We start from the raw sequence: 229,839 nt of genomic DNA on the forward strand, positions 1-229,839 counted from the left end.
CATCTGCGGCGCCTGCGGCATGGTCATCAACGGCCGGGCGCACGGCCCCGAGCGGACCACCACCTGCCAGCTGCACATGCGGCACTTCACCGACGGCGACACCATCGACGTCGAGCCGTGGCGCGCCGCCGCCTTCCCGGTGGTCAAGGACCTCGTCGTCGACCGGTCCGCGTTCGACCGCATCATCGGCTCCGGCGGCTACATCACCGCGCCCACCGGTGCCGCCCCGGAGGCGCACGCCACCGCGGTGCCCAAGCCGGTCGCCGACACCGCCTTCGAGCACGCCGAGTGCATCGGCTGCGGCGCCTGCGTGGCGGCCTGCCCGAACGGCTCGGCGATGCTCTTCACCTCGGCGAAGGTCGTCCACCTCAACGTGCTGCCGCAGGGGGCGCCCGAGCGCGAGTCCCGCGTGCTGGACATGGTCGGGGCCATGGACGCCGAGGGCTTCGGCGGCTGCACCAACACCGGTGAATGCGCCACGGCCTGCCCGAAGGGCATCCCGCTGCCGTCCATCGCGGCGATGAACCGCGAGTACCTGCGGGCGCTGAGCAAGGGCAGGTGAACGGACGGACTCCTCAGCGGACGGGGTGACCGGCCTCGCGCAGCGCGTTCTTGACGTCCCCGATGCGCAGGTCCCCGAAGTGGAAGACCGATGCCGCCAGCACCGCGTCGGCGCCGACCGCCACCGCGGGGGCGAAGTCGGCGAGCTTGCCGGCGCCGCCGGAGGCGATGACGGGGACGGTGACGTGCTTGCGGACGGCCTCGATCATGGCGAGGTCGTAGCCGTCCTTGGTGCCGTCGGCGTCCATCGAGTTCAGCAGGATCTCCCCGGCGCCCAGTTCCGCGGCCCGGTGCGCCCATTCGACGGCGTCGATACCGGTGCCCTGCCGGCCGCCGTGCGTGGTGACCTCGAACCCGCCGGACGCGTTCCGCCGGGCGTCGACGGAGAGCACGAGCACCTGTCGGCCGAAGCGCTCGGCGATCTCCCGGATCAGGTCCGGGCGGGCGATGGCGGCGGTGTTGACGCCGACCTTGTCCGCTCCGGCGCGCAGCAGCTTGTCGACGTCGTCCGTGGTGCGGACGCCACCGCCGACGGTGAGCGGGATGAAGACCTGTTCCGCGGTACGGCGCACCACGTCGTAGGTGGTCTCGCGGTCGCCCGAGGAGGCGGTGATGTCGAGGAACGTCAGCTCGTCCGCGCCTTCGGCGTCATAGAGCTTCGCCATCTCGACGGGGTCGCCCGCGTCCCGCAGGTTCTGGAAGTTGACACCCTTGACGACCCGGCCGTTGTCCACGTCCAGGCAGGGGATGACTCGGACCGCGAGGGTCATTCAGGGGCTCCTCGATACGCTTCGACCTCGACCTCGACCAGCACCCGCGAGTCGACGAAGCCGTTGACGACGACCATCGTCGCGGCCGGCCGTACATCGCCGAACAGTTCCTTGTGGGCGCGGCCGACATCCTCCGCGTCCCGGGCGTGGCTGAGGTACATCCGGGTGCGGATGACGCTGTCGGCCCCGAGGCCGAACGGCTCCAGCGCGGCGATCGCGTTGCCGAAGGCGAGCAGCGTCTGCTCGTACGGGCTTCCCTCGCCCCGCACCACACCGCCGACCAGTGGCATGGTGCCCGCGACGATGACCCGGTCCCCGGCCGCGACGGCACGGGCGAAGCCCATGGTCTCCTCCCAGGGGCTGTGGTCGGACTGCACGCGGCGAACTGCGGGGGATTCGGTCATCGTGAAACGGCCTCCAACGCCTCTTCCAAGGTGAACGCCTTGGCGTAAAGGGCCTTGCCCACGATGGCGCCTTCGACACCTTCGGGTACCAACGTGGCGATCGCGCGCAGATCGTCGAGCGACGAGACGCCACCGGACGCGACGACGGGCTTGTCGGTGGCGGCGCACACGTTCTTCAGCAGTTCCAGGTTGGGTCCCTGGAGGGTGCCGTCCTTGGCGATGTCGGTGACGACGTACCGGGCGCACCCTTCGGAGTCCAGCCGGGCGAGCGTCTCGAACAGGTCGCCGCCGTCGCGGGTCCAGCCGCGGCCGCGCAGGGTGGTGCCGCGGACGTCCAGGCCGACCGCGATCCGGTCGCCGTACTCGGCGATGACCTTGGCGACCCACTCGGGCGTCTCCAGGGCGGCGGTGCCGAGGTTGACGCGGGTGCAGCCGGTGGCCAGTGCCGCCGCGAGCGACGCGTCGTCGCGGATGCCGCCGGACAGCTCGACCTTGATGTCCATCGATCCCGCGACCTCGGCGATCCGCGCCCGGTTGTCACCGGTGCCGAAGGCCGCGTCCAGGTCCACCAGGTGCAGCCACTCGGCGCCCGCCTGCTGCCAGGCGAGGGCGGCGGCCAGCGGGTCGCCGTAGGACGTCTCGGAGCCGGACTCGCCATGGACGAGGCGGACGGCCTGGCCGTCGCGGACGTCGACGGCGGGAAGGAGTTCGAGGCGGTTCGTAGCCATAGGAAGTGACGTCCTAGAGGTTCTAGAGGTGGTCGAGCCAGTTGGTCAGCAGCTGGGCACCGGCGTCGCCGGACTTCTCGGGGTGGAACTGGGTGGCCCACAGCGGGCCGTTCTCCACGGCGGCGACGAACGGTTCGCCGTGCGTGGCCCAGGTGACCTTCGGGGAGCGGATATGGGGGTTGGTGACCTCCAGCTCCCACTCCCGCACCGCGTACGAGTGCACGAAGTAGAAGCGGGCGTCGGCGTCGAGACCGGCGAACTGCCGGGTGTCCTCGGGCGCCTTGACCGTGTTCCAGCCCATGTGCGGGACGATCGGGGCCTGCAACGGCTCGACCGTGCCGGGCCACTCGTCGCAGCCCTCGGTCTCGGTGCCGTGCTCCACCCCGCGCGCGAACAGGATCTGCATCCCGACGCAGATCCCCATCACGGGCCGGCCGCCGGACAGCCGCCGGCCGATGATCCACTCACCGCGGACCGACTTCAGCCCGGCCATGCAGGCGGCGAACGCCCCGACGCCGGGCACCAGCAGCCCGTCGGCGTTCATGGCCCGGTCGAAGTCACTGGTGATCTCGACGTCGGCGCCGACGTGCGCCAGCGCGCGCTCGGCCGAGCGGACGTTGCCGAATCCGTAGTCGAGGACAACCACGCTCTTGCTCATGGCGGCCCCCTACAGCGACATCAGGCCGGCACCGAACGCCATGAGCGCACCGATGCCGAGCAGGACGATGACGCCCGTCGGAAGCTTCTGCTTCCAGAAGGAGTAGACGCCGCCGGCGAGGAAGAGCCCGAGGACGATGTAGACGGTCGATGCGGTGTTCACAGTGCGCCCTTGGTCGAGGGGAGGATGCCGGCCGCGCGCGGGTCACGCTCGGAGGCGTACCGCAGGGCGCGGGCCAGGGCCTTGAACTGGCACTCCACGATGTGGTGCGCGTTGCGGCCGTACGGGACGTGGACGTGCAGCGCGATCTGCGCCTGCGCGACGAAGGACTCCAGGATGTGCCGGGTCATCGTCGTGTCGTACGAGCCGATCATGGGAGCCATGTTCTCGGGCTCGGTGTGCACCAGGTAGGGACGGCCCGACAGGTCCACGGTGACCTGGGCGAGCGACTCGTCCAGCGGCACCGTGCAGTTGCCGAAGCGGTAGATCCCGACCTTGTCGCCGAGCGCCTGCCGGAAGGCGGCGCCGAGCGCGAGGGCGGTGTCCTCGATGGTGTGGTGGGTGTCGATGTGCAGGTCGCCCTCGGTCTTGACCGACAGGTCGAAGAGTCCGTGGCGGCCGAGCTGGTCGAGCATGTGGTCGTAGAAGCCGACACCGGTGGATACGGAGACGTCGCCCCTGCCGTCCAGGTCGATCTCGACGACGACGGACGTTTCCTTGGTGGTGCGTTCCACACGGCCCACGCGGGTCATACGGTCTCCTTCTGCATTGCGCGAACCGCGTCCAGGAACGCGTCGTTCTCCTCCGGGGTGCCCGCGGTGACCCGCAGCCATCCCGGTACACCGTTGTCGCGGACGAGCACGCCGCGGTCGAGGATCGCCTGCCAGGCGGCGTGGCTGTCCGCGAAGCGGCCGAACTGCACGAAGTTCGCGTCCGAGTCCGTGACCTCGCAGCCCAGGGCGCGCAATTCGGTGACCAGTCGGTCCCGCTCGGCCTTGAGCTGCTCGACGTACCCCAGCAGCGTATCGGTGTGCTCCAGCGCCGCGAGCGCGGTGGCCTGCGTGACGGCCGACAGGTGGTACGGCAGGCGCACCAGCTGGACGGCGTCGACGACGGCCGGGTCCGCGGCGAGGTAGCCGAGCCGCAGCCCTGCCGCGCCGAACGCCTTCGACATGGTGCGGCTGACGACCAGGTTCGGCCGGCCCTCGATGAGCGACAGCAGCGACGGCCGGTGCGAGAACTCGACGTACGCCTCGTCGACGACGACCAGCGACGGCCGGGCGGCCTGCGCCGCCTCGTACAGCGCCAGTACGGTGTCGGCTTCGACGGCCGTGCCGGTGGGGTTGTTCGGCGAGCAGATGAAGACGACGTCCGGCCGGCGCGCGGCGATCTCCGCCACGGCGGCGTCCACGTCGATGGTGAAGTCCGCGCGGCGCGGCCCGGAGATCCACCCGGTGCCGGTGCCGCGCGAGATCAGCGCGTGCATCGAGTACGAGGGCTCGAAGCCGATCGCGCTGCGCCCGGGTCCGCCGAAGGTCTGCAGCAACTGCTGGATGACCTCGTTCGAACCGTTGGCCGCCCACACCTGCTCTTTGGTGACCCCGTGGCCGGCGGTGCGGCTGAGGTACGCGGCCAGCTCGGTGCGCAGCTCCACCGCGTCCCGGTCCGGGTAGCGGTTCAGCGCCCTGGCGGCCTCGGTGACCCGCTCGCCGATCCGCCGCACGAGGGCCTCGGGCAGCGGGTACGGGTTCTCGTTGGTGTTCAGCCGCACCGGGACGTCGAGCTGCGGCGCGCCGTAGGGGGTCAGGCCGCGCAGCTCGTCACGGATGGGCAGATCGTCGATGCCGATGCCGGAGCCCGTGCGGGTCACTGGGGCACCTGCCAGTCGAAGCGGGCCCGGAGCGCGGCGCCGTGCGCGGGCAGGTCCTCGGCGTCGGCGAGCGTCACCACGTGGTGGGTGACCTCGGCGAGCGCGTCGCGGCTGTAGTCCACGACGTGGATGCCGCGCAGGAACGATTGCACGGACAGGCCCGAGGAGTGGCAGGCGCAGCCGCCGGTGGGCAGTACGTGGTTCGAGCCGGCGCAGTAGTCGCCGAGCGAGACCGGGGCGTACGCGCCGACGAAGATCGCGCCGGCGTTGCGGACCCGGGCGGCGACGGCGGCGGCGTCCGCGGTCTGGATCTCCAGGTGCTCCGCGCCGTAGGCGTCGACGACGGCGAGGCCCTGGTCGATCGTGTCGACCAGCACCACGGCCGACTGCCGGCCGGCCAGCGCGGCCAGGATGCGCTCGCTGTGCTTGGTGACACCGACCTGCGCCGCCAGCTCCATCTCGACCCGCTCGGCCAGCTCCACCGAGGTGGTGACCAGCACGGCCGCCGCCAGGGTGTCGTGCTCGGCCTGGCTGATCAGGTCGGCGGCGACGTGCACCGGGTCAGCGGTGGCGTCGGCGAGGACGGCGATCTCGGTCGGACCGGCCTCGGCGTCGATCCCGATCCGGCCCTTGAGCAGCCGCTTGGCCGACGCGACGTAGATGTTGCCGGGACCGGTGACCAGGTTGACCGGACGGCACTCCTCGGTGCCGTACGCGAACATCGCGATGGCCTGGGCGCCGCCGGCGGCGTAGACCTCGTCCACGCCGAGCAGCGCGCAGGCGGCGAGGATCGTCGGGTTGGGCAGGCCGCCGAAGTCCTTCTGCGGGGGCGACGAGACGGCGATGCCCTCGACGCCGGCCTCCTGGGCCGGGACCACGTTCATGACGACGGACGACGCGTAGGCGGCCAGTCCGCCCGGCACGTACAGCCCGACGCGCTCGACCGGCACCCAGCGCTCGGTGACCGTGCCACCGGGCACCACCTGCACCGTCGTGTCGGTGCGGCGCTGCTCGTGGTGCACGATCCTGGCCCGCCGGATCGACTCCTCCAGGGCGGCGCGGATCTTCGGGTCCAGCTCCTCCAGGGCGGTCGCCAGTGCCACCGCGGGCACCCGGACGCGCTCCAGGGTGACGCCGTCGAACTTCCGCGCGTAGTCGATCAGCGCCGCGGTCCCACGATGGCGTACGTCCTCGCAGATGGGCCGCACCTGGTCCAGGGCGGCTTCCACGTCGAACTCGGCTCGGGGCAGCAGGTCGCGGTCGATGCCGTCCTCCGGGAAGGCGGCACCACGCAGATCGATTCGGGAGATCACCCTGTCAAGTGTAGAGAACGCTGTTCTCAGCCGTTCTCCGGTTCCACTCCCTGATACGTCCCCGGCCGGTGATCACGCCGGGCTACGGTTCCGTGTGTCGCACGGTGCGACACGGAACCGGGAGGGGACGCGGTGACCGAGCCGTCGGGGATCAGGGCGCCGGGTGACTGGACCGAGCCGGAGAAGGATCTGTGGACCGCCTTCCGCCGGGGTGTGGTGCACGATCTGCGCACCGGCATCCCCGAGCGGGACGACCCGGCCACCGACCGGGCCTGGGGCCCGGAGCGGACGGTACGCGCCGAGGTGATCGCCACGCTCCTGCTGGACGGACCGCCCGCCGAGCCCGGCCGGGTCGCGTGCGTCAAGCTCTCCGGGGCCCGCATCAGCGGCCAGCTGAATCTGTCGGGCGGCCAGGTCACCCCGTACGTGGAGATGCACGACTGCCACTTCGACCAGCAGATCCTGCTGCCCGAGTGCCAGTTCACGACGCTGCGCATGGTGCACTGCTCGATCCCCCGCCTGGAGGCGGCCCGCCTCACCACCACCGGTGATCTGCATCTGCCGCAGTGCTCCATCGAGGGCGGCATACGGCTCACCGACGCGCACATCGGCACCGATCTGCTGCTCAACCAGCTCACGGTGGGCCGCGACCGGCACGGCCGGGCGATCGCCGCCGACGGGCTCAGCGTCGCCCAGGACGTCGAGGCCGAGCTGATGGACGTGACCGGCGAGATCAGCCTGCGCAGCGCCCGCATCGGCGGGCGGCTGAGCCTGCGCGGCAGCCTGCTGCACAACCCCTACGGCCGTTACGCGCTGAACGCCGCGCGGGTCACCGTCGAGCACACCCTCTATCTGAGCGCCGGCTGGATGGCCACCGGCGGGGACAGCGGCGGCACCCCGCCGGCCGGGGTGCGGACCCGCAACTTCAGCTGCGAGGGCGCGGTCCGGCTGGACGACGGCCGGTTCGGCAACGCGGTGATCATCACCCGGGCGCGGTTCCGGCTCACCGGCTCCCAGCAGCTGTCGCTGCGGCGGATCCAGACACCGGAACTGCGCTTCACGCTCAGCCAGCCGCCGACCGGCACCGTCTCACTGGCCGGCGCCCGGGTGGGCAACCTCACCGACACCCGGCAGAGCTGGCCGGAGTCCGGCGGCCTGGACCTGGCGGGCTTCAGCTACACCACGCTCAGCCCGGCGGGGGCGTTCCCGCTGCGCGACCGCATCGCCTGGCTGGCCGCCGCCACCCCCGAGTACAGCCCGGAGCCGTACGAGCACCTCGCCGCGGCGCTGCGGGCCGGCGGTGAGGACTCCGACGCGCGCGAGGTGCTGCTCGCCAAGCAGCGGCGCCGCCGTGAGGCGCTGCCGCTGGCCGGCACGCTGTGGGGGTATCTCCAGGACATCACCGTCGGCTACGGGTACCGGCCGGGCCGGGCCGCCGTGTGGATGGCGGTGCTGTGGGCGATCGGCGCCACCTTCTTCAGCCTTCACGCGCCGCCGGCGCTGAAACCGGACGAGGCCCCGCACTGGAGCGCCCCGCTGTACGCCCTGGACCTGCTGCTGCCGGTCATCGACCTGGGCCAGGACAGCGCGTGGAAACCGTCCGGCGGCGCGCAGTGGGCGGCCACCGTCCTCGTCCTGCTGGGCTGGATCCTGGCCACCACCGTCGCGGCGGGCGCCTCCCGGCTGCTGCGCAGGGGCTGACCGGGGCCCGGGCGTGTCGTTACGGGGACGATACGGAGCGACCCGGTGAAGCTTGCGCGGCGAAAGCACCCCGTCCGGCGACCGGAGCAGCACGTACGCTGTCCGATTGTGACCGCTCGCCTTCCGCTCTTCCCGCTGAACTCGGCTCTTTTCCCGGGTCTCGTTCTGCCCCTGCACATCTTCGAGGAGCGGTACCGCGCGCTCGTGGGCGATCTGCTCGCGCTGCCCGAGGACGCCCCGCGCCGCTTCGCCGTGGTCGCCATCAAGGACGGGAACGAGGTGGCACCGACCGGCCCGGACGGGGTGGACACCACCGCCGGGGCCGGGCTCGGCCCCGATCCGGCCAAGTCGCTGTTCCAGGTCGGGTGCATCGCGGAGGCCGCCACCATCGGGGAGCGCGAGGACGGCGGCTTCGAAGTGGTCGCCACCGGCACCACCCGCTTCCGGCTGCTGTCGGTCGACGCGTCAGGTCCGTATCTGACCGCCGAGGTGGAGGAGCTGCCGGAGGAGCCGGGCGAGGGCGCGGGCACGCTGGCCGCCGGTGTCGCCAGGGCCTTCCGCACCTATCAGAAGCGGCTCGCCGGAGCGCAGGACCGCACCCTGGTCGCGGTGCAGGAACTGCCCGACGACCCGTCCGTGCTGTCCTATCTGGTGGCCGCCGCGACGATCTTCGAGACCTCGGCCAAGCAGCTGCTGCTGGAGGCGCCGGACACCGCGGCCCGGCTGGCGGCCGAACTGCCGCTGCTGCGCCGCGAGGCCGCCGTCATCGGCAAGCTCCCCTCGCTGCCCGCCGTCGACCTGACCCGTCAGCCGGCCAGCCTCAACTGACCGCGGGGCCGTCCGGAGCAACCGGCAGGGACCGGCAGGGACCACCGACAGGACCATGGATCGGAGACGGCACGTCATGGCCAGGAAGTCCAAGGCGACCACCGGCGGCACCCCCGCCACCGTCGCGCTGGAGCAGGACGGCGCCGCCTTCACCGTCCACGCCTATGCCCACGACCCGGCGGCCGCCTCGTACGGCGGCGAGGCCGCCGAGGCGCTGGGCACGGCTCCCGAGCGGGTGTTCAAGACACTGGTCGCCGATGTCGACGGGGCGCTGACCGTCGCCGTGGTCCCGGTCGCCGGCTCGCTCGACCTCAAGGCGCTCGCGTCCGCGGTCGGCGGCAAGCGCGCCGCGATGGCCGACCCCGCGGCGGCCGAACGCACCACGGGTTACGTGCTGGGCGGCATCTCCCCGCTGGGCCAGCGCAAGCGGCTGCGCACGGTCGTGGACGTCTCCGCCCTGACCCACACCACGGTGTTCGTCTCGGCCGGCAAGCGCGGCCTGGAGGTCGAACTCGCCCCGCAGGACCTGGTCCGGCTCACCACCGCGATCACCGCGCCGGTCGCCCGGATCCAGCCGATTTAGCGGAACCCCGTAGTCCTTCTGGACGATTGCGCCCGATGCGCGCACGGTGTCCCGGACGGAGCACCCGCGACGAGGGGAGCCGACACCATGTCCCGACGCACCCGCATGCGGAAATGGCGGATCAGGAAGCGCCGCGCCAACCACGGCCGGCGCCCGGCCTAGGGCCAGACGACAGGCCCTAGAACGCAGGGCCCCCGCGTTCAGGGCTCCCGTGCTCAGGACCCCGTTGCCAGGGATCCTGCTCGCCGGATCCCTGGACGGGCGGGTTCCGGTCGGCCGGGTTCCGGTCGGCCGGCGGCGCGAACGGTCCCTGGCCCGGAGCGGGGTGGGGCGCCGGGTGCGGTGCCGGGTAGGACGTGTCCCACGACTGCGGCTGCTGCGGTTCCCGCGGCCCGAAGGCGGACGTCAGACAGAGGTGTACGAGCATGGCCGCGGCCGGCCAGGCGACGAGGGCGCCCTTGGCGCGCAGCCGCAGCGGGCCGTCGAAGACGACCTTCGGGCCGACCTCCTTGGCATGGGCGATCAGATCGCTCGTCGGGCCCAGCCAGACCCCGAGGCGCCAGGCGAGCACCGAGCCGAGCAGCCCGCCGACCGCCAGGCCGAGAACGACCCCGATACCGCCGCGCCGCCGGCGCCAGAAGACCAGGGCCGCCGTCACCGCGCCCATGGCGAGTCCCAGCAGCACGAAGGTGCCGTCCGCTCCGACCGCTTCCTCGCCCTCGCTGTCCCTGAGGTAGATGGCCTTGCCGTCGGAGACCATCGGGATGAGGGGCGCGAGCCACAGCCACAGCAGCCCGAGCACGACCCCGGTCACCGCCACCGCGACGGCGACCAGCGCGCCTTCCCGCAGTTCGGCGGTGAAGGCCGCACGTCCATCCTTCGATACGTCGCCGGAGAACGCCGCGCCCGGGTACTGCGGCAGGGGCGGCGGCTGGTCGTGCGGCGTCAGGGGTGCGGTCACCCGCCCATCGTGCCAGGTCATGTGTTCGCCCGCTTCACCGCGGGCTCGCCGACGGGTCCACCGGCGGGTTCACCGGCAGGCGGCCCGGCGGTACGCCCAGGTCGCGGCGGCCAGCGACACCACGCCGACGGCCGCGCACACCGACAGATCCGCGCCCACCATGACCCAGTCCGGATGCGGGTCGAAGGTCCGGGCGAAGGCCTCCACGCCGTACGTGGACGGCAGCAGGTCCCGGACGAGACCGATCGGCGCGGGCATGTTCCCGGCCGGCAGCACGCCCAGCAGCAGCGCCGCCGACATACCCAGCTGACCGAAGAGCGTGGCCAGTTCCTGCTTGGGCGCCAGCAGCCCCAGCGCCGCGCCGAGTCCGGCGAGCGCGGCCCCGGCGAGCGGGATGACCGCCGCCAGCACCCACAGGTTCACCAGCGGCAGCTGGAAGAGCACGCATCCGGTGACCGCCGTGGCGATCGTGCCGGGCACCGTGAACGAGGCGTACGCACCCGCCGCGCCCAGCACCACCGCCGCGGGCGGCACCGGCAGCGTCGCGTAGTGGTCGAGGCCGCCGGAGGCGCGCAGCTGGCCGAAGTACTGGGCGAGCAGGTTGAGCGCGACGAAGGCCACCACCAGCACGCTGGACCCGGCGACCACCGCGCGCGCCGCCTCGGCGTCGCCGCCGTCGACGACCCCGCGCAGCATCACCATGATGCCGACCGATTGGAACGTCGCCACGAACAGCAGCGGGATCCGCGCCACCCGGGCGCGCGACAGCTGCGCCCGGTACACGGCGCCCAGCGCGGGCAGCAGCCGGGCGCGCGGCGCGAGCGGCGCGGCGGCCGGGTCCGCGCGGACGGCCGGGACGGTGCCGGGCGTGGCGCCGGTCGTGCCCGGGACCACGGGCGCGGCCGCGCTCACCGGGCGCCCCGGGGCGTACGGCGGTGCGGAAGCCCGTCGCAGGCAGACGTCATGCCTTGACCAGTCCCTTCTGACGGCCGCCGAGGGCCAGGTACACGTCTTCGAGGCTCGGGGTGGCGAGCGTGAAGTCGTCGAGTGCGGCGAAGGCCTGGCCGCCGGTGATCTCGGCGATCACGGCCCGGGCCCGCGCCTGCGGAAGCCGGAGCGTCCAGCGGCGGCCGGAGATCTGGGCGGCGGGGCGCAGCGCGGCCACCTCGGGCAGGTGCAGTGGCGGCTCGTCGCGCCACACGAGGTCGAGCCTGACCTCGTCCGCGACGAGCACCTTGAGCCCGGCCGGGGTGTCACACGCGATGACCCGCCCGTTGTCCATCACCGCGACCCGGTCGAGCACGGTCTCGGCCTCGATGACGTTGTGGGTGACCAGCACGACCGTGGCCCCGTGCTCGGCGCGGCGGCGGTCGACCGCGGCCCACACCGCCCGCCGGGCGACCGGGTCCATGCCGGTGGTCGGCTCGTCCAGGACCAGCACCTGCCGCTCCCCCACCAGCGTCGCGGCGAAGCACGCCAGCCGCCGCTGGCCGCCGGAGAGCCGCTTGATGGCCCGTCCCGCCAGCTCGGTGAGGCCCAGTTCCGCCAGCACGGCGTCGCGCTCGGCCCGCGCGGTGCGCGCGTCCAGGCCGCGCAGCCGGCCGGTGGTCTCGGCGGCCAGTGAGACGGTCAGCTCGTCCAGGGCGGTGGATTCCTGCCCGAGGTAGCCGATCAGCCGGGAGGCGCGTTCCGGGTGGCGTACGAGGTCGTGCCCGAGCATGCCGATGGCGCCGGAGTCCGGCCGCAGCAGCCCGGTGAGCTGGCGGACGAGGGTGGACTTCCCGGCGCCGTTGGGTCCGAGCAGACCGAAGATCTCGCCGCGCCGGATGTCGAGGTCGATGCCGTCGCTCGCGCGGACAGCAGGGGTCGCGGCGCCTCGCCGGCCACGTCCGGCCGGGTAGGTCTTGACCAGCCCGCGTACGGCGATCACCGCATCGCGGGCGGTGGCGGCTGTGCTGGGCGCCGCCTGCTCCGTGCCCGTACTCACGAGGATCGAGAGTACGCGTCGCGGCGCCCGGTCCGCGCCTCGGGTCCGGTTCTGCCCTCAAATGCCGGACCGGCACGCACCGGTCCCGACCCCGTGTTTACGCCCTAATCACCCGCGGGGGCGTGTTCGGCGACCGTGCGGGCGTCGACCTCGCGCCAGAAGCCCGCCCGGATGGCGTACCGGTCGTGCTCGTCGATCTGGTCGTCCTTGTGCGCGAGCAGTCCGAAGCGCGCGGCGTAGCGCAGCAGCTCGCCGTCGATGCGGTGCGGCACCCGCGGGTAGTGCGTGGACAGGGCCTGCAGGTGGGCGGCGTCGGTGAGGCGGGCGATCCAGCGGCGGGCGAAGACCTGGCCGACCTCGAAGGGGTCGCCGCTGACGGCGGTGATGTCGGCCTCGCGGTCCGCCCAGCGCTGTTCCGCGCTGGTGAGCTGGGCGAGCGTCGGCAGGCCGCTGGTGTCGGGTACGTCAGGGCCGTTGCCGGGGCCGCGTTCCGACCAGGTCTTGTCGGATGACCACCGGAGCGTGGCGTTGGGGACGGGGTGCGGGACCGGTGCCTGCTGGACGCGGCCGAGCCCCGCGAGGTCCTTGGGGGTGGGCACCCCCTTGGCGGCGCCGTCACCGGTCACCAGCACCACGTCGGAGCAGGCCCGGTTGCGGGCGAGCTCGGAGAGCTCCGCGTGCATGGCGGCGTCGACGCCCTTCTGCGCCCAGCGGCCGTCGGTCCGGGTCAGCGCGCCCAGCCGGACGGTGACGCGCGGCATGACGCGCAGCCGCCGGTGCTCCGGCTGCGGGACCCGGTCGGGGGCACCGTCGAACCAGTAGATCCGCAGCAGCGGCTGCCCGGTCTCCAGCTCCGCGCGTTCGCGGAGGCCGGCGACCACGGCGGCGTGGTCGACGGTGATTCGCGACCGGGAAGGTTCACCGGCCAGAAGGCTCGCCGCGGCGCCCAGGAGATATCCGGCGTCCACCAGGACAACGCAGCGGTCCATGTTGCACCTCTTCCGGTCGTCCCCCGGCACGGATTTTCCCCGAGTCTGCCCCAATATCGGGACGTTATAAGCCGGAACTCGATCATCGGCGTGGCGGTTTCCGAAATTAAGGGGGTCCTCCCCCACCACCTGCCCGAAATGCGCGCTTCGTACTCGCGTGCAAGCCTGATAGCGGTTCAACGTCCGAGATCCCCTATAGGAGGGACGATCGTGGGTAAGAACAAGAATCGCGAGCGCAAGGCCCAGGAGCAGGAACGCAGCCAGGCTGCGGAGGCCCAGGAGCAGGCGAAGAGCACCGCCGCCCAGGAGCAGGTACTTCCGACCTCGGGGCAGGTCTCCCGCCGCCAGCAGAAGAGGTTCGGTCACAACTGATCACAGGCCGGTCGCACGCGACCGGCCCGGAGCGGTGGCACCCCCGGGCCCTGGGGTACCACCGCTCCTCCTGGTTCTCCGGCCGGCTCCGCGATCGGCACCGCGGCCCGCCCTTCAGGGAACGCACGATCGAATTCCCTTCCCCCGGCATATTCGATGCCGGTATGCGCCACGTATCGCGATATCCGGTCCCGGGTATTTGCGGACGGGTAATTCCCCTCCACCGCCGCCTCTCCCGGTGTGCCGTCCCGCCCCCGCCGGCCGTCGGCCCGCCGCGTAGGCTCGCCCGTTGAAAGATCTCCGGCACGAGCCCTGGAGGGGCGGCAGCGATGCCCATCGCACACACCACCGACGAGCAGCGCGGTGCGAAGATCCTCGACGTCTTCGGCACCACTTTCGGCGAGCTGCTGGCCGCCGATCCGGCCGCGTTCCGCGTCAAGTTCCGCAAGATGGCCGCGTCCGCGTTCGCGTTCTACCGGGGCACGGCGTGCCTGTTCTACTCCGATCTGGAGGACGGCAAGGACAGCGGGCCGTATGTGAACCAGCGCACCGGCCGGGTGTGGATCCACGGCGACCTGCACGCCGAGAACTTCGGCACCTACATGGACGCCAACGGCCGGCTGGTCTTCAACGTCAACGACTTCGACGAGGCCTACGTCGGCCCGTTCACCTGGGACCTGAAGCGCTTCGCCGCCTCCGTCGCCCTCATCGGCTACACCAAGGCGCTCGGCGACGACACGATCAGCGCCCTGGTACGCACCTACGCCGCCGCCTACCGCGCCCGCATCCGCGAGCTGTCCAAGGACGAGAGCCTGCCGCCGCTGACCCTGGACAGCGCGCAGGGCCCGCTGCTCGGCGCCCTGCGGCACGCCCGCTCAGAGACCCGCTTCGGACTGCTCGACTCCATGACCGAGGTCCGCGACTGGGACCGCCGCTTCCGGCCCGGCGGCGGCGCCATCGAGCTGGACGAGGCGACGCGCGAGAAGGTGCTCGCCGCCTTCGGCGGGTATCTGGAGACCCTCCCCGAGGCCAGCCTGGTCCGCCCGGACAGCCACCGCGTCAAGGACGTCGTCGGCCGCCGCGGCATCGGCATCGGAAGCGCCGGGCTACCCTCGTACAACCTGCTGCTGGAGGGCACCACCGACGCGCTGGAGAACGACGTCGTGATCTACATGAAGCAGGGGCAGACCCCGGCGGTCTCCCGGCACATCACCGATCCGGCGGTGCGCGGCTACTTCCGGCACGAGGGCCACCGCACGGTGATCTCCCAGCGCGCCCTGCAGGCGCACGCCGACCCGTGGCTGGGCTGGACCGAGCTGGACGGCGTCGGGCAGCTGGTCGCCGAGGTCTCCCCGTACGCGGTGGACCTCGACTGGTCGGACCTCGACGACCCGGCGCAGATCGAGGCCGTCGTCGCCGACCTCGGCCGGGCGACCGCCGCGATGCACGCCGCCGCGGACGACGAGAGCGGCCACTCGCTGGTGCCGTTCTCCACCGAGGACGCCATCAACGAGGCCATCGAAGGGGACGAGGAGGGCTTCACCGCGATGCTGGTGGACTTCGCCCACTCCTACGGCGCCCGGGCCCGCGCCGACCACCAGATCTTCGTCGACCTGTTCCGCAACGGCCGGATCCCGGGCCTTTAGTCACACAGGTTGGGGTCCCTTAGGTCCCACCTACTTATCGGCATGGCACACTCTCCGCCATGAAGGACATACGACCACCGCTGAGGGCGCTGCGTGCTGCGCTCTTCGCGGCGTTGTGCGTCACTCTCTCCTCCACCTCGCACGTACTGATGTCGCACACGCCCCTGCCGCTGGTCACGGTGGCGGGGGCCTACGGCGCCGTCTTCGCGCTGGCCTACGCGCTCGGCGGCCGGGAGCGCGGCTTCTGGCCCATCGCCGGGCTGCTGGTGCCGCTGGAACTGGCGGTGGACACGCTGTTCACCGCAGGTCAGCACACCTGCTACGGCCCCGGCGGCGGACCGGTCACCGGCTCCTGGCGCTCCCTGAACGAGGCGCTGCTGTGTCACGGCGGCCAGGTCGGCAGCCCGCTGGCGGCCGTCCCCGGGGCGCCCGCCGCCACCGATCCGACGACCGGCCCGTGGCTGCTGCTCGCGACACACATCACCGTGGGCCTGCTCGCCTCCTGGTGGCTGCGGCGCGGCGAGGCCGGTCTGCAGCGCGTCGTGCGCGCGATGGCCGCCGCCGCGTTCCGGCCGCTGCTCGCCGCGGTCGCCGCGCTGCGCACCCCGGCCGCCCGGCTGCGGCTGCCCCGCGCCCGGTCCGGCCAGGCCGGCCCCTCGCGGTTCCGGCCGCTGCTGCACTCCCTCGTACGGCGTGGTCCGCCGTCGCTGGTCGCTCTCTGACCACCGGCTCGCCCACCACACACGTATGGACACGGAGACCCCATCACCATGAGCAGCAGAAACAGCCAGGCCAACAAGCAGGCAGCCCGTGAGCGGCTGCGCGCCGAGCGCGAGAAGCACGCGAAGAAGGCCAAGCTCAAGCGCCAGCTGCTGGTCGGCGGCGCCGTCATCGCGGCGATCGCGATAGCCGGCGGCGTGGCCGTGGCCGTCAACGAGATGAACAAGCCCGGCGAGTGGGAGGCCGCGGCGAAGAAGACCCTGGTCAAGCCCGCCAACACCTCGGGCACCGACGGCACGACGGTCGTCATCGGCGACCCCGCCAGCAAGTACAACCTGGACGCCTACGAGGACATGCGCTGCCCGGTCTGCGCCTCCTTCGAGCAGGAGTCCGGCGCGGCCGTCCTGAAGGGCGCCACGGACAAGAAGTACAAGATCACGTACACCATGGGCACCTTCCTCGACGGGAACGGCGGCACGGGTTCCAAGAACGCGCTCAGCGCGCTGGGCGCGGCGCTGAACGTCTCCACCGACGCGTTCACCCAGTACCACACGCTGCTGTACTCCAAGGATGTCCACCCCGAGGAGACCAAGGACGAGTTCGGCAGCGACGACAAGCTGATCGAGCTGGCCCAGAAGGTCCCCGCCCTCAAGGGCAACAAGACCTTCGAGACCGCCGTGAAGAACGGCACCTACGACAAGTGGGCGCTCACCATGAGCGACAAGTTCAACAAGGCCAAGGACGTCACCGGCACCCCGACGGTCAAGCTCAACGGCAAGGCCATCGAGGTCATCGGGCAGCCCTCCGCCACCGTCATGGCCGCCATCGAAAAGGCGATCAGCGGGAAGTGACCCACCCACAGGGACCGGCCGGCAGGACGCGGCCGGTCCCTTGTCATGTCCGGCGAGCGGACAGCCCGGCCCGCTGAGCAGTGACGGTTTTCGGCCAACCGCTCGACGCCCGGGCCGATTCCCGCCCTGATGCGTACATGGAGATCCTCTATAGCCTCCGCTGCAGCGGTTACCAGCCGCACCAGCCGTCGTGAAGTTGAGGAGAACTATGCGCCCCTCCGTCCGACTCGCCGCCCGACTCACCGGTCGTGTCCCACGCCGCCTGATCGGCGCCGCAGCCATCGCGGGAGCCCTCGCGTTCACCCCGGTGGCCGCCTCGGCGGGTACCGTCAGCGCCCACAAAGCCACCGCGAGGACGCCGTCCGCCCAGCAGTGTGCGGAGGGCACTGCTGGGAACGCCGCAGCCCGCGAGATGCCTGGCGCGACCGCCCACGAGCCCAACGCCCTCACCCCGGCGCAGGCCAAGGCGATGGACCGCGACCTGAAGAACCGCACCGCCTCGCTGCGCCGGTCCGGCGTCAACTCCGTCAAGGCGAAGGCGATCTCGATCCCGGTCTACTTCCACGTCATCCACGACGGCGCCACCGGCAAGCTCACGGCAAGCCAGATAGCCGGGCAGATCGATGTCCTGAACAAGGCGTACGCCGGCCAGGGCGACGGCAACACCACCACCCCGTTCACGTTCAAGCTGCTCAAGACCGACTACACGGACAACGCGGCCTGGTACAATGTCGCCCCCGACACGGCCGAGGAAAAGGCCATGAAGTCCAAGCTCCGCAAGGGCGGGGTGAGCAGCCTCAACCTCTACAGCGCCAACCTCGGCGGCGGGCTGCTCGGTTGGGCGACCTTCCCCGAGTGGTACCCGGGCGACCCGAAGGGTGACGGCGTCGTCATCCTCGACCAGTCCATCCCCGGCGGCACCGTCACCAACTACAACGAGGGCGACACCGCCACCCACGAGGTCGGCCACTGGCTCGGCCTCTACCACACCTTCCAGGACGGCTGCACGGAGCCGGGCGACTACGTCGCCGACACCCCGCAGGAAGGCGAGCCGGCCTTCGAGTGCCCGGTCGGCAGCGACACCTGCACCGCCGAGGGCCTGGACCCGATCAAGAACTTCATGGACTACACCTACGACTCCTGCATGACCCAGTTCACGCCGGGTCAGGTACAGCGCATGAAGGACTCCTGGCTGGCCTACCGCGCCAGCTGACGCCTCAGGCTTCGGCGTCGAGGTCCGCGAGGAAGCTCAGGGCGACAGCCCATGTCTGCTCCGCGGCCTCGGCGTCGTAGTCGTGCAGCTCCGGGTCCGTGTAGAGATGGCCCGCACCCCGGTACCGGTGCACCTCAACATCCGCGCCCGCCTTGCCCATCCGCAGGTACCACGCGTTGAGCCAGTCCTCCGACTCGAACGGATCCGGCTCCGCGACATGCAGCTGCACCGGCAGCTGATCCGTCACCGCGTCGTCCGCGATGTCCGACGTGCCGTGCAGGAGCAGCAGCCCGCGGGCCTTCTCGTCGCCCAGCGCGAGGGTCTGGGCGATGGAGCCGCCGAGCGAGAAGCCGGCGTAGACCAGCCCCTGGTCGGAGTGCGGAGCCGCGGCGGCGACCGCCCGCTGGAGGAGTTCCTCGCGGCCGATCGCGTCCTTGATCTTCATGCCCTCCTCGACGGTGTCGGTCGTCCGGCCGTCGTAGAGGTCGGGGACGTACACCTCGTGCCCGGCGGCACGCAGTCGCTCGGCGGCCGCTCGTACGGCGGGCCGGAGCCCATAGGCCGAGTGGAACATCACGATTTTCACGGGGCTGCCTTCACTCGCTGTCGGGTACGCGTCCATGGTGCCAGTTACCGTCGGGGGACAAAGCAACCGGAGGGAGCGCCTGTGGACATGGAGAACGTGCTGCGGCCGGTGATCGTCATCGGGGCGTCGGTGGTGGTGACCCTGGTCGTCGGCTGGGTCGTGGACAAGACGCTCGTCAAGGTCGACGCCCGGCACCCCGAGACCCCGCTGTGGGGCCTGCTGCGCCGCTGCCGGATCCCGTTCCAGCTGGTGCTGTGCACGGCGCTGCTGCGCGCCTCGTACCCGGCGGCGCATCTCGCCAAGGGCCACCGGGCGGCGGTCGGCCAGTGCCTGAGCCTGGTGCTGATCGGCGCGTGCGCCTGGCTGACGGTACGGGTGGCGTCGGCGGTGGTGGACGCGTCCTACGAGCGGTATGCCTCGACGGCCCGCAACACGGCCAGGGTCCGGCGGGTCCGCACCCAGGTGACGCTGATCCAGCGGGTGGTGACCGCCGTCGTGATCGTGGTGGCGATCGCCGCGATGCTGTTCACGTTCCCCGAGATGCGCACCATCGGCGCCTCGATGCTCGCCTCGGCCGGGATCATCGGCATCGTGGCCGGTGTCGCGGCCCAGTCCACGCTCGGCAACATCTTCGCGGGGCTGCAGATCGCCTTCGGCGACATGGTGCGGATCGGCGACACCGTGGTGGTCGACGGGGAGTGGGGCACGGTCGAGGAGATCACCCTCACCTATCTGACGGTGCGGACCTGGGACGAGCGCCGCATCACGATGCCTGTGTCGTATTTCACCAGCAAACCGTTCGAGAACTGGTCGCGCGGCGACCCGATGATGACCGGAACGGTCTTCTTCCATCTGGATCACTCGACGCCCGTCGACCTGATGCGCGAGCAGCTGCACCTGGTGCTCAAGGAGTGCGAGCAGTGGGACCGGCGGGCCTGGGGCCTGGTCGTCATCGACACCACGCCGACCACGATCCTGGTGCGGGCCCTGGTCACCGCCAAGGACGCGGACGACATCTTCACCGTCCGCTGCGTCGTCCGCGAGCAGTTGCTGGAGTGGGTGCGCCGCGAGCACCCGTACGCGCTGCCGCGGCTGAACACCGCGCCCGCGCCGGGGCTGGACGCGGAGCCGCCGCGCCCGCCGGCCGCCCCGCCCACCTCCGACGACATCGGCCCCGGGCCGGGCGCACGATAACGGCGGAGCACGGAGCTCAGCGCACCGAACGCAGGTCCAGCAGGCGCAGCACCCGGTCCACGATCTCCGGGTCGGAGCCCGGCTCGCTGCGGGCGGCCAGCACCTCGTGCCGGGCGGCGGACATCATCTCGGCCTGCACCCGCTGTATGACCCGCAGCCGCTCGGTGCGCTTGGCGTGCGACTCGCGGCGGTCGTCGTCGACGATGTCGGGCGAGATCCGGGCGCCGAGGTCGAAGGCCCGCCGCTGGAGCATCTCCGACACCTCCTCCTGCAGCGGCTCGACCAGCTCGATCTCCCGCAGCCGCTGCTTGGCGGCCTTGGTGGCGCGCAGCGCGAGCCTCCGCTCCAGATCGTGCTCGGCGTCGATGTTGCCGCGCACCCCGAGCCTCCTGACCAGCCAGGGCAGCGTCAGGCCCTGCAGGACCAGGGTGGCCAGGACGACCGCGAAGGCGATGAACAGCAGCTCGTCACGGGCCGGGAAGGGGCCGTCGTCCGAGGTCAGCGGAATGGCGAGGGCCAGGGCGACGGACGCCACGCCGCGCATCCCCGCCCACCACACGACGACGGTCTCCCGCCAGGTCATCGGGATGTCCTCGTCGTGGCGCTTGTCCCGCCACCTGCGGGCCAGCCAGGCGGCCGGCAGCAGCCACACCAGCCGGACGCCGACGACCACGGCGATCACCAGTCCGGCGTGCGAGAGCATCGAGCCCCAACGGCCGGCGCCGACGGCGAACACGTTGTGCAGTTCCAGCCCGATGAGGCCGAAGGCGACGCCGGTGACGAGGGTGTCGACGATCTCCCAGAAGGTGGTGCCGGCCAGCCGGGCCGTCACATCGTCCGCCCCGACGGCGTGCTCGGCCAGGAAGAGCGCGGTGGTGAGCACCGCGAGGACACCGGAGCCGCCCAGTTCCTCGGCGAGGCCGTACGAGGCGAACGGGACCAGCAGCGTCAGCCCGATCTGCAGGGTCGGGTCCCCGACGATGCCCATCAGCTTGTTGGCGGCCCACCCGAGCGCCATGCCGATCGCGATCGCGACCACGGCGGACAGCACCAGCTCGCCGGCCGCGTGCTCGGCGGAGAACTTCCCGGTCACGGCCGCGGCGATCGCCACGTGGTAGAGCACGATCGCGGTGACGTCGTTGAACAGCCCCTCGCCCTCCAGGATGGAGACCATCCGCCGCGGCAGCCCCAGGCTCCCGGCCACCGCCGTCGCGGCCACCGGGTCGGGCGGCGCCACCAGCGCGCCGAGCGCGACCGCGGCGGCGACCGTCACGCCGGGGACGATCGCGTTGGCGACGACCGCGACGGCCGCCGTCGTGACGAAGACCAGGGCGACCGCCAGCAGGAAGATCGCCCGCTTGTTGGCCGCGAACTGCCGCCACGAGGTGCGCTGCACGGACGCGTAGAGGAGCGGCGGCAGGACGATCGGCAGAATCAGATCGGGGTCGATCTGCACGTTCGGGATCTGCGGCACCAGGGCCAGCACGATGCCGAACAGGGTCATCAGGACCGGCGACGGGAGCCCCATCCGGTCGCCCAGCGGCACCATGACGATGGCCGCGAGCATGAGCGAGAAGAACAGGACGAGCTGGTCCACGGCGGGCGGCTCCTGGGACTCCTGGGACTCCTGGGACGGGACGCCTCAGGGTGCCACAGGCAGTGGGGCGTCAGCCCAGGGAGCGCCGCATGGCGCGGTGCGCGATGCCCGCGTCGGGGAATTCCGGCCCGAACGGGGTGTAGCCCAGCCGCTCGTAGAAGGCGATCGCGTGCACCTGGGACTCCAGGTGGACACCCGCGAGTCCGAGCCTGCGGGCCTCGTCCTCGAGTGCGGCGACCAGCCGGGCGCCGACGCCGGTGCCGCGCGCGGGCTTGAGCACGGCGAGCCGGCCGAGTACCGCGGTGTCCGGGTCGCCGCCGTTCTTGGCGGCGGCGTCGGCGCCCAGCAGCAGCCGTCCGGTGCCTGCGTCCGGGGCCAGCACGTGCACGGCACGGTCGTCCTTGCCGTCCCACTCCAGCTCGGCCGGGACGTTCTGCTCGACGACGAAGACCTCGTGACGGATGGCGTGCACGGCCGCCATGCCCTCGGCGTCCTGCGCCGCGACGACCCGGACGTCCATCAGACGCTGTCCTCCCGGACGACGTCCAGGGCGTGCTGGAGATCGTCGGCGTACGCGCTCTCGAACTCCACCCAGCGGCCGTCCGACGGGTGCTCGAAGCCGAGCTTCACCGCGTGCAGCCACTGGCGGCTCAGGCCGAGCCGCTTGGAGAGGGTCGGGTCGGCGCCGTACGTGAGGTCGCCGACGCAGGGGTGGCGGTGGGCGGACATGTGCACCCGGATCTGGTGGGTGCGGCCGGTCTCCAGCTTGATGTCGAGCAGGCTGGCGTGCCGGAACGCCTCGATGAGGTCGTAGTGCGTGACGCTGGGCTTGCCCTCGGCGATCACGGCCCACTTGTAGTCGTGGTTCGGGTGCCGGCCGATCGGGGCGTCGATGGTGCCGCTCATCGGGTCCGGGTGGCCCTGCACCAGCGCGTGGTAGCGCTTGTCGACGACGCGCTCGCGGAACTGCTGCTTGAGCAGCGTGTACGCGCGCTCCGACTTGGCGACCACCATCAGCCCCGAGGTGCCCACGTCGAGACGGTGCACGATGCCCTGGCGCTCGGCGGCACCGGAGGTGGAGATGCGGTAGCCGGCGGCGGCGAGGCCGCCGATGACGGTCGTGCCGGTCCAGCCGGGGCTGGGGTGCGCGGCCACGCCGACCGGCTTGGAGATCACCACGAGATCGTCGTCGTCATGGACGATCACCATGCCCTCGACGGCCTCGGCCACGATCTGCACGGGCTTCGGCGGCGCCGGCATCTCGACCTCCAGCCAGGCTCCGCCGTGCACCCGGTCGGACTTCATCGCGGGGCTGCCGTCGATGGAGACCTTCCCGGAAGCAGCCAGCTCCGCCGCCTTGGTGCGCGAAAAGCCGAACATACGCGCGATGGCGGCGTCGACGCGCTCGCCTTCTAGGCCGTCGGGTACGGGCAGGGTCCGGGTCTCGGGAAGGGTACTCACCTGGTCGAGTATGACGGACGGCGGTGGCAGCTCCGTCCCGGCGGCCCGGACCCGGTGGCCGACCGGCGGCCCGGCCTCGGCTCAGCCGTGGCTCAGTCGCGGTGCAGGGTGCCGTCCGGGTCGAGTCCGCGGAAGGACAGCAGCACGATCAGGATGCCGCCGCAGACGATCGCGGAGTCGGCGAGGTTGAAGACCGCGAAGTGGGCGGGCGCGATGAAGTCCACCACATGCCCCTCCAGGAACCCCGGCGACCGGAAGACCCGGTCGGTGAGGTTGCCGAAGGCCCCGCCGAGCAGCAGCCCGAGCGCGATCGCCCAGGGCAGGCTGTAGAGCTTGCGGGCCAGCCGGGCGATCACCACGATCACCCCGGCCGCGATGATCGTGAAGACGATCGTCATGCCCTGGCCGAAGCCGAAGGCCGCTCCCCCGTTGCGGATCGCCTCGAGCCGCAGCCAGCTGCCGAGCACGTCGATCGGGGTGTCCCGGTGTTCGAGGCTGGTCACCACCCAGAGCTTGGACAGCAGGTCCAGGGCGTACGCCAGCGCCGCCACCGCGAGCAGGAGGGCGATGCGCCGCTTGCCCCTGGGTGCGGTGGGCGGCGCCTCCTCAGGGGCCCCGGCCGCTGCCGTGGCCTCTTCGTCCCGTTCCTCGATGCCGTGCTCCGCTTCCGTCACGTGCGTCCCTCAGCCCTTGTGCAGCTTGTGCCGGCCAGGCCGGATCCTGGCTGTTGACGAGGGTACGTCACACCCGTGCGCGGGGGTCCCCCCGGCCGAGGGCAGGGGGTTCAGCGACGCTCCTGCTTCTGCTTGCAGTCGATGCACAGGGTGGCCCGCGGGAACGCCTGCATCCGCGCCTTGCCGATCGGGTTGCCGCAGGACTCGCAGCGGCCGTAGGTGCCCTCGTCGAGCCGCTCCAGGGCGTGCTCGGACTGGGCGAGCATCTCGCGGGCGGTCGCCGCCAGCGACATCTCGTGCTCCCTGGTGATGTTCTTGGTGCCGGTGTCGGCGTCGTCGTCACCCGCGCCGCCCCCGGAATCGCGCAGCAGCCCCGCCACCGACGCCTCCGAGGACGCGATCTCGGCCCGCAGCCGCTCGGCCTCCGCGAGCAGCTCGGCACGGGCCTCCAGGACCTCGGAGGCGGACCAGCGGTCCTCCCCCGGCCGTACCGGGAGCACGCCGGGCTCCCCGGCCGCCCGGGAGGCGGGAACCGCGGACGTGACCGTACCGGCCACCGTCTTCTTCGCAACCACCTTTTTGGCTCCCGTCTTCTTCGCTGCCGCGGTCTTCTTCGCCACGACCTTTTTCACGGCCTTCTTGGCGGCGGTGGCCGCCTTCTTCGCCGGTGTCGTCTTCTTGGCGGCGGTCTTCTTCACGACCATGGCCGCGACCCCTTCACATTTTGTGATCTTGCTCGCGAATCGTGCCGGAACGGTAAAACGGCTCCGGACCCGCGGCAACGGGGCACGCCGCTTGATCCCCCCGTCGCGCCCGGTGGGCCGACAGGTCTGCATCCTGTGTGCCCAGGTGTTCCACCAGGTATTCCGGTATTCACCGGTAGTGACGCCGGACGGCCGGACTTCGGTTGTCTTCATCCGGCCATTCGGGTCAGCGGGACCCGGCCCGCCGACCCGCGGAACCGGGCCGACACGGCGGCCCCGGCCCCGTACACTGGCCGCAGCGAAAGGCGTGGAAAGGGACGAGTAGCGCCGCACGCAGCCAAGAGCGACCCGGGGACGGTGGAAGCCCGGGGGTGTGCGCGACGCGAAGATCACCCCGGAGCCGCCGGAGGAAAGCCGCAGGGCGAGTAGAACCGGCATCGCGGCCCCAATCAAGGGGGTCCAGGGGGCGCCGCCTCCCGGGCCAAGAAGGGTGGTACCGCGGGAGCCCAGGCTCTCGTCCCTTCGTCGGAACACGGAAACACGTGACAGTCCGCCGGAGGCACCACCGATGACGCCGCAGTACCGCCAGGTACCCGCCCAGGTCGACCTGCCCGCTCTCGAGCACGAGGTGCTCGGCTTCTGGAGCGAGAACAAGATCTTCGCCCGCTCCCTCGACCAGTCCGAGGGGCTGCCCGAGTGGGTGTTCTACGAGGGCCCGCCGACCGCCAACGGCATGCCGGGCGCGCACCACATCGAGGCCCGCGTCTTCAAGGACGTCTTCCCCCGCTTCAAGACCATGCGGGGCCACCATGTGACCCGCAAGGCCGGCTGGGACTGCCACGGCCTGCCCGTCGAGCTGGCCGTCGAGAAGGAACTCGGCTTCACCAGCAAGCAGGACATCGAGGACTACGGCATCGCCGAGTTCAACGCGAAGTGCCGTGAGTCGGTGACCCGCCACACCGACGCCTTCACCGAGCTGACGAACCGCATGGGCTACTGGGTCGACCTGGAGGACGCCTACCGCACCATGGACCCGGAGTACGTGGAGTCCGTGTGGTGGTCGCTGCAGCAGATCTTCGACAAGGGCCTGCTGGTCCAGGACTACCGCGTCGCCCCCTGGTGCCCGAAGGACCAGACGGGCCTGTCCGACCACGAACTGGCGCAGGGCTACGAGACGATCGTCGACCCCTCCGTCTTCGTCCGCTTCCCGCTCACCTCGGGCCCCCTCGCGGGCGAGGCCGCCCTCCTGGTCTGGACGACCACCCCCTGGACCCTGGTCTCCAACACGGCCGTCGCGACCCACCCCACGGTCACCTACGTGGTGGCGACCGACGGCGACGAGAAGCTGGTCGTCGCCGAACCGCTGCTGGAGAAGGCCCTCGGCGAGGGCTGGACCGCCACCGGCGTCAGCTTCACCGGCGCCGAGATGGAGCGCTGGACGTACGAGCGGCCCTTCGACTTCGTCGAGATCCCGGACGCGCACTACATCGTCAACGCCGAGTACGTCACCACCGAGGACGGCACCGGTCTGGTCCACCAGTCCCCCGCCTTCGGCGAGGACGACCTCAAGGTCTGCCGCGCCTACGGCCTCCCCGTGGTGAACCCGGTCCGCCCCGACGGCACCTTCGAGCCGGAGGTCCCGCTCGTCGGCGGCGAGTTCTTCAAGAAGGCGGACGAAAAACTGGTCGCGGAGCTCCAGCGCACCGGCCGCCTCTTCCGTCACGTCCCGTACGAGCACAGCTACCCGCACTGCTGGCGCTGCCACACCGCGCTGCTCTACTACGCGCAGCCGTCCTGGTACATCCGCACCACCGCCGTCAAGGACGCGATGCTGCGCGAGAACGAGAAGACCAACTGGTACCCGGACTCGGTCAAGCAGGGCCGCTTCGGCGACTGGCTGAACAACAACGTCGACTGGGCCCTCTCGCGCAACCGCTACTGGGGCACCCCGCTCCCGATCTGGCGCTGCGAGGAGAACCACCTCACGTGCGTCGGCAGCCTCTCGGACCTCTCCACCCTCACGGGCACCGACCAGAGCGGTCTGGACCCGCACCGCCCGTACATCGACGAGATCACGTTCCCCTGCACCTCCGAAGGCTGCTCGCTGGAATCGGTCCGCGTCCCCGAGGTCATCGACGCCTGGTACGACTCGGGATCGATGCCGTTCGCGCAGTGGGGCTACCCGCACCGCAACAAGGAGATCTTCGAGAAGAGCTACCCGGCGCAGTTCATCTCCGAGGCGATCGACCAGACCCGCGGCTGGTTCTACACGCTGATGGCCGTCGGCACCCTGGTCTTCGACCGGTCCGCCTACGAGAACGTGGTCTGCCTGGGCCACATCCTCGCCGAGGACGGCCGCAAGATGTCCAAGCACCTGGGCAACACCCTGGAGCCCATCGCGCTCATGGACCAGCACGGCGCCGACGCCGTCCGCTGGTTCATGGCGGCCGGCGGCTCGCCCTGGTCCGCCCGCCGGGTCGGCCACGGCACGATCCAGGAAGTGGTCCGCAAGACCCTCCTCACCTACTGGAACACCGTCGCCTTCCAGGCCCTGTACGCCCGTACCGCCGGCTGGACCCCCAGCGCGAGCGACCCGGCCCCGGCCGACCGCCCGCTGCTGGACCGCTGGCTGCTCGGCGAGCTGCACGCTCTCACACGTGACGTCACCGAATCCCTGGAGTCGTACGACACCCAGCGCGCGGGCAAGCTGCTCTCCTCCTTCGTCGACGACCTGTCCAACTGGTACGTCCGCCGCTCGCGCCGCCGCTTCTGGCAGGGCGACGCCGCCGCGCTGCGCACCCTGCACGACGTGGTCGAGACGGTCACCCGCCTGATGGCCCCGCTCACGCCGTTCATCACCGAGCGGGTCTGGCAGGACCTCGTCGTCCCGGTCACCCCGGACGCCCCGGACTCCGTCCACCTCACCTCGTGGCCGGTCGCCGACGAGTCCGCGATCAACCCGACCCTCTCCGAGCAGATGCTGCTCGTCCGCCGGCTGGTGGAGCTGGGCCGCGCGACCCGCGCGGAGTCGGGCGTCAAGACCCGCCAGCCGCTCTCCCGCGCCCTGGTGGCCGTCGCCGGCTTCGACTCCCTCGACCCGGCCCTGCACACGCAGATCACCGAGGAACTCAACGTGCTCTCCCTCGCCTCGCTCTCGGAGGTCGGCGGATCCCTGGTCGACACGACGGCCAAGGCGAACTTCCGGGCGCTCGGCAAGCGCTTCGGCAAGGGCGTCCAGGACGTCGCGAAGGCCGTCGCGGCCGCCGACGCGGCAGCGCTCTCCGCAGCGCTGCGCGACGGCACCGCCACCGTCGAGTTCAACGGCGAGCAGATCCCGCTCTCCCCGGACGAAGTGATCATCACCGAGACCCCGCGCGAGGGCTGGTCGGTGGCGTCCGACTCCGGCGCCACCGTCGCCCTGGACCTGGAGATCACCCCGGAACTCCGCCTGGCGGGCCTGGCCCGCGACGCGATCCGGCTGATCCAGGAGGCCCGCAAGAACTCGGGCCTGGACGTGGCGGACCGCATCGCCGTCCGCTGGCACTCCGCCGACAACGACCTGACCACCGCCCTGACCGAACACGCCACCCTGATCGCGGACGAGGTCCTGGCCACGGACTTCGCCCCCGGCGACCCGGACCGGACCTACGGCCAGCCCTTCACGGACGACCAGCTGGGCCTGACCTTCCACCTGCGCAAGCAGTAGAAACCACGGAGGCCGCCGCCCACCACACCAAGTGGGACGGCGGCCTCCGCCATATCCGGGCTCGAACGCGAGGGGCCGGGACCGCAGGCGTGGAGGGTCCGAAATGCTGCCGAGCTACTTGTGGGCCGCCAGGCCCTCACTAGTCGATTTCGGACCCCCACGCCGGAGGGCCCGGCCCCGCAGCCACCGACGCACCGGACGACGAAAACGGGCCGGGCCCCAAGGGAGAAATCCCCAGGGGCCCGGCCCGATGCCCGCCGCAGGCGCTGACGCGCCGAGCGGCAGGCGACTAGTTGTCGTCCTCGTCGATCAGGAAGCCACGCATCGGCGTAGGCGCCTGCTGCAGCGGCTGCGGGCTCTGCGGCCGCACCGGAGCCATCGGCTGCGTCATGGCCGGAGACATCTGCTGCTGGCCGCCGTACGTCGGGTTCGGGCCGCTGTGGCCCATGCCCTGGTTCCCGTACGACGGGTTCTGGCCGGTGTTGTGACCCATCGCACCGGCACCGGCCGGAGCCATGCCACCGCCCATCGTCCCGCCGCCCATGGAGGACGGAGCGGGCAGCGACGCGGCGGCCGGGGCACGCGGCGGAGCCAGCGAGTCGTCCGCCTGGGTCTCCAGCTGGCGCAGCTGGCTCTCCAGGTAGGACTTCAGACGGGTCCGGTACTCACGCTCGAAGCCGCGCAGGTCTTCGACCTTGCGCTCCAGCGTGGCGCGGGCGGACTCCAGCGAGCCCATCGCTACGCGGTGCTTCTCCTGCGCGTCCCGCTCCAGGGCGTCAGCCTTGGCACGGGCGTCCCGCTCCAGGCCCTCGGCGCGGCTGCGTGCCTCGCCGACGATCTTGTTGGCCTCGGAACGGGCCTCCGCGATCGCCTGGTCGGCGGTCTGCTGCGCCAGCGAAAGAACCCGCGCCGCGCTGTCGCCGCCGGGCGACTGCTGCTGCATGGGGTGGCCCTGCTGCTGCATCGGATGCTGCTGCTGCATGGGGTGCTGCTGCTGCATCGGGTGCTGCTGGCCCATGGAGTTCTGGCCCATCGGACCCTGACCCATTTGGTTCTGGCCCATCGGACCCTGACCCATGGGGCCCTGGCCCATCGGACCGGGACCGTGCTGCTGGGCGCTCGGCCCGGCAGGCAGCTGCAGTGCGCCGGACTGCTGCTGGGGCTGCCCCATCTGCTGGGGCGGACCCATCTGCTGCGGCGGCACGGGCTGCGGTCCGGATATGGCCGCGGGGACCGGACGGTCCTGAGACTCCGGCTTGCGCATGCCCTGCTGCTGGTTCTGGGCGGCGGCTCGGGTGGCCGCGGCCAGTTTGGCCCGCAGGTCCTCGTTTTCTCGTAGGAGCCTGGTCAGCTCTCCCTCGACCTCATCGAGGAAGGCGTCGACCTCGTCCTCGTCATAACCTTCTCGGAGGCGGACGGTCGTGAACTGCTTGTTCCGCACGTCCTCGGGGGTCAGCGGCATCTCTTCACCTCAACGTGATCGTCGACATATCGGGAGTCCGCATCGTTCATCACAGACTCCCGACAACGCGGAGCAGGATGAGCACGATGATCATCAATACGAAGAAGGACAGGTCGAGCGCCACGCCCCCGAGACGCAGCGGCGGAATGAACCGCCGCAGAAGCTTGAGTGGCGGATCGGTGACAGTGTAGGTGGCCTCAAGGACCACCACCATCGGCTTCCCAGGTTGCCACGAGCGCGCGAACTGGAAGACGTAATCCATCACCAACCGGAAGATCAGCACGATCAGGAAGCACATCAGCACGATGTAGAGCACCTGTAGTGCGTAGCTCATCGCGCGTCCCTCTCCCCTGCTCGCCTTCGGCCTGGTGGCCGGATTTCCTCGGTGTGTGGTGCTCAGCTCTGGTTGAAGAACCCGCCCTCGGCGATGCGGGCCTTGTCCTCCGCCGTGACATCGACGTTAGCAGGCGACAGCAGGAACACCTTCTGCGTCACCCGCTCGATGCTGCCGTGCAGGCCGAAGACCAGGCCGGCGGCGAAGTCGACAAGACGCTTTGCGTCCGTGTCGTCCATCTCCGTCAGATTCATGATCACCGGTGTGCCCTCGCGGAAGTGTTCCCCGATGGTACGGGCTTCGTTGTACGTGCGGGGGTGAAGTGTGGTGATCCGGTAGGGCTCACGCTCGGACACGACCTTGGGCATGATCACCGGTGCGTTCTTCTCCATGCTGTGACGTTCGGGTGTGATGGACGCCACTGGGGCGATCCGCGGTTCGCGGGGCGCCGGCGCATGGACGAGTCGTGCCGGTTCGTCCCGTTGTGGCTGGTGCTGGGCGAGCTCATTGTGCTGATTGTGCTGGCTGCGTGGCCTGTGGTTGCGCTCAGGCTCCGGCTCGGGTTCGAACTCGTCGTCGGGATCGAATCCCGGGCCGTCGTACCCGTCGTCCTCCACGAGGCCGAGGTAGACCGCCATCTTGCGCATCGCGCCGGCCATGCTCTGCGTCCTCTCAGCGGGGAAAGACCATATTTATTGCTGTGGTCCGACTTGTTTGGTGACGTTACCGGAGCCCGGGACGGACTCCGAGTACCGCAGTACCGACGCGTACATGTGTCGCTCCCGCCGCCACCGCCTGCTCCAGGTCGGCGCTCATCCCTGCCGAGACCATGGTGGCAGCCGGATGGGCCGCGCGCAGGCCGGATGAGATTTCCGCCAGCCGATCGAAGGCGGCGCGGGGTTGGCCCCGGTACGGGCCGTCGAGCGGAGCGACCGTCATCAGCCCGTCGAGCCGGAGGCCCGGCGCCGCGGCGATCGCGTCGGCGAGGCCGCCGACGACGTCGGGCGCGACTCCGCCCCTGCTGCCCTGGGTTCCTGACTCGGTGTCAAGGGCGACCTGGACCAGACAGCCCACCTCGCGGCCGCGGGCGACCGCCGCGGTGGACAGCGCGCCGACCAGCCGGAGCCGGTCGACGGAGTGCACGACATCGGCGTAACCGACCACGGAACGGACTTTATTGGTCTGCAACTGACCCACGAAATGCCAGGTCAGCGGCAGATCCGCACACGCGGCAGCCTTCGGGGCGGCGTCCTGGTCGCGGTTCTCCGCGACCTGCTGAACACCGAGTTCCGAGAGAAAACGCACATCGCTCGCGGGGTAGGTCTTGGTGACCACCACCAGCGTCACGTCCTTGCGGTCGCGGCCCGCCGCGTCGCACGCGGCGGTGATGCGCTCCTCGACCCGGGCCAGATTCGCGGCCAGTTGGGCCTTGCGATCCGTCACTGCCTCGCTCACGTTCCTTCAGTCGATCCGATGATACGAACATGGGATATCTCACCCATAGCCGTCTCGAATCGGGCGAGTTGGGCGGATACACAGCGAACGGCGCTCATCGCGCCCCTCCGTAAAGAGGGACGAAATGCGCGCCGTTCACCGAGGGGCCGAACCCGGCCACTTCACGAACAAGGGGACAAGAAGGTCACATCACCCAGGGAACTGAGGGAAGCTCACTTCAGGAAATCGGGTACGTCCAGCTCCTCGGCCGCGGAGTCCTGGTACGGACGGGCCGGCGGCACGTGCGGCGGGGTGACCGGGGACGGCGGGACCTCAGCGACCGGCTCCGGCTCCTCGGCACGGACCGGCACACTGCCGAGACCGCTGTAGGAGGTCGGGCGCGGGGCCTCGGCCTGGCTGCCGACCCGGGCAGGTCCGGTGGCGGGAGTCTCCTCGCGACCGCTGTACGCGCCGAGCACCTTGTCGCGGTTGCCCTTGGGCGGCGGCTGGCCGCCGTCGAAGCCGGCCGCGATCACGGTGACCCGGACCTCGTCGCCGAGCGCGTCATCGATGACCGCACCGAAGATGATGTTGGCCTCGGGGTGCGCGGCCTCGCTCACCAGCTGGGCGGACTCGTTGATCTCGAACAGGCCGAGGTCGGAGCCGCCGGAGATGGAGAGCAGCACGCCGCGGGCGCCGTCGATGGACGCTTCGAGCAGCGGCGAGGAGATGGCCATCTCCGCGGCCGCTACCGCGCGGTCGTCGCCACGGGCCGAACCGATGCCCATCAGGGCGGAACCTGCTTCGGACATCACGGACTTCACATCGGCGAAGTCCAGGTTGATCAGACCCGGGGTGGTGATGAGATCGGTGATCCCCTGCACGCCGGACAGCAGCACCTGGTCCGCGGACCGGAACGCGTCGAGCACGCTGACCTGGCGGTCCGAGATGGACAGCAGCCGGTCGTTCGGGATCACGATGAGAGTGTCGACATTTTCGCGGAGACCGGCGATGCCGTCCTCGGCCTGGTTGGCGCGGCGACGTCCCTCGAAGGTGAAGGGCCGGGTGACCACACCGATCGTCAGGGCGCCCAGCGAGCGGGCGATATGCGCGACCACGGGTGCGCCGCCGGTACCGGTGCCGCCGCCCTCGCCCGCGGTGACGAAGACCATGTCTGCGCCCTTGAGCACTTCTTCGATCTCTTCGCGGTGGTCCTCGGCGGCCTTGCGGCCGACATCGGGGTTCGCGCCGGCGCCGAGGCCGCGGGTGAGTTCGCGGCCGACGTCGAGCTTGACGTCGGCGTCGCTCATCAGGAGGGCCTGCGCATCGGTGTTGATCGCGATGAACTCGACGCCCTTGAGACCGACCTCGATCATCCGGTTGATGGCATTGACGCCACCGCCGCCGATTCCGACGACCTTGATGACTGCGAGGTAGTTCTGCGGTGCTGCCACGTCGAAGGCCTCTCGCCTCGAGTTACGTATGCCTGTGGGACGGTCGGTACGTTCGCCGGTGCTGCCCCGAACCCTAACGCTGAGGTTTAGGGTTACCAGTATGCCTGTCCCATGCGTTCCTTGGGACAGGACACTAAGTCGACAAGCGGTGTGCGTTCAACGAACACGCCGAACCTCCCGTTTTTCTTTTGACCCTATGTGATCACGGCCCGGTCGGGCGAACCAGGGGGCGAACCGGGATACTCGGCGTCAACTTCCCGATGCCGCAGGGGCGCTGGGAGCACTTACATCGAATCTGTTCGCGTTTTTCGCCGCCTTCATCAGAGCGATCAGCACCGACGCCTTCTGCTCACCCTCTTCGGAGCTCCCCCACACCACCGTCCGGCCGCCGGAGAGTTCGACGGTGACGCTGTCATAGGACCGCATCCTGATGACACGGGCATCCTTGCGGACGGAATCGGGGAGACTCGCGGAGACTTCGACGGCCGCCCGCAGCAGGCTCTTTGTTCCGAAGTGGAGAAGGCTCGGAGACTGATCCGGAGTCAATTCCACGAGGGGCGCACCGGCCGGCGCGGTGACGACGGTGGCGAAACGTACGCCTTCCGCGTCCACTTCGATGAACTTTTCGCCGCTCTTGAGTACCGCGGACGGCGTTCTCTCGGTCACTTTCAGGCCGATGCCGTGCGGCCAGTCCCGTTCGACGGTCACCTCGGCGATCCGCGGCAGGGCGGCGAGCAGCCGGTGTTCGACGGCGCCGGTGTCGACCGAGGCGAGCGGTCCCCCGAGCGGTACGGCCGCGGCGGCGCGCACCTCGTCGGCGGTGAGCACCTTGGTGCCGCTGACCGTGACGTGCTGCGCCCGCAGCCAGGACGAGCCGTAGACCAGCCATGTCCCGGCGGCGGCCAGCACGGTGACGAGGACGAGCAGGATCAGCACGGCGCGGCGCGCGCGCTTGCGGCGGGCGGGCGTGCGACGCGGGGGGGCGGTCGGCTCCGCCTTCCCGCCGCGTTCCGCGGTGGTCGGTCCGGCCATGCATTCGCCCCTTCCTGCGCCCTGGCCGCCCCCGGAACGTGACCGGGGGCCGCCCCTGGGCGGGCTTGCTGTCCAAGCCCGCCGGGGGGCTCCTATCCTGCCCGGCGGGCGGCGATCGCCTCGTACACCATGCCGACCAGCAGGTCGTCGGCGTCGGGGCGGCCGAACTCGGCGGCGTGCCGGGACATCTCGTACAACCGGTGCGGATCGGTCAGCACCGGGAGGACGTTGCCGACGACCCAGTCCGGGGTCACCTCGGCGTCGTCCACCAGCAGCCCGCCGCCCGCCTTGACCAGCGGCTGGGCGTTGAGGCGCTGTTCGCCGTTGCCGATCGGCAGCGGGACGTAGGCGGCCGGCAGGCCGACCGCGGACAGCTCGGCGACGGTCATCGCGCCGGCCCGGCAGAGCATCATGTCGGCGGCCGCGTAGGCGAGATCCATCCGGTCGATGTACGGAACCGGGCGGTAGGGCGGCATTCCGGGCATGTTGTCGGGGACCGGGAGTTCGTTCTTCGGACCGACCGCGTGCAGGATCTGGACGCCGGACTGCTGCAGTCGCGGGGCGACCGTGGCGATCACCTCGTTCAGCCGGCGGGCGCCCTGGGAGCCGCCGGAGACCAGCAGCGTCGGCAGGTTCTGGTCGAGTCCGAAATAGGCCCGTGCCTCGGCGCGCACGGCGGCCCGGTCGAGGGTGGCGATCGTCCGGCGCAGCGGGATGCCGATGTAACGGGCGTTGCGCAGCTTGCTGTCCGGGCTGCTGACGGCGACGCCGTGGGCGTAGCGCGAGCCGATCTTGTTGGCGAGGCCCGGGCGGGCGTTGGCCTCGTGGACGACGATCGGCACACCGAGCCGCTTGGCGGCGAGATAGCCGGGCAGCGCGACGTAGCCGCCGAACCCGACGACCACATCGGCCTTGGTGCGTTCCAGGATCTGCTCCGCGGCCTTGATGGTGCCGCGCAGCCGTCCGGGGACGGTGATCAGTTCGGGCGTGGGGCGGCGTGGCAGCGGAACGGCCGGGATCAGCGCCAGTTCATAACCGCGCTCCGGGACGAGCCTGGTCTCCAGGCCCTTCTCCGTGCCGAGCGCTGTGATTCCTACGGTCGGGTCCTGCCTGCGCAGGGCATCGGCGAGCGCGAGCGCAGGCTCGATGTGGCCGGCGGTCCCCCCACCGGCGAGTACGACATGCACCGAAATTCACCGCTTCCCGGACGGCCGTCCTTTGACGAACCGTCTCATCGTCCGTGACATCACCCCGGGTCCGCGCACGGCCAGTGCCGCTCGCGCCCCGGGCTCACTCCTAGCGAAGGAGATGAGCAACCCGATCGCGAACATCGTCGGCAGGAGGGCCGAACCTCCGTAGGAGAACAGCGGAAGCGGGACTCCGGCGATCGGCAGCAGGCCGAGCACCGCACCAATGTTGATCACGGCCTGAGCCGTGATCCAGGTTGTCACGCCACCCGCTGCGAACCTGACGAAGGGGTCCTCCGTACGACCGGCCACGCGGATACCCGCATAGCCTAGGGCCGCGAAGAGGGCGAGAACCGACAGCGTCCCCGCGAGACCCAGTTCCTCCCCGGTGACGGCGAAGATGAAGTCGGTGTGCGGCTCGGGCAGTTCGCCCCATTTTTCCATACTCGCGCCCAGTCCGGAACCGAACCAGCCACCGGATGCGAGGGCGTAGATCCCGTGCACGGCCTGCCAGCACTGGTCGTTGGTGCCCGGATCGCTGGCGGCGATGCAGCCGAGCCGTGACATCCGGTTGGGGCTGGTCTTGATGGCCAGGAACGCGAGGAAGGCGGCGCCGGAAAGTACTCCCACGAACAACCGGGTGGGGGCGCCGGCCAGCCAGAGCAGGCCGAAGAGAATCGCGGTGAGGATGACCGTGGTGCCCATGTCGCCGCCGAGCATGATCAGGCCGAGCACCATGAATGTCACGGGCACCAGGGGCACCAGCAGGTGCTTCCACTGGATCAGCAGGTTCTTGTCGCTCTTGCGGGCCAGCAGGTCGGCGCCCCACAGGACGAGTGCGAGCTTGCCGAATTCGCTGGGCTGCAGCTGGAAAGGCCCGCCGAGAGAGATCCAGTTGGTATTGCCGTGGACCGTTTCCCCTATTCCCGGCACCTGGACCAGGCACATCAGGAAAACGGCGCCGAGCAGCAGCGGATACGCCAGCGCGCGGTGCAGCTTGACGGGCATACGCGCGGCGGAGATCAGCAGCACGGTGCCGATGGCGGCGGCCAGCAACTGCTTGCGGAAGTAGTACGTGGACGGGTAGCCGTAGCGCAGCGCCTGGATCATCGACGCGGAGTAGACCATCACCAGCCCGAGAACGGTGATGAGCAGGCTTCCGCCGAGGATCAGGTAATACGCGGTGAGCGGCCGGTCCCAGGCCGCCTGGAGGCGGTCGTGGAGCCTGCGTGCGCCCCCCAGGGGGCCGGACCGCCGGGTCCTGGCCTCCTTGCGTGCCGGGGCGGGTACGGCGGGCCTGGCGGGGCCCGCAGCGACGCGCTTGGCGGGCAGCACGCGGGCCGCCCCTTCGCGGGAACGGCGTTCCACGCCGCGGGCGGCGGAACGGTCTGCCGTCATGCGTCCCCTCCAGTGGTACAGCGCCGGGGGTCTACGACTTGGGGAGCGGGGACGCCCGGCTACTTGTCGTGCCCCGCGCTCTCGGGTACCAGGGCCCGCACGGCCTCGGCGAATGCCTCGCCACGCTTGCCGTAGTTGGTGAACATGTCCATGGAGGCGCAGGCCGGTGCCAGCAGAACCGTGTCACCGGGCCGGGAGAGCTCCCTCGCCGCCTCCACCGCCGCGGCCATCGCCCCAGTGTCGGTCCGTTCCAGGTCGGTGACCGGGACCTCAGGGGCGTGTCGCGCGAGCGCTTCGCGGATCAGCGCGCGGTCGGCGCCCATCAGCACCGCGCCGCGCAGCCGCGGGGCGGACCTGATGACCAACTCGTCGAACGTGGCGCCCTTGGCGAGGCCGCCGGCGATCCACACGATGGACTCGTAGGCGGCCAGCGAGGCCTCGGCGGCGTGCGTGTTGGTGGCTTTGGAGTCGTCCACGTAGGCGACCTCGTCGACGGTCTCCACGAGGGCGATGCGGTGGGCGTCGGGCCGGAAGGCGCGCAGCCCGTCGCGTACGGCGGCCGGTTCGACGCCGAAGGCGCGGGCCAGCGCCGCGGCGGCCAGCGCGTTGGCGATGTTGTGCGGGGCGGGCGGCTGGACGTCGGAGACTTCCGCGAGCTCCTGGGCGTTCTTGTGCCGTCCCTCGACGAAGGCGCGGTCGAGCAGGATGCCGTCCACCACGCCGAACTGGGAGGGACCGGGGCTGCCGAGGGTGAAGCCGATCGCGCGGGCACCCTCCTCGACGTCGGCCTCGCGGACCAGTGCCTCGGTCGCCGGGTCCGCGGTGTTGTAGACGCAGGCGACCTGGTTGCCCTCGTAGATCCGGCCCTTGTCGGCGGCGTACGCCTCCATGGAGCCGTGCCAGTCCAGGTGGTCCGGCGCGAGGTTGAGGACGGCCGCGGAGTGCGGCCGGACACTGGGCGCCCAGTGCAGCTGGTAGCTCGAGAGCTCGACGGCCAGGACGTCGTACTTCTCCTCGCCGAGCACGGCGTCCAGGACCGAGACGCCGATGTTGCCGACGGCGGCGGTCCGCAGGCCGGCGGCCTTGAGGATGGAGGCGAGCATCTGGACGGTGGTGGTCTTGCCGTTGGTGCCGGTGACCGCCAGCCACGGCGCGGCACTCTCGTCCCGCAGTCGCCAGGCCAGCTCCACGTCGCCCCACACCTCGACACCGGCCGCCTCGGCGGCCGCGAAGAGCGGGCTCGTGGGCTTCCAGCCCGGTGCGGTGACGACGAGCCCGGTGCCTTCGGGGAGGGTGTCGCCGTCGCCCAGGCGCACGGTGACGCCCAGCTCCCGCAGCCCCTCGGCCTCGGTCCGCTCCCGCTCGCCGTCGCCGCTGTTCACGACGGTGACGACGGCGCCCAGGGCGTGCAGTGCCCGTGCGGCCGGGACGCCGGAGACGCCCAGGCCCGCGACGGTGACGCGGACGCCCGCCAGTTCGGTCGCCACCGGGTGCGGCGCTGTCACGAGGCGGCCACCCAGCCGGCGTAGAACAGTCCGAGGCCGATGGCCATGCACATGCCCTGGATGATCCAGAAGCGGACCACGACCAGGACTTCGCTCCAGCCCTTGAGTTCGAAGTGGTGCTGGAGTGGCGCCATCCGGAAGACCCGCTTGCCGGTGAGCCGGAAGGAGCCGACCTGGATGACGACGGAGAGCGTGATGAGGACGAACAGGCCGCCGAGGATCGCGAGCAGCATCTCGGTGCGCGAGCAGATCGCCAGACCGGCGAGCGCGCCGCCGAGGGCCAGCGAGCCGGTGTCGCCCATGAAGATCTTGGCCGGTGAGGTGTTCCACCACAGGAAGCCGAAGCACGCGCCCATCAGGGCCGCGGCGACGACCGCCAGGTCGAGTGGGTCCCTGACCTCGTAACAGGCGCCGTTGGCACTGAGCGGGGCGCCGCACCACTGGCCGTACTGCCAGACGCCGATGACGGTGTAGGCGGCGAAGACCATCACGGACGCACCGGTGGCCAGACCGTCGAGGCCGTCGGTGAGGTTCACGCCGTTGGACATCGCCAGGATCATGAACAGCGCCCAGATGACGAAGATCACCGGGCCGATGGTCCAGCCGAAGTCCTGGGTGAAGGACAGCTTGGTGGAGGCCGGGGTCTGGCCGCGCGAGTCCGAGAAGTTCAGCGCCAGGACCGCGAACGCGATGCCGACGATGAGCTGGCCGCCCAGCTTCGCCTTGGCCCGCAGGCCCAGGCTCCGCTGCTTGACGATCTTGATGTAGTCGTCCAGGAACCCGACCAGGCCGAGGCCCGCGGTCAGGAACAGCACCAGCAGACCGGACATGGTCGGCCGCTCGCTGGTGATGACCTTGGTCGCGGCATAGGCGACCAGGGTCGCCAGGATGAACGAGATGCCGCCCATCGTCGGAGTGCCGCGCTTGCTGTGGTGCGCCTTCGGACCGTCGTCACGGATCATCTGCCCGTAACCCTTGCGGGCCAGCAGCCGGATCAGCAGCGGGGTGCCGATCAGCGACAGGAAGAGACCGAGCACACCGGATACGAGAATCTGCTTCATCGCGCGGCGACCTCACCTTCGGTGCCGTCGAGCAGCGCCAGCGCCACGCGCTCCAGTCCGACCGACCTAGATGCCTTCACCAGCACGACGTCCCCCGGGCGCAATTCGCTGCGCAGCAGGTCGATCGCCGTCTCCGCGTCGGACACGTGCACCGACTCCTCACCCCACGAACCCTCGTTCTTGGCGCCCATATCCAACCAGGCGGCTTCCAAGCCGCCCACGGCCACGAGCTTGCTGACGTTGAGCCGGACGACCAGTCGCCCGACCGCGTCGTGCTCGGTGAGGGACTCCTCACCGAGTTCGGCCATCTCGCCGAGCACCGCCCACGTACGGCGCCCGCGCCCCATGGCGGCGAGCGCGCGCAGAGCGGCTCTCATGGAGTCGGGGTTCGCGTTGTAGGCGTCGTTGACGACCGTCACGCCGTCGGGCCGCTCGGTGACCTCCATACGCCAGTGCGAAAGGGTTCCCGCGGCGGAGAGCGCGGTGGCGATCTCCTCGACGGGCATGCCCAGTTCACCGGCGACGGCGGCCGCGGCGAGCGCGTTCGACACGTGGTGCTCACCGTACAGGCGCAAGGTCACTTCGGCGCACCCGGTGGGTGTGCGGAGTGTGAAGAGCGCCTGACCTCGGTCGTTGAGCCGGACATTCTCCCCGCGGACCTCGGCGTCGGGCCCTTCGCCGAAGAGCACGACGCGGGCCGAGGTGCGCGAGGACATCGCACGCACCAGCGGGTCGTCGGCGTTGAGGACCGCCACTCCGCCCTGTTCCGCGGCGGGCAGCGACTCGACGAGTTCGCCCTTCGCGATGGCCGTCCGGTCCCGGCCGCCGAACTCGCCGATGTGCGCGGCGCCGACGTTCAGGACCACGCCGATCCGCGGCGGGGTCAGCTCCGTCAGATACCGGATGTGGCCGATGCCGCGGGCGCCCATCTCGAGCACCAGGTGCTGGGTGGACTCCTCGGCGCGCAGCGCGGTGAGCGGCAGCCCGATCTCGTTGTTCAACGAGCCGGGTGTCCACACCGTGGGAGCGTGCCGTTCCAGCAACTGGGCCATCAGGTCCTTGGTGCTGGTCTTGCCGGCCGAACCGGTGAGGGCGACGGTGGTCGCGCCGAGCCGGGCGATGACGGTCCGGGCGAGGGCGCCGAGCGCGGCCACGACGTCGTCGACGACGATCGCGGGCACGCCGACGGGGCGGGAGGCGAGTACCGCCACCGCTCCGTCCTTCACGGCGCCCACCGCGTAGTCGTGGCCGTCCACGCGCTCGCCGGCGAAGGCGGCGAACAGCGCGCCGGGCACCACCTCACGGGAGTCGATGACCACGGGGCCCGTCACGCGCGTCCCTGGTTCCGGTATGTCGTGCATGCTCCCGCCGACCGCGTCAGCGACCTCGGCGAGGGTGAGTGGGATCACAGCTGTTCCTGGTCCTTCTCGATGGCGGCGCGCAGTACTTCCCGGTCGTCGAAGGGGCGTACCACTCCGGCGATGTCCTGGCCCTGTTCATGGCCCTTGCCCGCGACCAGCACGATGTCGCCGGGCTCGGCCCGGGCTACCGCGATGGCGATGGCGGCGGCCCGGTCGGGCTCGACGATGACGTGCCCGCGTTCGTGGGCGGGTACTTCGGCTGCTCCGTTCAGCATCGCGGCGAGGATCGCGAGCGGGTCCTCGGAGCGCGGGTTGTCGGACGTCAGTACGGCGGTGTCCGCGAGCCGCGCGCAGGCGGCGCCCATCGGGCCGCGCTTGTGCTGGTCGCGGTCGCCGCCGCAGCCGAGCACGGCGTGGATCCGGCCCTCGGTGGTCTTGCGCAGGGCGCGCAGCACGGACTCGACGGCGTCGGTCTTGTGGGCGTAGTCCACGACCGCGAGATACGGCTGGCCCGCGTCGACACCTTCCAGCCGGCCGGGCACCCCGGGGACGGCTGCGACGCCGTCCGCGGCGGTCTGCGGGTCCATGCCGGCGATGACCAGCGCGGTGATCGCGGCGAGGGTGTTGGCGACGTTGAACGGGCCGGGCAGCGGGGCGGCGGCCCGTGCCGTCTCGCCCTTGGGCCCGGTCACGGTGAAGGTGCTGCCCAGCGGGCCGGTCTCGACGTCCGTGGCACGCCAGTCGGCGTCCAGGTCCCCCTCGGCGGAGAACGTGGTGATGGGGACCCCGGCCTCGGCGACGAGCCGGCGGCCGTACGCGTCGTCCAGGTTGACGACGCCGACCCGGCTGCGCTGCGGCGTGAACAGCCGCGCCTTCGCCTGGAAGTAGTCCTCCATGTCCGTGTGGAATTCCATGTGCTCGGGACTGAGGTTGTTGAAGACCGCCACGTCGAAGACGGCGCCGTCCACCCGGCCGAGCACCAGCGCGTGGCTGGAGACCTCCATGACGACCGACCGGACGCCCCGCTCGTGCATGACGGCGAAGAGCGCCTGGAGGTCGGTGGCCTCGGGGGTGGTGCGCTCGCTCTTGATCCGCTCGTCGCCGATCCGCGACTCGACGGTGCCGATGAGACCGGTGGCCTTGCCGTGCACGGCCCGCAGACCGCCCTCGACGAGATAGGCGGTGGTGGTCTTGCCCGACGTTCCGGTGATGCCGATCTGCAGCAGGTCCTCGCCCGGTTCGTCGTAGATCCAGGCGGCCAGCGCGCCCATCCGGGCACGCGGGTCGTCCACGGTCAGGACCGGCAGACCGGTGGCCGCGGCACGCTCGGTGCCCGCTGGATCGGTGAGGATCGCGACGGCGCCCAGGTCCGCCGCCTGGACGGCGAAGTCGGCGCCGTGGAAGCGGGCGCCCGGCAGTGCCGCGTAGACGTCGCCGGGGCGGACCGCCCGGGAGTCGTGGGTGATGCCAGTGGCGGGGGCGCCGTCCGCGGGCGGCTCCGCACCGAGCCGCGCGGCCAGCTCCGCCAGCGCTTTGGGACGGACTGCGGACGGGCGGGGCGCGCCCGGCTGCTTGAGGGGGGACTGATCAGCTTTTGGCACGGCGGTGAGGTTACCGGGCTGGCCCCGGTCGGGGCCAAAAGACCCCCGGTCCCGGCCGGGGCGGTCGCCGTCGGATGTGATCGTTGTCACCTCTTCGATGGGTCGAACTCGACGGGCAGGTGCGGCGCCTCCGCGCCCGAGGGCGCGGCCTGCAGGGATTTGAGGGCGAATTCCATGACCTGCTTGAAGACCGGGCCGCAGATCTGCCCGCCGAAGTAGCTGCCGCTGGTCGGGTTCTGGATCACGCAGGAGACGGTGACACGCGGGTTGTCGGCGGGCGCGAAGCCCAGGAACGAGGCCGTGTACCCCTTGTACCGGCCGGTGACCGGGTCCACCCGGTTGGCCGTGCCGGTCTTGCCCGCGACCCGGTATCCGGCGATCTGCGCCTTGTTTCCGGTGCCCTGTTCGTCGCCGACCACGGACTCCAGCATGGTCGCCAGCGTCTTGGCGGTCTTCTCGCTGACCACCCGGGACGTCTTGGGCGCCTCGGACGGTACGAAGCGGCCGTCGGGACCGGTGATGCCGCGGATCAGGCTGGGCTCCACGCGGACGCCGCCGTTGGCGACCGTCGAGTAGACCGACGTGGCCTGCAGCGCGTTGAGCGACAGGCCCTGGCCGAACGGGATCGTGTACTGCTGGGAGGCGTTCCAGTTCTGCGGCTTGGCCAGGATCCCGCGGGTCTCGCCGGGGAAGCCGAGCCCGGTGGGATCGCCGATCCCGAACTTCTTCAGATACGAGTACAGCACCGCGTTCGCCTGCGCCTGGGTCCTGCCGAGCTGGCCGGTCGCCAGGATCGTGCCGATGTTGCTGGACTTGGCGAGCACCCCGTTGAGGGTCAGCGACCAGGTGCCGTGGTCGATGTCGTCGTGGAAGATCCGGTCGGCGCGCGGCAGGGTGCCGGGGACCGTGACGTGGGTCTCCGGGGTCGCGACGCCCTGGTCCAGGACCGCGGCCATCGACATCAGCTTGCTGACGCTGCCGGGCTCGTAGGAGTCCTGGACGGCCGCGTTGCCCAGCGCGTTGGCGCTGGCGTGGGTGAGGTCGTTCGGGTCGTAGCCGGGGGCGTTGGCCATCGCGAGGATCTCGCCGGTGCGGGTGTCCTGGACGATGACGTAGCCGCGGTCCGCCCGGGATTTCTGCACCTGCGCGGTGATGGCGCTCTGCGCCGCCCACTGGATGTCGCGGTCGATGGTCAGCTGCACGTCCGAGCCGGGCACGGCGGGGTGCTCCTGGACTCCGGCGGTCGGCACCTGGCGGCCGCTGGACTGGGCGTAGCGGATCTTCCCGGCCTCGCCCGCGAGCTCCTGGTCGAGCATCGCCTCGAGACCGCCGCCGCCGGCGCCCTCGCCGTTGACGAAGCCGATCACTCCGGCCGCGAGGTCGCCGCCGGGGTAGATCCGCTTGGTGTGCGGATCACTGAAGATGCCGGCCAGTACACTGCCGCCGCCGCCCTTGGTCTTCGCGGCCTTGTCGTTCAGCGCCCGCTTGAGGTCCTTGATCTGGTTCCAGACCTGCGGGGACTGCTGCCTGGCGATGACCTGGTAGCGGGAGTTCGGGGTGGCGAGCTTCTTCGCGATGGTCCTGGCGTCGCCGCCGACGATCGGCGCGAGGAGCTCGGCCGCCTGCGCGGGCGCGTCCGCGGTCTTCGTCTGGGCGGAGGTGAACAGGAACGGGTCCGCGGTGATGTCGTACGCGTCGACGGTCGTCGCCAGGTCGGTGCCCGACCGGTCGGTGATGGTCCCCCGGTCGGCGGCGACGGTGTGCGAGACCCAGCGGTTGACGGCGGCCTTGGCCGCGTACGCGGGCGCGTCGACGGCCTGCACCTGCAGCAGCCGGACGACGAACGCGAGCATCACCAGCGTCAGCGCGACGCTGACGAGCCGCAGCCGGGGCCTGGGGCGGCCCAGCCGCAGCGGGGCGGGGGGCGTGGCGGGCGCGGGCGGCGGGCGGCGGCGGGCGGACGTCGCCGGGGCGGGACGGCCCGGTCTCCTGGCGTCCTGCGACCGCTGCGAGCCCTGTCCGGCCGCTCCCGGCGCCCCCGGCCTTCCGCGGCCCGCCGGGGCCGGCAGCCGCCCGCGCTGCGGGCGCCTCGGCTCACTCATGCGCACCGTCCCCGGAGCGGTGCGCAGGATGCGGGGACTGGTCACGAGGTCACCTGCCGGTGGTCTGGGACGTCTGGGAGCCGTGGGGGGGTCGGCGAGGGGCGCGCCGCCGGACGGCTTCGTGGCGGGGGGTGCCGTTCGTGGCGGGGGCGTTCGTGGTGGGGGCCGTGCTGGACGGCGCCTGGGTGCGGGGACGGGTGCCGCGGTCGGCGCGGCCTCGGCCTCGGTGGGGTCGCCGCGCACGGTGCCGTCCGGGTTCAGGAAGGCGGGGTTGCCGCCGGGCACCATGCCCAGCTCGCGGGCGCGGCGGTCGAGCGCGTCGGGCGCCTTGTACCGGTCCACGTCCTGCTGGAGCGCCTGCTCCTCGTCGGTGTACGTGGTGGTGTCCTTCTGCAGCCGGTTGAGCTCGAAGGAGTCCTGGTTGACGGCCCCGTTCAGCAGGAGCAGCGAGATGAGGCCGCCGGCCAGCAGCGCCACCACCAGCAGGACGAAGGGCGCGCGGGCCGCCGTGGCCGACCGGGCCGCCCTCACAGCGCCTCCTCGCGGATCCGTTCCGCGCCCCGCAGCCGGGCCGGGGTGGCGCGCTTGTTCTCCGCGATCTCCTCCTCGGTCGGCAGTTCCGCGCCGCGGGTGAGCAGCTTCAGCCGGGGCTGGTACTGCTCGGGCACCACGGGCAGGCCGGGCGGGGCGGTGTTGGCCGCGCCCGCCGCGAACGCCTGCTTGACGATGCGGTCCTCCAGCGACTGGTACGACAGCACGGCGATCCGGCCGCCGACCGCGAGGGCGCCGATCGCCGCGGGGATCGCGCCCTCGACCGCGGCGAGCTCGGCGTTGACCTCGATGCGCAGCGCCTGGAAGGTGCGCTTGGCGGGGTTGCCGCCGGTGCGCTTGGCCGCCTGCGGGAGCACCTCGCGGATGAGGTCGACCAGCCGCGCGCTGTTGGTGAACGGTTCCTTCACACGCTGTTTGACGACCGCGTCGACGATCTTGCGGGCGTACTTCTCCTCGCCGTAGGTGCGCAGGATCCGCACCAGGTCGCCCGGCGGGTAGGTGTTGAGCACCTCGGCGGCGCTGATGCCGGTCGTCTGGTCCATCCGCATGTCGAGCGGGGCGTCCTGCGCGTAGGCGAAGCCGCGGTCCGCCTCGTCCAGCTGCATGGAGGAGACGCCGAGATCGAACAGCACGCCCTGGACCTTGGGGATGCCGAGCCGGGCGAGGACGTCCGCCAGCTCGTCGTAGACCGCGTGCACCAGCGTGGCCCGGTCGCCGAACGGCGCCAGCCGCTCGGCGGAGAGCTTGAGCGCGGCGGGGTCGCGGTCGATGGCGACCAGCCGGGCCGACGGGAACGTGGTCAGCAGCGCCTCGCTGTGGCCGCCGAGCCCCAGCGTCGCGTCCACGACCACGGCGCCCGGTGCGGCCAGCGCGGGAGCCAGCAGGTCCAGGCAGCGGCGCAGCATCACGGGCACATGCTTCGCGGGGGTGGCCTCGGCGGACTCGCTGGACCCGGTGGGCTCGGTGGTGGCGGGGTCCTCGGGGGCGCCATGCGGCTCGGACTGCGGGGCGGGGACGGCGCTCATGGGGCCCTTCTCGGTTCTTCGACTTCTTCGACTGCTTCGACATATGGCCTGGTCCCCGCCCGCTCGGGAGGGAAGTGGCCCTCTGGCGCCGGGGAAGTAGTGCCAGTGGAGCCGGAGAGCGGGAGGAGGCCGAGCCATACGTACACCGTGGTGACGCTGCGAGTAGGGGCCGGGGTCACAGTAATCCGGTCGGAACCTCCTCGGACAGGGCCGAAAAGGTGTCTTCCTGCGCCGCCAGGTAGCGGTCCCAGGCCTGGGCGGACCACACCTCGACCCGGGTGTTGGCGCCGATGACCGCACAGTCGCGGTCCAGCCCGGCGTACTCCCGCAGCGGCTGCGGGACGGTGATCCGTCCCTGCTTGTCGGGCACCTCGTCGGTGGCTCCGGCGAACAGCACCCGCATGTAGTCCCTTGCGGGCTTGGACGTCAGGGGCGCCCGGCGCAGTTCCTCGGTGACGGCCTGGAATCCGCGCAGCGGCCATACGTACAGGCAGCGCTCCTGACCCTTGGTGATCACCAGGCCCTGGGCGAGCTGCTCCCGGAACTTCGCGGGCAGGACGAGGCGGCTCTTGTCGTCGAGTCGCGGCGCGTACGTTCCGAGGAACACCCACACCTCCCGCAGCCGGGCCCGCCGGGGCCCTGTCGGTAACCGGACGGGATCCCCGTCGGGAAACCGGGACCCCTGTCGAGAACGGGAGCTGCCCCTACCTGCGGCGGGGAGACCCCATTTCGCGCCACTTTACTCCACTAAGCCCCACGGTCAACGCAATCAACGGCCCGCGCGCCTCACCCCCAGGGGCGAGGGGCACGACGCCTGTGGGTTACCTCACACAGCGGCCAATTGACCGACTTTTTCCCGCCCCTGCAGCAGGTGGGACGGGTCCGCGCCCTCTAACGTCAGTCACATGTCGATATCCGCAGCGCAGCCATCCGGACCCGGCTCCGAGCCCGCCTCCGAATCCGCCTCCGTCATCGACCGGCTCGTGGGCGCCAACGAGCGCTACGCCGTCGCCTTCCACGACCCCGGCATGGATGCCCGGCCGGTCCTGGGCGTCGCCGTCGTCGCGTGCATGGACGCCCGCCTCGACCTGCACGCCGCACTGGGCCTCGACCTGGGCGACTGCCACACCATCCGCAACGCGGGCGGTGTCGTCACCGATGACACCATCCGCTCGCTGACCATCAGCCAGCGGGCTCTCGGCACCCGTTCGGTGGTCCTCATCCACCACACGGGCTGCGGCCTGCAGAGCATCACCGAGGACTTCAGGACCGAGCTGGAGCACGAGGTCGGCCAGCGTCCGACCTGGTCGGTCGAGGCGTTCACCGACATCGACCAGGACGTACGCCAGTCGATGGCGCGGGTGCGTACGTCCCCGTTCCTGGCGCACACGGACGATGTACGCGGTTTTGTGTTCGACGTCCACACCGGTCTGATGCGGGAAATCACGGCCAAGTAACGGCAGGCGAGTGACGCGGGGCGCTGTTCAAGGGAACAATGCAACGTGCGGCACCCCCTCGCCCGTCAGGGCGCGTGGTGCACCGCATTCGGGGAGGGGCCGGTCCGTGGTTGGCCGCGCCCCAATGAACAGGCCGAGGAGAACCGGGTGACGACCTATGACGCGCGAGCCAGCCTCAGCGATCTGACCACGACGGCGGAGCGGGTGCGCCGGTCCGTGGAGAACGTGATCGAGGGCAAGCCCGAGGTCGTACGGCTTTCGCTGACCGTGATGCTGGCAGAGGGGCACCTCCTGATCGAGGATGTGCCGGGGGTCGGGAAGACGATGCTGGCCAAGGCGCTCGCGCGGTCCATCGACTGCTCGGTGCGGCGTATCCAGTTCACGCCCGACCTGCTGCCCTCCGACATCACCGGAGTGAGCGTCTTCGACCAGCAGCGGCGGGACTTCGAGTTCAAGCCGGGGGCGATCTTCGCGCAGATCGTGGTCGGGGACGAGATCAACCGGGCCTCGCCGAAGACCCAGTCGGCGCTGCTGGAGTCGATGGAGGAGCGGCAGGTCACCGTCGACGGCACCACGTACGAGCTGCCCAACCCGTTCATGGTCATCGCCACCCAGAACCCGGTGGAGATGGAGGGCACCTATCCGCTGCCCGAGGCGCAGCGCGACCGCTTCATGGCCCGGGTGTCGATCGGCTACCCGAGCCCGGAGGCCGAACTGCAGATGCTCGACGTGCACGGCGGTACGCCGCCGCTGGACGATCTGCAGCCGGTGGCGCACGCCCACGAGATCGTGAAGCTGATCGAAGCGGTGCGGACGGTGCATGTGTCGGACCCCGTGCGGCGCTACGCCGTCGCCCTGGTCGGTGCCACCCGGCACCACCCGGACCTGCGGCTCGGCGCCTCGCCGCGCGCGACCCTGCACCTGGTGCGGGCGGCCCGCGCCTCGGCGGCGCTGGACGGCCGGGACTTCGTCCTGCCGGACGACGTGCAGACGCTCGCCCCCGCGGTACTGGCGCACCGGCTGCTGCCGACCGCGCAGGCACAGCTGAACCGGCGGACGCCCGAGCAGGTCGTCGCGGAGATCCTGCAGCGCACACCGGTCCCCGACCCGTCCGCCTCCCCGGCCACGGCGGCGTCCGCAGCGCAATGGCGGCAGGCGCAGAGCGCCCAGCCGCCCGGCGTCCGGGGCTTGTGATGTCCACCGACCCGCAGGCCGCGGGAGGTTTCCGTACGGCGTTGTCGGGGCTGACCACGCGCGGACGGTCCTTCTTCGCGGCCGGGGTCGCGGCGGCCATCTGCGCGTATGTGCTGGGGCAGCCGGACCTGCTGCGGGTCGGGCTGCTGCTGGCGGTGCTGCCGCTGGTCTGCGTCGCGGTCCTGTACCGCACGCGCTACCGGGTGGCGGGCAGCCGGCGGCTCGCGCCGTCGCGGGTGCCCGCGATGTCCGAGGCGCGGGTGCACCTGCGGGTCGACAACGTCTCGCGCATCCCCACCGGACTGCTGATGCTGCAGGACCGGGTGCCGTACGTGCTCGGGCCGCGGCCGCGCTTCGTGCTGGACCGGGTGGAGCCGGGCGGCCACCGCGAGGTGTCCTACCGGGTCCGCTCCGATCTGCGCGGGCGCTATCCGCTGGGGCCGCTGCAGTTGCGGCTGACGGACCCCTTCGGCATGTGCGAGCTGACCCGGTCGTTCAGCGCGTTCGACACCCTGACCGTGGTGCCCCGGGTGGAGCCGCTGCCCGCGGTCCGGCTCGCGGGCGAGGCGTCCGGCTACGGCGACAGCCGCACCCGCTCGCTGTCGCTGGCCGGCGAGGACGACGCTATCCCGCGCGGCTACCGGCACGGCGACGATCTGCGGCGGGTGCACTGGCGCTCCACCGCGAAGTACGGCGAGCTGATGGTGCGCCGCGAGGAGCAGCCGCACAAGGCCCGCTGCACCGTGCTGGTGGACACCCGGCGGCTCGCCTTCTACGGCGCCGGACCCGACTCCGCCTTCGAATGGGCGGTGTCCGGAGCGGCCTCGGTCTCGACGCACATGCTGGAGCGCGGCTACTCGGTGCGGCTGCTGACCGACACCGGCAGCAGCGTCCCGGGCCCCGAGGGCGGTTTCGGCGGCGACTCCTCCGACACCGCAGGAGTGCTGCTCGACACCCTCGCGGTGGTCGAGCACTCGGACGGCGGCGGGTTCTCCCGGGCGCACGACGTGCTGCGGGTCGGCAGCGAGGGGCTGCTGGTGGCCTTCCTGGGGGACCTGGACGAGGAGCAGGCGACGATCGTCGGACGGATGCGCCAGCGGGCCGGCGGCGCGGTGGCGTTCGTCCTGGACAGTTCCGCATGGGCGTCACGCGACGCCGTGGACCCGTACCCCGAAGTACCGGCGGCCGGCGGCGGCCCCGCGGCCTCCGGCTCCCCCGGTGGCTCCGGCGTGAACGGCGGCGACGGTCCGGGCACGGCCGCGGACACCGGTGCCCGGCGGGCCGTGCGGATGCTGCGCGAGGCCGGCTGGACGGTACTGCCGGTGCCGCCGGGCGAGGGACTGCCCTCGCTGTGGCAGCTGGCGGACCGGTACCGCTCGCGTGAAGAGGCGGGAGCGAGCTCATGAGCGGACGCGCACGGCTGACGGTCTGCGCCGCGGTGGCGTCGATCATGGCGGCCTGCTCCCTGCTGCCGCTGGCCACCCCGACCGGCTGGATCCTGCAGGCGGCCTTCCTCGTCACGCTCCAGTCCTGCGTCGGCGCGCTGGCCCGGCGGGTACCGCTGGCCAGGCCGCTGACCGTGCTGGCGCAGGCCCTGGTCAGCCTGCTGATACTGACCATGATGTTCGTCTCGAAGCAGGCGGTCGGCGGCATCCTGCCCGGGCCCAAGGCGTTCGTGGGGCTCGGCGACCGGCTCGGTGACGGACTGCGGGACGTCAGCCAGTTCGCCATCCCCGCCCCGGTGACCCCGGGCATCCGGCTGCTGCTGGTCGCCGGTGTACTGGTGATCGCGCTGGCCGTGGACGCGATGGCGGTGACGTACGGCAGCGCCGCCCCGGCCGGGCTGCCGCTGCTCGCGCTGTACTCCGTCGCCTCCGGTCTGGCCGGCAGCGGCAGCCGCTGGCTGTGGTTCCTGATCGCGGCGGCCGGCTATCTGCTGCTGCTCCTCGCCGAGGGCCGGGACCGGCTGTCGCGCTGGGGCCGGGTCTTCGGCGGCGGTCCGCCGTCCACCGGCTGGGCGGGCGCTTCGGGGACCCGGTCCGAGGGCTCGGTCGTGGCACCGGTCCGCACCGGCCGCCGGATCGGGGCGATGGCCCTGGGCATCGCGCTGATCGCCCCCGCCGTGCTGCCCTCGCTGGGCAGCGGGCTGCTCGACCCGTCGGGCACCGGCACGGGCCCCGGCTTCGGCGGTGCCAACTCCTCGTCGGTCAACCCGGTGGTGGCGCTGCAGGACAGCCTCAACCAGCCGACCAACCGCGAGGTCCTGTCGTATCGCACGAACGCGCCCAGCACGACGGACATGTATCTGCGCATCGTCGCGCTCGACAAGTTCGACGGCACGCAGTGGCGTTCCTCCGAGCGCCCGGTGACCGAGATCCCCGAGGTGTTCCCGGTCCCGGCCGGGCTGGGCCCCGAGGTGAAGTCGACCGAGGTCGTCACCTCGCTCGCCGCCGACGGGAACTACGCGCAGAGCTGGCTGCCGCTCCCCTACCCCGTCGAAAAGCTGAAGGTCGACGGCCACTGGCGGTTCGACAAGGAGGGGCGCACGGTCGTCGGTGACCGCAAGCAGACGACCAAGGGCGTGAAGTACAAGGTCACCAGCCTGCTGGTGCAGCCGACGGCGGCGCAGCTCGCCACGGCACCCGATCCGGCGGCCACCTTCAAGCAGGAGTACACCCAGGTCCCGGACACCCTGCCGGAGGTGGTCAGCAGGACCGCGCTGGAGGTGACGCGCGGTGCGGCGAACCCTTACGAGCAGGCCGTGGCCCTGCAGAAGTACTTCCACTCCGGGGACTTCCGGTACAGCACGCAGGTCCGCTCGGGCACCGGGGTCGACGCGATCGCCAACTTCCTCCGGGACAAGCAGGGGTTCTGCGTCCACTTCGCCTTCACCATGGCGGCGATGGCCCGCACCCTGCACATCCCGGCCCGCGTCGCGGTCGGCTTCGCGCCGGGCAACGGGCCCCGGTCCGACGGCAGCGTCTCGGTGGGACTCCAGGACGCGCACGCCTGGCCCGAGCTGTACTTCGAGGGCGTCGGCTGGACCCGCTTCGAGCCCACCCCGTCCCGCGGCACCGCCCCCAGCTACACGGTGGACCAGCCGTCGAACCCCGGCGGCGGCCCGGTCGTCCCGGAGCCCGGCAAATCGGCGGCACCGAGCGTAGGCGCCTCGGCCTCGGCGAGCTGCTCGGTCAAGGACAAGGCGCTGGGCGACTGCACCCCGGTCGGCCAGGACACGGGCAGCGGACCGACCGACACCGGGATCAGCGCCGGCCGGCTGGCGGGCATCGCCCTGCTGGCGCTGGTGGTGGTCGGTGCGCCCCTGCTGCCGCTGCTGTGGCGCCGCCGTGAGCGGTCCCGGCGGCTCGGCGTCGGCCACGGCCAGGCGGACGGTGCCAGGACGCTCGCGGCCTGGCGGGAGCTCGTCGACACCGCGTGGGACTACGGGATCCTGCCCGACGACTCCGAGACACCGCGCCGGGCCACCGCCCGGCTGGTGCGGGAGGGCGAGCTCGACGAGGCGGCGGCGCTGGCCGCCGGACAGGTCGCGGCCGCCGTGGAGCAGGTGCTGTACTCGCCCAGGCCGCGGCCGGTGGCCGGGCTGGCGGCGGATGTGCACCAGGTACGGGCCGGGCTGCACCGGACGGCCGGGCGGCGCGGACGGCTGCGCGCGGTTCTCCTGCCACGTTCGGCCGCACGGGTGATCTGGCGGCTGTCGGAGCAGTGGTCGGTGGCGACGCGGCGCTGGTCGGCGGCCGTCCGGCGGGCCGCGGACGCGGTCCGGCGGCCGTCACGGCAGGCGTCCTAGGCCCGGCAGCGCGGGTACCGGGCGTCCGGGCCTACCGGGGCCGGACATGACGAGGGGCGCGGAACCGGTTTCCGGTTCCGCGCCCCTCGTCGTCATTCTGAGAACTGTTGAGAACCCTCTGCCTGGGCGGCGGCCGGGTGGGCCTAGCTTTCCTGCCCGTCCCTGCGGCGCTGCCAGCGTTCCTCGATCCGGTCCATGACCTTCCCCCTGCGACGGGGGTGGCCTCGGCCGGTGGTTGCGGCGGGCTGCTGCTCACCGGGTTTGCCGGCCTTCCGCCAGCCCGTGACCGCGAGCACGGCACAAGCCAGCATGACGAGGAAACCGACCACACTGATCCAGGGCTGCTGCTTGATCATTCCAGCCATCAGCAGCGCGATACCCACCAGGAAGCCCGCTACGGCTTGGTAGACGCGCCGCCGAGTATAGGTGCGCAGCCCGCTTCCCTCAAGCGCCGACGCGAACTTGGGATCTTCGGCGTACAGCGCTCGCTCCATCTGCTCGAGCATGCGCTGCTCGTGCTCCGAGAGCGGCACGGAGTCCTCCTACTCGTCGGTCGCGGGGGCGACCGGTCCGACCCTTATTCAAGGATAGGCAGGGATTCGCCCCCGTGAAACCCGCCCCACTACGCCAATCCGACGGGGGCTTCATTCCCCGTCCGCCGTTACGTCATGCCAGCATACGGTCCTGAACGGCTGACCGGGCGGCCTGTGACCGACTACTCCTGGCGCTGTGTCCGGTGGCCGGGTCAGCCGCGGTCCGCGAGGACGTGCAGTTGAGTGGCGATCGAGTGGAACGCGGGCTGCTCCGCGGCGGCCAGTTCCAGCTTGAGCAGCGCTTCCAGGGCGCCCGGCTCGGTGTCCACCAGCACGCCCGGGACCAGGTCGGCGAAGACCCGGACGCCGTGCACCGCGCCGACCCGCAGGCCGGCGTCGGAGACCAGGCGGGTCAGCTGCTCGGCGGTGAAGCGGCGCGGGAGCGAGTCCCCGTCGCCCCATCGGCCGTCCGGGTCCCCTATGGCGTGCTGGGCCTCGGTGAAGTGGCCGGCGATGGCCCGGGCCAGCACGGCGCCGCCGCGGCCGGCGGCCAGCAGGCTGAGCGCCCCGGCCGGGCGGAGCGCGCCGACGGCGTTGCGGATGCCCTCGCCCGGGTCGTCGACGTACTCCAGGACACCGTGGCACAGCACGACGTCGTAGCTGCCGGGCTCGACGACGTCGAGCAGGCCGTGGGTGTCGCCCTGGACGCCGCGGACCCGGTCGGTCACCCCGGCTTCGGCGGCCCGGCGTTCCAGCGCGAAGAGCGCGTCCGGGCTCGGGTCGACGACGGTGACCCGGTGGCCGAGGCGCGCCACGGGCACCGCGAAGTTTCCGGTGCCGCCCCCGGTGTCGAGCACGTCCAGCGGCTCTTCGGCGTCGCGGCCGCCGGCCTTGGCCTGCCGCTCCAGTGCGTCGCGCAGGACCTCCCAGACCACGGCGGTACGGAGGGACGCTCGGGGGCGGATCGGATCCACCACTCCTTCACGGGACATGGCGGGCGGCTCCTCGCGGACGACTGGCTGGAACGAGCGACTTCACTCTATCCGTGCGGTACCCCATGGCCGATCAATTGGCCTTCTGCTGCGGCAGGGCGGGCGGCAGGCCGTCGCGCAGTTCAGCGGGCAGGGTGGGCTGGAGCACCAGCATCCGTTCCACCAGGCGCAGGAACATGCCGGCGGCGCGCAGCAGATCGTCCGCGTCCCGCCAGGTGGCGGCGCCCTCGATGCCGGCTTCGGCGCGCGCCCGGCGGCGGGCGCCGTACTCGAACATGGCGCTCCATTCGCTGAGCTCCGGCGCGACTTCGGGCAGCACCTCCCAGGCGCTGCGTATCCGCTGTCGCCGCCTGGGGCCCGGCTCGGGCCGGCCCCGCACGGCCAGCACCGCGGCGGCGGTCCGCAGTGCGGCGAGGTGGGCGGTGGCGTAGCGCTCGTTGGGGGTTTCCAGGACGGCCGCCTCGTCGAGTCCGAGGTGGGCCTGGGTGAGCAGGTCGAGCGCGGCGGGCGGAGCCGCCGCACGGCGCAGCACGGGATGGATGTCGCTTACGTGAGCAGCCATGACGAGCCTCCTGTCTTCGTACGACACATAGTGGGGCACACCACTGACAATCGGCCCTGACCTGCGGAAATGCCCTTAGCACAGGTGTTCGCCCACCCCTGCGGCGGGCCCCTCCCCGCGATGCTGCATACTTGTCTTTTGTACTGACCAGTCAGTTCAAAAGAGGAGAGTGACTCGTGATCACCGCGGAGGGGTACGGGCTGCGCGGCCCGCGTGGGCGGGTGTTCGGGGAGGTGTCGTTCAGCGCGCCCGCCGGCACGCTGATCGCCGTCGAGGGCCCGTCGGGCACCGGCCGCACCTGCCTGATGCTGGCGCTCACCGGCCGCATGAAGGCCACCGAGGGACAGGCGGAGGTCCACGGACACCCCCTCCCCCGGCGCATGCCCGCTGTACGCCGGATCAGTGCTCTCGGTCCCGTCGACGGCATCTCCGCCCTCGAACCGGCCCTCACCGTCGCCGAGCATCTGCGCGAGAGGGTGCTGCTGCAGCGCAGGTTCGCCTCCCGCGCCGCGCGCGACCGCGCCGATGTGGCGGCGGCCCTCAAGGCCTCGGGGCTCGACCTGGACTCGCTGGTGAAGGGCGAGCGGACGGCCGTACGCGATCTGGAACGGCTGGAGGCACTGCGGCTGGGCGTCGCCCTCGCACTGCTGCCACGCCCGCAGGTGCTCGGGATCGACGACGTCGACCACAAGCTCGGCGACACCGACCGCGAGCTGGCCTGGTCGATGCTGCGCTCGGTCGCCGACGCGGGCACCACCGTCCTCGGCGTCTGCACCAGGGCGCCCGGGGACGCGCTCGTGGTCCCCACCCGGGCCACCGGGACCGCACAGGACACCACCGCCGACCTGACCACCGACCGGACCGCCGACGCGACCGAAGAGACCGAAGAGGTGGCTGTCGATGCGCGCACCGAAGCTCGCCGCGCTTGAGCTGAAGAAGTTCGGCCGGGGCCGGCTGCCGCGGGCGGCCATGGCCGCCCTCCTGCTGCTGCCGCTGCTCTACGGCGCCCTGTACCTGTGGTCCTTCTGGGATCCGTACGGGCGGCTCGACAAGATCCCCGTCGCCCTGGTGAACGCCGACCGCGGCGCGACCGCCGGCGGCAAGAAGATCGCGGCGGGCGACGAACTCGCCGCCAAGCTGCACGACACGGCCACCTTCGACTGGCAGGAGACGGACCCCGCCGACGCCACGAAGGGCCTGGAGAACGGCTCGTACTACCTGACGCTCACCATCCCCGCCGACTTCAGCGAGCGGATCGCGTCCAGCTCGGGCAGCCACCCGGAGACCGGCGCCCTGCAGGTGCGCACCAACGACTCCAACAACTACATCGTCGGGCAGATCTCCCGCAGTGTGTTCTCGCAGGTCAGGGCGGCCACCTCGGCCGGCGCCTCGCGCGGCTTCTACGACCGGATCTTCGTGTCGTTCGCCGATCTGCACGACAAGACGCAGCAGGCCGCGAAGGGCGCGTCCGACGTGGCCGGCGGCGCGGGCAGCGCCGAGCAGGGCTCGAAGGAGCTCGGCTCCGGCATCCGCAAGGCCGAGCAGGGCGCGGGCCGGCTCGCCGCGGGCCTCAAGGACGCCAGGAAGGGCAGCGGCGACCTGGCCACCGGTCTCACCACGCTCGACTCCGGCGCGGGCCAGGTCGCGTCCGGCACCCAGCGGCTCGTGGACGCGGTGAACGGCGCCTCCGACAAGATCGCGTTCGTGAAGGCCCACACCCGGGAGATCGGCGAGGTCTCCCGGGTCGTCGCCGACGGATCGCAGGCGATCAAGGACCATCTGGACACGATCGCCGCGCTGGCACCGGACGCCGCCAAGGCGTCCAGGACCGCCGCCGACCTCGTACGGCAGCAGTACACGAAGCAGTGCGCCGCAACCCCCGCCACCGGAGACTGCGTCGCGCTGAAGCGCGCCGCGGACAAGGCGGCCGAGGCCGCGACACTGGCCGAGCGGCTCAAAGCGCAGGTCAGCGGCCCGGCGTCGTTCGACCAGCTCGCCACCGACCTGGGCAAGCTGCACGACTACGCCCAGGAACTGGCCGCCGCCGCGCCGCACCTGTCCTCGGACATCAACGGCGCAGTGAAGGACATCAACCGGCTCAACACCGGGGCCCACCAGGTCGCCTCGGGCGCCCACACGGCGGCCGGCGGCGCCCGCACCCTCGACAAGGGCATCGGCACCCTCTCCCAGGGCGCCGACACCCTCAGCGGCGGCATGTACCAGCTCGCCACCGGCAGCAACCGCCTCACCACCGGTCTGACGCAGCTCTCCACCGGCAGCGGGCAGCTCGCCACCGGTCTGCACGAGGGCGTCGACAAGATCCCGGACTACGACGCCCAGGAGCGCGACGCGCGCACCGCGGTGATGGCCGACCCCGTACAGCTCGCCTCGCAGTCCCTGCACCAGGCGTCCAACTACGGCGAGGGGCTCGCCCCGTACTTCATCCCGCTCTCTCTGTGGGTCGGCGCGATGGTCGGCTACATGCTCTTCCAGCCGATGAACCGCCGGGCGCTCGCCGCCGGGGCCGCGTCCTGGCGGATAGCGCTGGCTGGCTGGCTGCCGGTGGCCGCGGTCGGGGTGGCGCAGGTGCTGGCGCTGATGTCGGTGCTGCACTGGGTGGTCGGGCTGCAGATGGCCCGCGCCGCCGGCACGATCGGCTTCCTGCTGCTGGCCGCGGGCTGCTTCGCCGCCATCATCCAGTTCCTGGGCGCCCGGTTCGGCCCGGCCGGACGGGTGCTCACCCTGGCGATGCTGATGCTGCAGCTGACCTCGGCGGGCGGCACCTATCCGGTGCAGACCAGCCCCGGCTTCTTCGGTGCCATCCACCCGTTCCTGCCCATGAGCTACGTCGTCGAGGGGCTCCGCCACCTGATCACCGGCGGCGACCTCTGGCCGGTCTGGCGGGCCTGCCTGGTGCTCCTCGCCTTCACCGGCGCCGCACTGGCGCTCACCACCCTGACCGCCCGCGCCAAGCAGGTGTGGACCGTGGACCGGCTGCACCCGGAGCTGACCCTGTGAGCCGGGGCCGTCCCGGGCAGGGACAATCGACGCCATGACCACCGCACGTCGTCAGGCCACGCGGCAGAAGCTCTACGAGGCCGCCGTCACACTCATCGCCGAGCAGGGCTTCTCCGCCACCACGGTGGAGGAGATCGCCGAGCGGGCCGGCGTCGCCAAGGGCACCGTCTACTACAACTTCGCCAGCAAGAACGAATTGTTCGAGCAGCTGCTCCAGCACGGCGTCGGGCTGCTCACCGTCTCGCTGCGGGACGCCGCCGACGAGGTGGCGGCGCGCGGCGGCACCCGGGTCGACGCGCTGGACGCGCAGATCCGGGCCGGGCTGGCGTTCATCGCCCGCTACCCGTCCTTCACCCAGCTGTACGTCGCCGAGCTGTGGCGGACCAACCGCGCCTGGCAGGACACGCTGATGCTGGTCCGCCAGGAGGCGGTCGCGGTGGTGGAGAAGGTGCTGCGCGAGGCGGTGGACAACGGGGAGCTCAGCGACGAGATCGACGTACCGCTCACCGCGTCAGCGCTCTTCGGGATGGTGCTGGTCGCCGCCCTGGACTGGCAGGCGTTCCAGTCGCACCGCAGTATCGACGACGTGCACTCCGCCCTGTCCCGGCTGCTGCAGGGCCGGGTCAGCGGCGACTCACGGCGGACCTGACGGTACGAGATGGTTGAGCGGACATGAGTGAGCGCTGTTCTGGCACGTCCCGATCCCCCTTCGGACCGTGCCAGAACAGCGCTACCCGTGCACCCCCGTTGCGTCCGGGCCGCCCCTGCTCCGCCGCCCCGTGTCGGCGGTACCGGCACCGCGCCCGTCCGTGCCCCTACCTTCCCCCGAACGGGGGCCGCGGCCCATCCGCGCTCCTACTCAAGTCTTCGTCTAGGTACCAGTACTCATAACTGCGTGGTTTCGCCTCCGCGCCCTGTGGACGGTTCGCTACGATCCGGACCATGTCGGTACTTCCGCTCGTGTTCACCAGCGGCTGGGCGAGCGGGATCAACGCCTACGCCGTGGTGTTCCTGCTCGGCCTGATGGGCGCGACCGGGGTCACCGACGAGGTACCCGCGTCCCTGGAGCGGCCCGATGTGCTGATCGTGGCCGGGGTGCTGTTCCTGTGCGAGGCCGTCGCCGACAAGATCCCGTTCGTGGACTCGGCGTGGGACGTGGTGCACACCGTCATCCGCCCGGTCGCCGGAGCGGTGGTCGCGGCGCTGCTCGCCGGGCAGAACGGTTCGCTGCCGGAGCTGGCCGCCGCCGCGATCGGCGGCTCGACGGCGCTCGCCAGCCACCTCGTCAAGGCCGGTACGCGGATAGCGGTCAACACCTCGCCCGAACCGGCCAGCAACATCGTCCTCAGCCTCGCCGAGGACCTCGGTGTCTCCGCGATCATCGTCTTCGCGCTCTTCCATCCGCTCGCCGCCGCGATCATCGCGGGCACGATACTGGTGCTCGGCATCATCACGGTCGTCTTCCTGTTCTCCCGGATCCGCCGCTTCCTGCGCCGCTGGAAGGCCCGGCGCGCGGAGAAGCGGCTGGTCGCACCGACCTGAGACGACCTGCCGGACGGCGCTGTCGGTGCCGCCCGATACAGTCCCTGACATGGCACGGATCGCGGTAATCGGCGCGGGTATGGGCGCAATGGCGACGGCGGCCCGGCTGGCCGTCGGCGGCCACCGGGTGGCGGTCTACGAGCGCTCGGCGACGTACGGCGGAGCCGTCGGAAGGATCGCCCGGGACGGCTTCACCTTCGACACCGGCCCTGGTCTGCTCCAACTGCCCGCCGTCTACCGCGATCTGTTCGTCAAGACCGGCAAGGAACCGCTGGAGAGCCGCGTCGGCCTGGCGCAGGTCGATCCGGCGAGCCGGCATCTCTTCCCGGACGGCACGGCCGTGTCGCTGCCGAACGCCACCCGCGCGGGCGTCATCAGCGCGCTGGACGGCGCGTTCGGCGCGGGCGCCGGTGAGCGCTGGAGCGAGGTGACCGGCCGGGCCCGCGAGGTCTGGGAGGCCACCCGCCGCCCGCTCCTGGAGGACGCCTTGGCGACCGACACCACCCCGCTGGGCCGCGACCCCTACCCCGCCGTGCGGCGCGGGCTGTTCCGCCGCGGCGCCCCGTCCCTCGCCTCCGTCGCCGAACGCGAGCTGGCCGACCCCAGGGCGGCCGCCCTGCTGACGAGTTACGCCCTCGCGTACGGCTTCGACCCGCGCACCGTCCCGGCGAGCGCCACCGTGCTGCCGTACATGGAGCAGACCTTCGGCGCCTGGTACGTGAGCGGCGGTATGCGGGCCCTCGCCGACGCGGTGTACGAGCGGTGCCTGGCGCGCAAGGTCGAGTTCCACTTCGGCGCCGAGGTCCTCGGGGTCAGGACCGCGGAGGACGGCCGGGCCTGCGGTCTCGACCTCGCCGACGGGCGGCGGATCGACGCGGACACGGTGGTCGCGGGAGCCCCGCTGCCCGCTCCCGGGGAGCCCCACGCCGCAGGAGGCATGCCCGGCAGGTTCGTGGTGTGCCTGGCGCTGCGGGGTCCCCGGCCGGCGGGCACCGCACACCGCACCGTGGTGCACGCGGCGGACGGCCGCGCGGAGTGGGAGTCCGTCTTCTCCGGCGCCGGGCCCTGCGACTCCCCGACCGTGACGGTGCTGCGTCCCGACGACCCGTCGACGGTCCCCGACGCGTCGCACGAGGCGGTGACCCTCCAGGTCACCGTGGCGACGACGGCCGGCGGGGCGGACTGGGCGGCGCCCGGCGCCGCCGCGGGCTTCGCCGAGCGGGTCGTGAAGGCCGCAGAGGCGGCCGTTCCGGGTCTGCGCGAGCGGGAGTTGTGGCGTGAGGTGCGCACCCCCGCCGACACCGAACGGGAGACCGGCGCCCCGGGCGGCGCGGTGCCCGGCCCCGCCCTGGCGGGCGCGGGCGGTCTGCATCTCCACCCGGCCAACCGCTCCGCCGTCCCCGGGCTGTACTCCGTGGGCGGCTGGTCGCACCCCGGCGGCGGCCTGGCGCACGCCGGCATGTCGGGCGCGATCGTCGCGGACCTGATCGCGGGCGGCCCGGGCGGCAGCCGCTAGGGCCATCCGCCCAGGACCGGTCAGGACCGAGCAGCGGTCCCAGGGCGTGTTGCGAAAGTCCCGCCTGGCCCACGACGCCTGGCACGCGCCCTAGTAGCGGTAGGGGTCGTACGGATCCGCGTACTGCGACTGCTCGTACTGCGGTTGCTGGGGCTGCTGCGGGATGTACGCCTGCTGCTGCGGCTCGTTGAACTGCGGCTCGGTGGACTGCTGCTGCGGGACCCAGACACCGCCGGGCGGCGTGTCGTAGCCGAACTCGTGGTCGTACTGCGGGGTGTACTGCTGCTGGCCCGGGTCCTGGTACGGAGCCGCGTAGGCGGGGTCGTAGTCCTGCTGACCGCCCCAGGCGTACGCGTCCGCCGCCGCGGGCTGCGGCTGCTGCTCGCCGCCACCGCCCCAGCCCTCGTAGCCCTGGGCGCCGTAGCCCTCGTAGCCACCGCTGGTGTACGGGTCGGGGGTGTAGGACGACTGGCCGTCGTAGATCCCGTACTCGCCGGTGTCGTCGAGCACCGGCATCGCCTGGTAGACCGTCGCCAGTTCGGGTCCCTCGGACACCTCCTCGATGGGGCTGACCTCGAGGACGGGCTCGCCCGCCCCGGCGCCCGCACCGCGGGTGCCCTTGCGGCGGCGGCTGGAGCCGGGGCTGCCGCCGAGCGCCCAGCCGGTGGAGAAGCCCTGCCGGTAGGACATCGTCACGAACGTCTGGCCGGTGCCGAACGCGATGGCGCCGACCGCGATGACGATGGCGTTGCGGAGCGAGACACCCCCGACGACTCCCAGGAATCCCGCGAAGGCGAGCAGCCGCCAGCGCAGCCGCGCCTTGTACTGCAGCAGCACCTCACCGAGCAGCCACAGCGCGACCACGCCGAACGCGATGTAGAGCAGCGTGTAGCCCATGTCCGCACTTCCTCACCTTACGAGCGGTCACGACCTCTGGTGCAGACCGAGATTCTCGTAGATTTCCAGCGACGCCGTGGAGTGGTTAAGAGTAATGAAGTGGAGTCCGGGGATGTCCTCGGCCATCAGGCGCCGGCACATCTCGGTCGTGAACTCGATGCCGATCGCCCGCACCGCCGCCGGATCGTCCTTCACCGCGAGGATACGGTCCGCCAGCTCCGGCGGGAAAGGCGCGTTGCCGAGCTGAGCGAAGCGCTCGATCTGTCGCACGTTGGTGACCGGCATGACCTCGGGAATGATCGGGGTCGTGCAGCCGGCGGCGGCCACCCGGTCACGCAGCCGGAAGTAGTCGTCCGCGTCGAAGAACATCTGGGTGATCGCGAAGTCGGCCCCGGCGCGGCACTTGTCGACGAAGTTCCGGGTGTCGGACTCCCAGTCGCTGGAGCGCGGGTGCATCTCGGTGAATGCCGCGACGCCGACGCAGAAGTCGCCGGACTCCTTGATGAGCCGGACCAGGTCGGCGGCGTACAGCAGGCCCTGGGGGTGCTTGACCCACTCGCCGAGCGGGTCGCCGGGCGGGTCGCCGCGCACCGCGAGGATGTTCCGGATCCCGGCGTCGGCGTACTGCCCGATGATGTTGCGCAGCTCGGCGATCGAGTGGTTGACCGCCGTCAGGTGCGCGACCGGGGTCAGGGTGGTGTCGGAGACGATCCGGTCGGTGGCGCGGACGGTGCCCTCACGGGACGATCCGCCGGCTCCGTAGGTCACGGACACGAAGGTCGGCCCTACCGCCTCGATGCGGCGGATGGCGTTCCAGAGCGTCCGCTCGCCCTTCTCGGTCTTCGGCGCGGCGAACTCGAACGAATACGACCGCTCGCCGGACGCGAGAAGTTCACGAATGGTGACCGCGTGATCGGTCCGGGTGGAAGCTGTCCCAAGGGCCATACCCGAAGGGTATCCGCGCCTCGCGACCGCCCGTAACCAGGACGGGCGATTTATCCGCTTGCGCCCCACCCTCGTCCATCCTTTGGACACGCGCTGGTGACGCGCGGGGTACGGAGTGGACGCCTGTCGGACACCCGGTGGCCGATCACGATCGGTCAGAGCGTGACCGGGCCGTGGCGGGGCGCATCAGGGGGAGGGGTCAGCCGTCGTACGAGGTGACGATCTTCGCCAGTGCGGCCGCCGCGGCGGCCGGGTCGTCGGCCTCGGTGATCGCCCGGACGACGACGATCCGCCGGGCCCCGGCCTCCAGCACCTGCTCGACGTTGGCCAGGTCGATCCCGCCGATCGCGAACCAGGGCCGGTCGGTCTCCAGCGAGGCCGCGTACCGCACCAGGTCCAGGCCCGGCGCGTGCCGGCCGGGCTTGGTCGGGGTGGGCCAGACCGGTCCGGTGCAGAAGTAGTCCGCACCGGGCTCCGCGGCGGCCGCCGCGGCCTCGGACTCCGCGTGGCAGGACCGTCCGATGACCACGTCCTCGCCCAGGATCGCGCGGGCGGCGGGTACCGGCAGGTCGCCCTGCCCCAGGTGCAGCACGTCCGCGCCCGACGCGTGCGCGACATCCGCCCGGTCGTTCACCGCGAGCAGTTTTCCGTGCCGGCGGCACGCGTCGGCCAGGACCGCGAGCGCGTCCAGCTCGTCGCGGGCCTCGATCCCCTTGGCGCGCAGCTGGATGACGTCGACGTCCGAGCCGAGCACCGCGTCCGCGAACTCGGCCAGGTCGCCCCGCCCGGTCCTGGCGTCGGTGCACAGGTACAGCCGGGCGTCGGCGAACCGCTCACGGACGGTGTTCGGCGTGGTCATGGTGCGCTCCCCCTCGGTGCTGCGGGTCCTGGCTGCGTTACGGGCCTGCGGGCAGGCGGCTGAGGGGATCTAGAAGGCGAGCGCCTGGGCGCGGCGCTTCACCTCGGTCCCGCGGTTCTCCTTCAGTGCCTGGATGGGCGTGCCGGGCAGCGTCGGGTCCGCGGTGAACAGCCACTCCAGCACCTCTTCGTCGCTGAAGCCGTTGTCCTTGAGGACCGTCAGCAGGCCGGGCAGCCCCTTGACGATGCTTCCCTCGCCGATGAAGTCGGCGGGGACCATCAGGACCCGGTTCTCACCGCGGCGGATCGCCAGGAACAGCTTCTCCTTGATCATCGGGCGGACCCGGGTGATGGGCACACCCAGTCGCTCGGCGACCTCGGGGAGGTTCAGCCAGGAAGGTACGAGGGCATCAATCGTTGCGTCGATCTCGGTCACGGGACAAGCGTGCCATCCCTGACGGGCACCCGCGTACCGGTTCGCCGCCGCCGGGCCTGACGGTTTGACCACAATTGACGCGCAGGCCCGGTTTTGGCCTCAGACGCCCGCGGGGCTGTTGCCGGGGGTGGCCTGTACCGCGGTCTTGAGCGGGACCGCGGGGTCGGTGACGAGGCCCGGGTCGAGATGGGCGCCGCGTTCGATGAGCTTGCGGCCCTGAGCCAGGTCGCGCGGGCGGCCGACCGCGAGCAGCGCCGCGAGCACGCCGTCCCGCAGCCAGCAGACGGACCAGGCGGGCCCGGTCAGGTCGCCGCGCAGCAGCATCGTGTCGGTGGCGGAGTGGTGCCCCGCGTACTGCACGAAACGGCCGAACTGCTCGGACCAGAAGTACGGGACCGGGTCGTAGACCTCGTCGCCGCCCAGCACATTGGCGGCGGCGGCGCGCGGCCCCTGGACCGCGTTGTCCCAGTGGTGGACGAGCAGCCGCTCGCCGAAGCGCGCGGACGGGAAGGACGCGCAGTCCCCCACCGCGAAGACATCGGCGACGGAGGTCCGCAGCCGGTCGTCGGCCAGCACGGAGCGGTCCGGTCCCAGCTCGACGCCGGAGCCCGCCAGCCAGCCGGTGGCCGGCCGGGCGCCGATGCCGACGACGACGGCCCCGGCCCGCAGCCGCCTCCCGTCGGCGAGCAGCACCGCGCCGGGCTCGACGGCCGCTACCGCGGTCCCGGTGATCAGTTCGGCGCCCGCGTCCGCGTACCAGCCGCGCATGTGGTCGGTGACGGAGCCCGGCAGGACTCCGGCCAGCGGCCGGTCGGCCGCCTCGACGACGGTCACCGCGCAGCCCGCCTGGCGGGCCGCCGTGGCGAACTCCGCGCCGATCCAGCCCGCCCCGACCACGACGACGTCGCGCTTCTCGTCGAGCACCGGCCGCAGCTCGGCGGCGTCGTCCAGGGTGCGCAGCATGAAGACGCCCGGGATGCCCTCGCTGCCGGGCAGTGCCACCGGGTGGGCGCCGGTGGCGAGCACCAGCCGGTCGTACCGGACCAGGCCCTCTTCGGTGACCACGTGCCGTTCCGCGGCGCTCAGCGCGCTCACGTGCCGGCCGAGCAGCAACTCGACGCCGAGGCCGTTGAAGTCCACGTCGAAGGGCGAGCCCTCGGCCGTGCCGAGGAGTACGGACTTGGACAGCGGCGGGCGGTCGTACGGTGCGTGCGGCTCGGCGCCGATCAGCGTGATGTCGCCGCGCCACCCCTGTTCCCGCAACGACACAGCGGTCTGCACTCCGGCCATCCCGGCCCCGACGATCACTGCGCGCTCGGCGCTTGGCTGGCTCACACGATCACCGTAACGCCCCATTGATTACCGGCAGGCCACCAGTGCGAAATCCGATCCCCCTGTCTCCGCACTCCCCTCCCGCCCGAACGGTGCTCCCTTACCGCCGTTCGGGCCCGCGTACTAGGGTGGCGGGGCTAACGCACTCGCGGGAGTCCGGACGTACCGGGCTGAGAGGGCGGCTGACCGGCCGCCGACCGTACGAACCTGATCCGGGTCATGCCGGCGAAGGGAGGAGCGGGACACTCATGCATCCATCTCGCCACCGCTACGACGTACTGGTCGTGGGCGGCGGAATCATCGGACTCGTCACGGCCTGGCGCGCCGCGCAGCGCGGGCTGCGCACCGCGGTCGCCGACCCGGCGCCGGGCGGCGGTGCCGCGCATGTCGCGGCCGGCATGCTGGCCGCCGTCACCGAGCTGCAGTACGGCGAGCAGACGCTGCTCGACCTCAACCTCGCGTCGGCCCGCCGCTATCCGTCCTTCGCCGCCGAGCTGGAGGACGCCACCGGGCTGGGCCTCGGCTACCGGCGGTGCGGCACGCTCGCCGTCGCCCTGGACGCCGACGACCGCGCCGACCTGCGCGAACTGCACGCCTTCCAGACGTCGCTGGGCCTGCAGTCCGAGTGGCTGTCCGGCCGGGAGTGCCGCCGGCTGGAGCCGATGCTGGCGCCCGGTGTGCGAGGCGGACTGCGTGTCGACGGCGACCACCAGGTCGATCCGCGCCGGCTGGCCGCCGCGCTGCTGCGCGCGGCCGAACTCGCGGGCGTGGCACTGCACCGGAGTTCGGTGGCCCGGATCGAGACCGTCCGGGACCACGCCACCGGCGCGGTGCTGGACGACGGCACCGTGCTCGCCGCCGAGCAGACCGTGCTCGCGGCGGGCAGCCGCAGCGGCGGTCTGCCGGGCATCCCCGAGCACGCCCTGCCGCCGGTCCGCCCGGTCAAGGGGCAGATCCTGCGGCTGCGCATCCCACCGGGCTACGCGCCGTTCCTCTCCCGCACGGTGCGGGCCGTGGTGCGCGGCGGCCAGGTGTATCTCGTGCCGCGCGAGAACGGCGAGCTCGTCGTGGGCGCGACCAGCGAGGAACTCGGCTGGGACACCACGGTCACCGCGGGCGGCGTCTACGAACTGCTGCGCGACGCCCACGAACTGGTGCCGGGGCTCACCGAACTGCCGCTGGTGGAGACCCTCGCGGGCCTGCGCCCCGGCTCCCCCGACAACGCCCCGCTGCTCGGCCGCAGCGCGCTGCCCGGTCTGCTGCTGGCCACCGGCCACCACCGCAACGGTGTGCTGCTGACCCCGGTGACCGGCGACATCATGGCCGAGCTGCTCACGACGGGCTCGGTGCCGGAGTCGGCCCGGCCCTTCTCCCCCGCACGCTTCACGCTTCAGGAGCAGCCCGCATGACCGTCTCCGTCAACGGTGAGGCCCGCGAGATCACCGAGGGCCTGACCCTCGACCGGCTCGTCGCCTCCCTGACCGCCGCCCCCTCGGGCGTCGCCGCCGCTCTCAACGAGACCGTCGTCCCCCGCAGCCGCTGGACCACCACCGCACTCGCCGACGGCGACCGCGTCGAGGTCCTCACCGCCGTCCAGGGAGGCTGATCCCGTGCCGCACCCCCCGCACACGGCCGGTGCCGCCGACGACACCCTGCGCATCGCCGGCGTCCCCTTCACCTCCCGGCTGATCATGGGCACCGGTGGTGCGCCCAGCCTGGAGATCCTCGAACAGGCGCTGCTCGCCTCCGGTACCGAACTCACCACGGTGGCGATGCGCCGCCTCGACCCGGCGACGAAGGGCTCCGTGCTCTCCGTGCTGGGCCGGCACGGCATCCGGGTCCTGCCGAACACAGCCGGCTGCTTCACCGCCGGCGAGGCCGTCCTCACCGCGCGGCTGGCCCGCGAGGCGCTGGGCACCGACTGGGTCAAGCTCGAGGTCATCGCCGACGAGCGCACCCTGCTGCCCGACACCGTCGAGCTGCTGGACGCCGCCGAGACGCTGGTCGACGACGGATTCACCGTCCTGCCCTACACCAACGACGATCCGGTGCTCGCCCGCAAGCTGGAGGACGTCGGCTGCGCGGCGATCATGCCGCTGGGGTCGCCGATCGGCTCCGGGCTCGGGATCCGCAATCCGCACAACTTCCAGCTGATCACCGAGCGGGCGGGCGTCCCGGTCATCCTCGACGCCGGGGCCGGCACCGCGTCCGACGCGGCGTTCGCCATGGAGCTGGGGTGCGCCGCCGTCATGCTGGCGTCGGCCGTGACCCGCGCCCAGCAGCCGGTTCTCATGGCGGAGGCCATGCGGCACGGGGTGGCGGCGGGGCGGCTCGCGTTCCGGGCCGGACGCATCCCCCGCCGGCAGTACGCCGCCGCGTCGTCCCCCGTCGAGGGCGTCGCCGCGTTCGATCCGGAGCGGCCCGCCTTCAGCGGGACCTGATCCACGACCCGCTCCGGGCGGCGGATCCGGGCCCCGGTCCGGGATCCGATCCGCCGCCTGGAGCGCTCCCACCGGGGCGGACGGTCACGGTTGCGTCCCGGATCGCTACGGGCGGGACACAGTACGGCCGCGTTCGGCGAGACGGGTCGGCGGCGGCTCGTAGACTTCCGTGTCGTGGATACGACCCTGCAGGATCCCCTCGTCGGGCAGACGCTCGATGGCCGCTACCGGGTCGAGGCGCGCATCGCCGTCGGCGGTATGGCCACGGTCTACCGGGCTGTGGACACCCGCCTCGACCGGGTGCTCGCGCTGAAGGTGATGCACCCCGGGCTGGCGGCCGACGCCGGTTTCGTCGACCGCTTCATCCGCGAGGCGAAGGCGGTGGCCCGGCTCGCGCACCCGAATGTCGTCGGCGTGTACGACCAGGGCACGGACGGCACGTTCGTGTACCTGGCCATGGAGTACATCGCGGGCTGCACGCTGCGCGACGTGCTGCGCGAGCGCGGCGCCCTGCAGCCACGGGCCGCGCTGGACATCCTGGAGCCGGTGCTGGCCGCGCTCGGCGCCGCGCACCGGGCCGGGCTCATCCACCGGGACGTGAAGCCGGAGAACGTCCTGATCGGCGACGACGGCCGGGTGAAGGTCGTGGACTTCGGCCTGGTCCGGGCGGTCGACACCAACACCAGCGTGACGACCGGCTCGGTGCTGGGCACGGTCTCGTACCTCGCCCCGGAGCAGATCGAGCACGGCACCATAGACCAGCGCACGGACGTGTACGCCTGCGGCGTGCTGCTGTACGAGATGCTGACCGGCGGGAAGCCGCACACCGGCGGTACGCCGATGCAGGTGATCTTCCACGTGCTGAACGAGGACATCGTCGCGCCGTCCGAGGCCGTCCCCGGGCTGGCGCCCGTGCTGGACGCGCTGGTCGGCCGGGCCGCCGCGCGTGACCCGCAGCTGCGGCCCGCCGACGCCGTGGAGCTGCTCGCACAGCTGCACACCACCCGTCAGGCGCTGAGCCAGGAGCAGCTGGACCTGGTGCCGCCGCGGGCGGTGCCGGACGCTCAGGAGCCGCAGGACGCCGTTCCGGGCACCGGCTGGCTGAAGGACTCCCAGGGCGCGCCGGGCGACGAGGAGCAGACCAGCGTCATCTCCCGGCCGGTCCTGCCGGCCGAGGAGGAGCTCAACCGCACGAGCGTTCTCCAGCTTCCGCCGCCGCTGCCGCCGGTTCCGGCCGGCCCGCCGGGACCGTCGGGGCCCGCGGGGCACCGTACCGCCCGGCGCGGCCCGCGGCGCGGTGTGCTCGCGGTGATCGTGGCGGCGCTGCTGATCCTCGGGGTCGGCGCCGGCGTCTGGTACATCAGCGACGGCCAGTTCACCAAGGTCCCGGCCGTTCTCGCGCTGTCGCAGGCGGACGCGCAGCAGAAGCTCGACCACGCGGGGCTGCACACCAAGGTCACCACCGGCTTCAGCCTCACCGTTCCCCGCGGCCAGGTGATCTCCACCGATCCCGGACCGGGCCGGCGCGTCCGCAGCAACGCCGAGGTCACGCTGACCGTCTCCAAGGGGCCGCAGGAGGTCCACGTACCCGATGTCACGGGCAAGACGCTGGCCGTGGCGCAGGAGCAGATCAAGGGCGCGGCGCTGACGCCGGGCACGGTGACGCAGGAGTTCACGGAGGACGTACCCAAGGGCGCCGTGATCTCCACGGACCCGCCGGCCGGTACGAAGCGCTCGCCGGACGCCGTCGTGTCGATCGTCGTCAGCAAGGGCGCCCCGGTGGATGTCCCCGACGTGGTCGGGGATTCGGTCGCCGACGCCCAGCAGGCGCTGCAGGACGCCGGGCTGACCGTCGTGCTCGCCCCGGACAAGGTCTTCTCGGACGTGGCCGACAAGGACAAGGTGGCCCTCCAGACGCCGGGCAAGGGCACCCAGGCCGGCGCGGGCGACACCGTCACGATCACGATCTCCAAGGGACAGCAGCTCTTCGACGTGCCGGATGTGAAGGGCAGGAGCGCGGGCGACGCGAAGCAGATCCTCAAGAACGCCGGCTTCGACATCCGGGTGATGCACGCGTTCTTCGGCGACACCGTGTTCAGCCAGTCGCCGGAGGGGGGCCAGCAGGCGCCCAGGGGCGCCACGATCACCGTGTGGGTCCGGTGAACCGCAATCCCGTCGGCGGCCATGTGCAGGTGGCCGGCGGCCTCGCGACCGTCGGGCTGGCCAACGCCGAGCGGCTGACGGCCGAGGCCGTCCAGGTCTTCGTGGCCAACCCGCGCGGCTGGGCCACCCCGCCCGGCGATCCGCGGCAGGACGAGCTGTTCCGCGCGGGCCGCGCCGCCGGGTCGGTGCCCGCGTACGTCCACGCCCCGTATCTGATCAACTTCGGCTCGGACACCCCGGCGACGGTCGAGAAGTCGGTGGAATCACTGCGCCACTCGCTGCGCCGGGGCCGGGAGATCGGCGCGCTGGGCGTGGTGGTGCACACCGGGTCCGCGACGGGCGGGCGGCCCCGCTCGACCGCCCTGGCACAGGTGCGGGAGCACATGCTGCCGCTGCTCGACGAGCTCACCCACGACGACGACCCATGGCTGCTGCTGGAGCCGACCGCGGGCCAGGGCGCTTCGCTCTGCTCGCTGATCGAGGACCTGGGCCCGTACGCCGACGCCCTCGACCGGCATCCGAAGCTCGGGGTCTGCCTGGACACCTGCCACGCCTTCGCGGCCGGGCACGACATGGCGGCGCCCGGCGGGATGAAGCTGCTGCTCGACGAGCTGGTGGACACCGTCGGCGAGGGCCGGCTGAAGTTGATCCACGCCAATGACTCCAAGGACGTGAGCGGCGCCCACAAGGACCGGCACGAGAACATCGGGGCCGGCCACATCGGCGCCGAGCCGTTCCGCGAGCTGTTCCGCCACCCGGCCACCGCCGGGGTTCCGCTGATCATCGAGACACCGGGCGGGCCCGAGGGCCATGCCGCGGACGTGGCGCTCCTGAAGGCGCTGAGGGACGGTCCGCAGGACGGATAACCCCTTACGGGAATACCCCCTGGGGGTATACGGTTGGCTACAGAGCAACCAACCGGCGATTCCTGATGGGGGTGGAACGTCATGCAGCACGACCACACGACGCACCAAGAACACACGCACCACGAGCCACAGACCGGCCACGAAGGGCATGCCGCCCACGGCTCCGCGTCCTGGCGCATGGCGGCGACGGCGACCCTGCACTGCCTCACCGGCTGCGCCATCGGCGAGGTGCTCGGCATGCTGATCGGCACCGCGCTCGGCTGGCACAACGTTCCGACGATGATCCTGGCCATCGTGCTGGCCTTCGCCTTCGGCTACGCGCTCACCATGCGCGGGGTCCTGCGCGCCGGACTCGACCTGCGCGCCGCGTTCCGGGTCGCGCTCGCCGCCGACACCGTCTCCATCATCTTCATGGAGCTCGCCGACAACGGGACGATCATCGTCTTTCCCGGCGCCATGGACGCGACACTGTCGGACGCACTCTTCTGGGTGAGCCTGGCGCTGTCGTTCGTCGTCGCGTTCCTCGTGACCACACCGGTCAACAAGTGGCTGATAGGCCGCGGCAAGGGCCACGCGGTCGTCCACCAGTACCACTGATCAGGCGGTCAGAGCTCCGGGCCGTCCCCGGGCTCCTCCTGGTAGGAGTAGCGCTGCTCCGACCAGGGGCTGCCGACGTTGTGATAGCCGCGCTCCTCCCAGAAGCCGCGGCGGTCGGCGGTCATGTACTCCACGCCCCTGACCCATTTGGGCCCCTTCCAGGCGTAGAGGTGCGGGACCACCAGCCGGGCCGGGAAACCGTGCTCCGCGGTCAGCGGTTCGCCGCCCTTGTGGGTGGCGAATATCGACTTGTCGTCGGAGAAGTCCTCGATCCGGAGATTCGAGCTGAAGCCGTACTCCGCCCACACCATCACGTGCGTGACGCCGGGGGCCGGGGGCGCGAGCCGCAGTACCGTCGCGGCGGCGACCCCGCCCCACTCCATGCCGACCATGCTGAACTTCGTCACGCAGTGGAAGTCGGCCTTCACGATCGAGTACGGCAGCGCCGAGAACTCCTCGTGGTTCCAGCAGTGTTTGTCCCCGTCGGCCGTGTTCCCGAAGACCCGGAACTCCCACCGGTCCGGCTTGAAGCGCGGCACGGGACCGTAGTGGGTGACCGGCCAGCCCCGCTGTAGCCGCTGCCCCGGGGGAAGCTCACCCGCACGGCTTTCGGACTGACCCATGACTCCATGGTGACAGACCGGACCCAGTGCTTCTGACCGGGCTGGGCCCGATTCGGGACCGCCGGTCCCCACCGGATGTAAGCGTGCACTTACTGGATCAGCCGTGCCCGCAGTGCAAAGATGCGGCCATCTTGTCGATTCCCTTTGGAAGGACGGCGTTGCCATGCAGGGCGACCCCGAGGTCATCGAGTTCCTCAACGAACAGCTGACCGCAGAGCTGACCGCGATCAACCAGTACTTCCTGCACGCGAAGATGCAGGAGAACTTCGGTTGGACGAAGCTCGCGAAATACACCCGCTCGGAATCCATCGACGAGATGAAGCACGCGGAACTGCTGACCGACCGCATCCTCTTCCTCGACGGCCTGCCGAACTACCAGCGGCTGTTCCATGTACGGGTGGGCCAGACGGTCACCGAGATGTTCCAGGCCGACCGCCAGGTCGAGGTCGAGGCCATCGACCGCCTCAAGCGCGGCGTCGAGGTCATGCGGACCAAGGGCGACATCACCTCGGCGAACATCTTCGAGTCGATCCTCGCCGACGAGGAGCACCACATCGACTACCTCGACACCCAGCTCGAACTGGTGGAGAAGCTGGGCGAGCCGCTCTACATCGCGCAGCTCATCGAACAACCGGAGAGCTGACGCCGGTCCCGCGCAGCGGACAGCTCAGGCCGCTTCGGCCATCGGCTCTTCCGTGGCGGCCAGCTGCGCAGCGGCCGGCCGGGCCACCGGCGTCGACGTTCGGCCGAGCAGCGCCTGGATGCGCTTGACGCACGACCCGCAGTCGGTGCCGGCCTTGCAGGCCGAGGCGAGTTTGCGGGGGCTGCAGGCGCCGGAATCCGCGTGCTGCTTGACCTGCTGCTCGGTGATGCCGAAGCAAGAGCACACGTACACGCGGTTCACCCCTCTCGGGCGCCTGGGCTGAGGTTACCCTTACCTTACCCGGCACGTCCGTCGGTGAAAAGCGGCAAGGGGCGCGGATCTGTGTGATCCGCGCCCCTTGTGCCGTCTTCCGGCTGTCCGCCAGGACTACTGGCCCCGGTACATCTCCGCGACCAGGAACGCCAGGTCCAGCGACTGGCTGCGGTTGAGCCGCGGGTCGCAGGCCGTCTCGTACCGCTGGTGCAGGTCGTCGACGAAGATCTCGTCGCCGCCGCCCACGCACTCGGTCACATCGTCGCCGGTCAGCTCGACGTGGATGCCGCCCGGGTGGGTGCCGAGGCCCTTGTGGACCTCGAAGAAGCCCTTGACCTCGTCGAGCACGTCGTCGAAGCGCCGCGTCTTGTGGCCGGACGCCGCCTCGTAGGTGTTGCCGTGCATCGGGTCGGTCACCCACGCCACCTGCGCGCCCGAGGCCGTGACCTTCTCGACCAGCGTCGGGAGCTTGTCGCGGACCTTGTCCGCGCCCATGCGGACGATGAACGTCAGCCGGCCCGGCTCACGCTCCGGGTCCAGCCGGTCGATGTACGTCAGCGCCTCTTCCGGCGTCGTCGTCGGGCCGAGCTTGATGCCGATCGGGTTCCGGATCTTCGAGGCGAACTCGATGTGCGCCCCGTCGAGCTGCCGGGTGCGCTCGCCGATCCACACCATGTGGCCCGACGTGTCGTACAGCGAGCCGGTCCGCGAGTCGACGCGGGTCAGCGACGACTCGTAGTCCAGCAGCAGCGCCTCGTGCGACGCGTAGAACTCCACGGTCCGGAACTCGGCGGGGTCGGTCCCGCACGCCGCCATGAAGTTCAGCGCGTTGTCGATCTCGCGGGCCAGCGCCTCGTAGCGCTGTCCGGACGGCGAGGACTTCACGAAGTCCTGGTTCCAGGCGTGCACCTGGCGCAGGTCCGCGTAGCCACCGGTGGTGAAGGCGCGCACCAGGTTGAGCGTCGAGGCGGACGCGTTGTACATCCGCTTGAGCCGCTCGGGGTCCGGGACCCGCTCCTTCTCGGTGAAGGCGAAGCCGTTGACCGAGTCACCGCGGTACGTCGGCAGCGTCACGCCGTCGCGGGTCTCGGTCGGCTTGGAGCGCGGCTTCGAGTACTGGCCGGCGATCCGGCCCACCTTCACGACCGGCACGGAGGCCGCGTACGTCAGCACCGCACCCATCTGCAGGAGCGTCTTGAGCTTGTTGCGGATCTGGTCCGCGGACACGGCGTCGAAGGCCTCGGCGCAGTCGCCGCCCTGCAACAGGAACGCCTCGCCACGGGCGACAGCCCCCAGGCGGGTACGCAGCTGATCGCACTCGCCGGCGAAGACGAGAGGCGGATACGACTCGAGCTCCGCGAGCACATTGCGCAGCGCCTCGGAGTCGGGGTACTCGGGCTGCTGCGCCGCGGGAAGGGATCGCCAGGTGTTTCCACCGGCTGCGGGGTTAGCGTTCACGGTCACACGACCACACTACGGGGTGACGACAGGCGGAATCCGACGCCGCCCATTGGATGAGACGAGCCCCACTGCGCCGTCCCCCGTGCGTTAGGGTTCTGAACATGTTCGCGCAACAGCACACCAACTGGTGGTGGCCCGCTCAACCGGCGGCCCACCTCATCGCGCGTACGTAACGACTCACCGCGAAGGCCGCCCAAGGGGCGGCCTTTTCTGTTTCCCGGCCGCTCCCTCCGTTGTCCCACCATCGGAAGGACCCGCCGTGCATCCCGTCTCCGGCACCGAAGCCACCACAGCCACCGCCCTCGTCGAGCGGCTGCTCTCCCCCGGTTGCCCACCGTTCGCCCTGCTCCGCCGCCGCACCCCGGGCCGCGACACCGACCTCGTCGAAGTGCTCCTCGGGCCCGTCACCGAAGCCGGCCGGCTGCGGGACATCACCCTGCCGGACGGTGCACCGGGTGACGGCCCGGCGCTGGACGCGCTCGCGCTCGTACCGTTCCGGCAGATCCGCGAACGCGGCTTCGACGTGCGCGACGACGGGACGCCGCTGGCCGTGCTGCGGCCCGACGAGACGTACGAGCTGCCGCTGGCGGACGTCCTCGCCGCGCTCCCGGACCAGGAGGTGACGGTCGACGAGGGTGCGTTCGACGTGGACGACGACACCTACGCCGGGATCGTCGAGCGGGTGATCGAGGACGAGATCGGCCGCGGCGAGGGCGCCAACTTCGTGATCCGGCGGACGTTCCGGGGGCAGATCGCGGGCTACGGGCCGCGCTCCGCGCTCGCCCTGTTCCGGAAGCTGCTCAGCGGTGAGCGCGGCGCGTACTGGACGTATGTCGTGCACACCCCGGACCGCACGCTGGTGGGCGCCAGTCCCGAGGTGCATGTGCGGATGGCGGGCGGCACGGTCGTGATGAACCCGATCAGCGGCACCTACCGCTATCCCGTCACCGGGCCGGACCCCGAGGGGCTGCTCGCCTTCCTCCACGACCCCAAGGAGGTGGAGGAGCTGACGATGGTGGTCGACGAGGAACTGAAGATGATGTGCACCGTCGGCGACCTCGGCGGTGTGGTGGTCGGGCCGCGGCTCAAGGAGATGGCCCACCTCGCGCACACCGAGTACGAGCTGCGCGGCCGCACCACCATGGATGTACGGGACGTGCTGCGCGAGACGATGTTCGCCGCGACCGTCACCGGCTCCCCGGTGCAGAACGCCTGCCGCGTCATCGAGCGGTACGAGCCGGGGGGCCGCGGTTACTACGCGGGCGCGCTGGCCCTGATCGGGCGGGACGCGGCCGGGACCAGGACGCTGGACTCGCCGATCCTGATCAGGACCGCGGACATCGACCCCGGCGGGCAGCTGAAGGTGCCGGTCGGCGCGACGCTGGTCCGGCACTCCGACCCGCGCGGCGAGGTCGCCGAGACGCACGCCAAGGCGGCCGGGGTGCTCACCGCGCTCGGAGTGCGGCCGGCCCCCGAGCACGCTCCCGAGCCGGCGTACCGGCTGGCCGACGACATCAGGGTGCGGGCCGCGCTGGACGCCCGGCGGGCGAACCTGGCGCCGTTCTGGCTGCGGATGCAGGTCGAGCCGTCCCCGGCCGACCGGCGCGCGCTGTCGGCGCACGCGCTGGCGATCGACGCGGAGGACACCTTCACCGCGATGCTCGCGCATGTGCTGCGCTCGTCCGGGCTGGGCGTCACCGTACGGCGCTACGACGAACCGGGCCTGCGGGAGGCGGCGCTGTCCCACGAGGGTCCGGTCGTGCTCGGCCCCGGCCCCGGCAATCCGGCCGACGCCACCGACCCGAAGATGCGCTTCCTGCGCACCCTCGCCGCCGACCTGGTCAAGGGCCACCGGCAGGGGCTGCTCGGTGTGTGCCTGGGCCAGGAGCTGCTCGCGGCGGAGCTGGGGCTGGACATCGTGCGCAAGGACGTCCCCTTCCAGGGCGCCCAGGAGCGCATCGACTTCTTCGGCCGGCCGGAGACCGTCGGGTTCTACAACACCTTCACGGCGCGCTGCGACGACGCGACCGCCGAGGAGCTCGCCACCCACCGGGTGGAGCTGAGCCGTGACCCGGCCACCGGTGATGTGCACGCGATGCGCGGGCCGGGGTTCGCGGGCGTGCAGTTCCACCCCGAGTCGGTGCTCACCCTGAACGGCACCGCGATCGCGGCGGAGCTGCTGGCGGCCGTGCTCACGCCGTCTCGCTGAACGCCGAGGCGTCCAGCACGGGATCGGCGAGCACCGGTCCGATCAGCATCATCACCTCGGCGATCATGCGGAACTCGTCGGCGGTGCCGTCGACCACCAGGTCGGCCAGGGCCCGGGAGGGGGCGACATGCGCGGCATGCCGCTCCCTCCCGGTCTCCAGGTAGTTCAGCAGCGACAGCCGCGGGTCCTGCCGCTGGACGTCGATCTTGCGGAGGATCTTGCGGGCCAGCCGGATGTCGTCGGGGGTGTCGACGTACACCCGCCAGGTCGCCCGGCCGGCGACCGACGGCAGGGTGAGGGCGAACAGGCCCTCGACGACGACCAGCCGGTGCCGGCCCGAAGTGGCCGCGGCCTCGATCGCCGCGACCACCGCGAGCTCGTCGATCGAGCCGGGATGGTTCCAGTCCAGGACCTCGGACCCGCTCGCGCTGACCGTGCGCACCCCGCGCACGGTGTCGTGCGCGGGCACGTAGAAGTCATCGAGGTGGATCAGACCGATGGTCTCGTGATGGTGCAGCGACAGCGCCTCGGCAAGGGTTGACTTGCCCGATGCGGTGCCGCCTGCGACCGCCAGTACAGGTGTGCGCCACCTGTTCGTCACACCCGTCATACCGGGCGCTCCTCATGTGCTCAAAGGGGGAAAACGAAGCGGCCGGACAAGCCGGGTGGACGGAGAATAAGGCGCACTGATCGTCTGCTGCAAGCAGTGATGTTCCCCTGATGTTCAAGGTTCAGCCAAAGAAGACCCCCGCCTCCGTGTAGAGCTTCGGATCGACGGTCTTGATCCGGGCGGTGGCCTCCGCGATCGGCACCCGGACGATGTCCGTACCGCGCAGCGCGACCATCTTCCCGAAGTCCCCTTCGCGCACCGCGTCGATGGCGTGCAGCCCGAACCGGGTGGCCAGCCAGCGGTCGAACGCACTGGGCGTTCCACCGCGCTGGACGTGCCCGAGCACCGTGGTGCGGGCCTCCTTGCCGGTGCGCTTCTCGATCTCCTTGGCGAGCCATTCGCCCACGCCGGAGAGCCGGACATGGCCGAACGAGTCCAGGGTGCCGTCCTTGAGCACCATGTCGCCGTCCTTGGGCATGGCGCCTTCCGCGACGACCACGATGGGCGCGTAACGGATCTTGAACCGGCTCTCCACCCAGCCGCAGACCTGCTCGACGTCGAAGCGCTGTTCCGGGATGAGGATGACGTTGGCCCCGCCGGCCAGCCCCGAGTGCAGGGCTATCCAGCCGGCGTGCCGGCCCATCACCTCGACGACGAGGACACGCATGTGCGATTCGGCAGTGGTGTGCAGCCGGTCGATCGCCTCGGTGGCGATGTTGACCGCCGTGTCGAAGCCGAAGGTGTAGTCGGTGGCGGACAGGTCGTTGTCGATGGTCTTGGGAACACCGACGCACGGAATGCCGTGCTCGTCGGAGAGGGTCGCGGCCACCCCCAGGGTGTCCTCGCCACCGATCACGATGAGCGCGTCGACGTCGAAGGCGGCGAGGTTCTCCCTGACCCGGCGGATACCGTCCTCGACCTTGAGCGGATTGGTGCGCGAGGAACCGAGGACGGTGCCGCCGCGCGGCAGGATGCCCCGCACGGCGGGGATGTCGAGCGGCACGGTGTCGCCTTCGAGGGGACCGCGCCAGCCGTCCCTGAAGCCGATGAACTCGTAGTCGTACTCCTGGACACCTTTGCGGACGATCGCCCGGATGACCGCGTTGAGACCGGGGCAGTCACCACCACCGGTCAGTACTCCGACCCGCATGGACTCTTCCCTTCGCCAGCACTGCGTTGCATTGCCTTAACGGGAACCAACTCGGGCAACGCTAGCGTGACTTGGGTCACATGCGGGATGGGGCGAACGGGGTCATTCGCCGTCGAGACCGCGCTCGATCGCGTATCGCACCAGTTCCACCCGGTTGTGCAGCTGCAGCTTGCCGAGGGTGTTCTGCACGTGGTTCTGCACGGTGCGGTGCGAGATGACGAGCCGCTCGGCGATCTGCTTGTAGCTCAGGCCCTTCGCGACCAGCCGCAGCACCTCCGTCTCACGGTCCGTCAGCCGAGGCGCCTCGGGCTCGTCCGAGGACGTGGGGGCCGGGTCGGAGGCCAGCCGCCGGTACTCGCCCAGGACCAGCCCGGCCAGCCCCGGGGTGAAGACCGGATCGCCGATCGCCGTCCTGCGGACCGCCTCCACCAGCTCGTCACGGCCGGCGGACTTCAGCAGATAGCCGGTGGCACCGGACTTCACGGCCTCCAGCACGTCCTCGTGCTCGCCGCTCGCCGACAGCACCAGCACCCGCAGCGCGGGATTGTCCGCGACCACGTCCTTGCACACCTGCACTCCGGACATCCCCGGCAGGTTGAGGTCCAGCACGATCACCTCGGGCATCGCCGCCCTGGCCCGGCGCACGGCCTCCGGCCCGTCGCCCGCCGTCGCCACCACCTGGTAGCCGGCCTCGGACAGGTCCCGCGCGACCGCGTCCCGCCACATCGGGTGGTCGTCGACCACCATCACCTTCACGGTGTGGTCCTGCTCGGGTTGGGTGTCCCCCGCCATGTGACTGCCTCTCGTCCGGCCGAATCTCCGTGCCGGGGCAACTCTACAAACGCGGCGGATACGCGGAGCTCAGGGCGTGGGGCGCTTCTTGGGGAGCCGGAGTTCGACCTCGGCGCCCTGGCCGGGGGTGGTGATGAGGGACGCGGTGCCGCCGAGGTCGCGGAGCCGGCCGCGGATGGACTGGGCGACGCCGAGCCGGCCCTCCTGTTCGGCGTCGGCGAGCCGGCCTTCCGGGATGCCGGGGCCGTCGTCGCGGACGCTGACGAGGATCTCGCCGGGCTCGTCCTCCAGCAGGATCCAGGCGTGGGCCTGCTCCCCGGCGTGCGTGCGGACGTTGTCGAGGGCGGCGCCGACGGCCGCCGCGAGCTCGGCGGCGGCGTACGCGTCGACCAGGACCGGGGTCCCGGGTGCCGAGATCGTCACCTGCGAGCTGCCGTAGGGCGTGAGCAGGGCCCGTACGTCGCACGGGCCGAGTGCCGCGTCCGCGGCCTCCTGGTCGGCCTCGGCGGCGCCGGTGCGCGAGCGGAGCGCCGCGAGCAGCCGGCCACGGCGGACCGCGGCGGCGTTCTCGGGGTGCCGGGGGTTGGGGACGAAGCCGTCGGAGACCAGCGCCCGCAGCGCCGACTCCTGCTCACCGGCCATCCGGCCGAGCGCCGCGGCCTCGCCGCCCGCCTCGCTGCCCCGGCGCTGGACCATGGCGAGCACCTGGAGCACGTTGTCGTGGATGTCCCGGGCGAGCCGTTCCCGCTCACGGGTGGCCGCCTCGATCTGCAGCGCCCGCGCGAGGGTCCGCTCGCTGGCGCGGGCGACCTCGACGACATAGCCGATGGCGATGCTCGCCACCCACACCAGCAGGACGTTGTGCAGGCTGTCGCGGGCGAAGGAGCCGCGCTGGACGACGTTGGCGACGCCGACGAGCGTGGAGGCGACCGCGGCCCAGCGCCAGCCACCCTTGATCGCGAAGGCGAGGACGGATCCCGCCGTCCAGATGGACGGCAGCGTCGGGGCGCCCTCGACGATCCGCAGATGCGTGTCGGCGACGGGGGTGAGCAGTATCCCGGTCAGCGCGATGGTGAGGTCGGCGAAGAGGAAGCGCTTGGTGCACCGTTCGGCGGACCGCACCCGCCCCAGGGTGAGGAACGTCCAGACGGTCAGCACCGTCATGTACACGGCGGCGACCAGCGGGTGCCGGTACTCCCCGTAGGCGTCGCCGAACAGGGCCAGCGCATAGCCGAGGGTGAGCACGCGGTACGCGATCAGCGCACGCCACAGCGGCTGCTCGACGGACATCCGGATCGCCTTCGCCGCCACCGCTCCCCCTCCCCCCACGGCCCGCCCGGGGCCCGTCCGGCCGGTCCTAGGACCCGGCCGGCCCGCCCTTGTCCTGGGCCGCCTTCTCGGCGGCTTCCCGCTCGGCCTTCTCGGACTTCTCCAGCTCGGCCTGCCGCTTGGCCTCCTCCGCGATCTGGCGCTTCGCGGCGGTGGCGTAGATGTCCACGTACTCCTGGCCGGACAGCTTCATGATCTCGTACATGACCTCGTCGGTCACCGAGCGCAGGATGAAGCGGTCGCCCTCCATGCCGTGGTAGCGACTGAAGTCGAGCGGCTTGCCGATCCGGATGCCGGGACGCACCGAGACCTTGGGCAGCACCTTGCCGGGCGGCTGCACCTTCTCGGTGTCGATCATCGCGACGGGGATCACCGGCGCTCCGGAGGCCAGCGCCACCCGGGCCAGGCCGCCGGGCTTGCCCCGGTAGAGCCGGCCGTCGGGGGAACGGGTGCCCTCGGGGTAGATGCCGAACAGCTCACCGCGCTCCAGCACCTGGATCCCGCTGTTGATCGCGGCCTCGCCGGCGCCGCGCGCGCCGGAGCGGTCCACCGGGAGCTGGCCGACGCCCTTGAAGAAGGCGGCCGTCAGCTTCCCCTTCACGCCCGGGGACGTGAAGTACTCCGCCTTGGCGATGAAGGTGACCGGCCGGTCGAGCATCGCGGGGAGGAAGAAGGAGTCCGAGAAGGAGAGGTGGTTGCTGGCAAGGATCGCCGGCCCCTCCTTGGGGATGTTCTCAATGCCTTCCACCCAGGGGCGGAAGGCGAGCTTGAGCGGCGAACCGATCGCGAGCTTCATCGCGCCGTAGAACAACCGAGGACCTCCTGTAGCTGACGCAAAGACCTTAACGCCAGTTCGGCCCCCGGCACTCCCCGCGTCCACGCGACGGGGCTTACCGGGGGGTATCCGGGCCGCGTACGCTGAACTCCTGCCACCCTCCCCGCGGCGAACAGGAGTCCCACGGTGCCGCTCATGCCCGGAGCCGAGCCGTACAGCCACGACGGTGGCGAGACCGGTGTCCTGCTCTGTCACGGATTCACCGGCACACCGCAGTCCATGCGCCCCTGGGGCGAGTATCTGGCGGCCCGCGGCCTGACGGTGTCCGTGCCGCTGCTGCCGGGTCACGGCACCCGCTGGCAGGACATGCAGCAGACCGGCTGGCAGGACTGGTACGCCGAGGTCGACCGCGCGCTGCGCGAGTTGTCGGCCCGCTGCTCGCAGGTCTTCGTCTGCGGCATGTCGATGGGTGGCGCCCTGACACTGCGGCTCGCCGCGCTGCACGGCCACTCGATCAGCGGCATCGTCCTGGTGAATCCTTCGGTCAAGGCCGACAGCCACCAGATCAAGGCGGTTCCGGTGCTGCGCCATCTGGTGCCGTCGGTGCCGGGCATCACCAGCGACATCGCCAAGGAGGGCGGCCTGGAGGTCGGTTACGACCGGACGCCGCTGCACGCCGTGTACTCCCTCAGCCGCTTCTGGAAACTCGTCAGAGCGGGGCTGCCGCAGGTCACGCAGCCGTTGCTGCTGCTGCACAGCCGGGTGGACCATGTGGTCCACCCGTCGAACACCGCGGTCGTCCTCAGCAAGGTCTCCTCCAGCGACGTCACCGAGATCGTGCTGGAGCGGAGCTACCACGTGGCGACGCTGGACCATGACGCGGAACAGATCTTCGAGGAGTCCTACGGATTCATCCGGCGCCTGGCGCCCGCGGTGGACAAGGAGGTAACGGCCAGTGGCTGAGCGCGAGGAGGACCAGGTTCCCGACGAGACCGCTCCCGACGCCCCCGAGCCGGCCGTCGCGGACCCCGCCGACGGGGCGGCCCGTGCGCCGCTGGACGAGGACGCCGCCTGGGCCGAGCTGGTCGCGGGCTTCGACGACGAGCCCGAGCCGGGCACCGCCTCCTGGCCCGACGCCGAGAACCTCTCGCCCGCCCGGCCCGACGACCCTGCCGGCGACAGCGACCCGGACGCCGGGTCCGGCCCGCCGACCCGCAGCATCGTCGTCCACCCGGTGATCCACGGCCCGCGCGACTACACGGCCCATGAGGACGAGGGCCACTACGTACCGCCCGAGCCCCCGCCGCTTCCGCAGGCCGATGTCACGACCAAGTTCGCCTGGCTCGCGGTCCTGGGCGGGCCGCTGCTGCTGATCGTGTTCATCCTGCTCCAGCAGGAGATCACCTGGTGGGTCATGACACTGGGCGTCGGCGGCTTCGTCGGCGGCTTCTGCACCCTCGTCACGCGGCTGCGCACGGGCGAGGACGACGACGAGCTGCCCGGTGGCGGCGCGGTCGTCTGACCAGGCCGTTTCCCGCGCGGTTCAGCCGCCGGGGATGACCGACGGGGCCGCGGCCGGGATACGGAACGCGGCCAGCAGCGGCAGGTGGTCGGTGGCGGCCAGCAGGTCCGCCGGATCGACACCGGGAAGGCCCTGCGGCACCCCGCACCCCAGCACCTCGACGCCCTGCGTCGCGAAGATCGCGTCGATGCGTTGGTAGGGGTTGTCCGGCACCGAGGTGAACTCGCTGCCCCACGGCTTGGTGGCCCAGGCGTCCTGGAGCTCCGCCGACAGCCGGCCGAACGCACGGCCGTCCGGATGGTCGTTGAGATCGCCGCCCGCCACGGCATACGGCTCGCCCATTTCCGCGAGCCGTTCCAGCAGCAGCGCGGACTGTCCGTCGCGTTCCGCCCCGCTGAGGCTGAGATGGCAGCTGAGCACGGAGAGCCGGGCGCCGCCGATCCGTACGACGGCGGTGGCGAAACCACGCTGGTGCAGACCGGGGGTACGCGGCAGCAGGATGTCCTCGGTGCGCTCGACATGGGCGCGCAGCGAGGAGAGGATCATCGGTCCCGCGGCGGTGGCGCCACCGGTGACGATGACCATGTTGCACTCATGGGCGAGCCAGGCGGCGGCCTTGCGCCAGCGGAAGAAGCGCGGCGCTTCCTGCAGGAGGACGAGGTCGGGGGCGCAGGCCTGGATGACCCGGGCGAGCGCCCCCCTGTCGTCCCGCATGGAGCGGATGTTGTAACTGAGCACGCGGACCACCGCCGAGTCACCCGGTTCGGTGGTCGAGGGCGGCAGGTCCGCGAGCACGGTCGTCAGCCCTGGCGGGCCAGGTCGGCGGCGCCGACCAGTCCTGCCTTGCCGCCGAGCTGCGCGGCGAGCACCTGGGCATGCGGCCGGTACTGGCCGCCCACCAGCCAGCGGCGGAAGGACTTGCGGATCGGGTCGAGCACCAGCTCGCCCTCGTCCGAGACCCCGCCGCCGACGATGAACGCCGATGGGTCGAAGAGCGAGGCCAGGTCGGCCAGGCCCGCGCCCGCCCAGCGGGCCAGCTCACGGAACGAGTCGATCGCCACCGGGTCACCGCCCCGCGCGGCCTCGCTGATGTGCTTGCCCTCGATGGTGTCGGGGTTGCCGTCGCCGAGGGAGAGCAGCAGCTCCGCGTTCTCCGGCGTGGCCGCGGCACGCTGCTTCGCGTAGCGGACGAGAGCGCGCCCGGAGGCGTACTGCTCCCAGCAACCCTGGCTGCCGCAGCCGCACAGCAGCCCGTCCGGCACCATCCGTACGTGGCCGAACTCGCCCGCCACACCGAACCGGCCGCGGTGCAGCTTGCCGCCGATGATGATGCCGCCGCCGAGGCCGGTGCCGAGGGTGATGCACACGACGTCGTCGTGACCCTGGCCCGCACCGAACTTGTATTCGCCCCACGCCGCCGCGTTCGCGTCGTTCTCGACGATGACGGAGAGGCCGACGCGCTGCTCGACCTTGTCCTTGAGCGCTTCGTGCCGCCAGTTGATGTTCGGGGCGAAGAGCACGGTGGCACGCTTGTCGTCCACGTAGCCGGCCGCGCCGATGCCGACCGCGTCGACCTCATGGCCGGTGCTGACCGTGCGCACCGCGTCCGCGATGGCGTCCACGACTGCCTCGGGGGTCGCCGGGGTCGGCACCTTGCACGTCTCAAGAATCGAGCCGTCCTCATCGACTACGCCGGCCGCGATCTTTGTGCCGCCGATGTCGACGCCGATGGTGAGTCCCATGTGTCCCTCAGTTTTCGGTCGATCCCCGCTTCAGCCAACCGTACCGGAGGGGAGGTCAGTCGAGGTCGATGTGCTCACTGGTTGAGCCGGTGGATGAGTCGGGCGGTGTCTCGGAAGCGCGGTGTCCGGCGGCCGTGTCCTTGGCGGTCCACCGGGTCTCGTGTCCCGCGACGACCGAGCGGTACGCGGCGAGCAGCTCGACGCCGGCCGAGGACAGATGCTCGAAGACCTCGGGGTTGCGCTCGCGGATGGGCTCGACAACCGACTTGACCTGCGAGATCACCGTCTGTGCGGCGAGTGTCACCGCCGGGTTGCGGAATTCGGCGAGCTTCTCGGTCACGGCCTCGGCGAGCCGTCGCAGCTCTTCCGTGGCGCTGCCGACGCCCTGTCCTGCCTGCTCACGCCGCCGGGCGTTCTCGGCGGCGGTGTCCTCCGCGCTGGCCTTGGCCCACGCGTCGGCGTCGGGCCGGTCGGTGGTCTCGCTCATGACGGTCTCCCTCGCGGCGCTCCGGGGTTGTTCTACCGACGGTACCCGAATGGACGCACTGCGTTCAGCGCGGCCAGAGGTCGGGATCCGGCGCGAACCGGACCTCCAGGGCTCCGTCGCGCAGCGCCGCGCCGTCGACGGTGCAGCGCCGCAGGGCGGAGGGCAGCGGGAGGATCCGGCGGAAACCTTCCGCGTCGACCACGAGTTCGTCACCCCGCCGGACCAGTCCGAGACCCTCACGGGTGGCCCCGGGCAGCGGCAGCCGCCAGCGGAAACGGTCCTCGGCGCCGGGCTGGTCGGTCACGCTCCACGGATCGGCCGCGCGCCCGTCCGTCCCGTCCGGCTCCGCCCCGGGACCCGGCGGTACGGCGCCGAGCGCGCCGAGGTCGTCGGTGCCGCGCGGTTCCCGTCCCAGGTGCGGCAGTTCATGGACCGCCGTACCGGTTCCGGCCAATTCGGCCCGCAGCGCGGCGAGTTCCTTGTGCTGGACGCCGGACAGGTCGGCGAGCCAGGGGTCGGGCGAGTGGTCGGGCAGCAGCCGGTTGGCGACCACGGCCTCCAGCCGGTGCCCGAAGAGCGCCAGTCCGGTACGGGCGGTCCTGACCGCGTCGGCCGCGGCCGCGCCGGGCTCGACGACCAGCCGTACGGTCGTGCCCGCGGCCTCGATCACCGCCTGGGCGGCGGCGAGTTCACGGTCGACGCGCTCGGCGGCCTCGTACGCCCACTGGGCCGGCATCGGCACGCCCGCGAGCTGGGCGAGCACCGGGCGCAGCGCCCTGGCCGCCTGGCGCTGGACGGGGACGAGCCGCCGCAGGTAGCGGCGCAGCTGCTCGGGGAGGGCGAGGGCGGCGAGCGCCGCGGGGGTGGCCGGCAGGTCGACGACAACCACGTCCCAGCCGGCGGATCCGTCGGCCGATTCGCGCAGCGCGCGCAGCAGGGCCAGCGAGTCGGCGCCGGGGAGTTCGGTGAGTTCCTCGGGGTCCAGCGGTTCGGCGCCGAGCAGGTCCAGGAGGGAGCCGAGCCGGGACTGGACGTCGCGGGCGTCGGCCCGGAACGTCGCCTGGGTGTCTATCCGGTGGGCGCGCAGACCGGGCACGGTGGTCCGGTCCCCGTCGAGTACGGCCTCCAGTGACGTGCCACGGTCCGTGGACAGCAGCAGGGTGCGGGTACCTTGCCGGGCCGCGCTCACCGCCGTGGCGGCGGCCGCCGTGGTGCGGCCGGCTCCGCCGGGGCCGGTGACCAGGACCGTGCGCACGGCGCTCAGCTCTTGTCGGGCGGACTGTCGGGCGCGCCGGCGGGCGGACCGGATTCGACGCGCTTCTTCAGACCGGCGAGTGCGCGGTCGATGATGACCTTCTCGGCCTTGCGCTTGATCATGCCGAGCATCGGGATCTTGACGTCGACCGTCAGCTGGTAGGTGACCTCGGTGCGCGCGCCGCCGTCCAGCGGGGCGACGGCGTACGAGCCGTCCAGGGTGCGGAGCATCTGGGACTTGACCAGCGACCAGTGGACCTCGCTGTCGCCGACCCAGCGGTAGGCGAGCGTGTGGTCGTCCTTGATCGCCCCGGCGTCCAGCAGCAGCCGGACCCGCTCCGCGCGGCCCTCGGCGTCGGCGGAGAGGATCTCCGCCTCCTTCACCTCACCGGTCCACTCGGGATAGCGGGTGAAATCGGCGATGACGCCCATGACGTCGGCCGGGGCCGCCTCGATGGTGATGCTCGACTTGGTGTGTTCCGCCATCGCTGTGGCCCCTCCGGGACTTCGCGCCGTATGTCTGGGTCTGCTGGTGCAGGCTACCGCCTGCCGGTCGAACAACTGTCACCCCGGCACTCACCACTCCAGGGCCCATGGCCTGCGGGTGGCGTTGAAGTGTCCGACGTTGACGCACTCGGTCCTGCCGATCCGCATCCGCGGGACCAGCGGCTGGTGGACATGGCCGAAGAGGGCGTACTTGGGGCGGGTGGTGCGGATCGCGTCGAGCAGCGCCTCGCTGCCGCGTTCGAAGCGGCGGGCGACGGTGTCGTAGCAGAGCTCGGGAACGGCGGGCGGGATGTGCGAGCAGAGCACGTCGACCCGCCCGAGCGCCGCGACCTTCCCGGCGTACTCGGCCTCGTCGATCTCGTACGGGGTGCGCATCGCCGTCCGCAGTCCGCCGCCGACGAAGCCGAAGACCAGGCCGCCGATCTCGGCGGTGCCGCCGTCCAGGACCGTGGTGCCCTCGGTGGCGTACTCCGACCACAGCGCCGGAATGTCGACATTGCCGTAGGTGGCGTACGTCGGCGCGGGAAAGGCCGCGAAGAGTTCCGCGTACTGCTTCCGTACGGCGGTCTCGATGGCGCCGCGCCGGTCGATGCCCTCCCACAGCTCGCGGTCGAGGGCGCGGGCCTCCTCGAAGCGCTTGGCGGTCCGCAGCGCGACCATGCGCGAGGCGTTCGCCGCGCCGAAGAGGTCCGGGAAGATCCCCCGTGAGTGATCGGCGTAGTCCAGGAAGAGCACGAGGTCGCCGAGGCAGATCAAGGCGTCCGCACCGTCTCCGGCCCTGGCCAGAGCCTCCGCCGCACCGTGCACATCGCTCACCACATGGACCCGCATGGCCGTCAGCCTATCGCCGGTTACCTGCGGGTTACCGGCGCTCTGGACTACTGTTCGCGGAGCGGTTCAGCCGCACTCCTGGGTATGTGATGCATAAAACATCTGTACTGCACCCCTATCGCGAAAGCTTTACCGGTGGGTAACGTCCAGGCCGTCCAACTATCCCTCCGGGTGCGCCGTCGCGCCGATGAGGAGCACCAGCCTTGCGTGAGTTCAGCCTTCCGGCCCTTTACGAGGTCCCCGCGGACGGCAACCTGACGGATCTGATCCGCCGCAACGCCGCTCAGCACCCAGCTGTTCCGGTGATCGCCCGCAAGAACGCGGGCGGCGAATGGCAGGACGTCACCGCCACCGACTTCTTCTCCGAGGTCAGAGCCGTCGCCAAGGGACTGATCGCATCCGGCGTGCAGCCTGGCGACCGGGTCGCCCTGATGTCGCCCACCCGGTACGAGTGGACGCTCTTCGACTTCGCGATCTGGAGCGCCGGCGCGGTCGCCGTGCCCGTGTACGAGACGTCCTCGGCCGAACAGGTCGAGTGGATCCTCGGAGACTCGGGCGCGGTGGCCTGCATCGTCGAGTCCGGTACCCACGAGGCCGCCGTCGCCTCGGTGCACGACCGGCTCCCCGAGCTCAAGCACATCTGGCGGATCGACGCCGGTGCCGTGGAACACCTGGTGTCCGTCGGCGCCGACATCTCCGAGAAGGTGGTGGACGAGCGGGGAGCGACCGCCGTCGCGGACTCCCCCGCCACGATCGTGTACACCTCCGGGACCACCGGCCGCCCCAAGGGCTGTGTGCTGAGCCACCGGGCCTTCTTCGCCGAGTGCGGCAATGTGGTGGAACGCCTCGCCCCGCTGTTCAGGACCGGCGAGTCCTCGGTGCTGCTGTTCCTGCCGCTCGCGCACGTCTTCGGCCGGCTGGTCGAGGTGGCGGCCGTGATGGCGCCGATCAAGCTCGGGCACGTCAGCGACATCAAGCACCTCACCGACGAGCTGGCCGCGTTCCGGCCGACGATGATCCTGGGCGTGCCCCGGGTCTTCGAGAAGGTGTACAACTCGGCGCGGGCCAAGGCGCAGGCCGACGGCAAGGGCAAGATCTTCGACAAGGCCGCGGACACCGCGATCACCTACAGCCGGGCGCTGGACTCCGCCGGCGGCCCGTCGGTCGGCCTGAAGTTCAAGCACAAGGTCTTCGACCGGCTGGTCTACAGCAAGCTGCGCGCCGTCCTCGGCGGCCGCGCCACGCACGCCATCTCCGGCGGCGCGCCGCTGGGCGAGCGGCTCGGGCACTTCTACCGGGGCATCGGCTTCACCGTCCTGGAGGGCTACGGCCTCACCGAGTCCTGTGCGGCCACCGCGTTCAACCCCTGGGACCGTACGAAGATCGGCACGGTCGGCCAGCCGCTGCCCGGTTCGACGGTGCGGATCGCCGACGACGGCGAGGTGCTGCTGCATGGCGAGCACCTGTTCTCCGGCTACTGGAACAACCAGACGGCCACCGCCGACGCGGTCTCCGACGGCTGGTTCCACACCGGTGACCTGGGCACGGTCGACGAGGACGGCTATCTGTCCATCACCGGCCGCAAGAAGGAGATCATCGTCACGGCCGGCGGCAAGAACGTCGCCCCCGCCGTGATCGAGGACCGGATCCGGGCCGACGCGCTAATCGCCGAGTGCATGGTCGTCGGTGACGGCAAGCCGTTCATCGCCGCCCTCGTCACCCTGGACGAGGAGTTCCTGCCCCGCTGGGCGGAACAGCACGGCAAGGCCGGCCGCAGCGTGGCCGAACTGGCCGAGGACCCGGAGCTGCTGGCCGCCGTGCAGCACGCGGTGGACCAGGGCAACGCGGCCGTCTCCAAGGCCGAGTCGGTGCGCAAGTTCCAGATCCTGCCGAACCAGTTCACCGAGGAGTCCGGCCATGTGACGCCGTCGCAGAAGCTGAAGCGCAACGTCGTCATGAAGGACTTCGCGGGCGAGATCGAGGCGCTCTACCAGCACTGAGCGCACGCACGGAAAACGGCTCCCCCGGACCTCGTCCGGGGGAGCCGTTGCGCGTCAAGTGCCCTTTACAGCAATGACTTCAGACGTTCCGCCAGCAGATCCCAGCGCCACGCCTCCTCGACCCAGCGCCGGCCGCGCTCGCCCATCCGCCGGCGCAGCTCCGGGTCGCCCAGCAGGGTGACGATCCGGTCCGCCGCCTGCGCGGGCGAACCTCCGGGCACCACCCAACCGGTCTCGCCGTCCAGCACCGCGTCCGGGGCGCCGCCCGAATCGCCCGCCACCACCGGCAGTCCGGTCGCCGAGGCCTCCAGGTAGACGATTCCCAGGCCTTCGACGTCCAGCCCGCCGCGGCGGGTCCTGCACGGCATCGCGAAGACGTCGCCCGCGCCGTAGTGGGCGGGCAGCTCCTCCCAGGGCACCGGTCCGGTGAAGCGCACGGAGTCGGTGACGCCGGTCCGCGCCGAGAGTTCGGCCAGGTCCTTGGCGTACGGTCCGCCGCCGACCACCAGCAGCACCGCGTCCGGCACGGCGGCCAGGATCCGCGGCATCGCCAGGATCAGCGTGTCCTGTCCCTTGCGCGGCACCAGCCGCGAGACGCACACCACCACCGGCCGGTCCGCGAGCCCGAGCCGGGCCCGTACCGCGGCGCCGCCCGAGGCCGGGTGGAAGGTCTTCTCGTCGACACCGGGCGGCAGTTGCACCATCCGCGCCGCCGCGGCGGGCGTGAGCGCCTTCGCGATCCGCGACCGCGTGTACTCGCCCAGGTACGTGATGGTGTCGGTGCCCTCGCCGATCCGGCGCAGCAGCTGCCGGCTGGCGGGCAGTTGGGCCCAGCCCGCTTCGTGGCCGTGCGTGGTGGCGACCAGCCTGCGCGCGCCCGCCCGGCGCAGCGCGGGGGCCATCAGCCCCAGCGGCGCCGCCGCTCCGAACCACACCGACGAGCAGCCGTGCTCGCGCAGCAGCCCGGCCGCGCGCCGGGTCACGCCGGGGGTGGGCAGCAGCATCGTCGTGCGGTCGCGGATGACCGGGAACGGCTGTTCGGCGTCGAAGCGCTCGACCTCGCCGCCGTCCGGCCCTTTCCACGTCGAGGCGTACACGACCACCTGTCCGGGATCCAGCCGCAGCGCCATGCTGTGCACGAAGGCCTGGATGCCGCCGGGCCGGGGCGGGAAGTCATTGGTGACGATCAAGGTCTTGTCCATCGCCGCCGAGAGTAGCCGACCGGTGCCGGTCCCTGCCGGTCCGCACCGGTCCCTGCCCCTGGGTGTCAGGAACGGACTTCCGGTTCCTTGACGGGCACGCTGTCGTCGCCCGGCACCCGCGCGCCGGGTACCGGGCGGCCGGGGTCGGTCCGGTGCAGCAGGACGACGCCGTCCTTCGCCCACAGCACGGTGTAGCCGTTGTCGAGCAGCAGCAGCACGCGGTCGCGCTGGTCGTCCACCGTCGTGAAGGGGAACATCTTCCGCACCGTCTGGAGCAGCACGTACTCGGCGTCGCGCGGGGTCTCGTCCGCGATGACGACCTGGGCGCGGCGGGTCAGCCGGGGCGCCGCGTTGTTGTCGGCCTCGACAGTGGCCCCCGCCGGCACCAGGCGCACGCCCTCGGCGAGCGCCCGTTCCGAGGGGCTGGGCGTCCAGGCGGCCGGCAGCAGCAGATTGCCCAGACCGCACACGACCGAGATCAGCAGTGAACAGGCCACCGCCACCGGCGTCCAGCGAGCGACCGGCCGCCCGGTGTGTCTGCGGTGCAGCCGGGCCGCCGTCTCCACCGCGGCCACCAGCAGGACCGGCCACAGGAAGGCGTCGTAGTGGTGGGTGGTCGCCCAGTGGCTGGGGTTGTCGGAGAAGAGCCGCTCGGCGAGCAGCGGGACCGCGCACCAGAAGGTGGCGGACCCGAGCGGCAGCAGGAGCAGCGGCCCCAGCAGCCACAGCAGGAGAACCGGTTTCGCCGAGTGGTCGACGGTCACCGCGAAGGCCGCGATCGGATCGGTCAGGAAGCGCAGCGCCGCGGACCCCATGTCCGGGCCGAGGGCGCTGTAGTTCCAGTAGTAGCCGGGCACCCCGCCCATCGCCGGTATCAGCACCCGGATCGCGAGCAGCGCCGCCACCGGCCCCAGCACGAACAGCGTGAGCCCGGTACGCACCGCCGGCCGGTCCCCGTCCCGGCGGCCGCGGCCGATGAGGACGGCCCCGTACGCCGCCGCGAGCAGCCCCAGGTCCTCCTTGGTGCAGCACAGCAGGACGGCGCAGACCAGCACCGCGCCGTAGCGCCGGGCCAGCCCGCGCTCCAGCATCAGCAGGGTCAGCGGGACGGCGAAGGCGACCTCGTGGAAGCCGACCCCCGAAGCGCGCAGCAGCGGCCAGCCCAGCCCGTGGACCAGGCAGCTCAGGTCGGCGGCCCTGCGGACGGTGGCCTGCGGCGCCTCGGCGAAGCAGTGCCCCGCGATCCGCCGCACGACCGGCACGCCGGCCGCGAAGAGCGCCGCCTGGGCGCCGATCAGCATGCGGGGGTCGTCCCACACCCAGTACAGCGGGGCGAGGAGGGCGAGGACCGGCGAGAAGTGGTCACCCAGCAGGGAGAAGCCGGGCGGGAACTCGTGGTGGTAGTTCTTGATGGGCGAGCGCGGCAGCTGGAAGTGGGAGTACGCGCGGACCGCCTGGTCGAATATCCCCAGGTCGAACCCGCCGATCCGGACGGTCGCCCACTGCTGCAGCCCCACGGCCAGCACGGCGGCGAAGCAGAGCACGGTCAGGGCGACCGTGCGTATTCGGTCCTGCTGCCGCGCGATCGGCGCGGCTGCCGCGCTCTCGCGCGCGGACTGCGATGCGACGAGCTGTGCCACCGTTCGACGCCCTCCCTCGTGAACGAGCCTTCACCCTACTGGGCGCCGCCGCCGCGTCGTGGGCTCCCTCCGGTCACTCCGGCCGCATGACGCACCGGTGAGCACCGCACAGGTCAGCAGGAAGCCCGTCGTCCTCGTGTGGGCGCTGACCCGCGGTGCGCTGCTGCTGTGCGTCTTCCACGTCGTCGCCCTGCCGGGCCCGGATGTCACGACCGATGTGTCCGTGATCTACCAGGGCTGGTACCAGATCCTGCGCACCGGCACCTTCCCGCTGGACGACGTGACCTGGCAGTATCCGCCGGCCGCCGCCCTCGTCGTGCTCTCCCCCGCGCTGCTGCCGTTCCTGGGCTACGCGGCGGAGTTCTTCTGCCTCGTGTGCGCCGCCGACGCCGCGGTGTTCGCGGCCCTGCTGCGGGCCGGCCGGGGCCCCGGCCGGCGGCTCACCGAGGCCTGGGTCTGGGGGATCCGCTCCCCCGTCAGCGCACCGCCGGAATCCGCACCCCCGCGCTCACCTCCCGTTGACGTCCCCACCGCCCGGGGCGCGTGGCACTACCGCGCCGCCGCGATCCGTTCGGCAGACGTCGGATGCGTACCGAACAGCGCATGCAGCACCCGCGGCGGCTCCGGATCCGCGATGTTCGCCACCGCCAGCCGGCGCTGCATCGCGATGAACCCCGCCGGATCCCCCGTCAGCCGCAGCGCGTGCGCGTCGGCCCGGCGTTCCACCCGGCGGCTCAGCGCACATCCGAACGGCCCCGCCAGCGTCGACCCCACCGCGGCCACCGCCGCGAGCAGCATCATCGAGCGCGGGTCGGAGAAGCGGGACACGCCCGCGGCGTCGAGGAGCGGCTGCCGGCTCACCACCGCCGCCAGCACGCACACCCCGGCCGCCGCCCCCAGCGCGCCGAGCACCGTCCCCCGCGCCACATCCCGGTGCTTCACATGGCCCAGCTCGTGCGCCAGGACCAGCTCGACCTCGCGCGGCTCGGCGGTCGTCAGGAGCGTGTCGTAGGCGACGATCCGCCGCGTCCGGCCGAAGCCGGAGACGTACGCGTTGAGCGCGGTGGTGCGCCGGGAGGCGTCGGCGACGAGGACATCGCGTACGGCGATCCCGTCGCGCGCCGCGAGGGCGAGGAGCGCGTCGCGCAGCGGACCCGGTTCCATCGGGGCGAAGCGGTTGAAGAGCGGTTCGAACACGACGGGGGCCAGCCACGAGAGGGCGACGGTGACGGCGGCCGCACCGAGCGCCGTCCAGATCCACCACCGGGAGGTGGTCCCGGCGAGCGCGTAGACGGCGAAGAGCGCACCCAGCGCGAGCGGTACGGAGACGAGCAGCCCGCGCAGCACATCCACCGCCCAGCCGCCCCACCCCTGGGTGACCAGCCCGAACCGGGCCCGTACGATCCGCACCCGGGCGGCGAAGGGCAGCGCGACGAGCTGTCGCAGCAGCACCAGGGCGAGCCCGCCGCCGACGATCCGCGCGGCCCAGGAGTCGCCGAAGAGACCGACGAGGCCGGCGCCGGCCGGGGTCAGCCCGAGGACGAGAAGGAGCAGGAGGGAGGCCAGCCGGCCGGCGAGGGCGGGCGGCCACTGCCCGCGCCGCAGCGCCCGTCCCCGCGCGATCTCCTCAGGGGTGAAGTCCGCCTCCGGCACCCCGTCACCGTCACTGCTCCCACCGGTCGTCATGCCAACTCCCGCTGTACATAGGCGCGCCAGCGCGCGGTGAAGTCGTCGAGGCCGGTCCCGAGGACGGCCCGTAGGTGCGTGTCGAGGGGGCCGCCGGTGCCGGCGGCCCGGTACAGCTCGGTGAGTTTCGCGTCGCCCCAGTCGGCGGCGATCAGCCGGCAGGCGAGCCACGCTCCCTCGTACGCCTGCGCCAGACCGCCGGCCGTCGTCCCGAAGCCGGCGTCGGACGGCAGGTTCCGCGGGGCTCTGCCCGCGGCCACGTCGCGGCTCAGTTCGGGCGCGTCCTGGCGGGCGGTGCGGCCGCTGCCGCGGTAGCCGACCCAGTCGGCGAACCCCTCGGTGAGCCACAGCGGGGTGGTCGCGGTGGTGGCGGCGCGGGTCGCGACATGGGTCGTCTCGTGGGTGAGCACGACCTGGCGGCCGAACGCGGAAAGCTCCCCGAACGCCTCGGGGTTGATGATCACGCGGTCGGCCGGCGCCCCGGAGGATCCGCCGAGTTCGCCGGTGGTGACGGCGGCGATGCCACGGTAGGTGTCGGGAGCCCCGTGCAGCAGCGCGGCCATCCGCGCCAGCGAGGACGGCGCTTCGACGACGACGCGCCCGCTCCAGCCGTTCCCCCAGGCCCGCCCCACCGCGGGCACCGCACGGTCGGCGGCGTCGGCGTAGGTCCGCAGCGCCGCGGGCCCGTCCGTCCCGAGCACGAGGCTGTGCGCTCCGCGCACCACCCGCACCGGGCCCTGGTCCCACAACTGCTGGGCGTCGTGCCGGTCCCCGGCGACGTACCAGCGGCCGCCGCGCCGGACGAACGTCAGATCGGCGTCCGAGGTGACCGCCGAGGTGTCGTACCCGGTCAGCCGGTAGCCGACCTGGACCCGCGCCAGAGCCCGGTCACTGCCACCACCACCGGCGTCGGCACCGACACCCGTCACCCGGTACGACCACGAGTCGAGCGGCACCTGCGCCAGGTTCCGGAACACCTGCCGCTGCCGGTCCCGGAATCCCGGGTCGACGTCCGCGAGGAACGCCGTCTCGTCGTGGTGCAGCAGCGCCGCCGCATGCCGGTCGAGCACCGACTGGACGGCGGGAACGCCCGGGCCCGCGGGGACGACGGCAGCACCGCTCCCGCCACCGCCGCACCCGGTGAGCAGCGCCGGCAGGGTCAGCACGACGAGAACCACCGCGCGCCACAGCGCGGCGGTCCCGGGTCGCGTGCGCGCTGCCGCCATACGCCCGATCGTACGGGCGCCGCCCCGTGGCCCGGGTCAGGGCCGGGTGGCCGACGGGCAGGTCAGGGCCGGGTGACCGCGGAGATCGGCATCATGTTGACCGGGTCGTAGCGCACCCGCGCGCCCGGGTACGGGGCGTGCACCACCCGGCCGCCGCCGACGTACATCCCCACATGGCTCGCGTTGTCCCGGTAGATCACCAGGTCGCCGGGGCGGGCCTGGTCGAGCGGGACCTGGTGGCCGGCGTGCTTCTGCTCCTGCGAGGTCCGCGGCAGCGACACCCCGGCCTTCCGGTAGGAGTACTGCATGAGGCCGGAACAGTCGAAGGACGACGGGCCCGTGCTGCCCCACACATAGGGCGAGCCGATCGCCGCCCGCGCGGCGGCCACGGCCATCGCGGCGCGGGACGAGGAGGCCGGCAGATCCGGCATGTCGGGTACGGAACGGCTGGAGCGCGACGTCCGGTCGTCCAGGCCGCGGACGAATCCGGCGCGCTGCGCGGCCGGCATCTGGTTGAGGAGCCGTTGCGCCGCGCCGAGTTTGCCCTGCACGCTGCGCTTGCGGTCCTTCATCGTGGACCTGGCGCGTTCCAGGTCGGCCAGCTTGGCCGCCGCCATCGAACGCTTCTGCTCCAGCGAGCGCTGTGCTTCCTGCAGTTGCGCCAGATCGGCGGCCTGGTGGTTGCTGATCCGCTCCAGCGCCTCGGCCCGGTCGAGATAGCTGTCGGGATCGGAGGAGAGCATGAGGGCCATCGTCGGGTCGATGCCGCCGCTGCGGTACTGGGCCCCGGCGATCGCGCCGAGGTCGTCCCGCATCCGGTTGACCCGCTCCTGGCCCCGGGCGGCCTGGTCCTGGAGGGAGGCCACCTCGTGCCGCAGCCGGGTGGCGCGCTCCTGCGCCGCGTTGTACTGCTCGGTGGCCTGTTCGGCCTGCTGGTAGAGCCGTCCCACCCGGGACGACGTGTCGGTCGCGGGACCCGCCGGGTCGGCGGCCGCGACCTGGGCCGCCGCGCCTCCGGAGAGCGCCGCCGCGGCGGCCGCCGCGGAGAGCACGGTGACGCGGGAGGTGCGGGTGAAGCCGGGTTGCGGGGACCGCCGATGTGTTGCCACGGCTGAGACAGTAGTCAGACCATCACGCTGAGTTCAAAGACCGCGCGGCCGTGACGGGCGGGCGGCCTTCTCGATGCCCAGGTCACTGCCGCTCGGCCGTCAGCGGTCACCCTCCGATATCACTCGAATGAACCACGCCGCCGGCCGGAGGAGACATGATTCCGGCCGGGCGGGAGAGTGCCGGGAGAACGAACCGGATCAGATCCGTACGCCGAACTGGAACGGCATGTTGCCGATCGCCTCGTAGCGCACGTACGCACCCGGCTTGGGAGCGTGCAGCACCATGCCGTTGCCGGCGTAGAAGCCGACGTGGTGGCGGTCGCCGAAGAAGATGACCAGGTCGCCGGGGGCCAGCTGGCTCATCGTCAGGTGGGTGCCGTAGTTGGCCTGGTCCTGGGACATCCGGGGGATGTTGACACCCGCCTGCGCGTAGGACCACATGGTGAGGCCGGAGCAGTCGAAGGTGTTGGGACCCGTCTTCGCCCACTCGTACGGCATGCCGATCCTGGTCTTCGCGGCGGCGAGCGCGGCGGCGGCACGCTGCGAGGGCGCGGGAACGTCGCCCAGGTTGGGCCGCTCGTTGCTGCGGCTCGCGCGGGCGTCCTGGTCCGCGATGGCCGCACGCTGCTGCGCGGTCAGCGAGTTGAGCACCTTCTGGGCCGCGGCGAGCTTGCTCTGGGCCGCGTTCTTCTGCTTGCCGAGTTCGGTGCGGGCGCTCTCCAGCGAGGCCATCTTGGTGGTGGCCTCGGCGCGCTGCTGGTCCAGGGTGCGCTTGACTTCCTGGATCTGCTTGAGCGACTCGGCCTGCTGGGCGCTCACCTGGTCCATCATGGATGCCTGGGACAGGTAGGTGTCCGGGTCCGCCGACAGGAAGAGCTGGAGCGTCGGGTCGATGCCGCCGGTGCGGTACTGGGCACTGGCCATCGCGCCGAGGCCGTCGCGCAGGGTGTTGAGCGTGCCCTGTTCGCGCGCCACCCGGTCCTGGAGGTCGCCGACCTCCTTCTGCAGCTTGCCCTGCTGCTCCTTGGCCCCGTTGTACTTCTCGGTGGCCTGCTCCGCCTCGTCGTACAACTTGTCGACCTGGGACTTGACGTCCTTGATGTCGGGCTTGGCGGGGGCGGCGTTCGCGGCCTGGGAAGTGAGGGCGACGGCTGCGGCAGCGGTAGCGGTGAGTACGGTCACCCGCATGCGGCTTGTCGGCTTGGGACGACGGTGGGACGCCACGAAGGCGAGCTCCTTCTTCCTTCAGCCGCCTACCCGGTTGGTCGGCGGTCCCCCCTGCGCCCGGTCGTTCGGCCGCTGGACCCACGGTTTTCGTGGTGCGGCTTGATCGACGGCGCGGAGGTTCGAGCCCCGACCATAGTGACCTTCCTGTGATCGGTTCAAATCCTTGTAGGTAAAACTTCGATCGCGACACGTTTTCTTTACGAAGATCGAACGTGCAGTAGTGGTCATCTGACGCTGAGTTGATCGCAGATGCGCATAAGGGACACCGGAGTGCGAGGCACACCGGTACGGGAGCGGACCGGAGTTCAGCCGCGCGCGAGCCGCTTGAGGAGCAGCGTCGAAGCGACGGGCCGCGCACCGGCCTTGGCGACGCCGTCGGCGACCTCACGGTCCGCGGAGACCACCACGACGACCCGCCCCGGCGGTTCCGCCCGGACCAGGCGGCGGATCAACTCGTCGGCGGTCTCGCCCGCCTTGCTGAACATCACCCGCACCCCGCGCGGCGGCGCCAGCAGCACCGGGGCGTCCAGATCGGCCCCGTCGAAGACACAGGTGACCTCGGCGCCGCTCTGCGCCGCCAGCACCGCGAGGCCGCCGAGCAGCCGCAGCCGCTGCTTCTCCAACGGCAGGGACGGATAACCCGTCTTGGTGACGTTGTAGCCGTCGATCACCAGGTGCGCCTGCGGGAGGGCCAGCAACTGGTCGAGCAGGGCCGGGTCGTTCTCGGACAGGGCGCGCTGCGCGATGTCCTTGGGGCTGATCGTGCCGGGCGCGACCGCTTCGACGGTGTCGGCCGGACGGACGCCCATGGTGTCGCGCGGTGGCAGCGCCAGCTCGCGGCGCAGCCCGGTGGCCGCGTCCAGCACGGTGTCCAGCAACAGCCGCAGCCGTACGCCCTCGGCGCTGCGGCCCTCGCGCACGGACCTGCGGCCCGCCTCCAGGGCGGCCTCGGCCTCGGTGACGCGGGTCCTGAGCCGGCGTGCCTCGTTCTCGGCGGCGGCCTTGTCCGCGGCGGCCGCGGCCCGGACCTCCTCCAGCTCGGTCTCCACCTTGCGCAGCGCCGCCTCGGCACGCTTCATGTCGCTGACCGCGCTGCGCAGCCTGCGCTGCGTCGTGTCGATCTCCTTGCGGGCAGCCTCCAGCTCGCCGCGGCCGCGGGCGGCCTCGTCACGGGCCTGCAGCTGGAAATCGGCCAGCTCGTCCCTGAGCTGCTGCAGTTCGCGGGTGGTCTCGCCGTCGGCCCGTTCGGCCAGCGCGCGCTGCGCCTCCTCGCCGGCGGTCGCGACGATCTTGGCCCAGCCGGCCGGGCGCAGCAGATAGGCGGCGGCGGCCACGTCGAGCGGGTCCGCGGCGGGCGGCGGGGTGCCCGCCTCCAGCGCCTCGGCCAGCTCCGGCTGGGACTCACGCAGCCGGGCGGCGATCTTCTGCCGGAAGGCGGGATCGGTCTCCAGGGCGGTGGCCAGCGCGGTCGCCGCGAACTTGGCGCGCCGCGACGGGGTGAACCGGGCATAGGGCCGCAGCGGGGACGGCAGTTCGGCGAGGGTGAGGCCGCCGAAGGCATCAGCGGCTATCGTCACGACCCGGTGCCGCACGCCTTCGGGCAGCGGTCGGTCCAGGGCCGGCTCGGCCGCCTCGTCGGCGCCGCTGCTCTCGGCCTGCGGGTGCCCGCCGGTCCCATCCACCAGTCACTCCCGTCCAGTGCTGTCGGCGCCTCCCCGGCCCCCTTCGATCCCTCCGGCCGCCGCCGTACAAGTCCATTGTCGCCGTACAGGGTCAACCCTGCGTCGAATCCGCTTCCGCTTCGACACCGGCGTCGGCGCCACCCTCGGCTCCCGCACTGGGCCGGTCGACCAACTCGACCTGGTCGGCCGCGTTGCACCAGCGGCAGCGCACCGACTCCACGGTCTCGCTGAGCACCTCGGTCTCCTCGACCTTCGCCTCACCGGCGAGGTCCAGGTGGACGTACTCCACGACCTTCGTCGATCGCGTGACATCGAACCGGGTCAGATTGCCGCACAGCGTGCAGCGCCACCGGGTCGTCGCGGTCGGCAGGGGAACCGGCATCGGGCGGACACCTCTTTCGGGACTTTCGGGTCGGCACGTGGCGTACGCGCGCGTTCCGGTTACCCTACGGCCTCCACGGCGGGCGGCGCTGCGGCGAGGCGCCCCCTGACCGATACGCCTGTTCCGTCATGATCGATACATGGTCATCCCGGTCTACGACAAGAACCCGGTCCGCCGCACTCCCGTGGTGACGTACGCCTTGATCGCCCTGTGCGTGGTCGTGTTCCTGCTGGGTCCGATCTCGGGGTTCAACCCCTCCTACGGCACGGGTGACCAGCTCCAGTGCGCCCAGGCGGTGTATTTCGACCGCTGGGGAGTCATCCCCGCCGAACTGTTCCACGGGCAGCTGCCGCTGGACCGGCTGGGGCTGCCCGCCGGCTGCCCGGCCCCGCACACGTTCACCAAAATGACATTTCCGTCGGTGCTCACCGCGATGTTCGTCCATGGAAGTTGGCTGCATCTGATCGGCAACATGCTGTTTTTGTACGTCTTCGGCGACAACGTCGAGAGCCGCATGGGCCGCTTCCGCTATCTGCTGTTCTTTCTGGCCGCCGGATACCTCGCCACGTACGGCTTCGCGCTCGCCAGCGCCGACTCGACGCAGACCCTGGTCGGCGCCTCCGGCGCCATCTCCGGGGCGCTCGGGGCGTATCTCTACCTCTATCCCAAGGCGCGGGTGACGAGCCTGTTCCCGTTCCTCTTCTTCGTCCCGCTGCGCTTCCCGGCCTGGATGGTCCTCGGCTTCTGGTTCGCGCTGCAGTGGCTGGCCGCCCAGACCAGCCAGTCGGGTCCCGGGGTCGCCTATCTGGCCCACGTGGTGGGCTTTGTCTTCGGCTTCCTGGCCGCCGTGGTGTGCTTCCGCCGAAGCCCTAAGCTGGAGACCGCAGCCAGGGCGACCCAAGGAGACCTACAGCCGTGATCACCGCGATCGTGCTCATCAAGACCAGCGTCGACCGGATCCCCGAGATCGCCGAGGCGATCGCCGCCCTGGACAGCGTCAGCGAGGTCTATTCGGTCACCGGGACGTACGACCTGGTCGCCATGGTCCGCGTCTCCCGGCACGACGACCTCGCGGACATCATCCCGGGCCGGATCAGCAAGATCCCCGGCGTCGAGGCCACCGACACGCATGTCGCGTTCCGCACGTACTCCCAGCACGACCTGGAGGCGGCCTTCGCGATCGGCCTCGAAGGCTGACGCGGCCGGCCGCCGCCCGGCGTATCCGGCCGCTCAGTCGCGGGCGGGCACGCAGCGGCCGGCCTCGGTGCGGTAGTTCCACTTGGCGCCGTCCCTGACGAGTTCCGTGACGGCGCCCAGGAAGCGGTCCACGTGCTCGTCCGGCGTGCCCGCCCCGAAGCTCACACGGATCGCGTTGAGCGACTTCTCCCCCGGCTCGCTCTCCGGGGATCCGCACTCGCCCGGCTCGGTCGGCTCGCTGCCCAGCAGGGTGCGGACCAGCGGGTGGGCGCAGAAGAGGCCGTCGCGCACCCCGATGCCGTACTCGGCGGACAGCGCGGCGGCGAAGTGCGAGCTGTTCCAGCCGTCCACGACGAACGAGATGACACCGACCCGGGGCGCGTCGTCGCCGAACAGCGACAGCACCCGGACCTCCGGCACCCCGGCCAGTCCGGCGCGGACCCGGGTGACCAGGCCCTGCTCCCGCTCCACGAGCGAGTCGAAGCCCGCCTCGGTCAGCGCCCGGCAGGCCGAGGCGATCGAGTACACGCCGATGACGTTCGGCGATCCGGCCTCGTGCCGGGCCGCGGTGGTGTGCCACTCGACGTCCACCCCGCCGTCGGCACGCCGCGCGACCTTGCGGCTCGCGCCGCCGCCCGCCAGGTACGGCTCGGCCTCCTGCAGCCAGTCCGCCCGGCCGGCCAGCACGCCGGAGCCGAACGGGGCGTAGAGCTTGTGCCCGGAGAACGCCACCCAGTCCACGTCCAGCTCCGCGATGTCCACCGGGTGGTGCGGGGCGAGCTGCGCGGCGTCCAGCACGATGCGGGCGCCGTGCGCGTGCGCCGCGTCGGCCAGCTCACGGACCGGCCACAGCTCACCGGTGACGTTCGAGGCGCCGGTCACGCACACGAGCGCGGGGCCGTAGGGGTCGCGCTGCGCGAGCGCCGCCTCCAGCGAGGCGACGGCCTGCTCGGGGGTGCGGGGCGCGGTCAGGTACGTGACGCGCGCGTCCCGCCACGGCAGCAGCGACGCGTGGTGCTCGGTCTCGAAGACGAAGACCTGGGTGCCGGCCGGGAGCACCGAGGCCAGCAGGTTCAGCGAGTCGGTGGTCGACCGGGTGAAGACCACCTGGTCGCCCTCCCGGCAGCCCAGGAAGTCGGCCACCGTCGCCCTGCTCTGCTCGAACAGGTCGGTGGAGAGCTGCGACAGGTAACCGGCCCCGCGGTGCACGCTGCCGTAGTAGGGCGCGTACGCGGCCACGTCGTCCCAGACCCGCTGCAGCGCGGGCGCGCTGGCCGCGTAGTCCAGGGCCGCGTAGGTGACCTCGCCGCCGGTCACCAGCGGGACCCGGACGTCACGGCCGAGCACTTCGAGGGGAGCGGTGGCCACGGAACCAGGGGTGCAGGTGGAAACGGGGTGCACGGACATGACGGAGCTCCTCAGGGACCTGGACCCCGGAAGCAGTCGCGAAGGGGCCCGCGCTTGCCGTAGACACCTCGCCTACGGCCCGGTCATCACCTGGGGCACCCCGCCACGGACGGAGGGTTGCCGGACAGCAAGCCAGGGCCAAATCGCTGTCACTCGTGACCTGACGAGAAGTATGCCAGCTGTCCTGCCGACGGCAAGCGGCATTCCGCGATACGGACGGTCCTCCGGACGGGCTCGAGGGAAGCCCGCCGTCAGGACGGGCAGGCCTCGTCCCCGTCCGGGAGCGCGGAGAGCCCCCGGACCGGGGAGCGGACAGGGATCCGCCGGACGGGGTGCTGGGGCCTGTCCGGCTGGGCAATGGGCAGTCCAGACGCCGTCCGCCGCAGGGGGTCTCCCCGCCCGAAGGCGGGGGAAGCCTCGTCAGGGCTCCCTCCGGCCGAAGGCCGGGAAAGAGCCGTTCCTCATTCGCCGGAAGGGCGTTACGCGTTGCTCGCCGCGACCCAGCGGTCCAGCGCGATTCTGGCCGCGCCCGAGTCGATGGCCTCGGCGGCGCGGTTGATGCCGTCGGCGATCTGGACCTCCAGGGTGGCGGATCCGGGGTCGAGGGCGACCAGGGCGGCGGCCGAGTTGAGCAGGACCGCGTCGCGGACCGGACCGCGCTCGCCCGCCAGCAGCCGGCGGGCCACCTCGGCGTTGTAGGCGGCGTCCGCGCCGCGCAGGGCCTCGACGGGGACCAGCGGGATCCCGACGTCACGGGGGTCGAACGCGACCTGGTCGACCTTGCCGTCCCGGACCACCCACACCTGGGAGGTCGCGGTGGTGGTCAGCTCGTCCAGCCCGTCGTCGCCGCGGAAGACCAGCGCGGAGGAGCCGCGCTCGGCCAGCACACCCGCCATGATCGGCGCCATCCGGGCGTCGGCGACCCCGGTGGCCTGGGCGCGGACCCGGGCCGGGTTGGTGAGCGGGCCGAGGAAGTTGAACGTGGTCTGGGCGCCGAGCTCCCTGCGGGCCTTGGCCGCGTACCGCAGCGCGGGGTGGAACTTCACCGCGAAACAGAACGTGATGCCCGCTTCCTCGGCGACCTCCACGACCCGCTGCGGGGTGAGCTCCAGATTGACCCCGAGCCGCTCCAGCACGTCGGACGAGCCGCTTTGGGACGACGCGGCGCGGTTGCCGTGCTTGACGACCTTGGCGCCGGTGCCCGCCACGACGATCGCCGACATGGTGGAGATGTTCACCGTCCTGGCGAGGTCACCGCCGGTGCCGACGATGTCCACCGTCCGGCCCGGCACCTCGATGATGTTGGCGTGCGCGTACATCGCCCGGACCAGGCCCGACATCTCGTCGACGGTCTCGCCCTTGGAACGCAGCGCGATGGCGAAGCCGGCGATCTGCACGTCGGTCGCCTCGCCGGTCATGATCTGGTCCATCGCCCAGGCGGTGTCGTCGGCCGTCAGGTCATGGCCGCGCAGCAGCTGGTTCAGTACGCCCGGCCATGAGTGGTTCGCCGAGCTGTCGCCGCCTGCCGGGGTCACAACGCTCATGGTCCACACTCCTGGTGGTCGGGTCGATACTGCGTGCCCAAGCCTATCGGGGGCGGGGCACGGCGAAGGGCCCCGTCCATGTCATGGACGGGGCCCTTCGAGGTTGCCGTCAGCCGGCGCGAGGGATCAGCGGACGATCAGTGGTGGCCGTGGCCACTGGTGATCTCCGCGTGCTCCTCGGGGGTCGGCTTGGGGATCTGGCTGGCCTCGCCGTAGAAGCCGTGCGACAGCTTGGTGCGCAGCTTCGTGATCGGGCCGATCTTGCGTTCCACGCCGTTCTCGTCGACCTCGGGGCCGGCTTCGAGCGGCTTCGGCTGGTCGTGCGCGGTGAGCGTGTGCAGCGCCTCCTGGGAGAGCTGCTCGTGCACCTCGATGAACTCACCGTGCGGCAGCCGCTTGATCAGGCCGGTCTCGCGACCGTGCAGGACCTTGTCGCGGTCGCGGCGCTGGAGGCCGAGGCAGATCCGCTTCGTCGCGATGAACACGAGCACCGGGAGCACGAAGAACCCGATGCGCACGACCCAGGTGATCTGGTTGAGCGACAGGTGGAAGTGCGTCGCCCAGAGGTCGTTGCCGCCACCGACGAGCAGGATGCCGTACCAGCTCAGCCAGGCCGCGCCGAAGCCGGTGCGGACCGGGTGGTTGCGCGGCCGGTCCAGCAGGTGGTGCTCCCGCTTGTCCCCGGTGACCCAGGACTCGACGAACGGGTAGATCGCGATCGCGACGAGTACCAGCGGGAAGATCATCAGCGGGATGAACACACCCAGGGCCAGGGTGTGGCCCCATGCGTTGATCTCCCAACCCGGCATGACACGGATCAGGCCCTCGGAGAAGCCCATGTACCAGTCGGGCTGGGCGCCGGTGGACACCTGGTCCGGCCGGTAGGGGCCCATCGCCCAGATCGGGTTGATCGACGCGATCGAGGCGACCGCCGCGATGACACCGAAGACCAGGAAGAAGAAGCCGCCCGCCTTCGCCATGTACACCGGCAGCAGCGGCATGCCGACGACGTTCTTCTCCGTCTTGCCGGCACCCGGGAACTGGGTGTGCTTGTGGTAGAAGACCAGGATCAGGTGGGCCACCAGCAGACCGGCCATGATGCCCGGCAGCAGCAGGATGTGCACCGAGTAGAAGCGCGGTACGAAGTCGGTGCCGGGGAACTCCCCGCCGAACATGAAGAACGACAGGTACGTGCCCACGACCGGCATGGACAGCACCGCGCCGTCCATGAACCGGACACCGGTGCCCGACAGCAGGTCGTCCGGCAGCGAGTAACCGGTGAACCCGGTGAACATGCCGAGGACCAGCAGCAGGAAGCCGAAGAGCCAGTTGACCTCGCGGGGCTTGCGGAACGCACCCGTGAAGAACACGCGCATCATGTGCACGAGCATCGCGGCCACGAAGATCAGCGCGGCCCAGTGGTGGATCTGGCGGACCAGCAGACCGCCACGCACCTCGAAGCTGATGTGCATCGTCGACGCGAACGCGTCGGACATGCGCTGGCCCTGCAGCGGGGCGTAGGGGCCGTCGTAGACGACCTCGGCCATGCTGGGGTGGAAGAACAGCGTCAGATACACACCCGTGAGGATGAGGATGATGAAGCTGTAGAGGCAGATCTCACCGAGCATGAAGGACCAGTGGTCCGGGAAGATCTTGCGCATGTTGGCCTTGGCCAGGCCGTAGATGCCGAGACGGCCATCCGCCCAGTCGGCGACCCGCTCGCCGGCGGGGGCTTTGCCCCGGCGCTGCGAGTTTTCAGCAGTGGTACTCATCCGCGCTCCCAGAAGCTCGGGCCGACGGGCTCCGTGAAGTCGCCGAGGGCGATGAGGTTGCCCTCCTCGTTCACGCTGATCCGCAGCTGCGGAAGGGCGTGACCGGCAGGGCCGAAGATGACCCGGGCGCCGTCGGACAGGTCGAACGTCGACTGGTGGCACGGGCAGAGGACGTGGTGCGTCTGCTGCTCGTAGAGGCTGATCGGGCAGCCGACGTGCGTGCAGATCTTGGAGAACGCGACGATGCCCTCGTGGGCCCAGTCACGCTCCCGCTTGTCCTTGATGTCGTTCGGCTCGAGCCGGATGATCATCAGGGCGGCCTTGGCGATCTCCTTCTGGAACCGCTCCTGGTTCTCCTCCAGGCCCTCGGGCATGGCGAAGGTGAGCGATCCGACGGGAACGTCCTCGGGCCGGAGCGGCTTGTTGGTGTTCTGGTTGATCAGCACCTTGCCCTTGGACCACAGGGTGTGCCGGAGCTTGTCGCCCGGCAGCGGTCCCAGGTCACGCAGGAGCACGACACCGGAGAGCGGCACCAGGGCCAGCGCGCCGAACATCGTGTTGCGGATCAGCTTCCGGCGGCCGAAGCCGCTCTCCTTCGCGCCCTGCGCGAAGTCGGCCAGCACCTGGGCCTTGACCTCGGGCTCGGCCGAAATCGGGTGACGCTCGGCGGCGTGCTCCTCGTCGGACATCAGCGTGCGGGCCCAGTGGACCGCGCCGGCGCCGATGCAGAAGAGGGCAAGACCCAACGTCAGGCCGAGCGAGAAGTTCAGCGCACTGACGTGGCCGAACGGGAAGACGTAGATGATCTTGTCGACGGGGAAGACCACGAAACAGGCGATGAAGCCGATCGTGGACAGCATCGACAGGAGGAAGAGGAACGCGATGGTGCGTTCCGAGCTCTTCGCGGCACGCTCGTCGATGTCCTGACGGCGGTGCTCGTGGGGCGGAAGGCCGGGGTCGGCGAACGCGTTCTCTCCGCGGACGGCCGGCACGTCGCCCCCGTGAGCGTGTGACGGCTCACTCGGCAGGTTCTCTTCTGACTCTGACATGTCCTGACTCATGACTTCTTGGCCTTCGTGGTCCGGGCCGCAACCCAGATGGCGACAGCGATCATGGCTCCGAGGCCGAAGACCCAGGCGAACAGACCCTCCGAAACCGGTCCGATGCCTCCGAGCTCAAGGCCACCGGGGCTGGGGGTCTTTTCGCCGTTCACGGCGTCGAGGTACGCGATGATGTCCGCCTTCGCGTCCTCCGGCATCGTGGTGTCGGGGAAGGACGGCATGCTCTGCGGGCCGCTCTGCATGGCCTCGTAGGTGTGCTTGGGGTCCACGTCCTCCAGGCTGGGCGCGTACTTGCCGTTGGTCAACGCACCGCCCTTGCCTGTGAAGTTGTGGCACTGCGCGCAGTTCGTGCGGAACAGCTCCCCGCCCCTGGCGGCGTCCGCGCCGTCCGGGCTGTACTGCTCCTTGGTGGGTACCGAGGGACCCGGGCCCAGCGAGGCGATGTACGCGGCGAGCTGGTCGATCTGGGCCTGCGTGTAGATGTTCTTCTTCTTCGGGATCTGCGATCCCGGCTGCTGGGCCGGCATGCGGCCGGTGCCCACCTGGAAGTCGACGGCTGCGGCGCCGACGCCCACCAGGCTCGGGCCGTCGTTCTTACTTCCCTGGCCGGACGTGCCGTGGCAGCTGGAGCAGCCGACGGCGTACAGCTTCTTGCCCTCTTCGATCGCGAGGGACTGGGCTGTGTCGTCAGCCTGCGCCTTCTGCGCCGGCGCGAACGCGGCGTACAGCCCCCCGGTGGCCGCGAGCGCGAGAAGTAGGACGACAAGCGCCGCCAGCGGATGGCGCCGTCGTGCGGAGAGCTTTTTCACGGATTACCCCGGTCAGGATCTGTGTCGATGCTTCTGTCTGTGTCTGTCTGAACGTCGTTCCGGCCCGTGGCCGGCCCGCCGGTTACTTGATCAGGTAGATCGTGGCAAAGAGGCCGATCCAGACGACATCGACGAAGTGCCAGTAGTAAGACACGACGATGGCCGCCGTGGCCTGCTCGTGAGTGAACCTCTTGGCCGCGTACGTTCTGCCGAGAACCAGCAGGAACGCGATCAGACCACCTGTCACGTGCATCCCGTGGAAGCCGGTCGTGAGGTAGAACACCGATCCGTACGGGTCGGACGACAGCGAGAGGCCGTCGTTCTTGACCAGTTCGGTGTACTCGAAGATCTGGCCACCGATGAAGATCGCGCCCATCACGAACGTGAGCATGAACCACGCGCGGAGCTTCTTCACGTCGCCGCGCTCGGCGGCGAACACGCCGAGCTGGCAGGTGAGGGAGGAGAGCACGAGGATCGTCGTGTTCGTCGCCGAGAACGGAACGTTCAACGCCGACGCGTGTTCCTTCCAGAACTCGGCACCCGTCACCGAGCGAAGGGTGAAGTACATCGCGAAGAGGGCCGCGAAGAACATCAGCTCGGAACTCAGCCAGATGATGGTTCCGACGCTGGTGAGGTTCGGCCGGTTGACCGACGGGTGCGCGTGCCCGGTATCTACTGCTGTTGCTGTCGCCACGTCCGACATTATGTCGGTCCCTTATCTCGCGCTCACTCCGGGGGGTGCCATTCGGTGTGTCCGGCCCCGCAGGAGACCCGCGTGGCCTACCGAAGCCGTCCCTCGAAGGAGGGATGACGGAGCATCGGACGGATCTTGTCCTGGGCCGAAGGCTCCTCGCGGAGCTGTTCACGGGAGTAGCATCCGAGCCACTTGACGACGGACTCGACGACGATTCCTCGACGATCAGGAGGCACGATGCGGGCGACTGCCACGGTGCTGGTCTACAGCGACGACGCGAACACCCGGGAGCAGGTCCGGCTCGCCGTCGGGCGCAGGCCGGCGCCCGACCTGCCGCCGGTCGAATTCCTGGAGTGCGCGACACTGCCGGCCGTCCTCACGGAGTTGGAACGGGGCGGCATCGACGCCTGCGTCTTCGACGGTGAGGCGGCTCCCGCGGGGGGCATGGGCGTGTGCCGGCAGGTGAAGGACGAGATCTTCCAGGCGCCGCCGGTGCTGGTGCTGATCGGCCGGCCGCAGGACGCGTGGCTGGCCACCTGGAGCCGGGCCGAGGCGGCGGTGACGCACCCCGTCGACCCGGTGGCGCTCGCGCAGGCCCTGGCCGGGCTGTTGCGCAAGCGCCTCGCGGTGACCGCACCGGCGTAGCCGGACCGGTCAGACCTCGGGACGGAGCCGGGCGGGGGCGGCGGTGTTCTGCACCGCCGCCGCCTTGCCCGGGCTGCCCAGCGCGCTGCCCTTCTTCCACTCGGACCAGTTCAGGTTCCAGTCGCCGAAGCCGTTGTCGAACGGAGTCATCGTCGAGCCCGCGCTGTTGACGACCTGGACGACGTCGCCCATGCGCACCTGGTCGAAGAACCAGTGCGCGTTCTCGGTGCTCATCCCGGTGCAGCCGTGGCTGACGTTGTCGACCCCCTGTGAGCCCTCCGACCAGGGCGCGGCGTGCACGTACTCGCCGCTCCAGGTCACCCGGGTGGCCCAGTAGACGGGAAGGTCGTACCCCTCCGAGCTGCCGGCGGCTATGCCGATGCTCTCGCTCTGCATCCGGACGAAGCTCTCCTTGCCCAGGACGACCTTGACGCCGTTGCGGGTGGAGAACCCGGGCTTGCCGGTGGTCACGGGTATGGTGCGGACGACGCTGCCGTTGCGCTTGAACGTCATCTCGTGGGAGCCCGCGTCCGTTATCGCCTCGACCCGGTCACCGGTCGTGAGCGTCAGCGGCTTGGAGGCTCCGCCGTGGAGGCTGTCCGTGACGCGGACACCGTCCAGGGTGCTGCGGACCTCGATCTTCGCGTGGGCGGGCCAGAAGGTCTCAGGCCGGTAGTGCAGCGTGCGGTCGTCCACCCAGTACCAGGAGCCGACGGCGGCCTCCGGACTGGCGGTGACCTGCAGGTTCTGCTCGACCTTGGCGCGTGCCGCGGGGTCCTTGACGGGCACGGTCAGCATGGCGGTGACGGGCTGTCCGACGCCGTAGGTGCCGGTGTCGGGGCCGAAGGTGACCCGGAGCAGGCTGTCGGAGGCCTTCGTGTCGAATCCGACGGTCTCCCGGCCGGGACGCCCGGCGCTGTCCTCGGTGCTCACCCGGACCGTGTAGTGGGCTCCTGCGGCCAGCGGGGCGGTGCTGTGCCAACGTATGCCGTCCGGGGAGAGTTCGCCCCTGACGTAGCGTCCTGCGGCGTCCGTGGCCGTGACGTCGGTGATCCGGCCGTCGTCCTTGGCGGTGATCTCCAGGGGCTTGTTCGGGTCCACCTTGCCGCCGTCGGCGAGACTGTAGGAGACCTCGCCCGCCGCGTCGTAGGGAGAGGCGGCCAGCGGATCCCCGCCGTCACCGCCGCATGAGGTCAGCCCCACCGCGAGAGGGGCTACGAGAAGCGCGTATCGCATCGCCGTCCGGCGTGTCGAGAAGTGACTCATGGTCACAAGGTATGAAGATTCGCCCGGATCGGCGCGTTGAGCGCATGCGAACGGGCTGGGCCCGGACACCGTGCGGTGTCCGGGCCCAGCCCGTGATGTGTCGCGGCGGTCACCCGCCGGTCCTACTGTGTCTGGTTCTCACCGCGGTAGTACTCGAACACCCAGCCGTACAGGCCGATGAGGAGCATCGGGGCGGAGAAGTACAGCAGCCACCAGCCGAAGATCACACCGAGGAACGCCAGCGCACCGCCGATGGCGAGCGAGAGCGGCTGCCAGCTGTGCGGGCTGAAGAAGCCCACCTCGCCGGCGTCGTCCGCGACGTCCGCGTTCTCGTTGTCCTGGGCTCCGGTGTCCGCCCGGCGGGCGGTGAAGGCCAGGTAGAACCCGATCATCACGCTGAGGCCGAAGGCAAGGAACAGCGCCGTGGTGCCGGCGGGCTCCTTGGACCAGTAGCCGTAGACGATGGCCGAGGCGAGGATGAAGACCGCCAGGCCGAGGAACATCTTGCCTTGGACCCTCACAGCTGCTTCCCCTTCTCCTCGTGCTCCTCGCCACCGGCGACGAGGGCGCCGCGCTCAGGGTCGAGGTTCTGCTCGAGCTCCATCGCGGAGATCTCCGGGTGGTGCAGGTCGAACGCCGGCGACTCGGACCGGATACGCGGCAGCGTGAGGAAATTGTGCCGCGGCGGCGGGCAGGAGGTCGCCCATTCGAGGGAACGGCCGTAGCCCCACGGGTCGTCGACCTCGACCTTCTTGCCGTACTTGGCGGTCTTCCACACGTTGTAGAAGAACGGCAGCATCGACAGGCCGAGCAGGAACGAACTGATGGTCGAGATGGTGTTCAGCGTGGTGAACCCGTCGGCCGCCAGGTAGTCCGCGTAACGGCGCGGCATGCCCTCGACACCCAGCCAGTGCTGGATCAGGAACGTGCCGTGGAAGCCGAAGAACAGCGTCCAGAAGGTGATCTTGCCGAGCCGCTCGTCCAGCATCTTGCCGGTGAACTTCGGCCACCAGAAGTGGAAGCCGGAGAACATCGCGAAGACCACGGTCCCGAAGATCACGTAGTGGAAGTGCGCCACCACGAAGTACGAGTCCGAGACGTGGAAGTCCAGCGGCGGCGCCGCCAGGATCACACCGGTCAGACCACCGAACGCGAAGGTGATCAGGAAGCCGACGGCCCACAGCATCGGGGTCTCGAAACTCAGTGACCCCTTCCACATCGTGCCGATCCAGTTGAAGAACTTCACCCCGGTCGGGACCGCGATGAGGAACGTCATGAACGAGAAGAACGGCAGCAGCACACCGCCGGTGACGTACATGTGGTGCGCCCAGACGGTGACCGACAGGCCGGCGATGGAGATCGTCGCGCCGATCAGGCCGACGTAGCCGAACATCGGCTTGCGGCTGAACACCGGGATCACTTCGCTGATGATGCCGAAGAACGGCAACGCGATGATGTACACCTCTGGATGCCCGAAGAACCAGAACAGGTGTTGCCAAAGCAACGCCCCGCCGTTGGCGGCATCGAAGACGTGCGCCCCGAACTTCCGGTCGGCCTCCAGGGCGAACAGCGCGGCGGCGAGCACCGGGAAGGCCAGCAGGACCAGTACACCGGTCAGCAGGACGTTCCAGACGAAGATCGGCATGCGGAACATCGTCATGCCGGGTGCGCGCATGCAGATGATCGTGGTGATGAAGTTGACCGAACCGAGGATCGTGCCGAAACCGGAGAAGGCCAGACCCATGATCCACATGTCGGCGCCGACGCCCGGGGACCGGACCGCGTCCGACAGCGGGGAGTACGCGAACCAGCCGAAGTCGGCCGCGCCCGCCGGCGTCAGGAAGCCGGCCACCGCGATCAGCGAGCCGAACAGGTAGAGCCAGTAGGCGAACATGTTCAGCCGCGGGAACGCCACGTCGGGCGCGCCGATCTGCAGCGGCATGATCCAGTTCGCGAAGCCCGCGAAGAGCGGCGTCGCGAACATCAGCAGCATCACGGTGCCGTGCATCGTGAACGCCTGGTTGAACTGCTCGTTCGACATGATCTGGGTGCCCGGGCGGGCCAGTTCGGCGCGCATGAGCAGCGCCATGATCCCGCCGAGGATGAAGAAGAAGAACGAGGTGATCAGGTACATCGTCCCGATCGTCTTGTGGTCGGTGGTGGTGAGCCACTTGATGACCACGGCGCCGGGCTGTGCCCGCTTCACCGGCAACTCGTCCTCGTACGACTCGCCGATGGCGGCCGCGCCCTGATGGGGTTCGTTGAGAATGCTCATGTGGTCTTGGGCTCCGCATTCTTGGCGTTGCCCGTGGTGGCAATGCCCGCCGGGAGGTATCCGGTCTGGCCCTTCTTCGCCAGATCCTGCAGGTGCTGCTGGTACTGCTCCGGGGAGACGACCTTCACGTTGAAGAGCATCCGGGAGTGGTCCATGCCGCACAGTTCCGCGCACTTGCCCAGGAAGGTGCCCTCCTTGCTCGGGGTCACCTCGAAGACGTTGGTGTGGCCCGGGATGACGTCCATCTTCATGAGGAACGGCACCACCCAGAACGAGTGGATGACGTCGCGCGAGGTGAGGACGAACCGCACCGTCTCGCCCTTCGGCAGCCAGAGCGTCGGACCGGGGTTACCGGTGTCCTGGTTCTTCGTGGCGGGAGTGCCGAAGTCGTAGACGCCCTCGGCACCCACCGGGAACTTCAGCTTGTCGACGGGGATCTGCTCGAGCTCCTTGGGAGCCACCGCAGGGGACGACTTGTTGCCGTCCACGTCCTCGACGTAGTTGAAGGCCCAGCTCCACTGCATGCCGACCACGTTCACCACGTGGTCCGGCTTTTCTGAGGTCGCCAGAAGCTTGGATTCGTCACGCGCGGTGAAGTAGAAGAACACCGCGATGATGATGATCGGGACCACGGTGTACAGCGCCTCGATGGGCATGTTGTACCGGGTCTGCGGAGGAACCTCGACCTTCGTCCGGCTTCGCCGGTGGAAGATCACACTCCAGATGATCAAACCCCAGACAAGTACACCGGTCGCCAGCGCGGCGGCCCAGGAGCCCTGCCAGAGCGCCAGGATCCGGGGGGCTTGTTCCGTAGCGGGGCTGGGCATGCCAAGGCGGGGGTATTCACAACCGGTAGCGGTCACAAGGACCAGCGCCGCGGCCAGCGCCTGCGGCAGCTTCCGCCGCACCGGGCGCCGCGACGAGCGGTCGGAGCCGTTGGGACTCACGTAGCGCCTTCCCGAGAGTCTCGCCCACGCGTCCGGGTGCCCGGCCGTCAGCTGGTCGGTCGGCCCTGGCGCGGGCAGGTAGGTGTGGATGTTTATGCGGACCAAACCCTACTGGACGCTATTTGGGGTCGCGCGGGGAGGGGGTCCAACGCGCCGGGGCACTTCCCGAAGGGATGGACCGGCATGCTCCGCATGCCGCCTGACGGCCCGCCGGGCGACAGGCGTAGCGTGCCGGGCGTGTCCTACTTCGATGCGGCTTCGGCCGCTCCCCTGCACCCCGTCGCCCGCCAGGCGCTGGTAGCCGCGCTGGACGAGGGGTGGGCGGATCCGGCCCGCCTGTACCGCGAGGGGCGGCGCGCCCGGCTGCTGTTGGACGCCTCCCGCGAGGCGGCCGCCGAAGCGGTGGGCTGCCGTCCCGACGAACTGGTTTTCACTCCTTCGGGAACCCGTGCCGTTCACACGGGCGTGTCAGGAGCCATGGCGGGACGGCGGCGGACGGGGCGTCACCTCGTGGTGTCGGCCGTCGAGCACTCGTCGGTGCTCCATGCGGCCGAGGCGTACGAGGCCACCGAGGTCGGGGTGGACCGTACGGGGCGGGTGGACGCCGCCGCGTTCGCCGCCGCGCTGCGGCCGGACACGGCACTGGCCTGCCTGCAGTCCGCCAATCACGAGGTGGGCACGGTCCAGCCGGTCGCCGAGGCCGCCGAGCTCTGCCGGGAGGCGGGGGTGCCGCTGCTGGTGGACGCGGCGCAGTCGCTGGCCTGGGGGCCGGTGGATGGCGGCTGGTCGCTGCTCACCGCCAGCGCCCACAAATGGGGCGGGCCGCCCGGGGTCGGGCTGCTCGCGGTCCGCAAGGGCGTGCGCTTCGCCGCTCAGGGCCCCACGGACGAACGGGAGTCGGGACGCTCCCCCGGCTTCGAGAACCTGCCGGCCATCGTGGCCGCGGCGGCGTCGCTGCGCGCCGTGCGGGAGGAGGCCGCGGCCGAAGGGGCGCGGCTGTCGGAGCTGGTCGGCCGGATCCGCTCCCGGGTGCCGGTACTCGTCCCCGATGTGGAGGTCGTCGGCCATCCCACGCTGCGGCTCCCGCACCTCGTGACGTTCTCCTGCCTCTACGTCGACGGGGAAGCGCTGCTCGGCGGGCTCGACCGCGCGGGCTTCTCGGTCTCCTCCGGCTCGTCCTGCACCTCCAGCACCCTGACCCCGAGCCATGTGCTGCGCGCGATGGGCGTCCTGTCGGAGGGCAACGTCCGGGTGTCACTGCCGCCGGGCACTCCTGCGGAGGACGTCGAGCGGTTCCTCGGCGTGCTGCCGGAGGTCGTCCGCTCGGTCCGCGACCAGCTCGGCGCCCCGGCCTCCCCCGCCGCGGACACCTCCGCCCCGTCGGCCGAGGTCGCCGGTGCCCCCGACAAGCCCGCTCTGACGGTCGACTCGCTCGGCAAGCGCTGCCCGGTCCCGGTCATCGAGCTCGCCAAGGTCATCGGCGATGTGCCGGTGGGCGCGGTGATCTCCGTGCTGTCCGACGACGAGGCGGCGCGGCTGGACATCCCCGCGTGGTGCCAGATGCGGGACCAGGAGTACGTCGGCGAGCGCGCGGCAAAGCGGGGTACGGCGTACCTGGTGCGGCGCAGAACGTGAAAAAGATGGCCTCGAGCTCCCCCGGACTCCGTCCGGGAGGTACCCCCAGGCCGGGCTGAAGGAATCAGCCCGGCCGGCGATCGAGGGAACGAAAGGGTCAGGCCAGGTGGGTCTTGACCTCGGCGGCGGCCTCGTGGCCGTAGGCCTTGGTGAAGCGGTCCATGAAGTGGCCGCGGCGCAGCTCGTACTCCTGGGTGCCGAGCGTCTCGATGACGAGGGTCGCCAGCATGCAGCCGAGCTGGGCGGAGCGCTCCAGCGACAGGTTCCAGTCCAGGCCCGCCAGGAAGCCGGCGCGGAACGCGTCGCCGACGCCGGTCGGGTCGACCTTCGCCTCTTCCTCGGCGCAGCCGACCTCGATCACCGGCTGGCCGACCCGCTCGATGCGGACGCCCTGCGCGCCGAGGGTGGTGATGCGGGTGCCGACCTTGGCGAGGATCTCTTCGCCGGTCCAGCCCGTCTTCGACTCGATGAGCGCCTTCTCGTACTCATTGGTGAAGAGGTACGTGGCGCCGTCCACGAGGAGGCGGATGTCCTCGCCGTCCATGCGGGCGAGCTGCTGCGAGGGGTCGGCCGCGAACGGGATGCCACGGCTGCGGCACTCCTGGGTGTGCCGGATCATCGCCTCGGGGTCGTCCGCGCCGATGAGGACCAGGTCCAGGCCGCCCACCCGGTCGGCGATCGGCTGCAGCTCGATCTGCCGGGCCTCGCTCATCGCGCCGGTGTAGAAGGACGCGATCTGGTTGTGGTCGGTGTCCGTGGTGCAGACGAAGCGCGCGGTGTGCAGCACCTCGGAGATGCGGACGGACGCGGTGTCGACGCCGTGCCGGTCCAGCCAGGCGCGGTACTCGGCGAAGTCGGAGCCCGCCGCGCCCACGAGGACCGGCCGGAGGCCGAGCACGCCCATGCCGAAGCAGATGTTCGGAGCGACTCCGCCGCGCCGGACATCGAGGTTGTCGACGAGGAAGGAGAGCGAGACCGTGTGCAGCTGGTCCGCGACCAGCTGGTCGGCGAAGCGGCCGGGGAAGGTCATCAGGTGATCGGTGGCGATGGATCCGGTGACAGCGATACGCACGACTGAATGCTCCTGCGGGGGCGGCGGCGAAGGTCGGCAAGGGCCGGAAGGAGGCCCTGGGCAACACGGAAAAGGCACAGCCATCGTATGGGGTGCGCCGCCGCGACCGGGAACCGGCCACCGGACACGGAGAAACTACCCGATAGTAGGGCTTACCCCTACCTGATCAAGTGCCTAGGGTCGAAGACATGGCTTCTACTTCGTCCCCACTGCCCCCCGTCGTCGAACCTGAATCCCGCTCCGAATCGCTCGCCGAACTGCTCGGCGACTGCCGTCGGATGGCGCCGCACTGGACGGTTCCCGCCCATGCGGCCCCACCGGTGGCCGCTCCGTCGAGCCTGCACGGAATCACCGTGCCGCTCGCGTCCGCGCACGTCGTGGACGGTATGGCGGAGTACGGCGCCTGATCCCGGCCGGTCGCGGAACCGCGCGGTGGGAACCGCGCGGGCTCCGGCTCCGTCACAGCTGCATCTGACGGTACGGAGCCGAGGGAGCAGCACGGTGAGCACCGAACGCAACGACGACACGATGGAGCATCCCGTCCCCCGCCGCCGCCTCAGGTCACCACTGGCCGTCGCCGCGATGGCCGCGGCGGTCCTGGTGGCTGGCGGCGGCGGGGCCTACTGGGCGACGGCGAACGCGGGCAGCAGCGCCCCCGACAAGAGCGAGAGCAAGGCACCCGCGCCACTGGCGCTGGACGGCGCCAGGACCGGGGTGGCAGCCGGCACGGACAGCGGCGCGGCGGCCCCCGCCGGGGCGCAGTACCAGGTCACGAAGCCGCTGCCGGCCGGTCCGAAGGCGGCACCGGTCTACCGGCCGCACGGGGACGTGACGCAGGCGGCCGTCGAGAAGCTGGCGAAGGCGCTGGATGTGCCCGGCCCCGTCAAGCTCGACCACGATTTCTGGCGGGCGGGCGGCACCCCGGACGGCAGCGGGCCGTTCCTGCAGGTCAACCGGTCGGGCGAGGGCAACTGGTCGTACTCCCGGCTCGGCCCGATCGCCAAGTGCTACCGCACCACGCCGATGAAGCCGGGGGTGCCGAGTGCTCCCAGCGCCGGCGGTCCCGACTCCCCGGTCTGCTCCGGCCCGCCGGTCGCCTCGGCCGACGGCGCGGGCGGTACCTCGACGTCGTCCTCCGGGCTGGCCGGCACGAGTGACGGCGCGGTCTCCGAGGACCGGGCGAAGCAGGCCGCGGCGCCCGCCCTGGCCGCTCTCGGACTGACCGGAGCCGCGGTGGACGCGAGTGAGACCGCCGGCGCGGTGCGCATGGTGAACGCCGACCCGGTGGTGGGCGGGCTGCCGACGCATGGCTGGCGCACCACCCTGCGGATCGGCGCGGACGGGCAGCTGAGCGGCGGCTACGGTCTGCTGGCGGCCCTCGACAAGGGCGACCAGTACCCGGTGATCGACGCGGCGCAGGCCCTGAAGCAGCTGGAGACCGGCGGAGCCGGCGGCACGGACCACGGGGTCGGCGGCACCTGCCCGGCACCGCTCCCGAAGGCGCCGACGGCACCGAGCGACGACAAGACGCTGCCGCAGTCGATGCCGTGTGTGCCGGCCGCCGAGCAGAAGCTGGAGGTCCGCGGCGTCACGTTCGGGCTGTCGGCCCAGTTCGTCTCGGGCGCGCGGGCACTGGTGCCGTCCTGGCTGTTCGACGTGGCACAGGCCGGAGTGGTGAAGGCGCACACGGTGGCACAGCCCGCCGTGGAGGCGCGCTACATCCAGCAGACGGCGCCGGGCACGGGACTGCCGAGTGAGCCGGGCGGTCCGGGTACGACCGCGCCGACGCAGCCCGCCGACCCCGGGCAGCCCGCCGACCCGAACGCGCCCAAGAAGCAGAAGGCCGTCTCGTACACCGTGCGCGGCAACGTCCTGGAGCTGCACTTCTGGGCCGGTGTCTGCTCTACCTACGCGGCGACCGCCGAGGAGTCCGACGCGGCGGTGACCGTGCGGATCACGGGGATGCACGACCCGGCCGTGCGGGGGATGTGCATCATGATCGCGAAGGACACCACCAGGACCGTGCAGCTGGCCAAGCCGCTCGGTGACCGCAAGGTCGTCGACCTGTACGACGGCACCGTCGTGCCGCTGCGGAAGTAGCCGGACAGGTTCCGGGCGGACCGGTTCCCAGCGGGCCGCGGAACGACGAAGGCGGCGGTCACCCTCTCGGGTGGCCGCCGCCTTCGCGTGCGATCAGTGGAACGAATCGCCGCAGGCGCAGGAGCCGGTGGCGTTCGGGTTGTCGATCGTGAAGCCCTGCTTCTCGATCGTGTCCACGAAGTCGATGGAGGCGCCGCCCAGGTACGGGGCGCTCATGCGGTCGGTGACGACCTTCACACCGTCGAAGTCCTTCACGACATCGCCGTCGAGCGAACGCTCGTCGAAGAACAGCTGGTAGCGCAGACCGGAGCAGCCACCGGGCTGAACGGCGACGCGCAGCGCCAGGTCCTCGCGGCCTTCCTGCTCGAGCAAGCCCTTGACCTTGGCCGCGGCGGAATCCGACAGGAGAAGTCCGTCGTTCGCGGTGGTCTCGTCCTGAACCGTCATCTGCTTCACTCCCGGGTTGTTCGGACTGCTGCCACCGACTGGTAACCGATGACCCCCCGGATTCATTCCGGGTCCGATACGTCTTTCCGCCAACAATGCTCGCACACCGGAGGCCGGGAACGGAATGCGTCACATTGACGCGACCCCCATCGTCAATCTGACACGAACGGGCTATCATAGATAACGTCAGGTAGACGAAAAGGCTGTGCTGCACAGAAAGGGCTCCGGGCCCGTGACCACCACAGAACCGCTGGATGTGCTGGATGTTCAGCCCACGCCGCTCGCCCTGCTGCTGCTCGGGCGGGAGTCCGATCCCCGTAGCGAGCGCGGAGTTGACTGCCCCGGCGACCTGCCGGCCGCGTCCGACCCCGACCTGGTCGAGCGCGCCCGCGCCGCCAAGGCGAAGCTCGGGAGCAAGGTCTTCATCCTGGGCCACCACTACCAGCGCGACGAAGTCATCGAGTTCGCCGATGTGACCGGTGACTCCTTCAAACTCGCGCGGGACGCCGCCGCGCGCCCGGAGGCCGAGTACATCGTCTTCTGCGGTGTGCACTTCATGGCCGAGTCCGCGGACATCCTCACGTCCGGCAAGCAGGCCGTGATCCTCCCGGACCTGGCGGCCGGCTGCTCGATGGCCGACATGGCCACCGCCGAGCAGGTCGCCGAGTGCTGGGACGTGCTGACCGAGGCGGGCGTGGCCGAGGCCACCGTCCCCGTCTCCTACATGAACTCCTCCGCCGACATCAAGGCCTTCACCGGCCGGCACGGCGGCACGATCTGCACGTCCTCGAACGCCGAGCGCGCGCTGGAGTGGGCGTTCTCACAGGGCGAGAAGGTGCTCTTCCTTCCCGACCAGCACCTGGGGCGCAACACCGCGGTACGCGATCTGGGCCTGTCGCTCGACGACTGCGTCCTCTACAACCCGCACAAGCCGAACGGCGGCCTGACCGTCCAGCAGCTGCGCGACGCCAAGATGATCCTGTGGCGCGGCCACTGCTCCGTGCACGGCCGCTTCTCGATCGAGTCGGTCGAGGACGTCCGCGCACGGATCCCCGGGGTCAATGTGCTGGTGCACCCCGAGTGCAAGCACGAGGTCGTCTCCGCCGCCGACTACGTCGGCTCGACGGAGTACATCATCAAGGCGCTGGACGCGGCCCCGGCCGGCTCCGCGTGGGCGATCGGCACCGAGCTGAACCTGGTCCGCCGGCTCGCCAAGGCGCACCCGGACAAGCAGATCGTCTTCCTCGACAAGACCGTCTGCTTCTGCTCGACGATGAACCGCATCGACCTGCCGCACCTGGTGTGGACCCTGGAGTCGCTGGCGGACGGCAAGCTCGTCAACCGCATCCAGGTGGACGAGGAGACCGAGCGGTTCGCCAAGCTGGCCCTGGAGCAGATGCTGGCGCTGCCGTAAGGCCCGGTAACGCTGAACGGGCGGGCCGGAACCCTGAGGGTTCCGGCCCGCCCGTTCATGAGCGGTACGAGGTGCGAGGTGCGATCGCGCGGCTCAGCTCGGGATGAGCCCGTCGTCGCCGAGCATCTCCCGGACCTCCGTGAGGGAGGCGTCGGGAGACGGCAGGATCAGCTCCGACGGCTCCAGGGAGGCGTCGGGCAGCGGTTCGCCCAGTTCCCGTACGGCGTCGAGCAGGGCTCCCAGCGTCTTGCGGAAGCCTTCCTCGTCACCGCTCTCGATCTGGGCGAGCAGTTCGTCGTCCAGCACGTTGAGGCGGGTGAGATGGCTGTCGGCCACCTTCACCTGCCCCTCCCCCATGATCCTGACGATCATGACGGCGCCTCCTAGTCGGTTCGGCTACGGCCCGGCGGTTGTCCTGCGTCACTGCTGTCCTGCGTTACTGCTTGTCCATCCGCGGCTTGTCCTCGGGCTGCTTTCCGCCCTCGATGGCCTGCTGCGGAGTGCCACCGGCCAGTTCGGCCTTCATCCGGGCCAGCTCCAGCTCGACGTCCGTACCACCGGACAGCCGGTCCAGCTCGGCCTGGATGTCGTCCTTCTGCAGGCCGCTCTGGTCGTCCAGGGCGCCGGACGCCATCAGCTCGTCGAGGGCACCGGCCCGCGCGCGCAGCTGCTCGGTCTTGTCCTCGGCGCGCTGGATCGCCATGCCGACGTCGCCCATCTCCTCGGAGATGCCGGAGAACGCCTCGCCGATCTTGGTCTGGGCCTGGGCGGCCGTGTACGTGGCCTTGATGGTCTCCTTCTTGGTGCGGAAGGCGTCCACCTTGGCCTGCAGCCGCTGCGACGCGAGAGTGAGCTTCTCCTCCTCGCCCTGCAACGTCTGGTGCTGCGTCTCCAGGTCCGTGACCTGCTGCTGCAGCGCGGCCCGGCGCGACAGCGCCTCACGGGCCAGATCCTCACGACCCAGCGCCAGCGCCTTGCGGCCCTGGTCCTCGTAGGTCGACGACTTCTTCTGCAGCTCGTTCAGCTGCAGCTCCAGGCGCTTGCGCGAGGTGGCGACATCGGCCACACCCCGACGTACCTTCTGCAGCAGTTCCAGCTGCTTCTGGTACGAGTAGTCAAGCGTCTCGCGCGGGTCCTCGGCCCTGTCCAGGGCCTTGTTGGCCTTCGCGCGGAAAATCAATCCCATCCGCTTCATGACACCGCTCATGGGCCTCGCGCGCCCCCTTCTCGGACTACAGCTCCAGCACCTCTACAGACCCCACAGTACGGGCCCTGGTTCCATTACCGCACTGTTCGGCGACGGATGCGCTCCTCCCTAGGGACGATCACGGTTCGGTGACCTAAGGCCCAAGGAGTAGGTGAAGGCTGGGGTTCCCGCCCCGGGGCACGTAACCTGGAGTCGTGTTCCGACGTCGTTCCCCAGATGAGCAGGCCTCAACCACCACGGTGCTTGAGGACCAGCCCCGCGACCCGCAGGCTCCCAAGGGTCGCCCCACGCCCAAGCGCAACGAGGCCCAGGGCCAGCGCCGCACCCGTGCCGTCGTGCCGACCGACCGCAAGGCCGCCGGCAAGCAGGCACGCGAAGCGCGCCGTGCCGAGATGGCCAAGCAGCGCGAAGCGCTGGCCGGTGGCGACGAGCGCTACCTGCCCGCACGAGACAAGGGACCGGTGCGCAAGTTCGTCCGGGACTATGTCGACTCGCGCTACCGCGTCGCGGAGTTCTTCCTTCCGCTCGCGGTGGTCATCCTCGTCCTGAGCATGATCCAGAACACTCAGCTGCGGAACCTCTCGCTGCTGCTGTGGATGGTCGTGATCGTCCTGATCCTGGTCGACTCCGTCATCACGACGATCCTGCTGCGTAAGCAGCTGCGCACCCGCTTCCCCGACAAGAACCTGCGCGGTGCGGTGGCGTACGCCCTGATGCGGACGCTCCAGATGCGCCGGCTGCGGCTGCCGAAGCCGATGGTCAAGCGCGGCGTGAAGCTCTGAGCACCGGCAGATCCGGGTTCGAGGGCGGCGCGGCCGGCTGGCTGGGCGGTCTCGGCGGGCTGCGCAACGTCGTCCGCCAGGAACTGGTGGCTCGGCAGCTCGACGAGCAGATAACGGCGCGCTTCGCCGTGGGCCGCCGGCTGCGGGTGCTCGACGTCGGCCCCGGCCAGGGCACCCAGGCGCTCCGGCTGGCCCGCGCGGGGCACCAGGTCACCGGCCTGGAGTCCGACCCGGAGATGCTCGACGCGCTGCGCACCGCGCTGGCCGTCGAACCGGAGGGCATACGCGAGCGGGTCTCCCTGATCGCGGGCGACGGCCGGGAGACCGGCCGGCACTTCGGCCCCGGCAGCTTCGACCTCGTGCTCTGCCACGGCGTGCTGATGTACATGCCCGAGCCCGACCCGATGCTGGCCGCGCTGGCCCGGGTGCTGGCGCCCGGCGGTCTGCTGTCGCTGCTCGTACGCAACGCCGACGCGCTGGCCATGCGGCCGGGGCTGCTCGGCGACTGGCCAGCAGCGCTCGACGCCTTCGGCAGCGACACGTACACCAACCGGATCGGCCTCGACGTGCGCGCCGACCGCCGGGAGGCCGTGACCGCGACCCTCAACGGGCTGGGCACCCCGGTGCACTCCTGGTACGGGGTCCGGGTCCTCACCGACGCCGCACCGAACGACGCGCCGGTACCGGCGGATCTCGAACCGCTGCTGGCCGCCGAGGAACAGGCCGGGCGGACGGACCCGTACCGCGCCGTGGCGGCACTGCTGCACCTGTGCGGGGTACGCGCCTAGGGCGTGTTTCGGCCGTCGGCCGGACCGTCGGCGAAGGCAGTGAGAGCGACGGCGGCACCGGGGCCACGATCGCGAACATGGTGCAGACCTCGGCCGCGATCAACCCCGGCAACAGCGGCGGCGCCCTGGTGAACCTCGACAACGAGGTCATCGGCATCCCGACCCTGGCCGCCACCGATCCCCAGATGGGCGCGGGAGCGGCGCCGGGCATCGGCTTCGCGATCCCGGCCGCGACCGTCACCGACATCGCCGGCCAGATCATCAAGGACGGCCGCGTCACCGACTCCGGCCGCGCCGCCCTCGGCATCACCGCCCGCACCGTGGTCGGCGACGACCTCCAGCCGTCCGGCGTCGCCGTGGTCTCGGTAACGGGCGGCGGAGCCGCCGCGAAGGCGGGACTCAAGGCGGGCGACGTCATCACCAAGATCGACCCAACCGGGATCTCGACGCTGCAGTCCCTGACGGAGGCACTGGCGGCCCACAAGCCGGGCGACAAGGTCCAGGTGACGTACGAGCGTGGCGGGGCCACGAAGACGGCGGAGGTCACGCTGGGGTCGGTCTGACTCGTCAGGCGTGCCACAGCCGGTGCCCGGATCCCCGGCGCTATCCGCACGTGGCGCGGGCCCGTCACCCATTCCCCACCGGGGCCTGGACGCGAGGGGCCGGGATCGCAGTTGGGGGCACCCCCGGCCGAAGGTTGGGGGACCGTAAATAGTCGATTTCGGACCCCCGCGCCGGAGAGCCCGGCCCCGACCCCGAAGCGGCCGGTACCGAACCCCCCGCGCGCTACGCCGCTATTCCTCGTTCCCGTGCAGGCTCATCGGGCCGTAGATCTTGGTCTCCCCGTCGAAGAGCACGACCTGGTCCGCGCCGCCCTCCACCAGGTCCTTCCAGAGCTCACCGATCCAGGACTCCGCATCCCCCTGCGTCGTGAACTCCTCCGGCTGCACCGCGGGCGCAACCTCGGTGCCGTCGGCCTTCTCGAACCGCCACGTCCACGCCATGTATTTCTCCTCGGTCCTCGGTCCACAGCTGCTGCTGTCCGTCGTGTGCCTGTCCCGCAGGGTAACCGCATGGCGGACCCGGCGAGCCCGCCGTACGCGGACGCGAGACGATCGGGGGGTGGAACTGACACTGCTCGGCACCGGAGGCCCCGAGGGCCTGCCCCTGCCCGACTGCCCCTGCGCCTCCTGTGCGGACGCCATCGGCGACCGCGACGGGCCGCGCGCCGCGACCGCCGTCCTCGTGGACGGCGTGCTGCTGCTCGACCTCACCCCCGGGCTGGCCTTCGCCGCCGCCCGTTCCGGGCACTCCCTCGGCGGCGTGCGGCAGGCACTGCTGTCCCACCCGCACGACGGGCCCGCGGTGGAGATCCCCGTCGGCCTGCCGGCACCGGGCCGCGTCCCCGACGGTCAGGAGCTGACGCTCCTGACCGGGCACCGGGTACGCGCCGTCCCCACGGACGCGCCCGGCACCGGCTACGAGATCGAGGGGCCGGACGGGATGAAGGCCCTCTATTTGCCACCGGGCTGCGCCCCCGCCGGGGTCCAGGAGGCCGCCGCACCGTACAACGTGGTGCTGTTCGACGCGGTCGACCGGCCCGACGCGCTGGGCAGGCTGCGCGCCGCCGGCGCCGTGGGCCCGACCACCGACGTCGTCGCCGTGCACATCGACCACAGCGCGCCGCCCGGCGCCGAGCTGCGGCGCCGGCTCGCCGCGCTGGGCGTGCGCGCCGTCCCCGACGGCACCACGCTGGTCGCCGGCGACTACCACGACGTACCGGACGTGCCCCGCCGCACGCTGGTGCTCGGTGGCGCCCGCTCCGGCAAGTCCGCCGAGGCGGAACGGCGGCTCGCCGCGTTCTCCGACGTCCTGTACGTGGCCACCGGCGGCACCCGCGAGGGCGACCAGGAGTGGGCGCGCCGCGTCGCGCTGCACCGCGACCGCCGGCCCGGTACGTGGGCGACGCAGGAGACCTGCGACCTGGTGCCGCTGCTCGCCGTGGACGGCGCGCCGCTGCTCATCGACTGCCTGGCGCTGTGGCTGACGTCCGCGATGGACTCCGTCGGCGCCTGGGACGACGAGCAGTGGTCGTCGGGCGGCGAACGCGAACTGCACGCCCGGGTCGCCGAGTTGACGGCGGCGTGGCGGGCGACGCGGCGCACGGTGGTCGCGGTGAGCAATGAGGTGGGTTCGGGGGTGGTTCCGGGGACGGCGTCGGGGCGCCGGTTCAGGGACGAGTTGGGGCGGTTGAACGCCGCTGTTGCGGGAGAGTCCGAGCAGGTGCTTCTTGTGGTGGCGGGTCAGGCGGTTTCGCTGCGCGGCTGATGGGGCTGTGTCCTGGTCGGGGCCGGGCTCTCCGGCAGGGGGGTCCGAAATCGACTATTTACGGGCCTGGCGGCCCACAAATAGCTCGGCAGCATTTCGGACCCCCCTGCCTGCGATCCCGGCCCCTCGCGTTCACGCCCCGGTGGGGGTTGGGTGACAGGCCCGCGCCACGTGCGGGTAGCGCCGGCCCTTCGCGTTCACGCCCCGGTGGGGGTTGGGTGACGGGCCCGCGCCACGTGCGGGTTGGGGGTGGGAACTCCGGGCCGCCGCCGGTCGATCCCGCGCCAAACGCAGGCGACCCTGCGGCCCGCACCCCCACGGCCGGAGGTTAACCGCGCCCGCGCGGCCCCTGCGGCCCGCGGCAGGCGCCCGCTTCCCTGGCCCGAGGCGCAGCCGGTACTGTGCGGCGAATGAGCGGCCTGAATCTCGATGACTTCGGCTCCCTGGTGGAGCGTCCCGACGCCGGTGTGCGGCGTGACGCGCAAGACCGGTGGCAGCGTCTGGTGAGCCCTCCGGGGGCTCTCGGCAAGCCCGCGGAGCTGGCCGAGTGGCTGTCGGCCGCTCAGGGGCGGGTTCCGGCGCGGCCGATCGCCCGGCCACGGGTGCTGTTGTTCGCCGGGGACCACGGGGTCGCGAGCCTGCGCGTCTCGGCGCATGAGGCCGGTACGGCCGTGGCGCTGGTCCGGGCGGTGCTCGACGGTGGGGCGCCGGTGAATGTGCTGGCGCGTCAGTTCGGGGCGCAGGTCCGCGTGATCGACATGGGCCTGGACTGCGATCCGGCGGAGCTGCCGGCCGAGGTCACCGCGCACCGGGTGCGCCGCGGCTCGGGGCGGGTGGACGTGGAGGACGCGCTCACCGTCGAGGAGGCCGAACTGGCGTTCCGCGCGGGCATGGCCATCGCCGACGAGGAGGCCGACTCCGGTACCGACCTCGTACTGCTCGGTGACATCAGCGTCGGTGGCACCACGGCCGCCGGCATTCTCGTGGCGGCGCTGTGCGGTACGGACGCCTCTGTGGTGACCGGCCGCGGCTCCGGGATCGACGACCTGGCGTGGATGCGCAAGTGCGCGGCGATCCGTGACGGGCTGCGCCGGGCCCGGCCGGTCCTGGGCGACCAGCTCGAACTGCTGGCCGCGAGCGGTGGCGCGGACCTCGCCGCGATGACGGGCTTCCTGCTGCAGGCCGCCGTGCGCAAGCTGCCCGTCGTGCTGGACGGTGTCGTCTCCGCGGCCTGTGCGCTGGTCGCGCAGCGTGTGGCGTTCCGGGCTCCCGACTGGTGGCTGGCGGGCCAGGCGAGTGGTGAGCCGGGGCAGGCCAAGGCTCTGGACCGGCTCTCCATCGAGCCGCTGCTCGACCACGGCGTACGGCTCGGCCAGGGCACCGGCGCGCTGCTCGCGCTGCCGCTGCTGCAGGCCGCGGCGGCGCTGGCGGCGGAGTTGCCGGACGTGTCGGGCGAGCCGGTGGTGGAGCGGGCCCCGGAACCCGTCACGGAACCTGTCGCCGTCACGTCGGAGGAGCCGCCCGCGGACCCGCCCCGCGAGGCGGCCGACACTCCGTAGAGCGCCGTTCCGCCCGCCCTCCGGGGTGGGCTCCGCGGGGCGTAGCCGGATCCGGCCACCGCCCCTGCGACGAGGATCCGGACATTCCGTCATAAGATCCACAACCATGGGAATGGGCAGCACGACACCGGGTCGCACACCGCAGGACGGGGAGGGCCGTCCGCATGTCTGGGGGCAGCGCTCCGCCGCCTACGCCGTCTGGTATCTGCGGGCTGTCGCCTTCCTCAACTTCCTCGGGGCGGTGTGGGTCTCCTTCGGAGCCGACATCCGGCGCCACAACATCGAGGACCTCTTCACCCCGTATCTGCTGACCGCGGGCTTCACCACGGGTGTGTTCGCGCTCTTCTTCGCCATCACCATGCGGCGCCGCAAACGGGCCGCGTGGGTGCTCAATCTCGTGCTGAGCGGGCTGTTCCTGCTGGTGCTGGCGCTGACGATGGGCTTCGCCGAGTACCGGGGCCACGTCCAGAACTGGATCACCCTGGGCCTGACCGGCTCCTTCGTCGCCGCCCTGCTGGTCGGCCGCCGTGAGTTCCGGGCCAAGGGCGACCGCTCCAATCCGAAGCACGCGATCCTGACCGCCGTCGGCGGCCTCATCGTGGGCTCGCTGATCAGCGCGCTGCTGGTCACCGCGACCAACAGCGAACACGGCTCGGACTTCGGCGCCAGCTTCCGTTACGCGATCATGCGCATGATCGCGCTCGACCCGAATGACGACAATTACGCGAACATCTCAACGCCCGGGTGGGTGGATGTCGTCATCAACGTCATGAGTGCGTTGCTCTTCCTGCTCGTGCTGTACGTGGCGTTCCGCTCGCCGCGCGGCCGGGCACTGCTCGGCCCGGAGGACGAGGCCAAGCTGCGCGGGCTCCTGGACCGCTACGGCGACCGGGACTCGCTCGGCTACTTCGCGCTGCGCCGCGACAAGAGCGTCATCTGGTCGCCGAGCGAGAAGTCCGCGATCGCGTACCGGGTCGTCGGGGAGGTGTCGCTGGCGTCCGGGGATCCGATCGGCGACCCCGAGGCGTGGCCCGGCGCCATCGACGCCTGGCTCGCCGAGGCCCGCGAGCACGCCTGGGTGCCCGCGGTGATGGGCGCGAGCGAGGAAGCGGGCGTGATCTACGCCAGGCACGGCCTGGACGCCCTGGAGATCGGGGACGAGGCGATCGTCGAGACCGCCGAGTTCACCCTGGACGGCCGCGCCATGCGGACCGTGCGGCAGGCGTACAACCGCGTCAAGCGGACCGGCTACACCGTCCGGATGCGCCGGCACGACGACATCCCCGCGGACGAGATGGACGCGATGCTGGAGCGCGCCGACGCCTGGCGCGACGGGGAGACGGAGCGCGGGTTCTCGATGGCGCTCGGCCGGCTCGGCGACCCCGCCGACGGGCGCTGCGTCATGGTCGAGTGCCACGACGGCGAGGGTGTGCCGCGCGCGCTGCTGAGCTTTGTCCCGTGGGGTCCGCAGGGGCTGTCGCTGGATCTGATGCGCCGCGACCGCGACTCCGAGAACGGGCTGATCGAGTTCATGGTCATCGAGCTGATCCAGCGCGCCGACGAGGTGGGCGTGCGGCAGATCTCGCTGAACTTCGCGATGTTCCGCTCGGTGTTCGAACGCGGCTCGAGGCTGGGCGCCGGGCCGGTGCTGCGGTTCTGGCGCTCCCTGCTGACGTTCTTCTCGCGCTGGTGGCAGATCGAGTCGCTGTACCGGGCCAACGCCAAGTACCGGCCCATCTGGGAGCCGCGGTATCTGCTGTTCGGCAAGAGCAGCGAGCTGCCGCGGATCGGAATCGCCAGTGCCCGGGCCGAGGGCTTCCTCGAAGCGCCGCGGCTGCCGTCCCCGCTGCGCAGACGCGACCGAGAGCGGACCGCTGCCAGGTGAGCCCCTTCAACAAGCGCCTTCGCGACTTCGCATACGTCGAATGGGGCGGAATCTCCCGAGATGTGTGGTTCGAGCTGCGGACGAAGAAGCTCCGCGCGATCCCACTGACCCTCTCCGCGTGCCTGTCCATCCTGACCCTTCAGGTGATCCAGCACTCCGGGAGCACCGGCACGGAGTGGGTCAACCGGCTCGGCGGCGTCTACGCGACGCTCCCGTGGTGGAAGGCGCTGCTGCGCACGCCCCTCTCGCTCTTCGTCCCCGACCCGTCGCTGCCGGTGTGGGGGCTGATCGCCCAGGTCGTCTTCATGTTCGGCATCGCCGAGATGACGGTCGGCAGGCGGCACACCCTCGGCATCGGGCTCCTCGCGACGCTCGCCGGCACGTCGTTCGCCCGCTACTCGCTCGCGGTCGGCCCCGACGGCTTCCTCGGGCTCCCGGTCTCCACCCTCGTCGTGCGCGACACCGGCCCGTCGGCGGCGGTCGTCGCCCTCGGGGTGTACGTGGCCTGCCGCTACCGCGCCTGGTGGACGGGGGGCGCGCTGATCCTCGCGATGCTCGTCGAGGTCGTCTTCATCGTGAACCTCGCGGGCTTCGAGCATCTGACGGCGATCGTGGCGACGCTGCTGCTGTGCGCCCTGGAGGGCCACCTCCGGCGGCGCCGGGAGGCGGAGCTCCATCGGGAGTCACCGCGGCAGCCCTCGGGTTAGCCGCCCGGGGTAGCCTCACGCGGTGACCGACTCCGCCGAGCCCTCGAAGGCCGGACCCGCGCCCGCCGCCTCCGTCGCGGACGCGCTCCGCTTCGCCTTCGGCACCCTCACCGCGCTGCCGGTGACCGTCACCCGCTGGGACCGGTCCGCCGCGCGCGGCGGGATGCTGTGCGCGCCGGTCGTCGGGGCGGTGGTGGGCCTGTGTGCCGCCGCGGTCGGCGGACTGCTGCTGCTCCTGGACGCGTCCCCGCTGCTCGCCGCCGTCGCCACCGCGGCCGTGCCCGCCGCCCTGACCCGCGGTCTGCACCTGGACGGCCTGGCCGACACCGCCGACGGGCTCGGCAGCGCCAAGCCCGCCGAGGACGCCCTGCGGATCATGAAGCAGTCGGACATCGGGCCCTTCGGCGTCCTGACGCTGCTCTTCGTCCTCCTCGCCCAGGTCGCCTGCCTCGCCGCCCTCTACGCCGACAGCTGGTCCCACGGCGCCGCCGCGGCCGCCGTCTCCGCCGTGGTGGCCCGTACCGCCATGACCCTGGCCTGCCGCGACGGCGTGCCCCCGGCCCGCCCCGACGGCCTGGGCGCCGCCGTGGCCGGAGCGGTCCCGCTCCGCATCGCGGCCCTCACCGCGGCCGGCACCCTCGTGGTCGCGGCGGCGGCCGGCGCCCTCTTCGGCCTCTCCCCCGCCCTCCACTTCGCCCTGGCCGCCCTCCTCGCCCTCATCACGGCCGAACTCCTCCTCCGCCACTGCCGCACCCGCTTCGGCGGCATCACGGGCGACGTCTTCGGCGCCCTGGCCGAAACGGCGGCGACGGCGGTTCTGGTCGTCCTGTCCCTGGGCTGACGACGGCATCGCCGGGTGCTGTCGCACCAGGCGCCATGGAAGCGTCTGTGGCGGAAGTGAAAGGATCGCTCGGACAGAGGCGAATCACGGGGGTTAGACAGTGGCGAATCGTCCGACGGATTGGCATGTGCTGGACCTGGACCGGGATCCGGTGCCGGGTGATCCGTACGAGGTGAAGGAACTCGCCCGGAAACTGGGCGACTTCGCGGACGATGTGTCGTCGGCGTTGCGGTCGGTGCGCGGGCTGAGCGGCAACAACGCGGTGCAGGACTGGGCGGGTCTGGCGGGGGACGCGTACCGCGAGCAGTTCGGGGATCTGCCGGGCGAGCTGGGCAAGTTGGAGAAGTCCTACCGGCTGGCTTCCGGGGCGTTGGAGACGTACTGGCCGAAGCTGGAGACCGCGCAGGCGGACGCGGACCGCGCTTTGGCGCAGGGGCGTACCGCCCGGCAGGATCTGGACGCGGCCAAGACCACGCAGGGCAACGCCGACGACTGGGTGAAGCGGGCGGGCGACAAGTCCAAGGAGTACCAGGCCGATCCGAAGCCGGGCGTGGAACCGCCGTCGGCGGACGAGGTCCGTACCGCCACCCGTAATGCGCTGGACGCTTCGAACGCGCAGAAGTCCGCGAACACCGCCGTCCACGACGCGCAGCAACGCCTGGACGCGGCGAAGGAACTGGCAGCTCAGGCCGCCCACCTGCGGGACACCGCCGCGTCGACCGCGGAGCACGCCCTGCACGAGGCGTCCGACGCTGGGATCAAGAACAAGCACTGGTGGGAGAAGGCGGTCGACTGGGTCGCCGACCACTGGGACGACATCGTCGCGGTCTGCAAGGTCATCGTCGCCGTGCTCGGCATCGTCGTCCTCATCATCGGCGGACCGCTCGCCTGGATCGTGCTGGCCGCCGCATTGGTCGTCCTCGCCGACACCCTCATCAAATACGCGCAAGGAAAAGCCAGCCTCTGGGACGTCTTCTTCGCCGCCCTCGACTGCATCCCCATGTTCAAGGGCCTGACCACCGCTGGCGGCCTGCTCAAAATGGCCAAGGAACTCCCGGCACTGCTGAAGAGCGGCAAGGCCCTGGAGAACATCGCCAACAGCGTCCGCAAGGGGGCAGGCGGGCTGCGTCAAATGGGACGCGAGATGAAGAAGCTCTTCACCTGTGGCGACCCCATCGACGTGGCAAGCGGCGAAATGGTCATGTCAGCCACCGATCTCCAACTTCCCGGTGTCCTGCCGCTGACCCTGGATCGCCACTTCCGCTCCTCGTACCGGGCGGGCCGCTGGTTCGGTAAATCCTGGGCCTCAACGCTGGACCAAAGGCTTCATCTCGACGATCAGGGTGTGCGCTTCACCACTGGCGACGGGATGCTGCTGCACTATCCCGTCCCCAGCGCAGGCCTTTCCCTCATGCCTCTCGAGGGTCCACGCTGGCCCTTGACATGGGACGGCGGACCTACCAGTGACATGTCGGTCCGCATACCCGAGTCCGGCCGGACTCTCGGTTTCACTCCGCACCCGGGCACAGCCGAACTCCTGCTCACTTCCATCAGCGATCGGTACAACAACCGCGTCACCATCACCTACTCCGCGGACGCGGCCCCCGTCGATCTGCGCCATACGGGGGGATACCACGTCGGAATCGAGACAGGGGGCGGCCGAGTCACCGCTCTGCGCCTCCTCAGCGATCCGGAACGGCCGCTGTTGATGGGATACGGATATGACGGCGACGGCAACCTCACCCAAATCTTTGACTCCTCCGGCCTGCCGCTCGCCTTCAGCTACGACAAACGTGGCCGTATCACGGGCTGGGAGGACCGGACAGGGACCTCGTACGGCTACGAGTACGACGAAGCAGGACGCTGTGTGGGTACGACAGGCTCGGAAGGGATTCTGAACTACCGCTACTCATACGATCCCGACGCCCGCACCACCGTCGCCACAAATTCTCTCGGTCACGCCACCACGTTCCACTTCAATGATCAGTACCAACTCATCCGCGAGACCGATCCGCTGGGGCAGGTCACCCTGCTGAGCTGGGATCGGTACGACCGCCTGCTCACCAGGACCGACCCCCTCGGCCGCACGACGAGCTGCGCGTACGACGGTGCCGGCAACCTGACCATGGCGACCCGCCCTGACGGCAGCTCCGCGACGATCGAGTACAACGACCTCAACCTGCCCGTGAGGATCACCCAACCCGACGGAACGCGCGCCCGCTACTCCTACGACGCCGCTGGGAACCGTACGTCCGCGACCGACGCGCTCGGCGCCACGACGAACTTCACCTACGACGAGCGCGGCGGTCTGACCAGCGTCACCGACGCGTTCGGCACAGTGCAACAGGTCGTGGTCAATGACTCCGCCGGTCTTCCGGCGGCGATCACCGACGTAGGTGGCACCACGATCCGGATCACGCGGGATGCATTCGGACGCATGGTGGAGGCCGCTGACGCGTCCGGGGCGTCCACGAGTGTCGGCTGGACGGGCGAAGGGCAGATCGCTTGGCGCATGGCTCCGGACGGGTCCGTTGAGCAATGGTCGTACGACGTCGAGGGAAACCCCGTCGCGCACCGCTCCGGCAGCGGCCGTGCAACACGATACGAGAACACTCATTTCGACCTCTGCGCCGTTCGTACGGAACCGGACGGCTCTCGTTACGAGTTCACCTACGACACCGAACTACGAGTGGTGGCGGTAACCAACGCGCAGGGCCGAGTCTGGAGCTACGACTACGATCCCTCGGGCCGCCTCGTTGGGGAGACCGACTTCAATGGCCGGAAGCTCAGTTATCGCTACGACGCAGCCGGTCAATTGACGGAACGCATCAACGGAGAGCGGCAAAGCATCCGATTCGAGCGGGATGTCCTGGGCAATGTCACCCGGCAGGATTCCAGTGGTGTGGTCACCGACTTCGTTCACGACGCACTCGGACGCCTGAAATGTGCCGTCAGCCCCGTTGCCGACCTCTCCCGGGAGCTGGACCCTCTCGGCCGCATTCTGGCCGAAAGCGTCAACGGTCGTACTGTTTCCTCGCGTTACGACGCAATAGGCCGCCGTACTCGGCGCACCACGCCGAGCGGGGTCCTGAGCGTCTGGGAATTCGGCACCACCGGCAGGCCGATGTCCCTGCGGTCGGGCAGCCACACCGTGCGCTTCGCGTACGACGAAGCGGGCCGGGAGGTCGAGCGCGACCTAGGGGGCGTGGCACTCAGCTGGCAGTGGGACGACAACAACCGTTCGACAGCACAGACACTGTCAACCCGCGGCCCGAAGTCCCCGATGGCGCAACGGCGGACCTTCACTCACGCCGCGGACGGAAGCCTCACAGCCGTCGATGACGCCTCGGGGGGCTTCCACCACTTCGAGCTGGATTCCGCGAGCCGCGTCACTGCCGTCAACGGTGCCGACTGGACCGAGGCATACGTCTATGACACCGCCGGTAATCTCGCCGCCGCGACACTGCCGGCCGGTGAGCACACCAGCCCGGAATCGGGCGACCGGTCCTACAACGGAACGCTCATCCAGCGGGCGGGGCACGTCAACTACACATACGACGATCAGGGCCGGGTGGTCAGGCGTACGCAAAAGCTACTCTCGGGTGGCAGTCGTGTATATCAATACGTGTGGAACGCCGAAGACCGGCTCACGGACGTCACCACCCCGGACGGCATCGCCTGGCACTACGAGTACGACCCGCTCGGCCGCCGAATCTCCAAGTCACGCCTTGCCGACGACGGAACTACCGCCCTGGAAACAACGGAATTCGTCTGGGACGGCACGCGCCTCGCCGAGCAGACAACCGCGGATGCCACGACAACCTGGGATTGGGAACACGGCGACATACCCGTCGCACAGACGGTTCGCGCCGCATTGCGCGATGCCCCTCAGGACGACATCGACGAGCGCTTCTACGCCATAGTCACCGATCTGGTCGGTACGCCAACCGAAATGGTCGACGTATACGGTGTGATCGTCTGGAAGAATCGGTCGACACTGTGGGGATCACCGCTCGGCGTCACGTCACCGGCGAATGTGGACTGCCCTCTGCGCTTTCCCGGGCAGTACTACGACGCCGAGACCGGCTTGCACTACAACTATCAACGCTATTACGAACCCGGGACCGCCCGATACCTCAGCCCGGACCCGCTCGGCCTCACTGCCGCTCCCGATCACCACGGCTATGTCTCCAACCCTCTCAATTGGTCCGATCCGCTGGGTCTCAAGGCCAAGTGTCTGGTGGATCTCTACCACGGCACAACGGGAGCCGGCCTGGACGGAATCCTCAAGAACGGGATCGATCCCACCTTCAGTACTCGGGCCATGGACTTCGGACGCGGCGGCTTCTACGTCACCAATGACGCCAACCAGGCCCGACAGTGGGCCACAAGACTCGCCGACCGGGCGGGCGGCACAGCGGAGGTACTGCACTTCCGCGTTCCGAAGAGCGAGCTGGACAACCTCACGAGTAAGATCTTCCATGGTCCCAGCGACGACCTGGCCAGCTTCATCAGGCATCACCGCAATGGCGGCGCAATGCACAGCTTCGAGATGGTGGAGGGCCCCATGCTGTTGAACCTCAGGGCTTTCCGCGGCGGCGCGGACGGCGTCTTCAAGGGACACCAGATAGCGATCTTCTCCTCTAAGGCAGCTGATCTGTTCACCCGATCCTTGGTCCGTTAGGAGATCGACTCGTGTCCGAGTTCACGATGCCCGCAGTTCCGGAGATGCAGGAATATCTGGGCGAAGTCGCCGAAGAACTGGTGACCCTCTTCGGGATCTCCCGGGCCGAGGCGGTGGCGCGTATCAACCGGGCGTGGGGCAACCAGGTGTTCAACGAATGGCCCGACCTACTGGCCCACGAGGAGCCCGAGCACTGGGCCTACGGCCTCTACTACGAAGGTGACGTGCCCTACTGGGAGCCCGACGCCGACCGGTCCCAATGGCGGATCCGCCAGGCCCCGCCGCGGGACTCGCCCGCCTGGACCCTGGAGGCCTGACCGGGTGGCGGTATCGCGGGCCCGGCAGAGGCACTCGGCACGGTCCGCCCGGTGCCGACGGATCCTCAGCGCGACCTGGCAGGCCACATCTGACCGGAAAGGGTGCTCCGAACCCTTTCCCCGCACCGCAGGATGACAAGGGCTGAGCGGTTCCGGGGTCATGGGGGGAACGGACGATGCAGCAACTGGCGTGTCCTGAGGGCCGTTGGGAGGTGGCGACGGCGCTGCCGCATGCCCGGCTGCGGCCGGGGGTGCAGCGGTACCGGGGGTACCGGCTGAACCTGGACCTGCCGCGGCAGCGGCTGGAGGTCCCGGACGGCGCGGTGACGCTGTTGTTCTCCTTCGACCACGAAGTGCGGGTGACGGAGGCCCTGACGCCGTCGGCCCCCGGCAACGCCCACCGCTCGATGCTGGTCGGGCTGCGCACCAGCGCCGGCCTCGGGCGGCACAGCGGGCGGCTGTACGGCCTGGAGGTCATCCTCTCGCCATGGAAGGCGTATTCGCTGTTCGGGATCCCGATGCACGAACTCGCCGACACCATCACCGACCCCATCGACCTGCTCGGCCCCCGCTGCCGCGATCTCGCCGACGCCCTCGCCTGCGCCGCTGGCTGGGCCCAGCGCTTCGACCTGCTGGACACCGTGTTCCTGCACTGGTCCGAGGACGCGCTCCCCGTCTCGGACCGCGTCCGGTACGCCTGGCGGGAACTCGCCAGGACCTCCGGCGCCCTGCCCATCGGCGAGCTCGTCGCCGCCACCGGGTGGGGCTGGCGGCAGTTGGAGAACCGCTTCCGCGCCGAGATCGGGCTGACGCCGAAGGGCGCGGCGCGCGTCATGCGGCTGCGCAAGGTGCTGCGGCTGATGGCGGCGGACCTGCCGGTGGCGGGCATCGCCGCCGAGTGCGGATTCAGCGACCAGGCGCACCTGAACCGCGAGTTCAAGGCGATGATCGGCCGCACCCCCCGCCAGTTCCGGCACGCCCGCGGCCTGGACTTCGCGGGCCCGCCCACGGTGGACCGGGTGGACGGCCAGGTCACCAGCATCATCCTGACCTGACGCCGGCCTGCGCCGAACCGTGCCGGGTGCGGGTGCGGGTGCGGGTGCCGGGTGCGGGTGCGAATTTCTTCAATACGGCGCGACCGCCGCTCTGCGAGCCTGCCGAGGTGTACGACACCAGAACGGCCCCGTCCGCCCCGGCGGCACTACGGCGCTACCAGGAACTGCTCGCGGACCAGAACCGGTTGCTCGCCGAGCAGAACGCCCTGCTGGAACGCATCCAGACCTTCACCGCCCTGGCCGCCGCACCGTCACCGCCCGCCGTCTCCCGCTGCGACCCACCCGTCCTGCCCCCGACGCTCGTGCAGCGCCACATCCTGCTGCTCCTCGCGGACGGCACCAAGGACAGCGCGATCGCCCGCCGGCTGGGCGTCAGCGAACGATCCGTCCGCCGCCACGTCGGCTCCCTCGCCGAACGGGCCGGAGCCAGCAACAGGTTCACCCTGGCACTGGCCGCGGCCCGCCTCGGCTGGCTGCCGGCCTACGACCGGCGGGCCGTCTAGGCCCACTGGGCCCTCTAGTACCAGCCGGTACACACGGTGGTGCCGTTGAACCCGCACGCCCGCATGACGTAACCCGCGTCATCGAAGGCCGGCGTGTGGGTGTCGCTGCCCGACTGCTGCGTGGTCATCCCCATCGGCCCGGTCCACGTGGACCCACCGTTGCTCGACCGGTCGACCCACACCTTGTTGCCCACGTTGGAACTGCTGATCCGTCCCCACGCGCACCGGCTGGACGTGCTGTAGCGCAGCTCGATGTACATGCTGCCGTTGTGCGCGGTCTTCTTGGTCACCGCGTTGCTCGTACTGCACGCCGCGGGCGCGCTGGGCGCCGCGCTCGCGGCTGGGGCGAGGGTGACGACACCCGCCACGACGATGGCGGTACTTCCGATTCCTGCGGCGATCCGGCGCTTGAGCGAAGACATCTGCGATTCCCTTCGGCTACCTGCTGGGACCCCCCGATCCCACCAGCCGAAGTCCCCCCGGACGAGGGCGAACAGGACATGCGTCCCCTTCCGGACACCCTGGAACCGTTAGACCGCCGCGTACGTCGTTGCGGCGGTCACCGTGCCGCCAGCTCGAACCACATCAGCTTGCCGCACAGCCCGAACGGCTCCTCCCCCAGCGCGTATCCGCCGCACCGGTCCGAGAACAGGTCCAGCAGGAAGAGCCCGCGCCCGCCGTCCGCGTCCGGATCCGGCGCGAGCGCCGCCGGCAGCTCCGGGTTGTTGTCCCGGACCGTCACCCGCAGCCGACGCGGCTCCCAGTTGAGCCGCAGCGAAGCGGGGCCCTGCGCGTAGCGGTACGCGTTGGTCGCCAGCTCCGAGGTCAACAGCGCAGCCGTATCGACGAGTTCACGTAAGCCGTGTGCCACGAGGATCGCCCGGACGGTCGTCCGGGCGATCCCGGGTGCGCGTGGGTCGTGCGGCAGTTGGAGGTAGTACTCCCAGCCATCACTGGAGGTGGGATCGGGGCACGACGGCTGCACTGCGTACATGTTGCCCTCCGGGCAGGTCGAGTGGCGTGCGTCACACAGTAGAGCGTTGAGTTAGATACTTTCTACCGAACACGGTAGATCTGTCGTCCAATGGACCCTTGGGACTCGGAACGGCAGACTTGGCCGCGATCGGAAAGAGGGGCCAATGCCGCCGAGGACAACGCCAACTGCGCGTCAGCAGCGCCTGGGTGCCGAGATGCGCAAGCTTCGGGAGAAGGCGGGGATGTCCGCTCGCGAGGCCGGAGCCCTGCTGGGCGGGGACCAGGCGCGGATCAGCAACATCGAGACCGGTCGGGTCGGGCTCAGCGCGGACCGCGTCAGGACGCTCGCCTGCAACTACGACTGCTCGGACGACGGGCTGATCGAGGCCCTGACCGGGATGACCGGCGAACGCAAGCGCCAGTGGTGGGAGGAGTACCGGGGCGTTCTGCCGCCCGGCATGCTCGACATCGCCGAACTGGAGCACTACGCGGTCGAATTGCGCACCGCGCAGACCGTGAGCCTGCCCGGCCTGCTGCAGACCGTCGACCACGCGCGGGCCGTCTTCCGCGAGGCGGTGCCCACCCTGCCGCCGCCGGAGATCGAGCACCGGCTCTCACACCGGATCAAGCGGCAGGCCGTCCTCTACCGGGACGCCCCGCTCCGCTACACCGCGGTCATCCATGAGGCCGCCCTGCGGATGCAGTTCGGCGGCCGGGCGGCCTCCCGCGAGCAGTTGCAGCACATCCTGGACATGAGCGAGCGTGACGGCGTCACGGTCACGGCGATCCCCTTCGCGGCCGGAGGCTTCCCCGGCTCCGGTCAGACGATCGCCTACGCGTCCGGCGCCGTCCCGCAACTGGACACCGTCCTGCTCGACCAGTCACACGGCCCGGCGCTCCTGGACGCCGAGGCTCAGCTGGCCAAGTACCGCGACATTCTGGACCGGCTGGACCGGGTGGCTCTCAAGCCCGGCGAGTCCCGGGACTTCATCCGTGAGATCGCCCAGAGCCTCTGAAAGGCAGGACCCTTGTCCACGTCGGACTGGCAGAAGTCTTCGCACTGCGCCGAGAGCAGCAACTGCATACAGCTGGCCGTCACCGGCCCCCGCGTATCCATACGCGAAAGCACCGAGCCCGGGGCGATCGTGACGACCACCCCCGCCCGGCTCAGGGCGTTCCTCGACGCCGTGAAGGCAGGGGCCCTCGACGCGCCGCGTCAGGCGTAGGCTCGACCGCGGCACAGGCCGCGCAGCCCTGGCGTGCCGCCCCGCGGGCGTGGCGGAATACGATGCGAGGGGCGCGGCCGGCCCACCCCTCGGCCGACAACATTCGACGGAACAGGACCACCCTCACCGTGACTGCACTGACACTCAGCACTTCCTCCGGCGCAGCGTTGCGCGCGGATGCCGTCGTCATCGGAGTGACCAAGGGCGCCAAGGGCCCCGAGGTCGCCGCCGGTGCGGAGGCCGTGGACGCGGCGTTCGACGGCAAGCTCGCCGCGACGCTGGAACTCCTCGGCGCCTCGGGCGGCGAGGGCGAGGTGACGAAGCTGCCGGCTCCGTCCGGCGTGAAGTCGGCGGTGGTGCTCGCTGTGGGTCTGGGTGAGACGCCCGCCGACGGTGCCGGCTACGACGCCGAGGCGCTGCGCCGGGCGGCCGGTGCCGCGGCGCGTGCGCTGAGCGGGACGAAGAAGGCGGCGTTCGCGCTGCCGGCGACGGACGCGGCGGGCGTGGAGGCGGTGGCGACGGGCGCACTGCTGGGCGCTTACGCGTACACGGCGTACCGGGTGGACAGCGCCGGCGGCAAGGGTCCGCTGGGCGAGATCGCCCTGGTGGGTGCCAAGCCGCGCGACAAGGCGCACAAGGCCGCGGCCGAGCGGGCGACCGCGGTGGCCGAGGAGGTCAACCGGGCGCGTGACCTGATCAACATGCCGCCGAACGACCTGAACCCGAAGGCGTTCGCGTCGGCGGTCCAGGCCGCGGGCAAGGAGCACGGCCTCAAGGTCGAGGTGCTCGACGAGAAGGCGCTGCTCAAGGGCGGCTTCGGCGGCATCATGGGCGTCGGCCAGGGCTCGGCGACCCCGCCGCGGCTGGTGAAGGTGGCGTACACCCACCCGAAGGCGAAGAAGACCGTCGCGCTGGTCGGCAAGGGCATCACGTACGACTCGGGCGGCATCTCCCTCAAGCCCCCGGGCCACAACGAGACGATGAAGTGCGACATGAGCGGCGCGGCCGCCGTGTTCGCGACCGTCGTGGCCGCGTCCAAGCTGGGCCTGCAGGTCAACGTGACCGGCTGGCTGGCGCTCGCGGAGAACATGCCGGGCGGCAACGCGACGCGTCCCGGCGACGTGCTGAAGATGTACTCGGGCAAGACCGTCGAGGTGCTCAACACCGACGCCGAGGGCCGGCTGGTCCTGGCGGACGCGCTGGCGCGCGCCTCCGAGGACAACCCGGACGCGATCGTGGACGTGGCGACGCTGACCGGCGCGATGGTGCTGGCGCTCGGTACTCGTACGTTCGCGATCATGTCGAACGACGACGGCTTCCGTACCGTGCTGCACGAGACGGCGACGGAGTCGGGCGAGCAGGCGTGGCCGATGCCGATGCCGCCGGAGCTGCTCAAGGCGATGGACTCCCCGGTCGCGGACATCGCGAACATGGGCGAGCGGGCGGGCGGCGGCCTGGTGGCCGGTCTGTTCCTGCAGGAGTTCGTGGGCGAGGGCATCACCTGGGCGCACCTGGACATCGCGGGCCCGGCGTTCAACGAGGGCGCGCCGTTCGGCTACACCCCGAAGGGCGGCGCCGGCACGGCGGTCCGCACCCTGGTCCGGCTGGTCGAGAAGGCCGCCGCGGGCGACGTCCTCTAGACCCCCGGCAAACCCCGGACGGACGCGCTTCCGACCGCGCGTTTCAGCCGGAATTCAGTGCTCGTTTGTACGAAGGTACGGCCCCGGGCTAGCACGCCCGGGGCCGTACGCGCGACCGGGCGGGTGTTCGCCCTGAGCGAGATTCCAGCGCCCGGAGTGCCCCTTACGGGCCAGTAGCCTCCCGGGATGAGGCTTAAGTCCGTCTCAGACCCCGGCCCGGTGGCCCGTCCGCCGCGAACAAGTGCGAAGATGTTGGTCGGCACGACAGGGCCCAGTTTTCACAGTTTTCAGACATAGCGGCCGAATAACAGCCGCCGCCCGGTCACCACAGACCGGCTCCGGCGTACCCATGCATGGAGGACGTGACGTGGCGAACGACGCCAGCACCGTTTTCGACCTAGTGATCCTCGGCGGCGGCAGTGGCGGTTACGCCGCGGCGCTGCGCGCGGCGCAGCTGGGCCTGGACGTCGCCCTGATCGAGAAGAACAAGCTCGGTGGCACGTGTCTGCACAACGGCTGCATCCCCACAAAGGCTCTGCTGCACGCGGGCGAGATCGCCGACCAGGCTCGTGAGAGCGAGCAGTTCGGTGTCAAGACCACCTTCGATGGCATCGACATGGCGGGTGTCCACAAGTACAAGGACGACGTGATCGCGGGCCTGTACAAGGGTCTGCAGGGGCTGGTCGCCAGCCGCAAGATCACTTACGTCACGGGTGAGGGCCGGGTGTCCTCCCCCACCACCGTCGATGTGAACGGCGAGCGCTACACCGGCCGCCACCTCCTGCTGGCGACCGGCTCCGTGCCGAAGTCGCTGCCGGGTCTGACCATCGACGGCGACCGCATCATCTCCTCGGACCACGCGCTGGTCCTGGACCGCGTCCCGAAGTCCGCGATCGTGCTGGGCGGCGGCGTCATCGGCGTCGAGTTCGCCTCCGCGTGGAAGTCCTTCGGCGCGGACATCACGATCATCGAGGGCCTGCCGCACCTGGCCCCGCTGGAGGACGAGAACAGCTCCAAGATCCTGGAGCGCGCCTTCCGCAAGCGCGGCATCAAGTTCAACCTCGGCACCTTCTTCCAGAAGGCCGAGTACACGGCCGACGGTGTGAAGGTGACCCTCGCCGACGGCAAGGAGTTCGAGGCCGAGCTGCTGCTCGTCGCCGTCGGCCGCGGCCCGGTCTCGCAGGGCCTGGGCTACGAGGAGGCCGGTGTCGCACTCGACCGCGGCTATGTCCTCGTCGACGAGTACATGCAGACCAACGTGCCGACCATCTCGGCCGTCGGCGACCTCGTCCCGACCCTCCAGCTCGCGCACGTCGGCTTCGCCGAGGGCATCCTGGTAGCTGAGCGGCTGGCCGGTCTCAAGGCCGTGCCGATCGACTACGACGGCGTTCCGCGCGTCACGTACTGCCACCCGGAGGTCGCCTCCGTCGGTATCACCGAGGCGAAGGCCAAGGAGCTGTACGGCGCCGACAAGGTCGTCACCCTGAAGTACAACCTCGCGGGCAACGGCAAGAGCAAGATCCTCAAGACCGCGGGCGAGATCAAGCTCGTCCAGGTCAGGGATGGTGCCGTCGTCGGCGTCCACATGGTCGGTGACCGTATGGGCGAGCAGGTCGGCGAAGCCCAGCTGATCTACAACTGGGAAGCGCTGCCGGCCGAGGTCGCCCAGCTCATCCACGCGCACCCGACCCAGAGCGAGGCGCTCGGCGAGGCCCACCTGGCCCTCGCGGGCAAGCCGCTGCACTCGCACGACTAAGCCCCTCACCACGCACCCCATCCGCACAGATCGTTAGGAGCAACCGCAACCATGGCGGTTTCCGTAACCCTTCCGGCGCTCGGCGAGAGCGTGACCGAGGGCACCGTCACCCGTTGGCTCAAGGCCGAGGGTGAACGCGTCGAGGCAGACGAGCCGCTGCTCGAGGTGTCGACCGACAAGGTCGACACCGAGATCCCGTCGCCCGCTTCCGGCATTCTGGCCTCCATCAAGGTGGCCGAGGACGAGACCGTCGAGGTCGGCGCCGAGCTGGCCATCATCGACGACGGCTCGGGCGCGCCCGCCGCCGCCCCGGCCGCTGCCGAGGCTCCGGCCCCGGCTCCCGTCCAGGCCGAGGCCCCGCCGCGCCGGGCTCCGGCCGCCGAGGCCCCCGCGGCCCCGGCCCCGGCCGCCTCCCTCGGGCTCCGCCGAGGGCACCCCGGTCCTGCTGCCCGCACTGGGCGAGTCGGTCACCGAGGGCACCGTCACCCGTTGGCTCAAGTCGGTCGGCGAGACCGTCGAGGCCGACGAGCCGCTGCTCGAGGTCTCCACCGACAAGGTCGACACCGAGATCCCGGCCCCGACCGGTGGTGTCCTCCTGGAGATCCTCATCAACGAGGACGAGACCGCCGAGGTCGGCGCCAAGCTCGCCGTCATCGGCGCCGCGGGTGCCGCTCCGGCGGCTGCCCCGGCCGCCGCGGCTCCGGCTCCGGCCGCCACCCCGGCACCGGCTCCGGTCGCGCCCGCCGCCCCGGCTCCGGCACCGGCCACCTCGGGTGACGACGGCGCCTACGTGACCCCCCTGGTCCGTAAGCTCGCCTCCGAGAACGGCGTGAACCTGTCCTCGGTCAAGGGCACCGGCGTCGGTGGCCGTATCCGCAAGCAGGACGTCCTCGCCGCCGCCGAGGCCGCCAAGGCCGCGGCCACCGCGGCCCCGGCCGCGTCCGCGCCCGCTCCGAAGGCCGCCCTCGTGGCGTCCCCGCTGCGCGGCCAGACGGTCAAGATGACCCGCATGCGCAAGGTCATCGGCGACAACATGATGAAGGCGCTGCACAGCCAGGCGCAGCTCACCAGCGTGGTCGAGGTGGACATCACCAAGATCATGCAGATGCGCAACAAGGCCAAGGACGCGTTCGCGCAGCGCGAGGGCGTCAAGCTCTCGCCGATGCCGTTCTTCGTCAAGGCCGCGGCCCAGGCGCTGAAGGCCCACCCGGTCGTCAACGCCCGGATCAACGACGACGAGGGCACCATCACCTACTTCGACTCCGAGAACATCGGTATCGCGGTGGACTCCGAGAAGGGTCTGATGACTCCGGTCATCAAGGGTGCGGGCGACCTCAACATCGCGGGTATCTCCAAGCGGACCGCGGAGCTGGCCGGCAAGGTCCGGGCGAGCAAGATCAGCCCGGACGAGCTGTCCGGCGCCACCTTCACGATCAGCAACACCGGCTCGCGCGGTGCGCTGTTCGACACGGTGATCGTGCCCCCGAACCAGGCCGCCATCCTGGGCATCGGCGCGACCGTCAAGCGTCCGGTGGTCATCGAGACCGCCGAGGGCACCGTCATCGGCGTCCGCGACATGACGTACCTGGCGCTCTCCTACGACCACCGCCTGGTGGACGGTGCCGATGCGGCCCGTTACCTGACGGCCGTCAAGGAGATCCTGGAAGCCGCCGAGTTCGAGACCGAGATCGGTCTCTGACACTCATGCCGCGTCCCTGACGCGGCGAGGTGATCGCAGTGCGACGCCCCCGACCCGGTACGCCGGGCCGGGGGCGTCGGCGTTCCGGCGGTGAGGACGGTCCGGCAGAGCGGACCACCTTGCCCTCGGGCTCGTCATTCGCCTTGTCGGCCACGCCGCACCTCCTGTAGTGGTACGTACTGCATGACCGTCGCAGCCATACCCGGCACCCTGTGCCAGGTTTCCTCCGGAGGCATCTTGCCGCTTCACATAGATCTGCTGACCGACCCCACCGGCGCGCAGCTCCGCGACTGGCACCAGGTGCTCACCGCCGCCCTCGGCCATGACCTGCCCGGTGATCCGGTCCCCTCGTCGGACGATGTGTCCGCTCAGCTCACGACGCCGAGCGCCCACAGCCGCAAGCTGCTGTGGCTGGCGCGGAACACCGCGGGGGCGCCGGTGGGAACCGCCGCACTGCGGCTGTTCGACGAGCCGGGGCGCTCCCATCTCGCGGCGCTGGAGCTGTACTCGCACCCCGCCCACCGGCGGCTCGGCGCCGGTTCCCTGCTGCTGGACACCGCCGTGGGCGCGGCCCGCGACAACGGGCGGCGCAGCCTCGTCACCAGAACCACGGTCGGGACCCCCGGCGACCGGTTCCTGGCCACCCGCGCGTTCACCCCGGCGCTGAAGCTCACCTGGCGGCGGCTGCGGTTCGACAGCATGGACACCGCCGCGATCGGCGCGTTCGCCGGCGAGCAGCACCACGGCTACCGGCTGGAGACCTGGGAGGGCGTCGCCCCGGAAGCTCTGATCGACGGCTTCGCGCTCGCCAAGCGGGCCATGGGCGTGGGCGCCGGGCCGGCCGGCGGGATCCCCCCCGGCCATGTGCCGTGGAACGCCGAGCGGGTCCGATCCGCCTCCGAGATCTTCGCCAAGCGCGGCGAGCAGCTGATCACCGTGGCCGCGATCAGTGAGGCGGACGGCTCGGTGGCCGGGTACACCGAGCTGGTCGTACCGGCCGACGGCTCCGGCCGCGCGCTGCAGTACGACACGGCCGTCGTCCCCGGCCATCGCGGGCACGGGCTCGGGCGCTGGATGAAGGCGTCGATGATCCAGCGGATCACGTCCGAGCTGCCCGGAGTGACGGAGATCGAGACCGACAACGCCGACGACAACCGGCACATGGTGGCGATCAACACGGGGCTCGGCTTCGTGCCCGTCCGGCAGACGGTGGAGTACCAGCTGCGCCTGGCGGAATGATTTCCTCCGATCCGTCCCACGACCGCCGGGGAGCGCCCTGCGACGTCATCCGGCCATTGAGCCCAAACGTGCGTAACGACACGGGCGCATACGGGGCACTCCGCGTGCGTCCGGCCCCGGCAACCGGGAAGCTGGACGCGTGATGGACGAGACGGAGTTCTGGGAGATCATCGACAGTACGCGCGCGGCCGCGGACGGTGATCCGGAGGAACAGGCCGATCTGCTGATCGAGCGGCTCGCGCTGCTCGATCCGGACTCGGTCACGGACTTCGCGCGGCACTTCGAGACGCGCTTCGCGCGGGCCTTCCGCTGGGACGTGTGGGGCGCCGCCGACATCATGCTGGGCGGCGCCGACGACGAGGCGTTCGACTTCTTCCGCTGCTGGCTGATCGGACAGGGCCGGCACGTCTTCGAGGGTGCCCTGCACAGCCCCGACGACCTGGCCTTCCTCGTCGCGGAGTTCGACCCGGAGGTCGACGGCGACGCCGAGGAGCTGGGTTACGCGGCGGACGAGGCGTACGAGCAGCTGACCGGGGTGCGGCTGCCCGACCTGGAGCTGCCGCCGCCCGGTGACCCGGAGGGCGAGCAGCTGGACATGGACGACACGGACCTCATGGCGGACCGGTTCCCCAAGTTGTGGGCCCGCTTCGGCTGACCGGACCGCCCGGCTGACCGGACCGCCCGGCCGGAGGAGCCGCTGACCGGACCGCCTGAGCCGGCCGGCCGACCGGCCCGCCTACGCAGCGGCGAAGTCCAGCGGCCGGCCCATCAGCACGTCGTCCACGTACGCGCCTTCCAGCAGGAACTCGCCCGGCAGGACGCCCTCGACCGCGAACCCCATCGACTCGTAGAGCCGCCGCGCCGGAGCGTTGTGGCCCAGCACCCGCAGGGTCATCCGGGTCGCGCCCTGCCGGCCCGCCTCGTGCAGCGCCGCGGCCATCAGCCTGCGGGCGATGCCCCGGCCGCGGGCCCAGGTGTCCACCGCGAGCCCCTGTATCTGGCGGACGTGCGCGTTGCACGGCAGCGGGGTGGGCGGCACGATCCGCACATAACCGGCCACCCGCCCGTCGACCTGCGCGACGAGGATCTCCTCCGGCGTATGGCGCTCGTCGTAGAACGGCTTGCCGGGGTCGGGAGGCGGCTGCACCGCGTGCAGCGAGGACCAGGTGCGGACATCGATCCCGACGAGGTCGGCCTCGTCGGCGTAGGTCGCCGAACGGACCATCACATCTGACATGCCGGCAACTCTGCCACGTGCGGCTCCCGGCCCCCAGAGCGCCCCGCCGGGTCCCGTCGCGGGGCAGAATGGCCCCATGCGTATCGCAGTCACCGGCGCGTCAGGCCTGATCGGTTCCGCCCTCGTCCGCTCCCTCGGCACCGACGGGCACGTGGTCGTCCGCCTGGTCCGGCGCGAACCCGCCGGCCCCGACGAGGTCCGCTGGGACCCCGCCCGCCAGTCCGTGGACACCAAGGGGCTGACGGGCTGCGACGCGGTCGTCCACCTCGCCGGCGCGGGCGTCGGCGACCACCGCTGGACCGCCGCGTACAAGAAGGAGATCCACGACAGCCGGGTCCTCGGCACCACCGCCATCGCCCGGGCCGTCGCGTCCCTCGACACCCCGCCCAAGGTCTTCGTCTGCGGCACCGCGCTCGGCTACTACGGCGACACCGGCGACCGCCGCACGGACGAGGACGGCCCGGCCGGCGCGGGCTTCCTCGCCGGCGTCGTCCAGGACTGGGAGGCCGCCGCGGAACCCGCGGCCGCGGCCGGCATCCGGACCGTCTTCGCCCGCACCGGCCTCGTCGTGTCCCGCCGGGGCGGCGCCTGGGGACGGCTGTTCCCGCTCTTCAACGCCGGTCTCGGCGGCCGGCTCGGCGACGGGCGCCAGTACTGGAGCTTCATCTCCCTGCACGACGAGATCGCCGCGTTCCGCCACATCATCGACACCGCGAGCCTCTCGGGACCGGTGAACCTGACGGCGCCTGAACCCCTCACCAACCGCGAGGTGACCGCCGCGATGGGCCGCGTCATGCACCGGCCCACCCTCGCCACCGTCCCCGCGTTCGCCCTGCGCATCGCGCTCGGCGAGTTCTCCCAGGACGTCCTGATGAGCCAGCGGGTGGTGCCGCGGCGGCTGCTCGACTCGGGCTTCTCCTTCGCGTTCCCGGGCATCGAGGAGAGCATCCGGGCCGCGTTCGGGCACTGAGTGCCGAAAGGCTGAATCGCACCGTGCACCTGGTGCATCAGCCACGTGTGATGAGGGCATGACCCCTACCAGCGCCAGCTGACGCGAGCGGGGAACGAAGCCAACCTCCGGGAGGGGCATCGTGCTCTCAACAGCACGGCAAGCGGACGTCGTCGTGATCGGGGCCGGGCTCGCGGGCCTCGCAGCGGCGCACCATCTGATCAGTGCGGGGCTGACCGTCACCGTGCTGGAAGCGGGATCCCGGGTCGGCGGCCGGATGGCCACCGACACCGTGGACGGTTTCCGGCTCGACCACGGTCCACAGCTGCTCAACACGTCGTACTCCGAACTCCGGCGCACCCCGGGGCTCCAGGGGCTGCGGCTGCGCCCGTTCGCCCCCGGCGCCCTGGTGCGGGCCGGCGGCCGCGGCTACCGCGTCGGCGACACCCGCGGCACCCGGGCCCGGGCCGTGCTCTCCGCCGCCAGGACCCCGCTCGGCGACACCCTCGACCGGGCGGGGCTCGGCACCGCGCTCAACCGGCTGGCCGCCACCTCCACCGCCCGGCTCCTCGCCCGGCCCGAGACCACCACGGCCGCCGCACTCGCCGCCCGTGGCTTCGCCCCCCGGCTCCTCGACGGATTCGTCCGCCCCCTGCTCAACGCCCTGCTCTGCGACCCGGACCTCACCACGTCCAGCCGGTGCGCCGACCTCGTGCTGCGCGGCTTCGCCCGCGGCGGAACGTGCCTGCCCGCCTCCGGCGCGGCCGCCGTCCCGCACCGCCTCGCCGCCGCCCTGCCGCCGGGCACCGTGCGCCTCGGCGTCCGGGCCACCGCCGTCTCCGTCAACGCCGTCGCCACCGACGGCCGCGGATCCGGCGAACTGCCCTGCCGAGCCGTGGTGGTGGCCACCGGCGCCCGCGCCGCCGGCGAACTCCTCCCCGGCCTCCGGGTACCCAGCTTCCACGCCGTAACCGTCGTCCACCACGCCGCGCCCAGTTCCCCGCTGCGCGAGCCCCTGCTGGTCCTCGACGCCGACCGGCACGGTCCCGTCTCGCACACCCTCCCGGCCAGCGAACTCGACCCCTCCCGCGCCCCGTCAGGACGCGCCCTCGTCACCTCCGTCCTCCTCGGCCCCCAGGAGGACGGCCGCACCGACGACATTGCCGTCCGCAAGCACCTGGCCGAGCTGTACGAAACCTCGACGGACGACTGGGAACCCCTCGCCACCCACCACGACCCCGAGGCCGTCCCCGTGATGACCGCCCCCCACGACCTCCGACGCCCCGTCCGGCTCCTGTGCGGCCTCTACGTCTGCGGCGACCACCGCGACACCAGCACCGTCCAAGGCGCCCTCCTCTCCGGCCACCGCGCCGCCACCCACCTCCTGGCGGACTTCGGCCTCCACCCGGCCCTGGTGACGTCCCCCCAACCGGCGGAGGAGGCGGCGTAGAGCCACGCGCCTCCGACGTGAGGACACGGACACCAGCACCCACCCCTTCCCGCAGGCCGGAGCGGGCGTGAGGTGACCGGGGCCGGAGGGGTGGGGCTTCGACATGCTGCCGAGCTGTTTGTGAGCCGCTGGGGACACCCCCGGCCGAAGGCTGGGGGACCGTGAACAGTCGATTCCGAAGGCCGGCACCGCAGGACCCGGTCACCGCACCCCCGACCGGCCCGAAGGAACCTCAGCCCACGGCCAACCCCAGCGCCGCCGCCCGCTCGTAGAACCCCCGCGCCGCCCCCGTCTCCCGAAACGGCTCCAACCGCCGCCCGAAGTCCCGCACATACTCCACCGCCCGGGTCGACCGCATCTCGGTCGCCTGCTGCATCGCCTCTCCTCCGAGCGCACACGCCAGATCCACCTCCCCCAACCCCAACCGCGCAGAAGCCAGCACCGTCCGGCAGAACACCCGGCTCCGCGCGTACGCCGGCCCCCGCAACTGCAGCGAGCGCTCCGCGTACTGGGCCGACGCCCGGTACTGCTGCAGATCCCGGTGGCAGTGGCCGAACTCGTCCGCGAGCTGCGCCTCGTCGAAGAACCGTGCCCAGTACGGGACTTCGTCCCCCGCCCGGGCCGCCTCCAGCGAGCGCTCCGCGCGCGCCAGCGCGGCCGAGCAGGCCCGCACCTCGCCCAGCAGCCCGTGCCCGCGCGCTTCCGCCGCGTGCAGAAGGGCCTGTACGACGGCGGGCGCGCTCGTGCCGACCCCCTGCTGCGCCACCCGCGCGAGCTGGACCGCCTCGCGCCCGTGCCCGAGGTAGACCGCCTGACGGCTCATCGTGACGAGGACGTAGCCGCCGTAGACGCGGTCGCCGGACGCCTGGGCGAGGCGCAGGGCCTGGACGAAGTAGCGCTGCGCGAGGCCGTGGGCGCCGATGTCGTAGGAGGTCCAGCCGGCCAGCCGCGTCAGGTCGGCGACCGCGCCGAACAGCCGCCGTCCGAGCGCCTCGCCGTACGTGCCGCGCAGCATCGGCTCGGCCTCGTGTTCGAGGTAGCGGACGAGCGCCTGACGGGCGTGGCCGCCGCCGTAGGTGTTGTCGAGGGTCCGGAAGAGGTCGCCGACGGAGCGCAGCGCGGCGATGTCGCCCATGGTGACGCGCTGGCGGGAGACGGCGGCGCGGGCCGGCCCGTGGCCGCCGCGCGTCTGCGCGGGGATCCGGGCCCGGCCGGTGCGCTCCGCCTCCGACCCCCCGGAACCACCACCGACCGCACCACCGGCACCACTACTGGCGCCACTGCTCACCCCGTGCGCCACATGCTCGTCCGCCCGCCCGATGAGCCAGTCGCGGCTCGGCACCACCAGCCCGGCCGGTGTGAAGGCGATCTTGCGCAGCTCGGCCTGGCTACCGGTGTCTTTCCGCCACAGTCCGCTGATGATGTCGATGGCTTCTTCCGGTCCTGCGGCGAACTCCAGGCCCGCGTAGACCGGCGCGCACGCGTCGAGCCCGAGATCCTGAGCGGACAGCCGCCGCCCGAGCCGTCGCGTGAAAACCTCCGCGATGAGCGCGGGGGTGGTGCCGCGCGGCTGCTGGCCGCGCAGCCAGCGCGTCACGGAGGTCTTGTCGTAGCGCAGGTCCAGGCCGTGCTCGATCCCGAGCTGGTCGACCCGGCGGGCGAGCCCCGCGTTGGAGAAGCCGGCCTCGGTGATCAGGGTGGCGAGCTGGCGGTTGGGCGAACGCTGCGGGGATCGGTCCGTCATCGGCTGCGCGGTCCACTTCCTTCGAAGGACTCCGGAACGGCGTGAATGTAACGGCCTGTAGTGCCGCGCTCACCACCAGAGCCTCAGATTCCCCCGAATGGGTGACAGCCCAGCCCATTGACTTGCAAAGCCGTATCTTCCGGTCACCGACCGTGGTACCGACGCCCACCCGAACAACTCCGGCCCGCCCCCCACCCCAGCTTCCCCGGCCCCTTGAAGGCGGCCTTCGGCCCGGTCGTACAGTTGCAGGGGCGCTAACGAGGCGACTACGAGGAGCTGACGTGACTGACCTGCACTTTGTCCACCTGGGCTTCGGGGCGGACGCCGTCGAATACCAGGAGGCATGGCAGGAGCAGCGCAGGGTGCACGCCGCGCGCTTCGAGGACGAGATCCCCGACACCTGCCTCCTCCTCGAACACCCGCCGGTCTACACCGCGGGCCGTCGCACCGCCGACAACGAGCGCCCGCTGGACGGCACGCCGGTCGTCGACGTGGACCGCGGCGGCAAGATCACCTGGCACGGTCCCGGCCAGCTCGTCGGCTACCCGATCCTCAAGCTGCCGCGTCCGGTCGACGTCGTCGCGCACGTCCGGCGGCTCGAGGACGCGCTGATCCTGACCTGCGCCGAGTTCGGCCTGGAGACCACCCGCATCGAGGGCCGCAGCGGCGTCTGGGTGCTGGGCGACCCCGTCGAGCAGCGCCCGGTGGGCGGCCTGACCCTGGACTTCGACCCCCGTCTGGCCGACGACGAGTTCGACCCGCGGCTGAACGGCCCGGAGTACGCCCCGTCCAACGCCGGCCAGCGCCGCGAGGACCGCAAGCTCGCGGCCATCGGCATCCGGGTCGCCAAGGGCGTGACGATGCACGGCTTCGCGATCAACTGCGACCCGGACAACACCTGGTTCGACCGGATCGTGCCGTGCGGCATCCGCGACGCCGGAGTCACCTCGCTCTCCAACGAGCTGGGCCGCGACATCTCCGTCACCGACGTCGTGCCGGTGATCGAGAAGCACCTGCGGGCGGTGCTGGAGACCGCGGCGCCGCTCCCGCGCGCCGTGTAGGGCGGGGGCAGGGCACCAGGGGCCGTCCGCGGGCTCGCGGGTGGTGCCGGGCACGACGTCCTCCCGGGGACCGTGCGGGACCACTCCTGGCCTTCACCCCGGCCCTCACTCCCTTGGGGGAATGCCCCCATGAGCCTGTTGGTTGGCTCTGTTCGTATAGGTACAAACAACGGGCGTACCCTGGGGTTCGCCGAAGATTCGAAGACACGCTGGTGGAAGGGGAGTACCGGACGATGTCCGCTGTCGCACCCGACGGACGCAAGATGCTGCGCCTGGAAGTCCGGAACGCTCAGACCCCCATCGAGCGCAAACCCGAGTGGATCAAGACCCGGGCGAAGATGGGCCCCGAGTACACCAAGATGCAGGCGCTCGTGAAGAGCGAAGGCCTGCACACCGTGTGCCAGGAGGCCGGCTGCCCCAACATCTACGAATGCTGGGAGGACCGCGAGGCCACCTTCCTCATCGGCGGCGACCAGTGCACCCGGCGCTGTGACTTCTGCCAGATCGACACCGGCAAGCCGGCCGCGCTGGACCTCGACGAGCCGCGCCGCGTCGGCGAGTCCGTCGTGACCATGAACCTGAACTACGCCACGATCACCGGCGTCGCCCGCGACGACCTGGAGGACGGCGGCGCCTGGCTCTACGCGGAGACCGTCCGCCAGATCCACGCGCAGACCGCCGAGCGGGCCGAGGGCTTCACCAAGGTCGAGCTGCTGATCCCGGACTTCAACGCGGTCCCCGAGCAGCTCGCCGAGGTCTTCTCGTCCCGGCCCGAGGTGCTCGCGCACAACGTCGAGACCGTGCCACGCATCTTCAAGCGGATCCGTCCCGGCTTCCGTTACGAGCGCTCCCTCGAAGTGATCACCAGGGCTCGCGAGGCCGGGCTGGTCACCAAGTCCAACCTGATCCTGGGCATGGGCGAGGAGCGCGAAGAGGTCAGCCAGGCGCTGCGGGACCTGCACGACGCCGGCTGCGAGCTGATCACCATCACGCAGTACCTGCGGCCCTCGCCGCGGCACCACCCCGTCGAGCGCTGGGTGAAGCCGCACGAGTTCGTGGAGCTCAAGGACGAGGCCGACCAGATCGGCTACGCCGGCGTCATGTCCGGGCCGCTGGTCCGTTCTTCGTATCGTGCGGGCCGGCTCTTCCAGCAGGCGATGGACCGCCGCCGGGCGACGGGCGAGCAGTCGGTGGCGGCCCAGTCCGTCTGAGGTCCCGTGTGAGACCCCTCACGGTGACGCGGTGCGGCCACGCACCGCGTCACCATCCCCGCCAGGCATGCGGCGCGGCGAAGCGGAATCAGGCACGCGGCAAGGTTTCATGCGAGATTGACCGTGCGGTCACGGGCTGGTAACACAATGTGGCGAGCCTGGTTCACGCACACCCATGCGATTGCGATTCCGAGGCGTCCTGAGGGGGACCCCCATGCAGGTCGAGTCCGCACAACTCCGCCAGAGCACCCTCCACCCCACAGTCACCGTCACCGGAGCCCTGCGCGCCATGGAGGCACTGCTGCTGGGCGGGGGCCAGCAGACCGCCCGTCGCAACGCCTGGTCGGCCGTGGTCGAGGACCGCCGCCGGGCCAAGGACCGGCGTGAGGTGCAGCACGTGATCGAGGCGCTGAACGCGCCCGCCGCCGTCCGTAACACGGGGCCGGATTCCTTCTGAGCGCTGGTCCCGATCCCTTCCGGGCACAGGCTGAGCACCGGGCTCCGTTCCTTCCGGGCACAGCACCGGCTTCCCCCTGACGGGCCGGCCGGTCCCTTGAGGGCCACCGATGCGCCCACCGGCGCGCGGGCCACGTATCCTGTGCCGCATGGCGAGGAAGGAAACATCCGAGAACCCTGGGCGGCTTCAGCAGATCGCTCAGACCTACAAGATGACCAGGCGGGCCGACTCCAAGGTCGGGCTCGTCGTAGCGGCTGTGGGAATCGTCACCTTCGGTGTCGTCCTCGCCCTCGGCTTCTTGATCGACCACCCCATCTACGCGGGCATCCTGGGCTTGCTGTTCGCGTTCCTCGCGATGGCCATCGTCTTCGGCCGCCGGGCCGAGAAGGCCGCCTTCGGGCAGCTCGAGGGCCAGCCGGGTGCCGCCGCGGCGGTGCTGGACAACGTGGGCCGCGGCTGGACCGTGACCCCGGCGGTCGCGATGAACAAGAGCCAGGACGTGGTGCACCGTGCGGTCGGCAAGGCCGGCGTGGTGCTGGTCGGCGAGGGCAACCCGAACCGGGTGAAGGCCCTGCTGGCCGCCGAGAAGAAGAAGGTGGCGCGCGTCGTGTTCGACGTGCCGATCACCGACATCATCGTCGGCAACGAAGAGGGCCAGGTCCCGCTCAAGAAGGTGCGTACGACGCTGCTCAAGCTGCCGCGCGTGCTGGCAGGACCGAAGGTCACCGAGGTCAACGACCGTCTGCGGTCGCTCGGCACCCTCATGAGCAACATGCCGATCCCGAAGGGTCCGATGCCGAAGGGCATGCGGATGCCGAAGGGCCGCTGAACCCCGGAACACCGACCACAACGCCCTCGTGGGCCGGGCGAGCCGTAGGCGGCTCGGCCAGGCCCACGAGGGCGTTCACGTTGGCGGGGGCTCGCCGACGCTTGACGCGCTCGCCTAGATCCGGACCTGAACGGCCTGCGCGGCCTTGTCGTGCAGGCCGCGGCCGTCGCGGTCCCACACCAGCGCGGGGATCACCAGCAGCAGGAGGACCGTACGGAGCACCACCGGGCCGATGCGGAGCCGCCCGCCGTCGACACGGACCACCCGCAGGCCGAGCAGCCGCTTACCGGGCGTGCTGCCGACGGTACCGAGGGCCACGACGCTCAGGGCGCCGAAGAGTGCCAGCGTCCAGGGATTGGACCCCTGGACGTCACGATGCGCGATCAAGCCGTATGCGATCACCAGACACAGCATCCAGTCGATGAACACCGCCGCGAACCGCCGGCCGACGGTGGCCAGCGAACCCGGCCCGTCCTTCGGCAGTCCCAGCCGTTCACCCCGGTAGCCGAAATCCGTGCCCATCTGCTCGGCGGCCGCGCGCGGTCCCGAGAGCCACGACCCGAGTGCTTCCCTGTTGTCCACCCGTCCACCGTACTGTGCCGCCCCGGGTCACCCGTACGGTGCCTTCACCGCCCGCGCGCGCCACCTACGACCTAGCGGTTAACCTCGTCGAAACAAATGGGTCATGCTTGGGAAATCCTCGATCCCTATGGTCGGGGCCAGCGTGCGCCATCGCACTGGCCGCGCCTCGTGTTGCCATCCCGGACTCTTCGAGCCGGGTCTAGGAGGAGTTGGATGTTCCAGAACGCCGACGACGTCAAGAAGTTCATCGCGGACGAGGACGTCAAGTTCGTAGACGTCCGCTTCTGTGACCTGCCCGGAGTCATGCAGCACTTCACGGTCCCGGTCAGTACCTTCGACCCGACCGAGACGCTGATGTTCGACGGGTCGTCGATCCGCGGCTTCCAGGCCATCCACGAGTCCGACATGGCGCTCGTTCCTGACCTCACCACGTCGCGCCTGGACTCGTTCCGCAAGGACAAGACGCTCAACATCAACTTCTTCATCCACGACCCGATCACCGGCGAGCAGTACAGCCGTGACCCGCGGAACGTGGCGAAGAAGGCCGAGGCCTACCTCGCGTCGTCCGGCATCGCCGACACCGCGTACTTCGGCCCCGAGGCCGAGTTCTACGTGTTCGACAGCGTGCGCTTCGCGACCAACGCCAACGAGTCGTACTACCACATCGACTCCGAGGCCGGCGCCTGGAACACGGGCTCCGAGGACAACAACCGCGGCTACAAGGTCCGCTACAAGGGCGGGTACTTCCCGATCCCGCCGGTCGACCACTTCGCCGACCTCCGTGCCGAGATCTCCCTGGAGCTGGAGAAGTCCGGCCTGCAGGTCGAGCGTCAGCACCACGAGGTGGGCACGGCCGGCCAGGCCGAGATCAACTACAAGTTCAACACGCTGCTCGCAGCGGCCGACGACCTCATGCTCTTCAAGTACATCGTGAAGAACGTCGCCTGGCGCAACAACAAGACCGCGACCTTCATGCCGAAGCCGATCTTCGGCGACAACGGCTCGGGCATGCACGTCCACCAGTCGCTGTGGACCGACGGCGTGCCGCTGTTCTACGACGAGCAGGGCTACGCGGGCCTCTCGGACACCGCCCGCTACTACATCGGCGGCATCCTCAAGCACGCCCCGTCACTCCTCGCCTTCACCAACCCGACGGTGAACTCGTACCACCGTCTGGTGCCCGGCTTCGAGGCCCCGGTCAACCTGGTCTACTCCCAGCGCAACCGTTCCGCCGCGATCCGCATCCCGATCACGGGCGCGAACCCGAAGGCCAAGCGCATCGAGTTCCGCGCGCCGGACCCGTCGTCCAACCCGTACCTGGCCTTCTCGGCGCTCCTGATGGCCGGCCTCGACGGCATCAAGAACAAGATCGAGCCGGCCGAGCCGGTCGACAAGGACCTCTACGAGCTCGCCCCCGAAGAGCACGCGGGCGTCCCCCAGGTCCCGACCTCGCTCCCGGCCGTCCTCGAAGCCCTCGAGAACGACCACGAGTACCTGCAGGCCGGCGGTGTCTTCACCAGCGACCTGATCGAGACCTGGATCGACTACAAGCGCACCCAGGAAATCGCCCCCATCGCCCTCCGCCCGCACCCGCACGAGTTCGAGATGTACTTCGACCTCTAAACGGCGCCGCGCGCACCTGAGCCCTGGTGCTCTCCCCACGGAGAGCACCAGGGCTCAGTGCTGTGCTGGAAGGGGCCGACGGCCACCCAGACCAGCCTTCACTGGTAGACGGCGACGATCGGAACGTTCCGGGCCGCGGCAGTATTCGCGTGACTTGGCCGTTCTTTGATGGGCGGCGTTGGGGTCGGACGGGGCGGGTCGGCGGTCTTGCGGAGCCATTTTCCGTTGGTTTCACGATGACTTGGGCGGAAATGGGCTACAAGTGCGGGTTGCTGATGAGGATTCCGGGATCTGGATCAGGGGCCGTCGTGCCAGCCTCCGTACCCGTCGAGCGAGATCGGCGCTTCTTCTGCTGGTCAGCCCCGCCGGACAAGGGTCCACCATGTTCGCGGCGGCGCCGCGGTTCGACCACCGCACCGGTCCGCTGGCGACCGAGGGGGAGTTGCAGCGCGGCGCCATCCGCTAGAGACGGTGGGTCACTTGGCGTTCAGATACATCCCTGTGGAGTCCCGGCCCGCCGTGTTGCGGCAGTAGTAGTAGTTACCAGTGGGGTGGGCGTTCAACTGGGTCAGGCAGCTGCCGAGGGCGAGCTCGCCGTAGTAGTTCGGGTGCATCGACTCCTGGACGGTTCCCTGGGAGCTGCTCAGGCCGGCGTCGACGAAGCGCGCCCACTCACTGGTGGTGGCGGACGGCGCCGCGCCCGGGGTGGCGAGGCTGGACGTCTTGGCGCAGACCTCGCGGCCCTGCAGCATGTCGCGCAGGTCCATGAACTGCACGCCCTTGGTGGCCGCGACGCCGGCGAGCGCGTTGGAGATCTGCGGGACCATCGAGTCGCGGGCCCAGTCGGCGTCACCGTTCCAGAACGGGCAGCCGCCGGTGCTGGCCCGGCTCCAGCCGCTCTCCGGGTAGCGCATCTCGGTGCTGCGCGGGATCGGGGACGGGTAGGACTGCAGCACGATGCGGTAGTCGCCCGACGCGTAGCCGTCAGCGGTCATCACGGCGCGGATCTCGTCGATCGACTTGCCGACGCCCGCCATGGCCGCGCTCATCCTGGAGTCGATGGCGCTCTGCTGGCTGGTGTGGCAGTAGGAGTACCAGATCAGGTAATCCTTGACGCAGGTCGAGATGACGTCCGAGAAGCCGAGGTCGTTGCCGCCGATCGAGAGGGTGATCAGCTTGACGGTGTTGTTCGCGGCGATCGAGGCCAGCTGGTCGGCCTGTGGCGCCTCGCCCTTGAAGGACTGGCCGCCGTTGCCCGCCCGGAAGACGTTGGCGGTGGTGGCGCCGGAGCAGGCGATGTTGACCGCTCCGGCCAGGCTGTTGATCTCGGCGGAGTCCGATCGGTCGCACCCGCTCGCGTAGGTGCTGCCGTAGACCGTGGTGGGGTCGTAGGTGCTGCCGCCGGTCCAGGCACGGTCGGTACCGTCGCGGCTGCCACTGGCGGTGTCGCTGTTGCCCTTCCAGCGACCGGCCTCTCCGGAGATGTAGCTGTCGCCCATCGACACCCTCACGACCGGTCCGGTGGCGGCTTGCGCGGGGGCCGCGACGGCCAGCAGGCCGGCGGCGACGAGGGGTAGCGCGAGGGCTGCGGCAAGCAGTCGCGTTGTTCTGCTGGTTCTGTGACGGCGTTCGGGCACGGCGGAACTCCTGCGGACGGCCTCCCGCATGGTGGGGTCGGGAGGCTCTGGGTGAGGGTGGGCCGCCGGCCGGTGGCGCGAGGAATGTGACACGTCCAACGGGGTTACCGCTAGGTAGCTGCAGCACCTTTTCCGCTCTGTTACTGACCAGTTCAGATCAGTCGCGGGGCGCCCCCCACCGTTTCCCTGGGCGTCAGGCCCCGTCGGGCGGGCCCTGGTCGGTGCCTGCGGCGAGGGCGTCGCCCAGGGGGGTTCGGTAGTAGAGGACGGAGCGGCCGGAGCGGGCTCGGTGGAGGAGGCCGGCTTTGCGGAGGACGGTCAGGTGGTCGCCGACCGCGCCGGGGGCGAGGCGCAGGGTCTGGGCGAGTTGTGTGGTGCTCGCGGGCTGGTCCAGGGCGGACAGCAGCCGGGAGCGCGAGCGGCCGAGGAGTCCGGCGAGGGCGTCCGGTTCGACGGAGTCGGGTGTCTCCCACAGCGCGGCCGTGCCCCGGGCGGGGTAGATGATCGCCTTCGGCCAGGGGTCGTCGACGTAGGTGGCCAGGTGGGGCCAGACGAAGACCGACGGGATGAGCAGCAGCCCCTCACCCGCGAGGGTGGTGACGCTGGCAGGTGACGACGACGTCCGCAGGATGTCGATACCGCCGTCGCGCCAGCGCATGTCGGGGTGGAAGCCGTCGAGGGCGGCCGCCCAGCCCGAGCGGCCGAGCTGGCCGACCCGGTGGACGACATCGCGCTCGCAGATGGCGCGCAGCTGCGGCCAGTCGCGGGCCAGCAGACCGTGCCAGGCCTGGTCCAGGGCGTCGGCCACCCGCTCGACGACCGCGTCGCCGCGCAGGGTCGCCAGCACCCGCGGATCGCGGGACGGGCGCGCGGCGAGGCACAGTTCGGCTTCCTCGTGGGCCTGGGACAGGCTCGTGGCGCGGATCGCGGCGAGGTCGTCGTCCCAGGTCTGGGCGAGGCCGCGGGGCGGCAGGGCGACGAAGTTGGCGCCGAAGGTGCGGGTGTGGAGCGCGAGCGCCGCGTCGATATCGGTGTCGCGGCGCAGCTGCTGGAAGACCGGCATCAGCCGGGCCGACCAGGCGGCCGGCAGCCGCTGCCGGGTCCGGCCCTCCAGATACCGCAGGAGGTTGCACAGCTCGAAGGCCGGCGACAGCGCGAACCTGCTGCGCAGCAGATCGTCGGTACCGAACTCGAATCGCCGCATGCCCCGAGCCTACGTCGGCGGGCGGGCGGGCTTACGTCCCGTGGCGTAAGAATCGCCCCGGCGGGGGCGCCGGGAACAGGCTGCCCGTATGACGTTCACCCCTGCCCCGCCCCGGCGGACCACCTACCGGGAAGTGCTGGCCGACCAGCGCTTCCGGCTGCTCTTCGTCACCAGGACGGTGACGATCACCGCCGACGCGCTGCGGATCCTGACCCTCTCGGTACTGATCTTCGCGACCACCGGCTCACCGCTCATGGGCGCCCTGACGTTCGGCATCGGTTTCCTCCCGCAGCTCGCCGGCTCGATGCTGCTCGGTTCGCTCGCCGACCGGGTCCGGCCGCGGCGGCTGATCGCCGCGGGTTATCTGCTGGAGTTCGCCGCCGCCGTCGCGATGGCGCTGGCCCATCTGCCGGTGGTGTTCATCCTGCTGCTCGTCGCCGTCGTGGCCTTCCTGACGCCGGTCTTCCAGGGCGCGTCCAACCGCCTCGTCGCCGACACACTGACCGGTGACGCGTACGTGCTGGGGCGGTCGCTGTCCAGCATGTCGTCGTCCGGAGCCCAGTTGCTCGGGCTCGCGGGCGGCGGGATCGCCGTGACGTTCCTGGGCTCGCGGCACGCGCTGCTGCTGAGCGCGGGCGCGTATCTCGTCGCGTCGGTCGCCGTACGGCTGCGGCTGCCCGACCTGCCGGCCCCCGACAAGGGGTCCGGATCCGGGTCCCGCTCCGGGTCCGGCTCCCTGGTGCGGCACAGCTGGTCGGGCAACCGGGCGCTGTTCGCGAACCCCCGGGTGCGGAAGCTGCTGCTCGCGCAGTGGCTGCCGTCCGCCTTCGCGGCCAGCGCCGAGAGCCTCGTCGTCCCCTTCGCGGGGTGGCGCGGATTCCCGGACGGAACCGCCGGGTTCCTGCTGGCGTGCCTGCCGGTCGGCATGCTTCTCGGCAATCTTGTGGTCGGCCGCTTCGTGCTGCCCGCGACCCGCGAACGCCTGGTCGCCGTGCTGGTCGCGGTCATCGGTCTGCCGCTGGCCGGCTTCGCCTTCGGTCCGCCGTGGCCGGTCTGCGCGGTCCTGCTGCTGGTCACCGGTACTGGATTCGCGTACAGCCTGGGGCTCCAGCGCTCGTTCCTCGACGCGCTCCCGGAGGACAGCCGCGGGCAGGCGTTCGGGCTGCTCAGCTCCGGCATGATGACCGTGCAGGGGGTGGGGCCCGCGGTCTTCGGGGCGGCCGCCGAGGTGGTGTCCGTGGGGGCCGCCATCTCGCTCGCCGGAATCGCGTCGCTGGCCATGGCCGGCTATCTGGCCCGGGAGTCCCGCGGCGCCCGGCTGAGTCCTGCGGAGACCGCCGCCGGGACCGGATGAGGCACTACCGGGCGGGACCGGATGAGGCTGTACCGGGCGGTACCGGATGAAGCACTACCGGGCGGTATCGGATGGGCCCCACCGGGTGGGCTCTGCACGGGTGGTGGCGTCAGGACAGCGGGCCCGCGCCCGAGCCTGCCCCCGGGTCCGTGCTCTCCTCCGGGGTGGGGAGGGTGAGGGTGGAGACGGCGCCGCCGTCGGGCGCGTTGGCGAAGCTCAGCTCGGCCCCGATGGTGCGGGCCTGGCCGACGGCGATCGTCAGACCCAGGCCGTGCCCCTTGTTGCTGTTGCTGGTGGGCTCGGTACGGAAGCGCTGCGGGCCGTGGTCGATCAGATAGCCGGGATAACCGTCGCCGTGGTCCCGGACGGAGACGACGGGGCCGTCGACGGTGATCACCACCGGCGGACGGCCGTGCCGGTAGGCGTTGCCGATCAGGTTGCCGAGGACCCGTTCCAGCCGCCGCTGGTCGGTGATGAGGCAGATGTCGCGGACGACGCGCACCTCGGCGGACAGTCCCGAGGCGGCTACGGCGCGTTCGGCGAGCAGCCCCAGGTAGTGGGCGTCCGGTTCGACCTTCTCGGTACGGGAGTCGAGCCGGGAGATCTCCAGCAGGTCCTCGGTGAGCCGGCGCAGCGCCTGGACCCGGTCCTGGACCAGCTCGGTGGGCCGGCCGGGCGGCAGCAGTTCGGCAGAGGCGTGCAGACCGGCGAGCGGGGTGCGCAGTTCATGAGCCACGTCGGCGGTGAAGCGCTGCTCGCTCTGCAGCCTGAGCTGCAGCGAGGCGGCCATCGCGTCCAGCGCCGCGGAGACGGCGGCGACCTCGTCCTGGGCGTTGGCGGGACCGGCGGTGCGGGGATCGGCCACCCGGGCGTCGAGGTCGCCCGCGCTGATCCGGCGGGCGACGGCGGCGGTCCGGTGCAGTCGGCGGGTCACCCGCGAGACGGCGAAGATCCCGATCAGCAGGGTGCCGCCGATGGCCAGCACGGACGACAGGATGATCGCCCGGTCCAGCCCGCGGATGCTCTCCGCGCTGCGCGTGTAGTCGAGCGGTACTGCCAGCGCCTTTCCGCCGGCCGGACCCGCCGCCCACATCGTGCGGCGGCCGTCGACGTCGCCGAACATGGTGCCGCGCTCGCCGCGCAGCGCGAGGTCCCGGAGCTTGTCGGGCAGGTCCGGCGGGTTCAGCGCGGTGCCGCGGCGCAGCGGGTCGCCCGCTATGTACGCCTGGGTGGCGGTGTCGAGCCGGCTCAGGGCGGCGGTGCGGGCCTGGTGGACGGTCTGCCGGGTGACCATGACGTGCACGAGCATGCCGAGGACCACCGCGACGACGCAGCACATCGCGGTGATGAAGACGGCGGCCTTCCAATAGAGGGTCGCGGTCCAGGCCGGCAGCCGCCCGCGCAGTCTCATCGGGCGCTCGCGGAGGCTCACCGGGCGTTCGCGCGGCTTCACCGGGCGCTCGCGCAGCCTCATCGGGACCGCTTCCACGAGGAGTCGGTGTCGCCGCTGTCCGGTGCGTAGTCACGGCGGCCGTGGCGGGGCGGGGTGGCGCGCCGGTAGTCGTCGCTCTGGATGGCCATGGCCCGCGCCTGCGGGTCCCAGGCGTAGACCGTGCGCTGCTCGTACCCCTCGGAGGGAGTGGGCTCCTGCACGATGAGGTCCCCGCCGGCCACCTGGACGGACATCGGCTTCGTCACGGTGGCGAGGATGCGGGTGAGCACGCCGTTGTGGAGCGTGTAGCAGCGCAGTGCGAGGAAGCCGTCGACCATGTCGATACCGAGGACGGCGTCGGCCTTCCCATCGCCCGTCAGGTCGTAGTACTCGGGGCTGCGGATCGGGCATCCTTTGCGCCCCGCGGAGCCCTCCTCGCAGGCGTCGGCCTTCGCCGCGGTCTCCTCGTCGAGCGCGTCCGCCCCGGAGAGCGCGTCCGGAGCGACGGCCATCTCGGCCTGGATCACGGCGACAGGGTCCACGCTCCTGATGTCCCCAGAGGTCACCTTGGGTATGCCGGGCACCGGAACGGGCCGTTCGTTCTCCGACTCCCCGGGCGGCTCCGTGGCCGGCGGCCGGTTCGGCCACAGCTTGGCGGGGGCGGACGCGACGGGCGTCGGCCCGGCGCTCTCGGCGTCATTCGTCGCGGAGCACCCGGTCATCAGCACGGCGGCGCCCGTCCCCAGCAGGGCGAGCACGGTGCGGACGGCGGACAAGTCTCTCCCTGCGGCGGTCGGGGGGGGTGGGCGGATCGGGACGCGGATCGGTGCGCTGATCCGGGCGTGGATCGGGACGCGGATCGGTGCGTGCATCGCGATGATCCAGCTCCATTGTCCGACAGCCTCGTGCCGCGGGCCCGGCGCGGAGGTGTGCCGGTGGTCACGCCACCTCCAGCGGATGACGTGTGCCGGTCACGCCACCTCCAGCGGATGACGTGTGCCAGTCACGCCACCTCCAGCAGATCCGGCTCGATGCCCAGCGTCCGGTGCAGTTCTCCCAGGCCCAGCGGGGTGACCCGGACGGCGCGGCGGGTGCCGATACGGGTGGCCCAGCCCCGGTCGAGGACGAGGCGGCACAGCTCGGCGCCGGCCGTGCCGGCCAGATGGGGGCGGCGTTCCGTCCAGTCCAGGCAGGGCCGGGCGAGCGGCCGGCGGGAGGGCGGGGCGGGGCTGTCGTACGCGGACAGGTCGGCGCCGAGGCCGGTGAGCCAGACCAGTCCCGGCCCGGTGAGGGAGAAGCCGGCGTCCTGGCTCAGCAGGCCGCGCCCGGTCATCGCGTCGGTGATCGCGACCCCGAGCCGGCCGGCCAGATGGTCGTAGCAGGTGCGGCCCCTGGCCAGGGCCTGGCCCGCCGAATGGGCGCGCAGCCCGCCGCCGGCCGCCGCTTTAGGCGGCCTGACGTGGGCGGCCAGGTCCTCGATCATGCGGGCGGTGTCGGGGTCGGCGAGCCGGACGTAACGGTGTCTGCCCTGCCGTTCCTGGACCAGCAGGCCGCCGTCGACGAGCCGGGTGAGGTGCTCGCTGATGGTGGACGGCGCGACCCCGCAGTGCCGGGCCAGTTCGCCGGACGTCCAGGCGCGGCGGTCGAGCAGGGCCAGACAGACGGAGGCGCGGGTCTCGTCGGCGAGCAGCGCCGCCAGGGCGGCCAGGGTGGTGGGTGTGCGCGGACCGGTCATGCCGCCCATCATCGCCCCCCGATACTTCGGCACCCGCCGAAACGTCCGGCCCCTAGTTTTCCGGCATGGACTTCATGAGAACGCGTGGCGGACAAGGCCGGGGCCGGGAGCGCTGGTGGGACGCGCTCGTGCTGCTCGCGGTGATCTGGGGCAGCAGCTTCCTGCTGATGAAGGTGGGGGTGGGCGTCCTGCCGCCCGCCTACGTGACGCTGGTGCGGCTGGTCGTCGGCGCGGTGACGCTGCTGGTGTGGCTGCGGGCCACCGGCGGCCGGCTGCCGCGCGGCGCCAGGGTGTGGGGGCATCTGGCGGTGACCGGGGCGCTGGTGAACGTCGCGCCGTTCACCCTGTTCGCCTGGGGTGAGCAGCGGGTCTCCTCGGTCGTCGCCGGAATCTTCAACGCCGCGACGCCGCTGCTGACGATGCTGGTGGTGACCGTCGTCCTGCCCGGGGAGCGGCCGGGAGCGCGCCGGCTGCTCGGGATGCCGATCGGCTTCGCGGGCGTCCTGGTGGTCCTCGGGGTGTGGCGCGGCGCCGACGGCTCGGACCTGGCGGGGCAGCTGGCCTGCCTCGCGGCGGCCGGCTGTTACGCGGTGGGCTTCCCGTACGCGCAGCGCTTCCTGGCCGGGCGCCCCGAGTCCACCGTCTCGCTCTCCGCCGCCCAGGTCGTGGTGGCGACGGTGGAGGCCGCCGTCCTGGCGCCGCTCGTCTCCGGCGGGCTGCCGGCCACCGGCCCCGACGGCTGGACGCCGTCCGCCGTCGTCGCCCTGCTGCTGCTCGGCGTGCTCGGCACCGGGGTGGCGTATCTGCTGAACTACCGGATCATCCGCCGCGCGGGAGCCGTGGCCGCGTCCACCGTCACGTATCTGATGCCGCTGGTCGCGGTGGTGGCCGGGGCGGTGGTGCTGGGCGAGGGCATGACGTGGAACCAGCCGGTGGGGGCGCTCGTCGTGCTGCTGGGCGTCGCCGTCGGACGGCGGCGCGCGGGGAACGGGAGCGCGGCCCCAGGGGTCCGCGCCGCCCCGGAAACGCCTCGACCGGCCCGGGCCGCCGCTACTACGCTCGGCCGATGACCAGCCCCCGGTACCCCGCCAAACCACGTCCCGGCGACCGCGTCGCGGTGCTCTCCCCGTCGTCCGGCCTGCCGGGCCTGCTGCCGCTGCCGTTCGAACTCGGCCTGGACCGGCTGGAGAAGGAGTTCGGCCTGCGGGTCGTGGAGTATCCGGCGACCCGGAAGATGGGCTCCACCGCACGGGAGCGGGCCGCCGATCTGCATGCCGCGTTCGCCGATCCGGAGATCACGGCCGTGATCGCGAGCATCGGCGGCGACGACCAGATCACCGTACTGCCGCATCTGGACGACGAGTTGATCCGCGCCAACCCCAAGCCGTTCTTCGGATACAGCGACAACACCTGCCTGCTGCACCATCTGTACGGGCTCGGCATCGTCGGCTATCACGGCGGCTCGGTGATGGTGGAGCTCGGGCGGCCCGGGGCGCTGCACCCGGTGACGGCGGACTCGCTGCGGGCCGCGCTGTTCACGGCGGGCGAGTACGAGCTCACGCCGGGCGGCGAGTTCAACGAGGTCAACCGGTCCTGGGACGATCCGGCGACCTTCGACGAGGCACCGCGGATGACACCGTGCGAGGGCTGGACCTGGCACCGGCCGGACCGCGTCGTGGACGGCACGGGCTGGGGCGGGAACCTGGAGATCCTGTCGTGGCTGCTGATGGCGGGCCGGGAGACGGCGCCGGCCGGGAGCCACCGGGGCGAGGTGCTCTTCCTGGAGACGTCGGAGGAGATGCCGCCGGCGGAGGAGGTCTACCGGATCCTGCGGAACATGGGCGAGCGCGGGCTGCTGCGGCAGTTCCCCGCACTGCTGATGGGACGGGCCAAGGCCTGGGACATCGGCCGGCCGGCCCAGCTCGACACGGCGGGCCGGGAGCGGTACCGCGCCGATCAACGGGCCGCGGTCCTCCGGGCGCTGGCCGAGTACGCACCGGAGACGATGGCGGTCTTCGACGTGGACCTCGGGCACACCGACCCGCAGGTCGTCATCCCGTACGGCGGGCGGATCCGCGTCGACGGACCCGCCCGGCGTATCACGGTCGGCTACTGAGCCATGCCGCTCCGAGCCGTGCCACTCCGAGTCGTGCCACTCCAAGTTGTGCCCGGGCCGTGCCGCTCATCCGGCGGCCACTCATCCGGCGGCCACATCGATGAGGACCTTGCCGACCGCGTTGTTCTCGACGGCGGCATGCGCGTCGCCCGTCTTCTCCAGCGGGAAGCGGTGCAGCGGCAGCCCGGCGTCCTCGCCGACGCGCAGCGCGCCGTCCGCGACGGCGGCCGACACATCGGCGACGGCGTCGGCCTTCGCCCGCTCGGGGACGGTGTAGACGAGGACGCCCTGCCAGCGCAGGTTGGGCACCATCGCCTGCCGGACCGGGACGGTGATCTCGTCACCGCCGTTGTTGGCGTAGAACGCGATGACCGCGTTCGGCGCGGCGACGGCGTGGTCGATGACGGCGTTCACGGCGGGGGCGACCTCGACGATGATGTCGACGCCGTCGGGCACCAGGAGCCGGATCGTCGCGGCGGCGTCCTGGGTGCGGTAGTCGATGACGTGGTGGGCACCGGCGGCGCGGGCGAGTTCGGCCTTCCGCGTGCTGCTGACCGTTGTCACCACCGTGGCCCCGGCCCAGCGCGCCAGCTGGATCGCCGCGTTGCCGACCGCGCCCGCGCCACCCGCGACCAGTACGGTGCGGCCGTCGAGCGTGCCGGGGGCGAGGCGGTCGGGTCCGCCGTCCGCGAGCGTGAGGGTGCGGTGCGCGGTCAGCGCCGGGATGCCGAGGCTCGCGCCGAGGTCGAAGGACGCCTCGCCGGGCAGGAACACGGCCTGCCGGTCCGGGAGCACCACGTACTCCTGCGCGGTGCCCTCGCTGCGCTGCCAGGCCGCCTCCCAGATCCACACCCGCTGCCCGACGCGCTCGGGCGCCACGCCCTTGCCCACTGCGTCGATCACGCCGGCGCCGTCCTGGTTCGGGACCTGCTCGGCGCCGTCGTCCGGCCCGCCCGTCGCACCCTGGCGCGACTTCCAGTCCGTGGGATTGACGCCCGAGACATGGACCCTGACCCGGACCTCCCCCGGTCCCGGCGCCGGAATCGGGCGCTCGGTCAGGGACAGTACGTCCGGTCCGCCGGTGCTGGTGTGAACGATTGCCTTCATAGCCGTCATACCCGGTTACAAGGCCCGGAGCCCGCGGCTTCTTCCCGCGGTCCGGCGCACTAGGGGCTCCATAGGGCGGATTCCCGCCATCCGCTTGATCCGCCGACCGCGAAAGACCGTGGTTTCCGGGGCCCGGCGGGTGATCCTGGCCGAAGATCCCGCCGAGATCCCGTCGCGGGATCCCCGATCCTGAGCGAAGAAGGATGCACGATGACCGTCGAATACATCCGCTACCGCATCACCGACCCGGGCCGCCGTCCCGAATTCGAGAAGGCCTACGCGACCGCCGCCGAGCAGCTGGACCTCGCGCCGCAGTGTCTGGGCTACGAGCTCTCGCACGGCGTCGAGGAGCCCGACCGCTACATCCTCCGTATCGAATGGACCTCGGTGGAGGCCCATGAGCAGGGCTTTCGCGGTGGGCCGCAGTTCCCGCCGTTCCTGGCCGCGATCCGCCCGTACATCGGCGACATCGAGGAGATGAAGCACTACGAGCGCACCTCCGTGATCTCCGGGGACCGGGCATGAGCGCCCAGCCGGCCGCGACCGGCGGCGAGGGCGCGGAGCGCGGCAGTTTCTACGAGGCGCTGGGCGGTATCGACGGCCTGCGCAGGCTGACCGAGTCCTTCTACGTGGTGGTACGCGCCGATCCGCTGCTCGCCCCGGTCTTCGCGCACTTCACCCCGACGCACGTCGAGCATGTCGCGGTGTGGATGTCCGAGGTCTTCGGCGGCCCGGCCGGCTACACCGCCGAGCTGGGCGGCCACCCCGGTCTGATCCGCAACCACCTGGGGCTGTCCATCACGGAGGAACAGCGCGCCCGTTGGGCCGAGTTGATGATCGCCACGGCCGCGAAGGAACTGCCCGACGACGAGCTGCTGCAGCAGCGCTTCGCCGAGTACATCGAGTGGGGGACGCGGATCGCGCGGTCGGTCTCACAGCCGGGCGTCGAGCCGGGCAACCCGGGTCCGGTGCCGCAGTGGGGCTGGGACGGCCTGAAGAAGCACTAGGCCGTGTTGCGAAAGTCCCGCCTGGCCCACGACGCCTGGCACGCGCCCTCGCGGCGTTGTCGGGCTCGTCCACGTACGTCCAGTACAAGGACGACCCTCCGCCTTGCGAGCGCACGCACCAGACGCCGTGGGCCACGCCCTCCGGGCGAACGGCGCTCCTTTCGAAACACGCCCTAGCCGCGGCCGGCAGAACCTAGGACCGGGACGCCGCCACGAAGAGTCCGCCGGCGGGCTGGGCGGCGTTGTACAGCGGCTCCGGGGCGAGGTCGGCGGCCTCGGGTTCCGGCAGTACGACGGCTCCGGCGCTCGGGGTGATGCGGGGCCGGCGCGGCGAGCGGTCGCCGGACGCACCACCGTGTCCGCGGTGCACCAGGAGGCCGTTGACCGGGTCGGGCGCGGCGTCGAGCGCGGCCAGCGTGCCGGGCAGTTGGCGCCAGGCCTCCCACTGCCATTCCTCGCGGAAACGGACCTCGAGCACGACGCCCCAGGAGTGGGCATGCCACTCCCAGCTCAACGCGCCGTTGGTGACCGCCGATTCAATGAGCGACTCCGCATGGGCATCGCGCCACTGTGCGGCGGAGGTCCTGGCGTTGAGGATCTCGATCGACCACCAGTCCGCAGCCATGTCTTCGACGATAGACACGCGGGCGGCGGACGGCTAGGGCGTAGGCCGAAGGTCGGTGCCGGGCGGGTTGCTCCGACCCGCCCGGCTTCCGGTCCGTCAGCGCTTGGCGAGGGCTTCCTCCACCGCGGCGAGCGTCTCGGTGACGCGCAGCGCGAAGCGCGCGTCGCAGGGGTGCGGTTGTCCGGTGCGGGCGGCGGTGATCAGGGCGTCGATGGCGTGGTGCAGCGCCTCCACCGCTCCCTCGCCGAGTTCGGGGAGCGTGAGCACACCGCGCTCACCGCGCAGTTCGACGGTGACTCCGGCGGCCGGTTCCGGTGCGGTCAGGCTGAGGGTGGCGGTGCTGGCCGCCCCGCCCGCGTGGCGCAGCGCCAGATGGACGGTGTCGCCGCTGCCGCTGACGGCCGCGACATCGGTGACGTCGCCGAACACCGGCAGGAGCACGGACAGGGCATGCGGTCCGACGTCCCACAGCGCGCCCTTCTCGCGGCGCCACGGGGAGGCCGCGAACGGGCTGTCGCCGCCGGCGAAGACCGAGCCGAGCCAGTCGGCGCGGCCGGTGAACCAGCCGCCCGCGGCGGCCTGCTCGTCGACCCACTCCCCCGTCGTCCGGTCGAAGCGGACGGTGAAGAAGACGACGGACGCGACGCCGGACGCCTCGGCGGCCTCGACGACCGCGCGTGCTTCACCGACGGTCGCCGCGAGCGGCTTGTCGAGCAGCAGATGGCGGCCGGCCGCGGCGGCGCGGGCGGCCAGCGGGGCCTGGACGTCCGGGGGCAGCGCGATCGCGACGGCGTCCACGTCCGCGATCAGGGCGTCCACGTCGTCATAGGCGCGGGTGTCGAAGCGCGCCGCCAGGTCAGCCGCGGCCTCCGGCCTGCGGCCCCATACGCCGGTGAACTCGACCCCGGGGTGGCCGCTCAGGGCGGGCGCGTGGGCGATCTCCGCCCAGGGGCCGGTGCCGAGCAGGCCGACGCGGAACGTCATGAGGAGTGCCGCTGGTAGCTCGCGCGGTCGAGGTCACGGATCTCGACGGAGCTGTGGACGGTCAGGCCGGGCGTCGCGGCGGTGTGCTCGCGGGCGAGGGCGAGCACCGCGGTGCTCAGCTCCAGCTTCGTCTCGGGGGTGCGGCCGTCCAGCAGCGCGACCTGGATGTGGATCATCGCCTCGGCGGTCCCGCCGTCCGAGATGACGATCTCGTCCAGCGGGCGGAAGCGGGTCTTGCAGCCGGACACCTGCGCGTCCGCGATCTTGGCGACCAGCGGGTGCAGGGCCTGTGCGAAGCCCTGGCGGTCGAAGGTGTCGGTGAGGGTGGCGGAGTAGTCCACGGCTATGTGCGGCATGTCGGCAGCGTACTCAGTGATGATGGACCGATGCCCACCTTTGATCTCCCCGGACGCCGCCTCGGAACCTCTGGAGGCCGCCCCGGCGCCCGGCCGCTCGCCCTCGCCCGCAGGGCGCCTTGGGCGTCCTCGGCCTATGTGGCCGCCGTGCAGTCCGGGGCGTACGCGCTGCGCCCGTTGCCGGAGGCGGACCGCCAGGCGGTGCTGCGCGCGCACTCCACCAATGTCGACAACCTGCGGGCCGGTCGCTGGCACACCCTTCTGACCAGCGCGTTTCTCGTGGAAGAGCCCCTCGATCCGGCGCACGGGGCAATACTGTTGGGCATTCTCGGCGGGGCCGAGACCGTCTGGGGATCGCGCCGGACGGCCGCGGTGTTCGCGTTCGGCCACCTCGGGGCGAGCCTGTTGGTATACGGCGGCCTCCGCGCCACGGACGCCTCGAAGGAGACGCGGTCGGCGGTGGACGTCGGAGCCAGCTACGGCCTGAACGCGGTGCTCGGGGCCGCCGCCGCCTCGCTCCCGCACCGCGCCGCACGGGCGGTGGCGGCGGCCGGCGTCCTGGGGCTCGTCGTGCGACCCCTGGTGCGGGAGGGGCGTACGTTCACCGACGCCGGGCATCTGGCAGCAGTGCTGCTCGGTCTGGGCGCAGGTCACAACGGTGCGTTCACACGGGGTTAACACAAGGGACACAGCCGGGAAAAACGTTCTTGCCATGCTGCCACCGGCTCGATCAACGGCGCTCGGCCGACACCCCTCGTTTCAGTGCACTACTGCACCCGCGAAGACAGTGGCTTGTTAAAGGATGGCGCCCCGTGACCTACAAGGCTGAGTACATCTGGATCGACGGCACCTCGCCGACCGCCAAGCTTCGCTCCAAGACGAGGATCCTGGCCGACGGCGCCGAGCTCCCGACCTGGGGCTTCGACGGTTCCAGCACCAACCAGGCCGTGGGTCACGCATCGGACCGCGTGCTCAAGCCGGTGTTCTCCTGCCCGGACCCGATCCGCGGCGGCGCCGACGTCCTCGTCATGTGCGAGGTGCTCAACACCGACATGACGCCGCACGAGAGCAACACCCGTGCGCTGCTCACCCCGATCGCCGAGCAGTTCGCCGGCCAGGAGCCGATCTTCGGCATCGAGCAGGAGTACACCTTCTTCGACGGCGCCCGGCCGCTCGGCTTCCCCGTCGCCGGCTTCCCCGCCGCGCAGGGCGGCTACTACTGCGGTGTCGGCTCCGACGAGATCTTCGGCCGCGACATCGTCGAGAAGCACCTGGAGAACTGTCTCACCGCGGGCCTGGCGATCTCCGGCATCAACGCCGAGGTCATGCCCGGCCAGTGGGAGTTCCAGGTCGGCCCGGTCTCGCCGCTGGAGGTCTCCGACCAGCTGTGGATCGCGCGCTGGCTGCTGTACCGCACCGCCGAGGACTTCAACGTCTCCGCCACCCTCGACCCGAAGCCGGTCAAGGGCGACTGGAACGGCGCGGGCGCGCACACCAACTTCTCCACCAAGGCCATGCGCGAGGGCTACGAGGCGATCATCACCGCCTGCGAGTCCCTCGGTGAGGGCAGCAAGCCGCTCGACCACGTCAAGAACTACGGCGCCGGCATCGACGAGCGCCTGACCGGTCTGCACGAGACCGCCCCGTGGAACGAGTACAGCTACGGCGTCTCCGACCGCGGCGCCTCGGTCCGCATCCCGTGGCAGGTCGAGGTCGAGCAGAAGGGCTACATCGAGGACCGGCGTCCGAACGCGAACGTCGACCCGTACGTCGTGACCCGCCTCATCGTCGAGACCTGCTGCACCGCGCTGGAGAAGGCCGGCCAGGTCTGAGCTTTCACCGCTGCATGACAACGGCTGAGGGGCCCGTCGAGTCGACGGGCCCCTCAGCCGTTGTGCTGTCGCCGGTGGTGCTCAGCGGACGCCGGTGGGCGCGCCCGCGGCGTACGCGTCCCGGGCGGGCGGGGCCGGGACGGCCTCCTCGCCATGGGACATCTTCGGCAGCCGGCCCAGCCACCGCGGCAGGTACCAGTTGCGCTCGCCGAGCAGGACCATCACCGACGGGAGCAACAGCACCCGCACCACGGTGGCGTCCAGGAACACCGCCACGGCCAGGCCGACGCCCATCTGCTTCATGTCCTGCATCGACAGCGTGGCGAAGACCGCGAAGATCGCGACCATGATCGCGGCGGCGCTGGTGACCGCGCCCGCCGTGGAGCGCACCCCGTCGCGGACCGCCTCGGTGGTGCTCATCCCCCGGTCGCGGGCCTCGCGGATCCGGGACACGACGAACACGTGGTAGTCCATCGACAGGCCGAACAGGACCACCAGGACGAACAGCGGCATCCAGCCCTCGATCGCGCCCACCGATTCCGTGCCGACCAGGGACGCGCCCCAGCCGTGCTGGAAGACCGCGGTCATGACACCGAACGCGGCGCCCACCGACAGCAGGTTGAGGAGGATGGAGGTGACCGCCACCGTCACCGAGCGGAAGCTGAACAGCATCAGCAGGAACGTCACGCCCATGATGAAGACGAAGACCGGGACGATGCCGCTCTTCAGCTGGCCGTTGAAGTCGACGGAACCGGCCAGATCACCCGTGACGTAGGCGTGCTCGGCGACCGGGCCCAGGGTGTGCGGCACCAGGTCGTCGCGCAGGGTGGCCAGGGCGTGCTCGGAGACGGCGTCGCTGCCGTTCCCCGCGAGCGGCACCTCGATCACCGCGATGTCCTGCTCCGCGTGGACCGCGGTGGTGACGCCCTTGCCGAACTCGTCCGACGCGGCGGCCTTCGCCGTGAAGCCGGCGATCGCGGCCTTGACGCCGGGCGCCTCGATGTCCGGGGCCTGCACGACGATCCTGGCCGGTGCGGGACCGCCGGGGAAGTCCGTGGTGATCTGCTCGAAGGCGGTGCGCAGCGGGGCGTCGGCCGGCAGTTGCTTGTCCATGCCCAGCGACTCGGTGTGCATCCCCAGCGCGGGGACGGCCAGCGCCAGCAGCACTCCGGCGCCCAGCACCGCGAAGATCTTGGGCCGGGCGATGACGGGCCGCAGCACGGCGCCGGAGATACGGCCCGCGGGATGCCGGCTCCTGTGGGCACGGCGGGCCCGGGACGCGCGGCCGAAGCGCGGCAGCCGGCCCCGCTCGACCCGGTCGCCGAGCAGTGACAGCAGGGCGGGCAGTACCGTCACCGAGCCGAGCATCGCGGTGAACACGACGAGGATCGTCGCCATCGCGAAGCCCTTGAAGAGCAGCAGGCCGGACAGGAACATGCCCGCCATCGCGACCATGACCGTCAGCCCGGAGACCAGTACCGCCCGGCCGCTGGTGGCCGCGGCGATCCGCAGCGCGGTCTCGGCGTCGTGTCCCGTGGCCCGCTCGTCCCGCTCGCGGCGCAGGTAGAACAGGCAGTAGTCGACGCCGACGGCCAGGCCCATCAGCAGCATCACGGAGCTGGTGGATTCGAAGATGTGCAGCTTGTGGCTGCCGAGCGCCAGCAGGCCGCCGGCCCCGATGAACGCGGTGACCGCGAGCCCGACCGGCAGCAGCGCGGCGACCAGGGCGCCGAAGGCGACCAGCAGGATGCCGAGCGCGAGCGGTACGGCCGTCCACTCGGCCTTCGCGAAGTCCTTGGTGATGACGTCGCCGAGCCACTTGCCGGCGCTGGCGTCCCCGAACTCGTCGATCAGGACGTCCTGATGGCCGTCGCGGACCTTCTGCACGGCGTCGAGCACCGGCTGCACGCGGTCGCCCGCGTCCTCCTGCTTGCCCTTCATCTCGAAGCGGATCAGCGCGGAACGGCCGTCCTGGGACGGCAGCGCCGCCTGCACGGTCCCGACCTCGCCGGTGGCGCCGACCCCTTCGGCGACCGCTTTCGCCGCCGCCTTCCACTGTCCCGGGCCCTCGGAGCGGACCAGGACCATCTCCCCGGCTGGGTGCTCCAGGCCGTGCTCCGCCAGGATCCGGTCGGCGGCGGCCGAATCGCCGGCGCCGTTCTCGTACGACTTCATCTGCGTCGTACCGACCATGCCGCCGATGACCGAGGCCACCACCACGAACAGCAGCCAGCCGATGATCGCCGTCTTGCGGTGACCGGCGCTCCACGCACCGAGCCGTGCCGCGAGATTGTCCTTCATCTCGTCGCTCCCCCAAGGATTCAGTAGATTTTTCCGACCCCTTGAAGGTAGGAATTCGGCGCTGCCGGCCCCAGCCGTCCAGACCCCCGGTCGCGATGGTGGCGCCAGGTACACCCCCCTGGGGGGCCACCGCCAGTGACCTGCGCGGACGCCGTCGGCAGACTGGGTGGTGCCAAGATGGCGACGCAGACGGTGGACCGAACGGGGAGGGCGGCCATGAACATCCGCAACGCGGGACTCGCAGGTATCAGGGGGCTCGCCCTGGCAGTACTGGGCCTCGTCGAGTCGATCGTCCTCTTCGTGTTCGCCGTGCTGTCGATCGCCTTCATCAGCCTCGGCGTCGGCATCTTCACCACCCCGTGGATGATCGCCAGGGTGCGCGACCGGGCCGACCACCGCCGGGAGCTGGCGCTGCGCTGGTCGGGTGTCGAGATCGCCCGCCCGTACCGCCCCGCACCGGAGTTCCGGCCGGGGATCGCCGGCAGCTGGCGGCGGCTGGAGTGGGTGCTGACCGACCCCGCCACCTGGCGTGACCTGCAGTGGCTGCTGGTCGACATGACGGCGGGCGCGATCCTCGCGTACCTCACGGCCGGGCTGTTCCTGGAGGGCGCCTTCGGCTGGGTGCTCGCCGCCTCCGTGTGGCGGCCGATCGTGACGGCGGGCGGGACGTACTGGTACGCGTTCATCCCGGTCTCCGACCAGACGACGGCCGTCCTCGCCGCCCTGCTCGGCACCGTCTGGATCCTGCTCGGTCTGCGCTTCTCCCCGACGCTGCTGCACCGCCACGCCCTGCTCACCCGGGCCTTCCTCGCCCCCACCCCGGCGGCACAGGAGGAGGCGCTCAAGCGGCGGGTGGCCCGGCTGGCGGAGACCCGCTCCGACGCGGTCGACAGCTCCGCCGCCGAGCTCCGGCGCATCGAACGGGACCTGCACGACGGCGCCCAGGCCCGGCTCGTCGCCATGGGCATGAACCTCGGCATCGTCGAGCACCTCCTCGAGCAGAACCCGGAGAAGGCCCGGAAGATCCTCTCCGAGGCCCGCCAGTCCTCCGCCGACGCCCTCACCGAACTGCGTGACCTGGTGCGCGGCATCCACCCGCCGGTCCTCGCGGAGCGCGGACTCGGCGACGCCGTCAGGGCGCTGGCGCTGCGCGGCCCGATCCCGACCGACGTCAACGTCGACCTGGCCGGCCGCTTCGAGGCGCCGGTGGAGTCGGCCGCCTACTTCACCGTCTCCGAGCTCCTCACCAACGCCGCCAAGCACTCGGGCGCCGAGCGCATCTGGATCGATCTGCGGCACGAGGACGGCATGCTCCGGGTCTCGGTCACCGACGACGGCAGCGGCGGCGCCGATGTCTCCCGCGGCACCGGTCTGCAGGGCATCGAACGCCGGCTCGGCGCGTTCGACGGGGTCCTGGCCGTGAACAGCCCGGTGGGCGGCCCGACCATGGTGACGATGGAACTCCCGTGCGCGCCGGCCGCCCCGGCGGCGAACCAGGTGCGCTAGCGCCGGACCGTTGACCTCACGTCGCGAGTGGCCTCCGACCCCGTATCGGGTCAGGGGCCGCTGCGGTCTCCGGTCCGGTCGCCGGTCCGGTCGCCGGTCCGGTCGCCGCATCCGGCTCGGCGCCAGGCGCGGCGGAGCCGGTCGAGTTCCGCCAGCTCGGCCCGGGTCCAGGCCACGTTGGAACGCTCCCGGACGAAGCGGCGGATCGCCTCGTTCGCCGCGGACACCGGACTCTGGTCGGAGGCGGACGGTGGCGGGACGGACATGCCCCTCACTGTGGAGTAGCGGTGTGACAGCCGTGTGAGGCGGGATGAAGAGCTGGATGAAGATTCACTGTCGCGTACGGGACGGGTGCGAGGTGGTGTGACGGGTGTGAAGGGGCGGGGTGGGATCCGCCCGCTCGGACCGGTTGTCAGAGGTGGCCGCTACGGTGGCCGTATCCCATCAGCGCTGGCTGCGCCGGGAGGGCCCCGCCGACAGCGCGGCGGGGCCCAGCACCGTCCCGCCCCCCGCCACCCTGGAGTTGCCGTGCGCGTCGTCCTCGCCGAAGACCTCTTCCTGCTGCGCGACGGACTGGTCCGGCTGCTGGAGGCGTACGACTTCGAGATCGCCGCCGCGGTCGACAACGGGCCGGAACTGCAGCGCGCCCTGGTGGAGTTGCGGCCGGACGTAGCGGTGGTGGATGTGCGGCTGCCGCCGTCGTTCACCGACGAGGGACTGCAGGCGGCGCTGTACGCCCGGCGCGAGATCCCCGGCCTTCCGGTGCTCGTGCTCTCCCAGCATGTGGAGCAGCTGTACGCCCGGGAGTTGCTGGCCGACGGCAGCGGCGGGGTCGGCTATCTGCTGAAGGACCGGGTGTTCGACGCGGACCAGTTCATCGACGCGGTGCGGCGGGTGGCCGGCGGCGGTACGGCGATGGATCCGCAGGTGATCTCGCAGCTGCTGGCCCGCAATGTACGCAATGAGCCGTTGGGACAGCTGACGCCGCGCGAGAGCGAAGTGATGGGTCTGATGGCCGAGGGCCGGTCCAATGTCGCGATCGCGGAGCGGCTGGTGGTGACCGAACGGGCCGTCGCCAAGCACACGTCCAACATCTTCGCCAAGCTCGACCTGCCGCTGTCCGACGACGACAACCGCCGGGTGCTGGCCGTGCTGGCCTACCTGGACCGTTCCTGAGCCGGACCGTTCCTGAGCCCGGCCGTTCCTGGGCCGGACCCGTCCTGAGTTCCTTGCGCGGCGCCGCCCCGCGGGCGGCCGCCGCCGTGCTCGACTGACCGGATGCACGAGACACCTCCCCCCGGAGTCCCTGCCGAGGACGTCACCGAGACCATGGCGGAACGGCTCAAGGAACGGATCTACGCGACGATCACCATGATCGCCGTCGTCGTCGGCCTCACCATGGTCGACGACCTGGCGGCGGGCGACGCGGCCGTGTCCGTCGCCGCCACCTCGCTCGGCCTGTGGCTGGCCACCCTCGTCGCGGACGACCAGGGGCACCGGGCCGTCCACCACCGCTCCACCACCTGGCCGGAGTTCCGCCGACTGCTCTACGTCAGCAGCCCGTTGCTGCTCAGCGCAGCCGGCCCGCTGATCCTGATCGGCGTGTCCGCGACCGGGGCGATGGCCCTGCACACCGCCCTGGTCGCCGCCGCAACGGTCGATGTCGTCGGGCTCTTCGCCTGGGGCTTCCTCGCCGGTGTCCGGATGGGCGGCGGCATGGTGGCCGCGCTGGTCGCCGGCACGCTGGACACGGCGATCGGCGCGGCCGTCGTACTCGTCAAGCTCACCGCGGGCCACTAGGGCGTATTGCGAAAGTCCCGCCTGGCCCACGACGCCTGGCACGCGCCCGCACCTTTACACGTCCGGGGATTCACCCCGCGCGGCGCACCGCGAACAGGAAGCAGCCGAATCCCACTGCGCGGACGTGCACGAGGGCGACCTCCGGGTCGGTGAACATCGCGGCCAGCTCCGCGTCCGCGGCGCCCGCCGCCGCCTCGTCGTGGCCGATCCGGACGAGGCGCCCGCCCAGGATGCGGCCGTCGGCGCTGTAGGCGCGGAAGACCCGCTGGGTGCCGTGCATCGCCGGCGGGTAGCCGGCGTCGGACGGCGGGCCGGGGCAGCCGTCGGCGTCGGCGTGCACGAACACCGGCCCCAGTTCCACGTACGGGCCCGGGTTCGCGCCGGTCTCCGCCGCCCAGTGACGCAGCGGAGCGTACGAGAGCAGCGCGATCCGGTCGCCGGGCGCCGCGTGCCGCAGGCAGCAGCGCAGCGGGGCGCCGCCCTCCTCGTCGGTGCTCAGCTCGGGCGCCCGGCCCGCGTCGTCGGTGTCCCGCAGGCGGGTGAGCAGGGCCGGGTCGATGGCGAAGGTGCGGAAGGCCGTGGTCCCGTGGGTGATGGTCATGGGTCGACGATCGCTCCGGACGCGGCCGGGATCCGGCGGGAATCGGACGTCGCGCTGTGGGGGACGCGGCGCGCGGCGCATTGAGTGACCATCGCACCATTCACTCGTTTGACGGCGTGTGGACACATCGGAAGCGACAGCGGCCGGACCCGTGGAGGTCGAGGTCGAGGAGGCCGAGGCCTCGATCGTCGAGAACTATCCGCACCTGGTGCGGCTGGCGTATCTGACGCTGCCGGCCGCTCTCGGCCGGCACCGCAGGGTGCTGGCCGCGCACACCCTCGTGCAGCGGGCGCTGCCGCGCGGGCGGCGCGCGCCCGACCCGGTCGCCGCGGACGCGGGCGGCCCGCGCGGTGGCCCGCCCGATCCGGCGTACGCGCTGGTGCGCCAGGAGGTGCTGCGCGGGGCGGTGGCGCACGGCGCGGAGGACGGGTGGCGGAAGCGGGCCCACGAGGCGCGCGGCTGGCTGCCGTTGCCACATGTGTGGGGGCTGCGGCTGCACCCCAAGGCGGGCGGTACGGACGAACTCGCCCTGGACCGTTCGCTCTCCGCGCTCGGCAGTCCCGCCCGTGCCGCGTTCGCGCTGAGCGCCCTGGAGGGGCTGGCCGAACGCGAGGTGCGGCAGGTGCTGGCCGCGGCGGGCGTCGCGGATCCCCGCACCGCTGTCGCCGAGGCGGCCGCGGCCGCCGGTGAGGGCGGCGAGCCGGTCCGGGCGCTGCTCGGCGGGGGCGAGTTCGATCCCTGCACGGTGCAGGCGCGGCCGACCGATCTGCTGCGCCGCCGGCAGCACATGCGGGCCGCGGGCCTCGCGGTCGCGGCCGTGGTGGTCGCGGCGGTGCTGCTGCCGCTGGCCGGCTCCGACGACGGCGACCCCGGTTCGTACGCCTCCGGGACGCCCGCCGGATCCGCGAGCCCGCTGGAGTCGTCGGCGCTGGTACGGGCCGACACCGCGCTGTGGGAGCACACGGCACGGATGGACTTCACCGCGTGGCCGGCCCGGGGCGGCCGGAAGGACGACACCGACCTGCTGCGCCGCGCCCTCGCCGTGTGGTCGCGGCCCGGGGAGCGGGTGCAGGTCTCGGCGACCCCCGGCACCTCGCGCGGCCTGCCCGCCCAGCCCCCGCAGCTGCTGTACGCGGGCGATGTGGGCGAGGCGGCCGTGGTCGTGCTCTACGACGGGATGCGGATCGTCCGGTACGCGGAGCCGCAGGACGGCAAGGGCTTCGCCGCGCTGGACTTCGCGCGGGTGGACGACGCGGACGTCACCACCGGTGCGGCCGTCGTCGTCGGCCGCGTCGACGGCAACACCCGCTTCCTGACCGCCCCCTGGGTCGACGACGCGCAGACCCGCGACCTGCTCCAGCCCAACCGTGCCGGACAACCCCTGCACGTCGCGGCCGATGGCGTCACCGACCCCGTCCGCACTCCGGGCGCGGGCGCCCCTGCGGGCCAGTGCGGGACGGCGTGGCCGGTGCTGCAGTTCCGCTCCTCGGCGAAGATCGTCGAACAGCACTCGTTCCTGCTGACGGACCTGGGCGATCTGACCCCGGTCCATCTCACGTACACCCCGCCGCCGGGCGGCACGTCCGCCCCGGCCCGGCAGCCGCGCGAGGCCACCGGGTCGCAGGCCCTGCTGAACTGGGCGCACAGCGCGTGCCGGCTCGGGGCGCTGCGCGGCCAGGGCGTACGGGCCGTCAACAACTGGGAGTTCGCCGAGCAGCGGTTGCCCGAGGGCGGCGCACCCGCGTCGTGGGTGTGCACGCGGACGGACACCTGGCGCGGCGCCGGGCAGGCGATGGTGCAGTTCCAGCCCCCCGGCTCGTCGCCGACCGCTCTCGCGGCGGTGGCCGCACAGGCCGAGGACACCAACGCGTGCAGCCGGTTCGGCCAGCACGTGCTGGCCGGCGTCATGTGGAAGTCCCCGGCCGGCCACTGGTTCCTGCTCGCGGCCGGCAGCCGCGAGGTCACCAAGGTCTCGGCCACCGGCGGCGTCCGCGCGAGCGCGGACGGCCCGCTGCTCGCCGTCCGCGCGGAACGCGGCGCGAACGCCAAGCTGACGGGCCGGCTGACGACCGGCAGGACCCTGGACGCGCTGGGGTAGCGACTCAGCGGCTGGGGACGGCCAGGGACATCGTGACGTGGTCGTCCACGTGGCTGTCCTCGGCCCAGCCCTGGCGGGCGTAGAACGCCTGGGCCCGCTGGTTGGGCTCGAAGACCTCCAGCCGGGCGGCGGTCACGGCGGCGTCCTGCCAGGCCGTGACGCACGCCCGGTGCAGGGCGCTGCCGAGGCCCGCCCGCCAGAGCTCCGGGTCGACGTGGAACTGGAAGAGCTTCTCCTCGCCGGGCCGGAAGCCGAGCACCGCGAAGGCGACCACCCGGTCCTCGCGCAGCACACAGAGCACCTTGCGGTCGGCCGACCCGATCGCGCGCTCGGTGCCTTCCCGGCAGCGGCGCAGTTCGTCGGGGCCGTTGTACGCCTCCTCGGGGAGGTGCCCCTCGTAGTACGTGGCGCGGGCCCTGCGGTGCACGTCGGCGATGCTGTCCAGGTCACCGGGATCGGCGTCACGGATCGTGACGGATATGGCGTTCATGATCCCCTGGACGTCCCCTCGGGGGTGGCCGGTTCCGGGCCGGGGGCTCCGGGTGAGAATGGCGGCCATGAGCGATCTTCAACGAGACGGTGTGATCTTCCGGCAGGCCACCGAGGACGACGTACCCGCCCTCGTCGCCCTGTACGACGGCGCCGCCCGCTGGATGCAGCGGCACGGCATCGACCAGTGGAAGCCCGGCCAGAAGAGCGAGGACCACTTCCTGCTCCGTATGAAGGAGGGCGAGGTCTGGCTCGCCGACACCGGCGCCGCCGCCCCGGTCGGCGGCTGGGAACTGTGGTGGGACGACGAGCCCGCCTGGGGCCCGCAGCCCCCGGTCGCGGGCTACATCCACCGCCTGATGACCGACCGCGCCACCGCCCCGCCGAACCTCGGCCGCGCGATGCTCACCCACGCTGAACACCGCATCACCCGAACCGGCCGCACCCTGAGCCGCCTGGACTGCGTCTCGACCAACCCCCGCCTGCGCGCGTACTACGAGTCCGCGGGCTACACCGTGACCGGCGAACAACCCCTCAAGGACGGTGGCAAGGGCAGCAGGTACGCGGTAACCCTCCTGGAGAAACGGCTCGTCGACTGACGAGACCCGCCCCCCGGGTGGGAGGCGGGCCCTGTCCGTCGTTCCGCGCGGTTATCGCTTCGTGTAGATCGCGACCGTGCGGGCCGGGATCGTGAAGGTTCCGGTGGTTCTGTCGTAGGTGGCGGTTCTGACGATCGGGTCGGAGCCGGTGGACTGGATCGGGTGGAGGGCGTAGGGGGTGCCGGTGAGGGCGGGGACTCGCTGGGTCCGGGCGGTGGTCGTGGCGTTGAAGACGACGACCAGGTCGCCGAGGCGCATCGTGATGACACCCGGGGTCTCGTCCTGGCCCGACAGCGGGAAGGAGAGCCGGTCCTGGACCTGGGCCGCTGAGGTCAGGGCGAAGGCCGGTTCCGTGGAGCGGATCCTGAGCAGGTCCTGGTAGGCGGCGGAGGCGCCGGTGATCTCGGCGCAGCCGGGGTGCAGCGCGGGTGAGGTGAGCAGCGGCTTGGCGAACGGCCACTTGGACTGGTTGTCGGCGGCCGGCGGGAGGCCGCGGCCGAAGCCGTTGCCGGTGGCGCAGTCCCAGTGGATGGCGTTGAACCAGTCACCGGAGTCGAAGGAGTTGCGGTCCAGGGACTTGGAGCGCAGCAGGTCGCTGCCCGCCTGGTAGAGCGCCGGGCCCTGGGAGAGCATGGCGGTCGATTCGGCGAGCACCTGCATCCTGGCCCGGTCGGCGGCCGTCGTGGCGGCCGGGAGCTTGAAGGCGAGGGCGTCGTACAGCGATTCGTTGTCGTGCGCGTCGACGTAGGCGAGGGCGTCGCCCGGTGCCGCCGCGTATCCGGCGGGCCGGCCGTTGTAGTCGACCTCGGAGCCGTGCACCTGCTTGCCTGCGGAGTCGGTGAAGGTGAACGCGCTCAGGTTGCCGGTGAGCCCGACCTTGATGAGGTCCTGGTAGTGCAGCAGCCGGGTCTTCTGCTCGGCGGTGGTGCCGTTGGCGGTCGAGGAGTTGGGGTCGGTGTAGAGGCCGCTGGCGAAGCCCTGCACGCCGGGGTCGGCGTCGAACGGGCTGCCGCCGCGTACGGCGTCGCGGGCCCGGTCGCTGAAGGTGGCGATGCCGGTGCCGGCCATGTTGGCCTGGGTGGCCTGCTCGAAGCGGGCGTTGTCGGCGACCTCGCCGAAGTTCCAGCCCTCGCCGTACATGATGATCTTCTTGCCGTCGACGCCGTCCTTGGCGAGCGTCAGCGCGTCCAGCGCCTTGCGGACGGCGAGGATGTTCGCCTTCGGGTGGTGGCCCATCAGGTCGAAGCGGAAGCCGTCGACCTTGTACTCCTTCGCCCAGGTGACGAGGGAGTCGACGACCAGCTTGCCCATCATCGCGTTCTCCGGCGCGGTGTTGGAGCAGCAGGTGGAGTTGGCGACCGAGCCGTCCGGCATCAGCCGCTGGTAGTAGCCGGGCACGATCTTGTCGAGGACCGAGGTGTCGGCCTGGCCGGAGGCGGAGGTGTGGTTGTAGACCACGTCCATCACCACCCGCAGCCCCGCGTTGTTCAGGCCCTGCACCATCTGCCGGAACTCGGTGGTGCGGCCGGCGCCGTCCGGGTCGGTGGCGTAGGAGCCCTCGGGGACCGTGTAGTGGTACGGGTCGTAGCCCCAGTTGTAGGCGTCCTTGGCCGCGGCCTTGGCCACGCACTCCTGCTGCTTCTCGGAGTCGGCCGGGAAGGAGGCGAGGTCGCAGTCCGGGACCGCCTGGTCGGCGGTCTTCTCCGGGACGGTCGCGAAGTCGAACGCGGGCAGCAGGTGCACATAGTCCGTGCCGGCCTTCGCCAGCGCGCGCAGATGCGTCATGCCCGCCGAACCGGGAACCGTGAAGGCGGTGTACTTGCCGCGCTGCGCGGCCGGGACGGTGGTGTCCGCGACCGAGAAGTCACGGATGTGCAGCTCCTGGATCTGCGCCTGGGCCAGCGGCACCGCCGCCGGTTTGGCCTGCCGCTGCCAGCCCTTGGGGGCGAGCTTCGGGTCGGCCAGGTCGACGAGGAGGCTGCGGGCGGAGTCGGCGGTCAGGGCGACCGAGTACGGGTCGGTCACCAGGTTGGTGACCAGCTTCTGGACGCTCGGCGCCCAGACGGTGACCGCGTACCGGTACGGCTTGCCCGTCCAGTCGCGGCCGCCGGTCACCGACCAGACGCCGCTGCCGGCGTCGCGCCGCATGGGGACGGTCCTGCCGTCGATCTCCACCGCGACGCTGTGCGCGGTGGGCGCCCAGACCGACAGGGCGGGCCGGCCGTGGTCGAAGACCGGGCCGAGCGCCGCGCGCTGCGCCTTCGCGGCGTACAGGTCGTCGAGCACCCCCTGCGTCTGCACACCGGTGGCGGCGAGCAGCGCCCCGTTCGCGGCGCGCTGGGTGGCGATGAGCTGGCCGGGCAGCGCGGCACCGATCCGGTCCCGGTCGCGTGGGTCGACGGTGAAGGCCGCGTACTCCTTGAGCTGCGGGTACTTCGCCTTCTGGGCGGCGGTCAGGCCGCCGGCGACCGGTGACAGCCGCAGCCAGTGGCCCTCGTCGGACAGGGCGCCGTCCTTGACGGTGATGCCGCCGTCGGGGGCGTAGACGAGCTGCTGGCTGGCGGAGGCGCTCGCGTCGGTGTGCCAGGCGACGGTGTCGCGGTCGATCCACTGCGCCTGCGCCTTGCTCAGGTCGAGGTCTCCGCCCGTGCCCTTGGGCTGCGGGAGCAGGTACTTCTGCGTGCCGGCCAACAGCCACACCTCATGCCCGCTGGAGGCGAGGTCCAGGGACTGGTCGGAGGGCAGGTCCTTGGCGTCGCCGTTGTGAAGGATGTAGCTCAGCGAGGTGGCACCCGGGGCGAGCGGCACCTCGTACACGGCACCATAGGCGTCGATCCGGGTCGGCTGGAGCGGCTTGGTCCAGTCGGTGGGCGTGGCGGCGCCGGTCCAGGTGTGCAGGCCCCAGTGGGCGTAGTCGCCGTCGGCGCGCTGGTAGTGCAGGACGGCCTTGGTGGTGTCCTGCGGCGGGTAGGCGCCCGTGGGCGGCGCGTTCAGCACCTCGGTGCTGCCCTGCTTGATCCACACCTCGCCGGTCTTCGTGAGGTCGACGGACCGGTCCGCGTCGGTGTCCTTGACGCCGTTCTTGTCGACGGCGATGAAGCCGACGCTGGACGCGCCCGGCTTGAGCTTGACGTAGGCGAAGGCGCCGTAGGCGTCGCGCCCGGAGAAGGGCTTGCCGCCCGGCCAGGTGGTGCCCTCGCCGTCGGCGATGTCGCCCCAGGTGTACAGGCCCCAGTCGGTGTAGTCGCCGTCGGTGCGCTGGTAGTGCACGACCGCGTAGTCGCGGGAGACGGCGCTGGGCGGCGTCGGCCGGACCGGTGCGCCGCTGGTGGTGGCGGCGGTCGCGCTGCTGATGTGGCCTGCGGAGTCGGTGACCACCGCCTTGTAGCGCAGGGCGGTCCCGGCGGGGACGGCCGCGTCGAGCGCCTTGGTGACGGTGTAGGGCGCGTGGTCGGCGGAGCCGAGCACCTGCCACTTGGCGTTGCCGACCTGGGCGGCGAAGACCACCCGGTCGAGCTGCCCGCCGGTCACGCCGGCGGAGATCTCTACGGTGCCGGTCGCGCCGGCGGCGGGGGCCCGCAGCGCGATCGACGGCCGGGTGGCCGGGGCGCCGAGTGGCTTGTCCGCCTTGTAGACGACGGTGGACAGCGCGGGGACGGTCACGGTGACCTTGCTGTCGCCGCCGCTGTGCAGGGTGCCGGTGGCGCCGTAGAGCGCGCGGAGGTCCGCCCCGGCCGCGCCGGTCGGCACCGCCACGGTCTTCGCCTCGGCCGCGTTGTTCACCGCGACCAGGTACTCGGTCCGCGCCTTCGGGTCCGTACGGGAGTACGCGTACACGCCCGCGCCGTCGGCCGCGTACCGCTCGGTCTGCACGCCGTCGCGCAGCGCCGGGTTCTCCTTGGTCAGCTTCGAGAGCGCGGCGATCGTCCGGTACAGCGGCGCCGCGGTGTCGTAGGCGTCGCTGGCGTGGGTGCGGTCGGTGCCCAGCTCGTCGTCGTCGAGGTAGTCGGCGACCTGGGAGGCGAACATGGTCTGCCGGGCGTCCTTGTCGCCGCCGGCCCCGGTGAAGCCCTGCTCGTCGCCGTAGTAGACGACGGGGTTGCCGCGGCTGAGGAACATCAGCTCGTTGGCGAGCTGGTCCCGCCGCACCAGCTCCGCGTCGGTGGCGCCGGGGTTGTCCTGCTTCAGGAACGTCCCGATCCGGCCCATGTCGTGGTTGCCGAGGAACGTCACCGACTCGTAGGCGTTGGCCTTGTCGGTGGTGTACCGGTAGTCCTGCGCGAACAGGCCGGACAGCTTGGCCGCGGAGCCGCCCTGGGAGGCGTAGGAGCGGGCGGCGTCCTGGAACGGGAAGTCCAGGGTCGCGTCGAGCCGGCCCTGGGTGACGTAGGGCGAGGTGATCGCCGTGTCGGCGGAGTAGACCTCGCCGAACATGAAGAAGTTCTTCCGGCCGTGCTGGGCGGCGTACGTGTCCAGCGCGGTGGCCCACTGGGTCCAGAACGGCAGGTCGACGTGTTTGACGGTGTCGATCCGGAAGCCGTCGATCGCGAAGTCCTTGACCCACTTCTCGTAGATCTTCGCCATGCCCTGGACGACCTCGGGACGTTCGGTCCACAGGTCGTCGAGGCCGGAGAAGTCGCCCTGGTCGGTGCTCTCCCCGGCGTAGGTGGAGTCGCCACGGTTGTGGTACATCGCCGGGTCGTTGAGCCAGGCCGGCACCTTGAGGTTCTTCTTCTCCGGCGCCACGACGGGGGTCCGCGGGAAGGAGTCGGCGTCGACCGCCGGGAAGTCCTTGCCCGCTGCGGCCGTGGCGTGGTCGGAGTCGTCGAAGGGCGTGCCGTCCTTGCTCAGGTACGGGAACGCGCCCTTGGAGAGGTAGGAGTACGCCTTCTCCTTGTAGTCCACGACGTCGGCGGTGTGGTTGGTGATGACATCGAAGAAGATCTTCATGCCCTTGGCGTGGGCGGCGGCGATGAGCTTCTTCAGGTCGTCGTTGGTCCCGAAGTGCGGGTCGACCTGGGTGAAGTCGGTGATCCAGTAGCCGTGGTAGCCGGCCGACGCGTCCTTACCGGTGCCCTGCACGGGCTGGTTCTTGAAGATCGGCGCCATCCAGATGGCGGTTGTGCCGAGCCCCTTGATGTAGTCGAGCTTCCCGGTCAGGCCCTTGAGGTCGCCGCCCTGGTAGAAGCCCTTGTCGGTGGGGTCGTAGCCGGTGACCAGCCGGGAGCCGGTGAGCCCGCCGGTGTCGTTGCGGGTGTCGCCGTTGGCGAAGCGGTCCGGCAGGACGAAGTAGAACTGCTCACGCGTGAGGTCGTGGCGGGCCGGCTGGGCGGCGAGCGCCGCGTCGGACGGCGGGGCGGGTGGCGCGGCGGCCAGGGCGGGCACGGCGGCCGGCACGGTGGCCAGCAGCAGCGCCGACACCACCGTCGCTGCCACACGTCGTATGCGTGCGGGTACGGACACGGGCGGGTCTCCTCGATACGGAAAGCTCGTGCCGGGGCACTACGCGCCGAGTCCCGCGGCCGCCCGGCAGCACCGCCGGGCGCTGCGGACGCTATCGCTGCCCGCTCCTTGCAGCAAGACCTTGCAACGGACTTCTTCAGGCCCTGGGCCTGCACCGGACATCCGCAGGTAACGGGGATGTCACATTCGGCAGACCCTGCGGAAACTTTCTTGCAGGCTCTTTCGCAAGGTCTTACATCGCTGTTACGTTCCTGCCCAGCCCGAGCAGCCGCACAGCACAAGCGGCGCGCATCACCCACTCCAGGGTGAACCGGGTTTTACCCTCACCAAGGAGACAGGTATGCGACGCGGCATATCCGCCGTGGCGATGGCCGCGGCCATCGTTCTCGGAGCCACCGCCTGTGGCGGCAGCAGCGACAACAAGAGCACCGGGGACGCGGCGAAGGACCCGGCCGGAGTTTCCGGGGACATCACGTACTGGGACACCTCGGACGCCACCAACGAGGCGCCTGTCTACCAGAGCCTGATCAAGGACTTCATGGCGAAGTACCCGAAGATCAAGGTCAAGTACGTCAACGTCCCGTTCTCCGACGTGGAGAACAAGTTCAAGACGGCGGCGCAGAGCGGCAAGGGCGCCCCCGACGTGGTCCGGGCCGATGTCGGCCTGATCCCGGAGTACGCCTCCAACCACTACATCGCCCCGCTGGACGGCACCGCCGCCCTCAAGGACACCGGCGACTTCACGCAGGGCCCGCTCAACACCACCAAGTACGAGGGCAAGACCTACGGGGTCCCGTCGGTCACCGACACCCTGGGCCTGCTGTACAACAAGGAGCTCTTCGCCAAGGCCGGCATCACCAAGCCGCCGACCACGTGGGACGAGTTCATCTCCGTCTCGAAGACGATCAAGGACAAGACCGGGGTCACCGGCACCTACGTCAACCCGGACACGTACTTCCTGATGCCGCTGCTCTTCGGCGAGGGCACCGACCTCGCCGACGCGGCCGCCAAGAAGATCACGATCAACTCGCCGGAGGCCGTCAAGGCGGTCACCAAGGCCAAGGAGATCTACGACACCTCCTCGGCGAAGGTCGACTTCGCCAGCGCCTACGACAACATGCAGACCTCGTTCAAGAACGGCAAGGTCGCCATGCTGATCCAGGGCCCCTGGTCGGTCAGTGACGACATCAGCGGCTCGGCCTTCAAGGGCAAGGAGTCGAACCTCGGCTACGCCCCGGTCCCGGCCGGCTCCACCGGCAAGCCGCAGGCGCCGACCGGCGGTCACGACCTCGCGGTCTACCAGGGTTCCAAGAACCTGGACGCCAGCTACCTGTTCACCGAGTTCATGACCTCCTCGGCCAGCCAGGTCACGATCGCGACCAAGACCGGCACCCTGCCGACCCGCACCTCGGCCTACACCCCCGCGGTGACCGCCGACCCGAAGATCGCCGGCTTCAAGAGCATCATGGACACCGCCCGCCCGCGGGTGGCACTCGCCCAGGTCGGCAGCCTCTTCACCCCGCTCCAGCAGCAGTACGTGAAGATCCTGCAGGGCCAGGTCTCGGTCCAGGCCGGACTGGACGCGGCGGCCTCCGAGTTCGCCACGCTCCTGCCGGGCTTCACCAAGTAGCCCAGCGGCACCAGACTCCGGTCCGGTCGGCCGGGGCCCCTGTCCTCCTCCTGGGAGGGCCGGGGCCCACGCGCCCGGCCGTCCGGGCCGGGCCGGACGCGCGGCCCCGGGGAACGAGCCACCCCGCCCGCCCCGTTCCGAGGGGCGCTCCGGGGCCGCGACACCACTCGCACCATCATCCGTAATCGTGGAAAGAGCCGATGAGTGATGACCACCGCAACCATTGACAGGCAATCGCGCGGCACGGCCCCGCGCGCCGGCCTCATGACGTCTTTCAAGCGGTCGTGGGACAAGCACTGGTACGCCTGGGCCATGGTCGCCCCGGTGGTCATCGTGATCGGCGTCCTGGTGCTGTACCCGCTGGGTTACGGCGCCTATCTGTCGTTCACCAACGCCAACGAGATGACGGTCGCCAAGAACATCGGCCCCGTCCACATCCCGGCGTCGTACGACATCGTGGGCTTCGACAACTACTGGAAGATCATCTCCGGCCAGGACGGTGACTTCTACCCCCGGCTCATCTGGACCGTCACCTGGACGGTGACCTGCGTCGCCTTCACCTACGCCATCGGCATGGGGATGGCGCTGCTGCTCAACCGCCCGGTGCGGTTCCGGCTCTTCTACCGGCTGTCACTGATCCTGCCGTGGGCCATCCCGGCCTTCGTCAGCGTCTTCGCCTGGCGGCTGATGCTCAACTCGCAGTACGGCGTGTTCAACTCGATGATCACGCAGGTCGGACTGCCGGCCCAGGACTGGCTGGGCACCCCCTTCGCCCAGAAGGTCGCCGTCATCATGGTCAACGTCTGGGCGGGCGTACCCTTCATGATGGTCGCCCTGCTCGGCGGCATGCAGTCGGTTCCCCAGGAGCTCTACGAGGCCGCCGAGATGGACGGCGCCTCCCCCTGGCAGCGGTTCCTGAACATCACGCTGCCGGGCCTGCGCCCGGTCAGCAACACCGTGATCCTGCTCGGGGTGATCTGGACCTTCAACATGTTCCCGATCATCTTCCTGCTGCTGGGCCAGAACAACAGCGGGGACACCGACATCCTCGTGACCTACGCCTACCGCAAGGCGTTCACCGGGGTGTCCGACTACTCCGGGGCCGCGTCGTACGGCATGGTCATCCTCGCCATCCTGCTGGTCTTCTCCACCTTCTACCGCCGCTACCAGGCCAAGACCGAGCAGGCGTAAGGAGCCATGACGATGAGTGCAACAGCCCACACCGGCACCACGGGAAGCGCCGACCCGGCCCGCTCCGCCGCGAAGCCCGCCCGCCGTCCGGGCCGCCAGCGCGGCGAACGCGGCCGCGGCGCCTCGGTCGCCCTGCACACCACGCTCATGGTCGCCAGCGCGATCGCCATCTTCCCGGCGCTGTGGATCGCGTTCATCTCCTTCGGCCCGAAGAACGCGTGGACGGACCCGGGCGGCGTCCTCGACCACCTGAGCCTGCAGAACTACCGGAACATCCTGCACACCAACTTCCCGAAGTGGTTCCTCAACTCGGTGATCGTCGCGGCCGCGACGACCGTGCTGGGCGTCATGCTGTCGGCGAGCGCCGGCTACGCCATCTCGCGGATGAAGTTCCCCGGCCACAAGCAGCTGATGTGGACCTTCCTGACGACGCAGATGTTCCCGATGGCCGTGCTGATCGTGCCGCTGTACAACCTGCTCGGCACCCTCGGCCTCCTCGACAGCTACCTCGGTCTGATCGTCACCTACTGCACGATCTCGGTGCCGTTCTGCGCCTGGATGCTCAAGGGGTACTTCGACACCATCCCGCACGAGATCGACGAGGCGGGCCGGATCGACGGGCTCACCCCGTTCGGCACGTTCTGGCGGCTGATCCTGCCGCTGGCCCGGCCGGGACTGGCCGTCACCGCCTTCTACAGCTTCCTGACCGCCTGGGGCGAGGTCGCCTACGCGAGCCAGTTCATGAGCACCAACGAGAACTTCACGCTGGCGGCCGGCATCCGCACCCTCGCCACCGACCAGCGCGCGGACTGGGGTTCGCTGACCGCCGCCGCGGTGATCATCGCCATCCCGGCCGCCCTCGTCTTCTTCCTGGTCCAGCGCCACCTGGTCTCCGGCCTCACCGCCGGCGCCGCCAAGTCCTGATCCGTCCAGCGGCAACGCGCACACCCACGCCACCTGTCGTTCCCCGCACACATAAAGGGAATCCATGAGCCAGCACCTCACCGACGCGCCCCGCTCCGCCGCCGACAACGCCGCCGACGCCGGGCGCAGAGACTGGTGGCGTGACGCGGTGATCTACCAGGTCTACCCGCGCAGCTTCGCCGACGGCAACGGCGACGGGATGGGCGACCTGCCCGGGATCACCGCCCGGCTGCCCTACCTCCGGTCGCTCGGGGTGGACGCCGTGTGGCTGTCGCCGTTCTACGCCTCCCCGCAGGCCGACGGCGGCTACGACGTGGCGGACTACCGAGCCGTCGACCCGATGTTCGGCACCCTGACGGACGCCGACGACCTGGTGCGGGCCGCCCACGCGCTGGATCTGCGGGTCATCGTGGACGTGGTCCCCAACCACTGCTCCGACCAGCACGAGTGGTTCAAGCAGGCGCTGCGCGAGGGCCCCGGTTCGCCGATCCGCGAGCGCTTCCACTTCCGCCCCGGCAAGGGTGCCAGTGGTGAACTCCCGCCAAACGACTGGGAGTCCATTTTCGGCGGACCGGCCTGGACGCGGACCGTAAACGCTGACGGCGCCCCCGGCGACTGGTACCTGCACCTGTTCGCCCCCGAGCAGCCGGACTTCAACTGGGACCACCCGGCCGTGCACGACGAGTTCCGCTCGATCCTGCGGTTCTGGCTGGACCTGGGCATCGACGGCTTCCGGATCGACGTCGCCCACGGCATGGTCAAGGCCGCGGGCCTGCCCGACATCGGCTCCCACGAGCAGCTGAAGCTGCTGGGCACCGCGTCGATGCCGTACTTCGACCAGGACGGCGTGCACGAGATCTACCGCAGCTGGCGCAAGATCCTGGACGAGTACGCGGGCGACCGGATCGCCGTCGCCGAGGCGTGGACGCCGACGGTCGAGCGCAGCGCCCTGTACCTGCGCCCCGACGAGCTGCACCAGGCGTTCAACTTCGAGTACCTGACGTCCGGTTGGGACGCCGCCGCGCTGCGCCGGGTCATCGACACCTCGCTGGCCGCGATGGGTTCGGTCGGCGCGCCCGCCACCTGGGTGCTGTCCAACCACGACGTGGTGCGGCACTCCACCCGCTTCGCCGACGGCGACCAGGCGCTCGGTCTGCGCCGGGCGCGGGCCGCGACCCTGCTGATGCTGGCGCTGCCCGGCTCCGCCTACCTGTACCAAGGCGAGGAGCTGGGCCTGCCCGAGGTCACCGACCTGCCGGACGAGGTGCGCCAGGACCCGGCGTTCTTCCGCAACGCCGGCCAGGACGGGACCCGTGACGGCTGCCGCGTACCGCTGCCGTGGTCGGGCACGACGGCGCCGTACGGCTTCGGCCCGGTCGAGGGCGGCCCCAGCTGGCTGCCGCAGCCCGACGCCTGGGCCGGCCTCAGCGTCGAGGCCCAGGAGGGCGACCCCGCCTCGACGCTGGAGTTCTACCGCGAGGCGCTGGCCGTCCGCCGCGAACACCCCGCCCTGGGCGCGGGTTCCGAGGTGACCTGGCTGGCGGCGCCGTCGGGTGTGCTGGCGTTCCGCCGGGACAGCGCCGAGGGTTCGTTCGTCTGCACCGCGAACGTCGGCGGAACCCCCGTCACGATCCCGGCGCCCGGCCGCGCGCTGCTCGCCGGAGCCGGTTTCACCGCGGACGGAGCGAACGCCGTCATCCCCGCGGACACCACGATTTGGTGGGCGATCTGACGTGGCTGCCATCCGTCCCCTAGCATCCGGTGCTGTGACCGCAAGGCTTGCTGACATCGCAACCCAGGCGGGTGTCAGCGAAGCAACGGTCAGCCGGGTCCTCAACGGCAAGCCCGGCGTATCCGCCACCACCCGTGAATCCGTGCTGGCCGCACTCGATCTGCTCGGCTACGAACGGCCGGTCCGGCTGCGGCAGCGCAGCGCGGGTCTGATCGGTCTGATCACCCCGGAGCTGGAGAACCCGATCTTTCCGGCGTTCGCACAGGTGATCGGTCAGGCGCTGACCCGCGACGGATACACCCCGCTGCTGGCCACCCAGACGCCGGGCGGCTCGACCGAGGACGAGCTGGTCGAGATGCTCGTGGAACGCGGCGTCGCCGGGATCATCTTCGTCTCCGGTCTGCACGCCGACTCCACCGCCGACACCGAGCGGTACGCCAGGCTGCACGGCCAGGGTGTGCCGTTCGTGCTGATCAACGGCTTCTCGGACAGGATCAAGGCGCCGTTCGTGTCCCCGGACGACCGGGGCGCGATGCGGCTGGCCGTCACCCATTTGGCGGCACTCGGACATGAGAAAATCGGACTGGCGGTCGGACCGAAGCGTTTCGTGCCGGTACTCCGCAAGATCCAGGGCTTCATCAGCAGCATGGAGGACGTGCTGGGCCTGACCGCCGAGCAGTCCGAACAACTGATCCAACACTCGCTGTACACGCTGGAGGGCGGCCAGGCGGCCGCGACGGCGCTCATCGCGTCCGGCTGCACCGCGATCGTCTGTGCGTCCGACATGATGGCGCTGGGCGCCATCCGGGCCGCCCGGCAGCAGGGCCTGTCGGTGCCCGGAGACGTCTCCGTCGTGGGTTTCGACGATTCCCCGCTCATCGCCTTCACCGATCCGCCGCTCACCACCATCCGGCAGCCGGTGGCCGCCATGGGGCAGGCGGCGGTGCGGGCGCTGCTGGAGGAGATCGGCGGCACCCCCGCCCCGCACAGCGAATTCGTCTTCCTCCCGGAGCTGGTCGTACGCGGTTCGACGGCCGCGGTGCCCAGCAGCCAGGCACCGCCGCTGCTGGTCCAGCAGTCGGCCGGAAGGCATACATCGAATGCACAGGATCCGACCGGCGTCTGATCTGCGAGCTCGCGTGGGTCTGGCAGACTATTCCTCCATGGGGGAACCGACCGCGAAGATCCTGGCTGGCCGTACGGCCGCCCCGCCGCGCTCCATCGGTTCCGCTGATTCCGATGGAGCGCCGAGCGAGGGCCCTACGGCACCCCGCCATACCCTCGTGTCGAGGCTCCGCACCCCCCGCAGACCGCGTCTGTGGTTCGAGATCGCACTGATCGCGGTCAGTTACTGGGTGTATTCGCTCGTCCGGAACGCCGTCCCCGAGCAGCAGTCGGCGGCGATGCGGCACGCGAACTGGATCTGGAAGGTGGAGAACCACCTCGGGCTGGCCGTCGAACACAGCGTCAACCACGCCGTGAACTCGGTGACATGGCTCATCGTAGGGATGAACTACTACTACGCGACGCTGCACTTCATCATCACCATCGGCGTCCTGGTGTGGCTCTACCGCAAGCATCCGGGCCGCTACGGCCCGGCCCGCACGGTCCTCTTCATCACCACGGGTATCGCGCTGGTCGGCTTCTACTTCTATCCGCTCGCCCCACCCCGGCTGATGCACGGCATCGACTTCATCGACACGGTCAAGGTGCACCACACCTGGGGCTCGATGGCCTCCGGCGACCTGGCTCACGTGTCGAACCAGTACGCCGCGATGCCGTCCATGCACATCGGCTGGTCGCTGTGGTGCGGCATCACCGTCGCGATGCTCGCCCGGCCGCTGTGGGTGAGGGTGCTGGGCATGCTCTATCCGCTGGCGACCCTGGTCGTGATCATCTCGACGGCCAACCACTTCTGGCTCGACGCCATAGGGGGCGCCGTGTGCCTGGGCGCCGGCTTCGCGCTGGTCTACGCGGTCTACGGCCGCTTCGTCTACCACCTGCCCCGCTACCCGGCGACCGCCCGCCGCTGAGCTGTTTCCGCTGAGCCTGTTTCCGCGGCCGGCCGTCACACCTCGTAAGCCTCGTACCGTCACGCCTCGTACTCGTAGAAGAGCCGCTCGACGACCGCGCGGGCCCGCCGGGTCGTCCGGCGGTACTCCTCGACCATGTCGCCGACGTGGCCGGCCGAGTAGCCGAGGTAGCGGCCCACGGCGGCGAGCTCCCGGCCGTCGCCGGGGAACGTGTCCCCCGGGCGGCCGCGGACCAGCATCACCGCGTTGCGGACCCGGGTGGCCAGCACCCATGCCTCGTCGAGGACGGCCGCGTCGTCGGCGCCGACCAGACCGGCGGCGCGCAGGGCCTCCAGCGCCCGGCGGGTACGGGTGGTGCGCAGTTCCTTCCGCCGCCCGCCGTGCTGCATCTGCAGCAGCTGGACGGTCCACTCGACGTCGGAGAGCCCGCCGCGGCCGAGCTTGGCGTGCGTGGTGGGGTCGGCGCCGCGCGGCATCCGCTCGGACTCCATCCGGGCCTTGAGCCGCCGGATCTCGCGCACCGCGTCCTCGTCGAGCCCGTCCGCGGGGTACCGCAGCGGGTCGATCAGCTCGATGAAGCGTTCTCCGAGCCCCTGGTCCCCTGCCATGGGGTCGGCGCGCAGCAGCGCCTGGCTCTCCCAGCCCAGCGACCAGCGCCGGTAGTAGGCGGCGTATGAGCCGAGCGACCGCACCAGCGGGCCGCTCTTGCCCTCTGGGCGCAGATCCGCGTCCATGATCAGCGGCGGGTCGGCGGTGGGGATCTGCAGCAGCCGGCGCAGCTCGTTGGCGATCTTGAGGGCCTGTCCGGCGGCCCGGCCCTCCTCCGCGCCGTCGAGCGGTTCATGGACGAACATCACGTCGGCGTCCGAGCCGTACCCCTGTTCGCGCCCGCCGAAGCGGCCCATGCCGATGACGGCGAAGCGGGTCGCCAGGGGCCCGTCCGCCGCCTCGACGGCGTTCACGGCCGCCCGCAGGGCGCCGACGACGGTGGTCGCGTTGATGTCGGTGACGGCGGTGCCCACCTGGTCCACGTCCAGCTCGCCGATGACATCGGCCGCCGCCGTCCGGAACAGCTCGCGGCGCCGGACGCCGCGGACCGCGGTGACCGCCTGTTCGGGGGTTTCGGCGCGGCCGACCGCGGCCAGCACCTCCTGTTCGAGCGCCACCGCGGACCGCGGCCGCAGGCCCTCGGGGGCGCCGAGCAGGGCGACCGCCTCCGGAGCTCGCATCAGCAGGTCGGGGGCGAGCCGGCCGGAGGAGAGCACCCGGGCGAGATGCTCGGCGGCGGCGCCCTCGTCCCGCAGCAGCCGCAGGTACCAGGGGGTCTTGCCGAGCGCGTCGGAGACCTTGCGGAAGCCGAAGAGCCCGGCGTCCGGGTCGGCGGAGTCCCCGAACCAGCCGAGCAGGACCGGCAGCAGGGTGCGCTGGATGGCGGCCTTGCGGCTGACGCCGCTGGCCAGCGCCTCCAGATGACGGTAGGCCGCGGCCGGATCGGCGTACCCCAGCGCCTGCAGACGCTGCATCGCGGCGTTGTTGCTGAGCCGGGTCTCGACCGGTTCGAGCTGGGCGACCGCGTCGAGCAGCGGCCGGTAGAAGAGCTTCTCGTGCAGCCGGCGCACCTCGACGGCGTGCCGCTTCCACTCCCGGTTCAACTCGGCGACGGGGTTGGCGCGAAAGCCCAGCGACCGGCCCAGGCGGCGCTGCCCGGCCTCGTCGTCCGGCACCAGATGGGTACGGCGCAGCCGGTACAGCTGGATGCGGTGCTCCATCAGCCGCAGGAAGCGGTAGGCGGCATCGAGCGAGGCGGCGTCCGCGCGGCCGACGTAACCACCGGCGGCGAGTTGGGCGAGCGCGGTGAGGGTGGTGCCGCTGCGCAGTGAGGAATCGGTTCTGCCGTGCACCAACTGCAGGAGCTGGACGGCGAACTCGACATCGCGCAGCCCGCCGGGACCGAGCTTCAGCTCCCGCTCGACGTGTGCGGCGGGGATGCCCTCCACGACGCGGCGGCGCATCTGCTGGACGTCGGTGACGAAGTGGTCGCGGTCGGCGGCCTGCCACACCATCGGCGAGAGCGCCTCGACGTACGCCAGGCCCAGGTCACGGTCGCCCGCCATCGGCCGGGCCTTGAGCAGCGCCTGGAACTCCCAGGTCTTGGCCCACCGCTTGTAGTACGCGACATGGCTGGAAAGCGTGCGTACCAGCGGGCCGTTCTTGCCTTCCGGCCGCAGGTTGGCGTCGACCGGCCAGATGGTGCCCTCTGCGGTGGTGTCGGAGCAGACCCGCATCATCCGGGCGGCCAGCCGCGTCGCGGCCCGCATCGCCCCGGCCTCCTCGGCGCCGTCGGCCGGTTCCGCCACGAAGATCACGTCGACGTCCGAGACGTAGTTCAGTTCATGGCCGCCGCACTTGCCCATGCCGATCACCGCGAGCCGGCACAGCGCCGCGTCCTCCGGTGCCTCAGCGGCGGCGATGGAGAGGGCCGCGCGCACGGTCGCGGTGGCCAGGTCGGCCAGCTCCGCGGCCGTCTGCACCAGGTCACTGGTGCCGCACACATCGCGGGCGGCGATCGCCAGCATGCAGCGGCGGTAGGCGGCGCGCAGCAGGTCGGGGTCGGTGGCGGAGGCCAGCCCGCGTTCGAACTCGGCGACGCCGGGGTGCAGGTCGGCGGACTCGTACGTCACCAGCGCGTGCCAGTCGCGCGGGTGCCGGGCGAGGTGGTCGCCGAGCGCCTCGGAGGCGCCGAGCACCCCGAGCAGCCGGTCGCGCAGCGGCTTGGCGCTGGTCAGGGTGTCGAGCAGGGTCCGCCGCTCGCCCTCGTCCAGCACCTCCACCAGCCGGACCAGGCCCAGCAGCGCCTGATCGGGGTCCGCCGTCGCGCCGAGCGCGTCCAGGAGCACCGGATCGGTCCGTACCGCGGTCAGCCCCGCGGCCTCCACCAGCACCTCGGCCGCCGCCGGATCGGTGAACCCGTGGCGCAGCAGCCGGGAGAACGTGCTGCTCCGGCGCCCCTGCGGCAGCGACATCTCGCCTCCGGTACGTCATGCCTGCGATCAAGGTCCCAGCTGAGCGTAACCGCCCGGCCGCCGACCTGGAACGGCGTGCACCGGACGGTTCCCGCGCCGTTCCGTGACGGCGGAGCCGGTCCGGGCGGCCGGCAGGACCGGTCCGGACGGCCGGCGGCACGCTCCGGGGAGACGGCGCTGCCGGTCCGGGGAGACAGCGCTGCCCGTGCGGGCGGCGGGCCGCGCCCGTCCCGGTGGGCCCGCACCGTTCGTTTCCCGGCCATTCACGTCTGCGGATCTTCTCAGTTCCGCCGGCCGCTCCTACGCTGACAGCGCTCCGCGCCCCCATACCCCCCCACCGGAGGTAAGCCGTGCCCGGCTTGTCGATATCCGTTCCGCGTCGCCCCCTCACCGCCCTCGCCGCCGCCCTCGGGCTGGCCGGCGCGTCCGTCGGCCTGTGGGCCGGCCTCGGCGGCGCGTCCACCGCGCACGCGGCGGCCGCCGTCCCCACTCCTGACCACGTGATCGTCGTGATGATGGAGAACCACGCGTACAACCAGGTGATCGGCAGCTCCAGCGCCCCCTACATCAACTCGCTGAAGACCGGCGGCGCGAACCTCACCGCCTCGTACGGCGTCACGCACCCGAGCCAGCCGAACTACTACCAGGTGTTCTCCGGCAGCAACCAGGGCGTGACCGGCGACAGCTGCGTCACCCCCGGCTTCAGCTCCGCGCCCAACCTCGCCTCCGAGCTGATCGCCGCGGGCAAGACCTGGGGCAGCTACAACGAGACGCTCCCCAGCCAGGGCTCCACCACCTGCAGCAGCGGCAAGTACGCGCAGAAGCACAACCCCTGGTTCGGCTTCAGCAACGTGCCGACCTCCAGCGCCAAGACGTTCGCGCAGTTCCCTTCGGACTACACGACGCTGCCGCAGGTCTCGTTCGTCGTGCCGAACCTGTGCAGCGACATGCACGACTGCTCCGTCGGCACCGGTGACACCTGGATCAAGAACAATCTCGGTGCTTACGCCACGTGGGCCAAGACCCACAACAGCCTGCTGATCGTCACCTTCGACGAGGACAACCGGCTGGCCGGCAACCGCATCCCCACCGTCCTCTACGGACAGCGCGTCACCCCGGGCAGCACCTCGTCGACGACGTACAACCACTACAATCTGCTGCGCACCCTCGAGGACATGTTCGGCACCTCGCACGCGGGGAACGCCGCCTCCGCCACCGACATCACCGGCATCTGGACCAGCTGACCGTGAGCGGAGCCGGCGCCATGACCACCCGGAACCGGCTGCTGATCCTCGTCGCGGCGGCCGCCGTGCTCGCCTGTGTGGCGGGCGCGGCGGTCTGGCACGCCTCCGACCGGGCCGCCCGCAGGAACACCGAGCAGGCCGGCGGCCCGCCGGTCGTCCAGGGCGCGGTGTCGCTGGCCCCGGCCGGGCCCCGGCTCATGGTCTTCCGCAACATGGCCTGGGGTCCGCACCGCGATGAACTCGCCACCGTGCCCGCCGCCTCGCCCGGGGCGACCCGTACCGCCTCGGGCGTCCGCTGTCTGCGCTTCCACGCCGCCGCGGGCACCGGCATCTGTCTGCAGTCCGTGCACGGCACCGTCCAGGACACCTACCGCGCGGTCGTCCTCGACTCCCACCTCAAGGAGACCCGGCACTACCCGCTGAACGGGATCCCGACCCGCGCCCGGGTATCGCCCAGCGGCCACCTCGCCGCCTGGACGGTCTTCGTCGGCGGCGACTCGTACGCGGGCACCGACTTCTCCACCCGCACCTCGATCCTCGACGTCAGGACCGGCAGGCTCGACGCCAGCCTGGAGGACTTCACGATCCTCAAGGACGGCCACCGCTACCGCGCCACCGACGTGAACTTCTGGGGCGTCACCTTCGCCGACGACGGGCACTTCTACGCGACGCTCGCCACCGGCGGCAGGACGTACCTCATCCGCGGTGACATCGCGGCCCGCACCGTGACGACGCTGCGCCCGAACGTGGAGTGCCCGTCGCTCTCGCCCGACGGCACCCGTCTGGTCTTCAAGAAGCGCGTCCCGGGCCTGTCCCCCGACGCCCCCTGGCGGCTCTACGCCCTCGACCTCGCCACGATGCGCGAGACCCCGCTGGCCGAGAACCGCAGCGTCGACGACCAAGCGGTCTGGACCGACGACCGCACCGTCGCCTACTCGCTGCCGGGCGACTTCGGCGCGGACCTCTACACGGTCCCCGCCGACGGCACCGGCACGCCCCGCACGCTGACCCCGGCGGCGCTCGCCCCCGCGTACATCGGCTGACGCGCGGACGACCCCCGGCTCAGGTCAGTCGTCCGGAAGGCAGTGGACGGTGATCCGCTGGACGAGGTTGTTGCCGAAGCCGCCGCGGTTCCACGCCTGGGCGAGCGGCTGGGTGTTGCCCTCGGCGTCGGTGGCGCGGGCGCTGAGCACATGGCGGCCGGGCTCCGCCGTCCAGGACGCCCGCCAGCTCCGCCAGGCCAGGTCGTGTCCGTCCGGCGGGGCGAGCTCGGCCGCCCGCCAGGAACGTCCGTCGTCCGTACTCACCTCGGCCTTCGTGACCGGTGCCAACCCGGACCAGGCCCTGCCCTCCAGCGGCACCGGGCCGGGGCGTACGACGCGGGTCCTGGACATGAAGTCCGGGAACCCGGGCGGGATCATCAGCGCCCGCGGGGCGATCCGGGTGACCGGCTCGCCGGGTTCACCGGCCCGCTGCCGGTAGCGGTACGCCACCGTCTGCTGGAATCCGGTGAACGGCGTGTCGGTGAGCGTGATCCCGCGCAGCCACTTCACCTGCGCCATCCCGTACCAGCCGGGCACCACCAGCCGCAGCGGGTGGCCGTGCTGCGGCGGCAGGGGCAGCCCGTTCATGGCGTACGCGACCAGCACCTCAGGATCGGCGCCGGCGGCCACCGCCAGCGGCAGACTCCACCGGTAGTCCTGTTCGACACCGCGCTCGACACCGTGGTCCGCGCCGCGGAAGACGGCCTCGACGGCAGCCGGCTCCACTCCCGCCTCGGCGAGCAGCACTCGCAGCGGCACCCCGGTCCACTCGGCCGTTCCGACCGCCTCGACCAGCCACGGCTGGCTCACCGGCCGCGGGGTGAGCCGCGCCCGGCCGTTGCCCGCGCACTCCATCGTCACGCGGTGGGTGACGGCGGGGAACGAGCGCAGGGCCGCCATGTCCAGTGTCAGCGCCGTCCGGACGCTGCCTCCCACGGTGAGCCGCCAGTCGTCCTCCCGGGCGGCGGGGATGTCGTAGTGGACCAGCACGTAGTGCAGTCCCGGCGGGGTCAGGTCGTAGCGCAGGGCCTCCAGCGGCAGGCCGTGGTTGCGGGCCGCGAGCGCGAGTTCCTCCGGGCTGATCCCCTCCGCGGGATCCGCGAGGCGGCCGGCCGGGCTGATGTCGGCGAAGCGTCCGTCCATTCCTTCATGGTGCGCTTCCGGCCGAACCCAGGCATCCGGGTGAACATGCGATCCTCCCCGACCGGCGGGATGCTGGATGTATCGGCCTGGGGTCCGCGATGCCCCATGGCAGATGGAGGGTGCCCAGGGCGTCGGCGCACAACCGCCCACCGGCGGCCCGGCCGGGGAGCGGCCAGGTGGAGGAGGCGGCCCGAGTCTCGCCGAGGAGATCGCCATGGACGGCAGCACACTTGAAGCGATGCGGACCGCGTTGCGCGGCCCGGTCATCGCTCCGGAGGATCCCGACTACCCGGAGGCCCGCAAGGTCTACAACGCCATGGTCGACAAGCGCCCGGCCGCGATCGTGCGCTGCTCCGACACGGCGGACGTCATGGCCGCGGTGGACTTCGTCCGTGAGCAGGGACTGGAACTCGCCGTCCGGGGCGGCGGGCACAGCGGCGCCGGTCTGTGCCTGGTCGACGACGGCGTCACCGTCGATCTGTCACCGATGCGCTGGGTGCGTGTCGACCCCGCCGCGAAGACCGCCCGGGTCGGCGGCGGGTCCCAGCTCGGCGACCTGGACCACGCCACCCACGCGTTCGGGCTGGCCGTACCCGCCGGCATCATGTCGACGACCGGCGTCGGCGGGCTCACCCTCGGCGGCGGCCACGGCCACCTCACCCGCAAGTACGGCCTCACGATGGACAGTCTGGTGGCCGCCGACGTGGTGCTCGCCGACGGCAGCTTCGTCACCGCGAGCGAGAACGAGAACCCGGACCTGTTCTGGGCGCTGCGCGGCGGTGGCGGCAACTTCGGCATCGTCACCTCGTTCCGCTTCCGGCTGCACCCGGTGCACACCGTCGGTCTCGCGATCAGCCTCTGGCCGGTCGACCACATCCACGAGGTGCTGCGCTGGTACCGCGACTTCCTGCCGCAGGCGCCCGAGGACCTGAACGGCTTCTTCGCCGTCCTGGCCGTCCCGCCCGGCCCCCCGTTCCCCGAGGAGATCCACGGCCGCAAGATGTGCGGTGTCGTGTGGTGCTGGACCGGGGACCCGGACGGCATCGAGCAGGCCCTGGCCCCGGTGAACGACGCGGGCACGCCGGCCTTCCACTTCTCGACGCCGATGCCGTACCCCATGCTGCAGACCATGTTCGACGAGCTGATCCCGAAGGGCCTGCAGTGGTACTGGCGCGGTGACTTCTTCGACCGGATCACGGACGACGCTATCGACGTGCACGCCAAGTACGCCGAGAACCTCCCCACCGACCTGTCGACCATGCACCTCTACCCGGTCGACGGAGCCGCGCACCGGGTCGCCGCGGGCGACACGGCATGGGCCTACCGGGACGCCATGTGGTCCGGCGTCATCGGCGGCATCGACCCCGACCCGGCCAACGCGGGGCTCGTGAAGGACTGGTGCGTCAACTACTGGGAGGACCTGCACCCGCACTCCATGGGCGGCGGCTACGTCAACTTCATCGGCGCCGGCGAGAGCCAGGACCGCGTCAGGGCCACCTACGGCGACCACTACGACCGGCTCACGGCGCTCAAACGCACCTACGACCCGGACAACCTCTTCCACGCCAACCAGAACATCGCCCCGGCCCCGTAGCCACCAAGGGCGGCAGCGCAAACGGCATCCGGGCCGACGGCATGACGCCGCCGGCCCGGATGCCGTCACGAACGAGACGCTCTTACAGGTTCGGCAGGTTCTTCCGCAGCTCGAAGGCGGTGACCTCGGAGCGGTACTCCTCCCACTCCTGCTTCTTGTTGCGCAGGAAGAAGTCGAAGACGTGCTCGCCGAGCGTTTCCGCGACCAGTTCGCTGCGCTCCATGAGGGTGATGGCCTCGCCCAGGTTCTGCGGGAGGGGCTCGATACCCAGGGCGCGGCGTTCGGCGTCGGAGAGGGCCCAGACGTCGTCGTCGGCGCCGGGCGGGAGCTCGTAGCCCTCCTGGATGCCCTTCAGGCCGGCGGCGAGCAGGACCGCGTAGGCGAGGTAGGGGTTGGCGCCGGAGTCGATGGAGCGGACCTCGACGCGGGTGGAGCCGGTCTTGCCGGGCTTGTACATCGGGACGCGGATGAGCGCGGACCGGTTGTTGTGGCCCCAGCAGATGTACGAGGGGGCCTCGCCGCCGGCGCCCGCGGTGCGCTGCGAGCCGCCCCAGATGCGCTTGTAGGAGTTCACCCACTGGTTGGTGACGGCGGAGATCTCGCCGGCGTGCTTGAGCAGTCCCGCGATGAAGGAGCGGCCGACCTTGGAGAGCTGGAACTCCGAGCCGGACTCGTAGAACGCGTTGCGGTCGCCCTCGAAGAGGGAGAGGTGGGTGTGCATGCCCGAGCCGGGGAAGTCCGAGAACGGCTTGGGCATGAAGGTCGCGTGCACGCCCTGCTCCAGCGCGACCTGCTTCATCACCAGCCGGAACGTCATGACGTTGTCGGCGGTGGACAGCGCGTCGGCGTAGCGGAGGTCGATCTCCTGCTGGCCGGGCGCGCCCTCGTGGTGGGAGAACTCCACCGAGATGCCCATCGACTCCAGCATGGTGATCGCCTGGCGGCGGAAGTCCATGCCGACGTTCTGCGGAGTGTGGTCGAAGTAGCCGGAGTTGTCGGCCGGGGTGGGGATGCTGCCGTCGAGCGGCTTGTCCTTGAGCAGGAAGAACTCGATCTCGGGGTGGGTGTAGAAGGTGAACCCGAGGTCGGAGGTCTTGGCCAGTGCGCGCTTGAGGACATAGCGCGGGTCGGCGTACGAGGGCGAGCCGTCCGGCATGAGGATGTCGCAGAACATCCGCGCGGTCCCGGGGCCCTCGGCACGCCACGGCAGGATCTGGAACGTGCTGGGGTCGGGCTTGGCGATCATGTCCGACTCGTAGACCCGGGCGAACCCCTCGATCGCCGAGCCGTCGAAGCCGATGCCCTCGTCGAAGGCCTGCTCCAGTTCGGCGGGGGCGACGGCGACCGACTTCAGATAGCCGAGCACGTCGGTGAACCACAGCCGTACGAAGCGGATGTCGCGCTCTTCGAGCGTACGGAGCACGAACTCCTGCTGCTTATCCATTTCCACCCATCCTCGCTGATCAGGCTGCCTGCTCCCGCGCCGCGGGGCACCTCGGGGCACATGAGCATCCCACCACACGGTTTCTGGCACGTTTCGGACCTCGTCCGAACGCACGAGCCGGTGGGGGCGTACTGCTGTGCCCATACTGCCTGCTGTTTTGCGCCCTGCGTAACGGGCGCCGGTGATCCGTCGGACACCTGTGGCGACCAACGCCCGGTTGTCGGTGCGCTTGTGTAGGGTCCTGTCAGGTTCCGATACCGGAGAGGGGTATGCGATGACGCGCCGGATGCTCCTGTTCGCCGCTCTCCTCCTCGGGATTTTTGCCATGCACACGGTGGGCCATCCGGCGGGCGGCGGCCATGAGGAGACGCGGCCCGCCGCCGTGGACCGGGCCTCCCAGCATGGCGCCTCCCCTGATGCGATGGGAATGGCGCATGAGGGCGCCGACCGGCACGGGCCGGCGCCCGCGCACCGGCCCGCTCACGACACGAGCCCGCTGACGCTCTGCCTGGCCGTGCTCGGCACCGCCGTCGTCGTCCTGCTCGCCGCCCTCGGCCTGCCGGCCGGCCCGCCGGCCGGCTCCGTCGCGGCGGCCCGCTCCCTGCTCCCCCGGGGGCGGTGGCCGTGGCCACCGCCCCCACGCATACCCCTCTCCCGTCTGCCGGTGCTGCGCATATAGGACGCCGCCCGGCCGCCCCGGGGCCTGTACCCCGGGGACGGTCACGCGGTCCGTCCTGCCCATCCATCGACACCCATGAGGTGTATTCAGCATGCGTACCTACCACCGCCGCGCCGTGCTCGGCGCGGGAATCGCGGTCGCCGGAGGCGGCCTGCTCGCCGCCTGTTCCGGCGGATCCGCGTCGTCAGGGCATCCCGGACACGGCAACTCCCAGTCCGCGGGAGACGGATACCTCGCGCCCGACGGCCCCGAGGTCGTCGCCGCGGAGAAGGCGCGCGCCGGGGACGGACCGGTCAGCGAGGTCCGGCTGACCGCCGTCGAAGGCGTCGTGGACCTCGGCGGGCCCACGGTCAGGACCTGGACGTACGACGGCGAACTGCCCGGCAAGGAGATCCGGGTGATGGCGGGCGGCACCCTGTCCGCGACGCTCGCCAACCATCTGCCGCAGGCCACGTCCGCGCACTGGCACGGCCTCGCCCTGCGCAACGACATGGACGGGGTACCGGGGCTGACCCAGCCCGCCATCAAGGCCGGCGCCGACTACGCGTACCGCTTCGCGGTCGCCCGGCCGGGCACGTACTGGTTCCATCCGCACACCGGCGTTCAGCTGGACCGCGGGCTGTACGCGCCGCTCATCGTCGAGGACCCGAAGGAGCCGCTGCAGTACGACAAGGAGTGGGTCGTCGTCCTGGACGACTGGGTGGACGGGGTCGACGGCAGCACCCCGGACGCGGTCCTCGCCGAGCTCACCAAGAGCGCGAGCACGGCGGCCGCCGGCAGCAGTGGCCGGAGCGGGACGGACCACTCCGGCATGGACGGCATGGAAGGAATGGACGGCCCGGCGAGCCAGGACCCGGCCGCCCCGGCCGGACCCAGCCGCATGCTGACGGGCGCCACCAGCGATCTGCTCGGCGGCGACCCGGGCGATGTGAAGTACCCGTACTACCTCGTCAACGGGCGCGCCCCGCAAGCCCCGCGCGGCTTCACCGCCAAGCCCGGCGACCGGATCCGGATCCGTTTCGTCAACGCGGGCGGCGACACCGCCTTCCGCGTCGCGCTCGGCGGGCACCGGATGACCATCACGCACACCGACGGTTACCCCGTCGTGCACGCCGCGACCGACGCGCTGCTGATCGGCATGGGCGAACGGTACGACGTGCTGGTCACGGCGGGTGACGGGGTCTTCCCGCTGGTCGCCCTCGCGGAGGGGAAGGACGCGGCGGCGCTGGACGTGCTGCGCACCGGCGGTGGAACGGCGCCGACCGCCGCCGACCGCCCGCAGGAACTGTCCGGGCGGCTCCTCCAGGCCGGCGATCTGCGGCCCGACCCTTCGGTGGCCCTGCCGGACCCAGGCCGGACGCCGGACCGCACGGTCGAGCTGCGGCTGACCGGCAGCATGGCCAACTACAACTGGGCCTTCGAAGGGGCGGCTTACGATCCGGCGGTCCGCCATGACGTGCGGCAGGGCGAACGGGTCCGGCTGACGCTCGCGAACAACACCCGGATGTGGCATCCCCTGCATCTGCACGGGCACACCTTTTCGCTGACCGGCGGCGGCGCCCGCAAGGACACCGCTATCGTGCTGCCCGGACGGACACTCAGCGTCGATCTCGACGCGGACAATCCAGGACTGTGGATGATCCACTGCCACAACGTCTACCACGCGGAGGCGGGCATGATGGCGGTCCTCGGCTACCGCCAGTAACGGATCACCGGTGTCCGGGGTGATCCCCCGGACACCGGGCCGGACGCGGAACCTTGCAGGATTGGCGCAAATTTCCCGCAAGAAACTTGCGAAACCTGTACTAGAGTTGACGTCATGACACGACGACTTGCCACGGTGGCAAAGAAGGTCGGGGTGAGCGAGGCGACCGTCAGCCGAGTGCTGAACGGGAAGCCCGGAGTCTCCGATGCGACCAGAGCCGCAGTGCTGACCGCACTCGATGTGCTCGGTTACGAACGACCGACCCAGCTGCGCGGGGAGCGTGCCCGGCTTGTCGGGCTCGTTCTCCCGGAGCTTTCCAATCCGATCTTCCCGGCCTTCGCCGAGGTGGTGGGCGGCGCCCTGGCACAGCAGGGGTTCACGCCCGTGCTCTGCACCCAGACCGTCGGCGGGGTGTCGGAGGCCGACTACGTGGAGTTGCTGCTGCAGCAGCACGTCTCCGGGGCGATCTTCTTCGGCGGTCTGTACGCCCAGGCCGAGTCGTCGCACGAGCACTACGCCCGGCTCGCCGAGCGCAATCTGCCCACCGTGCTGATGAACGCCGCCATCGACGATCTCGACTTCCCGAGGGTGTCCTGCGACGACGCGGTCGCCGTGGAACAGGGGATGACCCATCTCGCGTCGCTCGGCCATGAGCGGATCGGCCTGATCCTGGGCCCGCCCGACCACGTTCCGTCGCGGCGCAAGCTCGCCGCGGCCCGCCGCTGGATCGGGCAGCGCGGCGGCGAACTCCCGGACACCGCCGTCGAACACGCGCTGTTCACCCTGGAGGGCGGGCAGGCCGCGGCCAGCCGGCTGATCCAGCGCGGCGTCACCGCCGTCATCTGCGCGAGCGACCCGATCGCGCTGGGCGCCATCCGGTCCGCCCGCCGCCGCGGGCTGTCGGTGCCCCAGGACTTCTCGGTCATCGGCTACGACGACTCGATGTTCATGAATTGCATCGATCCGCCGCTCACCACCGTGCGCCAGCCCATCGAAGCCATGGGACGGGCCGCCGTCGACCTGCTCAGCGGTCAGATCAGCGGCACTCCGGTCGACCACGACGAGCTGCTCTTCGAGCCCGAGCTCGTCGTACGCGGCTCCACGGGCCCCGCGCCGCGGGCCGCGCAGCCCCAGCAGCCGGGGGTGGAAGCGACCAGCAGGTAGGGCCGGTCCGGCTCCGGCGGTCGTTGGCAATCTCGTTGGCAACCCTCCCCGACACCACTGACTGGGAAACGGCTTCGTAATCAAGTCGTGTCTTTGCGAGCTTCGCGCGAAATCTTGCGGACATCTATCGGGTTCAGTACCTTGAGCCCACCCGAGACGGCGGCGCACACCCCGCGCCACGCAACCGCGCAGGGTTCGCAGATCTCAGAGCGCGGAGCATCGTCGCGCAGTGGTTCAGGGGAAGGGTTGATCAATGAAGACAAACCGCTACCGGACGCTGGTGGCCATCGTGCTGGTCGCCGGCGTCGGCATGACCGCCGCGGCATGTTCCGACAGCAAGGACACGGCCAAGGACCCCGGTTCAGGTGACAAGGGCGCGAGCGCCAAGCTGGATCCCAGCACCAAGGTCACCATCAGCGTCGACTGCATGCCGCCCACCACCAAGGCGGCCGAGCGCAAGCAGTGGCTCGACGACATAGCCGCGTTCAAGGTGCTCTACCCGAACGTCACGGTGAACGGCAAGGACGGATTCCCATGCGAGGATCCGGCGAAGTTCACGGCCATGATGAAGGGCGGAACGCAAACAGACACCTTCTACACGTACATGACCGACAAGGACCAGGTTCTGGACGCGGGTCAAGCCGCTGACATCACTCCGTACGTCACGCCGGAGACCGTCCCGAACCTCAACGACATCGACCCCAACGTCATGAACGTGCTGAAGGACGGCGGCAAGCTGTACGGCCTGCCCACCTCGAACTACCAGATGGGCCTGATCTACAACCGCAAGATCTTCACCCAGGCCGGTCTCGACCCCAACAAGCCCCCGACCACCTGGGAAGGCGTGCGGGCCGCGGCCAAGACGATCCAGGACAAGCTGGGCAGCCAGGGCATCCACGGCTTCATCGAGAACGCCGGCGGCAACCAGGGCGGTTGGCACTTCACCTCGGAGCTCTACGGGCTCGGCGGCCAGGTGACCTCCGAGGACGGCAAGAAGGCCGCCTTCAACACGGACGAGAGCAAGACCCTCCTGCAGACCCTGCATGACATGCGCTTCACCGACAACAGCCTGCCCGCGACCCCCGGACTCGCGTGGGGCGACGTCCAGAAGGCCATGGGCACCAGCAAGGTCGGTATGTACGTCGGTGCTCCTGACGACATCCCGCTCGTCGTCCAGCAGTACCAGGCCAAGTTCGAGGACCTCGGCATGGCGCCGATCCCGGGCGGCAAGACCTCGCTGTTCGGCGGCGCCGACTACATGTTCAAGAAGTCGTCCACGCCCGACCAGATCAAGGCCGGCATCGCCTGGGTCAACTTCAAGTTCCTGACCTTGGAGAAGGGCCAGTTCAACTACGCCCGCAACAAGACCGACGGCATCCCGGTCGGACTGCCGCAGCCGTTCTTCTTCACCGGCGCGTCGAAGGACAAGGACACCTCCACCAAGACCGCGAGCGCGACCGTACCGGTCGAGAACTTCGCCACCTACGTGGCCGCCCAGGTCCCGGTGAAGCCCGAGCCGCCGAACGCCCAGAAGATCTACACGGTCCTGGACAACGCGATGTCGGGTGCGCTGACCAACAAGAACGCCGACATCGGCAAGCTCCTCACCACCGCTGAGACGCAGGTCAACACGTTGCTGGCCGCCAGCCAGTAGAGGGGGCGCGCGGGCCGGCCCACCGGCCGGCCCCGCGCTGCGGCGATCTTCCGCTGAACCCCCAGTCGAGGAGTTCTCGTGACTCCTCCCCCTCGTGAACGAGGGGGCTTCTCACTCGGTTCGAAAGAACCTCATGACGGCCAAGCCCTGACCGCTGCCCGAAGGGCAGAAGAAAAGGCTAGCACCGAGGAGTTCTCATGGCGGCGACCACCGTCTCCCACAACAAGGCCAAACGCGGTTCCGGGCAGTCGTCGCCGAGGGGTTCCCGGCGCCGTCCGGGACTTCCGGACGAGAACGCCCGCGCGGGGTTCGGCCGGAGACTGCGCCGCGATCTGCAGGCGCATGCATTCATGATCGGCGCGGTGCTCTGCTTCGGATTCTTCTCCTGGTATCCGATGGTCCGCGAAGTCATCATGAGCTTCCAGAAGACCAAGCGCGGCGAGACCACCTGGGTGGGCTGGAAGAACCTCGAAACGGTCTGGAACGACCCGGGGTTCTGGCCGGCCTGGCGCAACACGATGCAGTTCACGCTGTACGCGCTGGTGATCGGATTCGCGGTGCCGTTCGTCATCGCCATCGTTCTCAACGAATTCCGGCACGCCCAGGCGTATCTGCGCATCCTGGTGTATCTGCCGGTGATGCTGCCGCCGGTCGCCGGGGTGCTGCTCTTCAAGTACTTCTACAACCCGGAATACGGCCTCTTCAATCACATCCTGCATTTCCTGCACCTGCCGGAACAGGCCTGGCTGGACTCGTCGAGCACCGCGATGATCTCCGTGGTGATCGCGGCCACCTGGATGAGCGCCGGCGGCGCCACCCTCATCTACCTGGCGGCACTGCAGAACGTGCCGGGTGAGCTGTACGAGGCCGCCGACCTGGACGGTGCCGGGCTGCTGAGCAAGATCTGGCACATCACCATCCCGCAGACCAGGCCGGTCCTGTCGCTGATGCTGCTGCTCCAGATCGTGGCGACGATGCAGGAATTCACCAACGTCTATCTGCTCACCGGCGGCGCCGGCCCGGAGAACTCCACCGGGACCGTGGTCTACATGGTGTACCAGTACGCGTTCCGCTACGACAGCTTCGGCAGCGCCTCGGCGCTCGGACTCATCATGCTGGTGGTACTCGGCGGATTCTCCGGCCTGTACGCGCGGCTCAGCCGCAACAGCGACTAGGACGGGGAGAAGGACATGGCAGCGAACCAACCGCAGCAGCGCACCCTGATATCCGCGGCCGCGCTGAACAGGCCCCGCGGGAAACTCATCTACTGGACCGTTCTCTCGCTGACCGTCGTGGTCTTCACCCTGGTCTTCCTGGGGCCGCTCTACTGGATGGTCTCCGGCGGCTTCAAATCCGCGCAGGAAGTGCTCCAGAATCCGCCGACCCTCTTCCCCAAGGACCCGAAGCCGGGCACCTACAAGACGGCGTGGAGCCAGCTGAAGATCGCCCGGCTGCTGTTCAACACGATGTACTACGCCTTCGGCGCGCTCGCCTTCCAGCTGGTCTTCGACGTGGCCGCGGCCTACGCGATCTCCAAGCTGCGGCCGGTGCTGGGGAATCTGATCCTCGGCATGATGCTGGCCACGCTGATGATCCCGGCCGCCGTGCTGATCGTGCCGCAGTACCTGACCGTGCTCGACCTGCCGCTGCTGCACATCAATCTGATCGGCACCCCCTGGGCGATCTGGCTGCCCACCGTGGCCAACGGGTTCAACATCTTCCTGCTGAAGCGGTTCTTCGACTCGATCCCCGAGGACCTGATGTCCGCGGCGGCGATCGACGGGGCGAGTCCGCTGCGGACCCTGTGGTCGATCGTGCTGCCGATGTCCAGACCGATCCTCGGCGTGGTGTCCATCTTCGCGGTGGTCAACGTGTGGAAGGACTTCCTCTGGCCGATGCTGGTGCAGCCCGACACGGACAAGCAGCCGATCAACATCGGGATCAACTCCCTGTCGCAGGGCGTGCCGCAGAACGTCCTCATCGCCGCGCTGGCCATCTCCGCCCTGCCGACGATCGCCATCTTCCTGCTCTTCCAGCGCAACATCATGTCCGGTCTGACCGCGGGCAGCCTCAAGGGCTGACCAGCGCTTCGCCAGGACTGAACCCCTCAGAACTCCGCCGCCGGTCCCCTGCCCCATCCCCGCTGAATGGCCGGCGGCGGGGTCCCTCCTGCCCGAAAGGACGTCTCCGTGGCAGACACCCGCCCGCCCGTCTCCGACCACCACCCCGCTGCGGGCGACTGGTGGCGCAACGCGGTCATTTACCAGGTGTACCCGCGTAGTTTCGCCGACGGCAACGGCGACGGGATCGGAGACCTCGCCGGTGTCCGGGCCAAGCTGCCGTACCTCGGCGAGCTGGGCGTGGACGCCCTCTGGTTCAACCCCTGGTACCCCTCCCCCATGTTCGACGGCGGCTACGACGTCGCCGACTACCGGGACATCGACCCGGTGTTCGGCACCCTGGCCGAGGCCGAGAAGCTGATCTCCGAGGCACTGGACCTGGGGATCCGCAGCATCATCGACATCGTCCCCAACCATGTCTCGTCCGCCCACCCGTGGTTCCGCGAGGCGCTGGCGGCCGGTCCCGGCAGTCCGGCCAGGGAACGCTTCTGGTTCCGGCCCGGGCGCGGCGAGCACGGCGAACTGCCGCCCAACAACTGGCCGTCCCAGTTCGGCGGGGTGCCCTGGACGCGGACCGTGAACGACGACGGAACGCCCGGCGACTGGTACCTGCACCTGTTCGACAGCCAGCAGCCGGACCTGAACTGGGAGCACCCGGACGTGCGGCGCGAGCACGAGGACGTGCTGCGCTTCTGGTTCGACCGGGGCGCGGCGGGAGTGCGCATCGACTCCGCGAGCCTGCCCGTGAAGGACCCGGCCCTGCCGGACCTGACCGAGGACCGGGACGGCCCGCACCCCTACGACGACCGCGACGAGCTGCACGACATCTACCGCTCCTGGCGCCGGATCGCCGACTCCTATCCCGGCAGCCGCGCGCTGATCGGTGAGGTGTGGATGCCCGACGCGGAGCGGTTCGCGCGGTATCTGCGGCACGACGAGATGCACACCGCCTTCAACTTCGACTTCATGTCGTGCCCCTGGGACGCGGCGCTGCTCCGCGCGTCCATCGACACGACGCTCGCCGCGCACGAGCCGGTGGGCGCGCCCGTCACCTGGGTGCTGTCCAACCACGACGTGACCCGCACGGTGACCCGTTACGGCCGTTCCGACACCGGCTTCGACTTCGCGACCAAGGCCCACGGCACCCCGACCGACCTGGTGCTCGGTACCCGCAGGGCGCGCGCCGCCGCGCTGCTGACGCTGGCGCTGCCCGGCTCGGTCTACCTCTACCAGGGCGAGGAACTGGGGCTTCCCGAGGTCGAGGACATCCCGGCCGAGCGGCTGCAGGACCCGATGTACCTGCGTTCCGGCGGCACCGTGCCGGGGCGGGACGGCTGCCGCGTCCCGATGCCGTGGTCGGGGAAGGAGCCGCCGTTCGGCTTCAGCCCCGACGGCGCGGCGCGGCCGCCGTGGCTGCCGCAGCCCGCCGACTGGGCGGACCGGACGGCCGGGGCACAGACCGGTGACGCCGCCTCGATGCTGGAGCTCTACCGCTTCGCGCTGCGGCTCCGGGCGACCGAGCCCGGTCTGGGGGACGGGCCGATCCGCTGGCTGGAGAGTGCTCCCGGAGTGCTGGCGTTCCGCCGGACGGACGCTTTCACCTGTGTCGTCAACCTCTCGGACCAGGCCGTCGCGCTACCGCCGGACACCGCCGTGCTGCTGGCCAGCGGCCCGCTCACCGGCGATCTGCTGCCGTCGGACACGGCCGTCTGGCTGCGGACCCAGGACGGATCCGGCGCCTGACGGGACCCGGCGGGCCCCTGCGGGACACGGGTGCGGGACGTGTCGGGCCGACGCGATGTGCTGGCGGACACGCCGTCCGGCCAGGACATCGCGTCGGTGTGACGATTACAGTGGAGGGGTGCCTCAACTTCGCCTCGCCTTGAATCAGATCGACTCCTGCGTCGGTGACATCGCCGGGAACGCCGAGTCGATCGTGCACTGGACCCGGCATGCGGCAGAGCGTGGAGCCCACCTGGTGGCGTTCCCCGAAATGGTGCTGACCGGATACCCCGTGGAGGACCTCGCGCTGCGGTCGTCCTTCGTCGAGGCCAGCCGGTCCGCGCTGGCCGGGCTCGCCGGCCGGCTGGCCGCCGAGGGCTTCGGGGAACTGCCCGTGATCGTCGGCTATCTGGACCGCAGCGAGAAGGCCCAGCCGCGCTACGGGCAGCCCGCCGGGGCTCCGCGCAACGCGGCGGCGGTGCTGTACCGCGGCGGGATCGCGCTGCGCTTCGCCAAGCACCACCTTCCCAACTACGGCGTCTTCGACGAGTTCCGCTACTTCGTCCCCGGTGACACCCTCCCGGTGATCCGGGTGCACGGTGTGGACGTCGCGCTCGCCATCTGCGAGGACCTGTGGCAGGACGGCGGCCGGGTGCCCGCCACCCGCGCCGCAGGCGCCGGGCTGCTGGTGTCGGTCAACGCCTCGCCGTACGAGCGGGACAAGGACGACACCCGTCTTGAGCTGGTGCGCAAGCGCGCCCAGGAGGCCGGCTGTACCCTCGCCTATCTGGCGATGACCGGCGGCCAGGACGAGCTGGTCTTCGACGGGGACTCGATCGTCGTCTCGGCGACCGGCGAAGTGATCACCCGTGCCCCGCAGTTCGAGGAGGGCTGCGTGCTGGTCGACCTGGAGCTGCCCGCCGCGGGCGCGGTGCCGTCCGGTGTCCTGGACGACGGCCTGGAGATCGAGCACGTCACCCTCTCCACCGAGCCGGTCGCGCGCTACGAGCCGGAGGTGGCCGGCGGCTACGCCGAACGGCTGACCGACGACGAGGAGGTCTACACGGCCCTCGTCACGGGCCTGCGCGCGTACGTCACGAAGAACGGCTTCCGGTCGGTGCTGATCGGGCTGTCCGGCGGTATCGACTCCGCGCTGGTGGCCGCCATCGCCTGCGACGCGATCGGGCCCGCCAACGTCTACGGCGTCGCGATGCCGTCCCGGTACTCGTCGGAGCACTCGATCGGTGACGCCGAGGAACTGGCCCGCCGCACCGGGCTGAACCTCAGGACCGTCCCCATCGCGCCGATGTTCGACGCGTACATGGCGGCGCTGGGGCTCACCGGCCTCGCCGAGGAGAACCTGCAGTCCCGGCTGCGCGGCACCACGTTGATGGCCATCTCCAACCAGGAGGGCCACATCGTGCTCGCGCCGGGCAACAAGAGCGAGCTGGCCGTCGGCTACTCGACCCTCTACGGCGACTCGGTCGGCGCGTACGGGCCCATCAAGGACGTCTACAAGACGACGGTCTTCCAGCTCGCCCGCTGGCGGAACGCGTCGGCCGCGGCGAAGGGCGGGACCCCGCCGATCCCCGAGAACTCGATCAGCAAGCCGCCCAGCGCCGAACTGCGCCCGGGCCAGGTCGACACCGATTCACTGCCCGACTACGACGTGCTCGACCGGGTGCTGGAGCTCTACGTCGACCGGGACCAGGGCCGGGACGCGATCATCGCCGCGGGCTTCGACCCGGAGCTGGTGACCCGGATCCTGAAGTTGACCGATACGGCCGAGTACAAGCGCCGCCAGTACCCGCCGGGCACCAAGATCTCGGCCAAGGGCTTCGGCAAGGACCGGCGGCTGCCGATCACTTCGCGGTGGCGCGAGACCGGCCGCGCGGAGAACTGACCTTCCCCGGCTCAGATCTGCAGACGGGCGGCGACCGGCAGGTGGTCGCTGCCCGTCTTCTTCAACGTCCAGGACCGCATCGGCTCGATGCCCTTGACCATGATCTGGTCGATCCTGGCCATCGGGAAGTCGGCGGGCCAGCTGAAGCCGAAGCCGTTGCCCGCCGCGCCCTGCGTGGAGCGCATCTGTGAGGTGACGGACGCCAGCGAGCGGTCGTTCATGGTGCCGTTGAGGTCACCGAGCAGCACGACCTTGGTCAGCGGCTCCTGCACGATGGACTGCCCGAGCGCGTCGGCCGCGCTGTCGCGCTGCCCGGCGGTGAAGCCCGCGTTGAACTTCACGCGCACCGACGGCATGTGCGCGACGTAGACGGCGATCTGGCCCTGCGGGGTGGAGACCGCGGCCCGCATCGCCCGCGTCCAGCCGAGCCTGATGTCGACCGCGCGCACGCCCTGGATCGGGTACTTGCTCCACAGCCCGACGGTGCCCTGCACCGAGTGGTAGGGGTAGGCGCCGGCCAGCGCCGCCCGGTACGTGGAGACCTGACCGGCCGCCAGCTCCTCCAGCGCGACGAGGTCGGCGCCCGCGGCGATGACGTCCTTCGCGGTGCCGGTCGGGTCGGGGTTGTCGGCGTTCACGTTGTGCGTGAGCACCGTCAGGTTGCCGCCGGACTCCTCGTTGTCGGTGAGCAGTCCGCCGAAGAGGTTGAACCACACCAGGACCGGCAGCAGTACGGCGATCAGCGCCGTCGCCGAGCGGCGCACCAGTGCCACCACCACCAGCACCGGAAGGGCCAGGCCCAGCCAGGGCAGGAACGTCTCCAACAGGCTGCCGAGGTTGCCGATCCGGTTCGGCACGTCGGAGTGGAAGGACAACAGCAGTGCCAGGATCAGCGCGAGAGCGGCGGTGATGATGCCTCTGCGCCACATACCGTCGCGCTGCCAGCCGAAGCGCCGTCGCGCTCCTGAGGCCGAACGGTTCGGCTCGGGGCCGTCCGTGGTCGCGTCGGTCATGTGCGCCTGGGTCATATGGGGGGTCCTCACTGCCTTGCCGATTGCCATGCCGACCCTAAGGGATCGACATAAGAACCGACGGGCCGGAAGGGGCGGCGGGTTCCACCGGAACCCGCCGCCCCTTCCCCTGTGACAAGACGCGTACATATCGGTCAACGCGGTCAACGCGGGCGCGCGCCCTCCAGGACCGTATCGACGATCAGCTCCGAGAGACCGTCCTCCAGCGACGCGCCCGGCCGCATCATGGCCCGGCTCAGCATCGGGCCGGCGAAGATGTCGCCGAGCAGTTCCAGGTCGAGTCCCGCACGGATCTCGCCGGTTCGCACCCCGCGCTCCAGCACCGCGAGCATGGCGTCGCGCCGGGTGACGATCACGGTGTCGTGGTACTGCTTCCACAACTCGGGGACCTGCTGGAACTGCAGGAGGATGTTGCGCATCACGGCCGAGGAGCGCTTGGCCAGACCGCGCCGCCGGATGGCGTCGATCATGGTGACCAGGTCGTCCCGTACCGAGGTGCCCGCCAGTTCGGGCGTCGGCTCGTCGATCGAGTTCAGTACGTCCATCAACAGCGCGTTCTTGCCCGGCCAACGCCGGTAGACGGTGGCCTTGCCGACCCCGGCGTCACGGGCGATGCCCTCGATGGACAGCTCGCCGATCGTGACGCCCTCCTCCAGCAGCCGGAGCACCGTCTCGGTGATCGCGCTGTCGGCGGCGGCGCTGCGCGGGCGGCCGCGCGGTACGGCGTCGGTACCGGCGTCGCTCATCGCTCCGCTCCGACCGCCTCCGGAGCCCGCTCTCCGCCTTGCTCGGGCACGGCGTCCTTGCGCGGCAGGAAGGCCAGCACCACGAGGGTGCCGACGACCGCGACGGACGCGGACCCGATCGCGGTGATGTGCATGGCGTGGATGAAGGCGTTGTTGGCGGGCTGGACGAGGGCCTTGCCCGCGGGCCCCATGTTCTCCGCGACGCCGAGCGTCGCCTGGATGGACTCACCGGCCGCGTGCCGGGCGGGCGCCGGGACACCGGAGAGGTGGCTGTCGATGCCGTCCCGGTAGGTGGTGGAGAGCAGCGAGCCGAGGATGGCCACCCCGAGCGCGCCGCCGACCTGCCGGAAGGTGTTGTTGACGGCGGATCCGGAGCCGGCCTTCTCCCGCGGCAGCGACGACATGATCATGACGGTGGCGGGCGGCATGACGTGTGCCATCGCCGTACCCATCAGGAAGAAGATCACTTCCAGGATCCAGATCGGGGTGTCCTGGTCGAGCAGCAGGAAGCCGAGGAACGCGACGGCCGTCAGCCCCAGCCCGGCCGCGCACACCGCACGCGGGCCGAACCGGTCGACGACCAGCCGGGCGCGCGGCGCGAAGATCATCTGGGCGGCGGCCAGCGGCAGCAGCAGCACGCCGGACTCCAGGGCGCTGTAGCCGCGCACGCTCTGCGTGTAGAAGACGACGAAGAACGTCACGCCCATGAGCGCGAAGAAGACCAGGCCGATGGCGGCGACCGACGCCGAGAACTGCCGGTTGCGGAAGTAGTTGACGTCGAAGGCGGGGTGGTCGCTGCGCTTCTCATAGACCACGAAGCCGGCGATCACCACGAGGCCGGCCAGTATCGTCAGCCAGACCTGGGGCCGGGTGAAGTCACCGAGCTGGCCGCCCTTGATGATGCCGTAGATCAGCACGACCAGGCCGACGACGGAGAGCAGCACGCCGACGGGGTCCAGACGGCCCGGGTCGGGGTCCTTCGAGTCGGGCACCAGGATCACCATCGCGACCAGGGCGACGGCCACGATCGGCACGTTGATCAGGAAGACAGAGCCCCACCAGAAGTGCTCCAGCAGCGCACCGCCGGTGATCGGGCCGATCGCGATGGCCAGCCCGACCACACCGGTCCAGATGCCGATGGCCTTGGGCTGCTCGTCGCGCTCGAAGACGTTCATGATGATCGCGAGGGTCGCGGGCATGATGAACGCGCCACCGAAGCCCATCAGCGCACGGAAGGCGATGAGCTGCCCCGACGAGTCGGACACCGCGGAGAGCGCGGAGCCGATGCCGAAGACGAGCATGCCGAAGAGCAGCACCTTCTTGCGGCCCAGCCGGTCACCCAGCAGACCCGCGGTGAACAGCAGCCCGGCGAAGACCAGGGTGTAGGAGTTGATCGCCCACTCGAGCTGGCTCTGGGTCGCCCCGAGGCCGGTGGGGGCGGGCTGGGCGATCGTCTTCATCGCCACATTGAGGATCGAGTTGTCCAGCACCACCACCAGGAGACTGAACAGCAGAACGGTGAGGATCGCCCACCGGCGGCGGTGGATCGCCTCGGGGATGGCTCGGGACTGACTCGAGGGTATGGACATGGCTCCACGCTAGCCCGCATTTCCGATACGGGACCGTCTCGTATCGTAAAGCAGGGGTAAAAACAGGGGGGCTCTTTGCGTAGGCGGCCGCACGTGCCAGCATGGAAGGGATCCGGGGACGCCGTCAGGGTGCCTCGAGATGACTGAAGGAGCCGTTGCAATGACGCAGATTCCGGCTGCCCAGAAGCAATCCGACAGCGTCCGCGCGCTGTACGGGGGCACGGGCACGCGCCGCATCACCGTCCGCGACATCACCGCCGCCAAGGACCGTGGCGAGAAGTGGCCCATGCTCACCGCCTACGACGCGGTGACCGCCTCCGTCTTCGACGAGGCCGGGATCCCGGTGCTGCTGGTCGGCGACTCGATGGGCAACTGTCACCTGGGCTACGACACCACCGTCCCGGTCACCATGGACCAGATGACGATGCTGGCCGCAGCCGTCGTGCGCGGCACCAGCCGTGCCCTGATCGTCGGCGACCTCACGTTCGGCTCCTACCAGGAAGGCCCGGTCCAGGCGCTGCGCAGCGCGACCCGGCTGGTCAAGGAGGCCGGGGTGCAGGCGGTCAAGCTGGAGGGCGGCGAGCGCTCGCTGGCCCAGACCGAGCTGATCGTGCAGTCCGGTATCCCGGTCATGTCGCACCTGGGACTGACCCCGCAGTCCGTCAACGCCATGGGCTACCGGGTCCAGGGCCGCGGCGACGAGGCCGCCCACCAGCTGCTGCGCGACGCCAAGGCGGCGCAGGACGCGGGCGCCTTCGCGGTCGTCCTGGAGCTGGTGCCGGCCGGACTGGCCGCCGAGGTCACCCGGTCGCTGCACATCCCGACCATCGGCATCGGCGCCGGGCCGGAGTGCGACGCCCAGGTGCTGGTGTGGACCGACATGGCGGGCATGACCGGCGACCGCGTGCCGCGCTTCGTCAAGCAGTACGCGCAGCTGCGCTCGGCGCTGGGTGACGCGGCGAAGGCGTTCGCCGAGGACGTGACCGGCGGGGCGTACCCGGCCGAGGAGCACAGCTTCCACTAGCAGGGCGGAGCCGTTCCGGATCCGGACGACTCGTTCGCCGGCGGGTGAGTCGTCCGGGCCCGGGATGCGTACTACAGGGTGAGCGCCGCCAGCGGCGGCGAACCCCGCACAGTACGGGAAGTCATCATGCCTATCACCCTCACCAGCAGAACGGCGGCGGCCGGAGCTTTCGCCGCCGCGGCACTGCTGGCACTCAGCGCATGCGGATCCTCGAATTCCGGCAGCAGTGGCGACACCACCCCGCCTCCCCCGGCCGCGTCCGCGTCGACCAACGCCGGCGCGGGGCTGGCGGCCGCGCAGGACGCCAAGCTCGGCGCGATCGTCACGGACGCGCAGGGCTTCACGCTCTACCGGTTCGACAAGGACAAGGCCGCTCCGCCGACGTCCAACTGCGCCGGACAGTGCGCGGCCATCTGGCCGCCCGTCGCCGCGGTGTCGGACACCGCGGTCAAGGGCGTCGACCAGAACCTCGTGGGCACCGTCACCCGCGCCGACGGCAGCAAGCAGGCCACCCTCGGCGGCTGGCCGCTCTACCGCTACAGCGGTGACGCCAAGGCCGGCGACACGCACGGTCAGGGCGTCGGCGGCACCTGGTTCGCGGTGGCCCCCGACGGCACCAAGGCCGGCGGTGCGGCGCAGACGCCCACACCGTCCGATACCGGGTCGAACGGGTACTGATGCAGAACCACTCATCGCCGACACTCGCGCCGCGGCGCCGGGTACGACAGGATGCCGCCGTGGACGGGGATCCCACCGGGCCGCTCCCGGAAGAGGAATTCATGCGCGCGCTGTACCGCGAACACGCGGGCGCGCTGCTGGGCTTTGTGCTGAACCTGGTGGGTGGTGACCGGTATCTGGCGGAGGACGTCGTCCAGGAGACGCTGCTGCGGGCCTGGAAGAGCGCGGGACGGCTGGATCCGGCGGCTCGCTCGCTGCGGCCCTGGCTGGTGACGGTCGCGCGACGTATCGTGATCGACGGCCATCGCAGCCGGCAGTCCCGTCCGCCCGAAGCGCCGCCGGCCGCGCTCGACCTGCTGCCCGCCGAGGACGAACTCGACCGGTCGCTGCGGCTCATGACGATCTCCGACGCACTCGGCGATCTGACCGAGGCGCACCGGCAGGTGCTGATCGAGACGTATTTCGCGGGTCGTACGGTGACCGAGGCGGCGGACGAGCTGGGCGTACCGCCCGGCACGGTGCGCTCAAGGGTGTTCTACGCCCTGCGGGCGCTCAGGAACGCACTGGAGGAGAGAGGGGTGACCACCTCATGACGGAGTACGCACCCGGACCGGGGGCACCCCCCGACCCGCACCTGGACGTCGGCGCCTACCTCATCGGCGCGCTGGACGACGACGCGATGACGCGCTTCGAGCAGCACCTCGCGGGCTGCGAGGAGTGCGGACGGCAGCTGGACGAGCTGAGCGGACTCGTACCGCTCCTCGGTGAGCTGCGGCAGAGCGGCGGCGTACCGGAGCCCGTGCGGGAGTGGCCGTCCGGCGCGACGTCCGCGCGACCGGCGGGGCAGCCGTTCCCGCAGCCGTTCCCCGATCCCGCCGCGCAGCCCTATGCCCAGCGGACCGTACAGCCGGCCCAGCAGATCGCGACGCACCGTCCCAGGCGGCGGCCCGGCCGCGGCCGGCGGCTGGTGCTCGCGCTGGCGGCCTGCGGAGTGCTGGCCCTCGGCGGCTCGGCCGTCGCGGTCCTCGTCACCCAGCAGGACAGCGGGGCGCCGCCGGCGGCCGCCGCGCAATTCACGGCGGGCGACCCGGCGACCGGGGCCAGTGCCACGGTCGGCGTCACCGGCAAGAAGTGGGGCACCCAGGTCGATCTCAAGCTGTCCGGTGTCAACGGCCCGCTGACCTGCAGTCTGGTGGCCGTGGGCCGGGACGGCAGCCGGCAGACCGTCGCCACCTGGTCGGTTCCGTCGGCCGGGTACGGCACCACCGCGCAGCCGGAACCGCTCACCGTCCAGGGTGCGGCAGGCCTCTCCCCCGCCGACATCACCGGCTTCGACGTCGTCACCTCCACCGGGCAGCACCTGGTCTCCGTTCCGACCGCGTGACGGCCGGCGGTCGCCGGCCGATCACCGTGTCATCGCCGTGTGATCGTCGTGTCAGCCCGGTGGGGGCGGTGTCGGTGGCGTGTCGGTCCGCTGTCAGCGGGGCCCGCCATTGTTGACGCATGACGACGCGACAGAGTGACAAGTTGGGCGCCGCCGTCGAGGTACGGGGGCTGGTCAAGCACTATGGCGAGACGAAGGCCCTGGACGGTGTCGACCTCGACGTTCGGCAGGGCACCGTGCTCGGTGTGCTGGGACCGAACGGGGCCGGGAAGACGACGCTGGTACGGGTGCTGTCCACCCTGATCCAGCCGGACGCGGGCAGTGCCCGGGTCGCCGGGTACGACGTACTCAAGCAGCCGCGGCAGCTGCGCCGGGTGATCGGTCTGACCGGGCAGTACGCCTCGGTGGACGAGAAGCTCTCCGGCTGGGAGAACCTCTACATGATCGGGCGGCTGCTCGATCTGTCCCGCAAGGACGCGCGGTCCCGCGCCGACGGGCTGCTGGAGCGGTTCTCGCTCACCGAGGCGTCCAAGCGGCCGGCGAGCGGGTACTCCGGCGGTATGCGGCGCCGGCTGGACCTGGCGGCCTCCATGATCGGCAATCCGTCGGTGCTCTATCTGGACGAGCCGACGACGGGCCTGGACCCGCGCACCCGCAACGAGGTGTGGGCCGAGGTCAAGCGGATGGTCGCCGAGGGCGCGACGGTCCTGCTGACCACGCAGTACATGGAGGAGGCCGAGCAGCTCGCCGACGAGCTGACGGTCATCGACCGCGGCCGGGTGATCGCCAACGGCCGGGTGGACGAGCTCAAGGCCAAGGTCGGCGGGCGGACCCTGCAGATCCGGCCGATCGACACGGTGACGCTGCCCGCGATGTCGGCGGCGCTCGCGGACGCGGGGCTGGACGGGGTGGCCGGCTCCACCGTCGACCGCGAGGAGGGCGTGCTCAATGTGCCGATCCTCAGCGACGAGCAGCTGACCGCGGTGGTCGGGTTGCTGGGCACCCGCGGTTTCGGCATCGCCGGGATAGGGACCCATCTCCCCAGCCTGGACGAGGTGTTCCTCTCCATCACCGGCCAGAAGCCGGACCAGGACGGGCAGCCCGGCAGCGCCGGGCAGTCCGTTTCCGGCGAGCAGTCCGGGTCCGCCACCGAGAAGTCCGACGCAGAACAGGGGGTAGCGGCATGAGCGCCGCAGTCATCACCACCACCGCGCCCGCCAAGGCGCAGTCCCATGAGGGCCGGATAGGGTTCCGGGCCAATCTGCGGCACATCGGGGCGCTCGCGCGCCGCAACATGCTGCAGATCAAGGAAGACCCGGAGTCGATGTTCGACGCCGTGCTGATGCCGATCATCTTCACGCTGCTGTTCGTCTTCGTCTTCGGCGGCGCGATCTCCGGCAAGGGCCATCAGCAGGACTACGTGAACTACGTGATCCCCGGCCTGATGGCGATGATGGGCATGAACATCTCGATGGCCGTCGGCACCGGCGTCAACCAGGACTTCAGCACCGGTGTGATGGACCGCTTCCGCACCATGCCGATCGCCCGCTCCTCGGTGCTGATCGCCAAGATCATCGTGGAGATCGGCCGGATGCTGGTCGCCACCACGATTCTGCTGGTCATGGGATTCATCCTGGGCCTGTCGATCTCGACGTCCGTGTTCCATCTGCTGGCCGCGGTCGCGCTCTCGATGGTCTTCGGAGCCTCACTCATGTGGATCTTCATCCTGCTCGGGCTGACGATGAAGACCGCGCAGGCCGTACAGGGGGTGGCCATGCTCGTCCTGATGCCGCTGCAGTTCGGATCGTCGATCTTCGCACCGACGACGACGATGCCGGGCTGGCTGCAGAGCTTCACCGATGTCAATCCGCTGTCCAACCTGGCGGACTCCGCCCGGAACCTGATGAACGGCGGGCCCGTCGCCCACTCGGTCCTCGTCACCCTGGCCTGGTCGGTCGGCATCACGCTGGTGACGGCGCCGCTGGCCGTCCGGAAGTTCCGCAACAAGACCTGACCGGCACCCGCCGGCCCGGTCAGGACCGGCCTCCGTGTCAGTCCCCGTGTCAGTCCCCGTCACGCATCAGGGCGATGGTCTCCAGAGCGGAGAGGCCATCGCCCTCCGCGTATGCCGTCTCGTACGCGGCGTCGCCGATCAGCGCCCGCAGATCCCGCTGGCCCTCCGCCAGTTCCAGCTTCTCCAGCGGGGAGGGGACGGTGGGCCGCAGCCGGTCGTGCGCGCCGAGCATGGTGGCGGCCCGGGCCGCCATCGCCTCCTTGACCTGCGGTGTGGGTGCGGCGGACGCCTGGGCGACCAGGATCGTCACCGCCACCGGAATCAGCAGCATGCCGATCCGCGGGGCGATGACCTCGGTCAGCACGCTGCTGCTCAGCTCGTCGAGCCCCTGCCGCAGGAGCACCATGCCCCCTTCGGGGTCGCCGCTGCGGCAGGTCAGCCAGCCCTTGATCCCGCGCAGCATTCCCTGGACGAACATCGGGACGCCGGTCGGCGGGACGGCCAGCATCCGGTCGACGAGGGCATGGCCCTCGTCGAGTTCGCCCCGGCGGGCGAGCAGCGCGCAGAGCAGGACCCGTCCGTAGAAGGCGGAGCCGCCCGCGACGGGACCGAGCTCGTCGGCGTCCTCGATCGCCCCCCGGAGCATCGCCTCGCCCGCCTCGACGTCCCCGATGTTGATGATCATGTCGGCGAGCCGCACCTTGAGGAGCGGCACCTGCTGATACGAACCCAGCTCCCGGGCCAGCCCGATCGCCTCACGGCAGCACTCGGCCGAGCGCTCCCACTGACCCCCGTTCGCGGTCGCCTCGGCCTCGGCGGCGAGCGCCTCGGCCATCCCCCAGCGGTCGCCGACCTGCCGGAAGAGCTCCCGGCTCTCCCGTACGTCGGCCATCGACTGTTCGAGCTTCTCGGACACGTCGTTGAGCATCTTGGCGCGGATCTGCAGCGCGAACGCCAGCTCCCAGGGCCCGCCGAACTCCCGGCAACTCCGCACCAGGTTGTCCGCCAGCTCCGGCAGCCGCTCGAAGTCCCCGGACAGGAAGGCCGCGAAGGGGCTCATCAGTCCCGGCCGCCGGGCCGTCTGCGGCAGATGCGGCGGATAGGCCTCGATGATCGCCCGGCCGGCCCTGGCCACGTCGGGCTCGCCCCAGCGGTTCTCCATGTCCGCGTCGTTGGCGACGAGTTGCATCATCCGCACCCAGCGCCGTGCCTCGTCGAGCTGCGCCGGGCCCATCGGCGGCGGCGTCTCCAGCGGGCCGTGCTCCACCGGTTCCAGCAGGGGCGGTTCGTCGAAGGGGTCGGGTCCCAGCGCCGACACCGCGGCCGGCCAGGTCAGCTGCTCGGTGTGGTAGTTGCGCATCTCCCAGAACCAGCCGCAGCACAGCACGAGTTGCAGTGCCTCCTGCTCGTCGCCCAGCTCGACGGCACGGCGGAGCGCGACCCGCAGGTTCTCGTGCTCGCGCTCCACCCGTGCCAGCCAGAGCAGTTGGTCGGCGCCGCGCAGCTTGGGGTCGGTGGTGCGGATGTACTCGCGGAAGCAGCGGAGATGGCGGCGCTCGACCGCCGCGCGCTCACCCGACTCGTCGAGCCGCTCGGCCGCGTACTCGCCGATGGTCTCCAGCATCCGGTAGCGGGCGCCGTCGTCGGTGAGGTCGGCGAGGACCAGCGACTTGTCGACGAGCGAACCGAGCAGGGCCGCGGCGTCGGCGGCGTCGATCCCGTCACCGGAGCACACCTCCTCGACGGCCTCCAGCGTCCAGCCGCCCGCGAAGACCGCCAGCCGGCGCAGCAGGGTCCGTTCCGCCGGGTCCAGCAGGTCCCAGCTCCAGTCGACGACCGCGCGCAGCGTCTGCTGGCGCGGCAGTACGGTCCTGCTGCCGCCGGTGAGGAGCCGGAACCGGTCGTCGAGCCGGTTGGCGAGCTGGCGCGGGGTGAGGCTGCGCAGCCGGGCGGCGGCCAGTTCGATGGCGAGCGGCAGCCCGTCGAGCCGGCGGCACAGTTCGACGCACGCGACCGGATCGTCCTCCACCGTGAACCCGGGCCGGGCGGCGGCGCCGCGGTCGGCGAGCAGCCGCAGCGCGAACGGGTCCGGCAGCGGGTCCAGCGGCCTGACCCGTTCACCGGGGACGCCCAGCGGTTCGCGGCTGGTGGCGAGGATGGTGACGTCCGGGCAGTGCGCGAGGAGCTGTTCCGCGAGGGCGGCCGCCGCGCCGATGACGTGTTCGCAGTTGTCGAGCACCAGCAGCAGGCTGCGGCTCACGCAGTACTCCGCGAGCATCCTGGCCGGGTCCTTGGTCTTGCCCTCCGCCTGCAGCGCCTGCTCCGTCGCGCTGGTCGGGTGCAGCAGCGTCTCGCGCAGACCGAGCGAGGTGAGCACCGCCTCGGGCACCGTCCGCGCATCGCTGACCGGTGCGAGTTCCGCGTACCAGACGCCGTCGGGCCAGCGGTCGCGGAGCAGGTCGCCCGTCTCCTGCGACAGCCGGGTCTTGCCGGTCCCGCCGGGGCCGGTGAGGGTGACCAGCCGGGCCGCGGCCAGGTCCTCGCGGATCGACACGAGGTCGGCCGCCCGGCCGACGAAGCTGGTGAGCCGGGCGCGGGCGTTGCCGGAGCGGCGGGCGACGGGCGCGGACGGCGGCTCGGGAGCGGGCTCGGCACCGGCGGTGAACGGCGGTTCCTGAGCACCGTCCGGCGCCGGGTTCAGCAGTTCGGTGTGCAGCGCGCGCAGTTCGGCGCTCGGGTCGGTGCCCAGCTCGTCGGCCAGGTCGCGGCGGACGTCCTCGTACGCGGTGAGCGCGTCGGCGGTGCGGCCCGCATCGCGCAACGCCCGGATGTGCAGGGCGCGGAGCGATTCGTTGAGCGGATGGGCGGCGGCGAGCCCGGCGAGTTCGGGCAGCTGCTGTGCCGCGCGGCCGAGCGCGAGCCCCGCGGTGAGGCGCAGCCGGACCGCCTCCAGCCGCAGTTCCTCGCAGCGCACCGCGAGCGTGTCCCGGTCGGGCAGATCGGCGAACGCCGCTCCCCGCCACAGCGCGAGGGCGTCCTCCAGCAGATCGGAGGCCTTCACCGGGTCGCCGTCGGCCAGCGCCCGGCCGCCCTCGTCCACCAGCCGCTCGAAGCGGTGCGCGTCGACCGCCTCGGGGGCGGCGCACAGCCGGTACCCGCCGTCGGCGGAACCGATGGCGTCATGGCCGATGGCCCGGCGCAGCCGCGCGACCAGCGCCTGGAGCGCGCCGGACGCGTTCGCCGGCGGATCGTCGGCCCACAGTTCGTCGATCAGGGCCTCCGCGGTTATCAGCCGCCCGGGGCGCAGGGCCAGCGCGGTCAGCAGCGCGCGCAGGCGCAGCCCCGCGAGCGGGACGGGGGTTCCGTCGTCGCGGAATGCCTGAGTGGTGCCGAGGATCGCGTAACGCACGCCCCCATCTTGCCCTCAATCACGGGACAGGCTTGTAAATTACGGCCGCCCGGCGACATGATCCCCGTATGAGCAGCACAGATACCCGCAGTGACCACCGGGTCAGCCCGATCTTCCTGGGGATCGCGGCGGTCATGGCCGTATCGGGCTGGGCGGTGTGGTCCGGCTTCTCGTCGAGCCCCGGCTTCGCCGTCTTCCTCTTCGTGGTCTCCGGGTGGGTCGTCTCGCTGTGCCTGCACGAGTACGCCCACGCCCGCACGGCGCTGCACAGCGGGGACATCACGATAGGTGCCAAGGGCTATCTGACCCTCAACCCGCTGAAGTACACCCACGCGCTGCTCAGCATCGTGCTGCCGGTGCTCTTCGTGATCATGGGCGGGATCGGGCTGCCCGGCGGCGCGGTCTTCATCGAGCGGGGCCGGATCCAGGGGCGCTGGAAGCACAGTCTGATCTCGGCGGCCGGGCCGCTGATGAACGTGCTCTTCGCGATCGTCCTGATGCTGCCGTTCGCCTTCGGCGCGACGGACTCCTGGCCGGTCGGCTTCCTGGCGGCGTTCGCGTTCCTGGCGATGCTCCAGGTGACGGCGGCGGTGCTGAACCTGCTGCCGGTACCCGGGCTCGACGGCTACGGGATCATCGAGCCGTGGCTGTCGTACAACTTCCGCCGGCAGGTGGAGCCGTTCGCGCAGTTCGGTCTGCTGGCGGTCTTCGGGTGTCTGTGGATCCCCGAGGTGAACGTGGCGTTCTTCGACTTCGTCTACACCGTGATGGGCTGGTTCGACGTCCCGGAGGGCGCGACCAGGTACGGCTACACGCTCTTCAGGTTCTGGGTCTCCGACTGAGCGGCCCTGGCGTCGGCCTTCGCCTTGCGCACGTAGTACCAGCACATGTTGCTGGACAGGCCGGCCAGCAGGACCCAGACGATGCCGGTCCAGCTGCCGTTCGCGAAGGAGACGACGGCCGCGGCGACCGTGAGCAGGAACACGGCGAGGGCGTAGACGGCAAGGCGGGGCATGGGGAGGAGCTCCTGTCCGGAAACCGGTGACATACGGTCCTGACGATTGTCCCCCACACCCCGCCGTGCCCCGCGACCCGCCCGTCGCGCCCCTACACGTCGGTGACGCGCAGCCCGGCGTGGGCCTTGTAGCGGCGGTTCACCGAGATCAGGTTGGCGACCAGCGACTCGACCTGGTGCGCGTTGCGCAGCCGGCCCGCGAAGACGCCGCGCATCCCCGGGATGCGGGCGGCCAGCGCCTGGACGACGTCGGTGTCCGCGCGGACCTCGCCCAGCACCATCACATCGGTGTCGATCTCCGCGATCTCCGGGTCGGAGAGCAGTACCGCCGACAGGTGGTGGAAGGCCGCGGTCACCCGGGACTCCGGGAGCAGCGCGGCGGCCTGCTGGGCGGCGCTGCCCTCCTCGGGCTTCAGCGCGTAGGCACCCTGCTTGTCGAAGCCCAGCGGGTTGACGCAGTCGACGACGAGCTTGCCCGCCAGGTCCGCGCGGAGCGACTCCAGGGTCTTGGCGTGCCCGTCCCACGGCACCGCCACGATCACGATGTCGCTACGCCGGGCGCACTCCGCGTTGTCCGCGCCCTCCACACCGAGCCCCAGCTCGTCGGCGGCGGTCTGCGCGCGCTCCGCGTTCCGCGATCCGATGATCACCTTCTGCCCGGCCTTCGCCAGCCGGTACGCGAGCCCGCGGCCCTGGTCGCCGGTGCCGCCGAGGACGCCGACCACCAGGCCGGACACGTCCGGCAGATCCCACGGGTCCTTGACCGGCGCCTTGGCGGGGGCGGGTGCGGGAGCGGTCCCGGGGGCGTTGTTCACATCGTCAGGGGAAGTCATGCGGGCGATCCTGCCACGCCCCGCGAACCGCCACTCGTTACGGGGGAAGTGCGGCGAGCGGACCCGTGCGGTACCGCCGGTCCGGCAGGATGCCCGGCATGGACGCGGTACGGGTGGCGCTGTTGCGGGAAGTACTGGCGGGGACCGAGTGGCTCCAGACCACGCGGTCCTTCGCGGGGTCGCTGCGGGCCTCGGTGCACCGGCGGCCCGGCGGGCTGCTGCTGGTGGGGACCCGGGGTTACGAGCCCTGGCACCTGGCGGCGCACCTGGACGACGAGGCGGCGTGGAGCGGGCTGACCGGGCTGTCCCCGACGCTGGTGCGGTTCCGGATTCCGGCGGGGGCGCCCGCGCATCTGGCCGTGGGACTGCGGCGGCTGGAGGCCGCGCGGCGCGGGGAGACGGTGTTCGTCGTCAGCCCGGAGGCGCCGGGAGCCGCGCTGCTGGAGCGGGTGGCGGACGCCCGCCGGGCCGGCGCGACGGTGCTGGCGATGGACGCCGGGGACCCAGGGCTGCGTGAACTGGCGCACGACGCGCTGACCGTACCGCCGGAAGCGGAGCCGCCGGACGGCACGGCACCCGCGGAAGGGGCCGCACCCGCGCCGATGGGGATGGACCTGCTGCAGCACCTGGTCGCCGCCGCGGCCGGGGAGAACAGCCTGCCCGCCGCCCGCCCCCACGGCTCGTTCCGCGACCGGCTGACCCGGCTGGCCGAACAGCTGACGTCACCGCCGCCGGCCCGCTGGTAGCGGTGACGTCAGCGGTCCTCGAGCACCGCCCGCGAAGATCCGGACCCGGCCCAAAACCATTTGCCCCGCGCGGCCCGGAAGCGGAGCATGCGAACCCGTGAACGACAGCCTTTCCGACCCCGACCCCGACCCCGACGCCGACTCCGGCCCCGGCCCCGGCCCCGATCCCGGCCCCGCACCCGGTCCGCCACCGTCCCGGCTGAGAGCTCTGCTCCCCGACCTGGCCCCGTGGCGCTCCTCCCGCGACTTCCGCCTCATGTGGATGGCCGGGGTCGTGACGGTCTTCGGCAGCTTCCTCACCTTCGTCGCGCTGCCGGTGCAGATCAAGGAGCTGACCGGGTCGGCGGTCGCCGTCGGCGCGATCGGCGCCGTCGAGCTGGTGCCGCTGATCGTGTTCGGGCTCTACGGGGGCGCGCTGGCCGACGCCATGGACCGCCGGAAGCTGATCCTCTACAGCGAGGCCGCGCTCGGCCTGCTGTCCGCACTGCTGCTGGCCAACACCCTGCTGCCGCATCCGATGGTGTGGCCGCTGTACGTGGTGGCGGCGATGTCGAGCGCCCTGACCGGGCTGCAGCGTCCGGCGCTGGACTCGATCGTGCCGCGGATCGTCGCGCACGACCAGTTGTCGGCCGCGGCGTCGCTGAACGCGCTGCGCTGGCAGGTCGGCGCCATCGCGGGACCGTCGCTGGCGGGGGTGCTCATCGCCTTCGCCGGGCTGTCGTGGGCTTACGCGATCGACATCGGGACGTTCGTCGTCTCGGTCGGCCTGGCCATGGGGCTGCGGCCGTCGCCCGCGGCGCACGACGCCGACAAGCCGTCGCTGCGCGGTATCGCGGAGGGCGCGCGCTACGCCTGGAGCCGTAAGGAACTGCTCGGCACGTACGCGATCGACATGGCGGCGATGTTCTTCGCCTTCCCCACCGCGATCTTCCCGTTCCTCGCCGACGACCTGCACGCGCCCTGGGCGCTGGGCCTGATGTACGCGGCCGGGTCGGTCGGTTCGCTGGTGGTCAGCATGACCAGCGGCTGGACGTCGCGGATCCACCGGCACGGCCGGCTGGTGGTGATCTCGGCGATCGGCTGGGGGCTGGCGATGGCGGTCGCCGGGTGGATGGGCAACATCTGGCTGGTCCTGCTGATGCTGGCGGTCGCCGGCGGCTGCGACATGGTCAGTGCCCTCGGCCGGATGACCATGTGGAACCAGACGATCCCGGATGAGCTGCGCGGCCGGCTGGCCGGCATCGAGCTGCTGTCGTACTCGGTCGGGCCGCAGCTCGGCCAGGTCAGGGCCGGTGGCATGGCGGCGCTGACCAGCGCCCGTGCCTCGGTCTGGAGCGGCGGAGTGGCCTGTGTGGCGGCGGTGGGGCTGCTGGCGCTGGCCCTTCCGAAGCTGATGTCGTACGACGCCCGCACCAACGAGCACGCCGTGCGGATGCGGACGGCCCAGGCCGGA

Annotated in this window: 205 protein-coding genes, 4 pseudogenes and 2 riboswitches (2 of these 211 cut by a window edge); of the genes and pseudogenes, 103 read left to right on the plus strand and 106 right to left on the minus strand. The window is 71.2% G+C overall.

The features are described 5' to 3' along the window. Positions 1–562 carry the 3' portion of a succinate dehydrogenase/fumarate reductase iron-sulfur subunit gene (locus tag C8250_RS13985; protein WP_138356929.1) on the plus strand. 182 nt of this gene lie to the left of the window's left edge, so only the last 562 of its 744 coding nucleotides appear in the window; its start codon lies off the left edge, out of view; its stop codon occupies positions 560–562. Between the two features lie 13 nt (positions 563–575). Here the strand turns inward: C8250_RS13985 and hisF are convergent, their stop codons facing one another. Genes hisF through hisD form a run of 8 tightly spaced genes read right to left on the minus strand, consistent with a single transcriptional unit; the run spans position 576 to position 6,304 of the window. Beyond that, positions 576–1,331 carry an imidazole glycerol phosphate synthase subunit HisF gene (gene hisF / locus C8250_RS13990; RefSeq protein WP_138356930.1) on the minus strand — a complete coding sequence of 252 codons (756 nt, stop codon included), beginning with the start codon at positions 1,329–1,331 and terminating at the stop codon, positions 576–578. After that, entirely contained in the window at positions 1,328–1,735 is a 408-nt protein-coding gene (locus tag C8250_RS13995) for a RidA family protein (RefSeq protein WP_138356931.1), read from the minus strand. The genes hisF and C8250_RS13995 overlap by 4 nt, the downstream gene beginning before the upstream one ends. Further along, the gene (gene priA, locus C8250_RS14000; RefSeq protein ID WP_138356932.1) at positions 1,732–2,463 is read right to left on the minus strand and encodes a bifunctional 1-(5-phosphoribosyl)-5-((5-phosphoribosylamino)methylideneamino)imidazole-4-carboxamide isomerase/phosphoribosylanthranilate isomerase PriA; all 732 of its coding nucleotides are present in this window, start codon (positions 2,461–2,463) and stop codon (positions 1,732–1,734) included. The genes C8250_RS13995 and priA overlap by 4 nt, the downstream gene beginning before the upstream one ends. A 22-nt stretch (positions 2,464–2,485) precedes the next feature. Continuing rightward, the gene (gene hisH, locus C8250_RS14005; protein WP_138356933.1) at positions 2,486–3,121 is read right to left on the minus strand and encodes an imidazole glycerol phosphate synthase subunit HisH; all 636 of its coding nucleotides are present in this window, start codon (positions 3,119–3,121) and stop codon (positions 2,486–2,488) included. Between the two features lie 9 nt (positions 3,122–3,130). Further along, positions 3,131–3,283: a hypothetical protein gene (locus C8250_RS14010; protein ID WP_187144832.1), complete on the minus strand. Its 153-nt coding sequence runs from the start codon at positions 3,281–3,283 to the stop codon at positions 3,131–3,133. Next, complete coding sequence (hisB, locus tag C8250_RS14015; RefSeq protein WP_138356934.1) at positions 3,280–3,873, minus strand: imidazoleglycerol-phosphate dehydratase HisB; 594 nt, start codon at positions 3,871–3,873, stop codon at positions 3,280–3,282. Before hisB ends, C8250_RS14010 begins: the two co-directional genes overlap by 4 nt. Beyond that, positions 3,870–4,991, minus strand: a complete 1,122-nt coding sequence (locus C8250_RS14020; protein WP_244809131.1) for a histidinol-phosphate transaminase — start codon at positions 4,989–4,991, stop codon at positions 3,870–3,872. Before C8250_RS14020 ends, hisB begins: the two co-directional genes overlap by 4 nt. Beyond that, positions 4,988–6,304, minus strand: coding sequence for a histidinol dehydrogenase (gene hisD, locus C8250_RS14025; RefSeq protein ID WP_138356935.1), 1,317 nt, complete (start codon positions 6,302–6,304; stop codon positions 4,988–4,990). Before hisD ends, C8250_RS14020 begins: the two co-directional genes overlap by 4 nt. A 132-nt stretch (positions 6,305–6,436) precedes the next feature. Here hisD and C8250_RS14030 point away from each other — a divergent pair, with 132 nt between their 5' ends. From C8250_RS14030 to ybaK, 3 genes are all read left to right on the plus strand, one after another. After that, a complete protein-coding gene (locus tag C8250_RS14030) occupies positions 6,437–8,005 on the plus strand; it encodes an oxidoreductase (protein WP_138356936.1) in 1,569 nt (522 codons plus the stop codon). A gap of 105 nt (positions 8,006–8,110) precedes the next feature. Further along, on the plus strand, positions 8,111–8,833 hold the full coding sequence (locus tag C8250_RS14035; protein WP_138356962.1) for an LON peptidase substrate-binding domain-containing protein: 723 nt from the start codon (positions 8,111–8,113) through the stop codon (positions 8,831–8,833). Positions 8,834–8,909: 76 nt separating this feature from the next. Continuing rightward, on the plus strand, positions 8,910–9,416 hold the full coding sequence (gene ybaK, locus C8250_RS14040; protein WP_138356937.1) for a Cys-tRNA(Pro) deacylase: 507 nt from the start codon (positions 8,910–8,912) through the stop codon (positions 9,414–9,416). Between the two features lie 178 nt (positions 9,417–9,594). On the opposite strand, the gene C8250_RS14045 is transcribed toward ybaK, so the two are convergent. From C8250_RS14045 to C8250_RS14060, 4 genes are all read right to left on the minus strand, one after another. Next, positions 9,595–10,377, minus strand: coding sequence for a hypothetical protein (locus C8250_RS14045; protein ID WP_307811227.1), 783 nt, complete (start codon positions 10,375–10,377; stop codon positions 9,595–9,597). A 69-nt stretch (positions 10,378–10,446) separates the two neighbouring features. Continuing rightward, on the minus strand, positions 10,447–11,181 hold the full coding sequence (locus tag C8250_RS14050; RefSeq protein WP_232484834.1) for an ABC transporter permease: 735 nt from the start codon (positions 11,179–11,181) through the stop codon (positions 10,447–10,449). 157 nt (positions 11,182–11,338) lie between these two features. After that, complete coding sequence (locus C8250_RS14055; RefSeq protein WP_138356963.1) at positions 11,339–12,307, minus strand: ABC transporter ATP-binding protein; 969 nt, start codon at positions 12,305–12,307, stop codon at positions 11,339–11,341. A gap of 161 nt (positions 12,308–12,468) precedes the next feature. Beyond that, entirely contained in the window at positions 12,469–13,353 is an 885-nt protein-coding gene (locus tag C8250_RS14060) for an NYN domain-containing protein (RefSeq protein ID WP_187144834.1), read from the minus strand. 210 nt (positions 13,354–13,563) lie between these two features. Between C8250_RS14060 and C8250_RS14065 the strand changes: the two genes are divergently transcribed. From C8250_RS14065 to C8250_RS14085, 5 genes are all read left to right on the plus strand, one after another. Then, complete coding sequence (locus C8250_RS14065) at positions 13,564–13,725, plus strand: hypothetical protein (protein ID WP_187144835.1); 162 nt, start codon at positions 13,564–13,566, stop codon at positions 13,723–13,725. A 329-nt stretch (positions 13,726–14,054) separates the two neighbouring features. Beyond that, positions 14,055–15,371 carry a DUF2252 domain-containing protein gene (locus C8250_RS14070; RefSeq protein WP_138356939.1) on the plus strand — a complete coding sequence of 439 codons (1,317 nt, stop codon included), beginning with the start codon at positions 14,055–14,057 and terminating at the stop codon, positions 15,369–15,371. A 59-nt stretch (positions 15,372–15,430) separates the two neighbouring features. Continuing rightward, positions 15,431–16,093, plus strand: coding sequence for a hypothetical protein (locus tag C8250_RS14075; RefSeq protein WP_138356940.1), 663 nt, complete (start codon positions 15,431–15,433; stop codon positions 16,091–16,093). Positions 16,094–16,141: 48 nt separating this feature from the next. Further along, positions 16,142–16,942 carry a thioredoxin domain-containing protein gene (locus tag C8250_RS14080; protein ID WP_138356941.1) on the plus strand — a complete coding sequence of 267 codons (801 nt, stop codon included), beginning with the start codon at positions 16,142–16,144 and terminating at the stop codon, positions 16,940–16,942. A 208-nt stretch (positions 16,943–17,150) separates the two neighbouring features. Beyond that, a complete protein-coding gene (locus C8250_RS14085; RefSeq protein ID WP_138356942.1) occupies positions 17,151–18,155 on the plus strand; it encodes a zinc metalloprotease in 1,005 nt (334 codons plus the stop codon). 4 nt (positions 18,156–18,159) lie between these two features. Here C8250_RS14085 and C8250_RS14090 read toward each other — a convergent pair whose 3' ends face one another. Then, entirely contained in the window at positions 18,160–18,777 is a 618-nt protein-coding gene (locus C8250_RS14090) for a dienelactone hydrolase family protein (protein ID WP_138356943.1), read from the minus strand. A 51-nt stretch (positions 18,778–18,828) separates the two neighbouring features. Here C8250_RS14090 and C8250_RS14095 point away from each other — a divergent pair, with 51 nt between their 5' ends. Continuing rightward, positions 18,829–19,935 carry a mechanosensitive ion channel domain-containing protein gene (locus C8250_RS14095; RefSeq protein WP_138356965.1) on the plus strand — a complete coding sequence of 369 codons (1,107 nt, stop codon included), beginning with the start codon at positions 18,829–18,831 and terminating at the stop codon, positions 19,933–19,935. Positions 19,936–19,951: 16 nt separating this feature from the next. Here C8250_RS14095 and C8250_RS14100 read toward each other — a convergent pair whose 3' ends face one another. The 5 genes from C8250_RS14100 to C8250_RS14120 form a co-directional block, all read right to left on the minus strand. Continuing rightward, positions 19,952–21,532 (minus strand): Na+/H+ antiporter, encoded by a 1,581-nt coding sequence (locus C8250_RS14100; RefSeq protein WP_138356944.1) that lies wholly within the window; start codon positions 21,530–21,532, stop codon positions 19,952–19,954. Positions 21,533–21,602: 70 nt separating this feature from the next. Beyond that, on the minus strand, positions 21,603–22,052 hold the full coding sequence (locus tag C8250_RS14105; protein WP_138356945.1) for a GNAT family N-acetyltransferase: 450 nt from the start codon (positions 22,050–22,052) through the stop codon (positions 21,603–21,605). Further along, positions 22,052–22,993 (minus strand): RluA family pseudouridine synthase, encoded by a 942-nt coding sequence (locus tag C8250_RS14110; protein WP_138356946.1) that lies wholly within the window; start codon positions 22,991–22,993, stop codon positions 22,052–22,054. The genes C8250_RS14105 and C8250_RS14110 overlap by 1 nt, the downstream gene beginning before the upstream one ends. A 92-nt stretch (positions 22,994–23,085) precedes the next feature. Further along, a complete protein-coding gene (lspA, locus tag C8250_RS14115; RefSeq protein ID WP_244809133.1) occupies positions 23,086–23,667 on the minus strand; it encodes a signal peptidase II in 582 nt (193 codons plus the stop codon). A gap of 110 nt (positions 23,668–23,777) precedes the next feature. Beyond that, positions 23,778–24,371: a TraR/DksA family transcriptional regulator gene (locus C8250_RS14120; RefSeq protein ID WP_232484791.1), complete on the minus strand. Its 594-nt coding sequence runs from the start codon at positions 24,369–24,371 to the stop codon at positions 23,778–23,780. A gap of 568 nt (positions 24,372–24,939) precedes the next feature. Between C8250_RS14120 and ileS the strand changes: the two genes are divergently transcribed. Beyond that, positions 24,940–28,077, plus strand: coding sequence for an isoleucine--tRNA ligase (gene ileS, locus C8250_RS14125; protein WP_138356948.1), 3,138 nt, complete (start codon positions 24,940–24,942; stop codon positions 28,075–28,077). Between the two features lie 289 nt (positions 28,078–28,366). On the opposite strand, the gene C8250_RS14130 is transcribed toward ileS, so the two are convergent. From C8250_RS14130 to mraZ, 15 genes are all read right to left on the minus strand, one after another. After that, positions 28,367–29,539, minus strand: a complete 1,173-nt coding sequence (locus C8250_RS14130; RefSeq protein WP_138356949.1) for a DivIVA domain-containing protein — start codon at positions 29,537–29,539, stop codon at positions 28,367–28,369. A 49-nt stretch (positions 29,540–29,588) separates the two neighbouring features. Further along, positions 29,589–29,873, minus strand: coding sequence for a YggT family protein (locus tag C8250_RS14135; RefSeq protein ID WP_138356950.1), 285 nt, complete (start codon positions 29,871–29,873; stop codon positions 29,589–29,591). Between the two features lie 62 nt (positions 29,874–29,935). Then, positions 29,936–30,532, minus strand: a complete 597-nt coding sequence (sepF, locus tag C8250_RS14140) for a cell division protein SepF (RefSeq protein ID WP_138356951.1) — start codon at positions 30,530–30,532, stop codon at positions 29,936–29,938. A gap of 64 nt (positions 30,533–30,596) precedes the next feature. Continuing rightward, complete coding sequence (locus C8250_RS14145; RefSeq protein ID WP_138356952.1) at positions 30,597–31,316, minus strand: YggS family pyridoxal phosphate-dependent enzyme; 720 nt, start codon at positions 31,314–31,316, stop codon at positions 30,597–30,599. A gap of 224 nt (positions 31,317–31,540) precedes the next feature. Then, positions 31,541–32,761, minus strand: coding sequence for a cell division protein FtsZ (gene ftsZ, locus C8250_RS14150; RefSeq protein ID WP_138356953.1), 1,221 nt, complete (start codon positions 32,759–32,761; stop codon positions 31,541–31,543). A 249-nt stretch (positions 32,762–33,010) separates the two neighbouring features. Then, positions 33,011–33,793, minus strand: a complete 783-nt coding sequence (locus C8250_RS14155) for an FtsQ-type POTRA domain-containing protein (protein WP_138356954.1) — start codon at positions 33,791–33,793, stop codon at positions 33,011–33,013. A 92-nt stretch (positions 33,794–33,885) separates the two neighbouring features. Next, positions 33,886–34,980 carry an undecaprenyldiphospho-muramoylpentapeptide beta-N-acetylglucosaminyltransferase gene (gene murG / locus C8250_RS14160; RefSeq protein WP_138356955.1) on the minus strand — a complete coding sequence of 365 codons (1,095 nt, stop codon included), beginning with the start codon at positions 34,978–34,980 and terminating at the stop codon, positions 33,886–33,888. 6 nt (positions 34,981–34,986) lie between these two features. Beyond that, positions 34,987–36,378, minus strand: coding sequence for a putative lipid II flippase FtsW (gene ftsW, locus C8250_RS14165; RefSeq protein ID WP_138356956.1), 1,392 nt, complete (start codon positions 36,376–36,378; stop codon positions 34,987–34,989). Between the two features lie 59 nt (positions 36,379–36,437). After that, positions 36,438–37,865: a UDP-N-acetylmuramoyl-L-alanine--D-glutamate ligase gene (gene murD / locus C8250_RS14170; protein WP_138356967.1), complete on the minus strand. Its 1,428-nt coding sequence runs from the start codon at positions 37,863–37,865 to the stop codon at positions 36,438–36,440. A 14-nt stretch (positions 37,866–37,879) separates the two neighbouring features. After that, a complete protein-coding gene (gene mraY / locus C8250_RS14175; RefSeq protein WP_138356957.1) occupies positions 37,880–38,944 on the minus strand; it encodes a phospho-N-acetylmuramoyl-pentapeptide-transferase in 1,065 nt (354 codons plus the stop codon). Continuing rightward, the gene (murF, locus tag C8250_RS14180) at positions 38,941–40,353 is read right to left on the minus strand and encodes a UDP-N-acetylmuramoyl-tripeptide--D-alanyl-D-alanine ligase (protein ID WP_138356958.1); all 1,413 of its coding nucleotides are present in this window, start codon (positions 40,351–40,353) and stop codon (positions 38,941–38,943) included. The genes mraY and murF overlap by 4 nt, the downstream gene beginning before the upstream one ends. Continuing rightward, positions 40,350–41,996, minus strand: coding sequence for a UDP-N-acetylmuramoyl-L-alanyl-D-glutamate--2,6-diaminopimelate ligase (locus C8250_RS14185; protein WP_138356959.1), 1,647 nt, complete (start codon positions 41,994–41,996; stop codon positions 40,350–40,352). Before C8250_RS14185 ends, murF begins: the two co-directional genes overlap by 4 nt. Beyond that, positions 41,993–44,008 carry a penicillin-binding protein 2 gene (locus tag C8250_RS14190; RefSeq protein ID WP_187145282.1) on the minus strand — a complete coding sequence of 672 codons (2,016 nt, stop codon included), beginning with the start codon at positions 44,006–44,008 and terminating at the stop codon, positions 41,993–41,995. Before C8250_RS14190 ends, C8250_RS14185 begins: the two co-directional genes overlap by 4 nt. Positions 44,009–44,535: 527 nt before the next feature. After that, positions 44,536–45,585: a 16S rRNA (cytosine(1402)-N(4))-methyltransferase RsmH gene (gene rsmH / locus C8250_RS14195; protein ID WP_138356147.1), complete on the minus strand. Its 1,050-nt coding sequence runs from the start codon at positions 45,583–45,585 to the stop codon at positions 44,536–44,538. A gap of 175 nt (positions 45,586–45,760) precedes the next feature. After that, positions 45,761–46,192, minus strand: coding sequence for a division/cell wall cluster transcriptional repressor MraZ (gene mraZ, locus C8250_RS14200; protein ID WP_138356148.1), 432 nt, complete (start codon positions 46,190–46,192; stop codon positions 45,761–45,763). Between the two features lie 298 nt (positions 46,193–46,490). Here mraZ and C8250_RS14205 point away from each other — a divergent pair, with 298 nt between their 5' ends. The 4 genes from C8250_RS14205 to C8250_RS14220 all read left to right on the plus strand — a co-directional run bounded on the left by C8250_RS14205 (position 46,491) and on the right by C8250_RS14220 (position 52,044). Further along, the gene (locus C8250_RS14205; protein WP_138356149.1) at positions 46,491–47,042 is read left to right on the plus strand and encodes a carbonic anhydrase; all 552 of its coding nucleotides are present in this window, start codon (positions 46,491–46,493) and stop codon (positions 47,040–47,042) included. A 147-nt stretch (positions 47,043–47,189) separates the two neighbouring features. Beyond that, on the plus strand, positions 47,190–48,236 hold the full coding sequence (locus C8250_RS14210; RefSeq protein WP_244809135.1) for a MoxR family ATPase: 1,047 nt from the start codon (positions 47,190–47,192) through the stop codon (positions 48,234–48,236). Further along, on the plus strand, positions 48,236–49,642 hold the full coding sequence (locus C8250_RS14215) for a DUF58 domain-containing protein (protein WP_138356150.1): 1,407 nt from the start codon (positions 48,236–48,238) through the stop codon (positions 49,640–49,642). Before C8250_RS14210 ends, C8250_RS14215 begins: the two co-directional genes overlap by 1 nt. Beyond that, on the plus strand, positions 49,639–52,044 hold the full coding sequence (locus C8250_RS14220; protein ID WP_138356151.1) for a DUF3488 and transglutaminase-like domain-containing protein: 2,406 nt from the start codon (positions 49,639–49,641) through the stop codon (positions 52,042–52,044). Before C8250_RS14215 ends, C8250_RS14220 begins: the two co-directional genes overlap by 4 nt. A 143-nt stretch (positions 52,045–52,187) precedes the next feature. Here the strand turns inward: C8250_RS14220 and C8250_RS14225 are convergent, their stop codons facing one another. From C8250_RS14225 to C8250_RS14235, 3 genes are all read right to left on the minus strand, one after another. Further along, on the minus strand, positions 52,188–52,577 hold the full coding sequence (locus C8250_RS14225; RefSeq protein WP_138356152.1) for a DUF3040 domain-containing protein: 390 nt from the start codon (positions 52,575–52,577) through the stop codon (positions 52,188–52,190). Positions 52,578–52,789: 212 nt separating this feature from the next. Beyond that, the gene (locus C8250_RS14230; protein ID WP_138356214.1) at positions 52,790–53,554 is read right to left on the minus strand and encodes a methyltransferase; all 765 of its coding nucleotides are present in this window, start codon (positions 53,552–53,554) and stop codon (positions 52,790–52,792) included. An 88-nt stretch (positions 53,555–53,642) separates the two neighbouring features. Beyond that, positions 53,643–54,131: an SAV_6107 family HEPN domain-containing protein gene (locus C8250_RS14235; RefSeq protein WP_164296269.1), complete on the minus strand. Its 489-nt coding sequence runs from the start codon at positions 54,129–54,131 to the stop codon at positions 53,643–53,645. 176 nt (positions 54,132–54,307) lie between these two features. On the opposite strand from C8250_RS14235, the gene C8250_RS14240 reads away from it, so the two are divergent. The 5 genes from C8250_RS14240 (at position 54,308) to C8250_RS14260 (ending at position 60,207) form a co-directional block, all read left to right on the plus strand. Beyond that, entirely contained in the window at positions 54,308–55,060 is a 753-nt protein-coding gene (locus C8250_RS14240; RefSeq protein ID WP_138356153.1) for an ATP-binding cassette domain-containing protein, read from the plus strand. Then, on the plus strand, positions 55,032–57,149 hold the full coding sequence (locus C8250_RS14245) for a YhgE/Pip domain-containing protein (RefSeq protein ID WP_138356154.1): 2,118 nt from the start codon (positions 55,032–55,034) through the stop codon (positions 57,147–57,149). The genes C8250_RS14240 and C8250_RS14245 overlap by 29 nt, the downstream gene beginning before the upstream one ends. A 25-nt stretch (positions 57,150–57,174) precedes the next feature. After that, the gene (locus C8250_RS14250) at positions 57,175–57,798 is read left to right on the plus strand and encodes a TetR family transcriptional regulator (protein WP_187145284.1); all 624 of its coding nucleotides are present in this window, start codon (positions 57,175–57,177) and stop codon (positions 57,796–57,798) included. 293 nt (positions 57,799–58,091) lie between these two features. After that, a complete protein-coding gene (locus tag C8250_RS14255) occupies positions 58,092–58,691 on the plus strand; it encodes a DUF4126 domain-containing protein (protein ID WP_138356156.1) in 600 nt (199 codons plus the stop codon). Between the two features lie 49 nt (positions 58,692–58,740). Beyond that, on the plus strand, positions 58,741–60,207 hold the full coding sequence (locus C8250_RS14260; RefSeq protein WP_138356157.1) for an NAD(P)/FAD-dependent oxidoreductase: 1,467 nt from the start codon (positions 58,741–58,743) through the stop codon (positions 60,205–60,207). A gap of 90 nt (positions 60,208–60,297) precedes the next feature. Here C8250_RS14260 and C8250_RS14265 read toward each other — a convergent pair whose 3' ends face one another. From C8250_RS14265 to C8250_RS14285, 5 genes are all read right to left on the minus strand, one after another. Next, on the minus strand, positions 60,298–61,104 hold the full coding sequence (locus C8250_RS14265) for a hypothetical protein (RefSeq protein ID WP_138356158.1): 807 nt from the start codon (positions 61,102–61,104) through the stop codon (positions 60,298–60,300). 27 nt (positions 61,105–61,131) lie between these two features. Continuing rightward, positions 61,132–62,049: a methylenetetrahydrofolate reductase [NAD(P)H] gene (gene metF / locus C8250_RS14270; RefSeq protein WP_138356159.1), complete on the minus strand. Its 918-nt coding sequence runs from the start codon at positions 62,047–62,049 to the stop codon at positions 61,132–61,134. A gap of 199 nt (positions 62,050–62,248) precedes the next feature. Beyond that, positions 62,249–62,908: a thiamine phosphate synthase gene (gene thiE, locus C8250_RS14275; RefSeq protein WP_138356160.1), complete on the minus strand. Its 660-nt coding sequence runs from the start codon at positions 62,906–62,908 to the stop codon at positions 62,249–62,251. A 69-nt stretch (positions 62,909–62,977) separates the two neighbouring features. After that, positions 62,978–63,343, minus strand: a complete 366-nt coding sequence (locus tag C8250_RS14280; protein ID WP_138356161.1) for an Rv2175c family DNA-binding protein — start codon at positions 63,341–63,343, stop codon at positions 62,978–62,980. A gap of 99 nt (positions 63,344–63,442) precedes the next feature. Continuing rightward, complete coding sequence (locus C8250_RS14285) at positions 63,443–64,699, minus strand: FAD-dependent oxidoreductase (RefSeq protein WP_138356162.1); 1,257 nt, start codon at positions 64,697–64,699, stop codon at positions 63,443–63,445. 114 nt (positions 64,700–64,813) lie between these two features. Next, positions 64,814–64,927, plus strand: a riboswitch (TPP riboswitch). On the opposite strand from C8250_RS14285, the gene thiO reads away from it, so the two are divergent. The 6 genes from thiO to C8250_RS14315 all read left to right on the plus strand — a co-directional run bounded on the left by thiO (position 64,924) and on the right by C8250_RS14315 (position 70,742). After that, complete coding sequence (gene thiO / locus C8250_RS14290) at positions 64,924–66,084, plus strand: glycine oxidase ThiO (RefSeq protein ID WP_138356163.1); 1,161 nt, start codon at positions 64,924–64,926, stop codon at positions 66,082–66,084. Its footprint overlaps the riboswitch before it by 4 nt. Continuing rightward, positions 66,081–66,281 carry a sulfur carrier protein ThiS gene (gene thiS / locus C8250_RS14295; RefSeq protein WP_138356164.1) on the plus strand — a complete coding sequence of 67 codons (201 nt, stop codon included), beginning with the start codon at positions 66,081–66,083 and terminating at the stop codon, positions 66,279–66,281. Before thiO ends, thiS begins: the two co-directional genes overlap by 4 nt. A 46-nt stretch (positions 66,282–66,327) precedes the next feature. Continuing rightward, entirely contained in the window at positions 66,328–67,116 is a 789-nt protein-coding gene (locus tag C8250_RS14300) for a thiazole synthase (RefSeq protein ID WP_203674427.1), read from the plus strand. A 174-nt stretch (positions 67,117–67,290) separates the two neighbouring features. Next, positions 67,291–69,279: a Stk1 family PASTA domain-containing Ser/Thr kinase gene (pknB, locus tag C8250_RS14305; RefSeq protein ID WP_138356166.1), complete on the plus strand. Its 1,989-nt coding sequence runs from the start codon at positions 67,291–67,293 to the stop codon at positions 69,277–69,279. Further along, entirely contained in the window at positions 69,267–70,145 is an 879-nt protein-coding gene (locus C8250_RS14310; protein WP_187144836.1) for a deoxyribonuclease IV, read from the plus strand. The genes pknB and C8250_RS14310 overlap by 13 nt, the downstream gene beginning before the upstream one ends. An 81-nt stretch (positions 70,146–70,226) precedes the next feature. After that, positions 70,227–70,742 carry a DUF4396 domain-containing protein gene (locus tag C8250_RS14315; RefSeq protein ID WP_138356167.1) on the plus strand — a complete coding sequence of 172 codons (516 nt, stop codon included), beginning with the start codon at positions 70,227–70,229 and terminating at the stop codon, positions 70,740–70,742. An 8-nt stretch (positions 70,743–70,750) separates the two neighbouring features. Here the strand turns inward: C8250_RS14315 and C8250_RS14320 are convergent, their stop codons facing one another. After that, complete coding sequence (locus C8250_RS14320; protein ID WP_138356168.1) at positions 70,751–71,365, minus strand: sulfite oxidase-like oxidoreductase; 615 nt, start codon at positions 71,363–71,365, stop codon at positions 70,751–70,753. A gap of 163 nt (positions 71,366–71,528) precedes the next feature. On the opposite strand from C8250_RS14320, the gene bfr reads away from it, so the two are divergent. Beyond that, positions 71,529–72,008 (plus strand): bacterioferritin, encoded by a 480-nt coding sequence (bfr, locus tag C8250_RS14325; RefSeq protein ID WP_138356169.1) that lies wholly within the window; start codon positions 71,529–71,531, stop codon positions 72,006–72,008. A gap of 24 nt (positions 72,009–72,032) precedes the next feature. Here bfr and C8250_RS14330 read toward each other — a convergent pair whose 3' ends face one another. Continuing rightward, positions 72,033–72,269, minus strand: a complete 237-nt coding sequence (locus C8250_RS14330) for a (2Fe-2S)-binding protein (RefSeq protein WP_138356170.1) — start codon at positions 72,267–72,269, stop codon at positions 72,033–72,035. A 126-nt stretch (positions 72,270–72,395) separates the two neighbouring features. After that, on the minus strand, positions 72,396–73,745 hold the full coding sequence (locus tag C8250_RS14335) for a 3-deoxy-7-phosphoheptulonate synthase class II (RefSeq protein WP_138356171.1): 1,350 nt from the start codon (positions 73,743–73,745) through the stop codon (positions 72,396–72,398). A 256-nt stretch (positions 73,746–74,001) separates the two neighbouring features. Here C8250_RS14335 and C8250_RS14340 point away from each other — a divergent pair, with 256 nt between their 5' ends. After that, positions 74,002–75,951 (plus strand): anthranilate synthase family protein, encoded by a 1,950-nt coding sequence (locus C8250_RS14340; protein WP_138356172.1) that lies wholly within the window; start codon positions 74,002–74,004, stop codon positions 75,949–75,951. Here C8250_RS14340 and C8250_RS14345 read toward each other — a convergent pair. From C8250_RS14345 to C8250_RS14365, 5 genes are all read right to left on the minus strand, one after another. Then, the gene (locus C8250_RS14345; protein WP_138356173.1) at positions 75,935–76,561 is read right to left on the minus strand and encodes a hypothetical protein; all 627 of its coding nucleotides are present in this window, start codon (positions 76,559–76,561) and stop codon (positions 75,935–75,937) included. The two genes, C8250_RS14340 and C8250_RS14345, sit on opposite strands and share 17 nt — an antisense overlap. 121 nt (positions 76,562–76,682) lie before the next feature. After that, a complete protein-coding gene (locus tag C8250_RS14350; protein ID WP_138356174.1) occupies positions 76,683–77,711 on the minus strand; it encodes a 6-phosphofructokinase in 1,029 nt (342 codons plus the stop codon). A gap of 102 nt (positions 77,712–77,813) precedes the next feature. Beyond that, the gene (locus C8250_RS14355; RefSeq protein ID WP_138356175.1) at positions 77,814–78,503 is read right to left on the minus strand and encodes a response regulator transcription factor; all 690 of its coding nucleotides are present in this window, start codon (positions 78,501–78,503) and stop codon (positions 77,814–77,816) included. 69 nt (positions 78,504–78,572) lie between these two features. Next, positions 78,573–79,793 (minus strand): DUF5931 domain-containing protein, encoded by a 1,221-nt coding sequence (locus C8250_RS14360; protein WP_138356176.1) that lies wholly within the window; start codon positions 79,791–79,793, stop codon positions 78,573–78,575. A 67-nt stretch (positions 79,794–79,860) separates the two neighbouring features. Next, a complete protein-coding gene (locus C8250_RS14365; protein WP_138356177.1) occupies positions 79,861–80,643 on the minus strand; it encodes a lysophospholipid acyltransferase family protein in 783 nt (260 codons plus the stop codon). A 150-nt stretch (positions 80,644–80,793) separates the two neighbouring features. Between C8250_RS14365 and C8250_RS14370 the strand changes: the two genes are divergently transcribed. Then, positions 80,794–81,570: an alpha/beta fold hydrolase gene (locus C8250_RS14370; protein ID WP_138356178.1), complete on the plus strand. Its 777-nt coding sequence runs from the start codon at positions 80,794–80,796 to the stop codon at positions 81,568–81,570. Positions 81,571–81,661: 91 nt separating this feature from the next. Continuing rightward, positions 81,662–82,129: a hypothetical protein gene (locus tag C8250_RS14375; protein ID WP_138356216.1), complete on the plus strand. Its 468-nt coding sequence runs from the start codon at positions 81,662–81,664 to the stop codon at positions 82,127–82,129. Positions 82,130–82,150: 21 nt separating this feature from the next. Here C8250_RS14375 and C8250_RS14380 read toward each other — a convergent pair whose 3' ends face one another. From C8250_RS14380 to C8250_RS14405, 6 genes are all read right to left on the minus strand, one after another. Next, complete coding sequence (locus C8250_RS14380; protein WP_138356179.1) at positions 82,151–82,933, minus strand: endonuclease/exonuclease/phosphatase family protein; 783 nt, start codon at positions 82,931–82,933, stop codon at positions 82,151–82,153. Next, positions 82,930–83,871 carry an ROK family glucokinase gene (locus C8250_RS14385; protein WP_138356180.1) on the minus strand — a complete coding sequence of 314 codons (942 nt, stop codon included), beginning with the start codon at positions 83,869–83,871 and terminating at the stop codon, positions 82,930–82,932. Before C8250_RS14385 ends, C8250_RS14380 begins: the two co-directional genes overlap by 4 nt. Positions 83,872–83,926: 55 nt before the next feature. Then, a complete protein-coding gene (locus tag C8250_RS14390; RefSeq protein ID WP_164296244.1) occupies positions 83,927–84,358 on the minus strand; it encodes a DUF5304 domain-containing protein in 432 nt (143 codons plus the stop codon). A 64-nt stretch (positions 84,359–84,422) separates the two neighbouring features. Further along, on the minus strand, positions 84,423–85,613 hold the full coding sequence (locus C8250_RS14395) for an ArsA-related P-loop ATPase (protein WP_138356181.1): 1,191 nt from the start codon (positions 85,611–85,613) through the stop codon (positions 84,423–84,425). Positions 85,614–85,618: 5 nt separating this feature from the next. Next, complete coding sequence (locus C8250_RS14400; protein WP_138356182.1) at positions 85,619–86,098, minus strand: SRPBCC family protein; 480 nt, start codon at positions 86,096–86,098, stop codon at positions 85,619–85,621. A 90-nt stretch (positions 86,099–86,188) separates the two neighbouring features. After that, on the minus strand, positions 86,189–86,950 hold the full coding sequence (locus C8250_RS14405) for a metallophosphoesterase (RefSeq protein ID WP_138356183.1): 762 nt from the start codon (positions 86,948–86,950) through the stop codon (positions 86,189–86,191). A gap of 203 nt (positions 86,951–87,153) precedes the next feature. Between C8250_RS14405 and C8250_RS14410 the strand changes: the two genes are divergently transcribed. Further along, positions 87,154–88,950 (plus strand): AMP-dependent synthetase/ligase, encoded by a 1,797-nt coding sequence (locus C8250_RS14410; RefSeq protein WP_138356184.1) that lies wholly within the window; start codon positions 87,154–87,156, stop codon positions 88,948–88,950. Positions 88,951–89,015: 65 nt separating this feature from the next. On the opposite strand, the gene C8250_RS14415 is transcribed toward C8250_RS14410, so the two are convergent. Then, positions 89,016–90,152: a glycosyltransferase family 4 protein gene (locus C8250_RS14415; protein ID WP_138356185.1), complete on the minus strand. Its 1,137-nt coding sequence runs from the start codon at positions 90,150–90,152 to the stop codon at positions 89,016–89,018. Positions 90,153–90,217: 65 nt separating this feature from the next. Next, complete coding sequence (locus C8250_RS14420; protein ID WP_244809137.1) at positions 90,218–91,792, minus strand: DUF2079 domain-containing protein; 1,575 nt, start codon at positions 91,790–91,792, stop codon at positions 90,218–90,220. Between the two features lie 97 nt (positions 91,793–91,889). Between C8250_RS14420 and C8250_RS43510 the strand changes: the two are divergent. Then, a pseudogene (locus tag C8250_RS43510) lies at positions 91,890–92,252 on the plus strand (hypothetical protein); the annotation flags it as partial. 89 nt (positions 92,253–92,341) lie between these two features. Here the strand turns inward: C8250_RS43510 and C8250_RS14425 are convergent. The 6 genes from C8250_RS14425 to C8250_RS14450 all read right to left on the minus strand — a co-directional run bounded on the left by C8250_RS14425 (position 92,342) and on the right by C8250_RS14450 (position 99,104). Next, the gene (locus C8250_RS14425) at positions 92,342–93,478 is read right to left on the minus strand and encodes a M48 family metallopeptidase (RefSeq protein ID WP_187144837.1); all 1,137 of its coding nucleotides are present in this window, start codon (positions 93,476–93,478) and stop codon (positions 92,342–92,344) included. Beyond that, entirely contained in the window at positions 93,475–94,704 is a 1,230-nt protein-coding gene (locus C8250_RS14430; RefSeq protein ID WP_138356186.1) for a hypothetical protein, read from the minus strand. The genes C8250_RS14425 and C8250_RS14430 overlap by 4 nt, the downstream gene beginning before the upstream one ends. 62 nt (positions 94,705–94,766) lie before the next feature. Then, the gene (locus tag C8250_RS14435; RefSeq protein WP_138356187.1) at positions 94,767–95,813 is read right to left on the minus strand and encodes a C40 family peptidase; all 1,047 of its coding nucleotides are present in this window, start codon (positions 95,811–95,813) and stop codon (positions 94,767–94,769) included. A 198-nt stretch (positions 95,814–96,011) separates the two neighbouring features. Then, positions 96,012–97,037, minus strand: a complete 1,026-nt coding sequence (locus C8250_RS14440; RefSeq protein ID WP_138356188.1) for an NlpC/P60 family protein — start codon at positions 97,035–97,037, stop codon at positions 96,012–96,014. Positions 97,038–97,345: 308 nt separating this feature from the next. Continuing rightward, positions 97,346–98,722, minus strand: coding sequence for an NYN domain-containing protein (locus C8250_RS14445; protein ID WP_138356189.1), 1,377 nt, complete (start codon positions 98,720–98,722; stop codon positions 97,346–97,348). A 91-nt stretch (positions 98,723–98,813) separates the two neighbouring features. Further along, positions 98,814–99,104 carry a hypothetical protein gene (locus C8250_RS14450; protein ID WP_138356190.1) on the minus strand — a complete coding sequence of 97 codons (291 nt, stop codon included), beginning with the start codon at positions 99,102–99,104 and terminating at the stop codon, positions 98,814–98,816. A 139-nt stretch (positions 99,105–99,243) separates the two neighbouring features. Here C8250_RS14450 and C8250_RS14455 point away from each other — a divergent pair, with 139 nt between their 5' ends. Then, a complete protein-coding gene (locus tag C8250_RS14455; RefSeq protein WP_138356191.1) occupies positions 99,244–100,023 on the plus strand; it encodes a rhomboid family intramembrane serine protease in 780 nt (259 codons plus the stop codon). Then, the gene (locus C8250_RS14460; protein WP_138356192.1) at positions 100,020–100,301 is read left to right on the plus strand and encodes an Lrp/AsnC ligand binding domain-containing protein; all 282 of its coding nucleotides are present in this window, start codon (positions 100,020–100,022) and stop codon (positions 100,299–100,301) included. Before C8250_RS14455 ends, C8250_RS14460 begins: the two co-directional genes overlap by 4 nt. 33 nt (positions 100,302–100,334) lie before the next feature. Here C8250_RS14460 and C8250_RS14465 read toward each other — a convergent pair whose 3' ends face one another. The 6 genes from C8250_RS14465 to C8250_RS14490 form a co-directional block, all read right to left on the minus strand. Then, the gene (locus C8250_RS14465; protein ID WP_138356193.1) at positions 100,335–101,708 is read right to left on the minus strand and encodes an aminotransferase class V-fold PLP-dependent enzyme; all 1,374 of its coding nucleotides are present in this window, start codon (positions 101,706–101,708) and stop codon (positions 100,335–100,337) included. A gap of 45 nt (positions 101,709–101,753) precedes the next feature. Continuing rightward, a riboswitch (SAM riboswitch) is annotated at positions 101,754–101,869 on the minus strand. Between the two features lie 318 nt (positions 101,870–102,187). Next, complete coding sequence (trpD, locus tag C8250_RS14470; RefSeq protein ID WP_138356194.1) at positions 102,188–103,252, minus strand: anthranilate phosphoribosyltransferase; 1,065 nt, start codon at positions 103,250–103,252, stop codon at positions 102,188–102,190. A 137-nt stretch (positions 103,253–103,389) separates the two neighbouring features. Beyond that, positions 103,390–105,024, minus strand: a complete 1,635-nt coding sequence (locus C8250_RS14475) for a cytochrome bc complex cytochrome b subunit (RefSeq protein WP_138356195.1) — start codon at positions 105,022–105,024, stop codon at positions 103,390–103,392. Continuing rightward, on the minus strand, positions 105,021–106,073 hold the full coding sequence (locus C8250_RS14480) for a Rieske 2Fe-2S domain-containing protein (protein WP_232484789.1): 1,053 nt from the start codon (positions 106,071–106,073) through the stop codon (positions 105,021–105,023). The genes C8250_RS14475 and C8250_RS14480 overlap by 4 nt, the downstream gene beginning before the upstream one ends. 8 nt (positions 106,074–106,081) lie before the next feature. Then, complete coding sequence (locus C8250_RS14485; protein WP_138356197.1) at positions 106,082–106,894, minus strand: c-type cytochrome; 813 nt, start codon at positions 106,892–106,894, stop codon at positions 106,082–106,084. Between the two features lie 82 nt (positions 106,895–106,976). Beyond that, a complete protein-coding gene (locus C8250_RS14490; RefSeq protein ID WP_138356198.1) occupies positions 106,977–107,597 on the minus strand; it encodes a heme-copper oxidase subunit III in 621 nt (206 codons plus the stop codon). Between the two features lie 228 nt (positions 107,598–107,825). Here C8250_RS14490 and C8250_RS14495 point away from each other — a divergent pair, with 228 nt between their 5' ends. Continuing rightward, positions 107,826–108,233: a hypothetical protein gene (locus C8250_RS14495; protein WP_138356199.1), complete on the plus strand. Its 408-nt coding sequence runs from the start codon at positions 107,826–107,828 to the stop codon at positions 108,231–108,233. 9 nt (positions 108,234–108,242) lie between these two features. Here the strand turns inward: C8250_RS14495 and C8250_RS14500 are convergent, their stop codons facing one another. From C8250_RS14500 to coxB, 4 genes are all read right to left on the minus strand, one after another. Beyond that, positions 108,243–109,499 carry an Ig-like domain-containing protein gene (locus C8250_RS14500; protein WP_138356200.1) on the minus strand — a complete coding sequence of 419 codons (1,257 nt, stop codon included), beginning with the start codon at positions 109,497–109,499 and terminating at the stop codon, positions 108,243–108,245. 122 nt (positions 109,500–109,621) lie between these two features. Next, positions 109,622–110,020: a cytochrome c oxidase subunit 4 gene (locus C8250_RS14505; RefSeq protein WP_138356201.1), complete on the minus strand. Its 399-nt coding sequence runs from the start codon at positions 110,018–110,020 to the stop codon at positions 109,622–109,624. Continuing rightward, positions 110,017–111,774, minus strand: coding sequence for a cytochrome c oxidase subunit I (ctaD, locus tag C8250_RS14510; protein WP_138356202.1), 1,758 nt, complete (start codon positions 111,772–111,774; stop codon positions 110,017–110,019). Before ctaD ends, C8250_RS14505 begins: the two co-directional genes overlap by 4 nt. Continuing rightward, the gene (coxB, locus tag C8250_RS14515; protein ID WP_138356203.1) at positions 111,771–112,721 is read right to left on the minus strand and encodes a cytochrome c oxidase subunit II; all 951 of its coding nucleotides are present in this window, start codon (positions 112,719–112,721) and stop codon (positions 111,771–111,773) included. The genes ctaD and coxB overlap by 4 nt, the downstream gene beginning before the upstream one ends. 237 nt (positions 112,722–112,958) lie before the next feature. Here coxB and C8250_RS14520 point away from each other — a divergent pair, with 237 nt between their 5' ends. Beyond that, the gene (locus C8250_RS14520; protein WP_138356204.1) at positions 112,959–114,356 is read left to right on the plus strand and encodes a cysteine desulfurase/sulfurtransferase TusA family protein; all 1,398 of its coding nucleotides are present in this window, start codon (positions 112,959–112,961) and stop codon (positions 114,354–114,356) included. Positions 114,357–114,453: 97 nt separating this feature from the next. Here the strand turns inward: C8250_RS14520 and C8250_RS14525 are convergent, their stop codons facing one another. After that, positions 114,454–115,428: a carbohydrate kinase family protein gene (locus C8250_RS14525; RefSeq protein ID WP_138356205.1), complete on the minus strand. Its 975-nt coding sequence runs from the start codon at positions 115,426–115,428 to the stop codon at positions 114,454–114,456. Between the two features lie 188 nt (positions 115,429–115,616). On the opposite strand from C8250_RS14525, the gene C8250_RS14530 reads away from it, so the two are divergent. Continuing rightward, positions 115,617–115,835: a hypothetical protein gene (locus C8250_RS14530; RefSeq protein ID WP_138356206.1), complete on the plus strand. Its 219-nt coding sequence runs from the start codon at positions 115,617–115,619 to the stop codon at positions 115,833–115,835. 94 nt (positions 115,836–115,929) lie between these two features. Further along, positions 115,930–117,528, plus strand: coding sequence for a hypothetical protein (locus C8250_RS14535; protein WP_198357147.1), 1,599 nt, complete (start codon positions 115,930–115,932; stop codon positions 117,526–117,528). Positions 117,529–117,621: 93 nt separating this feature from the next. Here C8250_RS14535 and C8250_RS14540 read toward each other — a convergent pair whose 3' ends face one another. Continuing rightward, complete coding sequence (locus tag C8250_RS14540) at positions 117,622–117,975, minus strand: iron-sulfur cluster assembly accessory protein (RefSeq protein ID WP_138356207.1); 354 nt, start codon at positions 117,973–117,975, stop codon at positions 117,622–117,624. 232 nt (positions 117,976–118,207) lie between these two features. Between C8250_RS14540 and nadA the strand changes: the two genes are divergently transcribed. Further along, entirely contained in the window at positions 118,208–119,389 is a 1,182-nt protein-coding gene (gene nadA, locus C8250_RS14545; RefSeq protein WP_138356208.1) for a quinolinate synthase NadA, read from the plus strand. A 93-nt stretch (positions 119,390–119,482) separates the two neighbouring features. Here nadA and C8250_RS14550 read toward each other — a convergent pair whose 3' ends face one another. Both C8250_RS14550 and C8250_RS14555 read right to left on the minus strand, forming a co-directional pair. Further along, on the minus strand, positions 119,483–119,761 hold the full coding sequence (locus tag C8250_RS14550) for a hypothetical protein (RefSeq protein ID WP_138356209.1): 279 nt from the start codon (positions 119,759–119,761) through the stop codon (positions 119,483–119,485). A 64-nt stretch (positions 119,762–119,825) separates the two neighbouring features. After that, complete coding sequence (locus tag C8250_RS14555; protein WP_138356210.1) at positions 119,826–120,596, minus strand: PspA/IM30 family protein; 771 nt, start codon at positions 120,594–120,596, stop codon at positions 119,826–119,828. A 194-nt stretch (positions 120,597–120,790) separates the two neighbouring features. On the opposite strand from C8250_RS14555, the gene C8250_RS14560 reads away from it, so the two are divergent. The 3 genes and pseudogenes from C8250_RS14560 to C8250_RS14570 all read left to right on the plus strand — a co-directional run. Beyond that, on the plus strand, positions 120,791–121,378 hold the full coding sequence (locus tag C8250_RS14560) for a DUF3043 domain-containing protein (protein WP_138356211.1): 588 nt from the start codon (positions 120,791–120,793) through the stop codon (positions 121,376–121,378). Positions 121,379–121,464: 86 nt separating this feature from the next. Beyond that, positions 121,465–122,166, plus strand: coding sequence for a methyltransferase domain-containing protein (locus C8250_RS14565; protein WP_138356212.1), 702 nt, complete (start codon positions 121,465–121,467; stop codon positions 122,164–122,166). A 5-nt stretch (positions 122,167–122,171) separates the two neighbouring features. Then, positions 122,172–122,729, plus strand: a pseudogene (locus C8250_RS14570) (PDZ domain-containing protein); the annotation flags it as partial. A gap of 231 nt (positions 122,730–122,960) precedes the next feature. Here C8250_RS14570 and C8250_RS14575 read toward each other — a convergent pair. Next, positions 122,961–123,170: a hypothetical protein gene (locus C8250_RS14575; protein ID WP_138356213.1), complete on the minus strand. Its 210-nt coding sequence runs from the start codon at positions 123,168–123,170 to the stop codon at positions 122,961–122,963. A 118-nt stretch (positions 123,171–123,288) separates the two neighbouring features. On the opposite strand from C8250_RS14575, the gene C8250_RS14580 reads away from it, so the two are divergent. From C8250_RS14580 to C8250_RS14620, 9 genes are all read left to right on the plus strand, one after another. Further along, the gene (locus tag C8250_RS14580; protein ID WP_187144839.1) at positions 123,289–124,494 is read left to right on the plus strand and encodes a bifunctional adenosylcobinamide kinase/adenosylcobinamide-phosphate guanylyltransferase; all 1,206 of its coding nucleotides are present in this window, start codon (positions 123,289–123,291) and stop codon (positions 124,492–124,494) included. 410 nt (positions 124,495–124,904) lie between these two features. Continuing rightward, positions 124,905–126,053, plus strand: coding sequence for a nicotinate-nucleotide--dimethylbenzimidazole phosphoribosyltransferase (cobT, locus tag C8250_RS14585; protein WP_138353709.1), 1,149 nt, complete (start codon positions 124,905–124,907; stop codon positions 126,051–126,053). A 112-nt stretch (positions 126,054–126,165) separates the two neighbouring features. Then, the gene (locus C8250_RS14590; protein ID WP_138353710.1) at positions 126,166–127,938 is read left to right on the plus strand and encodes a phosphatidylglycerol lysyltransferase domain-containing protein; all 1,773 of its coding nucleotides are present in this window, start codon (positions 126,166–126,168) and stop codon (positions 127,936–127,938) included. Continuing rightward, positions 127,935–128,645 carry a hypothetical protein gene (locus C8250_RS14595; protein WP_164296214.1) on the plus strand — a complete coding sequence of 237 codons (711 nt, stop codon included), beginning with the start codon at positions 127,935–127,937 and terminating at the stop codon, positions 128,643–128,645. Before C8250_RS14590 ends, C8250_RS14595 begins: the two co-directional genes overlap by 4 nt. Positions 128,646–128,667: 22 nt before the next feature. Continuing rightward, entirely contained in the window at positions 128,668–129,486 is an 819-nt protein-coding gene (locus C8250_RS14600) for an adenosylcobinamide-GDP ribazoletransferase (protein ID WP_138353711.1), read from the plus strand. Positions 129,487–129,637: 151 nt separating this feature from the next. Continuing rightward, on the plus strand, positions 129,638–134,170 hold the full coding sequence (locus C8250_RS14605) for a DUF6531 domain-containing protein (protein WP_346268801.1): 4,533 nt from the start codon (positions 129,638–129,640) through the stop codon (positions 134,168–134,170). Positions 134,171–134,181: 11 nt separating this feature from the next. Continuing rightward, a complete protein-coding gene (locus C8250_RS14610) occupies positions 134,182–134,487 on the plus strand; it encodes a hypothetical protein (RefSeq protein WP_244809140.1) in 306 nt (101 codons plus the stop codon). A 176-nt stretch (positions 134,488–134,663) separates the two neighbouring features. Continuing rightward, positions 134,664–135,542 (plus strand): helix-turn-helix domain-containing protein, encoded by an 879-nt coding sequence (locus tag C8250_RS14615; RefSeq protein ID WP_138353713.1) that lies wholly within the window; start codon positions 134,664–134,666, stop codon positions 135,540–135,542. Between the two features lie 107 nt (positions 135,543–135,649). Next, the gene (locus C8250_RS14620) at positions 135,650–136,045 is read left to right on the plus strand and encodes a LuxR family transcriptional regulator (protein WP_164296207.1); all 396 of its coding nucleotides are present in this window, start codon (positions 135,650–135,652) and stop codon (positions 136,043–136,045) included. 14 nt (positions 136,046–136,059) lie between these two features. On the opposite strand, the gene C8250_RS14625 is transcribed toward C8250_RS14620, so the two are convergent. Beyond that, positions 136,060–136,467, minus strand: coding sequence for a DUF2690 domain-containing protein (locus C8250_RS14625; protein WP_138353715.1), 408 nt, complete (start codon positions 136,465–136,467; stop codon positions 136,060–136,062). 137 nt (positions 136,468–136,604) lie between these two features. Next, a complete protein-coding gene (locus tag C8250_RS14630) occupies positions 136,605–137,039 on the minus strand; it encodes an ATP-binding protein (protein ID WP_138353716.1) in 435 nt (144 codons plus the stop codon). A gap of 145 nt (positions 137,040–137,184) precedes the next feature. Between C8250_RS14630 and C8250_RS14635 the strand changes: the two genes are divergently transcribed. The 7 genes and pseudogenes from C8250_RS14635 (at position 137,185) to C8250_RS14665 (ending at position 145,235) form a co-directional block, all read left to right on the plus strand. Beyond that, the gene (locus tag C8250_RS14635) at positions 137,185–138,036 is read left to right on the plus strand and encodes a helix-turn-helix transcriptional regulator (RefSeq protein WP_138353717.1); all 852 of its coding nucleotides are present in this window, start codon (positions 137,185–137,187) and stop codon (positions 138,034–138,036) included. Between the two features lie 12 nt (positions 138,037–138,048). Next, a complete protein-coding gene (locus C8250_RS14640) occupies positions 138,049–138,246 on the plus strand; it encodes a DUF397 domain-containing protein (protein WP_138353718.1) in 198 nt (65 codons plus the stop codon). 128 nt (positions 138,247–138,374) lie between these two features. Continuing rightward, positions 138,375–139,886: a leucyl aminopeptidase gene (locus tag C8250_RS14645; protein WP_138353719.1), complete on the plus strand. Its 1,512-nt coding sequence runs from the start codon at positions 138,375–138,377 to the stop codon at positions 139,884–139,886. A 367-nt stretch (positions 139,887–140,253) separates the two neighbouring features. Next, on the plus strand, positions 140,254–141,642 hold the full coding sequence (gene lpdA / locus C8250_RS14650) for a dihydrolipoyl dehydrogenase (protein ID WP_164296201.1): 1,389 nt from the start codon (positions 140,254–140,256) through the stop codon (positions 141,640–141,642). A gap of 51 nt (positions 141,643–141,693) precedes the next feature. Further along, positions 141,694–143,341, plus strand: a pseudogene (gene sucB, locus C8250_RS14655) (2-oxoglutarate dehydrogenase, E2 component, dihydrolipoamide succinyltransferase). 237 nt (positions 143,342–143,578) lie between these two features. Continuing rightward, positions 143,579–144,580, plus strand: coding sequence for a GNAT family N-acetyltransferase (locus C8250_RS14660; RefSeq protein ID WP_203218433.1), 1,002 nt, complete (start codon positions 143,579–143,581; stop codon positions 144,578–144,580). 142 nt (positions 144,581–144,722) lie between these two features. Next, positions 144,723–145,235 (plus strand): DUF4240 domain-containing protein, encoded by a 513-nt coding sequence (locus C8250_RS14665; protein WP_138353809.1) that lies wholly within the window; start codon positions 144,723–144,725, stop codon positions 145,233–145,235. A gap of 81 nt (positions 145,236–145,316) precedes the next feature. Here C8250_RS14665 and C8250_RS14670 read toward each other — a convergent pair whose 3' ends face one another. Continuing rightward, entirely contained in the window at positions 145,317–145,817 is a 501-nt protein-coding gene (locus C8250_RS14670; RefSeq protein ID WP_138353722.1) for a GNAT family N-acetyltransferase, read from the minus strand. 76 nt (positions 145,818–145,893) lie between these two features. Here C8250_RS14670 and C8250_RS14675 point away from each other — a divergent pair, with 76 nt between their 5' ends. Both C8250_RS14675 and C8250_RS14680 read left to right on the plus strand, forming a co-directional pair. Then, positions 145,894–146,787 (plus strand): TIGR01777 family oxidoreductase, encoded by an 894-nt coding sequence (locus C8250_RS14675; protein ID WP_138353723.1) that lies wholly within the window; start codon positions 145,894–145,896, stop codon positions 146,785–146,787. A gap of 109 nt (positions 146,788–146,896) precedes the next feature. Next, positions 146,897–148,216 (plus strand): annotated as a pseudogene (locus C8250_RS14680) (NAD(P)/FAD-dependent oxidoreductase); the annotation flags it as partial. A 232-nt stretch (positions 148,217–148,448) separates the two neighbouring features. Here the strand turns inward: C8250_RS14680 and C8250_RS14685 are convergent. Further along, the gene (locus tag C8250_RS14685; RefSeq protein ID WP_138353725.1) at positions 148,449–149,960 is read right to left on the minus strand and encodes a regulator; all 1,512 of its coding nucleotides are present in this window, start codon (positions 149,958–149,960) and stop codon (positions 148,449–148,451) included. A 281-nt stretch (positions 149,961–150,241) separates the two neighbouring features. Here C8250_RS14685 and lipB point away from each other — a divergent pair, with 281 nt between their 5' ends. The 4 genes from lipB to C8250_RS14705 all read left to right on the plus strand — a co-directional run bounded on the left by lipB (position 150,242) and on the right by C8250_RS14705 (position 153,518). Then, on the plus strand, positions 150,242–151,021 hold the full coding sequence (gene lipB / locus C8250_RS14690) for a lipoyl(octanoyl) transferase LipB (protein ID WP_138353726.1): 780 nt from the start codon (positions 150,242–150,244) through the stop codon (positions 151,019–151,021). 233 nt (positions 151,022–151,254) lie between these two features. Next, on the plus strand, positions 151,255–152,232 hold the full coding sequence (lipA, locus tag C8250_RS14695; RefSeq protein ID WP_138353727.1) for a lipoyl synthase: 978 nt from the start codon (positions 151,255–151,257) through the stop codon (positions 152,230–152,232). Between the two features lie 214 nt (positions 152,233–152,446). Next, positions 152,447–152,689 carry a hypothetical protein gene (locus C8250_RS14700; RefSeq protein ID WP_138353728.1) on the plus strand — a complete coding sequence of 81 codons (243 nt, stop codon included), beginning with the start codon at positions 152,447–152,449 and terminating at the stop codon, positions 152,687–152,689. 148 nt (positions 152,690–152,837) lie between these two features. Then, a complete protein-coding gene (locus C8250_RS14705) occupies positions 152,838–153,518 on the plus strand; it encodes a DUF4191 domain-containing protein (protein WP_138353729.1) in 681 nt (226 codons plus the stop codon). A gap of 114 nt (positions 153,519–153,632) precedes the next feature. On the opposite strand, the gene C8250_RS14710 is transcribed toward C8250_RS14705, so the two are convergent. Further along, entirely contained in the window at positions 153,633–154,100 is a 468-nt protein-coding gene (locus tag C8250_RS14710) for an RDD family protein (protein ID WP_138353730.1), read from the minus strand. Between the two features lie 213 nt (positions 154,101–154,313). Here C8250_RS14710 and glnA point away from each other — a divergent pair, with 213 nt between their 5' ends. Next, complete coding sequence (glnA, locus tag C8250_RS14715; RefSeq protein WP_138353731.1) at positions 154,314–155,723, plus strand: type I glutamate--ammonia ligase; 1,410 nt, start codon at positions 154,314–154,316, stop codon at positions 155,721–155,723. A gap of 476 nt (positions 155,724–156,199) precedes the next feature. Here glnA and C8250_RS14720 read toward each other — a convergent pair whose 3' ends face one another. Next, positions 156,200–157,360 (minus strand): GDSL-type esterase/lipase family protein, encoded by a 1,161-nt coding sequence (locus C8250_RS14720; RefSeq protein ID WP_244809143.1) that lies wholly within the window; start codon positions 157,358–157,360, stop codon positions 156,200–156,202. 193 nt (positions 157,361–157,553) lie between these two features. Continuing rightward, complete coding sequence (locus C8250_RS14725) at positions 157,554–158,564, minus strand: DUF5937 family protein (protein WP_138353733.1); 1,011 nt, start codon at positions 158,562–158,564, stop codon at positions 157,554–157,556. Positions 158,565–158,652: 88 nt separating this feature from the next. Between C8250_RS14725 and C8250_RS14730 the strand changes: the two genes are divergently transcribed. Continuing rightward, positions 158,653–159,918 carry an MFS transporter gene (locus tag C8250_RS14730; protein ID WP_138353734.1) on the plus strand — a complete coding sequence of 422 codons (1,266 nt, stop codon included), beginning with the start codon at positions 158,653–158,655 and terminating at the stop codon, positions 159,916–159,918. A 109-nt stretch (positions 159,919–160,027) separates the two neighbouring features. Here the strand turns inward: C8250_RS14730 and C8250_RS14735 are convergent, their stop codons facing one another. The 3 genes from C8250_RS14735 to C8250_RS14745 form a co-directional block, all read right to left on the minus strand. Continuing rightward, positions 160,028–161,329 (minus strand): HAMP domain-containing sensor histidine kinase, encoded by a 1,302-nt coding sequence (locus tag C8250_RS14735; RefSeq protein WP_138353810.1) that lies wholly within the window; start codon positions 161,327–161,329, stop codon positions 160,028–160,030. 59 nt (positions 161,330–161,388) lie between these two features. Beyond that, complete coding sequence (locus tag C8250_RS14740) at positions 161,389–162,126, minus strand: hypothetical protein (protein ID WP_138353735.1); 738 nt, start codon at positions 162,124–162,126, stop codon at positions 161,389–161,391. A gap of 227 nt (positions 162,127–162,353) precedes the next feature. After that, on the minus strand, positions 162,354–163,085 hold the full coding sequence (locus C8250_RS14745; RefSeq protein ID WP_244809145.1) for a helix-turn-helix domain-containing protein: 732 nt from the start codon (positions 163,083–163,085) through the stop codon (positions 162,354–162,356). A gap of 65 nt (positions 163,086–163,150) precedes the next feature. Here C8250_RS14745 and C8250_RS14750 point away from each other — a divergent pair, with 65 nt between their 5' ends. Then, a complete protein-coding gene (locus C8250_RS14750) occupies positions 163,151–164,155 on the plus strand; it encodes a DMT family transporter (RefSeq protein WP_198357137.1) in 1,005 nt (334 codons plus the stop codon). Beyond that, the gene (locus tag C8250_RS14755) at positions 164,152–165,201 is read left to right on the plus strand and encodes a S66 peptidase family protein (protein ID WP_138353736.1); all 1,050 of its coding nucleotides are present in this window, start codon (positions 164,152–164,154) and stop codon (positions 165,199–165,201) included. The genes C8250_RS14750 and C8250_RS14755 overlap by 4 nt, the downstream gene beginning before the upstream one ends. 81 nt (positions 165,202–165,282) lie before the next feature. Here C8250_RS14755 and C8250_RS14760 read toward each other — a convergent pair whose 3' ends face one another. Continuing rightward, a complete protein-coding gene (locus C8250_RS14760) occupies positions 165,283–166,308 on the minus strand; it encodes an NADPH:quinone reductase (protein WP_138353737.1) in 1,026 nt (341 codons plus the stop codon). 210 nt (positions 166,309–166,518) lie between these two features. Here C8250_RS14760 and C8250_RS14765 point away from each other — a divergent pair, with 210 nt between their 5' ends. Together C8250_RS14765 and C8250_RS14770 are read left to right on the plus strand one after the other, a co-directional pair. Beyond that, the gene (locus C8250_RS14765; RefSeq protein WP_138353738.1) at positions 166,519–166,833 is read left to right on the plus strand and encodes an antibiotic biosynthesis monooxygenase family protein; all 315 of its coding nucleotides are present in this window, start codon (positions 166,519–166,521) and stop codon (positions 166,831–166,833) included. Continuing rightward, entirely contained in the window at positions 166,830–167,315 is a 486-nt protein-coding gene (locus C8250_RS14770) for a group II truncated hemoglobin (protein ID WP_138353739.1), read from the plus strand. Before C8250_RS14765 ends, C8250_RS14770 begins: the two co-directional genes overlap by 4 nt. 193 nt (positions 167,316–167,508) lie before the next feature. Here the strand turns inward: C8250_RS14770 and C8250_RS14775 are convergent, their stop codons facing one another. From C8250_RS14775 to C8250_RS14785, 3 genes are all read right to left on the minus strand, one after another. Next, positions 167,509–167,940, minus strand: coding sequence for a hypothetical protein (locus C8250_RS14775; protein ID WP_187144841.1), 432 nt, complete (start codon positions 167,938–167,940; stop codon positions 167,509–167,511). Positions 167,941–168,036: 96 nt separating this feature from the next. Beyond that, on the minus strand, positions 168,037–168,924 hold the full coding sequence (locus tag C8250_RS14780) for a Gfo/Idh/MocA family oxidoreductase (RefSeq protein ID WP_138353740.1): 888 nt from the start codon (positions 168,922–168,924) through the stop codon (positions 168,037–168,039). After that, entirely contained in the window at positions 168,921–169,280 is a 360-nt protein-coding gene (locus C8250_RS14785) for an isomerase (RefSeq protein ID WP_138353741.1), read from the minus strand. Before C8250_RS14785 ends, C8250_RS14780 begins: the two co-directional genes overlap by 4 nt. 30 nt (positions 169,281–169,310) lie before the next feature. Here C8250_RS14785 and C8250_RS14790 point away from each other — a divergent pair, with 30 nt between their 5' ends. Further along, a complete protein-coding gene (locus C8250_RS14790) occupies positions 169,311–169,958 on the plus strand; it encodes a rhomboid family intramembrane serine protease (protein ID WP_138353742.1) in 648 nt (215 codons plus the stop codon). Positions 169,959–170,092: 134 nt separating this feature from the next. Next, the gene (glnII, locus tag C8250_RS14795; protein WP_138353743.1) at positions 170,093–171,112 is read left to right on the plus strand and encodes a glutamine synthetase; all 1,020 of its coding nucleotides are present in this window, start codon (positions 170,093–170,095) and stop codon (positions 171,110–171,112) included. An 81-nt stretch (positions 171,113–171,193) separates the two neighbouring features. Here the strand turns inward: glnII and C8250_RS14800 are convergent, their stop codons facing one another. After that, positions 171,194–173,413 carry an MMPL family transporter gene (locus tag C8250_RS14800; RefSeq protein WP_138353744.1) on the minus strand — a complete coding sequence of 740 codons (2,220 nt, stop codon included), beginning with the start codon at positions 173,411–173,413 and terminating at the stop codon, positions 171,194–171,196. 216 nt (positions 173,414–173,629) lie between these two features. Between C8250_RS14800 and C8250_RS14805 the strand changes: the two genes are divergently transcribed. After that, on the plus strand, positions 173,630–174,919 hold the full coding sequence (locus C8250_RS14805; RefSeq protein WP_138353745.1) for a sensor histidine kinase: 1,290 nt from the start codon (positions 173,630–173,632) through the stop codon (positions 174,917–174,919). Positions 174,920–174,969: 50 nt separating this feature from the next. On the opposite strand, the gene C8250_RS14810 is transcribed toward C8250_RS14805, so the two are convergent. Beyond that, positions 174,970–175,185 carry a hypothetical protein gene (locus tag C8250_RS14810; protein ID WP_138353746.1) on the minus strand — a complete coding sequence of 72 codons (216 nt, stop codon included), beginning with the start codon at positions 175,183–175,185 and terminating at the stop codon, positions 174,970–174,972. Positions 175,186–175,447: 262 nt separating this feature from the next. Between C8250_RS14810 and C8250_RS14815 the strand changes: the two genes are divergently transcribed. Next, a complete protein-coding gene (locus tag C8250_RS14815; protein ID WP_138353747.1) occupies positions 175,448–176,095 on the plus strand; it encodes a response regulator transcription factor in 648 nt (215 codons plus the stop codon). Positions 176,096–176,197: 102 nt separating this feature from the next. Next, positions 176,198–176,719 carry a hypothetical protein gene (locus tag C8250_RS14820; protein ID WP_138353748.1) on the plus strand — a complete coding sequence of 174 codons (522 nt, stop codon included), beginning with the start codon at positions 176,198–176,200 and terminating at the stop codon, positions 176,717–176,719. A gap of 70 nt (positions 176,720–176,789) precedes the next feature. Here the strand turns inward: C8250_RS14820 and C8250_RS14825 are convergent, their stop codons facing one another. Further along, complete coding sequence (locus C8250_RS14825) at positions 176,790–177,320, minus strand: DUF1203 domain-containing protein (protein WP_138353749.1); 531 nt, start codon at positions 177,318–177,320, stop codon at positions 176,790–176,792. A 118-nt stretch (positions 177,321–177,438) separates the two neighbouring features. Between C8250_RS14825 and C8250_RS14830 the strand changes: the two genes are divergently transcribed. Next, entirely contained in the window at positions 177,439–179,418 is a 1,980-nt protein-coding gene (locus tag C8250_RS14830; RefSeq protein WP_138353750.1) for a hypothetical protein, read from the plus strand. A 4-nt stretch (positions 179,419–179,422) separates the two neighbouring features. On the opposite strand, the gene C8250_RS14835 is transcribed toward C8250_RS14830, so the two are convergent. Then, positions 179,423–179,908, minus strand: a complete 486-nt coding sequence (locus C8250_RS14835; RefSeq protein WP_187144842.1) for a GNAT family N-acetyltransferase — start codon at positions 179,906–179,908, stop codon at positions 179,423–179,425. Between the two features lie 67 nt (positions 179,909–179,975). Here C8250_RS14835 and C8250_RS14840 point away from each other — a divergent pair, with 67 nt between their 5' ends. Beyond that, complete coding sequence (locus C8250_RS14840) at positions 179,976–180,506, plus strand: GNAT family N-acetyltransferase (RefSeq protein WP_187144843.1); 531 nt, start codon at positions 179,976–179,978, stop codon at positions 180,504–180,506. Positions 180,507–180,557: 51 nt separating this feature from the next. On the opposite strand, the gene pulA is transcribed toward C8250_RS14840, so the two are convergent. Next, positions 180,558–185,969 carry a pullulanase-type alpha-1,6-glucosidase gene (gene pulA / locus C8250_RS14845; protein WP_138353753.1) on the minus strand — a complete coding sequence of 1,804 codons (5,412 nt, stop codon included), beginning with the start codon at positions 185,967–185,969 and terminating at the stop codon, positions 180,558–180,560. Positions 185,970–186,309: 340 nt separating this feature from the next. Here pulA and C8250_RS14850 point away from each other — a divergent pair, with 340 nt between their 5' ends. The 6 genes from C8250_RS14850 (at position 186,310) to C8250_RS14875 (ending at position 193,479) form a co-directional block, all read left to right on the plus strand. After that, positions 186,310–187,599, plus strand: coding sequence for an extracellular solute-binding protein (locus C8250_RS14850; protein ID WP_138353754.1), 1,290 nt, complete (start codon positions 186,310–186,312; stop codon positions 187,597–187,599). Positions 187,600–187,863: 264 nt separating this feature from the next. Then, on the plus strand, positions 187,864–188,790 hold the full coding sequence (locus C8250_RS14855; RefSeq protein ID WP_232484786.1) for a sugar ABC transporter permease: 927 nt from the start codon (positions 187,864–187,866) through the stop codon (positions 188,788–188,790). A gap of 12 nt (positions 188,791–188,802) precedes the next feature. Next, positions 188,803–189,714: a carbohydrate ABC transporter permease gene (locus C8250_RS14860; RefSeq protein ID WP_138353756.1), complete on the plus strand. Its 912-nt coding sequence runs from the start codon at positions 188,803–188,805 to the stop codon at positions 189,712–189,714. A 64-nt stretch (positions 189,715–189,778) separates the two neighbouring features. After that, complete coding sequence (locus tag C8250_RS14865; RefSeq protein WP_138353757.1) at positions 189,779–191,446, plus strand: glycoside hydrolase family 13 protein; 1,668 nt, start codon at positions 189,779–189,781, stop codon at positions 191,444–191,446. Between the two features lie 34 nt (positions 191,447–191,480). Continuing rightward, positions 191,481–192,572 carry a LacI family DNA-binding transcriptional regulator gene (locus tag C8250_RS14870; protein ID WP_187144844.1) on the plus strand — a complete coding sequence of 364 codons (1,092 nt, stop codon included), beginning with the start codon at positions 191,481–191,483 and terminating at the stop codon, positions 192,570–192,572. Positions 192,573–192,609: 37 nt separating this feature from the next. Next, positions 192,610–193,479: a phosphatase PAP2 family protein gene (locus C8250_RS14875; RefSeq protein WP_138353759.1), complete on the plus strand. Its 870-nt coding sequence runs from the start codon at positions 192,610–192,612 to the stop codon at positions 193,477–193,479. Positions 193,480–193,538: 59 nt separating this feature from the next. Here C8250_RS14875 and C8250_RS14880 read toward each other — a convergent pair whose 3' ends face one another. Beyond that, positions 193,539–196,502: a bifunctional [glutamine synthetase] adenylyltransferase/[glutamine synthetase]-adenylyl-L-tyrosine phosphorylase gene (locus C8250_RS14880; RefSeq protein ID WP_138353760.1), complete on the minus strand. Its 2,964-nt coding sequence runs from the start codon at positions 196,500–196,502 to the stop codon at positions 193,539–193,541. 350 nt (positions 196,503–196,852) lie between these two features. Between C8250_RS14880 and C8250_RS14885 the strand changes: the two genes are divergently transcribed. Both C8250_RS14885 and C8250_RS14890 read left to right on the plus strand, forming a co-directional pair. Beyond that, positions 196,853–197,746, plus strand: a complete 894-nt coding sequence (locus C8250_RS14885) for an alkaline phosphatase family protein (RefSeq protein ID WP_187144845.1) — start codon at positions 196,853–196,855, stop codon at positions 197,744–197,746. Positions 197,747–197,766: 20 nt separating this feature from the next. Beyond that, complete coding sequence (locus tag C8250_RS14890) at positions 197,767–198,789, plus strand: TolB-like translocation protein (protein WP_138353762.1); 1,023 nt, start codon at positions 197,767–197,769, stop codon at positions 198,787–198,789. A 24-nt stretch (positions 198,790–198,813) separates the two neighbouring features. Here the strand turns inward: C8250_RS14890 and C8250_RS14895 are convergent, their stop codons facing one another. After that, a complete protein-coding gene (locus tag C8250_RS14895; RefSeq protein WP_138353763.1) occupies positions 198,814–199,932 on the minus strand; it encodes a sulfite oxidase in 1,119 nt (372 codons plus the stop codon). Positions 199,933–200,146: 214 nt separating this feature from the next. Between C8250_RS14895 and C8250_RS14900 the strand changes: the two genes are divergently transcribed. After that, the gene (locus C8250_RS14900) at positions 200,147–201,526 is read left to right on the plus strand and encodes an FAD-binding oxidoreductase (RefSeq protein ID WP_138353764.1); all 1,380 of its coding nucleotides are present in this window, start codon (positions 200,147–200,149) and stop codon (positions 201,524–201,526) included. Between the two features lie 82 nt (positions 201,527–201,608). Here C8250_RS14900 and C8250_RS14905 read toward each other — a convergent pair whose 3' ends face one another. Next, positions 201,609–202,970: a glutamine synthetase family protein gene (locus C8250_RS14905; protein WP_138353765.1), complete on the minus strand. Its 1,362-nt coding sequence runs from the start codon at positions 202,968–202,970 to the stop codon at positions 201,609–201,611. A 274-nt stretch (positions 202,971–203,244) separates the two neighbouring features. Between C8250_RS14905 and C8250_RS14910 the strand changes: the two genes are divergently transcribed. From C8250_RS14910 to C8250_RS14945, 8 genes are all read left to right on the plus strand, one after another. Continuing rightward, positions 203,245–203,649 (plus strand): DUF6153 family protein, encoded by a 405-nt coding sequence (locus C8250_RS14910; RefSeq protein WP_138353766.1) that lies wholly within the window; start codon positions 203,245–203,247, stop codon positions 203,647–203,649. Between the two features lie 91 nt (positions 203,650–203,740). After that, complete coding sequence (locus C8250_RS14915; RefSeq protein ID WP_138353767.1) at positions 203,741–205,354, plus strand: multicopper oxidase family protein; 1,614 nt, start codon at positions 203,741–203,743, stop codon at positions 205,352–205,354. 114 nt (positions 205,355–205,468) lie between these two features. After that, positions 205,469–206,518, plus strand: a complete 1,050-nt coding sequence (locus C8250_RS14920; protein ID WP_138353768.1) for a LacI family DNA-binding transcriptional regulator — start codon at positions 205,469–205,471, stop codon at positions 206,516–206,518. A gap of 253 nt (positions 206,519–206,771) precedes the next feature. Beyond that, positions 206,772–208,172 carry an extracellular solute-binding protein gene (locus C8250_RS14925; protein WP_138353769.1) on the plus strand — a complete coding sequence of 467 codons (1,401 nt, stop codon included), beginning with the start codon at positions 206,772–206,774 and terminating at the stop codon, positions 208,170–208,172. Positions 208,173–208,369: 197 nt separating this feature from the next. Next, the gene (locus tag C8250_RS14930; protein ID WP_138353770.1) at positions 208,370–209,347 is read left to right on the plus strand and encodes a sugar ABC transporter permease; all 978 of its coding nucleotides are present in this window, start codon (positions 208,370–208,372) and stop codon (positions 209,345–209,347) included. Positions 209,348–209,362: 15 nt separating this feature from the next. Then, positions 209,363–210,253: a carbohydrate ABC transporter permease gene (locus tag C8250_RS14935; protein WP_138353771.1), complete on the plus strand. Its 891-nt coding sequence runs from the start codon at positions 209,363–209,365 to the stop codon at positions 210,251–210,253. Between the two features lie 108 nt (positions 210,254–210,361). Beyond that, positions 210,362–212,035: a glycoside hydrolase family 13 protein gene (locus C8250_RS14940; RefSeq protein ID WP_244809147.1), complete on the plus strand. Its 1,674-nt coding sequence runs from the start codon at positions 210,362–210,364 to the stop codon at positions 212,033–212,035. A gap of 118 nt (positions 212,036–212,153) precedes the next feature. Further along, positions 212,154–213,917, plus strand: coding sequence for an NAD+ synthase (locus tag C8250_RS14945; RefSeq protein WP_138353773.1), 1,764 nt, complete (start codon positions 212,154–212,156; stop codon positions 213,915–213,917). Between the two features lie 11 nt (positions 213,918–213,928). On the opposite strand, the gene C8250_RS14950 is transcribed toward C8250_RS14945, so the two are convergent. The 3 genes from C8250_RS14950 to C8250_RS14960 all read right to left on the minus strand — a co-directional run bounded on the left by C8250_RS14950 (position 213,929) and on the right by C8250_RS14960 (position 217,283). Further along, positions 213,929–214,945 (minus strand): endonuclease/exonuclease/phosphatase family protein, encoded by a 1,017-nt coding sequence (locus tag C8250_RS14950; RefSeq protein WP_138353774.1) that lies wholly within the window; start codon positions 214,943–214,945, stop codon positions 213,929–213,931. Positions 214,946–215,091: 146 nt separating this feature from the next. Then, positions 215,092–215,694, minus strand: a complete 603-nt coding sequence (locus tag C8250_RS14955) for a TetR/AcrR family transcriptional regulator C-terminal ligand-binding domain-containing protein (protein WP_138353775.1) — start codon at positions 215,692–215,694, stop codon at positions 215,092–215,094. Beyond that, positions 215,691–217,283, minus strand: coding sequence for an MFS transporter (locus tag C8250_RS14960; RefSeq protein ID WP_138353776.1), 1,593 nt, complete (start codon positions 217,281–217,283; stop codon positions 215,691–215,693). The genes C8250_RS14955 and C8250_RS14960 overlap by 4 nt, the downstream gene beginning before the upstream one ends. A 160-nt stretch (positions 217,284–217,443) precedes the next feature. On the opposite strand from C8250_RS14960, the gene panB reads away from it, so the two are divergent. From panB to C8250_RS14990, 6 genes are all read left to right on the plus strand, one after another. Continuing rightward, positions 217,444–218,307, plus strand: a complete 864-nt coding sequence (gene panB, locus C8250_RS14965; RefSeq protein ID WP_138353777.1) for a 3-methyl-2-oxobutanoate hydroxymethyltransferase — start codon at positions 217,444–217,446, stop codon at positions 218,305–218,307. A gap of 126 nt (positions 218,308–218,433) precedes the next feature. Beyond that, positions 218,434–218,985, plus strand: a complete 552-nt coding sequence (locus C8250_RS14970; protein ID WP_138353778.1) for a hypothetical protein — start codon at positions 218,434–218,436, stop codon at positions 218,983–218,985. A gap of 59 nt (positions 218,986–219,044) precedes the next feature. Continuing rightward, positions 219,045–219,578, plus strand: coding sequence for a sigma-70 family RNA polymerase sigma factor (locus C8250_RS14975; RefSeq protein ID WP_138353779.1), 534 nt, complete (start codon positions 219,045–219,047; stop codon positions 219,576–219,578). Continuing rightward, complete coding sequence (locus tag C8250_RS14980) at positions 219,575–220,369, plus strand: zf-HC2 domain-containing protein (protein ID WP_138353780.1); 795 nt, start codon at positions 219,575–219,577, stop codon at positions 220,367–220,369. Before C8250_RS14975 ends, C8250_RS14980 begins: the two co-directional genes overlap by 4 nt. A 119-nt stretch (positions 220,370–220,488) precedes the next feature. Next, positions 220,489–221,556 carry an ATP-binding cassette domain-containing protein gene (locus C8250_RS14985; RefSeq protein ID WP_138353781.1) on the plus strand — a complete coding sequence of 356 codons (1,068 nt, stop codon included), beginning with the start codon at positions 220,489–220,491 and terminating at the stop codon, positions 221,554–221,556. Then, the gene (locus tag C8250_RS14990) at positions 221,553–222,383 is read left to right on the plus strand and encodes an ABC transporter permease (RefSeq protein ID WP_138353782.1); all 831 of its coding nucleotides are present in this window, start codon (positions 221,553–221,555) and stop codon (positions 222,381–222,383) included. The genes C8250_RS14985 and C8250_RS14990 overlap by 4 nt, the downstream gene beginning before the upstream one ends. Before the next feature lie 49 nt (positions 222,384–222,432). Here the strand turns inward: C8250_RS14990 and C8250_RS14995 are convergent, their stop codons facing one another. Then, positions 222,433–225,792: a BTAD domain-containing putative transcriptional regulator gene (locus C8250_RS14995; RefSeq protein WP_138353783.1), complete on the minus strand. Its 3,360-nt coding sequence runs from the start codon at positions 225,790–225,792 to the stop codon at positions 222,433–222,435. A gap of 68 nt (positions 225,793–225,860) precedes the next feature. Between C8250_RS14995 and C8250_RS15000 the strand changes: the two genes are divergently transcribed. Continuing rightward, entirely contained in the window at positions 225,861–226,634 is a 774-nt protein-coding gene (locus tag C8250_RS15000) for a site-2 protease family protein (protein WP_138353784.1), read from the plus strand. Here the strand turns inward: C8250_RS15000 and C8250_RS15005 are convergent. Together C8250_RS15005 and npdG are read right to left on the minus strand one after the other, a co-directional pair. Further along, positions 226,601–226,807, minus strand: a complete 207-nt coding sequence (locus tag C8250_RS15005; RefSeq protein ID WP_138353785.1) for a hypothetical protein — start codon at positions 226,805–226,807, stop codon at positions 226,601–226,603. The two genes, C8250_RS15000 and C8250_RS15005, sit on opposite strands and share 34 nt — an antisense overlap. Before the next feature lie 92 nt (positions 226,808–226,899). Beyond that, complete coding sequence (npdG, locus tag C8250_RS15010) at positions 226,900–227,640, minus strand: NADPH-dependent F420 reductase (RefSeq protein WP_138353786.1); 741 nt, start codon at positions 227,638–227,640, stop codon at positions 226,900–226,902. 98 nt (positions 227,641–227,738) lie between these two features. Between npdG and C8250_RS15015 the strand changes: the two genes are divergently transcribed. Together C8250_RS15015 and C8250_RS15020 are read left to right on the plus strand one after the other, a co-directional pair. Continuing rightward, positions 227,739–228,386, plus strand: a complete 648-nt coding sequence (locus C8250_RS15015; protein WP_138353787.1) for a hypothetical protein — start codon at positions 227,739–227,741, stop codon at positions 228,384–228,386. Between the two features lie 199 nt (positions 228,387–228,585). Further along, a protein-coding gene (locus C8250_RS15020; protein ID WP_187145287.1) for an MFS transporter crosses the window boundary here: on the plus strand, positions 228,586–229,839 show its 5' portion. 63 nt of this gene lie beyond the right edge of the window; 1,254 of the gene's 1,317 nt are visible here — the first part of the coding sequence; the start codon lies at positions 228,586–228,588; its stop codon lies off the right edge, out of view.

Source organism: Streptomyces sp. So13.3, from assembly GCF_005860785.2.
In the GTDB taxonomy this organism is placed as follows: domain Bacteria; phylum Actinomycetota; class Actinomycetes; order Streptomycetales; family Streptomycetaceae; genus Actinacidiphila; species Actinacidiphila fildesensis.

What these genes read in the sequence shown, in the direction of transcription:
- C8250_RS14990 (WP_138353782.1), top strand. Translation starts at nt 221,553, where the DNA reads ATGAGCGCCGCAGTCATCACCACCACCGCGCCCGCCAAGGCGCAGTCC.
- C8250_RS14085 (WP_138356942.1), top strand. Translation starts at nt 17,151, where the DNA reads ATGCGCCCCTCCGTCCGACTCGCCGCCCGACTCACCGGTCGTGTCCCA.
- C8250_RS14390 (WP_164296244.1), bottom strand. Translation starts at nt 84,358, where the DNA reads ATGAGCGAGACCACCGACCGGCCCGACGCCGACGCGTGGGCCAAGGCC.
- C8250_RS14805 (WP_138353745.1), top strand. Translation starts at nt 173,630, where the DNA reads ATGAACATCCGCAACGCGGGACTCGCAGGTATCAGGGGGCTCGCCCTG.
- C8250_RS14950 (WP_138353774.1), bottom strand. Translation starts at nt 214,945, where the DNA reads ATGACCCAGGCGCACATGACCGACGCGACCACGGACGGCCCCGAGCCG.
- C8250_RS15005 (WP_138353785.1), bottom strand. Translation starts at nt 226,807, where the DNA reads ATGCCCCGCCTTGCCGTCTACGCCCTCGCCGTGTTCCTGCTCACGGTC.
- C8250_RS14415 (WP_138356185.1), bottom strand. Translation starts at nt 90,152, where the DNA reads ATGGACAAGACCTTGATCGTCACCAATGACTTCCCGCCCCGGCCCGGC.
- C8250_RS14890 (WP_138353762.1), top strand. Translation starts at nt 197,767, where the DNA reads ATGACCACCCGGAACCGGCTGCTGATCCTCGTCGCGGCGGCCGCCGTG.
- C8250_RS14905 (WP_138353765.1), bottom strand. Translation starts at nt 202,970, where the DNA reads ATGGATAAGCAGCAGGAGTTCGTGCTCCGTACGCTCGAAGAGCGCGAC.
- metF (WP_138356159.1), bottom strand. Translation starts at nt 62,049, where the DNA reads ATGGCCCTTGGGACAGCTTCCACCCGGACCGATCACGCGGTCACCATT.
- C8250_RS14265 (WP_138356158.1), bottom strand. Translation starts at nt 61,104, where the DNA reads ATGGGCTACACGCTGCTCTACATCGCGTTCGGCGTGGTCGCGCTGTGG.
- C8250_RS14315 (WP_138356167.1), top strand. Translation starts at nt 70,227, where the DNA reads ATGCAGCACGACCACACGACGCACCAAGAACACACGCACCACGAGCCA.
- C8250_RS14765 (WP_138353738.1), top strand. Translation starts at nt 166,519, where the DNA reads ATGACCGTCGAATACATCCGCTACCGCATCACCGACCCGGGCCGCCGT.
- C8250_RS14835 (WP_187144842.1), bottom strand. Translation starts at nt 179,908, where the DNA reads ATGAACGCCATATCCGTCACGATCCGTGACGCCGATCCCGGTGACCTG.
- C8250_RS14755 (WP_138353736.1), top strand. Translation starts at nt 164,152, where the DNA reads ATGACCAGCCCCCGGTACCCCGCCAAACCACGTCCCGGCGACCGCGTC.
- C8250_RS14895 (WP_138353763.1), bottom strand. Translation starts at nt 199,932, where the DNA reads ATGGACGGACGCTTCGCCGACATCAGCCCGGCCGGCCGCCTCGCGGAT.
- C8250_RS14350 (WP_138356174.1), bottom strand. Translation starts at nt 77,711, where the DNA reads ATGCGGGTCGGAGTACTGACCGGTGGTGGTGACTGCCCCGGTCTCAAC.
- C8250_RS14780 (WP_138353740.1), bottom strand. Translation starts at nt 168,924, where the DNA reads ATGACGTTCCGCGTCGGCCTGCTCGGCACCGGCCCCTGGGCGGAGATC.
- C8250_RS15000 (WP_138353784.1), top strand. Translation starts at nt 225,861, where the DNA reads ATGAGCAGCACAGATACCCGCAGTGACCACCGGGTCAGCCCGATCTTC.
- npdG (WP_138353786.1), bottom strand. Translation starts at nt 227,640, where the DNA reads ATGACTTCCCCTGACGATGTGAACAACGCCCCCGGGACCGCTCCCGCA.
- C8250_RS14955 (WP_138353775.1), bottom strand. Translation starts at nt 215,694, where the DNA reads ATGAGCGACGCCGGTACCGACGCCGTACCGCGCGGCCGCCCGCGCAGC.
- C8250_RS14670 (WP_138353722.1), bottom strand. Translation starts at nt 145,817, where the DNA reads ATGTCAGATGTGATGGTCCGTTCGGCGACCTACGCCGACGAGGCCGAC.
- C8250_RS14360 (WP_138356176.1), bottom strand. Translation starts at nt 79,793, where the DNA reads ATGTCCGTCGAGCAGCCGCTGTGGCGTGCGCTGATCGCGTACCGCGTG.
- C8250_RS14430 (WP_138356186.1), bottom strand. Translation starts at nt 94,704, where the DNA reads ATGGCGGCAGCGCGCACGCGACCCGGGACCGCCGCGCTGTGGCGCGCG.
- C8250_RS14770 (WP_138353739.1), top strand. Translation starts at nt 166,830, where the DNA reads ATGAGCGCCCAGCCGGCCGCGACCGGCGGCGAGGGCGCGGAGCGCGGC.
- C8250_RS14855 (WP_232484786.1), top strand. Translation starts at nt 187,864, where the DNA reads ATGACGTCTTTCAAGCGGTCGTGGGACAAGCACTGGTACGCCTGGGCC.
- C8250_RS14930 (WP_138353770.1), top strand. Translation starts at nt 208,370, where the DNA reads ATGGCGGCGACCACCGTCTCCCACAACAAGGCCAAACGCGGTTCCGGG.
- C8250_RS14820 (WP_138353748.1), top strand. Translation starts at nt 176,198, where the DNA reads ATGCACGAGACACCTCCCCCCGGAGTCCCTGCCGAGGACGTCACCGAG.
- panB (WP_138353777.1), top strand. Translation starts at nt 217,444, where the DNA reads ATGACGCAGATTCCGGCTGCCCAGAAGCAATCCGACAGCGTCCGCGCG.
- C8250_RS14220 (WP_138356151.1), top strand. Translation starts at nt 49,639, where the DNA reads ATGAGCGGACGCGCACGGCTGACGGTCTGCGCCGCGGTGGCGTCGATC.
- C8250_RS14630 (WP_138353716.1), bottom strand. Translation starts at nt 137,039, where the DNA reads ATGTACGCAGTGCAGCCGTCGTGCCCCGATCCCACCTCCAGTGATGGC.
- C8250_RS14550 (WP_138356209.1), bottom strand. Translation starts at nt 119,761, where the DNA reads ATGATCGTCAGGATCATGGGGGAGGGGCAGGTGAAGGTGGCCGACAGC.
- C8250_RS14405 (WP_138356183.1), bottom strand. Translation starts at nt 86,950, where the DNA reads ATGCGGGTCCATGTGGTGAGCGATGTGCACGGTGCGGCGGAGGCTCTG.
- C8250_RS14130 (WP_138356949.1), bottom strand. Translation starts at nt 29,539, where the DNA reads ATGCCGCTGACCCCCGAGGACGTGCGGAACAAGCAGTTCACGACCGTC.
- C8250_RS14465 (WP_138356193.1), bottom strand. Translation starts at nt 101,708, where the DNA reads ATGTCCGTGCACCCCGTTTCCACCTGCACCCCTGGTTCCGTGGCCACC.
- lipA (WP_138353727.1), top strand. Translation starts at nt 151,255, where the DNA reads ATGTCCGCTGTCGCACCCGACGGACGCAAGATGCTGCGCCTGGAAGTC.
- thiO (WP_138356163.1), top strand. Translation starts at nt 64,924, where the DNA reads ATGCATCCATCTCGCCACCGCTACGACGTACTGGTCGTGGGCGGCGGA.
- C8250_RS14925 (WP_138353769.1), top strand. Translation starts at nt 206,772, where the DNA reads ATGAAGACAAACCGCTACCGGACGCTGGTGGCCATCGTGCTGGTCGCC.
- C8250_RS14785 (WP_138353741.1), bottom strand. Translation starts at nt 169,280, where the DNA reads ATGCCGCACATAGCCGTGGACTACTCCGCCACCCTCACCGACACCTTC.
- C8250_RS14575 (WP_138356213.1), bottom strand. Translation starts at nt 123,170, where the DNA reads ATGGCGTGGACGTGGCGGTTCGAGAAGGCCGACGGCACCGAGGTTGCG.
- C8250_RS14245 (WP_138356154.1), top strand. Translation starts at nt 55,032, where the DNA reads ATGCGCGCACCGAAGCTCGCCGCGCTTGAGCTGAAGAAGTTCGGCCGG.
- C8250_RS14495 (WP_138356199.1), top strand. Translation starts at nt 107,826, where the DNA reads ATGCGGGCGACTGCCACGGTGCTGGTCTACAGCGACGACGCGAACACC.
- C8250_RS14135 (WP_138356950.1), bottom strand. Translation starts at nt 29,873, where the DNA reads ATGAGCTACGCACTACAGGTGCTCTACATCGTGCTGATGTGCTTCCTG.
- C8250_RS14475 (WP_138356195.1), bottom strand. Translation starts at nt 105,024, where the DNA reads ATGAGTACCACTGCTGAAAACTCGCAGCGCCGGGGCAAAGCCCCCGCC.
- C8250_RS14060 (WP_187144834.1), bottom strand. Translation starts at nt 13,353, where the DNA reads ATGGACCGCTGCGTTGTCCTGGTGGACGCCGGATATCTCCTGGGCGCC.
- C8250_RS14090 (WP_138356943.1), bottom strand. Translation starts at nt 18,777, where the DNA reads ATGGACGCGTACCCGACAGCGAGTGAAGGCAGCCCCGTGAAAATCGTG.
- C8250_RS14555 (WP_138356210.1), bottom strand. Translation starts at nt 120,596, where the DNA reads ATGAGCGGTGTCATGAAGCGGATGGGATTGATTTTCCGCGCGAAGGCC.
- C8250_RS14935 (WP_138353771.1), top strand. Translation starts at nt 209,363, where the DNA reads ATGGCAGCGAACCAACCGCAGCAGCGCACCCTGATATCCGCGGCCGCG.
- C8250_RS14685 (WP_138353725.1), bottom strand. Translation starts at nt 149,960, where the DNA reads ATGACGGACCGATCCCCGCAGCGTTCGCCCAACCGCCAGCTCGCCACC.
- C8250_RS14920 (WP_138353768.1), top strand. Translation starts at nt 205,469, where the DNA reads ATGACACGACGACTTGCCACGGTGGCAAAGAAGGTCGGGGTGAGCGAG.
- C8250_RS14260 (WP_138356157.1), top strand. Translation starts at nt 58,741, where the DNA reads ATGGCACGGATCGCGGTAATCGGCGCGGGTATGGGCGCAATGGCGACG.
- thiS (WP_138356164.1), top strand. Translation starts at nt 66,081, where the DNA reads ATGACCGTCTCCGTCAACGGTGAGGCCCGCGAGATCACCGAGGGCCTG.
- C8250_RS14540 (WP_138356207.1), bottom strand. Translation starts at nt 117,975, where the DNA reads ATGACGGTTCAGGACGAGACCACCGCGAACGACGGACTTCTCCTGTCG.
- hisB (WP_138356934.1), bottom strand. Translation starts at nt 3,873, where the DNA reads ATGACCCGCGTGGGCCGTGTGGAACGCACCACCAAGGAAACGTCCGTC.
- C8250_RS14635 (WP_138353717.1), top strand. Translation starts at nt 137,185, where the DNA reads ATGCCGCCGAGGACAACGCCAACTGCGCGTCAGCAGCGCCTGGGTGCC.
- C8250_RS14205 (WP_138356149.1), top strand. Translation starts at nt 46,491, where the DNA reads ATGTCGATATCCGCAGCGCAGCCATCCGGACCCGGCTCCGAGCCCGCC.
- C8250_RS14385 (WP_138356180.1), bottom strand. Translation starts at nt 83,871, where the DNA reads ATGGGACTCACCATCGGCGTCGACATCGGCGGCACAAAGATCGCGGCC.
- C8250_RS14865 (WP_138353757.1), top strand. Translation starts at nt 189,779, where the DNA reads ATGAGCCAGCACCTCACCGACGCGCCCCGCTCCGCCGCCGACAACGCC.
- C8250_RS14875 (WP_138353759.1), top strand. Translation starts at nt 192,610, where the DNA reads ATGGGGGAACCGACCGCGAAGATCCTGGCTGGCCGTACGGCCGCCCCG.
- C8250_RS14285 (WP_138356162.1), bottom strand. Translation starts at nt 64,699, where the DNA reads ATGGGGCGTTACGGTGATCGTGTGAGCCAGCCAAGCGCCGAGCGCGCA.
- C8250_RS14490 (WP_138356198.1), bottom strand. Translation starts at nt 107,597, where the DNA reads ATGTCGGACGTGGCGACAGCAACAGCAGTAGATACCGGGCACGCGCAC.
- C8250_RS14900 (WP_138353764.1), top strand. Translation starts at nt 200,147, where the DNA reads ATGGACGGCAGCACACTTGAAGCGATGCGGACCGCGTTGCGCGGCCCG.
- C8250_RS14480 (WP_232484789.1), bottom strand. Translation starts at nt 106,073, where the DNA reads ATGTCAGAGTCAGAAGAGAACCTGCCGAGTGAGCCGTCACACGCTCAC.
- C8250_RS14120 (WP_232484791.1), bottom strand. Translation starts at nt 24,371, where the DNA reads ATGGTCGTGAAGAAGACCGCCGCCAAGAAGACGACACCGGCGAAGAAG.
- trpD (WP_138356194.1), bottom strand. Translation starts at nt 103,252, where the DNA reads ATGAGCGTTGTGACCCCGGCAGGCGGCGACAGCTCGGCGAACCACTCA.
- C8250_RS14880 (WP_138353760.1), bottom strand. Translation starts at nt 196,502, where the DNA reads ATGTCGCTGCCGCAGGGGCGCCGGAGCAGCACGTTCTCCCGGCTGCTG.
- C8250_RS14915 (WP_138353767.1), top strand. Translation starts at nt 203,741, where the DNA reads ATGCGTACCTACCACCGCCGCGCCGTGCTCGGCGCGGGAATCGCGGTC.
- C8250_RS14960 (WP_138353776.1), bottom strand. Translation starts at nt 217,283, where the DNA reads ATGTCCATACCCTCGAGTCAGTCCCGAGCCATCCCCGAGGCGATCCAC.
- C8250_RS14190 (WP_187145282.1), bottom strand. Translation starts at nt 44,008, where the DNA reads ATGAGTGAGCCGAGGCGCCCGCAGCGCGGGCGGCTGCCGGCCCCGGCG.
- priA (WP_138356932.1), bottom strand. Translation starts at nt 2,463, where the DNA reads ATGGCTACGAACCGCCTCGAACTCCTTCCCGCCGTCGACGTCCGCGAC.
- C8250_RS14725 (WP_138353733.1), bottom strand. Translation starts at nt 158,564, where the DNA reads ATGCGGCGATTCGAGTTCGGTACCGACGATCTGCTGCGCAGCAGGTTC.
- mraY (WP_138356957.1), bottom strand. Translation starts at nt 38,944, where the DNA reads ATGAAGCAGATTCTCGTATCCGGTGTGCTCGGTCTCTTCCTGTCGCTG.
- C8250_RS14705 (WP_138353729.1), top strand. Translation starts at nt 152,838, where the DNA reads ATGGCGAGGAAGGAAACATCCGAGAACCCTGGGCGGCTTCAGCAGATC.
- glnA (WP_138353731.1), top strand. Translation starts at nt 154,314, where the DNA reads ATGTTCCAGAACGCCGACGACGTCAAGAAGTTCATCGCGGACGAGGAC.
- C8250_RS14355 (WP_138356175.1), bottom strand. Translation starts at nt 78,503, where the DNA reads ATGGCGGGGGACACCCAACCCGAGCAGGACCACACCGTGAAGGTGATG.
- C8250_RS14615 (WP_138353713.1), top strand. Translation starts at nt 134,664, where the DNA reads ATGCAGCAACTGGCGTGTCCTGAGGGCCGTTGGGAGGTGGCGACGGCG.
- C8250_RS14810 (WP_138353746.1), bottom strand. Translation starts at nt 175,185, where the DNA reads ATGTCCGTCCCGCCACCGTCCGCCTCCGACCAGAGTCCGGTGTCCGCG.
- C8250_RS14735 (WP_138353810.1), bottom strand. Translation starts at nt 161,329, where the DNA reads ATGAGACTGCGCGGGCGGCTGCCGGCCTGGACCGCGACCCTCTATTGG.
- C8250_RS14625 (WP_138353715.1), bottom strand. Translation starts at nt 136,467, where the DNA reads ATGTCTTCGCTCAAGCGCCGGATCGCCGCAGGAATCGGAAGTACCGCC.
- C8250_RS14070 (WP_138356939.1), top strand. Translation starts at nt 14,055, where the DNA reads ATGCCCATCGCACACACCACCGACGAGCAGCGCGGTGCGAAGATCCTC.
- C8250_RS13995 (WP_138356931.1), bottom strand. Translation starts at nt 1,735, where the DNA reads ATGACCGAATCCCCCGCAGTTCGCCGCGTGCAGTCCGACCACAGCCCC.
- C8250_RS14840 (WP_187144843.1), top strand. Translation starts at nt 179,976, where the DNA reads ATGAGCGATCTTCAACGAGACGGTGTGATCTTCCGGCAGGCCACCGAG.
- ybaK (WP_138356937.1), top strand. Translation starts at nt 8,910, where the DNA reads ATGGCCAGGAAGTCCAAGGCGACCACCGGCGGCACCCCCGCCACCGTC.
- C8250_RS14745 (WP_244809145.1), bottom strand. Translation starts at nt 163,085, where the DNA reads ATGACCGGTCCGCGCACACCCACCACCCTGGCCGCCCTGGCGGCGCTG.
- cobT (WP_138353709.1), top strand. Translation starts at nt 124,905, where the DNA reads ATGAGCGGCCTGAATCTCGATGACTTCGGCTCCCTGGTGGAGCGTCCC.
- bfr (WP_138356169.1), top strand. Translation starts at nt 71,529, where the DNA reads ATGCAGGGCGACCCCGAGGTCATCGAGTTCCTCAACGAACAGCTGACC.
- C8250_RS15015 (WP_138353787.1), top strand. Translation starts at nt 227,739, where the DNA reads ATGGACGCGGTACGGGTGGCGCTGTTGCGGGAAGTACTGGCGGGGACC.
- C8250_RS14215 (WP_138356150.1), top strand. Translation starts at nt 48,236, where the DNA reads ATGTCCACCGACCCGCAGGCCGCGGGAGGTTTCCGTACGGCGTTGTCG.
- C8250_RS14980 (WP_138353780.1), top strand. Translation starts at nt 219,575, where the DNA reads ATGACGGAGTACGCACCCGGACCGGGGGCACCCCCCGACCCGCACCTG.
- C8250_RS14255 (WP_138356156.1), top strand. Translation starts at nt 58,092, where the DNA reads ATGTCGGTACTTCCGCTCGTGTTCACCAGCGGCTGGGCGAGCGGGATC.
- C8250_RS14800 (WP_138353744.1), bottom strand. Translation starts at nt 173,413, where the DNA reads ATGAAGGACAATCTCGCGGCACGGCTCGGTGCGTGGAGCGCCGGTCAC.
- C8250_RS14760 (WP_138353737.1), bottom strand. Translation starts at nt 166,308, where the DNA reads ATGAAGGCAATCGTTCACACCAGCACCGGCGGACCGGACGTACTGTCC.
- C8250_RS14080 (WP_138356941.1), top strand. Translation starts at nt 16,142, where the DNA reads ATGAGCAGCAGAAACAGCCAGGCCAACAAGCAGGCAGCCCGTGAGCGG.
- sepF (WP_138356951.1), bottom strand. Translation starts at nt 30,532, where the DNA reads ATGGCCGGCGCGATGCGCAAGATGGCGGTCTACCTCGGCCTCGTGGAG.
- C8250_RS14075 (WP_138356940.1), top strand. Translation starts at nt 15,431, where the DNA reads ATGAAGGACATACGACCACCGCTGAGGGCGCTGCGTGCTGCGCTCTTC.
- C8250_RS14105 (WP_138356945.1), bottom strand. Translation starts at nt 22,052, where the DNA reads ATGGACGTCCGGGTCGTCGCGGCGCAGGACGCCGAGGGCATGGCGGCC.
- C8250_RS14860 (WP_138353756.1), top strand. Translation starts at nt 188,803, where the DNA reads ATGAGTGCAACAGCCCACACCGGCACCACGGGAAGCGCCGACCCGGCC.
- C8250_RS14095 (WP_138356965.1), top strand. Translation starts at nt 18,829, where the DNA reads ATGGAGAACGTGCTGCGGCCGGTGATCGTCATCGGGGCGTCGGTGGTG.
- C8250_RS14530 (WP_138356206.1), top strand. Translation starts at nt 115,617, where the DNA reads ATGGCTTCTACTTCGTCCCCACTGCCCCCCGTCGTCGAACCTGAATCC.
- ileS (WP_138356948.1), top strand. Translation starts at nt 24,940, where the DNA reads ATGACGCCGCAGTACCGCCAGGTACCCGCCCAGGTCGACCTGCCCGCT.
- C8250_RS14455 (WP_138356191.1), top strand. Translation starts at nt 99,244, where the DNA reads ATGGTCATCCCGGTCTACGACAAGAACCCGGTCCGCCGCACTCCCGTG.
- C8250_RS14155 (WP_138356954.1), bottom strand. Translation starts at nt 33,793, where the DNA reads ATGGCCGGACCGACCACCGCGGAACGCGGCGGGAAGGCGGAGCCGACC.
- C8250_RS14425 (WP_187144837.1), bottom strand. Translation starts at nt 93,478, where the DNA reads ATGACGACCGGTGGGAGCAGTGACGGTGACGGGGTGCCGGAGGCGGAC.
- ftsW (WP_138356956.1), bottom strand. Translation starts at nt 36,378, where the DNA reads ATGACGGCAGACCGTTCCGCCGCCCGCGGCGTGGAACGCCGTTCCCGC.
- C8250_RS14590 (WP_138353710.1), top strand. Translation starts at nt 126,166, where the DNA reads ATGGGCAGCACGACACCGGGTCGCACACCGCAGGACGGGGAGGGCCGT.
- C8250_RS14500 (WP_138356200.1), bottom strand. Translation starts at nt 109,499, where the DNA reads ATGAGTCACTTCTCGACACGCCGGACGGCGATGCGATACGCGCTTCTC.
- C8250_RS14970 (WP_138353778.1), top strand. Translation starts at nt 218,434, where the DNA reads ATGCCTATCACCCTCACCAGCAGAACGGCGGCGGCCGGAGCTTTCGCC.
- C8250_RS14730 (WP_138353734.1), top strand. Translation starts at nt 158,653, where the DNA reads ATGACGTTCACCCCTGCCCCGCCCCGGCGGACCACCTACCGGGAAGTG.
- C8250_RS14985 (WP_138353781.1), top strand. Translation starts at nt 220,489, where the DNA reads ATGACGACGCGACAGAGTGACAAGTTGGGCGCCGCCGTCGAGGTACGG.
- ctaD (WP_138356202.1), bottom strand. Translation starts at nt 111,774, where the DNA reads ATGAGCATTCTCAACGAACCCCATCAGGGCGCGGCCGCCATCGGCGAG.
- C8250_RS14400 (WP_138356182.1), bottom strand. Translation starts at nt 86,098, where the DNA reads ATGGCGGAACACACCAAGTCGAGCATCACCATCGAGGCGGCCCCGGCC.
- C8250_RS14345 (WP_138356173.1), bottom strand. Translation starts at nt 76,561, where the DNA reads ATGACGGGTGTGACGAACAGGTGGCGCACACCTGTACTGGCGGTCGCA.
- hisH (WP_138356933.1), bottom strand. Translation starts at nt 3,121, where the DNA reads ATGAGCAAGAGCGTGGTTGTCCTCGACTACGGATTCGGCAACGTCCGC.
- thiE (WP_138356160.1), bottom strand. Translation starts at nt 62,908, where the DNA reads ATGACCACGCCGAACACCGTCCGTGAGCGGTTCGCCGACGCCCGGCTG.
- C8250_RS14235 (WP_164296269.1), bottom strand. Translation starts at nt 54,131, where the DNA reads ATGGCTGCTCACGTAAGCGACATCCATCCCGTGCTGCGCCGTGCGGCG.
- rsmH (WP_138356147.1), bottom strand. Translation starts at nt 45,585, where the DNA reads ATGAGCGCCGTCCCCGCCCCGCAGTCCGAGCCGCATGGCGCCCCCGAG.
- C8250_RS14775 (WP_187144841.1), bottom strand. Translation starts at nt 167,940, where the DNA reads ATGGCTGCGGACTGGTGGTCGATCGAGATCCTCAACGCCAGGACCTCC.
- C8250_RS14665 (WP_138353809.1), top strand. Translation starts at nt 144,723, where the DNA reads ATGGACGAGACGGAGTTCTGGGAGATCATCGACAGTACGCGCGCGGCC.
- C8250_RS14700 (WP_138353728.1), top strand. Translation starts at nt 152,447, where the DNA reads ATGCAGGTCGAGTCCGCACAACTCCGCCAGAGCACCCTCCACCCCACA.
- C8250_RS14790 (WP_138353742.1), top strand. Translation starts at nt 169,311, where the DNA reads ATGCCCACCTTTGATCTCCCCGGACGCCGCCTCGGAACCTCTGGAGGC.
- C8250_RS14850 (WP_138353754.1), top strand. Translation starts at nt 186,310, where the DNA reads ATGCGACGCGGCATATCCGCCGTGGCGATGGCCGCGGCCATCGTTCTC.
- C8250_RS14450 (WP_138356190.1), bottom strand. Translation starts at nt 99,104, where the DNA reads ATGCCGGTTCCCCTGCCGACCGCGACGACCCGGTGGCGCTGCACGCTG.
- C8250_RS14320 (WP_138356168.1), bottom strand. Translation starts at nt 71,365, where the DNA reads ATGGGTCAGTCCGAAAGCCGTGCGGGTGAGCTTCCCCCGGGGCAGCGG.
- C8250_RS14910 (WP_138353766.1), top strand. Translation starts at nt 203,245, where the DNA reads ATGACGCGCCGGATGCTCCTGTTCGCCGCTCTCCTCCTCGGGATTTTT.
- C8250_RS14675 (WP_138353723.1), top strand. Translation starts at nt 145,894, where the DNA reads ATGCGTATCGCAGTCACCGGCGCGTCAGGCCTGATCGGTTCCGCCCTC.
- C8250_RS14750 (WP_198357137.1), top strand. Translation starts at nt 163,151, where the DNA reads ATGGACTTCATGAGAACGCGTGGCGGACAAGGCCGGGGCCGGGAGCGC.
- hisF (WP_138356930.1), bottom strand. Translation starts at nt 1,331, where the DNA reads ATGACCCTCGCGGTCCGAGTCATCCCCTGCCTGGACGTGGACAACGGC.
- C8250_RS14825 (WP_138353749.1), bottom strand. Translation starts at nt 177,320, where the DNA reads ATGACCATCACCCACGGGACCACGGCCTTCCGCACCTTCGCCATCGAC.